This window comes from Pseudomonas sp. E1BtOHC1 (genome assembly GCF_058744285.1).
The window spans coordinates 1,260,957-1,491,642 of the sequence record NZ_CP196023.1 but is presented as its reverse complement, the minus strand read 5'-3'; the positions used below and the strand labels follow the sequence as shown (position 1 = coordinate 1,491,642).

The 230,686-nt window shown below is 62.4% G+C and carries 194 protein-coding genes, 2 tRNA genes, 5 pseudogenes and 1 riboswitch (2 of these 202 only partly in view); of the genes and pseudogenes, 92 read left to right on the top strand and 109 right to left on the bottom strand.

Translation table 11 applies throughout. The features are described from left to right. The 4 genes from ACSSVC_RS06830 to ACSSVC_RS06815 all read left to right on the top strand — a co-directional run. Positions 1–351, top strand: the 3' portion of a protein-coding gene (locus tag ACSSVC_RS06830; RefSeq protein WP_492612102.1) for an urease accessory protein UreF. It extends 324 nt beyond the left edge of the window; only the last 351 of its 675 coding nucleotides appear in the window; its start codon lies beyond the left edge, outside the window; it ends in the stop codon at positions 349–351. A gap of 9 nt (positions 352–360) precedes the next feature. Next, positions 361–975, top strand: a complete 615-nt coding sequence (gene ureG, locus ACSSVC_RS06825; protein WP_047301379.1) for an urease accessory protein UreG — start codon at positions 361–363, stop codon at positions 973–975. Positions 976–1,012: 37 nt separating this feature from the next. Further along, positions 1,013–1,585, top strand: a complete 573-nt coding sequence (locus ACSSVC_RS06820) for a HupE/UreJ family protein (RefSeq protein WP_346634582.1) — start codon at positions 1,013–1,015, stop codon at positions 1,583–1,585. Positions 1,586–1,851: 266 nt separating this feature from the next. Then, the gene (locus ACSSVC_RS06815) at positions 1,852–2,991 is read left to right on the top strand and encodes an AGE family epimerase/isomerase (protein ID WP_346634581.1); all 1,140 of its coding nucleotides are present in this window, start codon (positions 1,852–1,854) and stop codon (positions 2,989–2,991) included. Between the two features lie 73 nt (positions 2,992–3,064). Here ACSSVC_RS06815 and ACSSVC_RS06810 read toward each other — a convergent pair whose 3' ends face one another. From ACSSVC_RS06810 to amaB, 9 genes are all read right to left on the bottom strand, one after another. Beyond that, positions 3,065–3,970, bottom strand: coding sequence for a cation diffusion facilitator family transporter (locus ACSSVC_RS06810; RefSeq protein WP_346634580.1), 906 nt, complete (start codon positions 3,968–3,970; stop codon positions 3,065–3,067). 156 nt (positions 3,971–4,126) lie between these two features. Continuing rightward, a complete protein-coding gene (locus tag ACSSVC_RS06805) occupies positions 4,127–4,894 on the bottom strand; it encodes an SDR family oxidoreductase (RefSeq protein WP_346634579.1) in 768 nt (255 codons plus the stop codon). A gap of 896 nt (positions 4,895–5,790) precedes the next feature. Continuing rightward, positions 5,791–6,507 (bottom strand): ABC transporter ATP-binding protein, encoded by a 717-nt coding sequence (locus tag ACSSVC_RS06800; protein WP_346634578.1) that lies wholly within the window; start codon positions 6,505–6,507, stop codon positions 5,791–5,793. Continuing rightward, a complete protein-coding gene (locus tag ACSSVC_RS06795; RefSeq protein WP_404938134.1) occupies positions 6,504–7,376 on the bottom strand; it encodes an ATP-binding cassette domain-containing protein in 873 nt (290 codons plus the stop codon). The genes ACSSVC_RS06800 and ACSSVC_RS06795 overlap by 4 nt, the downstream gene beginning before the upstream one ends. Beyond that, entirely contained in the window at positions 7,373–8,668 is a 1,296-nt protein-coding gene (livM, locus tag ACSSVC_RS06790; RefSeq protein WP_236185729.1) for a high-affinity branched-chain amino acid ABC transporter permease LivM, read from the bottom strand. Before livM ends, ACSSVC_RS06795 begins: the two co-directional genes overlap by 4 nt. A gap of 2 nt (positions 8,669–8,670) precedes the next feature. Then, positions 8,671–9,585, bottom strand: a complete 915-nt coding sequence (locus ACSSVC_RS06785) for an ABC transporter permease subunit (protein ID WP_011058967.1) — start codon at positions 9,583–9,585, stop codon at positions 8,671–8,673. Positions 9,586–9,746: 161 nt separating this feature from the next. Continuing rightward, on the bottom strand, positions 9,747–10,883 hold the full coding sequence (locus tag ACSSVC_RS06780; protein ID WP_016967874.1) for a branched-chain amino acid ABC transporter substrate-binding protein: 1,137 nt from the start codon (positions 10,881–10,883) through the stop codon (positions 9,747–9,749). 364 nt (positions 10,884–11,247) lie between these two features. Continuing rightward, the gene (gene amaA / locus ACSSVC_RS06775; protein WP_346634576.1) at positions 11,248–12,531 is read right to left on the bottom strand and encodes an L-pipecolate oxidase; all 1,284 of its coding nucleotides are present in this window, start codon (positions 12,529–12,531) and stop codon (positions 11,248–11,250) included. 87 nt (positions 12,532–12,618) lie between these two features. After that, positions 12,619–14,109 carry an L-piperidine-6-carboxylate dehydrogenase gene (gene amaB, locus ACSSVC_RS06770; protein WP_492612101.1) on the bottom strand — a complete coding sequence of 497 codons (1,491 nt, stop codon included), beginning with the start codon at positions 14,107–14,109 and terminating at the stop codon, positions 12,619–12,621. 171 nt (positions 14,110–14,280) lie between these two features. On the opposite strand from amaB, the gene ACSSVC_RS06765 reads away from it, so the two are divergent. From ACSSVC_RS06765 to nadE, 3 genes are all read left to right on the top strand, one after another. Further along, positions 14,281–15,183: a LysR family transcriptional regulator gene (locus ACSSVC_RS06765; RefSeq protein ID WP_346634574.1), complete on the top strand. Its 903-nt coding sequence runs from the start codon at positions 14,281–14,283 to the stop codon at positions 15,181–15,183. A 201-nt stretch (positions 15,184–15,384) separates the two neighbouring features. Beyond that, positions 15,385–16,599, top strand: a complete 1,215-nt coding sequence (pncB, locus tag ACSSVC_RS06760) for a nicotinate phosphoribosyltransferase (protein WP_404938133.1) — start codon at positions 15,385–15,387, stop codon at positions 16,597–16,599. Positions 16,600–16,602: 3 nt separating this feature from the next. Continuing rightward, positions 16,603–17,430, top strand: coding sequence for an NAD(+) synthase (gene nadE, locus ACSSVC_RS06755; RefSeq protein WP_346634572.1), 828 nt, complete (start codon positions 16,603–16,605; stop codon positions 17,428–17,430). Between the two features lie 154 nt (positions 17,431–17,584). On the opposite strand, the gene azu is transcribed toward nadE, so the two are convergent. After that, positions 17,585–18,031 carry an azurin gene (gene azu, locus ACSSVC_RS06750; RefSeq protein WP_011058960.1) on the bottom strand — a complete coding sequence of 149 codons (447 nt, stop codon included), beginning with the start codon at positions 18,029–18,031 and terminating at the stop codon, positions 17,585–17,587. Positions 18,032–18,383: 352 nt separating this feature from the next. Here azu and ACSSVC_RS06745 point away from each other — a divergent pair, with 352 nt between their 5' ends. Then, on the top strand, positions 18,384–18,971 hold the full coding sequence (locus ACSSVC_RS06745; RefSeq protein ID WP_346634571.1) for a cytokinin riboside 5'-monophosphate phosphoribohydrolase: 588 nt from the start codon (positions 18,384–18,386) through the stop codon (positions 18,969–18,971). A 68-nt stretch (positions 18,972–19,039) separates the two neighbouring features. Beyond that, positions 19,040–19,216 carry a hypothetical protein gene (locus ACSSVC_RS06740; RefSeq protein WP_346634570.1) on the top strand — a complete coding sequence of 59 codons (177 nt, stop codon included), beginning with the start codon at positions 19,040–19,042 and terminating at the stop codon, positions 19,214–19,216. A 208-nt stretch (positions 19,217–19,424) separates the two neighbouring features. Here ACSSVC_RS06740 and ACSSVC_RS06735 read toward each other — a convergent pair whose 3' ends face one another. From ACSSVC_RS06735 to rnr, 11 genes are all read right to left on the bottom strand, one after another. Then, positions 19,425–20,315 (bottom strand): transglutaminase family protein, encoded by an 891-nt coding sequence (locus ACSSVC_RS06735; protein ID WP_346634569.1) that lies wholly within the window; start codon positions 20,313–20,315, stop codon positions 19,425–19,427. Continuing rightward, the gene (locus ACSSVC_RS06730; RefSeq protein WP_346634568.1) at positions 20,315–22,801 is read right to left on the bottom strand and encodes a circularly permuted type 2 ATP-grasp protein; all 2,487 of its coding nucleotides are present in this window, start codon (positions 22,799–22,801) and stop codon (positions 20,315–20,317) included. Before ACSSVC_RS06730 ends, ACSSVC_RS06735 begins: the two co-directional genes overlap by 1 nt. 87 nt (positions 22,802–22,888) lie before the next feature. Further along, positions 22,889–26,164 carry a transglutaminase family protein gene (locus ACSSVC_RS06725; protein ID WP_492612100.1) on the bottom strand — a complete coding sequence of 1,092 codons (3,276 nt, stop codon included), beginning with the start codon at positions 26,162–26,164 and terminating at the stop codon, positions 22,889–22,891. Positions 26,165–26,458: 294 nt separating this feature from the next. Then, complete coding sequence (locus ACSSVC_RS06720) at positions 26,459–28,756, bottom strand: YgiQ family radical SAM protein (RefSeq protein ID WP_346634566.1); 2,298 nt, start codon at positions 28,754–28,756, stop codon at positions 26,459–26,461. Positions 28,757–28,912: 156 nt separating this feature from the next. Beyond that, on the bottom strand, positions 28,913–30,310 hold the full coding sequence (gene dnaB, locus ACSSVC_RS06715; protein ID WP_025130480.1) for a replicative DNA helicase: 1,398 nt from the start codon (positions 30,308–30,310) through the stop codon (positions 28,913–28,915). Between the two features lie 124 nt (positions 30,311–30,434). Further along, positions 30,435–30,881, bottom strand: a complete 447-nt coding sequence (rplI, locus tag ACSSVC_RS06710) for a 50S ribosomal protein L9 (RefSeq protein ID WP_020299422.1) — start codon at positions 30,879–30,881, stop codon at positions 30,435–30,437. Positions 30,882–30,900: 19 nt separating this feature from the next. Then, positions 30,901–31,794 (bottom strand): hypothetical protein, encoded by an 894-nt coding sequence (locus ACSSVC_RS06705; RefSeq protein WP_492612099.1) that lies wholly within the window; start codon positions 31,792–31,794, stop codon positions 30,901–30,903. Between the two features lie 36 nt (positions 31,795–31,830). Beyond that, positions 31,831–32,061, bottom strand: a complete 231-nt coding sequence (rpsR, locus tag ACSSVC_RS06700) for a 30S ribosomal protein S18 (protein ID WP_002551829.1) — start codon at positions 32,059–32,061, stop codon at positions 31,831–31,833. 28 nt (positions 32,062–32,089) lie between these two features. Then, entirely contained in the window at positions 32,090–32,515 is a 426-nt protein-coding gene (gene rpsF, locus ACSSVC_RS06695) for a 30S ribosomal protein S6 (RefSeq protein ID WP_020299424.1), read from the bottom strand. A 248-nt stretch (positions 32,516–32,763) separates the two neighbouring features. Continuing rightward, the gene (gene rlmB / locus ACSSVC_RS06690) at positions 32,764–33,531 is read right to left on the bottom strand and encodes a 23S rRNA (guanosine(2251)-2'-O)-methyltransferase RlmB (RefSeq protein ID WP_492612098.1); all 768 of its coding nucleotides are present in this window, start codon (positions 33,529–33,531) and stop codon (positions 32,764–32,766) included. Continuing rightward, positions 33,528–36,155, bottom strand: a complete 2,628-nt coding sequence (rnr, locus tag ACSSVC_RS06685) for a ribonuclease R (protein ID WP_346634564.1) — start codon at positions 36,153–36,155, stop codon at positions 33,528–33,530. The genes rlmB and rnr overlap by 4 nt, the downstream gene beginning before the upstream one ends. A 226-nt stretch (positions 36,156–36,381) precedes the next feature. Here rnr and ACSSVC_RS06680 point away from each other — a divergent pair. The 4 genes from ACSSVC_RS06680 (at position 36,382) to ACSSVC_RS06665 (ending at position 39,496) form a co-directional block, all read left to right on the top strand. Further along, positions 36,382–36,468, top strand: a tRNA-Leu gene (locus ACSSVC_RS06680). A gap of 165 nt (positions 36,469–36,633) precedes the next feature. Next, a tRNA-Leu gene (locus ACSSVC_RS06675) sits at positions 36,634–36,720 on the top strand. Positions 36,721–36,905: 185 nt separating this feature from the next. Next, on the top strand, positions 36,906–37,931 hold the full coding sequence (locus ACSSVC_RS06670; RefSeq protein ID WP_446439504.1) for an extracellular solute-binding protein: 1,026 nt from the start codon (positions 36,906–36,908) through the stop codon (positions 37,929–37,931). Next, a complete protein-coding gene (locus tag ACSSVC_RS06665; protein ID WP_492612097.1) occupies positions 37,931–39,496 on the top strand; it encodes an ABC transporter permease in 1,566 nt (521 codons plus the stop codon). The genes ACSSVC_RS06670 and ACSSVC_RS06665 overlap by 1 nt, the downstream gene beginning before the upstream one ends. Before the next feature lie 65 nt (positions 39,497–39,561). Here ACSSVC_RS06665 and ACSSVC_RS06660 read toward each other — a convergent pair whose 3' ends face one another. The 12 genes from ACSSVC_RS06660 to ACSSVC_RS06605 form a co-directional block, all read right to left on the bottom strand. Continuing rightward, positions 39,562–41,496, bottom strand: a complete 1,935-nt coding sequence (locus tag ACSSVC_RS06660) for a methyl-accepting chemotaxis protein (RefSeq protein ID WP_492612096.1) — start codon at positions 41,494–41,496, stop codon at positions 39,562–39,564. A gap of 139 nt (positions 41,497–41,635) precedes the next feature. Beyond that, positions 41,636–42,928 (bottom strand): adenylosuccinate synthase, encoded by a 1,293-nt coding sequence (locus ACSSVC_RS06655; RefSeq protein ID WP_011058943.1) that lies wholly within the window; start codon positions 42,926–42,928, stop codon positions 41,636–41,638. 54 nt (positions 42,929–42,982) lie between these two features. Continuing rightward, positions 42,983–44,170 (bottom strand): ATP phosphoribosyltransferase regulatory subunit, encoded by a 1,188-nt coding sequence (locus ACSSVC_RS06650; RefSeq protein ID WP_123723399.1) that lies wholly within the window; start codon positions 44,168–44,170, stop codon positions 42,983–42,985. 292 nt (positions 44,171–44,462) lie between these two features. After that, a complete protein-coding gene (hflC, locus tag ACSSVC_RS06645) occupies positions 44,463–45,332 on the bottom strand; it encodes a protease modulator HflC (protein WP_011058941.1) in 870 nt (289 codons plus the stop codon). After that, on the bottom strand, positions 45,332–46,510 hold the full coding sequence (gene hflK / locus ACSSVC_RS06640) for an FtsH protease activity modulator HflK (RefSeq protein WP_123723398.1): 1,179 nt from the start codon (positions 46,508–46,510) through the stop codon (positions 45,332–45,334). Before hflK ends, hflC begins: the two co-directional genes overlap by 1 nt. A gap of 96 nt (positions 46,511–46,606) precedes the next feature. Further along, positions 46,607–47,908, bottom strand: coding sequence for a ribosome rescue GTPase HflX (gene hflX, locus ACSSVC_RS06635; RefSeq protein ID WP_346634560.1), 1,302 nt, complete (start codon positions 47,906–47,908; stop codon positions 46,607–46,609). 12 nt (positions 47,909–47,920) lie between these two features. Then, positions 47,921–48,181, bottom strand: a complete 261-nt coding sequence (gene hfq, locus ACSSVC_RS06630; protein WP_007921378.1) for an RNA chaperone Hfq — start codon at positions 48,179–48,181, stop codon at positions 47,921–47,923. 92 nt (positions 48,182–48,273) lie between these two features. Further along, the gene (gene miaA, locus ACSSVC_RS06625) at positions 48,274–49,245 is read right to left on the bottom strand and encodes a tRNA (adenosine(37)-N6)-dimethylallyltransferase MiaA (RefSeq protein ID WP_346634559.1); all 972 of its coding nucleotides are present in this window, start codon (positions 49,243–49,245) and stop codon (positions 48,274–48,276) included. Then, positions 49,245–51,155: a DNA mismatch repair endonuclease MutL gene (gene mutL / locus ACSSVC_RS06620; RefSeq protein WP_492612095.1), complete on the bottom strand. Its 1,911-nt coding sequence runs from the start codon at positions 51,153–51,155 to the stop codon at positions 49,245–49,247. Before mutL ends, miaA begins: the two co-directional genes overlap by 1 nt. Continuing rightward, positions 51,152–52,579 (bottom strand): N-acetylmuramoyl-L-alanine amidase, encoded by a 1,428-nt coding sequence (locus tag ACSSVC_RS06615; protein WP_346634557.1) that lies wholly within the window; start codon positions 52,577–52,579, stop codon positions 51,152–51,154. The genes mutL and ACSSVC_RS06615 overlap by 4 nt, the downstream gene beginning before the upstream one ends. Positions 52,580–52,582: 3 nt before the next feature. Further along, on the bottom strand, positions 52,583–53,053 hold the full coding sequence (gene tsaE / locus ACSSVC_RS06610; protein WP_346634556.1) for a tRNA (adenosine(37)-N6)-threonylcarbamoyltransferase complex ATPase subunit type 1 TsaE: 471 nt from the start codon (positions 53,051–53,053) through the stop codon (positions 52,583–52,585). Continuing rightward, positions 53,041–53,901 carry an NAD(P)H-hydrate dehydratase gene (locus ACSSVC_RS06605; protein WP_492612094.1) on the bottom strand — a complete coding sequence of 287 codons (861 nt, stop codon included), beginning with the start codon at positions 53,899–53,901 and terminating at the stop codon, positions 53,041–53,043. Before ACSSVC_RS06605 ends, tsaE begins: the two co-directional genes overlap by 13 nt. A gap of 63 nt (positions 53,902–53,964) precedes the next feature. Here ACSSVC_RS06605 and queG point away from each other — a divergent pair, with 63 nt between their 5' ends. Further along, on the top strand, positions 53,965–55,044 hold the full coding sequence (queG, locus tag ACSSVC_RS06600; protein ID WP_346634554.1) for a tRNA epoxyqueuosine(34) reductase QueG: 1,080 nt from the start codon (positions 53,965–53,967) through the stop codon (positions 55,042–55,044). Here the strand turns inward: queG and ACSSVC_RS06595 are convergent. Together ACSSVC_RS06595 and orn are read right to left on the bottom strand one after the other, a co-directional pair. Beyond that, positions 55,026–55,640 carry a trimeric intracellular cation channel family protein gene (locus ACSSVC_RS06595; RefSeq protein WP_177330307.1) on the bottom strand — a complete coding sequence of 205 codons (615 nt, stop codon included), beginning with the start codon at positions 55,638–55,640 and terminating at the stop codon, positions 55,026–55,028. The genes queG and ACSSVC_RS06595 overlap by 19 nt on opposite strands. Before the next feature lie 116 nt (positions 55,641–55,756). Beyond that, entirely contained in the window at positions 55,757–56,299 is a 543-nt protein-coding gene (orn, locus tag ACSSVC_RS06590; protein ID WP_011058931.1) for an oligoribonuclease, read from the bottom strand. Positions 56,300–56,408: 109 nt separating this feature from the next. On the opposite strand from orn, the gene rsgA reads away from it, so the two are divergent. Further along, positions 56,409–57,440, top strand: a complete 1,032-nt coding sequence (gene rsgA / locus ACSSVC_RS06585; protein ID WP_123723390.1) for a small ribosomal subunit biogenesis GTPase RsgA — start codon at positions 56,409–56,411, stop codon at positions 57,438–57,440. A 52-nt stretch (positions 57,441–57,492) separates the two neighbouring features. Here the strand turns inward: rsgA and motB are convergent, their stop codons facing one another. Continuing rightward, complete coding sequence (motB, locus tag ACSSVC_RS06580) at positions 57,493–58,599, bottom strand: flagellar motor protein MotB (RefSeq protein ID WP_346634552.1); 1,107 nt, start codon at positions 58,597–58,599, stop codon at positions 57,493–57,495. 3 nt (positions 58,600–58,602) lie between these two features. Continuing rightward, the gene (gene motA / locus ACSSVC_RS06575; protein WP_011058928.1) at positions 58,603–59,454 is read right to left on the bottom strand and encodes a flagellar motor stator protein MotA; all 852 of its coding nucleotides are present in this window, start codon (positions 59,452–59,454) and stop codon (positions 58,603–58,605) included. 166 nt (positions 59,455–59,620) lie between these two features. On the opposite strand from motA, the gene ACSSVC_RS06570 reads away from it, so the two are divergent. From ACSSVC_RS06570 to asd, 3 genes are read left to right on the top strand one after another with little or no spacing between them, the layout of a single operon-like run. After that, positions 59,621–61,159 carry an HDOD domain-containing protein gene (locus tag ACSSVC_RS06570; RefSeq protein ID WP_446439508.1) on the top strand — a complete coding sequence of 513 codons (1,539 nt, stop codon included), beginning with the start codon at positions 59,621–59,623 and terminating at the stop codon, positions 61,157–61,159. A 43-nt stretch (positions 61,160–61,202) separates the two neighbouring features. Further along, positions 61,203–62,018 carry a thiosulfate sulfurtransferase gene (gene rhdA, locus ACSSVC_RS06565; RefSeq protein ID WP_346634550.1) on the top strand — a complete coding sequence of 272 codons (816 nt, stop codon included), beginning with the start codon at positions 61,203–61,205 and terminating at the stop codon, positions 62,016–62,018. 18 nt (positions 62,019–62,036) lie between these two features. After that, on the top strand, positions 62,037–62,897 hold the full coding sequence (gene asd / locus ACSSVC_RS06560; RefSeq protein ID WP_492612093.1) for an archaetidylserine decarboxylase: 861 nt from the start codon (positions 62,037–62,039) through the stop codon (positions 62,895–62,897). A gap of 73 nt (positions 62,898–62,970) precedes the next feature. Here asd and serB read toward each other — a convergent pair whose 3' ends face one another. Next, complete coding sequence (gene serB / locus ACSSVC_RS06555; protein WP_346634548.1) at positions 62,971–64,185, bottom strand: phosphoserine phosphatase SerB; 1,215 nt, start codon at positions 64,183–64,185, stop codon at positions 62,971–62,973. A 133-nt stretch (positions 64,186–64,318) separates the two neighbouring features. Here serB and ACSSVC_RS06550 point away from each other — a divergent pair, with 133 nt between their 5' ends. Continuing rightward, entirely contained in the window at positions 64,319–65,845 is a 1,527-nt protein-coding gene (locus tag ACSSVC_RS06550) for an AhpA/YtjB family protein (RefSeq protein ID WP_346634547.1), read from the top strand. 218 nt (positions 65,846–66,063) lie between these two features. On the opposite strand, the gene ACSSVC_RS06545 is transcribed toward ACSSVC_RS06550, so the two are convergent. From ACSSVC_RS06545 to ACSSVC_RS06505, 9 genes are all read right to left on the bottom strand, one after another. Next, positions 66,064–66,774 carry a PqiC family protein gene (locus ACSSVC_RS06545; RefSeq protein ID WP_123723382.1) on the bottom strand — a complete coding sequence of 237 codons (711 nt, stop codon included), beginning with the start codon at positions 66,772–66,774 and terminating at the stop codon, positions 66,064–66,066. 178 nt (positions 66,775–66,952) lie between these two features. Next, positions 66,953–69,211, bottom strand: a complete 2,259-nt coding sequence (gene parC / locus ACSSVC_RS06540) for a DNA topoisomerase IV subunit A (protein ID WP_346634546.1) — start codon at positions 69,209–69,211, stop codon at positions 66,953–66,955. 7 nt (positions 69,212–69,218) lie between these two features. Beyond that, positions 69,219–69,740 (bottom strand): retropepsin-like aspartic protease family protein, encoded by a 522-nt coding sequence (locus tag ACSSVC_RS06535; RefSeq protein WP_102862893.1) that lies wholly within the window; start codon positions 69,738–69,740, stop codon positions 69,219–69,221. Beyond that, positions 69,737–70,720 carry an esterase-like activity of phytase family protein gene (locus ACSSVC_RS06530; RefSeq protein ID WP_492612092.1) on the bottom strand — a complete coding sequence of 328 codons (984 nt, stop codon included), beginning with the start codon at positions 70,718–70,720 and terminating at the stop codon, positions 69,737–69,739. The genes ACSSVC_RS06535 and ACSSVC_RS06530 overlap by 4 nt, the downstream gene beginning before the upstream one ends. Continuing rightward, positions 70,720–72,624, bottom strand: a complete 1,905-nt coding sequence (gene parE / locus ACSSVC_RS06525) for a DNA topoisomerase IV subunit B (RefSeq protein ID WP_123723378.1) — start codon at positions 72,622–72,624, stop codon at positions 70,720–70,722. The genes ACSSVC_RS06530 and parE overlap by 1 nt, the downstream gene beginning before the upstream one ends. Before the next feature lie 43 nt (positions 72,625–72,667). Continuing rightward, complete coding sequence (locus ACSSVC_RS06520; protein ID WP_102862890.1) at positions 72,668–73,276, bottom strand: YqiA/YcfP family alpha/beta fold hydrolase; 609 nt, start codon at positions 73,274–73,276, stop codon at positions 72,668–72,670. Between the two features lie 67 nt (positions 73,277–73,343). Beyond that, positions 73,344–74,159: a 3',5'-cyclic-AMP phosphodiesterase gene (gene cpdA, locus ACSSVC_RS06515; protein ID WP_346634544.1), complete on the bottom strand. Its 816-nt coding sequence runs from the start codon at positions 74,157–74,159 to the stop codon at positions 73,344–73,346. Positions 74,160–74,258: 99 nt separating this feature from the next. Next, positions 74,259–74,711 carry a DUF1249 domain-containing protein gene (locus ACSSVC_RS06510; RefSeq protein ID WP_346634543.1) on the bottom strand — a complete coding sequence of 151 codons (453 nt, stop codon included), beginning with the start codon at positions 74,709–74,711 and terminating at the stop codon, positions 74,259–74,261. Next, a complete protein-coding gene (locus ACSSVC_RS06505) occupies positions 74,702–75,319 on the bottom strand; it encodes an NUDIX domain-containing protein (protein WP_492612091.1) in 618 nt (205 codons plus the stop codon). Before ACSSVC_RS06505 ends, ACSSVC_RS06510 begins: the two co-directional genes overlap by 10 nt. A gap of 224 nt (positions 75,320–75,543) precedes the next feature. Between ACSSVC_RS06505 and ACSSVC_RS06500 the strand changes: the two genes are divergently transcribed. After that, entirely contained in the window at positions 75,544–76,287 is a 744-nt protein-coding gene (locus ACSSVC_RS06500; protein WP_346634541.1) for an RsiV family protein, read from the top strand. Here the strand turns inward: ACSSVC_RS06500 and cytX are convergent. Together cytX and thiC are read right to left on the bottom strand one after the other, a co-directional pair. Continuing rightward, positions 76,259–77,545, bottom strand: coding sequence for a putative hydroxymethylpyrimidine transporter CytX (gene cytX / locus ACSSVC_RS06495; protein WP_492612090.1), 1,287 nt, complete (start codon positions 77,543–77,545; stop codon positions 76,259–76,261). The genes ACSSVC_RS06500 and cytX overlap by 29 nt on opposite strands. A gap of 114 nt (positions 77,546–77,659) precedes the next feature. Next, complete coding sequence (gene thiC / locus ACSSVC_RS06490) at positions 77,660–79,549, bottom strand: phosphomethylpyrimidine synthase ThiC (protein ID WP_011058911.1); 1,890 nt, start codon at positions 79,547–79,549, stop codon at positions 77,660–77,662. A 163-nt stretch (positions 79,550–79,712) separates the two neighbouring features. Then, positions 79,713–79,817, bottom strand: a riboswitch (TPP riboswitch). 196 nt (positions 79,818–80,013) lie between these two features. Between thiC and ACSSVC_RS06485 the strand changes: the two genes are divergently transcribed. Next, positions 80,014–81,444, top strand: a complete 1,431-nt coding sequence (locus ACSSVC_RS06485; RefSeq protein ID WP_346634538.1) for a TolC family outer membrane protein — start codon at positions 80,014–80,016, stop codon at positions 81,442–81,444. 76 nt (positions 81,445–81,520) lie between these two features. On the opposite strand, the gene waaA is transcribed toward ACSSVC_RS06485, so the two are convergent. Both waaA and ACSSVC_RS06475 read right to left on the bottom strand, forming a co-directional pair. Beyond that, a complete protein-coding gene (gene waaA / locus ACSSVC_RS06480; protein ID WP_346634537.1) occupies positions 81,521–82,801 on the bottom strand; it encodes a lipid IV(A) 3-deoxy-D-manno-octulosonic acid transferase in 1,281 nt (426 codons plus the stop codon). Between the two features lie 22 nt (positions 82,802–82,823). Continuing rightward, positions 82,824–83,708 (bottom strand): LysR family transcriptional regulator, encoded by an 885-nt coding sequence (locus ACSSVC_RS06475; RefSeq protein ID WP_346634624.1) that lies wholly within the window; start codon positions 83,706–83,708, stop codon positions 82,824–82,826. A gap of 111 nt (positions 83,709–83,819) precedes the next feature. Here ACSSVC_RS06475 and ACSSVC_RS06470 point away from each other — a divergent pair, with 111 nt between their 5' ends. From ACSSVC_RS06470 to ACSSVC_RS06455, 4 genes are all read left to right on the top strand, one after another. Continuing rightward, a complete protein-coding gene (locus ACSSVC_RS06470; RefSeq protein WP_011058907.1) occupies positions 83,820–84,152 on the top strand; it encodes a DMT family transporter in 333 nt (110 codons plus the stop codon). A gap of 137 nt (positions 84,153–84,289) precedes the next feature. Further along, complete coding sequence (locus tag ACSSVC_RS06465) at positions 84,290–85,465, top strand: NAD(P)/FAD-dependent oxidoreductase (RefSeq protein ID WP_346634536.1); 1,176 nt, start codon at positions 84,290–84,292, stop codon at positions 85,463–85,465. Then, positions 85,462–86,274, top strand: a complete 813-nt coding sequence (locus tag ACSSVC_RS06460; protein ID WP_346634535.1) for an aldo/keto reductase — start codon at positions 85,462–85,464, stop codon at positions 86,272–86,274. Before ACSSVC_RS06465 ends, ACSSVC_RS06460 begins: the two co-directional genes overlap by 4 nt. Positions 86,275–86,315: 41 nt before the next feature. After that, positions 86,316–87,287: a metal ABC transporter ATPase gene (locus ACSSVC_RS06455; protein ID WP_404938120.1), complete on the top strand. Its 972-nt coding sequence runs from the start codon at positions 86,316–86,318 to the stop codon at positions 87,285–87,287. A 48-nt stretch (positions 87,288–87,335) separates the two neighbouring features. Here ACSSVC_RS06455 and hldE read toward each other — a convergent pair whose 3' ends face one another. The 4 genes from hldE to msbA all read right to left on the bottom strand — a co-directional run bounded on the left by hldE (position 87,336) and on the right by msbA (position 92,176). Further along, a complete protein-coding gene (gene hldE / locus ACSSVC_RS06450; RefSeq protein WP_346634533.1) occupies positions 87,336–88,769 on the bottom strand; it encodes a bifunctional D-glycero-beta-D-manno-heptose-7-phosphate kinase/D-glycero-beta-D-manno-heptose 1-phosphate adenylyltransferase HldE in 1,434 nt (477 codons plus the stop codon). Positions 88,770–88,871: 102 nt separating this feature from the next. Next, positions 88,872–89,483, bottom strand: coding sequence for an adenylyl-sulfate kinase (gene cysC, locus ACSSVC_RS06445; protein ID WP_346634532.1), 612 nt, complete (start codon positions 89,481–89,483; stop codon positions 88,872–88,874). Further along, positions 89,476–90,180, bottom strand: coding sequence for a sulfotransferase family 2 domain-containing protein (locus ACSSVC_RS06440; protein ID WP_346634531.1), 705 nt, complete (start codon positions 90,178–90,180; stop codon positions 89,476–89,478). The genes cysC and ACSSVC_RS06440 overlap by 8 nt, the downstream gene beginning before the upstream one ends. 190 nt (positions 90,181–90,370) lie before the next feature. Then, positions 90,371–92,176: a lipid A export permease/ATP-binding protein MsbA gene (msbA, locus tag ACSSVC_RS06435; protein WP_346634530.1), complete on the bottom strand. Its 1,806-nt coding sequence runs from the start codon at positions 92,174–92,176 to the stop codon at positions 90,371–90,373. A gap of 156 nt (positions 92,177–92,332) precedes the next feature. Here msbA and ACSSVC_RS06430 point away from each other — a divergent pair, with 156 nt between their 5' ends. After that, positions 92,333–94,195 (top strand): O-antigen ligase family protein, encoded by a 1,863-nt coding sequence (locus tag ACSSVC_RS06430; RefSeq protein WP_492612089.1) that lies wholly within the window; start codon positions 92,333–92,335, stop codon positions 94,193–94,195. Between the two features lie 83 nt (positions 94,196–94,278). Here the strand turns inward: ACSSVC_RS06430 and ACSSVC_RS06425 are convergent, their stop codons facing one another. From ACSSVC_RS06425 to glnE, 16 genes are all read right to left on the bottom strand, one after another. Continuing rightward, positions 94,279–94,899: a CatB-related O-acetyltransferase gene (locus ACSSVC_RS06425; RefSeq protein WP_346634528.1), complete on the bottom strand. Its 621-nt coding sequence runs from the start codon at positions 94,897–94,899 to the stop codon at positions 94,279–94,281. 15 nt (positions 94,900–94,914) lie between these two features. Further along, a complete protein-coding gene (locus tag ACSSVC_RS06420; RefSeq protein WP_346634527.1) occupies positions 94,915–95,799 on the bottom strand; it encodes a glycosyltransferase in 885 nt (294 codons plus the stop codon). Continuing rightward, on the bottom strand, positions 95,799–96,950 hold the full coding sequence (locus ACSSVC_RS06415; RefSeq protein WP_346634526.1) for a glycosyltransferase: 1,152 nt from the start codon (positions 96,948–96,950) through the stop codon (positions 95,799–95,801). Before ACSSVC_RS06415 ends, ACSSVC_RS06420 begins: the two co-directional genes overlap by 1 nt. After that, positions 96,947–97,831, bottom strand: coding sequence for a DUF6625 family protein (locus tag ACSSVC_RS06410; RefSeq protein ID WP_346634525.1), 885 nt, complete (start codon positions 97,829–97,831; stop codon positions 96,947–96,949). Before ACSSVC_RS06410 ends, ACSSVC_RS06415 begins: the two co-directional genes overlap by 4 nt. A 54-nt stretch (positions 97,832–97,885) precedes the next feature. Continuing rightward, on the bottom strand, positions 97,886–99,298 hold the full coding sequence (locus ACSSVC_RS06405) for a PIG-L deacetylase family protein (protein WP_346634524.1): 1,413 nt from the start codon (positions 99,296–99,298) through the stop codon (positions 97,886–97,888). An 8-nt stretch (positions 99,299–99,306) separates the two neighbouring features. Then, a complete protein-coding gene (locus tag ACSSVC_RS06400) occupies positions 99,307–100,203 on the bottom strand; it encodes an antimicrobial resistance protein Mig-14 (protein ID WP_346634523.1) in 897 nt (298 codons plus the stop codon). After that, complete coding sequence (locus ACSSVC_RS06395; RefSeq protein WP_492612088.1) at positions 100,203–101,333, bottom strand: glycosyltransferase; 1,131 nt, start codon at positions 101,331–101,333, stop codon at positions 100,203–100,205. The genes ACSSVC_RS06400 and ACSSVC_RS06395 overlap by 1 nt, the downstream gene beginning before the upstream one ends. Further along, positions 101,317–103,074 (bottom strand): carbamoyltransferase family protein, encoded by a 1,758-nt coding sequence (locus ACSSVC_RS06390; RefSeq protein ID WP_346634521.1) that lies wholly within the window; start codon positions 103,072–103,074, stop codon positions 101,317–101,319. The genes ACSSVC_RS06395 and ACSSVC_RS06390 overlap by 17 nt, the downstream gene beginning before the upstream one ends. A gap of 202 nt (positions 103,075–103,276) precedes the next feature. Next, entirely contained in the window at positions 103,277–104,731 is a 1,455-nt protein-coding gene (locus ACSSVC_RS06385; protein ID WP_492612087.1) for a lipopolysaccharide kinase InaA family protein, read from the bottom strand. Continuing rightward, on the bottom strand, positions 104,731–105,483 hold the full coding sequence (locus ACSSVC_RS06380; RefSeq protein WP_346634519.1) for a lipopolysaccharide kinase InaA family protein: 753 nt from the start codon (positions 105,481–105,483) through the stop codon (positions 104,731–104,733). Before ACSSVC_RS06380 ends, ACSSVC_RS06385 begins: the two co-directional genes overlap by 1 nt. Then, the gene (locus tag ACSSVC_RS06375) at positions 105,480–106,214 is read right to left on the bottom strand and encodes a lipopolysaccharide kinase InaA family protein (RefSeq protein WP_346634518.1); all 735 of its coding nucleotides are present in this window, start codon (positions 106,212–106,214) and stop codon (positions 105,480–105,482) included. Before ACSSVC_RS06375 ends, ACSSVC_RS06380 begins: the two co-directional genes overlap by 4 nt. Next, positions 106,214–107,020 (bottom strand): lipopolysaccharide core heptose(I) kinase RfaP, encoded by an 807-nt coding sequence (gene rfaP, locus ACSSVC_RS06370; protein ID WP_404938115.1) that lies wholly within the window; start codon positions 107,018–107,020, stop codon positions 106,214–106,216. Before rfaP ends, ACSSVC_RS06375 begins: the two co-directional genes overlap by 1 nt. Next, positions 107,017–108,141, bottom strand: a complete 1,125-nt coding sequence (locus ACSSVC_RS06365) for a glycosyltransferase family 4 protein (RefSeq protein ID WP_346634516.1) — start codon at positions 108,139–108,141, stop codon at positions 107,017–107,019. Before ACSSVC_RS06365 ends, rfaP begins: the two co-directional genes overlap by 4 nt. Next, positions 108,141–109,202 carry a lipopolysaccharide heptosyltransferase I gene (waaC, locus tag ACSSVC_RS06360; RefSeq protein ID WP_346634515.1) on the bottom strand — a complete coding sequence of 354 codons (1,062 nt, stop codon included), beginning with the start codon at positions 109,200–109,202 and terminating at the stop codon, positions 108,141–108,143. Before waaC ends, ACSSVC_RS06365 begins: the two co-directional genes overlap by 1 nt. 1 nt (position 109,203) lies before the next feature. Beyond that, on the bottom strand, positions 109,204–110,238 hold the full coding sequence (gene waaF, locus ACSSVC_RS06355; protein WP_346634514.1) for a lipopolysaccharide heptosyltransferase II: 1,035 nt from the start codon (positions 110,236–110,238) through the stop codon (positions 109,204–109,206). Between the two features lie 133 nt (positions 110,239–110,371). Next, a complete protein-coding gene (gene glnE / locus ACSSVC_RS06350; protein ID WP_492612086.1) occupies positions 110,372–113,311 on the bottom strand; it encodes a bifunctional [glutamate--ammonia ligase]-adenylyl-L-tyrosine phosphorylase/[glutamate--ammonia-ligase] adenylyltransferase in 2,940 nt (979 codons plus the stop codon). Positions 113,312–113,694: 383 nt separating this feature from the next. Here glnE and aceE point away from each other — a divergent pair, with 383 nt between their 5' ends. From aceE to msrA, 4 genes are all read left to right on the top strand, one after another. Continuing rightward, complete coding sequence (gene aceE, locus ACSSVC_RS06345; protein ID WP_123473066.1) at positions 113,695–116,340, top strand: pyruvate dehydrogenase (acetyl-transferring), homodimeric type; 2,646 nt, start codon at positions 113,695–113,697, stop codon at positions 116,338–116,340. A gap of 11 nt (positions 116,341–116,351) precedes the next feature. Further along, positions 116,352–118,298 carry a dihydrolipoyllysine-residue acetyltransferase gene (aceF, locus tag ACSSVC_RS06340; protein WP_492612085.1) on the top strand — a complete coding sequence of 649 codons (1,947 nt, stop codon included), beginning with the start codon at positions 116,352–116,354 and terminating at the stop codon, positions 118,296–118,298. A 310-nt stretch (positions 118,299–118,608) separates the two neighbouring features. Continuing rightward, positions 118,609–121,302, top strand: a complete 2,694-nt coding sequence (locus ACSSVC_RS06335; protein WP_346634511.1) for a sensor domain-containing phosphodiesterase — start codon at positions 118,609–118,611, stop codon at positions 121,300–121,302. Between the two features lie 74 nt (positions 121,303–121,376). Further along, the gene (gene msrA / locus ACSSVC_RS06330; RefSeq protein ID WP_404938111.1) at positions 121,377–122,024 is read left to right on the top strand and encodes a peptide-methionine (S)-S-oxide reductase MsrA; all 648 of its coding nucleotides are present in this window, start codon (positions 121,377–121,379) and stop codon (positions 122,022–122,024) included. Positions 122,025–122,085: 61 nt separating this feature from the next. Here msrA and ACSSVC_RS06325 read toward each other — a convergent pair whose 3' ends face one another. Next, positions 122,086–122,922 (bottom strand): 23S rRNA (adenine(2030)-N(6))-methyltransferase RlmJ, encoded by an 837-nt coding sequence (locus tag ACSSVC_RS06325; RefSeq protein WP_346634509.1) that lies wholly within the window; start codon positions 122,920–122,922, stop codon positions 122,086–122,088. Between the two features lie 260 nt (positions 122,923–123,182). On the opposite strand from ACSSVC_RS06325, the gene ACSSVC_RS06320 reads away from it, so the two are divergent. Continuing rightward, positions 123,183–124,454 (top strand): O-acetylhomoserine aminocarboxypropyltransferase/cysteine synthase family protein, encoded by a 1,272-nt coding sequence (locus ACSSVC_RS06320; RefSeq protein WP_346634508.1) that lies wholly within the window; start codon positions 123,183–123,185, stop codon positions 124,452–124,454. Between the two features lie 110 nt (positions 124,455–124,564). Further along, positions 124,565–125,059 (top strand): DUF2165 family protein, encoded by a 495-nt coding sequence (locus tag ACSSVC_RS06315; RefSeq protein ID WP_346634507.1) that lies wholly within the window; start codon positions 124,565–124,567, stop codon positions 125,057–125,059. A gap of 73 nt (positions 125,060–125,132) precedes the next feature. Here ACSSVC_RS06315 and putP read toward each other — a convergent pair whose 3' ends face one another. Next, on the bottom strand, positions 125,133–126,617 hold the full coding sequence (putP, locus tag ACSSVC_RS06310) for a sodium/proline symporter PutP (protein WP_346634506.1): 1,485 nt from the start codon (positions 126,615–126,617) through the stop codon (positions 125,133–125,135). Positions 126,618–126,684: 67 nt separating this feature from the next. Between putP and ACSSVC_RS06305 the strand changes: the two genes are divergently transcribed. From ACSSVC_RS06305 to ACSSVC_RS06295, 3 genes are all read left to right on the top strand, one after another. Continuing rightward, positions 126,685–127,029, top strand: coding sequence for a hypothetical protein (locus ACSSVC_RS06305; protein WP_346634505.1), 345 nt, complete (start codon positions 126,685–126,687; stop codon positions 127,027–127,029). 51 nt (positions 127,030–127,080) lie between these two features. Further along, entirely contained in the window at positions 127,081–131,034 is a 3,954-nt protein-coding gene (putA, locus tag ACSSVC_RS06300) for a trifunctional transcriptional regulator/proline dehydrogenase/L-glutamate gamma-semialdehyde dehydrogenase (protein ID WP_346634504.1), read from the top strand. Between the two features lie 184 nt (positions 131,035–131,218). Next, the gene (locus ACSSVC_RS06295) at positions 131,219–133,021 is read left to right on the top strand and encodes an acyl-CoA dehydrogenase (protein WP_492612084.1); all 1,803 of its coding nucleotides are present in this window, start codon (positions 131,219–131,221) and stop codon (positions 133,019–133,021) included. Positions 133,022–133,115: 94 nt separating this feature from the next. Here ACSSVC_RS06295 and ACSSVC_RS06290 read toward each other — a convergent pair whose 3' ends face one another. The 4 genes and pseudogenes from ACSSVC_RS06290 to ACSSVC_RS06275 all read right to left on the bottom strand — a co-directional run bounded on the left by ACSSVC_RS06290 (position 133,116) and on the right by ACSSVC_RS06275 (position 135,701). Continuing rightward, entirely contained in the window at positions 133,116–133,847 is a 732-nt protein-coding gene (locus ACSSVC_RS06290; protein ID WP_404939899.1) for a methyl-accepting chemotaxis protein, read from the bottom strand. Positions 133,848–133,982: 135 nt separating this feature from the next. Then, a pseudogene (locus ACSSVC_RS06285) lies at positions 133,983–135,008 on the bottom strand (cache domain-containing protein); the annotation flags it as partial. A gap of 163 nt (positions 135,009–135,171) precedes the next feature. Then, the gene (locus ACSSVC_RS06280) at positions 135,172–135,474 is read right to left on the bottom strand and encodes a cell division protein ZapA (protein WP_346634501.1); all 303 of its coding nucleotides are present in this window, start codon (positions 135,472–135,474) and stop codon (positions 135,172–135,174) included. Next, positions 135,471–135,701, bottom strand: a complete 231-nt coding sequence (locus ACSSVC_RS06275; protein WP_102862842.1) for a hypothetical protein — start codon at positions 135,699–135,701, stop codon at positions 135,471–135,473. Before ACSSVC_RS06275 ends, ACSSVC_RS06280 begins: the two co-directional genes overlap by 4 nt. Before the next feature lie 312 nt (positions 135,702–136,013). Between ACSSVC_RS06275 and ACSSVC_RS06270 the strand changes: the two are divergent. From ACSSVC_RS06270 to selO, 7 genes and pseudogenes are all read left to right on the top strand, one after another. After that, positions 136,014–136,784, top strand: a pseudogene (locus tag ACSSVC_RS06270) (MCP four helix bundle domain-containing protein); the annotation flags it as partial. Next, the gene (locus tag ACSSVC_RS06265) at positions 136,767–137,639 is read left to right on the top strand and encodes a methyl-accepting chemotaxis protein (RefSeq protein WP_404939897.1); all 873 of its coding nucleotides are present in this window, start codon (positions 136,767–136,769) and stop codon (positions 137,637–137,639) included. The pseudogene ACSSVC_RS06270 and the gene ACSSVC_RS06265, both read left to right, overlap by 18 nt. A gap of 192 nt (positions 137,640–137,831) precedes the next feature. Continuing rightward, positions 137,832–138,554, top strand: a pseudogene (locus tag ACSSVC_RS06260) (MCP four helix bundle domain-containing protein); the annotation flags it as partial. 30 nt (positions 138,555–138,584) lie between these two features. Next, a complete protein-coding gene (locus ACSSVC_RS06255; RefSeq protein WP_402890179.1) occupies positions 138,585–139,457 on the top strand; it encodes a methyl-accepting chemotaxis protein in 873 nt (290 codons plus the stop codon). A 176-nt stretch (positions 139,458–139,633) separates the two neighbouring features. Continuing rightward, positions 139,634–141,376: a potassium/proton antiporter gene (locus tag ACSSVC_RS06250; RefSeq protein ID WP_346634499.1), complete on the top strand. Its 1,743-nt coding sequence runs from the start codon at positions 139,634–139,636 to the stop codon at positions 141,374–141,376. A gap of 66 nt (positions 141,377–141,442) precedes the next feature. Then, on the top strand, positions 141,443–144,796 hold the full coding sequence (mscK, locus tag ACSSVC_RS06245; RefSeq protein ID WP_346634498.1) for a mechanosensitive channel MscK: 3,354 nt from the start codon (positions 141,443–141,445) through the stop codon (positions 144,794–144,796). Between the two features lie 49 nt (positions 144,797–144,845). Beyond that, positions 144,846–146,309, top strand: coding sequence for a protein adenylyltransferase SelO (selO, locus tag ACSSVC_RS06240; protein ID WP_446439517.1), 1,464 nt, complete (start codon positions 144,846–144,848; stop codon positions 146,307–146,309). A gap of 1 nt (position 146,310) precedes the next feature. Here selO and ACSSVC_RS06235 read toward each other — a convergent pair whose 3' ends face one another. Then, entirely contained in the window at positions 146,311–146,712 is a 402-nt protein-coding gene (locus ACSSVC_RS06235; protein ID WP_123725097.1) for a helix-turn-helix domain-containing protein, read from the bottom strand. Then, positions 146,709–147,005, bottom strand: coding sequence for a type II toxin-antitoxin system HigB family toxin (locus ACSSVC_RS06230; protein ID WP_213664620.1), 297 nt, complete (start codon positions 147,003–147,005; stop codon positions 146,709–146,711). Before ACSSVC_RS06230 ends, ACSSVC_RS06235 begins: the two co-directional genes overlap by 4 nt. Before the next feature lie 284 nt (positions 147,006–147,289). Between ACSSVC_RS06230 and ACSSVC_RS06225 the strand changes: the two genes are divergently transcribed. The 4 genes from ACSSVC_RS06225 to trxC all read left to right on the top strand — a co-directional run bounded on the left by ACSSVC_RS06225 (position 147,290) and on the right by trxC (position 150,246). Continuing rightward, positions 147,290–147,730, top strand: a complete 441-nt coding sequence (locus ACSSVC_RS06225) for an IgaA/UmoB family intracellular growth attenuator (protein WP_346634495.1) — start codon at positions 147,290–147,292, stop codon at positions 147,728–147,730. Positions 147,731–147,811: 81 nt separating this feature from the next. Beyond that, positions 147,812–148,756 carry a hypothetical protein gene (locus ACSSVC_RS06220; RefSeq protein ID WP_492612083.1) on the top strand — a complete coding sequence of 315 codons (945 nt, stop codon included), beginning with the start codon at positions 147,812–147,814 and terminating at the stop codon, positions 148,754–148,756. Between the two features lie 26 nt (positions 148,757–148,782). After that, positions 148,783–149,733 (top strand): hypothetical protein, encoded by a 951-nt coding sequence (locus ACSSVC_RS06215; RefSeq protein WP_346634493.1) that lies wholly within the window; start codon positions 148,783–148,785, stop codon positions 149,731–149,733. Positions 149,734–149,811: 78 nt separating this feature from the next. Continuing rightward, on the top strand, positions 149,812–150,246 hold the full coding sequence (trxC, locus tag ACSSVC_RS06210; protein ID WP_210482776.1) for a thioredoxin TrxC: 435 nt from the start codon (positions 149,812–149,814) through the stop codon (positions 150,244–150,246). A gap of 47 nt (positions 150,247–150,293) precedes the next feature. On the opposite strand, the gene ACSSVC_RS06205 is transcribed toward trxC, so the two are convergent. Then, complete coding sequence (locus tag ACSSVC_RS06205) at positions 150,294–151,064, bottom strand: ParA family protein (protein WP_102882064.1); 771 nt, start codon at positions 151,062–151,064, stop codon at positions 150,294–150,296. Positions 151,065–151,409: 345 nt separating this feature from the next. Between ACSSVC_RS06205 and ACSSVC_RS06200 the strand changes: the two genes are divergently transcribed. From ACSSVC_RS06200 to ACSSVC_RS06090, 23 genes are all read left to right on the top strand, one after another. Further along, positions 151,410–152,129, top strand: a complete 720-nt coding sequence (locus tag ACSSVC_RS06200; RefSeq protein ID WP_346634492.1) for a beta-ketoacyl synthase chain length factor — start codon at positions 151,410–151,412, stop codon at positions 152,127–152,129. Continuing rightward, positions 152,105–152,926, top strand: coding sequence for a lysophospholipid acyltransferase family protein (locus tag ACSSVC_RS06195; protein ID WP_346634491.1), 822 nt, complete (start codon positions 152,105–152,107; stop codon positions 152,924–152,926). Before ACSSVC_RS06200 ends, ACSSVC_RS06195 begins: the two co-directional genes overlap by 25 nt. Next, entirely contained in the window at positions 152,895–153,167 is a 273-nt protein-coding gene (locus ACSSVC_RS06190; RefSeq protein ID WP_011058851.1) for a phosphopantetheine-binding protein, read from the top strand. The genes ACSSVC_RS06195 and ACSSVC_RS06190 overlap by 32 nt, the downstream gene beginning before the upstream one ends. Before the next feature lie 9 nt (positions 153,168–153,176). Next, complete coding sequence (locus tag ACSSVC_RS06185) at positions 153,177–153,431, top strand: acyl carrier protein (protein WP_016962653.1); 255 nt, start codon at positions 153,177–153,179, stop codon at positions 153,429–153,431. Further along, positions 153,428–153,973 (top strand): COG4648 family protein, encoded by a 546-nt coding sequence (locus ACSSVC_RS06180; RefSeq protein WP_346634490.1) that lies wholly within the window; start codon positions 153,428–153,430, stop codon positions 153,971–153,973. Before ACSSVC_RS06185 ends, ACSSVC_RS06180 begins: the two co-directional genes overlap by 4 nt. Further along, positions 153,970–155,643 carry an ApeI family dehydratase gene (locus tag ACSSVC_RS06175; RefSeq protein ID WP_346634489.1) on the top strand — a complete coding sequence of 558 codons (1,674 nt, stop codon included), beginning with the start codon at positions 153,970–153,972 and terminating at the stop codon, positions 155,641–155,643. Before ACSSVC_RS06180 ends, ACSSVC_RS06175 begins: the two co-directional genes overlap by 4 nt. A 31-nt stretch (positions 155,644–155,674) precedes the next feature. Next, complete coding sequence (locus ACSSVC_RS06170; RefSeq protein WP_404938107.1) at positions 155,675–156,433, top strand: glycosyltransferase family 2 protein; 759 nt, start codon at positions 155,675–155,677, stop codon at positions 156,431–156,433. Beyond that, entirely contained in the window at positions 156,430–157,374 is a 945-nt protein-coding gene (locus tag ACSSVC_RS06165) for a lysophospholipid acyltransferase family protein (protein ID WP_346634487.1), read from the top strand. Before ACSSVC_RS06170 ends, ACSSVC_RS06165 begins: the two co-directional genes overlap by 4 nt. Beyond that, a complete protein-coding gene (locus tag ACSSVC_RS06160) occupies positions 157,355–158,902 on the top strand; it encodes an HAL/PAL/TAL family ammonia-lyase (protein ID WP_492612082.1) in 1,548 nt (515 codons plus the stop codon). Before ACSSVC_RS06165 ends, ACSSVC_RS06160 begins: the two co-directional genes overlap by 20 nt. Beyond that, a complete protein-coding gene (locus ACSSVC_RS06155) occupies positions 158,892–159,317 on the top strand; it encodes an acyl-CoA thioesterase (protein ID WP_102862823.1) in 426 nt (141 codons plus the stop codon). Before ACSSVC_RS06160 ends, ACSSVC_RS06155 begins: the two co-directional genes overlap by 11 nt. 26 nt (positions 159,318–159,343) lie before the next feature. Then, the gene (locus ACSSVC_RS06150; protein WP_346634623.1) at positions 159,344–159,994 is read left to right on the top strand and encodes an outer membrane lipoprotein carrier protein LolA; all 651 of its coding nucleotides are present in this window, start codon (positions 159,344–159,346) and stop codon (positions 159,992–159,994) included. Continuing rightward, the gene (locus tag ACSSVC_RS06145; RefSeq protein WP_492612081.1) at positions 159,978–162,320 is read left to right on the top strand and encodes an MMPL family transporter; all 2,343 of its coding nucleotides are present in this window, start codon (positions 159,978–159,980) and stop codon (positions 162,318–162,320) included. Before ACSSVC_RS06150 ends, ACSSVC_RS06145 begins: the two co-directional genes overlap by 17 nt. Further along, the gene (locus tag ACSSVC_RS06140; RefSeq protein ID WP_446439521.1) at positions 162,314–163,504 is read left to right on the top strand and encodes a cation:proton antiporter; all 1,191 of its coding nucleotides are present in this window, start codon (positions 162,314–162,316) and stop codon (positions 163,502–163,504) included. The genes ACSSVC_RS06145 and ACSSVC_RS06140 overlap by 7 nt, the downstream gene beginning before the upstream one ends. Continuing rightward, positions 163,491–164,738, top strand: a complete 1,248-nt coding sequence (locus tag ACSSVC_RS06135) for an NAD(P)/FAD-dependent oxidoreductase (protein ID WP_492612080.1) — start codon at positions 163,491–163,493, stop codon at positions 164,736–164,738. Before ACSSVC_RS06140 ends, ACSSVC_RS06135 begins: the two co-directional genes overlap by 14 nt. Further along, the gene (locus tag ACSSVC_RS06130; protein WP_492612079.1) at positions 164,735–165,496 is read left to right on the top strand and encodes a class I SAM-dependent methyltransferase; all 762 of its coding nucleotides are present in this window, start codon (positions 164,735–164,737) and stop codon (positions 165,494–165,496) included. Before ACSSVC_RS06135 ends, ACSSVC_RS06130 begins: the two co-directional genes overlap by 4 nt. Then, the gene (locus ACSSVC_RS06125) at positions 165,493–165,978 is read left to right on the top strand and encodes a hypothetical protein (protein ID WP_123725081.1); all 486 of its coding nucleotides are present in this window, start codon (positions 165,493–165,495) and stop codon (positions 165,976–165,978) included. The genes ACSSVC_RS06130 and ACSSVC_RS06125 overlap by 4 nt, the downstream gene beginning before the upstream one ends. Next, positions 165,975–167,171 carry a beta-ketoacyl-[acyl-carrier-protein] synthase family protein gene (locus ACSSVC_RS06120; protein ID WP_492612078.1) on the top strand — a complete coding sequence of 399 codons (1,197 nt, stop codon included), beginning with the start codon at positions 165,975–165,977 and terminating at the stop codon, positions 167,169–167,171. Before ACSSVC_RS06125 ends, ACSSVC_RS06120 begins: the two co-directional genes overlap by 4 nt. Next, a complete protein-coding gene (locus ACSSVC_RS06115) occupies positions 167,168–167,641 on the top strand; it encodes a hotdog family protein (protein WP_346634480.1) in 474 nt (157 codons plus the stop codon). The genes ACSSVC_RS06120 and ACSSVC_RS06115 overlap by 4 nt, the downstream gene beginning before the upstream one ends. Beyond that, positions 167,638–168,366: a 3-oxoacyl-ACP reductase FabG gene (gene fabG, locus ACSSVC_RS06110; protein ID WP_102862814.1), complete on the top strand. Its 729-nt coding sequence runs from the start codon at positions 167,638–167,640 to the stop codon at positions 168,364–168,366. Before ACSSVC_RS06115 ends, fabG begins: the two co-directional genes overlap by 4 nt. Then, positions 168,366–169,592, top strand: coding sequence for a beta-ketoacyl-ACP synthase (locus tag ACSSVC_RS06105; protein ID WP_346634479.1), 1,227 nt, complete (start codon positions 168,366–168,368; stop codon positions 169,590–169,592). The genes fabG and ACSSVC_RS06105 overlap by 1 nt, the downstream gene beginning before the upstream one ends. A 25-nt stretch (positions 169,593–169,617) precedes the next feature. Continuing rightward, positions 169,618–170,067: a hypothetical protein gene (locus ACSSVC_RS06100; protein WP_346634478.1), complete on the top strand. Its 450-nt coding sequence runs from the start codon at positions 169,618–169,620 to the stop codon at positions 170,065–170,067. 62 nt (positions 170,068–170,129) lie between these two features. Beyond that, entirely contained in the window at positions 170,130–170,576 is a 447-nt protein-coding gene (locus ACSSVC_RS06095; protein ID WP_233321703.1) for an excinuclease, read from the top strand. A 234-nt stretch (positions 170,577–170,810) separates the two neighbouring features. Further along, the gene (locus tag ACSSVC_RS06090) at positions 170,811–171,302 is read left to right on the top strand and encodes an excinuclease (RefSeq protein ID WP_346634477.1); all 492 of its coding nucleotides are present in this window, start codon (positions 170,811–170,813) and stop codon (positions 171,300–171,302) included. On the opposite strand, the gene ACSSVC_RS06085 is transcribed toward ACSSVC_RS06090, so the two are convergent. Beyond that, a complete protein-coding gene (locus ACSSVC_RS06085; RefSeq protein WP_346634476.1) occupies positions 171,270–172,169 on the bottom strand; it encodes a LysR family transcriptional regulator in 900 nt (299 codons plus the stop codon). The genes ACSSVC_RS06090 and ACSSVC_RS06085 overlap by 33 nt on opposite strands. A 168-nt stretch (positions 172,170–172,337) precedes the next feature. Here ACSSVC_RS06085 and ACSSVC_RS06080 point away from each other — a divergent pair, with 168 nt between their 5' ends. Next, entirely contained in the window at positions 172,338–173,549 is a 1,212-nt protein-coding gene (locus ACSSVC_RS06080; RefSeq protein ID WP_492612555.1) for an MFS transporter, read from the top strand. A 266-nt stretch (positions 173,550–173,815) separates the two neighbouring features. Here ACSSVC_RS06080 and hemE read toward each other — a convergent pair whose 3' ends face one another. From hemE to pilM, 11 genes and pseudogenes are all read right to left on the bottom strand, one after another. Beyond that, a complete protein-coding gene (gene hemE / locus ACSSVC_RS06075) occupies positions 173,816–174,883 on the bottom strand; it encodes a uroporphyrinogen decarboxylase (RefSeq protein ID WP_492612077.1) in 1,068 nt (355 codons plus the stop codon). A 211-nt stretch (positions 174,884–175,094) separates the two neighbouring features. After that, the gene (locus ACSSVC_RS06070; RefSeq protein WP_402889766.1) at positions 175,095–176,513 is read right to left on the bottom strand and encodes an FAD-dependent oxidoreductase; all 1,419 of its coding nucleotides are present in this window, start codon (positions 176,511–176,513) and stop codon (positions 175,095–175,097) included. Between the two features lie 124 nt (positions 176,514–176,637). Continuing rightward, positions 176,638–181,086: a glutamate synthase large subunit gene (gltB, locus tag ACSSVC_RS06065; RefSeq protein WP_346634472.1), complete on the bottom strand. Its 4,449-nt coding sequence runs from the start codon at positions 181,084–181,086 to the stop codon at positions 176,638–176,640. A gap of 348 nt (positions 181,087–181,434) precedes the next feature. Beyond that, complete coding sequence (locus ACSSVC_RS06060; RefSeq protein ID WP_346634471.1) at positions 181,435–183,018, bottom strand: SPOR domain-containing protein; 1,584 nt, start codon at positions 183,016–183,018, stop codon at positions 181,435–181,437. Positions 183,019–183,028: 10 nt separating this feature from the next. After that, entirely contained in the window at positions 183,029–184,129 is a 1,101-nt protein-coding gene (aroB, locus tag ACSSVC_RS06055; protein ID WP_346634470.1) for a 3-dehydroquinate synthase, read from the bottom strand. Between the two features lie 146 nt (positions 184,130–184,275). Further along, on the bottom strand, positions 184,276–184,794 hold the full coding sequence (gene aroK, locus ACSSVC_RS06050; RefSeq protein WP_011058824.1) for a shikimate kinase AroK: 519 nt from the start codon (positions 184,792–184,794) through the stop codon (positions 184,276–184,278). 4 nt (positions 184,795–184,798) lie between these two features. Further along, positions 184,799–186,058 (bottom strand): annotated as a pseudogene (locus tag ACSSVC_RS06045) (type IV pilus secretin PilQ); the annotation flags it as partial. 191 nt (positions 186,059–186,249) lie between these two features. After that, positions 186,250–186,777 carry a pilus assembly protein PilP gene (locus ACSSVC_RS06040; protein WP_492612076.1) on the bottom strand — a complete coding sequence of 176 codons (528 nt, stop codon included), beginning with the start codon at positions 186,775–186,777 and terminating at the stop codon, positions 186,250–186,252. After that, complete coding sequence (locus ACSSVC_RS06035) at positions 186,774–187,397, bottom strand: type IV pilus inner membrane component PilO (RefSeq protein WP_492612075.1); 624 nt, start codon at positions 187,395–187,397, stop codon at positions 186,774–186,776. Before ACSSVC_RS06035 ends, ACSSVC_RS06040 begins: the two co-directional genes overlap by 4 nt. Then, positions 187,394–187,960 carry a PilN domain-containing protein gene (locus tag ACSSVC_RS06030; protein WP_492612074.1) on the bottom strand — a complete coding sequence of 189 codons (567 nt, stop codon included), beginning with the start codon at positions 187,958–187,960 and terminating at the stop codon, positions 187,394–187,396. Before ACSSVC_RS06030 ends, ACSSVC_RS06035 begins: the two co-directional genes overlap by 4 nt. Continuing rightward, on the bottom strand, positions 187,960–189,009 hold the full coding sequence (gene pilM / locus ACSSVC_RS06025) for a type IV pilus assembly protein PilM (RefSeq protein WP_446439524.1): 1,050 nt from the start codon (positions 189,007–189,009) through the stop codon (positions 187,960–187,962). Before pilM ends, ACSSVC_RS06030 begins: the two co-directional genes overlap by 1 nt. A 219-nt stretch (positions 189,010–189,228) precedes the next feature. Between pilM and ACSSVC_RS06020 the strand changes: the two genes are divergently transcribed. Further along, on the top strand, positions 189,229–191,661 hold the full coding sequence (locus tag ACSSVC_RS06020; protein ID WP_346634622.1) for a penicillin-binding protein 1A: 2,433 nt from the start codon (positions 189,229–189,231) through the stop codon (positions 191,659–191,661). A 171-nt stretch (positions 191,662–191,832) separates the two neighbouring features. Here the strand turns inward: ACSSVC_RS06020 and ACSSVC_RS06015 are convergent, their stop codons facing one another. The 3 genes from ACSSVC_RS06015 to rpmE all read right to left on the bottom strand — a co-directional run bounded on the left by ACSSVC_RS06015 (position 191,833) and on the right by rpmE (position 194,331). Next, positions 191,833–193,101: a malic enzyme-like NAD(P)-binding protein gene (locus tag ACSSVC_RS06015; protein ID WP_346634465.1), complete on the bottom strand. Its 1,269-nt coding sequence runs from the start codon at positions 193,099–193,101 to the stop codon at positions 191,833–191,835. Between the two features lie 187 nt (positions 193,102–193,288). Then, positions 193,289–194,068 (bottom strand): thermonuclease family protein, encoded by a 780-nt coding sequence (locus ACSSVC_RS06010; protein ID WP_346634464.1) that lies wholly within the window; start codon positions 194,066–194,068, stop codon positions 193,289–193,291. A 41-nt stretch (positions 194,069–194,109) separates the two neighbouring features. Further along, complete coding sequence (gene rpmE / locus ACSSVC_RS06005; RefSeq protein ID WP_011058815.1) at positions 194,110–194,331, bottom strand: 50S ribosomal protein L31; 222 nt, start codon at positions 194,329–194,331, stop codon at positions 194,110–194,112. A gap of 299 nt (positions 194,332–194,630) precedes the next feature. On the opposite strand from rpmE, the gene ACSSVC_RS06000 reads away from it, so the two are divergent. The 10 genes from ACSSVC_RS06000 to ACSSVC_RS05955 all read left to right on the top strand — a co-directional run bounded on the left by ACSSVC_RS06000 (position 194,631) and on the right by ACSSVC_RS05955 (position 207,508). Next, positions 194,631–196,850: a primosomal protein N' gene (locus ACSSVC_RS06000; RefSeq protein ID WP_346634463.1), complete on the top strand. Its 2,220-nt coding sequence runs from the start codon at positions 194,631–194,633 to the stop codon at positions 196,848–196,850. A gap of 211 nt (positions 196,851–197,061) precedes the next feature. Further along, positions 197,062–198,798 (top strand): arginine--tRNA ligase, encoded by a 1,737-nt coding sequence (argS, locus tag ACSSVC_RS05995; protein WP_346634462.1) that lies wholly within the window; start codon positions 197,062–197,064, stop codon positions 198,796–198,798. A 1-nt stretch (position 198,799) separates the two neighbouring features. After that, complete coding sequence (locus ACSSVC_RS05990; protein ID WP_123725060.1) at positions 198,800–199,507, top strand: SPOR domain-containing protein; 708 nt, start codon at positions 198,800–198,802, stop codon at positions 199,505–199,507. A gap of 198 nt (positions 199,508–199,705) precedes the next feature. Next, the gene (hslV, locus tag ACSSVC_RS05985; RefSeq protein ID WP_003186641.1) at positions 199,706–200,236 is read left to right on the top strand and encodes an ATP-dependent protease subunit HslV; all 531 of its coding nucleotides are present in this window, start codon (positions 199,706–199,708) and stop codon (positions 200,234–200,236) included. 57 nt (positions 200,237–200,293) lie between these two features. Then, entirely contained in the window at positions 200,294–201,631 is a 1,338-nt protein-coding gene (hslU, locus tag ACSSVC_RS05980) for an ATP-dependent protease ATPase subunit HslU (protein ID WP_404938094.1), read from the top strand. 94 nt (positions 201,632–201,725) lie between these two features. Further along, the gene (locus ACSSVC_RS05975; protein WP_404938093.1) at positions 201,726–202,103 is read left to right on the top strand and encodes a gamma-butyrobetaine hydroxylase family protein; all 378 of its coding nucleotides are present in this window, start codon (positions 201,726–201,728) and stop codon (positions 202,101–202,103) included. Positions 202,104–202,361: 258 nt separating this feature from the next. Continuing rightward, on the top strand, positions 202,362–204,041 hold the full coding sequence (phaC, locus tag ACSSVC_RS05970) for a class II poly(R)-hydroxyalkanoic acid synthase (protein WP_346634459.1): 1,680 nt from the start codon (positions 202,362–202,364) through the stop codon (positions 204,039–204,041). Between the two features lie 130 nt (positions 204,042–204,171). Then, positions 204,172–205,032 (top strand): poly(3-hydroxyalkanoate) depolymerase, encoded by an 861-nt coding sequence (phaZ, locus tag ACSSVC_RS05965; protein ID WP_346634458.1) that lies wholly within the window; start codon positions 204,172–204,174, stop codon positions 205,030–205,032. A 108-nt stretch (positions 205,033–205,140) separates the two neighbouring features. Beyond that, entirely contained in the window at positions 205,141–206,823 is a 1,683-nt protein-coding gene (gene phaC / locus ACSSVC_RS05960) for a class II poly(R)-hydroxyalkanoic acid synthase (protein WP_492612073.1), read from the top strand. 64 nt (positions 206,824–206,887) lie between these two features. After that, entirely contained in the window at positions 206,888–207,508 is a 621-nt protein-coding gene (locus ACSSVC_RS05955; RefSeq protein WP_123725054.1) for a TetR/AcrR family transcriptional regulator, read from the top strand. A gap of 67 nt (positions 207,509–207,575) precedes the next feature. Here the strand turns inward: ACSSVC_RS05955 and ACSSVC_RS05950 are convergent, their stop codons facing one another. The 3 genes from ACSSVC_RS05950 to ACSSVC_RS05940 form a co-directional block, all read right to left on the bottom strand. Continuing rightward, positions 207,576–208,406, bottom strand: coding sequence for a phasin family protein (locus tag ACSSVC_RS05950; protein ID WP_492612072.1), 831 nt, complete (start codon positions 208,404–208,406; stop codon positions 207,576–207,578). A 10-nt stretch (positions 208,407–208,416) separates the two neighbouring features. Further along, complete coding sequence (locus ACSSVC_RS05945; protein ID WP_102862787.1) at positions 208,417–208,839, bottom strand: phasin family protein; 423 nt, start codon at positions 208,837–208,839, stop codon at positions 208,417–208,419. 198 nt (positions 208,840–209,037) lie between these two features. Further along, the gene (locus ACSSVC_RS05940) at positions 209,038–209,313 is read right to left on the bottom strand and encodes a polyhydroxyalkanoic acid system family protein (RefSeq protein ID WP_346634455.1); all 276 of its coding nucleotides are present in this window, start codon (positions 209,311–209,313) and stop codon (positions 209,038–209,040) included. 155 nt (positions 209,314–209,468) lie between these two features. On the opposite strand from ACSSVC_RS05940, the gene ubiE reads away from it, so the two are divergent. From ubiE to ACSSVC_RS05885, 11 genes and pseudogenes are all read left to right on the top strand, one after another. After that, positions 209,469–210,239: a bifunctional demethylmenaquinone methyltransferase/2-methoxy-6-polyprenyl-1,4-benzoquinol methylase UbiE gene (ubiE, locus tag ACSSVC_RS05935; RefSeq protein WP_011058802.1), complete on the top strand. Its 771-nt coding sequence runs from the start codon at positions 209,469–209,471 to the stop codon at positions 210,237–210,239. Then, the gene (locus ACSSVC_RS05930) at positions 210,239–210,862 is read left to right on the top strand and encodes a ubiquinone biosynthesis accessory factor UbiJ (protein WP_346634454.1); all 624 of its coding nucleotides are present in this window, start codon (positions 210,239–210,241) and stop codon (positions 210,860–210,862) included. Before ubiE ends, ACSSVC_RS05930 begins: the two co-directional genes overlap by 1 nt. Beyond that, positions 210,859–212,463, top strand: a complete 1,605-nt coding sequence (gene ubiB / locus ACSSVC_RS05925) for a ubiquinone biosynthesis regulatory protein kinase UbiB (RefSeq protein ID WP_346634453.1) — start codon at positions 210,859–210,861, stop codon at positions 212,461–212,463. The genes ACSSVC_RS05930 and ubiB overlap by 4 nt, the downstream gene beginning before the upstream one ends. A gap of 80 nt (positions 212,464–212,543) precedes the next feature. After that, on the top strand, positions 212,544–212,936 hold the full coding sequence (gene hisI / locus ACSSVC_RS05920) for a phosphoribosyl-AMP cyclohydrolase (protein ID WP_011058799.1): 393 nt from the start codon (positions 212,544–212,546) through the stop codon (positions 212,934–212,936). A 1-nt stretch (position 212,937) separates the two neighbouring features. After that, positions 212,938–213,270, top strand: coding sequence for a phosphoribosyl-ATP diphosphatase (locus ACSSVC_RS05915; RefSeq protein WP_011058798.1), 333 nt, complete (start codon positions 212,938–212,940; stop codon positions 213,268–213,270). A 25-nt stretch (positions 213,271–213,295) separates the two neighbouring features. Continuing rightward, entirely contained in the window at positions 213,296–213,577 is a 282-nt protein-coding gene (locus ACSSVC_RS05910; RefSeq protein ID WP_011058797.1) for a twin-arginine translocase TatA/TatE family subunit, read from the top strand. 10 nt (positions 213,578–213,587) lie between these two features. Beyond that, on the top strand, positions 213,588–214,028 hold the full coding sequence (gene tatB / locus ACSSVC_RS05905) for a Sec-independent protein translocase protein TatB (protein ID WP_346634452.1): 441 nt from the start codon (positions 213,588–213,590) through the stop codon (positions 214,026–214,028). Next, entirely contained in the window at positions 214,025–214,819 is a 795-nt protein-coding gene (gene tatC / locus ACSSVC_RS05900) for a twin-arginine translocase subunit TatC (RefSeq protein WP_123724103.1), read from the top strand. Before tatB ends, tatC begins: the two co-directional genes overlap by 4 nt. Next, positions 214,816–215,523, top strand: coding sequence for a 16S rRNA (uracil(1498)-N(3))-methyltransferase (locus tag ACSSVC_RS05895; protein WP_123724104.1), 708 nt, complete (start codon positions 214,816–214,818; stop codon positions 215,521–215,523). Before tatC ends, ACSSVC_RS05895 begins: the two co-directional genes overlap by 4 nt. A 123-nt stretch (positions 215,524–215,646) precedes the next feature. Next, positions 215,647–216,705: pseudogene (locus ACSSVC_RS05890) on the top strand (methyl-accepting chemotaxis protein); the annotation flags it as partial. Then, the gene (locus ACSSVC_RS05885) at positions 216,691–217,563 is read left to right on the top strand and encodes a methyl-accepting chemotaxis protein (protein WP_371826193.1); all 873 of its coding nucleotides are present in this window, start codon (positions 216,691–216,693) and stop codon (positions 217,561–217,563) included. The pseudogene ACSSVC_RS05890 and the gene ACSSVC_RS05885, both read left to right, overlap by 15 nt. A gap of 55 nt (positions 217,564–217,618) precedes the next feature. Here the strand turns inward: ACSSVC_RS05885 and ACSSVC_RS05880 are convergent, their stop codons facing one another. From ACSSVC_RS05880 to hutH, 11 genes are all read right to left on the bottom strand, one after another. After that, positions 217,619–218,353, bottom strand: coding sequence for an amino acid ABC transporter ATP-binding protein (locus ACSSVC_RS05880; protein WP_404938091.1), 735 nt, complete (start codon positions 218,351–218,353; stop codon positions 217,619–217,621). Further along, positions 218,346–219,308, bottom strand: a complete 963-nt coding sequence (locus ACSSVC_RS05875; protein ID WP_346634449.1) for an amino acid ABC transporter permease — start codon at positions 219,306–219,308, stop codon at positions 218,346–218,348. Before ACSSVC_RS05875 ends, ACSSVC_RS05880 begins: the two co-directional genes overlap by 8 nt. 145 nt (positions 219,309–219,453) lie before the next feature. Beyond that, positions 219,454–220,251, bottom strand: a complete 798-nt coding sequence (locus tag ACSSVC_RS05870) for a transporter substrate-binding domain-containing protein (protein WP_015633853.1) — start codon at positions 220,249–220,251, stop codon at positions 219,454–219,456. Between the two features lie 224 nt (positions 220,252–220,475). Next, the gene (gene mdoH / locus ACSSVC_RS05865; protein ID WP_492612071.1) at positions 220,476–223,046 is read right to left on the bottom strand and encodes a glucans biosynthesis glucosyltransferase MdoH; all 2,571 of its coding nucleotides are present in this window, start codon (positions 223,044–223,046) and stop codon (positions 220,476–220,478) included. Further along, a complete protein-coding gene (locus ACSSVC_RS05860) occupies positions 223,039–224,859 on the bottom strand; it encodes a glucan biosynthesis protein G (protein WP_404938090.1) in 1,821 nt (606 codons plus the stop codon). Before ACSSVC_RS05860 ends, mdoH begins: the two co-directional genes overlap by 8 nt. Before the next feature lie 276 nt (positions 224,860–225,135). After that, the gene (dtd, locus tag ACSSVC_RS05855) at positions 225,136–225,573 is read right to left on the bottom strand and encodes a D-aminoacyl-tRNA deacylase (protein ID WP_346634446.1); all 438 of its coding nucleotides are present in this window, start codon (positions 225,571–225,573) and stop codon (positions 225,136–225,138) included. Further along, a complete protein-coding gene (gene pip, locus ACSSVC_RS05850; RefSeq protein ID WP_346634445.1) occupies positions 225,570–226,541 on the bottom strand; it encodes a prolyl aminopeptidase in 972 nt (323 codons plus the stop codon). Before pip ends, dtd begins: the two co-directional genes overlap by 4 nt. A gap of 216 nt (positions 226,542–226,757) precedes the next feature. Beyond that, complete coding sequence (gene hutG / locus ACSSVC_RS05845) at positions 226,758–227,558, bottom strand: N-formylglutamate deformylase (RefSeq protein WP_404938089.1); 801 nt, start codon at positions 227,556–227,558, stop codon at positions 226,758–226,760. 10 nt (positions 227,559–227,568) lie between these two features. Continuing rightward, on the bottom strand, positions 227,569–228,774 hold the full coding sequence (gene hutI / locus ACSSVC_RS05840) for an imidazolonepropionase (RefSeq protein ID WP_404938088.1): 1,206 nt from the start codon (positions 228,772–228,774) through the stop codon (positions 227,569–227,571). A gap of 12 nt (positions 228,775–228,786) precedes the next feature. After that, a complete protein-coding gene (locus ACSSVC_RS05835) occupies positions 228,787–230,199 on the bottom strand; it encodes an amino acid permease (RefSeq protein ID WP_346634442.1) in 1,413 nt (470 codons plus the stop codon). 126 nt (positions 230,200–230,325) lie between these two features. Further along, positions 230,326–230,686: the end of a histidine ammonia-lyase gene (gene hutH / locus ACSSVC_RS05830; protein WP_492612070.1), read on the bottom strand. It continues 1,178 nt past the right edge of the window; the window shows 361 of its 1,539 coding nt (coding positions 1,179–1,539); its start codon lies off the right edge, out of view; it ends in the stop codon at positions 230,326–230,328.

Below are 230,686 nucleotides of genomic sequence, written 5' to 3'. Positions count from 1 at the left end.
GGCCTGCCGGAGCTGGACAGCGGCGCCCGGGAACTGCTGGCGCACCAGAACGAACCGCACCTGGCCCTGGGCTGGGCCCTGGCCGCCCGCGCCTGGCACATCAACCCCGAAGATGCCCTGGCCGCCTGGCTCTGGAGCTGGCTGGAAAACCAGCTGGCGGTGCTGATGAAAACCCTGCCCCTGGGCCAGCAGGCGGCCCAGCGCTTGACCAGCGAGCTGCTGCCGCTGCTGCAAGAAGCCCAGCGACACGCCACCCACCTTGACCCCAACCACCTTGGCAGCGCCGCTTTCGGCCTGTCCCTGGCGAGCATGGCCCACGAGCGCCAGTACAGCCGCCTGTTTCGTTCCTAGGAGAAACTCATGAACGCACAACCTCTGCGCGTCGGCATCGGCGGCCCGGTGGGCTCCGGAAAAACCGCCCTGACCCTGGCCCTGTGCCTGGCCCTGCGCGAACGCTACAACCTGGCGGTGGTGACCAACGACATCTACACCCGCGAAGACGCCGACTTCCTGGTACGCAATGAAGCCCTGGCGCCGGAGCGGATCATCGGCGTGGAAACCGGCGGCTGCCCGCACACTGCGATCCGCGAAGACGCCTCGATCAACCTGGAAGCGGTGGACCAGTTGAACCGGCGCTTCCCGGGGCTCGATCTGATCCTGGTGGAGTCCGGCGGCGACAACCTTTCAGCCACCTTCAGCCCGGAGCTGTCGGACCTGACGATCTATGTGATCGACGTTTCCGCCGGCGACAAGCTGCCGCGCAAGGGGGGCCCGGGCATCTGTAAATCCGACCTGCTGGTGATCAACAAGATCGACCTGGCACCGCTGGTGGGCGCCTCTCTGGAGATGATGAACAGCGACACCCAGCGCATGCGCGGCGGCAAGCCGTTCGTCTTCAGCAACCAGAAGACCGGCCAGGGCCTGGAAGACATCATCGCCTTCATCGAACGCCAGGGACTGCTGACCGCGGCCTGAAACCGAACCTGAAAAAAGCTCAACAAGGAAGCCACTCATGACCCTGAAATCTCTCTTCGGCACCCTGGCGCTGCTGCTGACCCCGGCCCTGGCCTTCGCCCACCCGGGCCACGGCGACAACGGCCTGATGGCCGGCATCAGTCACCCCATCGGCGGCCTCGACCACTTGCTGGCCATGGTCGCTGTCGGCCTGTGGGCCGCCCAGCAACAAGGTGCGGCGCGCTGGGCGCTGCCCTGCACCTTTGTCGGCACCATGCTGATTGGCGGCCTGCTGGGCTTCGAAGGGCTGAACCTGCCGGCCCTGGAAAGCGGGATTGCCGCCTCGGTACTGGCCCTGGGCCTGGCCGTGGCCCTGGCAGTGCGTCCGCCGCTGAGCCTGGCGCTAGCCGCCACTGCGCTGTTTGCCCTGTTCCATGGCGTGGCCCACGGCCTGGAACTGCCGGACATGTCCAGCCCCTGGGCCTATGCCGCCGGCTTTGTGGCGGCCACTGCGGCCCTGCATGCCGCCGGTTATGCCGTGGTGCGAGTACTGCCTCAGGCGGCGGCGCCGCTGGTGCGCGTGGCCGGCGCGGCCTCGGCCGCTACGGGCGTGTGGTTGCTGGCAGGCTGATCCCCGCTTCATCTGTAGGAGCCGGCTTGCCGGCGAAGACGGTCTTGCGGGCCTCGTTCGCTGGCAAGCCAGCTCCTACAAGACGGAGGTGATCTTTCGGCCGCCTTCGCTGGCAAGCCAGCTCCTACAAGGCTGAGGTGACCTTTCAGCCGTCTTTGCTGGCAAGCCAGCGCCCATCAGTACGTCCTGCTCGGCGGGCAAGCCGCCTTGTGGGGCTTCTCTGGTAACATGTCGCGCACTCAAACCTGCCGTGACGACGCCAGCCAATGCCCGATGTATCCCGCTCCGCCACCTCGCCTGAATCGAGCGCTCTGTTCAACGCCATGCAGCAGCATTTCCACAAGGTGATAGTGCCGCTGTGGCAAGGCCCGGGCTGGAATCCGCAGTTGGCGCTGCCCTATGAGGCGCTGGATGCCGAGCATCAGCCGTTGCCGCCGCAGCGCTACCGAGCCATGGCCTGTGCCCGGCAGCTGTATCTGTTCTCCCAATTGATCGGTGATGCCGCCGCCCCCTTTGCCGAGGAGCGTGCCGCCGCACTGTTCCGCTCGCTGCAGCGGCACTTCCACGACGCCGAGCACGGTGGCTGGTTCTACAGCATCGACCCAGAAGGCGCGCCGCTGGATCGCCGCAAGGACCTTTATACCCACGCCTTTATCCTCTTCGCCTGCGCTCATTACTGGGCCAAGGTCCGCGAGCCGCTGGTGGAGTCGGTGCTCAACGCCGCCCTGGAAGTGGTGGCCCAGCGCTTCACCCGGGGCGACGGCCTCTACGAAGCCAGCCTCGCCGAGGACTGGTCCGTATTGGGTTCGGGCCCCCTGCAGAATCCACTGATGCACCTGGCCGAAGCCTTCCTCGCGATCCTGGCAGTACGCGAGGACACCGCGGTACAAGCCGCACTTCTGGAGCTGTGCCAGGCCATGCAGCAGCAGTTCATCGACCCGCAGCACGGGGTGATGCTGGAGAAACCCCTGGGGGCTGTGGATAACTGGTTCGAGCCAGGGCATCAGTTCGAGTGGTACTTCCTGCTCGATTCTTCGCCCTTGCTGCGCAGCAGCCCGCTGCACGCTTCATTGAGCCGTGCCTTTGCCTTTACCGAGCAACTTGGCGTCGATCCGCAGAGCGGCGCGGTGTGCGCCATGCTTGAGCTGCAACCGGAAGCCCCCGTCAAGGACGCCACCCAACGCATCTGGGCCCAGGCCGAGTACCTGCGCGCCCTCACCTTGCGTGCGGACAGCCAGGCACCCTTGCTGCGTCAGCTAAAGGCGCTGCACGCGCATTTTCTGCATGCCGGGGGCTGGAATGAATGCCTGGATGCCAGCGGCGCGGTCAGCCGGCGGGATATGCCGTCGACCACGCCTTATCACCTGGCGACCTGTTATCGCGGGCTGGCGGAATATTTTGCCTGAAGCCCTTCGCCTGCAAGCAGGCTCCTACGCGGTGTTGTAGGAGCCGGCTTGCCGGCGAAACAGGCGCCGCCCATCAAGCGATCCACTTGCGATCCCCGGTAAAGCTGATGGTCAGCCAGCGCGCTGCGTCGGCCTCTCCCAACTCACTGGAAATCTCCTCGCGCAAGCGGTCCAGAGTCGCCACATCCTGCAGCGGATAGTCCGCCGGCAAGACGATATGGATCTCGATGAACCGCGCCCGACCGTGCTTCTGCACGTAGCTGATGTAGTCGTCAAAGCCATGGACGGCCTTGGCCTGCTCCATCACGTTGCGGACCTTTTCGTCCAACTGGTCCGGGGCGATCCCCAGCACATCACGCAAGGCCGGACGCAGGATCTTCAGCGCCGGCGGCAACATGCTCAGGGCCAGCAGGATCAGGATCGCCGGGTCGACATACACCGCCCACTGGCCATGACCGTACTGCTTGAGCAGCAAGGCGATGATAAAGCTCACCAGCAGCCCCACCGAGAGCATCGCGTCCACCAGCCAGCTGATGTTGTCGAACTGGATCAGCGACGACTTGAGCTTGCGGTTACGCCGGCGCACATAGAAGAAGTAGGCGAACTCCGTTACCGCAAAGAACCCGGCGTAAAAGATCACCATCCCCAGCTCGATCTCCCGGCCGCCATTGATGATGCCGAACACACCGTTAAGAAAGGCGTAGATAGCGATCAGCAGCAGGAAGCTGCCTTCGATCAGCAGCACCATGGGTTCCAGGTGCCAGAAGCCGAACTGGAAACGGTGATTGCTTTCCTTGGCGATCAGCTTGGCAGTGATCAGCATCAGGACCTTGATGAAGGTCGCGATCAGGGAAAAAAATCCATCGAACAGAATGGATTGGGCGCCAGAAACAAAACCCGTGACGATACCGGCGATCGCCACGGCGAACATCAGTACAGTCGATTGTTTGAGCAGAGCCTGCTCACCTCGGTTACTCACAATTCCTCCTATCGAACTTCAAAAACACCGCCTCGAGTGAGGCGGCAGCGAAATTTCGGGTCGGAATTCTACCTTGCCGGGGCTGACCTTCAGCTGAAACGAATCAGCTTATGTGTTTCCGAGTACAACCAACTGTAGTCGCTCCAGGTGACAGCTTCAGGACTTGGCGTTGCGCTCGATGGCGAAACCGGCCCAGGTCTGGCTCACCGGCATCAGCTCCAGGCTGTTGATGTTGACGTGGGCGGGCGTATTGAGGACCCAGAAGATGGTGTCGGCAATGTCCTGGGGCTGGATCGGTTCGGCACCGGCGTAGGTGGCGTCGTAGCGCGCCTGATCACCGGCAAAACGCACCAGGGAGAACTCGCTTTCGCACAGGCCCGGCTCAATGTTGGTGACCCGCACGCCAGTGCCCTGCAGGTCGCAGCGCAGGTTCAGGGAGAACTGTTTGACGAAGGCCTTGCTCGCGCCATAGACGTGACTGCCCGGGTACGGGTAGTTGCCGGCAATGGAGCCCAGGTTAACGATCCCGGCGCCTCGGCCATGGGCGATCAGCCGCGGCAGCAGCAGACGGGTGCTGTACATCAAGCCCTTGATGTTGGTGTCGACCATGGTGTCCCAGTCATCCAGGTCGCACTTGGGCGCCGGATCGACGCCCAGGGCCAGGCCGGCATTGTTGATCAGGCCGCGCAGCTTGCTGAAGGACGGCGGCAGGTTGGCGATGGCTGCTTCCATGGCCTTGCGGTCCCGCACATCGAGCACCAAACCGTGCACTTCGGTCTGCTTGGACAGCTCTGCGCACAGCGCGTTGAGGCGTTCCTCGCGACGGCCGGTGAGCACCAGCGACCAGCCGGCCTCGGCAAAACGCCGGGCGCAGGCTTCGCCAAAACCGGACGTCGCGCCCGTAATGAACAGTGTGGAAGTCATGGTGTTCTCCTAGCTGGGTGGCGAGCCGCCGTTACGATAAAAAAGCGTTTCGCAGCATGCCCGGCCCGGCTCTGGGCGGCAACAGAAGCGCTGGATATCCGACGTTACTGTACAAAAAACGCTCACATGCCTGAAAGCTATGGCCGGCAAGGCCTGCAGCCACATGCCCGCACCTTATCCACAGGCCGGTCCACAGTCTTTGGGGGCAAGTGCAAATCTCGCAAAGCCGCTGTACACAGGGCTTGCAGCGGATCATGGGAAGTTTTTTGCTTGACCCGCAGAGGCGGTCCATGCAGGTGGCGACGAAAAAGATGACCGAACGGTCAAAGTGCATAAGGCCAGAGGCCAGTAACGACGCTGCCCAGAGCAGTCTTTCCAGAGTTTAGTCACAGACTTATCCACAGGCTTGTCCAAGGTCTTTTACCGGTACGGCTGCGACAATAAAAAGGTTGACAAGCGCGTCTTCAAGTTACTCAAAAAGCCATGATCAAAAAACAATCAATTGCTTGCAAGCCACGTAAATAAAGGGCTCCAGCCAGCTACTCCCACGTTACCCACAGCCCGCTCCACAGCAAACGGGGACAAGTCAAAACGGTGGAAAAACAACTGTTTGCAGCGTCTTTATGCCGCGCTTTGCCAGCTTGCGAATAATGTTTTCCACAATTGTCGGACGCAGGCTGCCCTTCTGCAAACGCACCCTTGCCCATGCGCGCGTCAAGCGCGTAGGAGCCGGCTTGCCGACGAACCTCGAACACACAACAGCATCTGAATAAGCGGCCATCGGGGAGGGGCGTTTCGCTGGCAAGCCAGCTCCTACAGGGCGGGTGGGGACTGTGGATAAAAAATGCCCCGGCGGCGTGAACCGACGGGGCATGGTTTATCCACAGATCGGGCCGTCAGTGACCGCCCAGGTAAGCGTTGCGCACCTCCTCGTTGACCAGCAGTTCCTTGCCGGTGCCGCTCAGGCGAATCTCGCCGTTGACCATCACATAGGCGCGATCCGAGAGCTTCAAGGCGTGGTTGGCGTTCTGCTCCACCAGGAAGATGGTCATGCCGGTGGCCGCCAGTTCCCGCAGCGTGGCGAAGATCTGTTTCACCACGATCGGCGCCAGCCCCAGGCTGGGTTCATCCAGCAACAGCAGCTTGGGCCGGCTCATCAGCGCCCGGGCGATGGCCAGCATCTGCTGCTCACCACCGGACATGGTCATGGCCCGCTGGGTACGCCGTTCCTTGAGCCGTGGAAAGAGTTCGAACATGCGTTGCATGTCTTCGCTGGCGTACTTGTCGCCAATGGGGATGGTGCCCATCAGCAGGTTCTCTTCCACGGTCATGTCGGGGAACACCCGGCGCCCTTCCGGGGACTGGGCAATGCCGTTGGAGGCGATGTAGTGGGACGACTTGTGGGTGATGTCCACGCCGCGATAGAGGATCTGCCCGGACTCCGCCCGGGGCTGGCCGAAGATCGACATCAGCAGGGTCGACTTGCCGGCCCCGTTGGAGCCGATCAGGCTCACGGTTTCCCCTTCGTTGATGTGCATCGAGACTTTCTTCAGGGCCTGGATCGGGCCGTAGTACACGTCCAGGTCCTTGAGTTGGAGTATGGGTTGACTCATGCCAGCTCCTCTTCGTCGGCACCCAGGTAGGCGGCGATCACTTTCGGATCGTTGCGGATCGCTTCCGGCCCGCCTTCGGCGATCACGTTGCCGTGGTCGAGCACCACGATGTGGTCGGAAATACTCATCACCATGCCCATGTCGTGTTCAATCAGCACCACGGTCAGATCGTGCTCGTCGCGCAGCAGCCGGATCATCGCGCTCAGCGCTTCGGTTTCCTGAGGGTTGAGGCCGGCGGCCGGTTCGTCGAGGCAGATGATCTGCGGCCGGGTGCACATGGCCCGGGCGATCTCCAGGCGCCGCTGCTGGCCGTAGGACAGCTCGCCGGCCAGGCGGTTGGCGCAGTCCACCAGGTCCACCACTTCCAGCCAGTAGAAGGCGTGGTCCAGGGCGGCGCTTTCCGCCTTGCGGTAGCCCTTGGTGTTGAGGATGCCCGCCAGCAGGTTGCGGTTGACCCACATGTGCTGAGCCACCAGCAGGTTCTCCACCACGGACATTTCCTTGAACAGACGAATGTTCTGAAAGGTCCGTGCCAGGCCGGCACGGTTCACCAGGTGGGTGCCACCGAACATCTTGTAGTACAGGCGGCTGGCGAAACTTTTCGGCGACACGAAGTCGCTGGCGCGAAACGGCTCGCCCAGCAGCTTGATGACGTTGGTCTGCTGGCCCCGGGTATTGAGTTCGATACGCCCGCCGGAGGCTTTGTAGAAACCGGTCAGGCAGTTGAACACCGTGGTCTTGCCGGCGCCGTTGGGACCGATCAGGGCGAAGATCGAGTTGCGCTTGACCTTGAGGCTGACGTCGCTGAGGGCCTTGATGCCGCCGAAGTGCATCATCAGGTTTTCGACCGAAAGAATGTATTCGCTCATGGCGCGTTCCCCTCAGTCAGAGCACCTTTGCGTGGCGTCACCCCGGTACGGCTGATGCGGATCAGCCCTCGCGGTCGCCAGATCATCATCAACACCATGAGGATGCCGAACAGCAGCACCCGGTACTCGGAGAAACTGCGCAGCAGCTCCGGCGCCACCGTCAGCACGAAGGCTGCGATTACCACGCCCACCGTGGAGCCCATGCCGCCCAGCACCACGATGGCGAGGATCAGCGCCGACTCGAAGAAGGTGAACGAGGACGGGTTGACGAAGCCCTGGTAGCTGGCGAAGAACACCCCGGCCAAGCCGGCGGTGGAGGCACCGATGGTGAAGGCCGAGAGTTTCACCAGCACATGGTTCAGGCCCATGGCACGGCAAGCGATCTCGTCTTCACGCAGGGCTTCCCAGGCCCGGCCCACCGGCATGCGGGTCAGCCGGTGCTTGATGTACAGCACCAGCAGCACCACCAGGAACAGCACGATGTAGATGAACAGGAACTTCAGGTTGGGGTTGTATTCCAGGCCGAAGAACTCGTGGAACGGCACCCCGCCATCCTTGGCCTTGCGGCCGAACTCCAGGCCCAGGAAAGTCGGCGATGGCACCGGCATGCCGTTGGGGCCGCCAGTGAAGGACAGCCAGTTGTTGAGCACCAGGCGGATGATCTCGCCGAAGCCCAGGGTCACGATGGCCAGGTAGTCGCCATGCATTCGGAGCACCGGGAAGCCCAATATGCACCCCGCCAGCGCCGCAGCAATCGCCGCCAGGGGCAGCACGCTCCAGAAGCCCAGGCCCAGGTACTGGTAACCCAGGGCCAGGCCGTAGGCACCGATGGCGTAGAAGGCCACGTAACCCAGGTCCAGCAGCCCCGCCAGCCCCACCACGATGTTCAGTCCCAGGCCCAGCAGCACGTAGATCAGCCCGAGGATCACCACGGTCAGCAGGTACTTGTTGGCGAAGAACGGGAACACGATGGCGATCACGATCAGGGCCGGAATGATCCAGCGCAGCCGCGACTTGTAGTCCGGCGCCAGCACATGCACACCGGAGCCGGTGCTCTCGAAGCCCTGGAGAATCTTCAGGCCCTTGGGGGTTTGCAGGAACAGGCTCAGGGCCAGGCGGCCAGCCATGACGATCGCCACCAGCCAGGCGACCCGGGTCGGTTCCAGGTTGAAGCTGTAGCCATCGAGCACCACGCCCACGATGGGACCGAACACGATCAGCGAGATCAGCCCGGCCAGTACGGCGTCGATGACGCTCTTTTTGATATCAATCGGTTTATTGGCAGCAGACATACTTATACCTTCGCCACGAGTGGGCGACCCAGCAGGCCTTGGGGACGGAAGATCAGGATCAGCACCAGCAGCGAGAAGCTGAACACGTCTTTGTAGTCGGAGTTGATCAAGCCGGAGAACAGCGACTCGGAGATCCCGAGGATGATCCCGCCGAGCATCGCTCCGGGCAGCGAGCCAATGCCGCCGAGCACAGCTGCGGTGAACGCCTTGATGCCGATGACGAAGCCGGCGTAGAAGTCGAAGGTGCCGTAGTTCATGGTGATCAGCACACCGGCCAGGGCCGCCATGGCCGCGCCAATGACGAATACGTAGGAGATCACCCGGTCAGTGTTGATCCCCAGGATCGAGGCCATCTTGCGGTCTTGCTGGGTGGCCCGGCACATGCGTCCGAGCTTGGTGTACTTGATGATGTAGGTGAGCAGAGCCATGCCGGCGAACGCCGCCACCAGGATGAAGATCTTGGTGTAGGTGAGCTGCACGAAGCCGGTGCCGATATCGACTTTCCAGGCCCCGGCCAGCAGGGTCGGAACCCCTTGCTGCTTGGCGCCCTGGCTGATCTGCGCATAGTTCTGCAGGATCAGCGAGATACCGATGGCGCTGATCAGCGGTGCCAGTCGGGTGGAGTTGCGCAGGGGTTTGTAGGCCACGCGCTCGATGACCCAGCCATAGATCCCCGTCACCACCACGGTGAAGATCAGGGTGCCGAGAATGAGTAGCGGGAAGGATTCAATGCCGAAGTAGGCCAGCAGAGCCAGACTGATTGCCGCGAGGTAAGCGGAAATCATGTAAACCTCGCCGTGGGCGAAGTTGATCATGCCGATGATGCCATAGACCATTGTGTAGCCGATGGCGATCAGACCATAGACAGACCCGAGGGTCAGTCCATTGATCAGTTGCTGCAGGAAAATACCATCCATAACGCAATCTCACGGACTTGAGAGACGGCACAGGGCGTCAGCGACGGACAGGGATCACCGGTCCGCGCAACACGTCCGTTGTGCAGCTCTACGAGAAAAGGCAAGTACTGCACGAGTACGAACCGGTACCAGGGGGTGGTACCGGTTCGGTCGGACTCATGTCACTTCTGTTTTTCCAGCTGGTGGTACTTGCCGTCCTTGTCCCACTGATAGACCACGTAGTCGGAGATCTTCAGGTCGCCCTTGGCGTCCCAGGACTTCTCGCCCATCACGGTTTTCACCGGGTTGGCCTTGAGCCACTTGGCGGCGTCTTCGCCCTTGTTGGATTTGGCGCCGTTGAAGCCGGCGGCCAGGGCCTGGACCGACGCGTAGGCGTACAGGGTGTAGCCTTCAGGCTCGGTGCCAGCCTTGCGGAAGGCATCCACCACCGCCTTGCTGTCCGGCAGCAAGCGTGGGTCGGCGCCGAAGGTCATGTACACGCCGTCGACGTATTGCGGGCCACCGGCGGTGGTCACCAGTTCGTCGGTAACAATGCCGTCATCGGACATGAACTTGACGTCCTTCAGGCCCTGCTCGCGCAGCTGGCGTACCAGCGGACCGGCTTCCGGGTGCAGGCCGCCGAAGTACACCACGTCGGCACCGGCAGCGCGGATCTTGGTCACCACGGCGCTGAAGTCTTTCTCGCCACGGGTCAGGCCCTCGTACAGCACCGGGGTCACGCCGCGCTTGGTCAGCTGTGCCTTGGTGGCGTCCGCCAGGCCCTGGCCGTAGGTGTCCTTGTCGTGCAGCACCACGACTTTCTTGCCCTTGAGCACGTCTACGATGTAGTCGCCGGCAACGATGCCCTGCTGGTCGTCACGCCCGCACATACGGAACATGGCGGAGAGGCCACGCTCGGTGACCTGGGGGTTGGTGGAGCCCGGGGTGATGGCAATCACACCGGCGTCGCTGTACACCTCGGAAGCCGGAATGGTCGACGAAGAGCAGAAGTGCCCCACGACGCCCGCCACCTTGTCCTGGTCCACCAGGCGGTTGGCCACGGCCACGGCCTGCTTCGGTTCGCAGGCGTCGTCACCCTTGACCAGGACGATCTTCTCGCCGTTGACCCCGCCCTTGGCGTTGATCTCGTCAGCCGCTGCCTGTGCACCCTTCATGTACTGCTCGCCAAATGCCGCATTGGCGCCTGTCATGGGACCCGCTACGCCGATCTTCAGGTCGGCTTGAGCAAACGCAGAAACACCCAGCGCAGTTGCCACTGCGAGGGCCAGAAAGCCTTTCTTGTAAAACGTCTGGGACATGAGGTGGTGCTCCAAGGTTTTTTTAGTTGGCACTGCGACTTCACTAGAATTGCTCAGAGCAAGCGCCGTGCCAGTGGTTTTTTATTCTGAAAAAAGTCGCTGTCTTATTGTTATTTCGACTGTTTCGAGCCCATTTTTATTGGGCGTGCAACCGTCTAAACCGCGGAAGGTAAAACCCTGCTTTTTAATGGGCGCAACCCATGCGTGCCATCATTGCAACCGCGACACAATTCAACGTGCAACCCTGCTGTAACAGCCCGCGTCACCGAACTGCACACTGCTGGTGCGAGACTGCTACGAGCCGCACCATTACAGGCTAGTCGCTGCATCGAAAAGCGTCGTCCTCGACTGTTTATTTCCTTGTTCAGATGACGATCCGCAGGCACTGGCCCGCGTGGTAGAGGGAGAATCCGGCCTCGTACAGGCAACTGCGCAGCCCCACTCCGGCCAGGGGCTGCATGGGGGCGAAGGGAATCGGCAGGGCCTGGGGATTGCCGTTACACAAGTAGTCGGCGAAGGCCTTGCCGACCACGGTGCCGGTGGTTACGCCACGGCCGTTGTAACCGGTGACTGCCACCAGGCCGGGGGCCGGTTCGAACAGACGCATCAAGTGATCGGGGGTAAAGGCAATGCAGCCGGTCCAGGTGGATTCCCACTGCACCGGCTTGAGGTAGGGGAAGTAATGCTGCTGCACTCGGTCGGCCCAGGCCTTGAGGAACCACAGGGGTTTCTGGTTGCCGTTGCCCAGACTGCCCAGCAACAAGCGGCCATCGGCATCGCGCCGAATGCTGCTCAGCACCTGGCGGGTATCCCAGGAGCCCTGGCCCCCGGGCAGGATCTGCCGGGCGGCCTCTTCGGTGAGCGGCGCCGAGGCGACCTGATAGTAGTAGCCGGGGAAAAAGTTGCGCCGCAGCTCGGTCCAGTCGCCTTCGGTGTAGGCATTGGAGGCAATCACCACCTGCTCGGCCAGCACCGAACCCTGGTCGGTCTGCACCGACCAGCGCTGGCCCTGGCGTTCCAGGCGGGTGACGGGGGAATGATCGAACAACTGGCCGCCGAGCTTGATCGCGGCCTTGGCCAGCCCGGTGGTGTAGGCCATCGGGTTGAGGGTGCCAGCGCGCCGATCAAGCAAGGCAGCGGCGATCTTCCGGGTGCCGGTGGCGGTTTCACAGGCGGCACCGGTCAACAGTTCCACTGGCGCACCGCGGCGCTTCCATTGCTCTTCACGGCTGCGCAGGTCGGCTTCGCCCCGGGCGTTGTGGGCCATGTGCAACGTGCCTTCGCGGCGCAACTGGCAATCGATCTGGTATTTGTCCACCAGGCTGAACACCAGGGACGGCGCGGCCCCAAGCATGCGGTTGAGCTGGCTGCCCACCTGCTCGCCGAAACCGGCCTCGATCTCGTCCGGGGGAATCCACAGGCCGGCATTGACCAGCCCGACATTGCGCCCTGAACCGCCCTGCCCGGCGCGGTGGGCTTCGACGACACAGACCCGCTTGCCTTGCTCCAGCAGATGCACGGCCGCCGATAAACCGGTGAAGCCGGCGCCGATGATGCACACATCCGCCGTCAGCTCGCCCTTGAGCGGCGCGTTGTCAGGCCTTTGCGGAGTCAGTTTTTCCCATAGACACTCTTCACGTAACGCCATTGCCAGACTCCGAATCAACCCACCACAAACCAAGAAGCGCGTTTGCCGCTGTTCGCCAGCAAGCTGGCTCCTACCGGCGATACCAGGTCAATCGAAGGTAATGCCCTGGGCCAATGGCAGCTCCTGGGAGTAGTTGACGGTGTTGGTCTGGCGCCGCATGTAACCGCGCCAGGCATCGGAACCGGACTCGCGGCCGCCGCCGGTTTCCTTCTCGCCACCAAAGGCGCCGCCAATCTCTGCACCACTCGGGCCGATGTTGACGTTGGCAATGCCGCAGTCGCTGCCCACCGCCGACATGAACTGCTCGGCTTCACGCACGTCGGTGGTGAAGATGCACGACGACAGGCCCTGAGGCACGGCATTGTTCAAGCGCAGGGCCTCTTCGAAGTCGTTGTAACCAATGACATAGAGGATAGGAGCGAAGGTTTCGCTGCACACCACATCACTCTGCTCCGGCATTTCGACAATTGCCGGCGACACGTAATAGGCATTGGGGAACTGGTCCTGCAGCTGGCGCTGTCCACCGAACACCCGGCCGCCCTCGCTCAGGGCCTGCTCCAGGGCATCCTGCATGGCCTCGAAGCTGTGCTTGTCGATCAACGGGCCGATCAGGTTGCCTTGCAGAGGGTGGCCGATGCGCACCTTGGAATAGGCCGCCTTGAGACGGGTGACGATTTCCTCTTTCACCGACTCGTGGGCAATCAAGCGGCGCAAGGTGGTGCAACGCTGGCCGGCGGTGCCGACGGCGCTGAACAGGATGGCGCGCACAGCCATGTCCAGGTCGGCGCTCGGGCCAAGGATCATGGCGTTGTTGCCACCCAGTTCGAGAATGCTGCGGGCAAAGCGTGCGGCCACTTTCGGCGCCACTTCACGGCCCATGCGGGTACTGCCGGTGGCGCTGATCAGGGCCACTCGCGGATCGTCCACCAGGGCGGCGCCAGCGTCGCGGCCACCGATGATCACCTGGCTCAGGTACTCGGGAGCGTCCTGGAAATTCTTCAGCACGCGCTCCAGCAGTGCCTGGCAAGCCAGGGCGGTGAGCGGGGTCTTCTCCGAGGGTTTCCAGATCACCGGGTTGCCGCAAACCAGCGCCAGGGCGGTGTTCCAGGCCCAGACCGCCACCGGGAAGTTGAAGGCACTGATCACCCCCACCACCCCGAGCGGATGCCAGGTTTCACGCATGTGGTGACCGGGGCGCTCGGAGGCGATGGTCAAGCCATAGAGCTGGCGCGACAGGCCGACGGCGAAGTCGCAGATGTCAATCATCTCCTGCACCTCCCCCAGCCCTTCCTGGGTGATCTTGCCGGCTTCCCAGGAAACCAGTTCGCCCAGATCGGCCTTGCACTCGCGCAGCACCTCACCGAATTGCCGCACCAGCTCGCCACGACGGGGGGCCGGTACTTTGCGCCACAGGGCGAATGCATGCTCTGCGCGACTGACCTGCTGCTCCACTTCGGCGGCGCCCTGCCAGTTCACTGCGGCGATACGGCTGCCGTCGATCGGCGAATGCACAGGCTGGGTGCCCGACTGGTACAGGGCCGGGTTCACACCCAGACGATCAAGCAATGCGGCAACCATGGGGTCACTCCTTACAGATGAAAAGCCAAAAAAACCGACCGCTGCGACGGCCATCAAGGCCTGTAGTTGTAGCTGGCCTGAGACTTGCCAACAAACGACCTTTAAGCGAGATATCATTCCGTTTATTCATGCTGAGCCGGCATCCAGCACCGATAAGAACAAGGACCACCCATGCTCAACAAACGCTACCTGCCGTCGATCACTGCCCTGCAGTGCTTCGAGGCCGTTACCCGGCACCTGAGCTTCACGCGCGCCGCCGAGGAACTCAACCTGACCCAGAGCGCGGTCAGCAAGCAGGTGGCGCAGCTTGAAGAGCTGCTGCAGCACCTGTTGTTCCGTCGGGTACGCCGCCGCCTGCAACTGACCCCGGCCGGCGACCTGTATCTGGTCGAGGTGCGCAAGATCCTTACCCAGGTGGAGATGTCCACCCACTACCTGCGCTCCTACGGCGGCGAGACCGAAGTACTGCGGGTTTCCACGCCCTACACCTTCGGCGCTCGCTGGCTGGTGCCGCGCCTCAAGGGCTGGCGCCTGCGCCATCCGCATATCCACCTGGACCTGTGCAACGAGCAGGAGCCGGACGAACTGCTCCAGGGCCACGCCGACCTGGCGTTCTACTTCGGCCAGGGTTCGCGCCCCGGCACCGAGAGCCTGAAGCTGTTCAGCGAGGAGCTGGTGGCGGTCTGCGCCCCCGACAGCCTGCCCGCCGAACCCTTGACCGACCCCAGGCAACTGACCGACCTGGTCCTGCTGCAAAACGCCTCACGCCCCCAAGGCTGGCACGAATGGTTCGACCAGCAGGGTTATCAGACCGAACACAGCTACCATGGCCCGCGCTTCGAAACCTTCTATATGTGCATTCGCGCCGCCCAGGTCGGGTGTGGCGTGGCCCTGCTGCCCAGGTTCCTGGTGGAAGAAGAGCTGGCCGAAGGCAAGCTGGTGATCGCCTGGAAATACGCCATGCCCAGCCAGGACGCTTATTACCTGGCCTATCCCGAGCACTCGGCGGAAGTGCCCAAGGTCCGTGACTTCGTGCGCTGGATGCTGGAACACAACGACGCCCCCCTCCCGTAGGGGCCGACTTGCCGGCGATGGAGCCCTTGAGCCCTGCACAAGGCTGAAGAGCCATTCGCTGGCCAGCCAGCGCCTACAGCTGGAGAATGGCCCGCCGCAAAAAACGCTGGTCAAGCGCAGGACGTCTATGCGCCACTAGCGCATTCATTGAAAGAGCTGAAGCCGCCGCTGTCCGTTGCGGCCAGCATGGAGATTCCCGTTATGAGCGAGAGTGTGTTTGCCGATCGCATCGTGCAGAACCTGCTCGACACCGACTTCTACAAACTGACCATGATGCAGGCGGTGCTGCACAACTATCCCAACGTGGAAGTGGAATGGGAGTTTCGTTGCCGTAACAGCGAGGATCTGCAGCCGTACCTGGCGGAGATCCGCTATCAGTTCGAGCGCCTGGCGGAACTGAGCCTGAGCGCCGACCAACTGGGCTTTCTCGAACGCATCAGCTTCCTCAAGCCGGACTTCCTGCGCTTTCTCGGGCTGTTTCGCTTCAACCTGCGCTACGTGCACACCGGTATCGAAAACGGCGAACTGTTCATCCGCCTGCGCGGTCCCTGGCTGCACGTGATTCTGTTCGAAGTGCCGATGCTGGCCATCATCAGCGAAGTGCGTAACCGCTACCGCTACCGCGAGATCCTGCTGGTGCAGGCCCGGGAGCAGCTGTACCGCAAGTTCGACTGGCTGAGCGCCAACGCCAGCAGCGAAGAGTTATCCGAGCTGCAAGTGGCGGATTTCGGCACCCGCCGACGCTTTTCCTACCGGGTCCAGGAAGAAGTGGTGAACGTGCTCAAGCACGACTTCCCCGGGCGTTTTGTCGGCACCAGCAACGTGCACCTGTCCCGCGAGCTGAACATGAAGCCCCTGGGCACCATGGCCCACGAATGGATCATGGCCCACCAGCAATTGGGCCCCCGACTGATCGACAGCCAGATCGCCGCCCTCGACTGCTGGGTCCGTGAATACCGCGGGCTGCTGGGTATCGCCCTGACCGACTGCATCACCACCGACGCCTTCCTCGGTGACTTCGATCTGTTCTTCGCCAAGCTGTTCGACGGCCTGCGCCATGACTCCGGGGACCCGATCCTCTGGGCGGAGAAAGCCATCGCCCACTACCACAAGCTGGGCATCGACCCGATGAGCAAGACCCTGGTGTTCTCCGACAGCCTGACCCTGCCGCGCTCCCTGGAAATATTCCGGGCGCTGCGGGGGCGGATCAACGTCAGCTTTGGCATCGGCACCAACCTGACCTGCGATATTCCCGGTGTCGAGCCGATGAGCATCGTGCTTAAAATGGCCGCCTGCAATGGCCAGCCCGTCGCCAAGATCTCCGATGAAGCGGGCAAGACCCATTGCAAGGATCCCAACTTCGTCGCTTACTTGCGCCACGTTTTCCAAGTACCTGCCCAACCTGGCAAGGAGTGAATCATGCAAGCCGCACAGCGTGAGATTGCGCAGCAGCTGAAGGTCCAAGCACCTTTTCCCGACCATGCTGCCCTGGAGGCGGAAATCGCCCGGCGCATCCGTTTCATCCAGGACTGCCTGGTCAATTCCGGTCTCAAGTCCCTGGTCCTGGGTATCAGCGGCGGTGTCGACTCCCTGACCGCTGGCCTGCTGGCCCAACGCGCCATGCGTGAGCTGCGCGAGCGCAGTGGTGACGAGCACTACCGTTTCATCGCCGTGCGCCTGCCCTATGAGACCCAGTTCGACGAACACGACGCCCAGGCTTCGGTGGACTTCATCAACCCCGACGAACGCCACACCGTGAACATCGGCCCGGCGGTCAAGGCCCTGGCCAATGAAGTGGCGGCCTTTGAAGGCCAGCACGCGGTGTCCCGGGACTTTGTCCTCGGCAACACCAAGGCACGGATGCGCATGGTGGCCCAGTACACCATCGCCGGCGCCGCCCAAGGCCTGGTGATCGGTACCGACCACGCCGCCGAAGCGGTGATGGGTTTCTTCACCAAGTTCGGTGATGGCGCCTGCGACCTGGCGCCACTGAGCGGCCTGGTAAAGAATCAGGTGCGTTCGATTGCCCGCTACTTCGGCGCTCCGGAATCCCTGGTGGAGAAGGTGCCTACCGCCGACCTCGAGGACCTCTCCCCGGGCAAACCGGATGAAGCCTCACACGGCGTCACCTACACCGAGATCGACGCCTTCCTGCATGGCCAGCCGGTGCGTGAAGAAGCCTTCAAGATCATCTGCGACACCTACCGCAAGACCCATCACAAGCGCGTCATGCCCTTCGCCCCGTGACCCACCACGTTCTGTAGGAGCCGGCTTGCCGGAGAAGCGGCCGCTTGATGCTGCACAAGGTTCAACGGCCTGTTCGCGGGCAAGCCCGCTCCTACAGACACACACAAAAAAAGCGCCCCTCGGGGCGCTTTCCTGTTGCAGCCGGGCCTGATGCTTACTTCAGGACCACAGCGCCTTTCATCATCGAGTTGTGACCTGGGAATGAGCAGAAGAACTGGTAGCTTTCGCCAGCAGTCAGCTTCGATACGTCGAAGGTCACCGAATCTTTCTCGCCAGCACCGATGATCTTGGTGTGGGCGATGACGCGGGTGTCGCCTTCCTTCAGGTAGCTCTTGTCGATGCCGGCGGCCATGCCGTCGGTGGCGATGCCGGCCATGTCTGCGGTTTTGCTCAGGACCCAGTTATGGCCCATGACGTTCTTCGGCAGGCTGCCGGAGTGAGTCAGGTTCACGGTGAAGGTCTTGCAACTCTTGTCGATGGTGATTTCCTTAGTGTTGAAGGACATCTGGTCGGTAGAGTCGACATCGACCTTGCATTCGGCGGCCATCAATTGGCTGCTGGCCAGTGTCAACAGGGATACCGCAACGAGTTTGGCAAACATGGTGAATCTCCAAGGCAGGGTTAACAAAATCCATCTGAATCCATGGGACCGAAGACTGCCTGAATTTCTACCAAGTTCCTATGATTTGCATCAAAAAATTGTATACAACTCTCTGCTATCGGGCCGATCAAGACAATCAAACAGCCGACTGCGGGACCGCCCCCTAAAATCTGCCCATCAGCATCTTTTCGGAGCCTTGGTCATGCCTCTCAACAGCCTGTTTCGCAGTTTGCTCGCCGCCTACGCCTGCGGTGCCAGCGGTACCCATGAAACCCCGCAACGCGAGGTTTAATGCTTGGAGCCAGATCTTTCAGCCTTTACTCTGAGGCCATCAATGACCTCGGAGTAAGGCATGTCGTTAACTTCTGTCTGTGTATTTTGTGGCGCCAGTACCGGCAGCCATCCCCTCTATCGTGAAGCGGCCCAGGCCCTGGGCCGCGCCCTGGCCGAGCGCAAACTGACCCTGGTCTATGGCGGCGGCGCGGTGGGCCTGATGGGCCTAGTGGCCGATGCTGCACTGGCAGCCGGTGGTGAAGTCATCGGGATCATCCCGCAAAGCCTGAAAGACAAGGAAATCGGCCACAGCGGCCTGACCCGTCTGGAAGTGGTGGACGGCATGCACGCGCGCAAGGCGCGCATGGCCGAACTCAGCGATGCCTTCATTGCCCTGCCTGGGGGCCTGGGCACCCTGGAAGAGTTGTTCGAAGTCTGGACCTGGGGACAACTGGGCTATCACCACAAGCCCCTGGGCCTGCTGGAAGTGAACGGCTTCTACGAAAAACTCAGTGGATTTCTCGACCATATCGTCGGCGAAGGCTTCGTCCGTGCCCCACACCGTGACATGCTGCAAATGAGCGAATCGCCGGCCAGCCTGCTGGATGCCCTGGACGCCTGGAAGCCTTCGGTGGCGGACAAGTGGGCCGAGCGCAAACCCAGTTAACCGTCAGCACCCGATAACAGGCAGAATACGCGCCGCTCAACCTCACCTTCGACCCCAGAGGATCGCCCATGGCCAAACCCAACTACTCCTTCGCCAAACGTCAACGAGACTTGGCCAAGGAACAGAAGAAAGAGGAAAAGCTGCAACGCAAGAAAGCTGCTGCAGAAGAAACCAGCACACTGACCCCGGAGACTGAAGGTGAAGTGAGCGTCGATGACGCCGAGCCCCAGGCCCCCCAGGCCTGACCCGAGACTGTAGCAGCTGGCATGCCAGCGAAAACACTCTCCAGCCCCACGCAGTATCCGCTGGCCTCTTCGCCGGCAAGCCGACTCCTACAAGGTTTGATTTCGCGCCTAGCCGTAGGAGCTGGCTTGCCAGCGAAAGCGCTCTCCAGCCCTACGCAGTATCCGCCGCCCTCTTCGCCGGCAAGCCGGCTCCTACAGATTGGCGGTGTTATGCCAGGGGCATGACGGTGACTCGAACCTCCGGGTCATGGCTGCCACCACCAAGAATCACTCCACGCAACGGCGAAACATCGGAAAAATCACGGCCCCAGGCCAGGGTGATGTGCTCCAGTGCCGGCTGCACGTTGTTGGTAGGGTCGAAATCCACCCAGCCCAGCACCGGGCAAAACACCGAAACCCAGGCATGGGAAGCGTCGGCACCGATCAGCCGCGGCTGCCCCGGCGGTGGCTGGGTCAGCAGGTAGCCGCTGATGTAGCGCGCCGCCAGCCCCCGTGAACGCAGGCAGGCCAGCATCAGATGGGCAAAGTCCTGGCACACACCCCGTCGACGCTCCAGCACCTCCACCAAAGGTGTCGCCACTTGGGTCGCCTCGGCATCGAAGGTGAACTCGCTGAAGATCTTCTCCATCAAGGCCTGGACGCCCTGCAACAGTGGCCGTCCCGGAGCAAAGCAGCTTTCGGAAAACTCGACGAAGCGCTGCTTGAGATGCACATAGGGTGATTCGAAGCGATAGCGGCTGGCTTCCAGCAAAGCCACCGGCAACGGCCGACCGCTGTAGGTCAGGGCTCCCCGGGCGACATCCCAGGCCATAGACGCGGCAAAGTCCAAACGCGGCCGATCCAGCACCTCGACGCCAAGCTGGGCATTGACCTGCAGTTCATCATGGGGCCGCTCGAAGGCCAGCCGGGTCAGGGGATTGCCAAACACATCTTGCTCGTCACGGCGGGTGGTGGGCTCGGGAGTGATCAGCAATTGCCGCTCGCTGCACTGTTGCCAGGCGCAAGCCCGGGGCCACAAGTGCGCCAGCTGCTGGGCCAGGGACACCGGGCTGTCATAGCGATAATGGGTGTCATGGAAAATCTGGTAACGAGCGCTCATCAGACCGACACCGTTTGCTGGCTGACATCATCCACATGGGCGAAATGCCGCAAGGCCAGGCGATCGGACACCTGGCCGCTGACCTCGGCGATCTCTTGCAACAGGTCCGCCAACCCTGCCACGGCGGCTCTCACGCTGGCCTCGCCAAACAGCGAGTTCTCCAGGCAGCCCAGGTCGAAATGGGCCAGGCGCTCCACCAGCCTCGGCAACGCCACCTCACGGGGCACACCGAAGTCATCGTTGAGTCGCTTTAGGGTACGGGTCACCAGCTTGAGCTGGAACAGCACGGCGTGGGGGTTCTGCTCATCCAGCAGCAACAGGTCGAGGACCGGGATCAACTGCGCCACCGCCAGATAACGGGAGCGATAGGTGATGCTGCTGTTACCCAGCTCCAACAGCCACTCCAGGCCAGCCTGGTCGAAAACCGCAGTGCCCCGCAGGAAGGCCGCCAGGCTGCTGCTGAGAAATTGCAGGCGCTCGATGCGCCGGCCAATCATCAGGAAGCGCCAACCCTCGTCCCGGGTCATGTCGTCCAGGGCGAACCCCGAGAGCGCCGCCAAGGACATCACCAGACGGTTGAGAAAATCCAGCAGCTCGCCGAAGTCCGGCTCCGCGGTGTCCAGCTCCTGGGCTTCGCGTTGCAGCTCCACCAGGGCCTGCCAGTTTTCCCGGGACAGTTTGCCGCGCACCTGGGAGGCAGCCCACTGCAGGCGCTGCAGGTTGGAGCGCAAGCTGAACGACCAGTCCTCCCCCAGCAGGGCCGCCAGCAGACGCTCGGGCAACTCGCCCTCATCCGGCAACAGCATCAGGCTTTCCCCCAGGTCCACCGCGGCCAGCAAAGCTCGCGGATCGTCGCCATCGACGTAACGGGCCAGCATGATCCGCAGCAGCCGTGCGCTGTCGTCACAGCGCTCACAATAACGACCAAACCAGAACAGGTTCTCCACCACCCGCGACGGCAAGTAGGGATCACGACGGACCAAGTCATAGACACCAATGGTGCGCTGGGCCTTCCATTGCTCGCCGCTAGGGGCGCGCTCCCCCAGCACCCAAGTGTCCTTGCTGGCGCCACCGCGCTGCATCGACACCACTTCGGCGTCAGCATCGGCAGCGACCCGGGTCAGGCCGCCGGGCAGCACCCGATAGCCGTCGTCGCTGGCCACCGCGTACACCCGCATGCCGATGGCCCGGGGCTGCAAGCGACCGTCCTCGGCCTGCCACACCGGCGCCTGGGACAGTTGCGGCAACTCCTGGGCGACATAGGCGTAGGGCCGCGCACGCATGCGCTCGGCGAGGCTGGCGCGCTGCTCGGGGCTCAGGTCGCGCCCCAGCACCGGTGTGAAGCTCTGGGACGGAAACGCCGGCTTGATCAGCAGCTCCGGAAGTTTCTCCAGGGCCTGTTGCAGCACGGGTGCCTCGCCACACCACCAGGTGGCAATGGAAGGCAGGAGCAATTCCTCCCCCAGCAGGAACTGGCTGATTTTCGGCAGGAAGCCCAGCAGCCCTGGGGACTCCAGCACCCCGCTGCCCAAGGCATTGGCCACCAGCACCCGGCCCTGACGCACGGCATCCAGCAGGCCGGGCACCCCCAGGGCGGAATCGGTACGCAGCTCTAGGGGGTCACAGAAATCATCATCCAGGCGACGCATGATGGCGTGCACCCGACGCAAGCCACTGAGGGTCTTGAGATAGACCGTGGCATCGCGCACCGTCAGGTCGCCGCCCTCCACCAGCGGGTAACCCAGCTGGCGTGCCAGGTACAGATGTTCGAAATAACTCTCGTTGAAACGCCCAGGCGTCAACAGCACGATCAGCGGTGCTTCGGCATCTCGGGGCGCCTGCCGGGCCAGGGTTTCCTGCAGGGCACGGAAGAAGCCGGCCAGATGCTGCACTTGCAGGTCGCGGTACAGATCCGGAAAGGCCCGGGACACGATCATGCGATTTTCCAGGGCATAGCCAGCCCCGGACGGCGCCTGGGTACGATCGGCAGTGACCCACCAGCGACCATCGGGGGTGCGCGCCAGGTCCACTGCATAGAGGTGCAGAAAGGTCTGCTCGGGCGGCTGGATGCCTTGGCATGGCCAGAGAAAATTGTTGTGTCCGAACACCAGTTCCGCGGGCAACAGCCCTTCGCTGATCAGTCGCTGCGGGCCGTACAGGTCCGCCAGTACGGCATTGAGCAGGCGCGCTCGCTGGGCGATACCGGCGGACAACAGCTGCCACTCCTCCACTGGGATCACATGGGGCAGCAGGTCCAGCTCCCAGGGCCGGTCCGCGCCCTTGGGGTCGGCATAGACGTTGTAGGTGACACCGTTCTCGTGGATCTGCCGGGTCAGCAGCGCCTGGCGCTGGGCCAGTTGCGCGGGGCTGCTGCGTTGCAGTTGTTCAAGCAGGCGCTGCCAGTGCGCCCGGACCGCACCCTGGTCATCCAGCAGCTCGTGGTAGGTACCCGCCGTCAGCGGGTAACGGTCTAGCAAGTCAGGCATGGAACACTCGGCAGACGGCAGGGAAAGTCAGATTAACCCACAGCCCCGACACCCGGATATGGCTATATCGCGGGCGTCGCAGGTGGATTAGAAGCGTCGCAAATCCAGGGTCATGGGCAGCTCGTCATTGATGATCAGAGGAGGCACCGCGAGGCTCCCGGGGCTGTGTCCGAGGCGAAAGAAACGCGCCATGCGCCGGCTTTCCGCTTCATTGGCATTGACCGGCAGGCTGTCGTAGTTGCGTCCCCCAGGATGGGCCACATGGTATTGGCAGCCCCCCAGGGAGCGCTGCATCCAACTGTCCAGCAGATCGAACACCAACGGTGCGTGTACCGGGATGCCGGGTTGCAGGCAGTTGGCCGGCTGCCAGGCGCGATAACGCACTCCGGCGACAAATTCCCCTACCCGACCGGTGGGCTGCAAGGGGACCGCCACACCGTTGCAGGTCAGCACATGGCGCAGCGGCGTCAACCCGCTGACCTTGACCTGCAAACGCTCCAGAGAAGAGTCGACATAACGCACCGCGCCCCCGGCCCCGCCCTCTTCCCCCAGCACATGCCAGGGCTCCAGCGCCTGACGCAACTCCAGCTCGATGCCGCTGACCGCGTAATCGCCGACCTTGGGAAAGCGAAACTCCAGGTGCGGGGCAAACCACTCGGCCCGCAGCGGATATCCGGCGGCATTGAGCTCCACCAGCACATCGGCGAAATCCTGCTCGATGAAATGCGGCAGCAGGAAGCGATCGTGCAGCTCGGTGCCCCAACGCGCCAGCTTGGCCGGGGCATAAGGCTCGCGCCAGAACCGCGCCACCAGCGCCCGCAGCAGCAACTGCTGGACCAGGCTCATGCGCTCATGGGGCGGCATTTCAAAGGCCCGCAGCTCGAGCAGACCGAGACGCCCGGTGGCGCCGTCCGGCGAATAGAGCTTGTCGATGCAGAACTCCGCGCGATGGGTATTGCCGGTGACATCGATCAGCAGGTTGCGCAGCAGGCGGTCCACTCGCCACGGCGGGCACTCCTCGCCCGGCGCGGGTATCTGCGCAAAGGCGATTTCCAGTTCGTAAAGCGAGTCGTTGCGCGCCTCGTCGACCCTGGGAGCCTGGGAGGTGGGGCCGATGAACAACCCGGAAAACAGGTAGGACAACGACGGATGATTGTGCCAGTAGCTGATCAGGCTACGCAGCAGGTCGGGGCGGCGCAGGAACGGCGAATCCGCCGGCGTCGCGCCACCGAGGACGAAATGGTTGCCGCCGCCGGTGCCGGTGTGGCGCCCGTCGATCATGAACTTCTCACTGGTCAGGCGGGTCTGCCGGGCCTGCTCATACAGAAACTCGGTGCGCTCCACCAGCTCGTCCCAACTGACCGATGGCTGCACGTTGACCTCGATCACGCCCGGGTCCGGCGTCACCCGGAAGTTGCACAAGCGTGGGTCCGCCGGCGGCTCGTAGCCCTCCAGCAGCACCGGACAATGCAACTCTGCCGCCGTGGCTTCGATCACGCTGACCAGTTGCAGGTAATCCTCGAGTCGTTCCAGGGGCGGCATGAACAGATACAGCCGCCCTTCTCGCGCCTCGGCGCAGAGCGCGGTACGGGTCAACCAGTCCGCGGACTGATCGATCCCTGGCACGCGCTCATCCAGAACCGCCGCCTCAGGGACTTCTGCGAGCCGCGCCAGGTCCGGCAGCTCAGGGAAGTCCTGGTTCGGATCGTTGGGATGTATGAAGGGGTACTCCGCCGCCGTCACCCAGGGCTGGGACGCCAGGGGCAGGCGATAGCCCAGAGCGGAATCCCCGGGCACCAGCCGGCAATGACTGTCGCGCAGGTACCAGCGGCCACTCTGCCATTGATCACCCTTGGCGGTACGGGCCAGGGGCAGCACCTGGCCAATGACCTTGTCCAGCCCCTGGCTGAACACCTTGCGCAACCGCTGGCGCTCCAGGGCATCCTCCAGCCGCGAGTCCTCGGCACTGACATTGAGGGGCAGGCTGCCCTCGCGCCACAGGTAGTAGAAGTGGTCTTCATAGGCGGGAAACACGAAGCGCCCCGGCAGCTTCAGGCGCTCGGCGACACTGGCGAGAAAGCGCCCGGCCAGTGCTGCATCAGCGCCGTAGTCCTCGTGCTCATCGGCAATCAAGGCGTCGTTGTGCCAGATCGGCACGCCGTCCCGTCGCCAATGGCAGTTCAGCGACCAGCGCGGCAATTGCTCCCCCGGGTACCACTTGCCCTGGCCGAAGTGCACCAGCCCCTGAGGCCCGTAGCGCTGGCGCAGGCGCTGGAACAGCTCACCGGCCAGACGCCGCTTGTTCGCTCCCAGGGCGGCGGTGTTCCACTCGGCGCCGTCGGGGTCGTCGATGGCCACGAAGGTCGGCTCGCCGCCCATGGTCAAGCGCACATCGCCCTCCAGCAGGTCCACATCGATCCGCCGGCCCAGGGCCTGGATCGCCAGCCACTGCTCGTCGGTGTAAGGCTTGGTGACCCGGGGTGCTTCCCAGATCCGTTCCACACTCATTTCATGGCTGAACTGACACTCGCAAGGTTCCACCAGGCCAGTGATGGGCGCCGCTGAAGAGGGATCGGGGCTGCAGGCCAGGGGAATGTGACCCTCTCCGGCAAACAGCCCCGAGGTGGCGTCCAGGCCGATCCAGCCGGCTCCGGGCAAGTAGACCTCGCACCAGGCATGCAGGTCAGTGAAGTCCACCTCGGTGCCCGAAGGACCATCCAGGGATTTGACGTCGGCCGTGAGCTGGATCAGGTAGCCGGAGACGAAGCGCGCCGCCAGTCCCAAGTGGCGCAACAGCTGCACCAGCAGCCAGGCCGAATCGCGGCAGGAGCCGGAGGCATTGACCAGGGTCTGCTCCGGGCTCTGCACCCCCGGCTCCAGGCGAATCAGGTAGGCGATGTCTGCGCTGAGACGCTGATTCAACGCCACCAGGAAGTCCACCGCTGGCAACGGCGTACGCGAGATACCGTCCAGGTAGGCCTGGAACTTCGGCGTCAGGGGCAGGGTTTCCAGGTAGGGCACCAGCTCACGCTGCTCATCGGCGGCGTAGGCAAAAGGGATCTTCTGCGCGTAGGGCTCGAGGAAGAAGTCGAACGGATTGAACACCGCCATCTCCGCCAGCAGATCCACTTCGATCCGCAGCTCGGTGGTTTTCTCCGCAAAGACCAGGCGCGCCAGGTAATTGCCCTGGGGGTCCTGCTGCCAGTTGATGAAATGCTGCTCGGGCTGGACCTTCAGCGCATAGGAGAGGATTCGCGTGCGGCTGTGGGCAGCCGGGCGCAGGCGGACGATCTGCGGGCCAAGTTCGACGGCGCGGTCGTAGCGATAGTGCGTGACATGGTGCAATGCGACATGAATCGACACGGCGTGCCTCCTGCGAGCCTGAGCGGTGGATGAACCCGCGCAAGACTTGTGCCAGGGCCCAAGTCCGGGGGGTTGTTCAACGACTCAGGGCAGTACAGCACCAAAACCGCGCAACCGGTGCATCCCTGTGCAGCTCACTGCACAGAAATGTGCCAGACGGCATGGCTCGAAGCGGCTGCGCTCGCACTGTTAATGGAGCGCCAGCGCTGACAGCCGATCGCCAACAAGACCGGCTTGCGCCGCTATCGAGAGCCAAAGCAAAACGCCAGCTCCGAGGAGCTGGCGTTCTGTTGTCTAGCGCGGCACCACCGGCTTGCGGGTTGGCTTCTTGCCTTTGCCCTTGGCCGCATCGGCACGCTCCTTGGCAGCCTGCTTGTTGCGGGCGAAGGCAGCGGCCTTGGCCTGCTCACGCTTGTCCCAGGCATTGCCACCGTCACTGCCTCGCGGCGGCAAGCCGGTGTGCTGGGTAAGGATCTTGGTTTCCTTGGCCACCTTGTGGCTGCCGGCCGGTGTCGAGTTCTTGCGGCGGGCGCTCTGGTAGCTGTCGGTGGCCGGCTGATGGGTCGGAATCAGCTGGTTCTTGCCTGGGCCGATCAGATCACCACGGCCCATGCGCAGCAGGGCTTCGCGCAGCATCGGCCAGCCCTTCGGATCGTGATAGCGCAGGAACGCCTTGTGCAGGCGACGCTGCTCCTCGCTCTTGACGATGGTCACGCCGTCGCTCTTGTAGGTGACCTTGCGCAGCGGGTTCTTGCCCGAGTGGTACATGGCGGTGGCAGTAGCCATCGGCGACGGATAGAACGCCTGCACCTGGTCGGCGCGGAAGCCGTTGCCCTTGAGCCACAGGGCCAGGTTCATCATGTCTTCGTCGGTGGTCCCCGGGTGCGCGGCGATGAAGTACGGAATCAGGTACTGCTCCTTGCCCGCTTCCTTGGAGTACTTCTCGAACATCCGCTTGAACCGGTCATAGGTACCAATGCCCGGCTTCATCATCTGATTGAGCGGACCTTCCTCGGTGTGTTCCGGGGCAATCTTCAGGTAGCCACCCACGTGATGGGTCACCAGCTCCTTGACGTACTCCGGCGATTCCACCGCCAGGTCATAACGCAGGCCCGAGGCGATGAGGATCTTCTTCACCCCAGGCAGGGCGCGAGCACTGCGATACAGCTGGATCAACGACGAATGGTCGGTGTTCAGGTTCGGGCAGATACCGGGGAACACGCAGGACGGCTTGCGGCACGCGGATTCGATTTCCGGGCTCTTGCAGGCGATGCGGTACATGTTCGCGGTCGGACCGCCAAGGTCGGAGATCACCCCGGTAAAGCCGGGAACCTTGTCGCGGATTTCTTCGATCTCGCGAATGATCGACTCTTCGGAACGGTTCTGGATGATCCGCCCTTCGTGCTCGGTGATGGAACAGAAGGTACAGCCACCGAAGCAGCCACGCATGATGTTCACCGAGAAGCGGATCATGTCGTAGGCCGGGATCTTTTCCTTGCCATAGGCCGGGTGCGGAATGCGCTGATAAGGCATGCCGAACACGTAGTCCATTTCCTCGGTGGTCATGGGAATGGGCGGCGGGTTGAACCACACATCCACTTCGCCATGCTTCTGCACCAGGGCACGGGCGTTGCCCGGGTTGGTTTCCAGGTGCAGCACGCGGTTGGCGTGAGCGTACAGGACCGGGTCGTTGCGCACCTTCTCCATGGACGGCAGGCGGATCACGGTCTTGTCCCGGGTCATCCGCGGGCTGGCCAGGATCTGCACCACCTTGGCTTCGCTCGGATCTTCAACCGGCCCCTTCTCCTGCTCGATGGCGCAGGCCTGGGTGTCCTGGGTGTTGACGTAGGGGTTGATGATCTTGTCGATCTTGCCCGGACGGTCGATACGGGTGGAGTCCACTTCGTACCAGTCTTTGGGCGTGTCGCGGCGGATGAAGGCGGTGCCGCGCACGTCGGTGATGTCTTCGATCTTGTGGCCGTAGGACAGGCGCTGGGCAACTTCGACAATGGCTCGCTCGGCGTTGCCGTAGAGCAGGATATCGGCGCTGGCGTCGATCAGGATCGAGTTGCGCACCCGGTCCTGCCAGTAGTCGTAGTGGGCGATGCGACGCAGAGACGCCTCGATGCCGCCAAGGACGATTGGCACGTTCTTGTAGGCTTCCTTGCAACGCTGGCTGTAGACCAGGCTGGCACGGTCCGGACGCTTGCCCGCCAGGCCGCCCGGGGTGTAGGCGTCGTCGGAGCGGATCTTCTTGTCGGCGGTGTAGCGGTTGATCATCGAGTCCATGTTGCCGGCGGCGACACCGAAAAACAGGTTCGGCTCGCCGAGCTTCATGAAGTCGTCTTTGGATTGCCAGTTGGGCTGGGCGATGATCCCGACGCGAAAGCCCTGGGACTCCAGCAGCCGGCCGATGATCGCCATGCCGAACGACGGGTGATCGACATAGGCATCACCGGTGACGATGATGATGTCGCAGGAATCCCAGCCGAGCTGATCCATCTCCTCCCTGCTCATGGGCAGGAATGGTGCCGGCCCGAAACATTCGGCCCAGTACTTTGGATAGTCAAATAACGGCTTGGCTGCTTGCATGTCGATGACCGGTGTTGGCTTGGATAGGGACGCGTTGATTCACAGGGAAATTCGCGGGCGCGGAATATAGCACAAAAAATAACCAATTCCGACCGTAATGGTCGGAATTCGTTGTCACGTCACGCGACCCGTGGCCAACCACTATGGCTGGCGCCGTTATTCGTCGTCGTCGAAGTTGTAGCTGCCCGGAGCAAGGTTCTCGAAGCGGGTGTACTTGCCGATGAAGGCCAGGCGGATAAAGCCGATGGGGCCGTTCCGCTGCTTGCCGATGATGATCTCGGCAATGCCCTTGTGCTCGGTCTCGGGGTGATACACCTCGTCCCGGTACACGAACATGATCACGTCGGCGTCCTGCTCGATCGCTCCGGATTCCCGCAAGTCGGAGTTCACCGGACGCTTGTTGGGACGTTGCTCCAGGGAGCGGTTGAGCTGGGACAGAGCCACCACCGGGCAGTTGAATTCCTTGGCTAGGGCTTTCAGGGATCGGGAGATCTCGGAAATCTCGTTGGTCCGGTTGTCACCGCTGGAGCCCGGGATCTGCATCAGTTGCAGGTAGTCGATCATGATCAGGCCGATGTCGCCGTGCTCGCGCACCAGGCGCCGGGTCCGCGCACGCATTTCCGAGGGGCTGATGCCCGCGGTGTCGTCGATGAACAGCTTGCGGTCGTTGAGCAGGTTGACCGCCGAGGTCAGGCGCGGCCAGTCGTCATCTTCCAACTGACCGGAACGGACCTTGGTCTGATCGATGCGGCCCAGGGAGGACAGCATACGCATGATCAGCGATTCGCCTGGCATCTCCAGGGAGTACACCAGCACCGCCTTGTCGCTGCGCAGTACCGCGTTTTCCACCAGGTTCATGGCGAAGGTGGTCTTACCCATGGACGGACGGCCGGCGACGATGATCAAGTCGGCCGGTTGCAGGCCACTGGTCTTCTCGTCGAGGTCGGTGTAGCCGGTGGACAGGCCAGTGATGGCGTTGTCGGTGTTGAACAAGGTATCGATACGGTCGATGGCCTTGGTCAGCAACTCGTTGACCCCTACCGGGCCGCCAGTCTTGGGCCGCGCCTCGGCGATCTGGAAGATCTGCCGTTCGGCCTCATCGAGGATCTCTTCGGCGGTGCGGCCTTCAGGGTTGAAGGCGCTGTCAGCGATCTCGGTACTGATACCGATCAGCTGGCGCAGGGTCGCCCTTTGGCGAACGATCTGCGCATAGGCCTTGATGTTGGCCACCGACGGGGTGTTCTTCGCCAGCTCACCGAGGTAGCCCAGGCCACCGACCTGGGAGGTCTGCCCTTCCTTGTCCAGTTGCTCGGACAGGGTGACCACGTCGATCGGCATGTTCTGGTCGGCCAGCTTGGCGATGGCGCGGAAGATCAAACGGTGGTCATGCCGATAGAAATCGCCGTCGGACACTTGATCCAACACGCGTTCCCAGGCGTTGTTGTCCAGCATCAGACCACCGAGCACGGCCTGTTCGGCCTCGATGGAATGCGGCGGCACCTTCAGGGCAGCGGTTTGCAGATCGTATTGCTCGGGAGCGGAGATATCGTTCATGGCCACTTGGAATTCGGGGGGTGAAAAACAGGATCAGCAGAAAGACAAAGGGCACGACCTGTAAACAGGATCGTGCCCGATGTTAACCGTCAGCCACACAAGGTGCCAGACGATTTGGTACTGCTTAAGCAGCCACCACGACAACGCGTACGGTTGCTTCAACTTCAGCGTGCAGGTGCACGGCTACGTCGAATTCACCTACGTTGCGGATGGTGCCGTTCGGCAGACGAACTTCGCTTTTTGCAACTTCAACGCCGGAGGCGGTCAGTGCATCAGCGATGTCGTGGGTGCCGATCGAACCGAACAGCTTGCCTTCGTCACCGGCGGTGGCAGTGATGGTCACTTCCAGCTCGGCCAGTTGGGCAGCGCGGCTTTCAGCCGAAGCTTTACGGTCTGCAGCCAGTTTTTCCAGCTCAGCACGACGCTCTTCGAACGCAGCCAGGTTGGCAGCGGTAGCAGCGGTGGCTTTGCCGTAAGGCAGCAGGTAGTTACGGCCGTAACCAGCCTTAACGTTCACTTTGTCGCCCAGGTTGCCCAGGTTGGCGACTTTTTCCAGAAGGATCAGTTGCATGTGAAAATCCTCTTAACTTTTAACCTTCACCGTTCGCGCTATCGGCGTCTTTCGGCGCCAAACGACCGCGAAAATCAACCAGACTGTCGACAATGGCCAGGACCACGAGCAACGGATAGATCAGCTGCATGAATGGCAACAGCGTGACGTACAACCCCACCAGCCAGAATCTGGCCAGTCGCCCTTGCGCCACCAGCCCGTGAATCAGGGCCAGCCCGGCAAAAACCAGCGGGACACTGCACATCGGCGTGAGCATGGCCAGTTGAGGTCCGAAGTTCGGCCCCACCAACATGCACGCCAGCAGTAACATCGCTGGCCCAAGAGGGATTCTGATGGCGCGAAACTCGCGACCAAAACCACCCGGGTTATACAACACAGCCTGCCAGTAACGCCCAAGAATCAGGCTCAGCACGCTGATGGCTTGCAACAAGGCCGCTATCAGGCCGGTCAGGATCGGTGCAATCAGCGTGGCAAGACGAGCTCGCTCTTCAACCGATAACTGCTGGTAGACCTCACCCAAGGCCATCGGCAGGATTTTTATCAATTCCTGCGACAACGCTTCGATCTGAGGGCGGAAAGCCGCACCCAGGACTCCAGCAAACACCAATCCCATCGCTATGCTGACCAGCAGCACGCGGCTCCAGGACTCGCTTGCGCGCAAAACCAACGCAAGACTCGAAGACCCCACCAGCACCAGAAATGCTCGCGGGTCATCGAACGCCAGCCACCAGAACAAAGCCGGCAGCATTCCCAGAGCGAGGACACCAAGGGCATCCTTCAACCCGCGCCGCAGAAGCACCAGGCTCCCCGCGGCAGCACCCAACCAATACAACAACGGCAATGCCGAACAGCCAGCCACTACCAGAGTGGCCTGCATACGACCGCGCATGATGAACTCAGCTAAGGCGCGCATGCATTCAATCCCTTACTACTTGTCGACTGCCTGGTCTCAGCGGCCGTGGCTGTCGGTGTAGGCCAGCAGGGCCAGGAAGCGGGCGCGCTTGATAGCGGTGGCCAGCTGACGCTGATAACGAGCTTTGGTACCGGTGATGCGGCTTGGAACGATTTTGCCGGTCTCGGATACGTAGGCTTTCAGAGTGTTGAGATCTTTGTAATCGATCTCTTTCACGTCTTCAGCGGTGAAGCGGCAGAATTTACGACGACGGAAGAAACGTGCCATGTAATTGGCTCCTTAAAAGGTCCGTGGATTACTCGTCAGCGTTATCGCTGGCGTCGCTGTTATCGCTGTCATCGCCATCGGCGCTGTCAGAATGCTCAGGACGGTCACGACGCTCACGGCGCTCACTGCGGTTTTCTTCAGCCTTGAGCATCTCGGATTGGCCGGTAACGGCTTCTTCGCGACGGATGACCAGGTTACGGATCACAGCATCGTTGTAACGGAAGTTGTCTTCCAGCTCAGCCAGGGCTTTGCCAGTGCACTCAACGTTCAGCATCACGTAGTGAGCCTTGTGAACATTGTTGATTGCGTAGGCCAGTTGACGACGGCCCCAGTCTTCCAGACGGTGGATTTTGCCGCCGTCTTCTTCGATCAGCTTGGTGTAACGCTCAACCATGCCGCCGACTTGCTCGCTTTGATCCGGGTGGACCAAAAAGATGATTTCGTAATGACGCATGAATGCTCCTTACGGGTTGTAGCCTGCCGCCTATAAGCGGTCAGACAAGGAGTGAATGACACTTGTGTGTCTTGCCACAGATAGGCACATATGCGCCTGCCGTCACGGCAAGGGGCGCAATTGTAGAGAAGGGGGAACAGCGGCGCAAGGCAATTGGTGATTATTTGAACAATCATCTGCAGGAGCCAACGAGCCGGCGATGGACGGCTGGGCGTGGTTCGCCAGCAAGCCGGCTCCTACGGGATAGATCAGGCTTTCTTGGCGACGGCCTTGGCTTTTTCACCGCGCTGGCGCATGGCCTCGAACAGGCAGACGCCTGTGGCCACGGAGACGTTGAGACTGCTGACACTGCCAGCCATTGGCAGACGCACCAGATAGTCACAGTGCTCGCGAGTCAGACGGCGCATGCCCTTGCCTTCGGCCCCCATGATGATGATGGTCGGGCCTGTCAGATCCTGATCGTACAACTCCTGCTCAGCCTCGCCGGCGGTACCGACGATCCACAGGCCGCGCTGCTGAAGTTTTTCCAGGGTCCGCGCCAGGTTGGTCACAGCCACCAGCGGAATCACTTCCGCAGCGCCGCAAGCCACTTTGCGCACGGTCGGGGTCAGAGTGGCCGACTTGTCCTTGGGCACCAGCACTGCCAGGGCACCCGCCGCATCGGCAGTACGCAGGCAGGCGCCAAGGTTGTGCGGATCGGTCACGCCATCCAACACCAGCAACAGTGGCGCGCCTTCGGTGCGATCCAGTAGCTCGTCGAGCATGGCCTCGCCCCACACCTGGCTTGGGCTGACTTCCGCCACTACCCCCTGGTGCACGCCTTCAACCCAGGCGTCCATCTCACGACGCTCGGCCTGGCCGACTGAAACGCGATTCTGCGCTGCCAGATCCACCAACACCTGAACCCGTGGATCACTGCGCCCTTCAGCCAACCAGATCTGCTTGACCCGCTTGGGATGGTGACGCAGCAACGCTTCTACAGCATGCACGCCGTAGATCTTTTCCAACTGACTCATGACTTGGCCTTAGGTTTGCGCGCCCCGCCGCTTTTCGCGCCGGAAGCGGAGCCCGCCTTGGGCGGACCCTTACGATGTTTGCTCGGTTTGGCTGGCCTGTCGCTGTCTCTGGCCGGAGCCGATTTGCCGGACTTTCCCCCAGACGCCGCTTTACCACCGCCCTTGGCTCCCGCCAGCAGCGCCTGTTTCATTTCACGACTTTTGCGTACTTCGGCGTTTTTTGCCGCTGCGTCGCTGGGACGGTAAGCCTCGACAGCCTTCTCCTTGGCAGAGCTGCGACGCCCCGCCTTCGCTGGAGCCGGCTCTTCGACTGCCTTGCTTGCCGGTACGTCCGCAGCACCTCGCTTTTTGCGACCAATCGGTGCAGCGATGGTCTTTTCCGCCATCTCGAAATCGATCTTGCGCTCGTCCAGATCGACGCGCATGACCCGCACTTCCACAGTGTCACCCAAGCGAAAGCTGCGACCGGTGCGCTCGCCCGCCAGGCGGTGATGCACAGGGTCGAAGTGGTAGTAGTCGCCTGGCAGCGCGGTGACATGCACCAGGCCTTCGACGTAGATATCGGTGAGTTCGACGAACAGACCAAAACCGGTGACCGCCGTGATCACTCCTGGGAAGGATTCGCCGACGCGATCCTTCATGAACTCGCACTTGAGCCAGTTCACCACGTCACGAGTGGCTTCGTCGGCACGACGCTCGCTCATCGAGCACTGCTCGCCGAGCTGCTCGAGGATAGCCTCGTCGTAGGGATAGATACGCGCTTTCGGAATACTCATCGCTCCAGCGCGACGTACGTGTGGCGTGTCTTGCTTGGAGTGGATGACACTGCGGATGGCCCGGTGGGTCAACAGGTCCGGATAACGACGGATCGGCGAAGTGAAGTGGGTATAGGCTTCGTAATTCAGGCCGAAGTGACCCTGGTTATCAGCGCTGTACACCGCCTGGCTCAGGGAGCGCAGCATCACGGTCTGGATCAGGTGGTAATCCGGACGGTCCTTGATGGTTTCCAGCAGCGCCTGATAGTCCTTCGGCGTCGGACCATCCTTGCCTTTATGCAGGGACAGGCCCAGCTCGCCAAGGAAGGCGCGCAGTTTCTCCAGACGCTCCGGCGGCGGACCGTCGTGCACCCGATACAAGGCAGGAATCTCGTGCTTCTTGAGGAACTCGGCGGTAGCCACGTTGGCCGCCAGCATGCATTCCTCGATCAGTTTGTGAGCATCGTTGCGCGTGGTTGGACGAATTTCGGCGATCTTGCGCTCGGAACCGAAGATGATCCGGGTTTCCTGAGTTTCGAAGTCGATGGCGCCACGGGTATGGCGAGCACCGAGCAGGACCTTGTACAGCGCATACAGTTGCTTCAGATGCGGTACGACATCCGCGTACTCACCGCGCAACTGCTTGGCCTCGGTGGTTTTCGGCTGCTCGAGCATGGCGCTGACCTTGTTGTAGGTCAGTCGCGCCTTGGAGTGGATCACCGCTTCATAGAACTGGTAGTCGGTCATTTCGCCGGACTTGGAGATGGTCATCTCACAAACCATGGCCAGACGATCGACTTTCGGGTTCAGCGAGCACAGGCCATTGGAAAGTTGCTCAGGCAGCATCGGGATAACCCGCTCGGGGAAATACACCGAGTTGCCACGCACCTGGGCTTCTGCATCCAGAGCCGAACCGATCTTCACGTAGCTGGAGACGTCGGCAATGGCCACGTACAGTTTCCAGCCACCGCCGAACAGGCGCAGCTTGCCGGGCTTGGCTTCGCAGAACACTGCGTCGTCGAAGTCGCGAGCGTCTTCACCGTCGATAGTGACGAAAGGCAGATCACGCAGATCGATGCGTTTCTCTTTGTCCTTCTCCTCCACTTCCGGCTTGAGCTTGGCCGCTTCCTTGAGCACAGCCTCGGGCCAGACATGAGGAATATCATAGGTGCGCAGGGCAACGTCGATTTCCATGCCCGGTGCCATGTAATTGCCTACGACCTCAACCACGTCGCCTTGTGGCTGGAAGCGCGGCGTTGGCCAGTGAGTGATTTTCACTTCAACAAACTGACCGACCTTGGCATTGGCATTGCGCCCCGGGGTCACCAGCACTTCTTGCTGGATCTTCGGGTTATCCGCTACCACAAAGCCAATACCGCCTTCTTCAAAGTAACGACCCACGATACTTTCATGGGCACGGGATACCACTTCGACGATCACCCCTTCGCGACGACCACGACGATCCAGGCCGGAAACCCGGGCCAAGGCACGGTCGCCATCGAATACCAGGCGCATTTGCGCCGGGCTCATGAACAGGTCATCACTGCCATCATCCGGCACCAGAAAGCCGAAGCCGTCGCGGTGGCCGCTGATACGACCAAGGATCAGGTCAAGCTTGTCCACCGGCGCATAAGTGCCACGGCGGGTATAGATCAGTTGAGCATCGCGCTCCATGGCGCGTAGGCGGCGGCGCAGAGCTTCCAGTTGGTCCTCTGTGGTCAGACCGAACTCTTCTACCAACTGCTCGCGACTAGCAGGCGAACCCCGATCAGCAAGGTGCTGGAGGATGAGTTCGCGGCTAGGAATAGGGTTTTCGTATTTTTCCGCTTCACGAGCGGCCTCGGGATCGAGGGACTGCCAATCGGCCATTAGATAAATTTCACCTTGTCTATATGCGGGTTAGTTTGGCATACGCGTATTGAAACGGGAAATTTCAGGCTCAGACAACGCTGGAAAAATCTTCATCGCCACCTCAGAAACATCCTCACGCCTGCCACCGAAGACTTTTTTCGAGCTTTTTTGAAATCTGGGGTTTACAGCTTAAAAGAGCCTCCGTATAGTGCGCGCCATCGACGACGGAGACGTCAGCGATACTGCCCAGATGGTGAAATTGGTAGACACGCCAGCTTCAGGTGCTGGTGACCGCAAGGTCGTGGAAGTTCGAGTCTTCTTCTGGGCACCAATTCAAGAGCTTGAGATTAGATCAGTTTCAAGGCTCAAACAAAAACCCGCGAAAGCGGGTTTTTGCATTCTAAGTGTTTGATTTAATAAAACCAAAACAGGGGTTTACAGATCAAAACACGGTCCGTATAGTACGCTCCATCGACACGGCGACAACGTCGATATTGCCCAGATGGTGAAATTGGTAGACACGCCAGCTTCAGGTGCTGGTGACCGCAAGGTCGTGGAAGTTCGAGTCTTCTTCTGGGCACCAATTCAAGCTTGAGAGCATCGCTTTCAAGTCTCTCAAAAACCCGCGAAAGCGGGTTTTTGCGTTTCTGCCTTCAGGTATTTCCTCACTTCATCAACCCGCCGCCTTACCCGCAAAGCGCACATGAGAAACGATATCGTTTATGATTGTTACAAGTTTTTGCGGCACTACAGTGAGGAAACCTGCGAATGATGTTCAGAAATACCCTCCTTCCAACATCCCTTCTGCGTGGCTTGACCATCACTTTGCTAGGACTGACCCTGGCATCTCCACTCACCCAGGCAGCCGATCCGGTTTCCCTGACCCTGTATAACGGCCAGCACAAGGAAGTCGGCGACGCCGTCGCCAAGGCTTTCGAAGCCAAGACCGGCATTCACGTCAACGTGCGCAAGGGCAGCAGCAATCAGCTGGCCAGCCAGATCGTCGAAGAAGGCGATCGCTCCCCCGCCGATGTGATCTACACCGAAGAGTCCCCGCCCCTGAACAAACTGGGCGAACAAGGCCTGCTAGCACAGACCGATGCCGCAACCCTGGCCGTCCTGCCCAAGGAATACGTGGCCGGCAACGGCACATGGATCGGCATCACTGCGCGAGTGCGGGTGGTGGCTTTCAACCCGAAGCTGATCGACGAGAAAGACCTCCCCAAGTCGGTGATGGAATTTTCCCAGCCACAATGGCAAGGCAAGGTCGGCTTCGTACCGACCAGCGGCGCGTTTCAGGAACAGGCCGTGGCCATCATCAAATTGCACGGCATGGATGCAGCCGAAGAGTGGCTGACCGGCCTGCGGGCATTCGGCAAGGTCTATAGCAATAACATGGTAGCCCTCAAGGCCGTGGAAAACGGCGAAGTGGCCACCGTCCTGGTGAACAATTACTACTGGTTTGCCCTGCAACGGGAAAAAGGTCAGCTGGACTCGAAACTGCACTATTTCACCGGCGGCGACGTCGGCGGCCTGATCACTGTATCCAGCGCCGCAGTGCTCAAGTCCAGCAAGCACCCGAAAGAAGCTCAGCAATTCCTTGCCTACATGGCCAGTGAAGAAGGTCAGCGGGTGATCACCCAGACCACCGCCGAGTACCCACTGCATAAAGGCATGGAATCGGATCGCGGCCTCAAGCCATTCAGTGAATTGCAGGCTCCGAAAGTCACCCCGGCCGATCTCGGTAATGCCGAGGAAGCACTAGACCTGGAACGCGACGTCGGCCTGAACTGATGAATCCGCCACTCTGCGCCCCCGCCTCGCGCACGCTTTATGTGCCGAGGCGCAAGCGGCCCTCGATCTGGCTGCTGCTGCCGGTATTGTTACTGGTTTGCCTGAGCCTGCTGCCGCTGTTGTATGTCGGGCTCAAGGCCTGGCAGGCCGGCTGGGCCGAAGCCCTGCACCTGCTGTGGCGCCCTTATGTATTCCGCCTGCTGAGCAACACCCTGCTACTGATGCTGGGAGTAACCATCGCCTGCGCAGTGATTGGCCTATCCCTGGCCTGGCTACTGGAACGCAGCGATCTGCCAGGGCGACGGATCTGGGGCGTGGTGCTATGCCTGCCCTTCGCCGTACCGGCCTTCGTCAGCAGCTTCACCTGGGTGTCCCTGAGTGCCGGATTCGAAGGGCTGGGCGGTGCGATCCTGGTGATGACCCTGTCCAAGTACCCCCTGGTGTTCCTGCCGGTGGCAGCCACCCTGCGCAATCTGGATCCCTCCCTCGAAGAGTCCGCACGTACCCTTGGGCAAAATCGCTGGGGCGTGTTCTTCAAGATCACCCTGCCCCTGCTCTGGCCATCGTTGCTGGCGGGATCTCTGTTGATTGCCCTGCACATGCTGGTGGAATTCGGCGCCCTGTCGATCATCGGCCTGCAGACCTTCACCACGGCGATCTATCAGCAATTCGAGCTGGAGTTCAGCAATGCCAACGCAGCCATGCTCTCGGCAGTGCTGCTGGCGCTATGCCTGGTACTGCTGGGACTGGAGCTGCGGGTTCGCGGCAAGGGGCGCCACGTACGCACCGGCCAAGGCGCAGCGCGACATGCAGATCAGGTACGCCTGGGACGCTGGTCCGCAGGCGGGCAGATCTACTGCCTGCTACTGGCCTTGATTGGCAGCGGCGTTCCCCTGGGAATGCTTGCCTACTGGCTGGCCGTAGGTTCATCGGCCGCTTTCCCGGTCGCCGCCATCAGCGAAGCACTGCTTTCCTCCCTGGCACTATCCCTGGGCGGTGCCGCCCTGTGCCTGGTGCTGGCGGTTCCTGTGGGACTGCTGGTGGTGCGCTACAAGGGACGACTGGCCATCTGGGCCGAGCGTCTGCCATACCTGTTACATGCCCTACCGGGCTTGGTGATCGCCCTGACGCTGGTGTACTTCGCCCTGCACTATGTACCGGTGCTGTATCAAACCTCGGCGCTGTTGCTGATCGCCTATGCCTTGCTGTTCCTACCCCTGGCACAGGCGCCGATCCGCACTGCCCTGAACAAGGCCGCACCGCAACTGGAAGAAGCGGCAAGAACCTTGGGAGCATCGTCGTTCAGCGCTTTTTGCCGGGTGACTTTACCGATCATCTTTCCAGCGCTGGGCGCGGCCTTCGCCCTGGTATTTCTGGATGCGATGAAAGAGCTGACTGCTACTTTGCTGCTCAGCCCGACCGGGTTGAACACCCTGGCCACAGAGGTCTGGGCCCATACGGCGAATGTGGAGTTTGCGGCCGCAGCACCTTATGCGGCACTGCTGATTCTGGTGTCGGGGCTGCCGGTGTATCTGCTGACGACACGGATGTATTTGAATCGCTGAGAAGACCTTCGCCGGCAAGCCGACTCCTACAGAACGCTCGTAGGAGCCGGCTTGCCGGCAAAGCATCAGGCGCGGAACTGCCCGAGGCTAGCCTTGAGCTGCGCCGCCAGACTGTCCAGCACCTTGCCGCTGGCAGTGGTCTCAACCACAGCCTGAGCCGCTCGCTCGGCCTGAGCATGAATGGTTTCCACCCGCCCCCGCACCGCTTGCGCGCCCTGAGCCTGATGCGCTGCAGCCTGGGTGGCCAGACCGATAGCCGCATGCACCTGCTCTACCGAGGACTGCACCGATTGCTGCAACCGCGCACTGTCGCGCAGCACCAGCAAACCCTCGCTGGCCTGACGCCCGGCCTGACCAATGGCCGCAACCGCTTCTCGAGCACCTTGCTGCAAAGCACCGATATGCGCCTGGATATCGCCAGTGGAGCTTTGCGTCTTGCTGGCCAGGGCTCGCACCTCATCCGCCACCACGGCAAAACCACGACCGGTTTCACCGGCTCGCGCCGCCTCAATCGCCGCGTTCAGCGCCAGTAGGTTGGTCTGCTCGGCAATACCATGGATCACCGTCAACACCACCTCGATCTGCTCACTCTGCTGAGCCAGCCGCTCAATCACCTTGGCCCCGGTATCCACCTGCCCCGCCAAGGCCTCGATCAGACTGCCGACCTGCTCCGAGGTACGAGTATTCTCGTCAGTGGCCTGGCGGATCTCCACCACCTGCCTCAGCGCTGCTTGCATCGCCTGGCTTTCCGCCTGAGCCTCATCGGCCATCTGCGACAGCGCCCGCAAGCTTTCGGCCACTTCGTCACGCTGCGCCTCGGCCGCTGCATCCGCCCCGGCATTGCGCAGGCTCATGGCCCCGATCTCCACACCGGTGCGCTGCGCCACATCGCCCGCCTCACGCACAATGGGTTGCAACTTATCCACAAAGCGGTTTACCGCCGAGGCCATATCACCGATCTCATCATTGCTGTTGAGGGGCACGCGCTTGGTCAGATCCCCTTCGCCCGCGGCCAGATCGTTGAGCGCCGTGATCAACAGATGCAGCTTGTTCACCACTCGCCGCCCAAGCACTACCGCCAACAACAGCAGTAGGGCCAACCCCACCAGCGCCAGGCCGACACCGATCTGCCAGCGCAAGGTGGCCGCAGCCTCCTGCACCGTGCTTGCGGTATTGGCCTGCATCTGCGCGGCAGTGGCCTGAGCCGACTGCAAGCGCGAGCGCATGGCCGCCGAACTGTCGGCGGAGGCACCCTTGAGACTGTCGCCAACCAACTGGTCACTGCTGGCGATCAATGCCCCGAAACGCTGATCCAAAGCAGCGATATCTGCCTCTACCGAGGCCGTGGAAACCCCCATCAGCACCTTGCCGATTTCCACTCCATTAGGATTGATCGAGGCCTCAAGGTAGTAGACAGAAGGATCGCTCTTGGCCGCATCCAGAACCTTGTCCAAGGCCCGATCGCCCTTGCCCTTTTCCAACAGGGCCTTATTGATCGGATTCTCACGATTCAGATAGCGAGTCAGATGCTCACCCGCCGCATCGTCATAGACCACGAACAGTACGTTGGGATTACGCTGGGCACGCCGTGCGAACTCGGACAGAGTCGGCACATCACTGTCCCACATGGCACGAGGCGCCACAGAAGCCAGCAACTGGGCCATGTCATTGGCGGAGTCCTTGAGGTCCTTCTCCAGCGCGGCACGCAGCTGGACCTGCTCTTCCTTTAGACGCGAAGACAACCCCGCCGTCAGACGCTGACGCGTACTGCTGGACAGGCTTTCCAGACTGGAAGTGACTTCCTTGCCCGCTTGCTCGAGCTCGCCAGACAACTTCTGGCTATCGACACCCAAACGCGCAGCCAGATCGGCCTCAAGGGCCGTCACTGTGCTCCGAGTCAGGGCAACAGCGAGCAACACTTGCACCAAAAGGGCGATACCGAGAGTAACGAACACAGGCCGCAGTAAACGGCTTTGTAACAGTGAGAGAACGGCCGACACAGGAAATCCCTCTACTTTTGACGCCATTATTCTGATGGCACTCTAGAAGCGAATTTCACAGCAAGGGTCGTGCCGCACGGCAGACAGAAACGACAAAGGGCCCGATCAAGGGCCCTTTGGTTTTTACATCAACAACTTATCAAGCGAACGGATGACGCAGAACGATGGTTTCGTTGCGGTCCGGACCTGTCGAAATAATGTCGATCGGCGCGCCGACCAGCTCTTCGATGCGCTTGATATAGGCCTGGGCGGCGGCAGGCAGCTCTTCCAGGGTCTTGGCACCCAAGGTCGATTCGCTCCAGCCCGGCATCTGCTCATACACCGGCTCAAGGCCGATGTAGCTGTCGGCGTCGGTCGGTGCGTCGATGACTGCACCATCCTGGTTCTTGTAGCCAACACAGATATTGATGGTTTCCAGGCCGTCCAGTACGTCCAGCTTGGTCAGGCACAGGCCCGAGATGCTGTTGACGTCGATGGCGCGACGCAGGATTACGGCATCGAACCAGCCGCAACGACGGGCCCGGCCAGTGGTGGCACCGAACTCGTGACCGCGCTTGGCCAGGAATGCACCGATATCGTCGAACAGCTCAGTCGGGAACGGACCCGAGCCCACGCGAGTGGTGTAGGCCTTGGTGATACCCAGGATGTAGTCCAGGTACATCGGACCCACGCCCGAACCGGTGGCGATGCCGCCCGCAGTGGTGTTGGAGCTGGTGACGTACGGGTAGGTACCGTGGTCGATGTCCAGCAGCGAACCCTGGGCGCCTTCGAACATGATGTCCTTGCCGGCGCGACGCAGCTGGTGCAGCTCGGCAGTCACGTCGAGCATCATCGGCTTGAGCAGCTCGGCGTATTCCATGCACTCGTCCAGAGTCTTCTGGAAGTCGATGGCCGGCTCTTTGTAGTAATTGACCAGCACGAAGTTGTGGTAGTCCAGCAACTCGCCCAGCTTGGCGGCGAAACGCTCACGGTGGAACAGATCACCGATGCGCAGGCCACGACGTGCAACCTTGTCTTCGTAAGCCGGGCCGATGCCGCGACCGGTAGTACCGATCTTCTGCTCGCCACGGGCCTTCTCGCGGGCCTGGTCCAGGGCTACGTGATAGGACAGGATCAGCGGGCAGGAAGGGCTGATACGCAGGCGCTCACGCACCGGTACGCCTTTCTCTTCCAGCTTGACGATTTCACGCATCAAGGCATCCGGTGCCACCACCACGCCGTTACCGATCAGGCACTGCACGCCTTCGCGCAGCACGCCGGACGGAATCAGGTGCAGGACGGTCTTCTCACCGTCGATCACCAGGGTGTGGCCAGCGTTGTGACCACCTTGGTAGCGCACTACGGCGGCGGCATGTTCGGTCAGCAGATCAACGATCTTGCCTTTGCCCTCATCACCCCATTGGGTGCCCAGGACTACGACATTCTTACCCATAACACTTGTCCTCATTCGCGCAAACTTGGTGCCGGCAGCCGCCGGCAGGAAAACTCAAGAAGCCAGCGGCAAAACTTGCCAAAGCCCATTCTGCTGAATCAATTGCCGGTCGCAGTCCGCTTCACGGGCGGCGGCCAAAGGTTGTCCAGGCAGAGCCTGAACGACACGCTGACCCTCACTGCGCAACTGGCAGACGGTCTGCCAGAGTGCCGCGTCAGTGCTGTCAGGCATCCAGATACCGCCAGACGGTAGCTCGACCTCAGCACGCCCCAGGGTCACCAGGGTTTTCAAATCGGTAGAAAAACCGGTCGCTGGACGGGCACGCCCAAAATCGGCTCCGATGTCATCGTAACGGCCACCCTGAGCAATCGATTGACCCACGCCCGGTACAAACACTGCGAACACCACACCCGTGTGGTAGTGATAGCCCCGCAGCTCGCCCAGGTCGAAGTACAGCGGCAAATCAGGGAAACGCACCGACAAGCGCTCGGCGATCGTCAGCAATTCATCCAGAGCCAGCAGCACCGAGGTCGGCGCACCCGCCAGGCGACGGCGGGCATCGCCCAGTACTTCGCGGCTGCCACACAACTCCACCAGGGAGCGCAGCATGTCCGCCAGGTCGGCTGGCAAGCCCTCGGTCAGGCTGATGACTTCATCGATCGCCTTGCGCTGCAGGGCGTCGAACAACTGTTGCTCTACGGCGCCGGACAGGCCGGCAGCCTGGGCCAGGCCACGGTAGATACCTACGTGCCCCAGATCCATGTGCACATCCGGCACATCGGCCAACTGCAGCATGGCCAGCATCAGGCTGATGACCTCAACGTCGCTGCTCGGGCTGGCGTCGCCGTACAACTCGGCGCCCAACTGGATCGGGCTGCGCGAAGACGACAAGGCCCGCGGCTGAGCATGCAGCACACTGCCGGCATAGCACAGGCGGCTCGGCCCTTCACGGCGCAAGGTGTGAGCATCGATTCGCGCCACTTGTGGCGTGATGTCGGCACGGAACCCCATCTGCCGACCCGACTGCGGGTCGATGACCTTGAAGGTACGCAGGTCCAGGTCCTGGCCAGCGCCTGTCAGCAGGGATTCCAGGTATTCGATATGGGGAGTAACGACAAATTCGTAACCCCAACTCTGAAAAAGATCCAACACCTGACGACGCGCCACTTCAATGCGCGCCGCTTCCGGCGGCAATACTTCTTCGATGCCATCTGGCAGCAGCCAGCGGTCTACCGTTGCCATTACGCCATTCCCCTATGGTCCGGGCGGCAAGCCTGGGGCCAGCCTTAGAGTGAAGCAGAAAACAGTCGCATCCGACGCGAGCTCAGCCGGACAGGCAGCCAGAAATCAGCTGTACAGACTATTTTCCTCGAAAAATCTTGCCGAGCTCTTGAACGAGCCGCGGCCAATCAAAGATGCAGACGCAAAAAAGCCGGGAATTTCCCGGCTGCCGCATCATACACCCGTTTTCCCAAAGGATCACCCCGCGAGGCATTTTAGCCGCCCGGCGGGGTGCCCCAGGATCAGGGCCGGATCAAGGCTTGGACTTTTCCAGGTAATGGAAAAAGTCACTGCTTGGGTCCAGAACCATGACGTCGGATTTGTTCGCAAAGCTTTCACGGTAGGCACGCAGGCTACGGTAGAACGCATAGAACTCCTGGTCCTGGCCATAGGCCTTGGCGTAGATCGCCGCCGCCTGAGCATCACCGTCACCGCGCGCCTCTTCAGACTCACGATAGGCTTCGGCCAGCAGCACGCGACGCTGACGATCAGCGTCAGCACGAATACCTTCGGCCAACTCGTTACCCTTGGCACGATGCTCGCGAGCCTCACGCTCACGCTCGGTACTCATCCGCTCGAACACGCTGCGGTTCACTTCCTTCGGCAGATCGATGGCCTTGACCCGGACATCGACCACTTCGATACCCAGCTCCTTTTCCGCCATCTTGTTCAGCGAAGCCGTGATATCCGCCATCAGCGCATCACGCTCACCGGAAACCACTTCATGCAGGGTGCGCTTACCAAACTGGTCACGCAGGCCCGATTCCAGACGACGGGAAAGACGCTCGTCGGCAATTTGCTTGAGACCGGAGGTCGCGGTGTAGAAGCGCTCGGCATCCTTCACTCGCCACTTGGCGTAGGCATCCACCATTACGGCTTTCTTTTCCAGGGTCAGGAAGCGCTGTGTCGGTGCATCCAGGGTCATCAGGCGCGCATCAAACTTACGCACCTGGTTCACGTAGGGCACTTTCACATGCAGACCAGGCTGGACATCAGCCTGAACCACGCGACCGAACTGCAGCAACACCGCGCGCTCGGTCTGAGCGACGATGTAGAAGCTGTTCCAGGCAACCACCGCCACGACAACGCCCACGATCAGGGCGATCAGCGATTTATTGCTCATCAGCGACTCTCCCTAGAACGCGTCTGCTGCTGTTGCTGCATGTGATCAGCAGCGGCGCGCGCATTCGCTTCATTGCTGGTCGCAGACGCCGAGCCCGTTGCCGGAACACCACCGCTACGACCACTGTCGATCATCTTGTCCAGAGGCAGGTAGAGCAGGTTGTTCTGCCCACCTTTGCTGCCGGTCACCAGCACCTTGCTGGTATTGCTGAAGACTTCCTGCATGGTATCCAGGTACAGGCGCTGACGAGTCACTTCAGGAGCCTTGCGGTACTCGGCAACCAGCTTGGTAAAGCGATCAGCCTCACCCTTGGCCCGCGATACCACTTCGTCACGATAACCATTGGCATCTTCGAGGATGCGCTGAGCCTGACCACGAGCCTCCGGCACAACACCGTTGGCATAGGTTTCAGCCTGGTTGCGCGAACGCTGTTCGTCTTCACGAGCACGGATCACGTCGTCGAAGGCTTCCTGTACTTCACGCGGTGCGGCTGCACTCTGTACGTTCACCTGAGTCACGGTGATACCGGTGCGGTAGTTGTCGAGGAAGCGTTGCAGCCGCTCCTTGATCTCACTGGCCATCAATTCACGACCTTCGGTCAGCACCTGGTCCATGGCGGTGGATCCCACCACGTGGCGCAGAGCACTGTCGGTCGCATGCTGCAGGCTGATTTCCGGCTGATCAACGTTCAGCACGAAGTCCTGCAGGTTGCTGATCTTGTACTGCACGGTCAGTGGCACTTCGACGATGTTCTCGTCCTCGGTGAGCATCTGCCCCTGCTTGGTGTAGGCACGCTCACGCGTGACGTTTTCCATGTACTTGCGATCGATCGGCGGGAAGTAGATGTTCAGACCCGGGCCAACGGTCTCGTAGTATTTGCCGAAGCGCAGCACCACGGCTTGCTCCTGCTCATCGACTACATATACCGCGCTGTACAGCCACACGGCCGCCAGCACGACAAGACCAATACCCAGCAAGCCGAAACCACCGCCCTTGCCGGAGCTACCGCCGTCATCACCACGTTTCTTACCACCACCGAACAACCCATTCAGGCTTTCCTGCAGCTTACGGAAGGCCTCGTCGAGATCTGGTGGCCCCTTGCGATCGCCATTATTGCGGCGCTTACCACCCCAAGGGTCCTGATTATTCGAGTTGCCACCCGGCTCATTCCAAGCCATAGCGCTCTCCATCTGATAAAGCAAAGACGCACCCACGGCGCGCCGACCAATGCTACAGAATGCCTGCTACAGCGGCACAACCGCATGCCCAGGCTTTTATTGCAAAGTGTGTTGCTCGATGAATTCCGACGGCTGCAGACCTTCGCGACTGACCAGCCGGTTCAACTCGGCCCGCGGCAGGCGAACGGCCAGCAAACTGACCCCTTCGTCGTCGTGATCTTCTTTCTGCACAGCGTTCAACTGGAAAAACTGTGCTCGCAGTCGAGCAAAACGCTGAGGCAAGCGCAAGGTGCCCACGAACAAATCTTCGCCCAGCAGCTCCGCAATGGCCTGTTTGAGCAGATCCAGTCCCTGGCCATCACGGGCCGACAACCAGACCCGCTGCGGCTTGCCATCGGGATCGCGCTGAATCTGTGGCTCCACACCCTCGAGCAAATCGAGTTTGTTATAGACCTCCAGGATCGGCAAGTCTTGAGCCCCGATCTCCCCCAGCACGACCATCACCTGCTCGATCTGGGCCATGCGTTCGGGCTCATGAGCATCGATCACATGAAGCAGCAGGTCAGAGTTGCTGGACTCTTCGAGGGTAGCCCGAAAGGCCTCCACCAGTTTGTGCGGCAGGTGGCGAATGAAACCTACGGTATCAGCCAGCACAATCGGCCCCAGATCATCCAGCTCCAAACGGCGCAAGGTCGGATCGAGGGTGGCGAACAACTGGTCGGCGGCGAAAACATCGGATTGGGTGACCGCGTTGAACAACGTGGACTTGCCGGCGTTGGTGTAACCCACCAGCGAAACCGAAGGGATGTCGGCACGCTTGCGGCCTCGACGAGCCTGCTCGCGCTGGCTGCGAACCTTTTCCAGCCGCGCCTTGATCTGCCGCAGACGCACTCGCAGCAGGCGCCGGTCGGTTTCCAACTGAGTTTCACCCGGGCCACGCAGACCAATACCGCCTTTCTGCCGTTCAAGGTGAGTCCAGCCACGAACCAATCGCGTGCTCATGTGCTCAAGCTGTGCCAGTTCAACCTGGAGCTTGCCCTCATGAGTGCGCGCGCGCTGAGCGAAGATATCGAGAATCAGACCCGTGCGATCAATCACGCGACACTCAAATACACGTTCGAGGTTACGTTCCTGACTGGGCGTGAGGATGTGATTGAAAATCACCAGGTCTACCTGTTCGGCTTTGACCAGATCGCGCAATTCCTCGACCTTGCCGCTGCCAACCAGGTATTTGGCGGTTGGCCGATGACGCGGCACGCTAACAAACGCGACGGTCTCGGCGCCGGCCGATAATGCCAGCTCCTGAAACTCCTGCGGATCTTCGCGCGCCTCAGGGTCCTGACCATCCAAGTGAACGAGAATGGCTCGTTCACCACCACCGTGGCGCTCAAAGAACAAAGGAGACTCCTATCAGGCGTTACCTGGCTCAGCGTCACCCTGTTCGGATTCGGATGCGCTAGGCAGACGAATTGGGCGAACCGGAACCACTGTCGAGATAGCGTGCTTGTAAACCATTTGGCTGACGGTGTTTTTCAGCAGGATAACGAACTGGTCGAAGGACTCGATCGTGCCTTGCAGTTTGATCCCGTTAACCAGATAGATGGAAACCCCAACTTTCTCTTTACGCAATGTATTCAAGTAAGGGTCTTGTAGCGAATGCCCTTTTGACATGTGCCGCACTCCTTTAAGGATCAATAATAAAAATCGGAAAACAGATAGCTAAAACCGTCACACCCCCAAGGATAGACGGCAATTGCAAGGACTCAGCTCAATATGGAGATCGTCCCTAAGTATTTCAAGGCGCGTGGCAGATTGTCGCAATCCAGACTGTCCAACCATTGCAGGTCAGCCCAACTGCGTAACCAGGTGAACTGCCGTTTCGCCAATTGGCGCGTGGCAATGATGCCCCGCTCCTGCATTTCGGCTGACGTCAGCTTGCCATCCAGATGATCCCAGACTTGGCGATAACCCACTGCACGTATAGACGGCAACCCGGCATGCAGGTCACTTCTTGAGCGCAGAGCTACGACCTCGTCAATGAATCCCTGTTCCAACATTTGTGTGAATCTTTGTGCAATACGCTGGTGCAGTACCTGACGATTCGCCGGAGCGATGGCCAGATTGGCGACAGTATAGGGCAATTGACCGCGTCCCGATGCGCCTGCTTCAGCACTTTGCGCCAATTGACGCTGACGATGAGCGGTCATTGTCAGGCCGCTGACCCGATAGACTTCCAGCGCTCTCGTCAGGCGTTGAGGATCATTGGGATGAATCCTCGCCGCAGACTCGGGGTCCACAGCCGCCAACTGGTCATGCAGCGCCTGCCAACCAAGGCGTTGCGCCTCGTCTTCGAGTTCGGCGCGGACCTGCGGGTCTGCTGGCGGCATATCCGCCAGGCCTTCAAGCAGCGCCTTGTAATACAGCATGGTGCCGCCCACCAGCAGCGGAATCTTGCCCCGGGCGGTGATATCGGCCATAGCCGCCAGGGCATCGGTACGAAAATCTGCCGCCGAGTAGCTTTCGACGGGGTCGAGAATATCGATCAGGCGATGGGGAAACTGCGCCAGCAGCTCCTTGGAGGGCTTGGCAGTACCGATATCCATGCCGCGATACACCAGCGCCGAATCGACACTGATCAGCTCGCAAGGCAGCACCTTGGTCAGCTCGATGGCCAGGTCGGTCTTGCCCGCAGCGGTCGGGCCCATCAGGAAAATCGCAGGAGGAAGCTGAGTCATCAACGGCCGCGCAAAAAGAGTTTGTCCAGATCATCCAGACCCAATTGGGTCCAGGTCGGTCGACCGTGGTTGCACTGGCCGCTGCGTTCGGTGTTTTCCATATCCCGCAACAGGCCGTTCATTTCCGCCAGGGCCAGGCGCCGGTTGGCGCGAATGGCACCGTGGCAGGCCATGGTACCGAGCAGCTCATTAAGATGAGCCTGAATTCGGTCGCTGGTGCCGTACTCCATCAAATCAGCGAGCACATCGTGCACCAGGCGATTGGCTTCGGCCTGCTTCAACAGCGCCGGAATCTGTCGGATCGCCAGGGACTCGGGCCCCAGGCGCTGCAACTCGAAGCCCAGACGCTGGAACCAGGCAACATGCTCTTCCGCGCAATCAGCTTCACGCTGGCTGACAGCAATGGATTCCGGCACCAACAACGGCTGGCCACTCAAGCCTTCGCTGGCCATGGCCACCTTCAGGCGCTCGTACATGATCCGTTCATGAGCGGCGTGCATATCCACCAGCACCAGGCCCAGAGCGTTTTCCGCGAGGATATAGATACCCTTGAGCTGTGCCAGGGCATAGCCCAGCGGCGGAATATCCTCCTGCCCTTCCGGCAGCGCTGTCGCCGCAGCCCCCGGCAAAGGTGCGAAGAACTCGCGATAGACTCCCTGGGACTCCGCCGCCGGCAGCACCGGCTGGGGCCGTGGCGTGTACTGATATTGATAGCCGCTGCCAGCACCGGAACCCGGCGCATTGAAGCTCGGCTGGGCCTGCGGCTGCTCCAGGGCCAGGTTCGCAGCCAGGCGCATTTCACCCTGAGGTCCGAACTCACCGGCTTCGATACCGCTGGGCCGCACAATACCTGCGACCGCCGCCGGCGCTGCCAACTGGTCCTCGGGGCGCACATCGCCCAAGGCTCTGTGCAAGGTGCCATAAAGGAAGTCATGGACCATGCGCCCGTCACGGAAGCGCACTTCATGCTTGGTCGGGTGCACGTTGACGTCGACCACCGAGGGGTCGACTTCAAAGAACAGCACAAAAGTCGGATGCCGGCCGTTGAACAGTACATCGCGATAGGCCTGACGCACCGCGTGGGCCACCAGTTTGTCCCGTACCGCACGACCGTTGACGTAGAAATACTGCAAATCCGCCTGGCTGCGGGAGAAGGTCGGCAAGCCCACCCAGCCCCACAGATGCAGGCCGTTGCGCTCGACCTCAATGGGCAGCGCCTGCTCCAAAAAGCCCGAGCCACAGACCGCCGCCACGCGCCGGGCGCGAGCTGCGTCGTCCTTGGCTTCATGCAGACTAAGGATGCTCTTGCCGTTGTGGCGCAAGTGGAAAGCCACATCGAAACGCGCCAGAGCCAAACGCTTGATCACCTCCTGCAGGTGATCGAACTCGGTTTTCTCCGCCTTGAGAAACTTGCGTCGGGCCGGAGTATTGAAGAACAGGTCACGTACTTCCACCGAGGTGCCTACCGGGTGGGCCGCAGGCTGCACTCGCGGCGCCATGTCACGGCCTTCGGTTTCTACCTGCCAGGCCTGATCGGCATCACGGGTACGTGAAGTCAGAGTCAAGCGCGCCACGGAACTGATGGAGGCCAGGGCTTCCCCACGAAACCCCAGGCTCATCACCCGCTCCAGGTCTTCCAGGTCGCGGATCTTGCTGGTGGCGTGCCGCGCCAGCGCCAGGGGCAGATCGTCGGAGGAAATGCCACTGCCATCATCACGGACCCGCAGCAACTTGACTCCAGCCTGCTCGACATCCACATCAATGCGCTTGGCGCCGGAGTCCAGGCTGTTTTCCAACAGCTCCTTGATCACCGAAGCCGGGCGCTCAACCACCTCGCCCGCGGCGATCTGGTTGGCCAGGCGCGGGCTGAGCAGCTCGATGCGCGCGCTGCTGATTACCGAGTCACTCATTCCTTGGCCGCCAATTCAGTACCGGGGATGGTCAGGACCTGCCCCACTTTCAATTCATCACTTTTCAGATTGTTGGCACTGCGCAGGGTGGCCGCCGATACCTGGTAGCGCACCGCGATCATCGCCAGGGTTTCCCCCGGGTTGACCCGGTGATCACGAGGGCCCTGGGCAATCTTCCCGGAGTCCCGCAGCCAGGCGATATAAGTGCCCGGTGGCGGGTTCTGCTGGAAGAACTGCCGCACGCCGCTGCTGATGGAGCGAGCCAAGGCCTGCTGGTGGCTGGCGGTGGCCAGCTTCGAAGCTTCATTAGAGTTGGAGATAAAGCCGGTTTCCACCAGGATCGATGGAATGTCCGGGGACTTGAGCACCATGAACCCGGCCTGTTCCACACGCTGTTTGTGCAGCGGGGTGACTCGGCCGATGTTGTTCAGGACTTTCTGCCCGACATTGAGGCTGGAGGTCAGGGATGCGGTCATCGACAGATCCAGCAGCACCCCGGCCAGCATCCGGTCCTTGTCATCCAGGCTGACGTTGCCCGCACCACCGATCAGGTCGGAGCGGTTTTCACTGTCCGCCAGCCAGCGAGCAGTTTCCGATGTCGCGCCGCGCTCGGACAAGGCGAATACCGAGGCGCCAAAGGCCGCAGCAGAAGGTGCGGCATCGGCGTGGATCGAAACGAACAGGTCAGCCCCCTTCTTCCGAGCGATCTCGGTGCGACCGCGCAACGGAATGAAGTAGTCGCCAGTACGAGTCAGCTCGGCGCGGAACCCTTTGAGGCCATTGACCTGGCGCTGCAGTTCGCGGGCAATGGCCAGCACCACGTCCTTCTCATGCTGGCCACGCGAACCGGAGGCACCCGGGTCTTCACCGCCGTGACCGGCATCGATCACCACAATGATGTCGCGCTTGCCCGCCGGGGCCGGCGGCAGCTTGATCGCCGGCTCCGCAGGCGTGACTGGCACGGCTGGAACGGTAGCCACAGCAGGGGGCGGAGCAACAGGCGGCGCGGCATCAGCCGGGTTGTCGAACAGATCGACTACCAGGCGATTGCCGTACTGGGCGTTGGGCGCCAGGGTGAAACTCTTGGGGGTGACGGCCTTTTTCAGGTCGATGACCACCCGCAGGTCACTGGGGGTACGCTGCGCCGAGCGCATGGCAGTAATCGGCGTATTGGCCGTGGCAACATTCAGCGGACCGCCGAGAGTCGCGCCATTGATATCGATCACCAGACGATCCGGGGCCGTCAGGGTAAAGACGCTGTGCTGAACCGGGCCGGACAGGTCGAATACCAGTCGCGTGTTATCCGGTGCCCGCCACAGGCGGACGCTGCGAACCTGTGTAGCGGCCACAGCATCGACGGCCAATGCCGTAAGCAACAGTCCTACGACAGCAACCAACGCGCGAATGCGCATACCTAACCCCATCAATTATTTGAATTCCAACGCCAAAGCGGCACACCAGGACTCGCCTCGCGAGCCTTGAGACAACAGATGCACAGAACGCCCATTGTTATGCGGGGTAATGGTAATGGTCAGGTCGGGCTTTGGCAAAAAGCCTGCACCACGCTGGGGCCACTCCAACAGACACAATGCATCGCCTTCGAAGTAGTCGCGAATCCCCAGGAATTCCAGCTCTTCCGGGTCCACAAGACGGTACAGGTCGAAGTGAAAAGCCCGCACCGGGCCTATCTCGTAGGGCTCCACCAGGGTAAAGGTCGGACTTTTTACCGCCCCTTTATGCCCTAGCCCCCGGATGATCCCACGGGACAAGGTGGTTTTACCCGCCCCCAGATCGCCTTCAAGAAAGATCACCCCCACACCCTGAGTGACCTGAGCAATGCGTGCACCAAATTCCACCATGGCCTGCTCATCGGCCAGATATAGGGTTAACTCAGACACGGTGATTGCTCCTCCAACAACTGACGAATGGCTGGAATCAGATCACTGGCCGCCAGCCCTCGGCCCAATTTGCCTTGCTGCTCGCCGGCGCGGGCGTGTACCCAGACCGCCAGGCAAGCTGCATCGAATGTCGAAAGTCCCTGCGCCATCAACGCACCGATCAACCCCGCGAGCACATCCCCCAACCCCGCCGTGGCCATCGCCGGATGCCCACCCTCACAACGGGCCACTTGCCCGTCGGGACTGGCGATCAGGCTACCGGCGCCCTTGAGCACGGCAACCGCCGAGTATTTTGCGCTCAAGGCTCGGGCCGCCGCCGGACGATCACCCTGGACCTCGGCGATGGCAATCCCCAGCAGACGGGCCGCCTCCCCAGGATGAGGGGTGATCACGCTGGCCGCCGGCAGTTGTAGGCCGCCCAGAGCCAGGAGGTTCAAGGCATCGGCATCCCATACCTGTGGCAAAGGTGCGTTGGCCGCTGCCGACAACAGGCTGCGCCCCCAGGCGCCCTGCCCCAGCCCGGGACCGACCACCAACACCGTGGCCCGCGCCAACAACCCCATCAGTTGGTTGGCCGAATGGGTGCCCTGGGTCATGACTTCCGGCAGCCGTGCGGCGGCGGCCGCCACGTGTTCACTGCGAGTCGCCAGGGACACCAGTCCCGCACCACTGCGCAAGGCACTTTCCGCGCTCAGTAACGCGGCGCCGGCAAAGCCGCGGTCGCCACCGATCAGCAATAAATGACCGAACTGGCCCTTATGAGCGTCCAGAGGACGAACCTGTAGTCGCGGCAAATGGGCGCCAGTCAGCAACTGAACGTCGGGTAAAGGGTGTTTTGTCTGCGGCATGCGTCTTCGGGCTCCGATGTCTGGCAGAATTATACGCACCTCAGCTCCGGTTTCTCTCGCCTCATGCCCGCTATTACCCAGGATCTCCCCGCTCTCGCCCAATCGATCAAGGACTGGGGCCGCGAACTGGGCTTTCAGCAAGTCGGCATCAGCGGCCTGGACCTGGCCGAGCATGAGCAGCACCTGGAACGCTGGCTCGCCGCCGGCTACCACGGCGAAATGGAATACATGGGCGCCCATGGCAGCAAACGCTCCCATCCTGATCAGTTGGTGCCCGGCACGCTGCGGGTGGTATCGCTGCGCATGGACTACCTGCCCGGCGACACCCAGATGGCCCAGCGCCTGGCCGAGCCGTCCAAGGCGTATGTCTCGCGCTACGCCCTGGGCCGCGACTATCACAAGTTGATCCGCAAGCGTGTGCAGCAACTGGCTGAACGCATCCAGCAAGCCATTGGCCCCTTTGGCTACCGCGCATTCGTCGACAGCGCGCCGGTGCTTGAAAAAGCCATCGCTGAGCAGGCCGGGCTCGGCTGGATCGGCAAGAACACCTTGGTACTCAACCGCAAGGCCGGCAGCTACTTCTTCCTCAGCGAGCTGTTCGTCGACCTGCCTCTGCCAGTGGACGAGCCCCACGCCACCGAACACTGCGGGCGCTGCACCGCCTGCCTGGACATCTGCCCGACCAACGCCTTCGTCGGCCCCTATGTACTGGATGCCCGGCGCTGTATTTCCTACCTGACCATCGAACTGAAAAGCGCCATTCCCGAAGACCTGCGCCCCCTGATCGGCAATCGGGTATTCGGCTGCGATGACTGCCAGATCGTCTGCCCCTGGAACCGCTTCGCCCGCCCCTCGGGAGAAGGCGACTTCAAACCCCGGCACAACCTGGACAATGCCGAACTGGCAGAACTGTTCATGTGGGACGAGGACAAATTCCTCAGCAGCACCGAAGGCTCGCCCCTGCGCCGCGCCGGTTATGAGCGCTGGCTACGCAACCTGGCGGTAGGCCTGGGCAACGCCCCTTCCAGCATTCCGGTACTTGAAGCCCTGAAGGCGCGCCAGGACTACCCCTCTGAACTGGTCCGTGAGCACGTGCAGTGGGCCCTGAGCCAGCACGCCAAGCGTCAATGTTCGTCGTTGTAGACGAACTTGGGCATTTCCCAATGAAAGCGGATGGCCAACAGCCGTAACAGAAAGCCGCCGAACAGGGTGACCAGGATCGACTGCTCGCTGGGCAACTGCAGATAAATGCATAGCATGTAGCACCAGGCCGCTGCGAAGGACACGCTGGCGTACAGCTCACGGCGGAAGATCAAGGGAATGTCGTTGCAGAAGATATCCCGAAGGATGCCGCCAAAGACCCCAGTGATCACCCCACTGACCGCCGCCACCAGCATGCCGTGCCCCATTTCCAGGGCTGTCATGCAACCGATCAGGGTAAAAGCCACCAGGCCCACGGCGTCGAGCACCAGAAACAGCGAACGCAGATGGCGCATCAGCGGCGCGATAAAGATTGTCACCAGGGCCGCCACCGAGGTCAGCACCAGGTATTCCGGGTGCTTGACCCACGTCAGCGGGTAATGGCCCAGCAGCACATCACGCACCGAACCACCGCCAAGGGCAGTGACACAGGCGATCAGCACCACGCCGAACCAGTCCATGCCGCGACGGCCGGCAGACAAGGCGCCGGTCATGGCTTCGGCGGTAATGGCGATCAGATAAAGCATCAACAGCATGATGGCGGTCCTTACAGGAAGGCGCGCAGTCTACTCAGTTGAAGCGAGCACCAAAAGAGGGCGGGTACGGGCGCCGCCAACAGCGCGCGCCCGTTCGCCGGCAAGCCGGCTCCTGCAGGTCAGAATTTGATGAAGTGCTTGCGGTAATGCTGCAGCTCGGCGATGGATTCGCGGATGTCGTCCAGAGCCAGGTGAGTGCTGCCTTTCTTGAAGCTGTCGCGCACGTCCGGGGCCCAGCGGGCGGCCAGTTCCTTGAGGGTCGAGACGTCCAGGTTGCGGTAGTGGAAGTAACTTTCCAGGGCCTTCATGTGGCGATAGAGGAAGCGTCGGTCCTGGCAGATGCTGTTGCCACAGATGGGCGACTTGCCCTTGGGTACCCACTGCTCCAGAAAGGCAATGGTCTGGGCTTCGGCTTCGGCCATGCTGATGCGGCTTTCGCGAACCCGCTGAGTCAGGCCGGAACCACCGTGCTGGCGAGTGTTCCACTCGTCCATGCCGGCAAGAATCTCGTCGCTCTGGTGGATTGCGATGACCGGTCCTTCAGCCAAGGTGTTCAGATTGCTGTCAGTGACAATGGTCGCCATCTCGATGATGACGTCGGTGTCGGGGTTCAGACCGGTCATTTCCAGATCGATCCAAATCAGGTTCTGCGGGTTTTGCATGGGGAGGGCTCCTCGGCGTAGTTGCGCAGTTTAGCCTAGAGGGCCTGTCCGGCGTGCTAAACTCGCCGCCGTTTTACCTATCCGCCGTAACTATCGACACGGAACACCAATGGCCAAACGCCAGCTCAATCGCCGCCAAAACTGGCGCATCGAAAAGATTCAAGGTGAGCGCGCTGCCCGCGCCGCCAAACGCGAGTCCTCCGCCGTAGAGGCGCTAGAGGGTGGCGACTTGGGCCCGGAACAGACCGGCCTGGTCATTGCTCACTTCGGCGTACAGGTCGAGGTCGAGGCCCGGGAAGGCGAGCTGGCCGGCCAAGTGTTCCGCTGCTACCTGCGAGCCAACCTGCCGGCCCTGGTGACCGGTGATCAGGTGGTATGGCGCGCCGGCAATCAAGGCATCGGGGTAATCGTCGCGCAATTGCCGCGCAGCACCGAGCTGTGCCGACCGGACAGCCGTGGCCAGCTCAAGCCGGTGGCCGCCAACGTCGACATGATCGTGATCGTGTTTGCCCCCATGCCCGAGCCCCATGCCAATCTTATCGACCGCTACCTGGTTGCCGCCGAGCACGCCGGGATCCGGCCGTTGCTGCTGCTGAACAAGGCCGACCTGATCGACGAGCAGAACGCCCCAGCGCTCAACGCGTTGCTGGCGGTCTATCGCCAGCTGGGCTATCCGCTGCTGGAAGTCTCGGCCCACCACGGCGACGGCATGGAGCAACTGCAAGGCTTGCTGGACGGGCGCATCAGCGTATTCGTGGGGCAATCAGGGGTGGGCAAGTCATCTTTGGTGAATAGCCTGCTGCCGGAAGTCGAAACCCGGGTCGGCCCGCTGTCGGAATACTCCGGACAGGGCACCCACACCACCACAACTGCGCGACTGTTCCACTTCCCGGGCGGCGGTGAACTGATCGACTCCCCCGGCATCCGGGAATTCGGCCTGGGGCATGTCAGCCGCGCCGATGTCGAAGCCGGCTTTATTGAGTTCAACGACTTGCTGGGCACCTGCCGTTTCCGCGACTGCAAGCACGATCGCGAGCCGGGCTGTGCACTGCTCAAGGCTCTGGAAGACGGGCGCATCCAGCAGCAACGGATGAACAGCTACCGTTCGATCCTCGCCAGCCTGCCAGACAGCAGCTACTGAACCCACCGCCGTAGAAACAACAAGGCCGCGATCTTCGCGGCCTTGTTGTGTGTCACCTGACAGTTCCCGGTGCGGCCGCTGGGGTCGCAGGCTGGGACGCCGGCGCAACCGGCTTGGGAGCCGGCGCCTGGCCGGCCGATCCCTGCTCATCCATCTTCAATACACCATCCTCGAAGATGTTCATGCGCTGGCGCACTTCATGGGCTGGCAATGGCTCGCTGCCCGGCGGCAAGGCATTCGGATCCGCCGCCGCACCCGGCACTTCACCTGGCGCCCCACTCCCCTGATTGGGCACTGGAGCGTTGGGATCCGTCTGCTCGCCTTCAATGGCGCGCTGGGCCTTCTTGGTCAGCACCACAATGTCGATCCGCCGGTTGACCGGGTTGAACGGATTCTTGCGGTCGAACAGCGCCGAGGAGGCAAAGCCCACCACCCGCGCCACTTGTGGATCGGGATAACCGCCAGCCACCAGAGCCCGACGCGCAGCGTTGGCACGGTTGGCGGACAGTTCCCAGTTGCCGAACTCACCGCTGCCGGCATAAGGCGTGGCATCGGTATGGCCGCTGATGCTGATCTTGTTCGGCACCGCCTTGATGGTGTCGGCCATGGCCAGCAGGATGTCTTCGAAATACGGCTTCAGACGGGCGCTGCCAGAGTCGAACATCGGCCGGTTCTCGGCATCCATGATCTGGATCCGCAAGCCGTCCGGAGTGATTTCGAAGAGGATCTGATCCTTGAACTTCTGCAGCTGGGGATTCTCTTCAACCTTGTTCTGCAACTCTTGCAGCAGCAGTTCGAGACGCTCGCGCTCAACCTGCTCGGCCATGCCCTCCACCTGATCGGCATCCACCGTGACCTTGTCCGGCTGCGGCTGGGACTTGATCTCGGGGTTGAGGGTGTTGTCCGGCGCCAGCTCAGGAGAGCCGCCCAGGTCGATGATGTAGGGCGTGCCGCTTTCCGAGAAGCCGATCGGGTCCTTGAAGTAACCGGCGATGGCGATCTTCTGTTCCGGGGTCGCGGTGGACAAGAGCCACAGCACCAGGAAGAACGCCATCATCGCCGTGGCGAAGTCGGCGAAGGCGATTTTCCAGGCGCCCCCGTGATGTCCGCCAGCGAAGCGCTTGACGCGCTTGATGATAATCGGCTGATTATTTTCCATGACTTAGCGACCGCGAACCGCTTGTTCCAGCTCGGCGAAGCTAGGACGGTGCGCCGGGTACAGAACCTTGCGCCCAAACTCCACCGCCAGGGACGGCGGCATGCCGGAAGCCGAAGCTACCAGGGACGCCTTGATGGCTTCGTAGACGTTCAGTTCTTCCTTGGCATCGTGGGCCAGGGAATGGGCCAGCGGGCCGAAGAAACCATAGGCCGCGAGAATACCGAAGAAGGTACCTACCAGCGCCGCACCTACGTGCAGGCCGATGGACTTCTGGTCGCCGTCGCCCAGGGAGGCCATAGTCACCACGATCCCCAGTACCGCCGCAACGATACCGAAGCCCGGCATGCCGTCGGCAATCCCGTTGACCGCATGAGAAGGATGCTCAAGGTCTTCCTTGAGGCTGAACAGCTCCATGTCGAACAGGCCTTCCAGCTCGTGGGGAGCCATGTTGCCGGAGGACATGATGCGCAGGTAGTCACAGACAAAAGCGGTCATGCGTTCGTCTTTGAGCACTGCCGGATACTTGGCGAAAATCGGGCTGGCGGCAGCGTCCTCGATGTCCCCTTCGATGGCCATCATGCCTTCGCGACGACTTTTATTGAGGATCTCGTAGATCAGACCCAGCACTTCCAGATAGAAGGTGTGGGTGAAGCGCGAGCTGAACATGCCCAGGGATTTCTTGACGACGTGCATCGTCATGTAGCCCGGGTTGGCCTGGAGGAATGCGCCAAAGGCAGCACCGCCAATGATCAGAACCTCGAAGGGCTGGATCAGTGCCGCGATTTTGCCGTGTGAAAGCACGTATCCGCCGAGCACGCTCGCGAATACGACGATGATGCCGATAATTTTAGCCATAGGTAGGAGAGTACTTATTGAGTCGGGTTCAAGGTCATATTCGGAAGTTCTTAAAACTCTTCTTCTACTTATCGGCAAAACTGCGCCAGACTATAGCCAGTTAAGGCGAAAAGCCAGTTTGGCCCGCTCTGGGCGTGTTCACAGCAGACGATGATTGCGCCCGACCATGTCTAATGAAACCAACGTCCCACATTCCCCGCCCGCCTCTCTCGACGCCTGGGTAAAGCTCCTCAATGGCGTGCGCTTGCCCGTGCCGCAAGCCAGTCATGATCGAGTGTGCAAAGCCATCGCCAACAATCGCAGTTCGCTACGCGACATTGCCGAACTGATGCAAAACAGCCCGGCGCTGGCCTTGAGCGTGATCCGCGAAGCCAATCGACACTCCCACGGCAGCATGAGCGAACCGGCAGAAAACCTGGAGGTCGCGGTCAACCGCCTGGGACTCAAGCGCACCGAAGAACTGCTCGAGCAACTGCCCACCCTGCCAGAGCAACAGATCCCCCAGGCACTGCGTCAGTTGCAACTGATCAGCCAGCACGCCACCCAGCAAGCCAACGGTTTTTTCGCCGGGCGCCTGGCACGACTGTGGCAGGACATTCACTGGGGCAGCCTGCTGTTTCTCTCGCCACTGTGGGCCATGGCCCTGGTCTACCCCAAGCTCGTGGAAGAATGGGAACTGCGGGTCATCTATAAGCACGAGTCGGCTCGCCAGGTAGAAATGCAACTGTTCGGCGTTCGGCTGATGGAGTTGTGCCAGGCCCTGGTCCATGCCTGGCATCTGCCGATCTGGGTGCAGCAGGGTTATCGCCTGCTGACCCAGGAGCAGCATCAACTGGCCAAGGTCATGCTGATCGCCCGCGACAGCGAACATCCGCTGCGCCAGCAACAACGCCTGGATGCGGACCCGGACCTGCAGCGCTGGCTGAACCAGCCGGCCAACTGCGTCCTGCTGGCCAACGGCCTGGCCCTGGCGGCGCAGCACTCCTGGAACAACGCTCATGGCCGACGCTGGCAAAACCTCACCGGCCTGTACCTGCAAATGCCGGTCGCACAGGTCCAGCAACAGCTGCACCAGCAGGCGGCAACCAGCGCCCGCAATGACAGCCAGCCCGATCTCTGGCACCCGGCCCAGGCCCTGATCTGGCCCTGGGATGTGCGGCGCCTGCACAACGGTGAACAGCCGGCACCGGCTCCGACAGCCGAGGAGCTGGCCAAATGGCGCAAGCTCTGCGGCGAACTTCTACTGGAGCCCAGCCCCTTCACCAATGCCGTGCACCTCACCGGCTTTGCCCGAGATGCCCTGGTGGCCTGCGGCATGCATCGAGTGCTGCTACTGATGGTCGACCGCAGCCAGAGCCACCTGCGGGTGCAGCAACTGTATGGTCTGCCCCAGGAAACAGCAGGGCTGACACTGCAGGCCAAGCAGAGCACGGTGCTGCAACGCCTGCTGGAAAAGTCTGCCCAGGTGCGTCTGACACCGGTCAACAATGGGCAGTTTTCCGCCCACCTGCCAACTTCCTTGCGCCAGTTGTTTCGGGGCGAACACCTGCTAATGCGCTCCCTGTCGTGCAACGGCCGGGTACTGATGCTGGCCGTGGCCGATCAGGGTGGTGTTCCGTTCTCGGAAATCAGCGTCCAGGCGTTCGGCAAGACCGCTCAGTGCATCGAAAAAGCCTTGCATAGCTTTACCAACCGCAGCCAATGACGCTTGCGCTACAATCCTTCCCTTTGTGCCCTGGGGACCTGACATGTCTGACTTCTCTGGCTTGCCGCTGGTCATCGAACCGAGCGACTTGCTCGCCCGCCTTGACGCCCGCGAACTGATCCTGGTCGACCTGACCAGCGCTGCCCGCTATGCAACCGGGCATATTCCCGGGGCGCGCTTCGTCGATCCCAAACGCACTCAACTCGGCCAGGCTCCCGCCCCTGGACTGCTGCCGCCGCAGACCGCTCTCGAAGCACTGTTCGGCGAACTCGGACACAACCCTGACGCGGTCTACGTGGTCTATGACGACGAAGGCGGTGGCTGGGCCGGCCGCTTCATCTGGCTGCTGGACGTGATCGGCCACACTGGCTACCACTACCTAGACGGCGGCCTGCCGGCCTGGCTGGCAGAAAGCCTGCCGGTGACCACCGAAGTACCGGCCGCGGCAGGCCGCCCAGTGCCGCTGACCCTGCATGACGAACCCACCGCCACCCGCGAATACCTGCAAAGCCGCCTCGGTGCAGCCGACCTTGCAATCTGGGACGCCCGCGGACCGTTGGAATACTCCGGGGAGAAAGTCCTGGCCGCCAAGGGCGGACACATTCCCGGCGCGGTGAACTTCGAGTGGACCGCCGGCATGGACCAGGCGCGTCATCTGCGCATTCGCCGCGACATGCCGCAGATCCTCGCGGATCTGGGCATCAGCAAAGACAAAGAAGTGATCACCCACTGCCAGACCCACCACCGCTCGGGCTTCACCTATCTGGTGGCCAAGGCGCTGGGCTACCCGCGGGTCAAGGGCTACGCCGGTTCCTGGGGCGAATGGGGCAATCATCCCGATACGCCCGTAGAGATTTAAGGTTTTTAAGGACACCCAATGAAAAAGCGTTTGTTCATCCTCAGCCAGTACCTGCTGCCTCATCACCTGCTGTCGCGCCTGGCCGGCTGCATTGCCGAGTGCCGCGTGCGCTGGTTCAAGAATGCGTTCACCAGCTGGTTCGCCAAGCAGTACCAAGTGAACATGTCCGAAGCCCAAGTGGAGGACGTGACGGCCTACGAACATTTCAATGCCTTCTTCACCCGCGCCCTGAAAGAGGGCGCACGACCGCTGGACCCGACCCCTGGGGCAATCCTCAGCCCCGCCGACGGAGCCATCAGCCAACTGGGTCCGATCGAGCACGGCCGGGTATTCCAGGCCAAGGGCCACAGCTACAGCGTACTGGAACTGCTGGGTGGCGATCCGGCCCTGGCCGCGCCTTTCATGGGCGGCGACTTCGCCACCGTCTACCTGTCGCCCAAGGATTACCACCGGGTGCACATGCCCCTGGCCGGCACCCTACGGGAAATGGTCTACGTGCCTGGACGGATCTTCTCGGTCAACCAGACCACCGCCGAGAACGTCCCGGAACTGTTCGCCCGCAACGAGCGCGTGGTGTGCATTTTCGACACCGAGCGCGGCCCGATGGCGCTGGTACTGGTCGGCGCAATGATTGTCGCTTCGATCGAAACCGTCTGGGCCGGCCTGGTAACGCCGCCCAAGCGCGAGCTCAAGACCGTTCGCTACGACGAAGCGGCCCGTGCCCCGATCCATCTGGAAAAAGGCGCAGAGATGGGTCGCTTCAAACTGGGCTCCACGGCAATCGTGCTGTTTGGCCCGGATCAGGTGCAGTGGGCTGAAGAACTGGCCGCCGGTTCGTCAGTGCGTATGGGCCAGGGTCTGGGTCTGCCCAAGGCTTGAGGCCTGAATGCCGGACACAAAAAACGCCGCTGATCAGCGGCGTTTTTTATCGGCGGGGATTTTTCCCGGCGACTCAGAGCTGCCCGTCGCGATCGCGGAAGCCCAGCAGATAAAGCACGCCATCCAGGCCCAGGGTCGAGATCGCCTGCTTGGCCGATTGCTTGACCAGCGGCTTGGCACGGAAGGCCACGCCCAAGCCGGCAATTCCCAGCATCGGCAAGTCGTTGGCGCCGTCACCCACAGCGATGGTCTGCTCCAGACGCAGGCCTTCCTTGTGGGCCAGCTCGCGCAGCAGATCGGCTTTGCGCTGAGCGTCGACAATCGGCTCGATGGCGACGCCGGTAACCTTACCGTCCACCACCTCGAGTTCGTTGGCGAACACGTAGTCGATACCCAGCTTGGCTTGCAACTGCTTGGCGAAATAGGTGAAGCCACCAGAGAGAATCGCGGTCTTGTAACCCAGGCGCTTAAGCTCGGCGAACAGGGTTTCAGCACCCTCGGTCAGGCGCAGGGAAGCGCCGATGGAGTCCAGCACGCTGACGTCCAGGCCCTTGAGCAAGGCCAGGCGCTCCTTGAAGCTGGCACGGAAATCCAGCTCGCCGGCCATGGCCCGCTCGGTGATTTCTGCCACCCGCTCACCCACCCCAGCCGCCTTGGCCAGTTCGTCGATGACTTCGGCCTCGATCAGGGTCGAGTCCATATCGAACACCGCCAAGCGCCGGTTGCGGCGAAACAGCGAATCTTCCTGGAAGGCGATATCGACGTTCAGCTCCTGGGCCACACTAAGGAACTCGGCGCGCAGGGCTTGCGGATCGGCGGCCTCGCCACGCACCGAGAACTCGATGCAACCCTTGCCCTGATCCGCTGGCATATCCAAGGGCATGCGCCCGGACAGCCGATCGATATGGTCGATGTTCAAGCCGTACTTGGCGGTGATCGAGCTCACCCGCTGCAACTGCTCGGCGGTGACCTTGCGCGTCAGCAGGGTGACGATATGGCGCTGCTTGCCTTGCCCGGCGACCCACTGCTGGTAATCGTCCTCGGACACCGGTGTGAAACGCACCTGCTGGTCGAGCTTGTAGGCGGTGAACAGAATGTCCTTGAGCACCGACGAACTCTGCTCGTTGCTGGGAATTTCAACCAGGATGCCGAACGACAAGGTGTCGTGAATCACCGCCTGACCGATGTCGAGAATGTTCACACCACCCTGGGCCAGAACACCCGTAATGGCCGCAGTCAGACCGGGACGATCTTCGCCGGTGATGTTTATCAGGACAATTTCGCGCAAGGCGCACCCCCGAGGTGGAAAAAAAGCGCATTCTACCCACTTTCGGTGACCATCGGGCACAGCCAGCGCTTTGCCGGTCTAGGGCCTGTCGCTATACTGCGCGTCAACTTCACGGACAAAAGAGCCGAGCTCAGTGAACCGGCCCACGCCAGTTAAAACCGATAACTTCTTCCTGCTGATCTTCCGTGCACTGCGCCACCGCCGTGTGCCGATTGCATTGCGCATTGCCAGCCATAACGTGATCCTGGTCGCCCTGGCCCTGGTGATCTATGCCGGCGTGATGGGCCTGCAGTTCAAGCAAGCCATGCACGAACAAGCCGACGCCCTGGGTCAGAGCCTGACCACCCAGACCGCTACCTCGGCCACCGAGCTGCTGGTGTCCAATGACATCCTCAGCCTCAATGTCCTGCTCAACAACCTGACCAAAAACCCGCTGGTGGCCCATGCGGCGATCTACAGCGTCGACAACCGTATCCTCGCCGAAGCCGGTCAGCGGCCCAAGAGCAGCCTGCTGGGTGAAACCGAAGGTGTGTACCAGACCAAGATCACCTTCCAGGATGTGACCGCCGGCAACCTGCGGATCAGCCTGGACATGGCGCAGTTCCAGCAGCCGATGACCATCAGCCTGCAGAGCATGGGCATTCTCGGCGCCATCCTGCTGGCTCTGGCTCTGGCCCTGAGCCTGCGCCTGGGGCGCCACATCTCCACCCCGCTGCTGCAACTGCGGGTCTGGCTGCGGGATCTGGATGAACACACCCCAGCGACCCAGCGCCAGGACGAGATCGGCGATCTGGCGCGTCAGCTGCACGCTCGCCTGGTACCGGAAAAGCCCGAGCCAGAGCCGCAGCCAGAACTCGAAGAGCAGGATGACGAGGAACACGAAGCCGCGTTCGAAGTACGCAACCTGCGTGACCCAAGCTTTGACGAAAGCGCCCCGGTCGCCGGCCTGAAGCCTGCGCCACGGCATCTGGTCAGCGCCGAGGAAGACGAACTGGACGAAGAAGATCCGTTCGCCGACCTGCGTGATCACTCGTCGACTCCCGCCCCCAAACCTGCGCTGCAGCCCCAGGTCCCGAGCCAGCCTCAGCACAGCGCAGTACTCGCCGTGCAGCTGGGAGCCCAGGAACAGCTGCGCCGCCTGCCCCGCGCACGCCTGATGGAACTGCTGGAGCGCTATCGCGATTGCCTCGACCAGGCGGCCTCGCTGTACCAGAGCGAACTGCACACCCTGAACGACGGCAGCACGCTGATGTTGTTCCATAGCGAAGACAGCGGCGACGATTACCTCACCAACGCCATCTGCTGCGGCGAGTTGTTGCGCGCCCTGGGCCATGCCCTGCAGATCGAAGTGGCGGACAGCGGCATCACCTTGCAACTGCAATTGGGCCTGACGCTGGGCGAGGAGCTGTTCGGCCTCAGCCAGATCGATCTGCTGCTGACCGAGACCGCCCAGGATGCCCTGGCACTGTCCCAGCACAGCCGCAACCTGCTGCTGGTGGAGCGCAAGATCAATGACGACGCGCTGATTCGTCAGCGAGCACGTATTCGCCCAATCGCCAGCCCGGAAGGGGCTTGCTGCGTGGAGCGATTGATGGAGCCTTATCCGTCGATGCTGGAACGGCAACTGGCGCGCATGCATGAGACACGGGCCAAGCTGTAAGGCCGAAACCGTGCAAGAAAAAGCCCGCTCAGTGCGGGCTTTTTTGTGCCCGACTGGCGGGCGGCGTTCTGCCCTTCGCTGGCAAGCCAGCGCCTACAACAGCCCCGCAAACTCCGTAGGAGCTGGCTTGCCAGCGAACACTATCGGCTACACATCCACCCCACGGCAGAAACAACAAGGCCCGCCAATGGGCGGGCCTTGTCTTGCAGCCATTCACCTCAGAACCTGAACACTTCCATATCCGTACGGATCGGCGTGGCCATCGGAATCTTCGGCTGTTTCTCGTGCTCGACAGGCTTGGGCGCTGGCGCCGGTGTTGCCTTGCGTGGCACTTCCGCCACGGCCGGCTGATTGGCCAGGGGCTTGAGAGCGCCCGACAGTTGCTCGGCCAGACGCTGCAACAGCACGCCCTGAGCCTGGACCTGGGAAGCCGTGGTCCCTGCGTGCTGCTCCTGCAGGTGAACAATACGGTTGTCCCGCACCTGACCACGACGATCGATCAGGCGCCACTGCGCATCCAGCACCGCGGGTTGCGACTTGCCGGAGTCCAGCCGGGTGATCGACAGCAACACCTGCACATCCGGAGTGAAGCCGCTGGTCGCCGGAGCCAGTACCACGCGCTGGCTGTCCAGATGACCGGCCACCTGGCGCAGCAGCAACTGGTCGATGTCCGAAGACAGGCTGCCGGCCCAACGACCATCGGTGGAGGCTTGCAGGCTGCCATCGTCCTGGCGTTGCAGGAGTGTTTCACGTTGCAGGTAGTCGGCGATCAACACCGGCCCCAACAATACCGACATGCCGGCACTGGCCGGCTGGGCTGGACTTCCGCTGTCCAGCTGATACAGCGACACCGGCTGGTGAACGCTGCAACCCGCCAGGCCAAGAACGCCCGCGAGCAAGAAAACAAGAGGAAGGCGCAGAGCAGTCATCATCCCATCCAAGTGGCGGCCACAAGGCTGGCCACAGTGTAAATACTCAAAAAAATTGAATAACGCCCGGCCACGCCAGCGTTTGAAAGCGCATATCATCCGTGAATATGCGCCGTGACTCCAGTGTTCTAGCGTCGATCTGGCGCTTAAATCCCAGATCGAACGCTCTAGCCCGCCCTTAACTGAGAGGCTCTACCAACAACGCATCGACCCGCTGGAAACCGCGAGGCAGTTTGTTGCCGCGACGTCCGCGCTCGCCCTTGTAGTGTTCAAGGTCATCGGCCTTCAACGACAAGGTGCGCTTGCCCGCCTGCAACACCAGGGTCGCGCCATCCGGCAGTACCGCGATGTCGGTGACGTACTCTTCGCGGCTGGCCACGCGCTCACCGGGAATGCCGATGATCTTGTTGCCCTTGCCTTTGCCCAACTGCGGCAGATCGCTGATCTTGAACACCAGCAGACGACCCTCAGTGGTCACCGAGGCCAGCCAGTTCTGCTCGCGGTCGGCCACCGGCCGTGGCGCTAGGACCTTGGCGTTGTTCGGCAGGCTCAGCAGCGCCTTGCCCGCCTTGTTCTTGGCCTGCAGATCTTCGCCCTTGACCACGAAGCCATAGCCCGCGTCGGAAGCGATCACATACAAGGCATCGTCATCGGGCAGCAGTACGCACTCGAATGTCGCCCCTGGTGGCGGCGTCAGACGACCGGTCAACGGCTCGCCCTGACCACGGGCCGATGGCAACGTATGGGCCGCCACCGAGTAACTGCGGCCGGTGGAGTCGATGAACACCGCAAACTGATTGGAACGCCCCGCAGCAGCGGTCTTGTAGCCGTCACCTGCCTTGTAGGACAAACCAGTGGCGTCAATATCATGCCCCTTGGCACAGCGAACCCAGCCTTTTTCCGACAGAACGATGGTCACCGGCTCGGTTGGCATCAGCTCGTTTTCCGACAGTGCCTTGGCTTCCGCGCGGGCGACGATCGGGGAGCGACGGTCGTCGCCGTAGGTTTCTGCGTCTTGCAACAACTCGGTACGCACCAGCTTCTTCAGCTTTGTCTCGCTGTTGAGCAGGGCTTGCAGCTTGGCCTGCTCCTTGAGCAATTCATCCTGCTCGGCCCGCAGCTTCATCTCTTCCAGACGCGCCAACTGCCGCAGACGGGTGTCAAGGATATAGTCGGCCTGGATTTCGCTGAGGGCGAAACGCTCGATCAGCTTGGCCCGCGGATGCTCCTCGGTACGGATGATGTGGATCACTTCATCCAGGTTGAGGTAAGCGATCAGCAAACCATCCAACAGGTGCAGGCGACGCTCGACCTTGTCCAGGCGGAACTGCAGACGCCGGCGCACGGTGGCAACTCGGAACTCCAGCCATTCCACCAACAACGCCCGCAGGTTCTTCAACTGCGGCTTGCCGTCCAGACCGATGATGTTGATGTTGACCCGGTAGGTCGACTCCAACTCGGTGGTGGCAAACAAATGCTGCATCAGCTCCTCGGGATCGACCCGGTTGGAGCGCGGGATGATCACGATGCGGCAAGGGTTCTCATGGTCCGACTCGTCACGCAGGTCGGCCACCATCGGCAGCTTCTTGGCCTGCATCTGTGCGGCAATCTGCTCCAGCACCTTGGCCCCGGAGACCTGGTGCGGCAACGCGGTGACGATGATGTCGCCATCTTCGACGCGATACACGGCGCGCATGCGCACCGAGCCACGGCCGGTTTCATAGATTTTCAGCAGGTCGGCGCGCGGGGTGATGATTTCCGCTTCGGTGGGGTAGTCCGGACCCTGGATGTGTTCGCAGAGCTGTTCCACCGTGGCCTTGGGCTCGTCCAGCAGACGCACACAGGCCGAAGCCACTTCCCGCAGGTTATGGGGCGGTACGTCGGTGGCCATGCCCACGGCAATACCAGTGGTGCCATTGAGCAGGATATTCGGCAAACGGGCCGGCAACACCAGGGGTTCCTGGAGCGTGCCGTCGAAGTTCGGCCCCCAATCCGCGGTGCCCTGGCCCAGCTCGCTGAGCAGCACTTCGGAATAGCGCGACAGACGCGCCTCGGTATAACGCATGGCCGCGAAGGACTTGGGATCGTCCGGCGCACCCCAGTTGCCCTGGCCGTCCACCAGTGTGTAGCGATAGCTGAACGGCTGCGCCATCAGCACCATGGCTTCGTAGCAGGCGGAGTCCCCGTGGGGGTGGAACTTGCCGAGCACATCACCCACGGTACGCGCGGATTTCTTGTGCTTGGAATCGGCATCCAGCCCCAGCTCACTCATGGCGTAGACGATACGCCGCTGTACCGGTTTCAGGCCGTCGCCGATATGCGGCAAAGCACGGTCCATGATCACGTACATGGAGTAGTTGAGGTAGGCACTTTCGGTGAAGTCAGCCAGTGACCGGCGTTCTACGCCATCCAGGCTGAGATCAAGGGAGTCGCTCATGCGGGCCTCATTGGTTCGTTGTCTGGCGCAGCAGCATGGTGCCGCCGCGCTGAGTAAATTCAAGTTTCTTCAAAGCGCTCATGCCCAGCAAAATCTGATCGCCATCGAGCCCCGGGGCCACCAGGGCCCTGACGTCCTGGAGAACGATATCCCCCAGTTGCAAACGCTCGATGCGGGTCCGGTAACCCTCGCTGCGCCCATTGGCCGTGCTCAGGGTGACCGGCACCCCGCGTTCCAGGCCCAGGCGCTCGGCCAGCCCAGAAGGAATCGACACCTCGGTGGCGCCGGTATCGAGCATGAATTGCACCGGCTGCCCGTTGATATGGCCGCTGGCGACGAAATGCCCCTGGCCGTTGCCGACCAGTTTCACTTCGATGTAACCCTCATGTTGTTGCGAACTGACGACCGTGTTCGGGTTTTCCTGACGGGCCTCCCAATCGGCGAAGAACCGCGTGGCCAGGAACAGCGCCGCGGCCCAGGCCATGATCAGCATCACACGCCCGGCACTCTTGCCCGGTTGCTGGCTCATGACTTGCTACTCCAACCACCTTCAGGCGCGGCAAAACGCCAGACGATCGGACGGGCCTCGCCATCGGCGCGGGCTCCGTTGTTGTTGTCCACACCGACCCAGGCACCCTTGGCGTCCACCACCAAGGCTTCCGCCAGCCCATAGGGCTGTGGATAACGTCGATGTTCCACCAGCGCCCCGGCGGCATAGGACCAACACTGCTCGACCTTGGCGGTCTGCGCATCCCGGCGACAGATCTGATAGGCGTTGCGCTCCAGGGTGAACAGCTTGCCGTCGAACAGCGACAGGTCGGCAAAATCCCGGGACACCGCCTTGGCGTTGGGCACCTGCTCCGGCTGCATTTCCGAGCCGGCCTCACTGAGTAGCACGCAACCACCGTCACAGTCCCAGGTGGTCTGCCCGCGCTTGATCAACAACAACCCGCGCCGCTCACGCTCCGCCGCCAGCCAAATCCGGTCGCCGGCGGGGTTCACCGCCAGGCCTTCGAACAAGGCGTTGAAATGCAGGAGCATGCCACTGGCCCGAGCCTCACGGACCATGATCGGGGAGATCTTCAACCAGGCCGGTGCGCCTTGCACCGGCACTTGCAGCACCGTCGCATGCGCTTCGCTGACCACATATTTGTTGCCGGCTGCATCGCAGGAGATGCCTTCGAAATCCAGGTCGCCGCCACGCACGAAGGACGCCGCCCAAGTTCGCGACTTCAAGCCCCAGGGCAAGCCGGTGTCGGGTACTGCAGGCACCTCCAGCTTGACGGTCTCGGCCTGCCAGACGCTGTCGCGGGTATCGAGCTTGTAGATTTGATCGTCATCGCGGTCGGAAACCGTCCACAAATCCTCGCCACAGAGTGCCAGCCCGGACAGATTGCCACCGCGCATGCCTTCAACAGGATGCTCGGACAACAAGGTCAGTTCGGGCACTGGCGCGGCCACCACCGAGGTTGCCAATAGCGCTAGGGCCAAGGCAAAACCTCTGTGCATCAGGCCAGCACCTCGGCCAGGTTGCCTTTGGACTCCAGCCAGGTCTTGCGGTCGCCAGCGCGTTTTTTCGCCAGCAGCATGTCCATCATTTCCGAAGTCGCCTCGACGTCTTCCAAGGTCAACTGCACGAGGCGCCGAGTGTTCGGGTCCATGGTGGTCTCGCGCAGTTGCGGCGGGTTCATTTCGCCCAGGCCTTTGAATCGAGTGACCTGGGGCTTGCCGCGTTTCTTCTCGGCCACCAGGCGGTCGAGAATGCCATCACGCTCGGCGTCGTCCAGGGCGTAGTAGATTTCCTTGCCCAGGTCGATGCGGTACAGCGGCGGCATGGCCACATAGACGTGACCGGCATTCACCAAGGGGCGGAAATGCTGGACGAACAAGGCACAGAGCAAGGTGGCAATGTGCAGGCCGTCGGAGTCGGCGTCGGCGAGGATGCAGATCTTGCCGTAGCGCAGCTGGCTCATGTCCTCGGCGCCCGGATCGACGCCAATGGCCACGGCGATGTTGTGCACTTCCTGGCTGGCCAGGACTTCGCTGCCGTCCACTTCCCAGGTGTTGAGGATCTTGCCCCGCAGCGGCAGGATCGCCTGGAACTCCTTGTCCCGTGCTTGCTTGGCCGAACCACCGGCGGAGTCACCCTCCACCAGGAACAGTTCGGAACGCATCGGGTCCTGGCCCGCGCAGTCCGCCAGCTTGCCGGGCAGTGCCGGGCCTTGGGTAATGCGCTTGCGCTCGACCTTCTTGCTGGCCTTCAAGCGGCGACCGGCGTTGCTGATGGCCAGTTCAGCCAGTTGCATGCCCAGCTCGGGATTGGCATTGAGCCACAGGCTGAAGGCGTCCTTGACCACACCGGAAACGAAAGCCGCCGCCTCACGGGACGACAAACGCTCTTTGGTCTGGCCGGAGAACTGCGCGTCTTGCATCTTCATCGACAGGACGAAGGCAATCCGCTCCCAGACATCTTCCGGAGCCAGCTTCAGACCACGGGGCAGTAGGTTGCGGAATTCGCAGAACTCACGCATGGCATCCAGCAAACCCTGGCGCAAACCATTGACGTGGGTACCGCCTTGGGCCGTGGGGATCAGGTTGACGTAGCTTTCCTGAACACTGTCGCCACCTTCCGGTAGCCACAGCAGGGCCCAGTCCACCGCTTCCTTGTTACCCGCGAGGCTGCCGCAGAACGGCTCGTCCGGTAGGCGTTCGAACTCGCTGACCGCATCCACCAGATAGGAGCGCAGGCCGTCTTCGTAATGCCATTCGACCTTTTCGCCGCTGGACTTGTCCTCGAAGCTCACCAACAGCCCTGGGCACAATACAGCCTTGGCCTTGAGCACATGCTTGAGGCGGCTGACGGAGAATTTCGGCGAATCGAAGTATTTCGGGTCCGGGGCAAAGTACACGCTGGTACCGGTGTTGCGCTTGCCCACGGTGCCGACCACTTCCAGCTCGGTGGCCTTGTAGCCGTCGGCGAAAGTCATCTGGTATTCGTTGCCGTCGCGCTTGACCCGCACCCGCACCTGGTTCGACAAGGCGTTGACCACGGAAATACCTACCCCGTGCAGACCGCCGGAGAACTGGTAGTTCTTGTTGGAAAACTTGCCGCCCGCATGGAGCTTGGTGAGGATCAGCTCGATCCCGGACACGCCTTCTTCCGGGTGGATGTCCACGGGCATGCCGCGGCCGTCGTCGGAGACTTCCAGGGAGTGGTCGGCATGCAGGATGACCTGTATCGACTTCGCATGGCCGGCCAGGGCTTCGTCGACGCTGTTGTCGATGACTTCCTGGGCCAAATGGTTGGGCCGCGTGGTGTCGGTGTACATGCCCGGGCGTTTGCGCACCGGGTCGAGTCCCGAGAGGACTTCGATGGCGTCTGCGTTATAAGAGCTAGCGCTGGGAGTGGCCATGGGTTCTCGTCGTTAGTCGTTCAATGAATATGGGGCGAGGCTTTCACAGTGCAGTGAAGTCGATCGCCTGGTACTGATCGGCAGTGATGCCGGCAAAATTCAACATCGCCGGCAATTGTCCGGCAAAACCTTGGAAACTATGATCGCCGCCGGCCTGGATGCGCAAGGCACAGGCACGGTAATAGCGCTCGGCGCTGCGATAGTCCAGCGTCTCGTCCCCGGTCTGCAACCACACCTGATAACGCTGTGGGTCCTGGGGCGGCGCTACTTCCAGCGCTGCCAGAGCCGCCACATGGTCATGGGTCAGCTCCCAGGTTTCATCGGTATACAGGTTTTTCTGCGTGCCCAGATAACCGTCGAACATCCGGTGCGGGCTGACAGCAGGGTTGATCAGCAGGGCTTTGAGCCCGTAGCGCTCGGCAAGGTGAGTCGCATAGTAGCCGCCGAGCGAGCTGCCGACCAGCAATGGTCGACCGAGTTCGGCAATCGCCTGCTCCAGCTGGCCAATGGCCTGTCGCGGATGATGATGCAGGGCCGGCACCCGCAATTGTTCAGCCAGCCCCAACTGCTCCATGACGCGCCGCAACTGGGAGGCCTTGGTCGACGCGGGAGCACTGTTGAAGCCGTGGATATAAAGGATCGAACCGGACATGCGAACTCCCTGTGTACCTGGGCAAAAGCCGCAGTTTACAGGGATGAAGGCAGGTTACGAAGCCGCTTCAGTAGCCGTTGCTGCCGTAATCGATGGTGAATTCGTAGCCCAGGACCCGCTCCACTCCGGTTTGCAACCGTCCATCGGGCCACAGCCGCAGCCAGCGATAGCCCGGCACCTGCTCCTCGACCTTGAAGTCGTCGCTGCCGGGCTCGAACTGGATGCAGGTCGAGGGTGAGGCCAATAGCCGCACGGCGCCGCGCTGGCGGTCGATCTCCTGGTGCACATGCCCCCAGAGCAAGGCACGGACCTGAGGGAAAGCGTCGAGCACGGCGAACAGCGCCTCGGCGTTGCGCAGGCCAATGGGCTCCATCCAGGCGCAGTCGATGGATACCGGGTGATGGTGCAGACAGATCAGGTGATGGCGTTCCGGAGCCTCGCTCAGGGAGCGGGCCAGCAATTGCAGTTGGTCATCCTGCAGATAACCCGGCACCGAGCCAGGCACCGCTGAGTCCAGCAGGGTGATGCGCCAGTTGCCGATATCCACTACCGGCTCCAGTAAGTCACTGTCCCGCGTCGCCAGTTGCATGATCTGCGGCTCGTCATGGTTGCCCGGCAGCCAGCGGCCCGGTGCCGGAATCTGCCGGGTCAACTGACGAAAGCGCTGATAGGACTCCAGGGTGCCGTCCTGGGACAGATCGCCCGTGGCCAGTATCAGGTCGATCCGCGGCTGCTGCGCCAGCACCTGCTCGATAACCCGCTGCAGACTGTCGGCGGTGTTCATGCCCAGCAAGGTGCCGTCAGTGTCGGCAAACAGGTGGCTGTCAGACAGTTGCACCAACAGTACGGAATCGTCGGCAGTCAGTGCGGATACGCTTGGCACGGCGTTCTCCCGGAGCAAGGGCACAAAGCATGATGAAGGTGGCAATTATGCTGGGGGAAATGGAAAAGAGGAAACCTGGGAAACGGACCCAGTTCACATCTAGCGCACGGCTTCGAACTCGTGACCACAGGCCAGGCAATGGCTCAGCCACTCCCCAAGAAAGACATTCAACTGAGCCTTTTCATCCGGCTGATGCATGAAGGCATTGGGATAGGGATAGATGCTGCGAAAACGCCGGGCATGCTCGGCACTGATGACTTCCGCCATGCGTGCATCGTGATAGACCTGCACTTCCAGTTGCGGCACCGGCAGCCACGGCAAGCTGTGCTCCTGACGCACCTGCAAGGTGGTGGTGTAGGGGCAGGCCAGCACCACTTCCAGAGCCAGTACGCCGAGCATCTGATCACCCTGGGTCACGGCAATGCGCCGCGCCACAGGCTGGTTGCGCATGTCGGGCAACAAGCGCATCAGCCGAGCGTAGTTGGCCTCGCAGGAAGCTTGCAGCCCCGCGAGATCAACCCGATAGCGGTCGCGAGCCTTGTTTACAACCATAACCCCCTCACTTCAGCGCGATTGAGCGCCAGCCACTGCAAGGCAATGATGCTGGCGGCATTGCAGATCCGCCCGTCACGCATGGCCTGCAAGGCATCCTCGTAGGCCATCACCGAAACCCGGATATCTTCCGCCTCTTCTTCCAGCCCATGCAGCCCGCCGGCAGCGCTGCTGTCGCAACGACCCAGGAACAGGTGGACGAACTCGGTGCTGCCCCCCGGCGACGGAAAATACTGGGTCATCGGCCACAGCGCGCAAATGTTCAGGCCAGCTTCCTCCTGTGCTTCACGCCGAGCAACCTGTTCCGGCTGCTCGTCCTTGTCGATCAGTCCGGCCACCAGTTCTACCAGCCAGGGCGTAGCGGTCTTGCCCATGGCACCGACGCGGAACTGTTCGATCAGCACCACTTCATCGCGTTGCGGATCGTACGGCAGTACGCAGACCGCATCGTGACGGACAACGACCTCACGATTGATTTCCCGCCCCATGCCACCGGCGAACAGCTCGTGGCGCAGTTGCAAGCGATCGAGCCGGTAGAACCCCTGGAAGCAGTTTTCACGCCGGATGATCTCAACGGCACTGGGCGTGGAGTTGGCAAAGTCAGTCATAACAATCCTCGTGTACAGCGTGTTCGACCCGAGGATCCCCCTCGACTTCGCGCCATCCTAACGCGCTCGCGGCTGCCGATGCAGCCCCTTTGCCCTCAGCGGGATAGACGGCGAGGGGCTAAACCTACTCTAATTGCCTCTATTGAGCTTAGTGGCGAACCGACTGCCTCGCAGACAGTCGAAGCCGGTAACTTTTGCCTCCCCCTGGTTTATGAAGGACGCCCATGTCGCTTGTCAAAATCGCCTCCGTGGCCTGTATCGCCCTGACCCTGGGCGCGTGCCAAAGCCTGTTTCAGCCAAGCTACAACACCCCACTGGAAACCAAGCGCGAGAAGTCCGAGCAACTCAAGCCCGGCTGCAGCGGCGCCGACTGCCCACTGGTCAACCTCGACACCGTGCACTTTCCCGCCGAGCCGCAACTGGATGCCATCGTTGAAAAACGCTTGCTGCAAATGACCCGCACCAGCCCCGACGCACCATTGCCGGCCAGCCTCAGCGCCTACCGCGAACAGTTCCTGCGCAGCGCAGCGGACCGCCACGGCATGTACTTGCAATCCAAGGTACGCGAGCAGCATGACGGCCTGGTGATCATCGAGCTGGCCAGTTACCTGGACACCGGCGCCGCCAATGGCACTCCGGGACGGGGCTTCGTCAACTACTCGCGTCAGCAGCACAAGTCCCTGAACCTGGCGGACATGCTCCTGCCCGGCCAGGAAGACATGTTCTGGAAGGCTGCGCGGGTTGCCCACAACAACTGGCTGATCAGCACCCACCTGGATCGCGAAGCCGAATTCGTGAAGACCTGGCCGTTCCAGAAAACCCCGAATGTCGCCCTGACCCAGAAAGCCGTGACCCTCAAGTACGACGTCACCACCATCGCGCCCTCGGTCCTGGGCCATATCGAATTGCAGATTCCCTACGACCGCCTCAAGGGCGTACTCAAGCCCGAGCTGTTTCCCGGGAACTGAACGCCCGCCCCAGCAGCCACTGCAGCAGCCCTGCCAGCACCAACGACGGCAGGGTTGCACCGACATCCGGGTACAGATTGGCCAGCACGTGATAGGTGCTCACCCCACCCAACCAGGCCAGCAACGCCGTCCAGCGCAGGGCTGACTCCGGGATCTGCCCGCTGCGGCGACGCAGGATGAAGTGATCCACCAGCACCACGCCAAACAACGGCGCAAATACCGAGCCGATCAACAGCAGGAAATTCTGGTACTGGGCCAATGGCGCCAGACACGCGATCAGGGTGCAGAGCACGCCGATGGCCAGGGCCAGGTGCTCGACTTTAAGGCGCAGCAGAATGCCGCTGGAGACCGCCGCCGAGTGGATGTCGGCAAAGGCGTTTTCCGATTCGTCCAGCAGGATCAACAACAGCGGAATCCCCAGGCCGGCTCCCGCCAACGCCAGCAACAGTGCATTCACTTCACCGCTGGGAGCGAACGCCAGGGTGTAAGCGACGCCCAGGCTCATCAGCCAGAAATTGCCGATGAAGAACCCCAGGGCGGTGCCGCCGAACACGCTCTTGGCGCGCTTGCCGAAACGCGAGTAATCCGCGATCAACGGCAACCAGGACAAGGGCATGGCAATGGCGATGTCGAAGCCCACAGCGAACGGCATGGAGCCGTCACCCGCCTGAGCCCAGAGCGCCGCCAGGTCGGCCCGGGCGAACAGGTTCCAGGTCAGCCACAGACAGGCCGCCAGCAACAGCCAGATGCCCCACTTGCGCAGGATCTGACGGACGAAGATCAAGGGACCACTGACCGCCAGCAAGGTGGCCAAGGCGCCGAAAAACAGGGTCCAGAGCAAGGGACTGGTCCAGAGGCTGCCCTCACTGAAAGCACGGGCACCCAGGAGGCTGGCGGCATCGCGCATGACGATGATCTCGAACGAGCCCCAGCCCACCAATTGCAGCAGGTTCAGCACCGCCGGCAAGCTCGCGCCGCGCCGCCCCAGGCTCAGTTTGAGCGCGGACATGGACGACAGGCCGGTGTCACTGCCGATCACCCCCACCGCCGCCAGGAGCAGGACGCCCACTGCGGTGCCAAGGAAAATCGCCAATAAAGAGTGGGACAACCCCAGGCCCGGCGCCAGCAGCGCACCGGTCTGCAGCACCATCAGGCCAATGCCCAGGGAGAACCACAGGGAAAACAGATCGCGGGCGCCAAACACACGCTTGTCGGCCGGCACCGCGAGATTGGGAGAGTAGGTACTTGGACTGCTCAAGGTTGTTATCTCGAAGGAATAGGGTCTGTAGGAGCCGGCTTGCCGGCGAAAGCGCCACCTCGTTGAGAGCGCGGCGCCTGGTTCGCGGGCAAGCCCGCTCCTACAGAGGGGGGGTCAGACTTTCTTGTACAGCTGGCTGCCTTCCTGCTTGAAGCGCTCGGCCTGCTCGGCCAGTCCCTTGGCGACGTCCACGTCCACCGCTTCGATGCGCTGGTTGGCCGCGTACTCACGAACCTCCTGGGTGATCTTCATCGAGCAGAACTTCGGCCCGCACATGGAGCAGAAATGCGCCACCTTGGCCGAGTCCTTGGGCAGGGTTTCGTCGTGGTAGGAACGGGCGGTGTCCGGGTCCAGGCCCAGGTTGAACTGGTCTTCCCAGCGGAACTCGAAACGCGCCTTGGACAGGGCGTTGTCGCGGATCTGCGCGCCAGGATGACCTTTGGCAAGGTCGGCCGCATGGGCGGCGATCTTGTAGGTGATGATCCCGGTCTTCACGTCATCCTTGTTCGGCAAGCCCAGGTGTTCCTTGGGCGTGACGTAGCAGAGCATGGCGCAGCCGAACCAGCCGATCATCGCCGCGCCGATGCCGGAGGTGATGTGGTCGTAGCCCGGAGCGATGTCGGTGGTCAGCGGACCCAGGGTGTAGAACGGTGCTTCGTCGCAGCACTCCAGCTGCTTGTCCATGTTCTCCTTGATCAACTGCATCGGCACGTGGCCAGGGCCTTCGATCATGCACTGCACGTCGTGCTTCCAGGCGATCTTGGTCAGCTCGCCGAGGGTCTCCAGCTCACCGAACTGGGCTTCGTCGTTGGCGTCGGCAATCGACCCCGGACGCAGACCATCCCCCAGGGAGAAGCTGACGTCGTAGGCCTTCATGATTTCGCAGATTTCGTCGAAGTGGGTGTAGAGGAAGTTCTCTTTGTGGTGCGCCAGGCACCACTTGGCCATGATCGAACCGCCCCGGGAAACGATGCCGGTCACGCGCTTGGCGGTCAGCGGCACATAGCGCAGCAACACGCCGGCGTGGATGGTGAAATAGTCCACGCCCTGCTCAGCCTGCTCGATCAGGGTGTCGCGGAACAGCTCCCAGGTCAGGTCCTCGGCCACGCCGTTGACCTTTTCCAAGGCCTGGTAGATCGGCACGGTACCAATCGGCACCGGCGAGTTACGGATGATCCACTCGCGGGTTTCATGGATGTGCTTGCCGGTGGACAGGTCCATCACCGTGTCCGAACCCCAACGGATGCCCCAGGTCAGTTTCGCCACTTCTTCCTCAATGGAGGAACCCAGGGCGCTGTTGCCGATGTTGCCGTTGATCTTCACCAGGAAGTTGCGGCCGATGATCATCGGCTCCAGCTCAACATGGTTGATGTTGGCCGGGATGATGGCGCGGCCGCGGGCGATTTCTTCGCGGACGAACTCTGGGGTGATTTCTTTCGGAATGCTGGCGCCGAAGCTGTGACCGGCGTGTTGCTGCTTCAGCAGGCCGGCGGCGCGGGCCTCCTGCAGCTTCATGTTTTCGCGGATGGCGACGTATTCCATCTCGGCGGTGATGATGCCTTTGCGCGCGTAGTGCATCTGGCTGACGTTGGCCCCGGCCTTGGCCCGGCGCGGGTTGTTGACGTGGGCAAAACGCAGCTTGGTCAGCTCCGGGTCCGCCAGGCGCTGCTGGCCGAAGTTGGAGCTCAGGCCCGCCAGGCGCTCGGTGTCGCCACGGTCCTCGATCCACGCCGAACGCACATCGCCCAGGCCCTTGCGCACGTCGATCACCACATTGGGATCAGTGTAGGGACCGGAGGTGTCGTACACAGTAACCGGCGCGTTGATCTCGCCGCCGAAATCGGTGGGGGTCACGTCCAGGGTAATTTCGCGCATGGGCACGCGGATGTCCGGGCGGGAACCCTGGACATAGACTTTTTGCGAGCGGGTAAAGGGCTGAACCGATTGTTGGTCGACTTGGGCCGACTCACTGAGGTTGCTAGCGTTTTTTAGTTTTGTCGTCATCACGGGCTCTCCAGACAGCATCCAGGCAGTGGAATTTTGTCGGAGCGAACCTGTAACGGACGGACGCACCCTGTCTAAGCAACTAGTGAGTGCAGTGCTTGGTACTCGAGGGGTGTTCGATTGTCGAACAACATCCCGGACGAAGCACAAGAGGACTCGCCGGGTGACGAGAAATCTTGTTCCCTACGCAGGCGCTAACCTGATCAGGTTCAACGGGATCCGGATTATCCGATCTCAGCCTCACAGCAAGGCACCCCGACAAGAACCGGGCCAGTCTAGACAAAGCCGGGACAGAACGCCAACCCCCGTGCAATAAGCAGGATGAATGGCGTAATCAGCGGATTGTTGCGACCTGCCAGCGGCTCTACACTCCTTGCCCTGTGTCGAACCTTGACGCTCTATGGGTCGCGCCTTAGCCTTGGCGCCTGGATTATCTCCGTAATATCAACTCTAGGGATCGCCGAATGCTGCGCAAACTCTCACTGGCTGTTGCCGTGTCTTGTGCGTCCAATGGAATGGCCTGGGCAGCAGAAGCGCCTTTGACCACCAAGACCGACCTGGTCAGCGTCTACCAGGAAGCGGTGGACAACAATGCCGATCTGGCCGCTGCACGCGCCCAGTACGGCGCCCAAAAGGAAGTGGTACCCCAGGCTCGCGCCGGGTTGCTGCCCAATCTTTCGGCCGGCGCGGACATGAGCAACACCCGCACCAAGTTCGATGAACCGTCCATGACCTCGACCCGCAGCGGCAACGTCTACCAGGCAACCCTGGCCCAGCCGCTGTTCCGCGCCGATCGCTGGTTCCAGTTGCAAGCGGCCAAGGACATCAACGAACAGGCCTCGCTGCAACTCTCGGCCACCGAACAGAACCTGATCCTGCAAAGCGCGGAGAACTACTTCGCCGTGCTGCGCGCCCAGGACAACCTGGCCTCGACCAAGGCCGAGGAAGCCGCCTTCAAACGCCAACTGGACCAGTCCAACGAGCGCTTCGATGTGGGCCTGTCGGACAAGACCGATGTGCTGCAATCCCAGGCCAGCTACGACACCGCCCGGGCCAACCGCATCCTTGCCCAGCGTCAGGTGGACGACGCCTTCGAAGCCCTGATCACCCTGACCAATCGTGATTACAACTCGATCCAGGGCATCGTCCATACCCTGCCGGTGCTCGCGCCGACGCCCAACGATGCCAAGGCCTGGGTCGACACCGCCGCCAAGCAGAACCTCAACCTGCTGGCCAGCAACTACGCCGTCAGCGCCGCCGAGGAAACCCTCAAGCAGCGCAAGGCCGGGCACGCACCGACCCTGGACGCCGTGGCGCAGTACAAGAAAGGCGACAACGACGCCCTGGGCTTCAGCAACCCCAATCCGTTGACGCGCTACGGCAGCGATGTCGAACAACGCTCAATCGGCCTGCAGTTGAACATCCCGATCTACAGCGGCGGCCTGACCAGCTCCCAGGTTCGCGAGTCCTATTCGCGCCTGAGCCAGACCGAACAGCAGCGTGAATCCCTGCGCCGCCAGGTGGTGGAGAACACCCGCAACCTGCACCGCGCAGTGAACACCGATGTCGAGCAGGTCCAGGCCCGACGTCAGTCGATCATCTCCAACCAGAGCGCAGTGGAAGCCACGGAAATCGGTTACCAAGTGGGGACGCGCAATATCGTCGACGTGCTCGATGCCCAGCGCCAGCTGTACACCTCGGTGCGCAACTACAACAACAGCCGCTACGACTACATTCTCGACAACCTGCGCCTGAAGCAGGCCGCCGGCACCCTCAACCCCGGGGATCTGCAGGACCTGTCGCGCTACCTCAAGGCCGACTACAACCCGGACCGCGACTTCCTGCCGCCGGACCTGGCCAAGGCCGCGCAAGAGCAACTCAAGGCTCGTCCCTGAAGCCTGAAGCAATAAAAAAGGCCACCCAAATGGGTGGCCTTTTTGCATGCCGGCAAAGCCCTTTCGGAGCTAAGGCTCAGCACCCCTTGAGCAAGCGATCGAGACCCTCGAGCAAACGCTGCAACGCCCCTTGATTGGCCTTGAGCACCTTGAGCCCGGCCTCGGCCATCTTCTGCGCATCCCGGGGCAGCTCGAACAGGCGCTGCACCGCCACCGCCAGCCCTTCAGCGTCATCCACCTCCTGCAGGGCACCGGCCTCGCGCAGCATCGCGGCGATTTCCAGGAAGTTGAACAGGTGCGGTCCGCTGATCACCGGCTTGGCCAGCGCCGCCGGTTCCAGCAGGTTGTGCCCGCCATTGGCGACCAGACTGCCACCGACGAAAGCGCTGTCGGCCAGGGCGTAAAGGAACAGCAACTCGCCCATGGTGTCCCCCAGCAAGACCGAAGTGGTGGCACTTACCGGCTCCCCGGAAGACCGACGAACCGTCGCAAAACCCTGTTGTTGGCACAGCTCGAACACCGAGTTGAAGCGCTCCGGGTGCCGTGGCACCAGGATCAGCAAGGCGTTCGGGTAACTGGCCAGCAGTTGCCGATGGGCGTCGAGTACCACGGCGTCTTCACCCTCGTGGGTACTGGCGGCGATCCACACCGGGCGCTCCATGGCCTGCCATTGCTGGCGCAGCGCCCGGGCACGCTCCAGCAGTTGCGAGTCAATGCTCAGGTCGAACTTGATCGAGCCTGTGACCTCGACCGTCTCGGGACGTGCACCCAATTGACGGAAACGCTCGGCTTCGGCTTCGGTCTGCACCGCGAACAGGCTCATTTGCCCCAACATGGGCGCGGTCAGCCGGGCAAAACGTCCATAGCCCTTGGCCGAACGCTCGGACAACCGGGCATTGGCCAGGGCCACCGGAATCCCGCGCCGGGCGCACTGGTCAATGTGATTGGGCCAAAGCTCGGTCTCCATGATCACCGCCAGCTTGGGCTGCACCCGGTCAAGAAACCGCGCCGCGGCGCAGGGCAGATCGTAAGGCAGGTAGCAATGCTGGATTCGCGGCTCATTGGCGAACAGCGCCTGGATACGCTCGGAGCCGGTGGGCGTCATGCAGGTCACAGTGATCGGCAACTGGGGATAACGCGCCAACAGGGCACGAATCATCGGCGCGGCGGCGATGCTCTCGCCCACAGACACCGCATGCACCCAAATGCCGCCAGTCTGCATGGCCGGCAAGCCCAGGGAGAAACGCTCGCCAATGCGCTTGGCATAAGCCGGGGCCTTGCGCGAACGCAGCCACAGGCGAATCGCTACCAATGGCAGCCCCAGGTAAAACAGTGCGGTATAGAGAGTTCTATTCATGGCGGCGGAGTTTATCGGTTTTTTAGCCGATCGCCTTCAAGTGCACGGCAAAACGTTCCGCCAGCCAGCGCGCCGCCGGCCCCAAAGGTTCATCGCGACGCCAGGCCAACTCCACCACCAGCGCCGGCGGGGTCCATTCGCTGACCAATTCGACCATCTGGTGCTGGTAAGCCGGGTACTGCACCACATGCCGCGGCAGCCAGGCCCAGCCCAGGCCCCGCATCAGCCATTCAGCCATTACATAAAAGCTGTCAGCCCGCCAGACCTGGGGGCTGACCTGCTCCCCACCGGGATAACCACTGAGTTGGGGAGCGATCAGCAACTGCCGGTGCCGGGCCAGAAGCTGGCGGTTGACCCGCTTCTCATGGGCCAGCGGATGCCCCACGGCGCAGACGGTGACCATCTCGACGCTCCCCAGGGCCCGACGCTCCAGAGTCTCCGGCATCTGCTCATGGTGAAACAGCAGCCCCAAGTCGGCACGGCGCTCCACCAGCTTGCGTGCCACGTCCCCCTGGGCACCGCTGGCCAGTTGCACTTCCAGGCTGGGAAAGCGCTCGGCCAGAGCTTCGAGGCTGTCGAGCACCGGCTGATAGGGCATCGCCTCGTCCTGGGCCAGGCGCAACCGAGCCTCCTGGCCTCGCATCAAGGCCAGCGCACGGCCATTGAGGCGATCACACTGGCGCAGGATTTCCCGGGCCTCCTGCAACAAGGCACTGCCCGCTTCGGTGAGCTTTGGCTGACGACCGCTGCTGCGTTCGAACAGGCTGACTCCCAAGTCCTCCTCCAGCAGGGCAATGGCGTTGCTGATGGCGGACTGAGCCTTGCGCTGCTGGCGGGCCACCGCAGAAAACGAGCGCAATTCGGCGACACTGACAAACAGCCGCAGCTGCTCCAGGTTCCATTGCATGTTCATAGAGCAACCTATCTCCATAACAGATAGGTAATGACTTTACCCCATCTGATCAGCCTCTAGAATGCCGACCTCAGAAAAGCAGTCCCAGACACGAGGAACCCTCCCATGAACGCTTACTACTACCTGGCTATCGCCATCTGCGCGGAAGTAATTGCCACTGTTTCAATGAAAGCGGTCAAGGGCTTGAGCACACCGCTGCCCCTGGCGCTGATCATCGTCGGCTACGGCGTGGCCTTCTGGATGCTGACCCTGGTGGTGCGCACCGTCCCGGTAGGCGTGGCCTATGCAGTGTGGGCCGGCATGGGCATCGTCATGGTCAGCATCGCCGCGCTGTTTCTCTACGGTCAGAAGCTGGATATCCCGGCCATGCTCGGCATGGCGCTGATCGTCCTTGGGGTCGTGGTGATCCAGCTGTTCTCGAAAACCGCCGGGCACTGACCCTCGCCTCATGCAGGAGCCGGCTTGCTGGCGAACAGCCCACCCCGTGACAACCTGTCACGCGGTTCGCCCGGCCGCTCCTACAGATTCATGAGCCTGTATACTGCGCCTCTCGTTTTGAACACTGAGGTCGCTGCATGCCATCCGCTATTTCCACCGATGTGCTGATTGTCGGCGCAGGCGTCGCCGGTCTCTGGCTCAACGCCCGCCTGCGGCGCCAGGGCTTTTCCACTGTGCTGGTGGAAAGCGCCAGCCTCGGTGGCGGACAGAGCGTGAAATCCCAGGGGATCATCCACGGAGGCGCCAAATACGCCCTGCATGGCGCCCTCACCGGTGCTTCGGAAGCCATTGCCGACATGCCGCGGCGCTGGCGCGAAGCCCTGGCCGGCACCGGCGAGCTGGACCTGTCCGGCGTGCGCCTGCTGTCCGAGGCCCACTACCTCTGGTCACCTGGCACTCTGGCCGGCAACCTCACCAGCTTCTTTGCCAGCAAGGCCGTGCGCGGCCGGGTCGATCAGGTCAAGGGCGAGCAACTGCCCCCGGCCCTGCAGGACAAGCGCTTCAAAGGCAAGGTCTATCGCCTGGCTGAACTGGTAGTGGATGTGCCCAGCGTTATCCAGCGTCTGGCGGACCTGGGCGGCGACAGCCTGCTGGCCGGGCAGAAAATCGAACCTCTGCTGGAAAATGATCAACTGGTGGGCCTGCGGGTCGATGAGCGCGAGATTCGCGCGCAACGCATCGTCCTCAGCGCCGGCGCCGGCAATGCCGACCTGCTCAAGGCCGTCGGCCTGAGCCAGCCGGCCATGCAACGACGTCCGTTGCACATGGTGCTGGTCAAGGGACCGAGCCTGAAACCCCTGTACGCCCATTGCCTGGGTGGCGGCCCCAAACCCCGGATCACCGTCACCACTCACCCAGCTGCCGATGGTCAGTGGGTCTGGTACCTGGGTGGCGACATCGCCGAGGCCGAAGGCGTGGCCCGGGAACCAGCGGCGCAGATCGCTGCAGCCCGCAAAGAGCTTTCTCAGTTGCTGCCCTGGGTCGATCTGAGCCAAGCGCAATGGGCCACCTTGCGGGTGGACCGGGCCGAGCCGGCGCAATCGGGGCTGACTCGGCCGGACAACGCCTACCTCGCCGAGCAGGATCGCCTGCTGGTGGGCTGGCCGACCAAACTGGCCCTGGCGCCGGACTTCGCCGATCGAGTCCTCGCAGCCCTGGAGCGCGACGGCATTCGTCCAGGCCACAGTGATCCCCTCCCCACCCTGCCCAAGCCCCCGCTGGCACAACCGGCCTGGGAGCAACTGCTGCCATGAGCCAGCCAACCCTGCACAACCTGCATCGCCCCATCGGCAGCACCGGACTGATGGTTTCGCCCCTGGGCCTGGGCACGGTCAAGCTTGGCCGCGACCAAGGGGTGAAGTACCCCAGCGGTTTCCAGATTCCGGATGACCAGGAAGCCCGCATGCTGCTCAAGCTGACCCGCGACCTGGGCATCAACCTGATCGACACCGCCCCCGCCTACGGCCGCAGCGAAGAGCGCCTGGGCCCCCTGCTACGCGGCCAGCGCCAGGAATGGGTGATCGTCAGCAAGGTCGGTGAAGAGTTTGCCCACGGCGTGTCCCGCCACGACTTCAGTGCCGCTCACACCCGACTGTCCGTGGAACGCAGCCTGCAACGCCTGGAAACCGACTTCATCGACCTGGTGCTGGTGCATTCCGACGGCAACGACTTGGCCATTCTCGACCACAGCGAGGTCTACCTGACCCTGGCGCAGCTCAAGCAAGAGGGCAAGATCCGCGGCTTCGGCTTCTCCGGCAAAACCGTCGATGGCGGCTTGAAGGCTCTGGAGCAAGGCGATTGCGCCATGGTTACCTACAATCTGAACGAACAGGCTGAGCGGGCGGTCATTGACTATGCCGCCGCCCACCACAAAGGCATCCTGGTGAAAAAGGCCCTGGCCAGCGGCCACGTCTGCCTGAGCCCGGGCATCGATCCGGTGCGGGCCAGCTTCGAACTGCTGTTTGACCGGCCCGGTGTTGCCAGTGCTATTGTCGGGACCATCAATCCGTTACACCTGGCCCATAACGTGGCGACCGTGGCACAGGTTCTAGGCAAAAACTGATGCCGCCGACGCGGCCGACCCCGACGCAAGAAGGAGCCGAGATGTCGCGACCGCTGATTAGAAAGAATCCCAGCAACTTCAAGACCCTGCCCCTGTTCGTCGAAGCGACTCCCGAAGGCCTCTGCTACCAGAGCGTCGGGATGCCGCTGAACTTCGCTCAGACCTTGCAGCGCCGACGCGCAGTGACGGTAGCCGACAACGAAAGGTTTGCCTTGGAACTGGCCAACCTCGGGGTTTCGGTACGCCTGACCCTGCACTGGCAGAACCGTGACTACTGGGTGCTGGTGCGCCAGCGACGCCAGGACCGCGGTGACGTGGTGCTCAAGCTGATCTCCGGCTACGTGCCCGCCCATGAACTGAACCTGCCGCTGCACACGGCCATCCAGGAAATCGCCGAGGAATGCCTGCTGGAAACCCCGGAAGGCTGGCTCGGCGGGCGCTTCAACGACACTTGGCTACCCGCCCCTTACGCCGGGGCCCTGCATTACCGCGAGGCTCTGCCCTTTCGCCTGACTCCGCTGTCCGGAGCCGCGCGACCGGTACGCTGCGCCAACCTGCAACTGCTGGAGCGACCCCGGGCCTATGTGCACCTGCCCACCGCCTCCTTGCAACTGATCTACGACCTGCGCCTGGACGTCCCCAAGGAAGCCAAGTCGCTGAGCCTGTTCCACGTAGACGAGCGGCTGGAGGGCGACCAGTTGGTGGCGCGGCTGGACCGCAAGCGTCCGGATCTCTACCTGATGCCCCTGGACAATGGCCAGCCCTGCGCCGAGCTGTACACCTTGAAGAAAGACCAACTGCACCCGGCCAGCACCCGCGGCCTGTACCTGGCGGAAAGCTTCGCCCAGCAGGACGGCTGGGTGGTGCGTGAGGAGCGGATTCGCTGGAAGGACTGGCTCAGGCAACGAGGCCTGAGCGAACCGGAAAAGGACTCGAAACTTTCGCGCCTGACCGGCAAGGCCCGGCAGATACTGCGCAAGATGGTTCCCGCCAAGGCCAGGCGCCAAGGCTGAGGCAAAAAAAAGCGCCTGGAACAGGCGCCTTTTTTCAGACTGTAGCCGTTACTGGGCCTTGTCGGTCTTGCGGATCTTCTCGACGATGGCGGTGGTGGAGCTGTTCTCCACCAATCCCAGCACCTTCACCGTACCGCCGTAGGCCGTGACGATATCGGCGCCTACCACCTGATCGATGCCGTAGTCACCGCCCTTGACCAGCACGTCCGGGCGGACTTGGGACAGCAGGTTTTCCGGAGTGCCTTCAGGGAAGCTGATCACCCAGTCCACGGCTCCCAGCCCCGCCAGCACCGCCATGCGCCGGTCGACACTGTTGATCGGACGTCCAGGCCCCTTCAGGCGGCTGACCGAAGCATCGTCGTTGATCGCCACGATCAATCGGTCACCTTGGGCCCGGGCCTGCTCAAGGTAGGTCACATGCCCGGCATGGAGGATGTCGAAGCAGCCATTGGTGAACACGATCTTCTCGTTGTGCGCCCGGGCATCATCGATGGCCAGCAACAGCTGGTCGAGACTCAGGACGCCACGCTCGGAACCTTCCTCGCGCTGGATCGCCCGACGCAGCTCCGGTGCACTGATGGCCGCCGTACCCAGCTTGCCGACCACAATGCCCGCGGCCAGATTGGCCAGGCCCACGGCGTGGGGCAGCTCTTCACCGGCGGCAATCGCTGCCGCCAGGGTGGAGATCACGGTATCACCGGCCCCGGTGACGTCGAACACTTCACGGGCACGGGCCGGCAGATGCAGGGCCGGATGCTCCGGACGCAGCAGGGTCATGCCGTGCTCGCCACGGGTCACCAGCAGTGCCCCCAGCTCCAGATCGTGCATGAGCTTGGCGCCCTTGCTCACCAGCTCGTGCTCGTCGGCGCAGCCGCCGACGATGGTTTCGAACTCGTTGAGGTTCGGCGTAATCAGGCTGGCACCACGGTAGATGGAGAAATCCTTGCCCTTGGGGTCCGCCAGCACCGGAATGCCACGGGCCCGCGCGGCCGCGATCAGCACCTGGTGGTTGCGCAGAGCGCCTTTGCCGTAGTCGGACAGCACCAGCACCTTGATGCCATCGAGCAGAGCGTCAACCTCGGCCGCCAGGGCCAGGGCGTCGGTGGCGAAGGGTTCTTCAAAATCGATGCGCAGCAGCTGTTGGTGACGGCTCATGACCCGCAGCTTGACGATGGTCGGCTGGTGGGCAATGCGCTGGAACAGTGCACGTACACCCGCACCTTGCAGGCTGTTAGCCAGGCTGTCGGCAGCCTCATCGTCACCGGTCACGCCCACCAGGGAAGCAGGCGCACCGAGGGCGGCGATGTTCAGGGCAACGTTGGCGGCACCGCCCGGGCGGTCCTCAATCTGCTCGACCTTGACCACCGGCACCGGCGCCTCAGGGGAAATCCGTGAGGTACCACCATGCCAGTAACGGTCGAGCATGACATCGCCGACCACCAAGACAGGGGCTTGATCGAATCGCGGCATGGACAACTTCATGGAGCATCCCACATACAAAATGAACAGGGGCGCGATATTAACACAGGGTTGGCGCCGCCTAGTTCTATGCCTTGAGTGAGGCCGGCGAAGATTTCCTGCGGTTCATTTGCGCGGCAACAGTTGCAGCAGCCGGCGGATCGCCTCCGGCAACTCCACGCTGGAGGTATCGATCTCGCAATCGGCTTGCAGTGGCGCTTCATAGGGACTGTCGAGGCCGGTGAAATCCTTGATACGGCCCTCCAGGGCCGCCTGATACAGGCCCTTGGGGTCGCGCCGGGCACAGGCATCGAACGGTGTGCTGATGTACACCTCGATAAACTGTCCGGCCCCGAACAGCGCCCGGGCAGCATCACGCTCGGCGCGAAACGGTGAAATCGCCGACACGATCACCAGCAGCCCAGCCTCCACCATCAGTCGCGCCACCTCGGCCATGCGGCGGATGTTTTCCTTGCGCGCCTCTGCCCCCATTCCCAGGTCACGGCACAGGCCACTGCGCACATTGTCGCCATCGAGGACGAAGGTATGCATGCCCAACTCGTTGAGGCGCAGTTCCAACAGGTTGGCCAGGGTCGACTTGCCGGCCCCCGACAAGCCGGTCAGCCAAAGGCAACAGGGCTTCTGCTGCTTGAGCGCGGCCCGGGCCTCGATGGACAGCGACAGGCTGTAGGGGCGGATCTGTAGTTGTTCCTGAGGTGCACAAGCGAGCTTATTCATAACCCAGCATCTCGTAGTCGCGTTGATAGACACGGCGCACCAGGCGACGAGTGCGTACCGAGCAGAATTCCCTGACAGGCGTGGTGCGGCGTTGTGCAGTGCCGTTGACATGGGGCAGTTGGGCATCGACCCCCAACTGCTGGCACAGCAGCTGGAAGTCACGTTGCAGGTGCTCCTGATAGCCGACGAAGTCCAGGGCCAGGCGCCCCAGGGAGTCGGTGAGGAAGTCGCTCTGGGGCGCAAAATGCATCTGCCTGTGAATATTCTCCGAATGCAGCCAGCGGCCGACGAAGTCGTCGAAGTCCCGGTAGTGCGTCACCAGACTCTGGGCCGCCTGATCCCGTCGCCCCAGGCGGTTGCCCCGTAAAAAGGCATAGGCCGAGTAGGCACGTTCCAGGGGATCACGGACGAAGGCGAACTTGAAACTGCTGGAAAACGCCTGTGGGAACTGTTGCTCATACCAGTACAGCGGCAGGTGACCCGGCATCCAGCCATCGAACAAGGCCGAGCAGACGCTGCTGCCGGCACACTTGGGAACGTGGATAAACAGGCAGGAATGACGGGCAAAAGCATCGGGAAAACGCACATTGGCGGACATGGACTTGTTCACCACCTGACGATCCACCACCGACAGGCGACCCAACAGGAAATGACGCTGGGTCTTGGGTAATAACTTCCACACAAAACGTTGCAGCATTGCGATACCCACGCGAGAAGGATGGCCCTCTCGATCCGTTCGAAGATTCAGGCGGGAACCATAACAAGCGAGAAACGCAGAATTATTTAGCCTTGGTCAAGACTGTAAGGCGGGTTATACAAATGATGCCAAGGTGCCTTGCACACCCTGGAGGCTCCGGGGAGCGAGCGGGCCCGCTCCCCGGGAAGACTCAGGCGATACCGCTGGGTGCGGGCTCTTCCAGGCCCATGGCATGCAACCGCGAGTAGTAGCCATTCTGGGCCAGCAACTGGGCGTGAGTGCCGCGCTCGACAATCCGTCCCTGATCCATGACCAGGATCATGTCCGCCTTCTCGATAGTGGACAGACGGTGCGCGATCACCAGGGTGGTGCGTCCCTTCATGACCTTGTCCAGGGCGGCCTGGATATGCCGCTCGGACTCGGTGTCCAGGGCCGAGGTGGCCTCGTCGAGAATCAGCAGCGGTGCATTCTTCAACAAGGCCCGGGCAATCGCCAGGCGCTGACGCTGGCCACCTGAAAGCAGCACGCCGTTCTCCCCGACCTGAGTGTCGAGGCCTTCTGGCAACTGGGCGATAAAGTCCATGGCATAGGCGTCGGCCGCTGCTTTTTCGATGTCCGCCCGTGGTGCGCCGGCCAGATCGCCATAGGCAATGTTATTGGCCACGGTGTCGCTGAACAGGGTGACGTGCTGGGTAACCTGAGCGATATGCCGGCGCAGGTTCAACAGACGGTAATCTTCGACCTCGGTGCCATCCAGGAGGATCTGGCCCTTGTCGTGGTGATAGAAGCGCGGGATCAGGTTGGCCAGGGTCGACTTGCCGCTGCCGGAACGCCCCACCAGAGCGACCATTTTTCCCGGCTCGACGCTGAAACTGATGTCATCCAGCACCTGACGCTCAGTACCAGGATAAGTGAAACTCAGGTTACGCACTTCCAAGTGCCCACTGATGCTGGCGTGCTCCACCGTGCCACGATCGACCTCAGGCTCGACGTCCAACTGTTCGAAGATGCTTTCCGCACCGGCCACGCCTTTCTGGATGGTGGAGCTGACTTCCGACAGCTGACGGATCGGCTTGGGCAGCAGCCCGGCCATGGTGATGTAAGCCACCATTTCCCCCGCCGACGCATCGCCACGCAGGTACAGGACCAGGAACATCAGCACCGCCATGGCGCTGTAGATCACCAGTTGCAGCAGCGGCGTGTAGATCGCGCCGGTGCGGGTCATGCGCAGTTGCTTGTCGGTGTTGCCCTGGCTGGCTGCCAGAAAGCGCTGCTGCTCATAGGTCTCGCCGCCAAAGCTGCGCACCACCCGATAGCCCTGGATGGTTTCCGAGGCAACGTGGGTCACGTCGCCCATGGCAACCTGGATCTTCTTGCTTTGCTTGCGGAATTTCTTGCTGGCGGTACGCACCATGATCGCAATCAGCGGCAGGATGGCAATCATCACCAGGGTCAGGCGCCAGTTCATCCATAACAGCGAGGCGAACAGGAAGATCACCGTCATGCCTTCGCGGATCACCACCTTGATCGCATCTGTCGCCGCCCCCGTGACCATGGTCACGTTGAACGTGATCCGCGAGATCAGGTGTCCGGAGTTGTGCTTGTCGAAGTAGCGATTGGGCAGGGTCAGCAGGTTGTTGAACAACTGCACCCGCAGGTCATGCACCAACCCCAGGGAAACCTTGGCCAGGAAGTAGTTCCCCAAGTAGGAGCCCAGGCCCTGCCAGGCAGCGATCAGCACGATCAACAGCGGCACCGCCTGCAGCAACCGCATGTCTCGCAAGTAGGGCACAGTGGGAAACAGCGCAGCCTCGGGATTGGACAGGCCATCGACGAAATACTTGAGGATGTAGCCGAGCATGGGCTGGGTCGAAGCGAAGATCAGGAACCCGACGATGCTGATGAGAAACAGACCAATATAGGGCCGCACATAGCCAAGCAGACGGAAGTAGATTTTCAAGCTCGAGGGGCTTGCGCTGGGACTGGAGTCGGTCATATCACGGGAATGTCGTCAAAAAGGAGGCTGACTTTAGCACAGCTTGTTCGAGGTACCGGCACTCCCAAGGGGCCGAGATTGTTCAGCTGACCAACGACACCGCCCGGTATTAATCGTTATGATTGCCAGCTTAACTTCCGGGATGAACGTCTAAGCATGCAACCCAATGCTCTTCGCAACACGTCGAATCGAGTATTCGATTTCATTTGCCTGTGGATTCTGCCGCTAGGGTATCTATTACTGCTCTGCGCGCTGTTTTTCCTCCCCGGCCGCAGCCTGTTGCACAAGCTGTACTACGGCCTGTTCAGCATCCCGACGCTGATTGCCCTATGCACACGCCCCAGCGAACTGAAAGGACTGCTGCGCGAACCTATCTTCATCGCCATGCTGCTGTTCTGTACCTGGGCCATCGCCAGCCTGGCCTGGAGCCCGCCGGTCGACAGCGTGCTGGGAGAGATCAAGACCCCTTTGCATACGCTGATGCTGTTTGCCGGCTGTACCCTGCTGGTTCGCTATCGCAATGACATATTGCAGCCACTGATCTTCTGCGCGGCGATCGTTGCCCTGCTCGCCTCGATCTTCAATCTGTATGTCTTCGTTCGCTACCACACCCCCGATCTGCGCATGGTGGGTGCCGGAGCCTTTGACAATCCGCTGCTGAGCTCCCACGTCTTCGGGTTCTTCTGCGTCTACTGGCTGAGCCTGAGCATGACCTGTCGCCGCTACCAGATGCTCTGGCTGAGCATTCCGGCAATGGCCATCATGTTTGCCGCACTGATTGCCACCGGTTCCAGGACGCCCTTGGTGGCGCTGACCCTGGCCGCTCTCTGGCTGAGCTTCATCAGCTGGAACCGTCGCTCGTTGATGCTGCTTGCGGGCATGGCAGTAGGCGGCGCGGCGGTCCTGCTCCTGTTCTCGCAGATGCTTCTGGAGCGTGGCAGCTCTTCGCGCTTCGACCTCTGGCGCCTGGCGCTGGAACAGATCGTCAATCATCCCTGGATCGGTCATGGCTATAACGCCAGCCTGTCCCTGGACCCGGGTATCGGCTTCCTCCTGGAGGAGCCACACAACTTTGCCCTGGGGGTTCTCTACTATGTGGGCATCTTCGGCCTGCTGCCGTGGCTGTTCATGCAGGCCTGGGCCCTGCTCAAGAGCTGGCAGCTTCGCGCCACCCCCTTGCTGATCCTGGCTTCCAGCTGGTTGGTCTTTGGTATTGGCGCCGGTCTGACAGAAGGCGGCGGGATTCTTTCGCGTCCAAAGGAGCACTGGTTCCTGCTGTGGATCCCCCTGGCCCTGATCGCTGCCCTGTGCATTCACCAGCGCGCCAAACGTTCGCCGCCCCTGCAGGTAGCCTCACTGACCCCGGCCGCAGCCGAACAACTGCTCGCCAATGCCCAGGTCATCGAAGCCGATGGCCTGGGGCCCAAGGTCCTGCGTCTGGAGGATGGCAGTTTCTTCAAGCTGTTCCGCCCTCGTCGCTGGTACACCTCAGGAGGGTTCAACCCCTACTCCGAGCGCTTTGCCGCAAACAGCGAGCAATTACGTGATCTGGGCATTATCACCCCGGTCATCCTGGGCCTGTACCGACTTGCCGACGGCAGCAACGCCGTGCGCTACCAGCCACTGCCTGGGCAGACCCTGCGCCAGCGCCTGCAATTGGCAGGCTCGGCAGACGAGCGCGCGCAGCTGATCAAGGACTTCGGTACGTTCATGGCACGACTGCATGAACAAGGGGTGTACTTTCGCTCGCTGCATCTGGCCAATGTGCTGGTGCTGGAGAATGGCGAGTTCGGCCTGATCGATCTTGCCGATCTGCGGGTTTACCCCTCCTCACTGAGAACTTCACTGCGCCAGCGCAATCTGCGGCACATGCAGCGCTATACCGAAGATCGTGGCTGGCTGTTCAAGGAGCACCTGAACGCACTACAGGTCGGTTATGCCCTGCCCACCTCGATGTCCCGTGCAACCGGCCTGCTCAAGCAACTGCCTGCGAGCGACGAGCGCCAAGGCGCCCACTGAAGCCCTGCACACCCACATCCGTACCCTGGTAGCCGCACAAGGCTGCCAGGGTATCGGGGCACAGGGGATTGAGCCGCTGAACGTCAGGCCTGACGCTGCCGGGCATAGGCCAGGAAGGCTTCGATATCATCGCTGCACAGCTTGTCGGCAAGCCCGTGCAACTCGGCTTCCGGCCAGTCCCACCAGGCACTCTGCAACAACTGCTGGCGCTGTTCTTCGGGGAAGCGCCACCGCAGGAAGCGCGCCGGATTGCCACCGACCACCGCATAGGGCTCCACATCCTTGGTGACCAAGGCCCCCGCCGCGACAATCGCGCCATGGCCAATGGTCACACCGGACAACAGTGTGCTGTTGGAGCACAACCACACATCACTGCCCACCCGCACATCGCCATTGGTGCCGGCATAACCGCTGATATGCGCGGCCTGGGGCAGCATTGCGGGAAAGGGATAGGTGCTGACCCAGTCCGCACGGTGGTGGCCACCGAGAAAAATCTGCACGCCTTCGGCGATCGAGCAGTAAGCGCCAATGCTCAGGGTCGAGCCTTCCTGCCAGTCATGCACCTCAGGCAAGCCATAACTGCCGCGGCCAATGCTGTAACCCGGATAACGCTGCTGGAAGCGCACCACGCCGCGTTCGATTTTCGGCAATTTGCGGATCGCACGCTTGGCGCGCTTTTCAAGAAAGCGTTGAATCCAGCCCATGCTCCGGCGCCCCCTTCAGTCTTTTTCCAGCGGCGAAAAATACAGACGACCCAGCCCACGCCAGGTTTTCTTGTTCCAGGCCTTGAACGGGATCTGCGACAACAATTCACGAGCCAGTTTCCGATCGCGGTTGGACACCTTGAGGAACATCGAGCTGAGGAACTTGTAGCGCACCTCCTCGTACAGCGGATGCTCACTGAACAAAGCGTAGGTGCGCAGGATGTTGTCGATCATGAAGCGGTGGTTCTTGTAGGAGTTGGTGGCGTGCTTGCGATAACGCGCCATCAATACGTTCAAGCCATCGATAAAGTAGCCCGCATGGGTGATCTTCAGCTCGATCAGCAAGTCCTCAAGGCGGATACTCGGGTCGAAACCACCGACCTTCTCCAGTGCCTCACGGCGAATCATCAACGTCGGCGCTGGCGGGTAAGGCTTGCGCTCAAGGAACATGTCATCGAAGTCCAGACGCCGGAACGGCACGTCACGGCGCTGGCGATTTTCGGGAAACAGGTTGCCATCGCTGTCGATCAACTCGATATTGCCGGCACAGATCCCGACTTCAGGCTTGCCGTCCAGGTACGCCACCTGGGTCGCGATACGCTCGGGCAGCATAATGTCGTCGGAGCCGAAGGGCACGATCAGGCTGCCTTTGGCCCGAGCGATGGCGCCATTGAGGGTATTGGTCAGCCCCTGATTCTGCTGGACGCGGAAGTCGAAACCATGCAACGCCTGCAAACGCCGGATACGCTCGACGCTGTCATCGCTTGAACCGTCATCCACAACCAGCAGTTCGATGTTCGAATAGGTCTGGTTGAGCACACTGAGAATGCTCTGCTCGATATAGGGCGCGTGGTTGTAGGAGGCGATGATTACCGTCACCACAGGTTGCTGGTCTGTCATTACTGCCTCTTGCCCGCCTGACTCAATCCCGAGTCAATCAATTGCAGGTACTCCTCGCGGAACACCTCGATATCATGTTCTTTCTGCAGATAGCGATACGCTTGCTGGCCCTTGTCGGCCAGCGCCTCATCGGAGAGCCCCAGGTAATTGTCCAGGGCCGCCTTCAGCGCCGGCACATTGGCCGGTTCCACCGCCAGGCCACCGGCCCCTTCGATCAGCGGCAGCATCGCCGGCACATTGGAAGCGATCACCGGCAACTGCCCGCTCATGCCCTCCAGCAGCGCCAGGCCCAAGCCTTCGGCCAGCGACGGCATGGTCCAGATGTCGAAGGCACGCACGTACTGCAGGGCGTTCTCCTTGAAGCCCAGCAGATGGGCCCGACCCTGCAGCCCCAGACGCTCGATCTCGGCGCGCAGATTGGCCTCTTCGCGCCCGGCGCCAATGATCGCCAGTTGAGTCTGTGGGTACTTGTCCTTGAGCTGAGCAAATGCCTGCAGCAGGTAAGTGTGGCCCTTGACTGGCACCAGGCGCCCCAGAGCGCCGATCAGGCGCACTGAAGGGTCCAACCCCAACAGTTCACGAGAGCGCTCGCGGGAATGCTGCAAGGCTTCGGCCTGTTCGATATCGATGGCGTTGGTGATCGCCCAGGTGTTCTGATCGGTGAAGCCGCACTGGCAATCCAGCAGGTACTGCTTGACCGCGGGCGACACACCGACAAAGCGCCAGTGCCGGTCGATCAGGCGCTGTGTCTGGCGCCGCCGGTAAAACCGGTCGTACTCACCAAAACCGTGGGAAATGCCGATGCACAGTGGGGCCTTCAACCAACGGTTGAGGGTCAACATCATGTTCACTGGCTTGAAGCGATTGCAGATCACCACGTCGAATTTTTCCTTGCGGCAGAACTGATACAGCCGCCACATGGCCCGCAGGCGCATGCCCTTGAGAGACTTGTCGGAAAATTCGAAATACACCGAATGCGCAGCCCGGCTTACCGGATCGTTCGGCCCGGGGCGCCCCCGCAGGAAGGCCGCGGTGACTTCATATCGCTCAGCCGGCAAAGCCTTGACAATCTGCTCGGCCAGATCGGCGAAGTCGTGAGACTTGACGTTGTAGTCCGGCTGCAGCTGCAGGACCTTGAAGCGCTGGCTCATAACTCTCCCCGATGAAAACCTGTGGCATCGATGACCCAGGACGACTCGCTGGCCAGGGCCTGGACTTCCTGGGCATCATGCTCCGGCAAGTCCGACCACTCATTGCGCTTCCAACACACAAAGTGGAAATACGGAAAACTGCGGGCGCCGTCGCGGTCATTGGTCAGATGCCCATCCTTCCAGTACCAGCGCGTCGGAAAATCACGACTGCCGTCATGCCAATCGATCACTCCGCCCGGCGTACTGAACGCCTCAGTGAACTCGCTGCGACGGCGCCATGGATTGAACTTGCCCACCAGCTTGAACAGCGGCTTCGGGAAGTTCTTGCGCCAGAGAAAAATCCGACTGAACGCCCCTTCATCCAGTGCGTGATGCTGCTGATCGGTAAAGCGCGTCTGCCAGTCCTTGATCTGCCTGAACAACTCAAGCTGGCGGGCGCTGTTGCGTATCAGGCACAAGTGCCCAGCGACGCGACGCTCGTGGGTGGAGAACAGGTCATACTTCGCCAGACGATCCGCGGTGAAGTAGGCCCGCAGGTCACCGTAGACCAGGTCGATATCGCCGAAAGCCCAGAAGTCGTAGCCCTCCAGCCGATCAATATGGATATACCCCATTGCTGGCCTGATATCACAGAGCTTGTAGGCCGCATTGGGCGCAAAATCGATGTTCAGGCGCTGGGATACCAAAGCGCAGTAATCAGCAAAGCTGATGCTTTCAAACTGGACGTTAGGCGGCAGATTCTCCGGAGTCCCGCAATCGCTGAAAAACAACCAGTCGATATCCGGATTGCGTCGGCAGCTTTCGAGAAAAAACGGCAGCCAGAATGGCCAGCGCCCGAAATAGGGCATGAGAAACAGGATTCGCGGGCGTGGATTGATCACAAAAGACTCGCTGTCAGGTTAGGGGCACAACAGATTCCTGTGTTTATGCCGGTTTTATCGCTGCCGCAACAGCCAGAACAGTTCGTGCCGCCGTACTGCCTTGCGAAAGAACTCATTCTCTCCCAGGGTCGAAGGCACTCTACTAGCCAGAAGCCATTGTATCGACCTGCGCAGACGCCGCTTGAACGGCATTCTCGGCTGCAGGTCATGCATCATGCCCAAGGCCATGGCCTTGTCATATTGCTCAACCTGGGACAGTGGCAAGCACCAGGGACGCAACACTGTCGTCGAATCGAACACCGGCGGCAAAGCAATGCCCGCCCCCGAATCGCCCATCGGCCAACGATCATTGTCATGCAGGTGATTGGCATAGCCGAGCACAGTGGTCGGTTGCCAGTCCAAGCCCTCCAGCGCCTGCATCACCGCCACCTGGGCGCAGATATGGTCGGGATGAGGGTCCAGTGACGGGTGCGGCAACACCAGCACTTCGGGCCGCGCCTTGAGCAGCAGCTCGCGCAGATCAGCCAACAGGTTGTCCCAGGTCGGCAACCCATCTCGATCGGCGGGCAGCGGGAACGGATTGAACTGGCGGAACAGGCGGATATCGCTCAACTGCGCCTCACGCGAGGCCACCGGCTGCTGCGCAGCGGCCTGCATGGCGGGTAGCTGCAGGCAGAAGTACCCCAGCTGCACGCACTGGGCTTCAGGCACTCCAGCCCAACGCGGCACGGCAATACTGTCCCAGGCCCGCAAGCGACCCTTGATTCGCGCCGCCTCAACTGGGTTCATACCCATGGCCTGATAATGCTCGGCCTCGATTTCCCCCGCTGTCAGGGTCACGATCCAGGCTTCGTCGGCCTGGCTGTACAAGCCAAAGGCTGCCAGTTCGGCATCGTCGGCATGGGGAGCGATCACCATCACTCGCTGGCGCCGGTAGTCGGGATCGCGCCAGGCCATCAACTGGGGCTGGACCCGAATCCGACAGAAACGCCCGCGCAGTTGCAGCTCGCCACCGATCAGGGGGCCAGCCAGGCCGCTAAGGTTGAGATAACGCAGGCCATTGACCCCACGCTCGAACGCTTGACGGTCGAGCGTTGGGCCGCCCAGCACTTCAATGGCCGGATCGAGAAAGCGTCCGATCCAGGAACTCTTGACCTGAACCCCGAGGATCAGCGTCTCATCCGCGGCCAGCTCCTGCGCCGAGTCCACCAGCAGGCGCCCCGCCTCCAGGCGCACTGCGACCTGCCGAGCCTCGTTGCCGAAGTCGTAGCAGTAGTCATCCTTGGGCGAGTAGAACAGGTGATCGGCAAACCAGGCCTCATGGGCCAGCCAGCCGAGAACGGCCAGCAGCAGCGGCAACCACCAGGCCACCAGCACGCCAATCAGCAGCAACAGCACCAGCCCCGCCAGCAGGGCGATTCGTTTATTGCGCCGGTGGCGCTTGAGCAGTTGCTGTTTGCGACTCATGGATGGACTCACACCTGAAAAACCGGCACAGGATTGCACCAACGGTCCTTGTACTCACGGTCGGCGCGACCGAAGGAGAAACGCAGCGGTTTGTCCAGGGCCCGAGCCTGTTCCCAGGCACTCTGGGTGTTGAGGAAGCTCAGCACGCTACCCGGACTGAACTCACGCGTCTGCGGGTCAACACCGCCGTTGACGTACTCCACACTGATCCACTGCGGCGCTTCGACCCGGTAGATCAACTGCACGGCAATCGGCGCATCGTTGAGGAAAATCACCGAGCCGATCAGCAGCTCGCGCAAGCGTTCCAACACCTCGGCCATACGTTCGGCGCCAGTGGCCGGAAAGCCCCAGCGGCGCTGGAACAGGTCACAGTAAATGGCCGCCAGTTCAGCACTGGTGAAATCACTGACCGCGCGCACCACTCCGCCCGCCTCTTCCAGCAGACGCAGTTCGCGACGCTGGTTGTAGCGAAATTTCTTCGACAGCTCTTCAGGGGTACGGGCCATGGCCAATTGTTCGGCCTGAGGCTTGAGGGTGCTGAAGCGCCCTTCGTTAAGCGCAGAAAGGTAACGCCCGCGATGACGCAGCGGCACCTGGGCATCGGCGGCGGCCGGCAGGATCAGCTCGGCATTGCCGATGTCGAACAAGCCCTTCTTGCCGGCTCGCTTGAGCACGTCCTTGGACAGCGCCAGATCCCGCCCCCAGGTGGCAATGGCCGCCTGCAGATGGCCGTCCTGTTCCCAGGCCAGATAACGCACGGGAATCTGCGCCAGGTCTGCCAGTTGCTCCACCACCAGCGGATGAGTCGCCACACTGCCACCAAACCGCTGCCAGGCCTCGGCATAGGTCGACGCATCAATGACTGACCAGCCACGTTCGCGCCAGCCTTGAAATCGATTGAGCATCAGCCCCTCGCGGTCAGATCGGTGACTTGCGGCAAACGCCAGAACACATCGCGTACAGCACGGTCGGAGAAACGCTCGCGCAGGCGGTCGAGCATCAGTTCGGCACAGACCCGGCGCTGATGATCATCCATCGCGGCCAGGTGCTGCAGCCCTTGGGCCATATGCTCGGCGTCTCCCAGAGGAAACAGAATGCCCACGCCCTCTACCACTTCCTTTGCACCACCACAGGCGGTGGCCAGCAACGGCACACCGGCCGCCATGGCTTCCAGCAGGACCATGCCAAAGGGTTCGTGATCGGAGCTCAAGGCAAATACGTCGAACGCACGGAAATAGCGCCGAGCCTCCGGCACCTGCCCGAGGAACAACACACGATCAGCCACACCCAGTTCACGGGCCAGGGATTTCAGATCCTTCTCCAGGCGCCCGGTCCCCAGAATTGCCAGCTGACTCTGCTGAGGCAATTGCGGCACGGCGGCGGCAAAGCCCCGCAGCAAAGTGGCCTGATCCTTGTCCGGGTGCAGGCGTCCGACGTTGCCGACAATCCAGGCATCCGCGGACAGACCCAGCTCACTGCGGGCCTGGGCCGCGTCCAACTGGCTGGCCTGCAAGGCGTCCAGGTCGATGCGGTTGTACAGCGTCTGGATTCGCGCCGTAGGCCATTTGGGCAGGCAGGCACGCATGTCGTCACGTACCGCGTCGGAAACCCCCAGCAGGCTCAGGCGCTTGCGAAACAGCCCGGCGAAAATCTGCCGGCTACGGCGCTTGTAGTCGGAAAACGCGTGATGAACTCCGATCACCGGCAAGGCGGTCCCCAGCAAGGCGATATAGATCGGCTTGAAGCGATGAGCGATGCAAAAACTGAAATTGCGCGAAGCGGCAATCTTGCGCAGGTCACGAATGGCACCCAGCTTGAGGCCACGAATGGCCTTGGAGCTGTATTCCATGAACAGCACTTCATCGGACGCACAGCCGGCAGCCACATCGGCATCGGCGGCCCCGGTGAGAAACACCGTGGTCACCCGATAGCCGCTGCCCGCGAACAGGTTGGCGTATTGCCGAGCGCAGTCCAGGAACGGCCCGTCATAGCCGTGGCAGAACTGCAGCACATGGCGTTCAGCCGAGCGTGTCATAAGGGTCCACGCCGTCTTTGACCACCAGAATGTCTTCCATGATCAGGTACTGCAGATCGGAACCGTAGAACATGTTCAGGGCGTCGGTCGGCGAGCAGATCATCGGCTCGCCACGGCGGTTCAACGAGGTGTTCAGCGACACGCCGTTACCGGTCAGGACTTCCAACGCTTTCATCATGTCGTAGTAGCGCGGGTTGTATTCGCGCTTGAGCACCTGAGCCCGGGAGGTACCGTCTTCGTGAACCACTTCCGGCACCCGGGTCTTCCACTCTTCAGCCACTTCGAAGGTGAAGGTCATGAATGGCGCCGGATGGTCGACCTTGATCATCTGCGGGCCGACAGTGTCGAGCATCGACGGGCAGAAAGGCCTCCAGCGCTCGCGGAATTTGATCTGCTCGTTGATCCGGTCGGCAACGCCCGCGGCGCTCGGGCAACCGATGATCGAGCGACCGCCCAGGGCCCGTGGACCGAACTCCATACGGCCTTGGAACCAGGCCACCGGATTGCCATCCACCATGATCTTGGCAATACGCTCAGGCGTGTTGTCGATTTGCCGCCAGGCCGGTTTGTTCGGGTGACGGGCACAGGCCGCGATCACGTCTTCGTTGCTGTAGGACGGGCCGAGATAGACGTGTTCCATCTTCTCTACCGGCACACCACGGGCATGGGACACGTACGCAGCAGCACCCACTGCAGTGCCGGCGTCGCCGGAAGCCGGCTGCACGAACAGCTCTTTGACTTCAGGACGGGCAATGATCTTCTGGTTCAGCTTGACGTTCAGCGCGCAGCCGCCAGCGAAGGCCAGCTTGCCGGTTTCCTTGAGGACGTCGCCCAGGTAGTGGTCGATCATCTGCAGGGCCAGTTTCTCGAACAGCGCCTGCATGCTCGCGGCGTAGTGGATGTACGGCTCGTCGGCGATGTCGCCTTCGCGCTTGGGACCCAGCCACTCGATGAGTTTTGGCGAGAAGTAGAACCCCTTGCCCTTCTCTTTGTAGCGACGCAGGCCAATGACGTTGGCGTAGTCGGTGTTGATCACCAGTTCGCCGTTTTCAAAGCTGGCCAGACGGGAGAAGTCGTACTTGCTGGCATCGCCATAAGGCGCCATGCCCATGACCTTGAACTCGCCGTCGAGCATCTCGAAGCCGAGGAACTCGGTGATAGCGCCATACAGGCCACCCAGGGAGTCCGGGTCGAAGAATTCCTTGATCTTGTGGATCTTGCCGTTTTCACCGTAGCCAAAGAAGGTGGTGGCGTACTCACCCTTGCCGTCGATCCCGAGGATCGCGGTCTTCTCCTTGAAACCCGAACAGTGATAGGCACTGGAAGCGTGAGCCAGGTGGTGTTCCACCGGCTCGATCTTGATCTTCTTCGGATCGAAACCCAATTGCTCCAGGCACCAGACGATCTTCTTGCGATAGCGCTTGTAGCGACGGTTGCCCATCAGGATCGCGTCCAGGGCGCGGTCCGGCGCATACCAGTACCGCTTGGCGTAGTGCCAGCGCGCCTTGCCGAACAGGCTGATAGGGGCGAACGGGATCGCTACCACGTCAACGTCGGAAGGCTTGATCCCGGCCTGCTCCAGGCAGAACTTCGCCGACTCGTAGGGCATGCGGTTCTTTGCATGCTTGTCGCGCACGAAACGCTCTTCTTCAGCGGCGGCAATCAGCTTGCCGTCGATGTACAGGGCTGCTGAAGGATCATGGCTAAGGGCGCCGGACAGGCCAAGAATCGTCAATGCCACAGGGGTCTAGCCTCGTTTAGTCTGCATGCGGGCGCAGTGCGCCTTGAAAATAAAGTGTGCTCGCAAAGGGGCGAGAAACAACGAAAGGGCGGGATTATAACGTAAAAGCAGGGGCAAGCCTCTAGCGGCAAGCGGCAAGCCAGGGCGCTGCATCCGCCACGGCCCACAGCCGCTGCCAGCAGCAGCGGCTATAGGTCGCAGATCAGGCCTCGGCGCTATGGACCGTTTTGGGCAGCCGCTGATCAATCACTTGATACAAATTGCTGCTTTCGGGCCAGTTGCGCATGAAACGTGCGCGGTCTCGGGCAAAAGCCGGAGCAAAACTGCTCAGACTGGCGTGCTGACACATGGAATCGAGATCGATCAGGGCCCAGCGATCTTCCTGCCAGAACAGATTGTGACCCTTGAAGTCGCCGTGACTGATGCGCTCCTTGATCAACTGGGCAAACAGCTGATCCAGCGCCAGCAACTCCGACTCAGGCGCCTCGCCGCTGCCCACGAACGGCGCAAAACGCTCGATGATGTCCGGCCCCGGCAGGTACTCGGTCACAAGATAGGCCCGACGGCGCAACCACAGAAAACGCTGCTCCAGCACCGCCAGGGGCCTGGGCGTGGCAATCCCCAGGAATTCCAGGCGATTGCCTTCACGCCAGGAGTGCCAGGCCCGGCTCGGGCGCCAGAAACGCTTGAGCCAATGCGCCAAGCCCTTGATGTTGTAGCGTTTGACCACCAGGGTCCGCCCCGCGACCTCGACCCGACCAACGCTGGCGGCGCCACCGGTCTTGTACAGATGCCCCTGGTCCAGCAGGGCATCGGCCTGCTCCAGCACAGGCAGCATCGCCGCCTCTTCCTCGCGACGGATCGCCCGCAAGGCGAAAGGTCCGCGCTGCACGCTGAACAGCGTGCACTCACGGCCAACCTTGTTGAGAAAGTCCCGCAGGCGCCATCCACGTACCTTGCTCACCTGCTTTTCCAAAGCTTCCAGGGGCAAGGCATGCTCGGCATTGCTCAGCAGGTAATGCACCAGCAACTCTTCAGTGAAGGGCTCCAGGCTCTTGGGTAGCTGGGCGAAGAACACTCCCAGGTTTTCCAGGACCTTTTGCCGGGACAGGGGTTTGCCAGCCTCTTCGACACAGATCCCCGCGCCATCGATCAGGTGCAGCTTGCCGCCATGACGCAGCAGGTTGTCCAGGTGCAGGTCTTCCTGCCACAGGCCCTTGGCGTGCAGCAGGGCGATCGCCCCAAGCGCCTCAGCCAGCACGGCAGCCTGCTCATCGGCCAGCACCGGCAGCTTTTCCACCTGTTTCCAGGCATCGCCAAGGCTCTGTGCCCCTTCCAGGAACTCGAAGAGCAACCAGCCGCCCTCGCCTTCCTGCAAGCCGTCCGCCAGCAGCAGCGGCGTAGTCAGCCCCTGCTCCGCCAGCAGGCGTACGCCCTGCAATTCCCGCTGAAAATGCCGCGCAGCCTTGGGCCCCACCAGCAACTTGGCCAGCACCGGACGCCCACGCCAGACCCCGGCGCCAACATAGCGCTGTCCCGGCAGCACTCGCAGCAGGGTCAGCAACTGCAACTGTGCCGGGCCGGCGGCGTCCGCCAGCTCCAGACTCAGGGGCAGGGCCGGGCTGCGCCCGCTGTTTTTCAGCTCGGACAAACGCATCAGCGAGATTCCTTGTGACTGCTGCGAGCACTGAGGCGATCGGCCCAGGCGCCCACCAGGGAGCTGTCCGGGGGTTGATCCAGATAGGCCGCCAACAGGCAGCGCACTTCGTCGGCACTCCACACCGAAGCCCGGCGCAGCAAAGGCTCCAGGTCCTTGACCCGGTCGCGCTGACCGAACAGCAAGGGCCGGGTTTTCTCCAGGTCGATCAACTGCGCCTGATACCCCTCGCCATGGCCTTGCAGGAAAATATGCTTGGGATAGAAGCAGCCATGCACCTGACGCAGACTGTGCAGTTGCCGGGCCAGTTGCCCACAAGCCTTGAGCACCGCCTGGTGCTGAAGGTCACTGAGTTCATCCCAACGCAACAGCAGCGCATCCAGGTCGTCCCAACCATCCAGGGCCCGGGTCAGGAGTATGGCCCGGGACTCGCCATTGACCTTGCGCATGCCAAAGAACACCGCCTGCAACGCAGGAATGCCCAACTGCTGATAACGCCGGATGTTGCGAAACTCCCGGGCGAAACTCGGTTCGCCGAAAGGCCGATGCAGGGTCCGGGTCAGGTAGTTGGTCTGTCGCTTGAGATAGAACCCCTGCCCTTCCACATCCAGGCGAAAGACACTGCTGCTGCCGCCGCGACTGGTATTGGGCTCATCCACCGCATCCAATTGCGTGGTCCACAACTGGTCAAAAGTGCCGAGACCGTTACGCTCCAGTAGCGCACGCTCCTCGGACGCCAGAAAATCAGTCATTCGCGCCCCTCGAAAAATCTCACCACGTGGCGAATACGCTCCTTGTCGGCGGCACTCAGGCGATCGCGCTGGCGATACTGCAGATAGAAACGCAGGCGCTGAGTGGCCGACAGATGATATTTGGCCACCTTGTCCAGGCAGGCCAGGTCCTTGGTGATCCGGTACTTGAGCCAGAATCCACGCCAGAAATCGCCGTTCGGACAGTCGATCAGGTACAACCGATCCTGATCGTCGATCAGCAGGTTGCGCCACTTCAAATCGTTGTGGGTAAAGCGGTGGTCATGCATGACCCGGGTATAGGCCGCCAGCTGACGACTCACCCCGTCGACCCAGCGCCGATCCTTGAGCCGCGGATCGTTGCGGTCGGCCAGCACCGACAGGTCCTCGGTGCGCGGCAGCTCGCGTGTGATCATCGCCCCCCTGGCATAGGCCAGGCCACGACGCTCCAGGCCCCAGGCCACCACATCGGCAGTGGGAATTCCCCACTTGGCGAAGCGCTTGAGGTTCTGCCATTCGAACTTGACCCGGGGCTTGCCCAGGTAGCGCCGCAGGTTCTTGCCGGCACCGGTATAGCGCTTGACGTAGTAATTGACGCCGGCACGCTTGACTCGAATGACCTCAGACAGAGGGTCCCGGGTCAGATGCTCGCCCTGCAGGGAAAATACCGCTTCCAGACTGCCGAAGTCTTGCGCCAACTCGTGATAGGCGGGGTCCAGGTTCCAACTCGCCATCAGAGTGCGTCTCCGTACCGCTGCTTGCGTGCATAGAGTTTTTCCGCCTTGCCTTCGAGCCAGGACAGCAGCGCCGCTTCTTCGGCGAGGATCTGCCGCAGCGGCTGCTGGAAATAGCCCTTGAGGAAGCGCAACTTGTCGCGGCGCGTCAGGCCGATATCCAGGGCGGAGAAATACAGGGCTGCCAAGTCCTTGTTGCGCCAGCGCAGGGTGATCTTCGCCCGGGTCTGGGCACGATGCAGGTCGATCACCGAAAGTTTCAGTTCAGCGGGTGTGATGGGACGGTCGGTGTGCAGCAGGAAATGGCAGATGTAGCAGTCGCGGTGATTGACCCCGGCACGATGCATCGTGCCGGTCATGCGCGCCACTTCGGCGATCAGCGCCCGCTTCAGAGCAGGCGCGGGCGGCTGCTTGACCCAGTCGATACTGAAGTCTTCAAGGCTGACGGTGGGCGCCAGCTCCTCGGTGACGATGAACGAGTGCTGGTCCGCCGGGTTGCTGCCGCGCTCGCCGTAGGCCACGGCCGTCATGGTCGGCACGCCAACCTGATGCAGACGCTCCAGCGCCCGCCATTCCTGGCCGGCACCCAGCACCGGCAGCTTGGCGGTGATCAGGTTCTTGACGATCTCGCCCCAGCCAATGCCACGATGGATCTTCACGAAATAACCGCGACCCTCGACTTCCGTACGCAAGGTACGGCGCGCTTCCAGCTCACGGTAGACCTGGCCCTTGAGCCCCTCGACTTCGGCGAACGCATCACGTCCTGCCCAGAGGGTCTTGAAGGGTTCGGCAAGCATCAACTTCATCGGTGTTGCTCCGCCAGAATCACATCCGCAGCGTGCTGCGGCATGCTGTAAAGGTCGGCCGTCTCGGCGAACGCCAGGCCATTACGGCTCCAGGTCGCGCGTGCAGCGTCGTCGGTCAACAGGGTGGTGAGGTATTGATTGAGCTGCGCCTGCTCGAACGGCTCATCCAGCACCAGGCCGCTTTCGGCCTCGGCGATGTAATGGGCGTAACCGCAGACCGCGCTCACCAGCACCGGCAAGCCAGCCACCAGGGCTTCAAGCAGTACGGTGCCGGTATTTTCGTTGTAGGCCGGATGAATCAGCAGGTCGGCCCCCAGCAGGAAACGCGGGATATCACTGCGCCCCTTCATGAACTGCACCTGGTCGCTCAGCCCCAATGCAGCACTTTGTACCTGGAATACCTTGGGGTCGTCCTGGCCGATTACAAACAGCCGGGTGCGTTTTTTCAGCGCCGAGGGCAACGCTGCCAACGCCTTGAGGCTGCGATCCACACCCTTGGTCTTGAACCCGGAGCCGATCTGCACCAACAGCAGTTGGTCATCCTTCAAGGCGAACTCACGACGGAACTCAGCGCGGATCTCGGCGGCGTTGGCAGGTGCCCGGCGGTCCTGGGCAATGCCCGGTGGCAGCAGGTGGAAGCGCTCCAGCGGGGTGTCGTAATGCTTGATGAACAGCGGCTGCTGGACCTCGGAGATCATCAGGATCTCGGTCTTGGCATCCTTGGCGAACACCGCCCGCTCGTACTCGGCGAAATGCCGGTAACGCCCCCAGCGACGGTACAGGGAGTGCCGCAGGTTCTGCGCCTTGTCCTCGAAGCAGCCGTCGGCGGCGTAGTACACGTCCAGCCCCGGCATCTTGTTGAAGCCGATCAGCCGGTCCACCGGACGCTTGGCCAGGTCGGCCTCCATCCAGGCGCTGAGTTTTTCGTTGCGACGATGGTTGAACAGCGCCTTGACCGGCGCTACCAGCACTTCGAAGCCGGGAGGCACGTCGCCTTCCCAGATCAGGGTGTAGACGCGGATCTGGTGCCCGCGGCGCTGGCACTCCAGGGCTATGCGCATGAAGTCGCGCTGCAGGCCGCCGAAGGGGAAATACTTATAAAGGACAAAAGCCAATTGCATCAGCGCGGCTCCTCAGCCAGTAACAAGGTGCTCAGTCGGCTGGCGACACGCTCGGGGTTCAGGCGAGTGAAGCACAGTGGCCACTCGCGTTTGATGTCATAGCGCTGCTGATCCACAGCGGTGGGCTGGTAGGTGCATTTCTTCTGCAGGCACGGCGCACAGGGGAAGTTGCTCCCCAGGTGAATCTGCACCTTGCCATAGGCGCCGGTCAGGCCCGGGTTGGTGGGGCCGAACAGCGAAATGGTCGGAACATCCAGAGCGGCGGCAAGGTGCCCGAGACCGGTGTCCACGGCCACGCAGGCCTGAGCGTCAGCCAGCACCTTGGCGACTCCGGCCAGGTTCAGCTTGGGCAGTACCGTGGCGTTTTTCAGGCCATTGGCGATACGCTCCGCCCGGGCCTTCTCGGCAGCATTGCCCCAGGGCAGCTTGACCTCGACCCCGAGCATGCCCATGCGCTCGGTCAGTTCGCGCCAATAGGCCTCAGGCCAATGCTTGGTGTCCCAGGTGGTGCCATGGAGAAACAGCACAAAAGGCTTCTTGCGCGGCAACTCCACCAGCTTTTCGACATTCAGGCCATAGTCACCCAGCCCCTGGGGCAAGTCGTAGCCCAGGGCCACGGCGAACAGTTGGCGCACCCGCTCCACCGCATGTTGCCCACGGGCTACCGCCAGGCGCCGCGAGTAGAAACGCGAAGCCAGGGGTTCACGGGCAGAGTGCTTGTCCAGCCCCGCCACCGGGGCGCGCACGTAGCGGGTCAGCCAGGCGCTTTTCAACAAGCCCTGGGCATCGATCACCAAGTCGTACTTGGTCGAGCGCACGCTCTGTTTGAAACGCCGCCACTCGCCGCTCTTGATGGTCTGCCAGAGGTTCTTGCGCCAGCGACGGATCGCCACCGGAATCACCTTGCCTACCGCCGGATGCCAGGAGGGAATCTCGGCGAAGCCTTCTTCCACCACCCAGTCGAACTTGATCCCCGGGATCGCTCGCGCGGCATCGGTAAGGGCCGGCAATGCATGAATCACATCACCCAGGGAGGAGGTCTTGATCAACAGTACCCGCAACTTACTGGACCTCGACCACAGTGCCCTGCAACCGCTGCAGGGCTTCGTTCACCGGCTGCGGCAGAAGTTGGCGCAGGCAGTTGTAATGACCGAAACGACAAGTGCGATCGAAACACGGACTGCACTCGATCCCCAGGCGCACCACTTCGACCTGATCCGCCAGGGGCGGAGTGAAGCCCGGGGAGGTGGAGCCATACACCGCCACCAGCGGGCGATTCAACGCGGCCGCCACGTGCATCAGCCCGGAGTCGTTGGACACCACCGAATCGGCACAGGACAGCAGGTCGATGGCCTCGGCCAGCGAGGTTTCGCCGCTGAGATTGGTCGACTCCTCGCGCAACCCGGGAATCAGCCGTCCGCGGATTTCTTCACCCACCGCGTGATCGTTCTTCGAACCGAACAGCCAAACTTGCCAGCCCTCGCGGATCTTGGCCTCGGCCACCTGGGCGTAATGCTCGGACGGCCAACGCTTGGCCTCACCGAACTCCGCTCCGGGGCACAACGCCAGCACCGGGCGATCCAGGCTCAGGCCAAACTTGGCCAGGGCCGCCTCGCGGCTTTGCGGATCGATCTGCAGGCTCGGGCGTGGATAGGGCTGAGGCAATTCGGCGCCCGGCTCATAGGCCAGGGCCATGAAACGCTCGATCATCAACGGGTAGCGCTCTTTGTCGAGCTTGCGCACATCGTTGAGCAGGCCGTAGCGGAACTCGCCACGCCAACCGGTGCGTTTGGGGATACCGGCAAAGAACGGTACCAGGGCTGACTTCAGCGAGTTGGGCAACAGAATGGCCTGATCGTACTGACCGGCCAGGGACTTGCCGATACGCCTACGGGTCGCCAGTTCCAGGGCACCGTGACCAAGAGGAAAGCTCAAGGCCCGACGCACCTGGGGCATGCGCTCCAGGATCGGCCGGCTCCACTCGGGGGCCAGCACGTCGATCTCGCATTGTGGATGACGCTGTTTCAGGCACTCGAAGAGTGTCTGCGCCATCACCATGTCACCGACCCAACTGGGCCCAACGATCAGAATATTCATGTGGTTTCCATAAACGAGCCGGGGAGGCATACGCCTCCCCGCCTCGAGAATCCAGCACCGCGGCCTTCACCGTCGGTTCAGTTGGGGCGAGCCTCGCAGCCCGCCGAATACAATTGCGGCCGCATTATGCCGTTTAGCTTAGCCCCAGCTCGCGCCAAATTCGTAACACTTCCCGTCGTTCGGTCACGAATTGATCACCGTTAATGATTCCAGCCTCATTCTGCAACGCCTGACGGTGTGCCGCGGAACGGTAGGCCTTGTAGACCTCGCGCAGCAGGCTGGCATCGCTCGCCGGCAGCAGCCCGACCTGCTCCAGACCTTCCAGAATGCGGATGTTATCGGTGTAACGCAGCAATGACGGGTGCTCTTCGGACCACGCCAGGGCCGCGTATTGCACCATAAATTCGATATCGACGATACCTCCGGCGTCCTGCTTGAGGTCGAACGGCGCCGTGGCTTCGAAGGCGTTGGCCGCGGTTCCGGCGGCAGTCAGGCGACTGCCCAGGTTGTCGCGCATCTTGGCCCGCATCTCGCTGACTTCCTGACGCAGCTTGGGCAGGTCGCGTTTTTTGCCCAGCACCACGGCCCGGACCTTTTCAAAGGCCTGGCCGACATCCTGGCTGCCCACCAGCACCCGCGCCCGTACCAGCGCCTGATGCTCCCAGGTCCAGGCCTCGTTCTCCTGATAACGGGCAAAAGCGCCCAAGGAACTCACCAGCAGACCCGAAGCGCCGGACGGCCGCAGGCGCATATCCACTTCGTACAGCTGGCCGGAGTTGGTCTGAGTGGTCAGCAGATGGATGATGCGCTGCCCCAGCCGGGTGAAGAACTGCGCCCCATCTATGGGTTTGGGCCCATCGGTTTCCGCTTGGGGATCACCATCATGGATGAACACCAGATCCAGGTCGGAACCGTGGCCCAGCTCGATGCCACCGACCTTGCCGTAACCGACGATGATGAAGCCCGGATCACACAAGGTGCCGTCGCTGCGCTGTGGCGCGCCGTACTTGGCTACGGTCTGGCGCCAGGCCAGGGCCAGCACCTGCTCCAGAATCGCCTCGGCGAGCCAGGTCAGATAATCACTGACCTTCATTAAAGGCAGGCTACCGGCGATTTCCGAGGCGGCCACCCGCAAACGGTGAGCCAGCTTGAAGTGGCGCAGGGCCTCCATCTGCTGCTCCAGGTCGTCCTCGGGAATTCGCGTCAGGCGCTCGCGCAGTTCGGCTGCCAGTTCCGGCGCCAGGGGCGGCTTGAACAGGCGCCCCTCGTTGAGCAACTCGTCAAGCAGCAGAGGGAAACGGGTGATCTGCTCGGCAATCCACGGACTGGCCGCGCACAGGGTCAGCAAGCGGCGCAAGGCGCCCGGGTTTTCGGTGAGCAATACCAGATAGGCCGAACGCCGCGCCACCGCCTCAACCAGCGGCAAGACCCGCTCCAGGACCAGGTCCGGATTGGCATGTTCGACAGCCTGGGCCAGCAGCCGCGGAATAAAGGCGTCCAGACGCTCACGCCCCAGGCGCTGCATGGCCCGCAACTGCGGACTGCCGCGCAAGCTGGCGAGAGCCCGCAGGGCCTTGGGCGCATCGACAAAGCCGCCCTCCTGCAGCTGTCGGCAGGCGGCCTCCTCGTCCTGGGCTTCCTCCCACAACGGCAACCACTCACCTCCCACCACCACTTCGCTTTCAGCGCCTTCGTCTTCATCGGGATCGGCAATCACCTGGCGGAAGTGCCACTCCACCCGCCCGCGCCAGTACATCAATTGCTCATGGAAGGCGCTCCAGTCGGCAAAGCCGAGCATAAAAGCGATCCGCGCCTGGTCCTGGGGATTGTCCGGCAGCATCTGGGTCTGCCGGTCGGCGATGGCCTGGATCGCATGCTCGGTGTAGCGCAGGAATTCGTAACCTTCACGCAACTCACTGATCACCGCCGCCGGCAAATAGCCCTGCCCCTCCAGGGTACCCAGTACCTTTAATAAAGGACGCTGCTGCAGGCTCAGGTCGCGACCGCCGTGAATCAACTGAAAGGCCTGGGCGATGAACTCCACCTCGCGAATGCCCCCCGAGCCCAGCTTGATATTATCGGCCATGCCCTTGCGCCGGACTTCCTGCTGGATCAGTTGCTTCATGGTGCGCAGCGCTTCGATGGCGGAAAAGTCCAGGTACCGGCGATAAACGAAGGGCCGCAGCATATCCAGCAATTGCGCCCCGGCCACCTGATCCCCCGCCACCACCCGGGCCTTGATCATGGCGTAGCGCTCCCAGTCGCGCCCCTGGTCCTGGTAGTACTGTTCCAGGGCATTGAAACTCAGCACCAGGGCACCGGCGGACCCGTAAGGCCGCAAGCGCATGTCGACCCGGAACACGAAACCGTCGACGGTCATGGGGTCCAGAGCCTTGATCAGACGCTGGCCCAGACGGATGAAGAATTCCTGATTGTCCAGGGGGCGCTTGACGCCCACCGTCTCGCCGCCTTCGGGATAGGCGAAGATCAGGTCAATGTCCGACGACAGGTTGAGCTCCACCGCTCCCAGCTTGCCCATCCCGAGAATGACCATCTGCTGGGGCTCGCCGCTGCGGCCACCAGTGGGCACGCCGAACTGCTGGCTGTGCCGCCGGTAGAGCCATTGATAGGCCTGATCGATACAAGCGTCGGCCAGGTCGGAAAGGTCACGGCAGGTTTGCACCAGATCCGCCCGCCGGGTCAGGTCGCGCCAGATAATCCGCACCTGCTGGCGAGTGCGCTGGCGACGCAGTACGCGCCCCAGTTGATCGTCGGTCTCGGCCGTTTGCACCGCCACTGCTATCTGCGCGCACAACTCACCCGCAGCAAAAGCCCGGTCCAGCTCACCGGAGCGCACCAGCTCCAGCAACATCAAAGGGTCACGCAGGCTCTGTTCAATAACAAAGTCGCTGGCGGCGCTGACCCGGGCAAACTCGGCCCAGCGCTCGGCGCTCCAATCCGCGACATCGGGGCCGCCTTCAAGGGCCGCCACCGCAGCGCGGAACGACTGCTCTGCACGGCTGACCAATGGCAGGAGAATCGCGGGGACTGGGGCAAGCGCGGGCAGACTCATGGGCTATCCTTGATCGGCGTGGAAAAGGCAGGCGGAGAGGGATATCGAGGGCAGGCAGCCTGATGGACTGTCGAACAAAAGTTAGAAATAGCTGAAAATAGGTTTTTTTTAGCAGGCGGCATTAATTTATTACCTATTCCCGTTAGTCACCGACCAACAGTAACGATTATTCTCACAACGCAGCAGGAGGCCATAAGCCGCTCTTCTGTAGTTTTACTACTCGTATATACATTCGAAAGGCTGAAATGGCCGACGATTTGTAGTAAAACTACACGCCGCCGGATCAACCTCCGGCAATCCAAGAATTTATAATCGTCTGCCCACAAGGCCAGTCGCAAACTCAGGCAACCGATTCTGGAAGCCTTTCCGCCCTGGAGCAAGCCATGCAAGACCTCGATCCCGTCGAAACCCAGGAATGGCTGGACGCCCTGGAATCGGTTCTCGACAAAGAAGGCGAAGACCGTGCTCACTATCTGATGACCCGTATGGGCGAACTCGCGACCCGCAGCGGCTCGCAACTGCCCTACGCCATCACCACGCCGTACCGCAACACGATTCCCGTCACCCACGAAGCACGCATGCCTGGCGACCTGTTCATGGAACGCCGCATTCGCTCGCTGGTACGTTGGAACGCGTTGGCCATGGTCATGCGTACGAACCTGAAAGATTCTGACCTGGGCGGTCACATCTCCAGCTTCGCCTCCAGCGCCACTTTGTATGACATCGGCTTCAACTACTTCTTCCAGGCCCCGACCGACGAACACGGCGGCGACCTGATCTACTTCCAGGGTCACGCATCGCCAGGCGTCTACGCCCGTGCGTTCATGGAAGGCCGCATCACCGAAGACCAGATGAACAACTTCCGCCAGGAAGTGGATGGCAACGGTCTGTCGTCCTATCCGCACCCGTGGCTGATGCCTGACTTCTGGCAGTTCCCGACTGTTTCCATGGGCCTGGGCCCGATCCAGGCGATCTACCAGGCACGCTTCATGAAGTACCTGGAAGCCCGCGGTTTCATCCCGGCCGGCAAGCAGAAAGTCTGGTGCTTCATGGGCGACGGCGAGTGCGACGAGCCGGAATCCCTGGGCGCGATCTCCCTGGCCGGCCGCGAGAAGCTGGACAACCTGATCTTCGTCATCAACTGCAACCTGCAGCGCCTCGACGGCCCGGTTCGCGGCAACGGCAAGATCATTCAGGAACTCGAAGGCGTGTTCCGTGGTGCCCAGTGGAACGTCAACAAGGTGGTCTGGGGCCGTTTCTGGGACCCACTGCTGGCCAAGGACGTCGACGGTATCCTGCAACGTCGCATGGACGAAGTCATCGACGGCGAGTACCAGAACTACAAGGCCAAGGACGGCGCGTTCGTCCGTGAGCACTTCTTCAATACCCCTGAACTCAAAGCGATGGTTGCCGATCTGTCCGACGACGAGATCTGGAAACTCAACCGCGGCGGCCACGATCCGTACAAGGTCTATGCGGCCTACCACGAAGCGGTCAACCACAAAGAGCAACCAACCGTCATCCTGGCCAAGACCATCAAGGGTTATGGCACCGGCGCCGGCGAAGCGAAGAACACCGCGCACAACACCAAGAAAGTCGACGTCGACAGCCTGAAGCTGTTCCGCGACCGTTTCGACATTCCGGTGAAAGACGACGACATCGAGAACCTGCCGTTCTTCAAGCCAGAAGAAGGCAGCGCCGAAGCCCGCTACCTGAGCGAGCGTCGTGCTGCACTGGGCGGCTTCGTGCCTCAGCGTCGCGCCAAGAGCTTCAGCATCCCGACTCCGCCACTGGATACCCTCAAGGCCATCCTCGACGGTTCCGGCGACCGCGAAATCTCCACCACCATGGCCTTCGTGCGGATCCTCGCGCAGTTGGTCAAGGACAAGGAAATCGGCCAGCGTATCGTGCCGATCATCCCGGACGAAGCCCGTACCTTCGGTATGGAAGGCATGTTCCGTCAGTTGGGCATCTACTCCTCCGTCGGCCAGCTCTACGAGCCAGTCGATAAAGATCAGGTGATGTTCTACCGCGAAGACAAGAAGGGCCAGATCCTCGAAGAAGGCATCAACGAAGCGGGCGCCATGAGCTCCTTCATCGCTGCCGGTACTTCGTACTCCAGCCACAACCAGCCGATGCTGCCGTTCTACATCTTCTACTCGATGTTCGGCTTCCAGCGCATTGGCGACCTGGCCTGGGCTGCCGGCGACAGCCGCACCCGCGGCTTCCTGATCGGCGGTACCGCCGGCCGTACCACCCTCAACGGTGAAGGCCTGCAGCACGAGGACGGTCACAGCCACATGCTGGCCGGGACCATCCCGAACTGCCGCACCTTTGATCCAACCTACGGCTACGAGCTGGCGGTGATCATCCAGGACGGCATGAAGAAGATGACCGAAGAGCAACAGGACGTCTTCTACTACATCACCGTGATGAACGAGTCCTACCAGCAGCCAGCCATGCCGGCCGGTGTCGAGGAAGGCATCATCAAGGGCATGTACCTGCTGGAAGAAGACACCCGCGAAGCCGCGCACCACGTGCAACTGATGGGCTCCGGCACCATCCTGCGTGAAGTTCGCGAAGCGGCGAAGATCCTGCGTGACGAGTTCAACGTCGCTGCCGACGTCTGGAGCGTGACCAGCTTCAACGAACTGCGTCGCGACGGCCTGGCCGTAGAGCGCAGCAACCGTCTGCACCCTGGCCAGAAGCCGAAGCTGAGCTACGTCGAAGAGTGCCTGAACGGCCGTAAAGGTCCGGTCATCGCCTCCACTGACTACATGAAGCTGTTTGCCGAACAGATCCGCCAGTGGGTGCCGTCCAAGGAATTCAAAGTCCTGGGTACCGACGGTTTCGGCCGCAGCGACAGCCGCAAGAAACTGCGTCACTTCTTCGAAGTAGACCGTCACTTCGTGGTGTTGGCAGCCCTGGAAGCCTTGGCTGACCGTGGTGACATCGAACCTAAGGTCGTGGCTGAAGCCATCACCAAGTTCGGTATCAACCCGGAAAAACGCAACCCACTGGACTGCTGAGGAGACTTTCTGTGAGCGAACTCATTCGCGTACCTGACATCGGCAGCGGTGAAGGTGAAGTAATCGAATTGATGGTCAAGGTCGGCGATCGCATCGAAGCCGACCAGAGCATCCTGACCCTGGAGTCGGACAAGGCCAGCATGGAAATCCCTGCGCCGAAGTCCGGTGTGGTCAAAAGCCTGAAAGTGAAGCTGGGTGACCGCCTGAAAGAGGGCGACGAACTGCTGGAGCTGGAAGTCGAGGGCGCCGCTGCTGCGGCCCCTGCACCTGCCGCTGCTGCTGCTGCGCCAAAGGCTGAACAGCCGGCCGCAGCACCTGCTGCTGCCGCTCCAACTGCCGCTCCTGCCGCTGCCTCGGTACAGCAGGTGCACGTGCCGGATATCGGCTCGTCGGGCAAGGCCCAGATCATCGAGATCCAGGTCAAGGTCGGCGACACCGTCGAGGCCGATCAGTCGCTGATCACCCTCGAATCCGACAAGGCCAGCATGGAAATCCCATCGCCGGCTGCCGGCGTGGTCGAGAGCATCAGCGTCAAGCTCAACGATGAAGTGGGCACTGGCGACCTGATCCTGGCCCTGAAAGTGGCCGGTGCTTCGGCTCCTGCCGCTGCCGCCCCGGCCCAAGCCGCCGCTCCGGCTGCCGCCGCGCCTGCACCAGCCGCTGCTCCAGCTGCGCCAGTGGCCGACAGCGTCCAGGACATTCACGTTCCGGACATCGGCTCGGCCGGCAAGGCGAAGATCATCGAAGTGCTGGTCAAGGCTGGCGACAGCGTGGTTGCCGACCAGTCGCTGATTACCCTCGAATCCGACAAGGCCAGCATGGAAATCCCATCGCCAGCCGCCGGCATCGTGGAAAGCGTGTCGATCAAGCTGGACGACGAAGTCGGTACCGGCGACCTGATCCTCAAGCTCAAGGTCAAGGGCGCAGCCCCGGCAGCCGCTCCGGCGCCTGCCGCTGCACCTGCCCCGGCGAAAGCTGAAGTTGCTCCTGCCGCCGCCGCGCCTGCCGCTGCTGCTCCAGTTGCCGCACCGGCCAAACCAGGCGCGAAAGTTCACGCCGGCCCGGCTGTGCGCCAACTGGCCCGCGAATTCGGCGTCGAGCTGAACGCCGTGAGCGCCAGCGGTCCGCACGGTCGCATCCTCAAGGAAGACGTGCAGGTCTACGTCAAGGCGATGATGCAGAAGGCCAAGGAAGCACCGGCTGCCGGCGCAACCGGTGGCGCGGGCATCCCGCCGATTCCGGTCGTGGACTTCAGCCGCTTCGGTGAAATCGAAGAAGTGCCAATGACCCGCCTGATGCAGGCCGGCGCCGCCAACCTGCACCGCAGCTGGCTGAACGTGCCGCACGTGACGCAGTTCGACTCGGCCGATATCACCGAGCTGGAAGCGTTCCGTGTTGCACAGAAAGCCGTGGCCGAGAAGGCCGGCGTCAAGCTGACCATCCTGCCGCTGCTGCTCAAGTCCTGCGCGCACCTGCTCAAGGAACTGCCGGACTTCAACAGCTCCCTGGCACCAAGCGGCAAAGCGATCATCCGCAAGAAGTACGTGAACATCGGCTTCGCCGTGGACACCCCGGATGGCCTGCTGGTACCCGTGATCAAGAATGTCGACCAGAAGAGCCTGCTGCAACTGGCGGCCGAGGCAGCTTCCCTGGCGGAAAAGGCCCGGACCAAGAAGCTCTCCGCGGACGAGATGCAAGGCGCCTGCTTCACCATCTCCAGCCTCGGGCACATTGGCGGCACCGGCTTCACGCCGATCGTCAACGCGCCGGAAGTGGCGATCCTCGGTGTTTCCAAGGCCACCATCCAGCCAGTCTGGGACGGCAAGGCCTTCCAGCCGAAGCTGATGCTGCCACTGTCCCTGTCCTACGATCACCGTGTGATCAACGGCGCGGCTGCCGCTCGCTTCACCAAGCGTCTGAGCGACCTGCTGGCCGACATCCGCACCATTCTGCTGTAACCGGCGTACCGGCCTGCCTCATGGGCGGGCCGGTAGCGCACGCTTTCCGAGCGCCACGCTCGTACCTCAACCCCGTCAATTTGGCGGGGCTTTTTTTTGCCAAAAAAACGTCGCCAATAGCCCGTCACCTGGGACTGCGAAAGGCCGAAAAAGTAACTTTGCAGAAATCCTTCAACCTGCCGATACAGGTTTATAGCACTTAGCCTTCATCTTACTTGTCAGTCGATGCCGCATGATGCAACCTTGCCGCAGGCAACAGTAAAGAGGGCGTGAGCCCGGCGCGATCAGCAATTTCGAAGCGAGTTTCCCCATGAAAAGCCAACCCGATGCCGCCAGCCGTATGGCGGCCGAGGTAGTGACGCAGTTGCCTGTGCCTTCGCGGCTCGGCATGTTGCGTTTCGAACGGCTGAATGAAGCTAGCTGGGCGCTGCTGTTTCTCGATCCCAATTGCGAACGCCAGTTCGGCCTGCCCGCCGTCGAACTCTGCGCCCTGGTCGGCTCCCCCTATGCCAGCCTGATGGAGCCTGAGGCGCGTTATCAACTGCACGACGCCATCCAGCAGCAACTGAGCACCAGCCCCCATTACCTGATCCGCTACACCTTGCACACCGGCCAGGGGCCCTTGAGCATCCTGGAGCTGGGGGAAGCCTACAAACAGCACAACCGGCACTTGCTGCGCGGCTACCTGCTGGTGGTGGAAGGCCTGTTCAGCGACGCCTCGCCAATGCCGACCGTGGACCTGGAAACCCAGAACACCCGCCTGCAGATCGCCCTGGAACTCAACCAGCGGGCCCAGCAGGAGCAGTTGCAGCATCTGGAACGGGTACGTGCGCAGCAGGACCTGATCCTGCTCCTGACGCGCCAGCGCTACAGCACCGGCAACTCCCTGAAGGAGGCCGCCGAGCTGATCACCCGCAGTGCCTGCGACATCTACCAGATCGACTGCGCCAGCATCTGGAACCTGGAAGACCAGCAACTCGTGCCGATCGCCGCCTACCACCGCGGCCCCCAGGAATACCGCATGCCGGAGTCCATCGACGCCAGCAGCTTTCCCGATTACCTGGAAGCCCTGCACAGCTGCCGCGCCATCGACGCCCAGAACGCCATGCGCGACCCGCGCACCCGGGAGATGGCCGAGAGCCTGCGCCCACGGGATGTGAATGCCATGCTCGACGCCAGTATCCGCATCGACGGCCAGGTAGTCGGCGTGCTGTGCCTGGAACAGACCGGCATGACCCGGGCCTGGCAGTCCGACGAGATCGCTTTCGCCGGCGAACTGGCGGACCAGTTCGCCCAGGTCATCAACAATCACAACCGGCGCGCCGCCACCAGCGCCCTGCACCTGTTCCAGCGCGCCGTGGAACAGAGTGCCAACGCCTTCCTGCTGGTCAACTGCGACGGCGTGGTGGAGTACGTCAACCCAAGCTTTACCGCGATCACCCAATACAGCACCGAAGAGGTTCACGGCCACCGTCTGTCCGAACTGCCGGCCCTGGAAAACCTCAGCGAGCTGTTGTTCGATGCCCCTTCCAGCCTGGCCAAGAGCAACAGCTGGCAAGGCGAGTTCAAGAGCCGGCGCAAGAACCTCGAGCCTTACTGGGGCCAGCTGTCGATCTCCAAGGTCTACGGCGACAATCGCGAGCTGACCCACTACATCGGCATCTACGAAGACATCACCCAGACCAAGCTTGCCCAGCAACGCATCGAGCGCCTGGCCTACACCGACAACCTGACCAACCTGGGCAACCGCCCCGCGTTCATCCGCAACCTCGACGAACGCTTCGCCCGAGACAGCGATACCCCGATCAGCCTGCTGCTGGTGGACATCGACAACTTCAAGCGGATCAACGACAGCCTCGGCCACCAGACCGGCGACAAGCTGCTGATCAGCCTGGCCCGACGCCTGCGCAACAGCCTGAGCCCCAGCGGCAGCCTGGCGCGCTTTGCCAGTAACGAATTCGCCGTACTGCTGGACAACACCGACCTGGAAACCGGGCAACAGATCGCCAGCCAACTGCTGATGACCCTGGACAAGCCGATGTTCGTCGACAACCAGCTGATCAGCGTCACCGGCTCCGTGGGCCTGGCCAGCGCGCCACTGCATGGCCGCGACCCCCAGACCCTGATGCGCAACGCCGGCCTGGCGCTGCACAAGGCCAAGGCCAACGGCAAGCATCAGGTGCAGGTCTTCACCGAAGCCCTCAACGCCGAGGCCAGCTACAAGCTGTTCGTCGAGAACAACCTGCGCCGGGCCCTGACCCAGAACGAACTGGATGTGTTCTATCAGCCCAAGCTGTGCCTGCGCAGTGGTCGCCTACTGGGCATGGAAGCGCTGCTGCGCTGGAACCACCCGGAAAAGGGCATGATCCGCCCGGACCAGTTCATCAGCGTGGCAGAAGAAACCGGCCTGATCATCCCCATCGGCAAGTGGATCGCCCGCCAGGCCTGCCGCATGAGCAAGCAACTGACCGCCGCCGGCATGGGCAACCTGCACGTGGCCATCAACCTGTCGCCCAAGCAGTTTTCCGACCCGGACCTGGTCGCGTCCATCGCCAGTATCCTCAAGGAAGAGCAACTGCCCTCCTCGCTGCTCGAGCTGGAATTGACCGAAGGCTTGCTGCTGGAAGCCACCGACGACACCCACCAACAGCTTGAACAGCTGAAAAAGCTTGGCCTGACACTGGCCATGGACGACTTCGGCACCGGCTATTCGTCCCTGAGTTACCTGAAGAAATTCCCCATCGATATCATCAAGATCGATCGCAGCTTCATCCACGAGATCCCCGATAACCAGGACGACATGGAAATCACCTCGGCAGTGATCGCCATGGCCCACAACCTGAAGATCAAGGTGGTCGCCGAAGGCATCGAAACCGCCGAGCAACTGGCGTTCCTGCGCCGTCATCGCTGCGACGTCGGCCAGGGCTACCTGTTCGACCGGCCGATTCCCGGCACCGAACTGATTGCCAAGCTCAAGCGCTATCCTCGCGGCCCAATTGCCTGACAGCGCTGTAACACTCGGGCAAACTGCGTGTCTATCTTCTTACCGACTCCCCAACCTGAATGGAGGACCGACACATGGTCTTGCGCTCGGAAATACTGGTGAACAAAAACGTGCTTCCAACCAAAGAACAAGCTCTGCCCGGCCGCGAAACTCCCATGACCGTGCCTGAAGAACACTACGTCAACGGCAACCCGCTGCTGGGCCCGTTTCCGGGCAATGTGGATTTCGCCATCTTCGGCCTGGGTTGTTTCTGGGGCGCCGAGCGGCGTTTCTGGCAGCGCGAAGGCGTGTTCAGCACCTGCGTGGGTTATGCCGGCGGTTTTACCCCGAACCCGACCTACGAAGAAGTCTGCTCGGGCCTGACCGGTCATACCGAAGTGGTGCTGGTGGTGTATGAGCCTGAGAAAGTCAGCTACAAGGAGCTGCTGGCGATGTTCTGGGAACTGCACAACCCGACCCAGGGCATGCGCCAGGGCAATGACATTGGCACCCAGTACCGCTCGGTGATCTACACCACCAACCCGGCCCAACTGGAACAGGCGCTGCACAGCAGGGACGTGTTCCAGGCGGAACTGACCAAGGCCGGCCTGGGCGACATCACCACTGAAATCGAAGAAGCCCCGACCGTCTATTTCGCCGAGGCGTACCACCAGCAGTACCTGGCGAAGAATCCCGAAGGCTATTGCGGGATCGGCGGCACTGGCGTGACCTGCCCGATCTGATTTTTTTGCCGGTAAGCCGGCCCCTACAACCTCCTGTAGGAGCTGGCTTGCCAGCGAACGCTTACTCGGCGATCAACCAGTCCATCTGCCAGCCGCCCTGGGTCTGGCCGAGCTTCTTCGACAGCCACGGCAGCAGCTCGCGCAGCTCCTCCTCCAGCCCCCAGGGCGGATTGGCAATCGCCAGACCCGAGCCATTGAGGCTGTTGGGCGTATCCAGCGGATGCACCAGCAACTCCACCCGAAGCAACTTCGGCGCACCGGTACCGGCCAGATCCTGATAGAAGCGCCGCAGGGCCCGCTGATCCTTCACCGGATACCAGATAGCCGCCACGGTCTGACGCATGCGGCCAATGGCTTCCTTCAACGACGCAGCGCAGCGCTGCATCTCGTCGAGCTGCTCGAAAGGCGGATCGATCAGCATCACCGCACGTTTCTCTGCCACCGGCAGCAACGCCCGGGCCACATGCCAGCCTTCCCCCAGGTGCACCGCCACGCGACGATCACCCTTCATGTTGTCCTTGAGCAGCAGCCCATCTTCCGGGTGCTTTTCGTTGAGCAGCACCCGGTCCTGGGAACGGGTCAGGCGCCGCGCCAGCTCCGGCGACCCCGGGTAGTAACGCAACTCACCATCGGGGTTCATCTTGTGCAGCACCTGCATGTAGTCGGCGGTCAACGCCGGCAGATCTGCGTCGCCCCACAACCGCGCAATGCCTTCCAGGTACTCGCCGGTACGGTTTGCCTGGTCACCCTTGAGGTCGTACAGACCGATGCCGGCGTGGCTGTCGAGGTAGGCGAACGGCTGCTCCTTGCGCGACATCAGAGCGATGAGGCGGGTCAGGGTCAGGTGTTTGAAGACGTCGGCGTGATTGCCGGCGTGGAAGGCGTGACGATAGTTCATGGTTGCTCCTGCGCAGGAGCGCAAGTTTACCTTGTGCCAGGGACTGCGTCAGGACACGCCATCGCATTTGCAGGCGCAAACCCGCTGCCATCTTGCCCATCTGTCACGCCTATTGGACACTGACGCGCCCGCTCGCGGCCAAGCGAGGGGTACATCAAGCGGTTGCTGGCGACTCAGACACACGGGACCACCGACTGCTGCGCGGGCACACGACCTGCCTGGCTGTGCTCATTAATGGATTATTTCTGAGTCGAGGATTTATGAAAGACGCAACGATTGCGCTGCACCATGGATTCAAGTCGGACCCGACCACCAAGGCCGTGGCCGTGCCCATCTACCAGAACGTCGCCTTCGAATTCGACAACGCCCAGCACGGTGCCGACCTGTTCAACCTGGATGTGCCCGGCAATATCTACACCCGCATCATGAACCCCACCAACGATGTGCTGGAACAGCGCATGGCCGCCCTGGAAGGCGGGATTGCCGGGCTGGCGGTGGCCGCCGGCAGTGCTGCCATCCACTACGCAATCCAGACCCTGACCCAGGCCGGGGACAATATCGTCTCCACGCCACAGTTGTACGGCGGCACCTACACCCTGTTCGCCCACCTGCTGCCGAGCTTCGGGGTCGAAGTACGCTTTGCCCGGGATGATTCGGCCGAAGCCATTGCCGAGCTGATCGACGACAAGACCAAGCTGGTGTACTGCGAGAGCATTGGCAACCCGGCGGGCAACATCGTCGATATCGAGGGCCTGGCCCAGGCCGCCCACGCTCGTAACGTACCGCTGATGGTGGACAACACCGTGGCCACGCCGATCCTGTGCAAGCCGATCCAGTTCGGCGCCGACATCGTGGTGCACTCGGTGACCAAGTACGTCGGCGGCCACGGCAACTCCCTGGGCGGGGTGATCGTCGACAGCGGCAACTTTCCCTGGGCCGATCATCCGCAGAAGTTCGCCAGCCTCAACACTCCGGAGCCGGCCTACCACGGCGTGGTCTATACCGAGAAGTTCGGCCCGGCGGCCTTTATCGCCCGGGCCCGCACCGTGCCCTTGCGCAACACCGGTGCGGCACTGGCGCCGATGAACGCCTTCCTGCTGCTGCAAGGCCTGGAGACCCTGGCCCTGCGCATGGAACGCCACACTGACAACGCCATCAAGGTGGCGCAGTTCCTCAAGGACCACCCGCTGGTGGCCTGGGTCAGCTACGCCGGCCTCGCCGATCATCCGCACCATGAACTGGCGCGCAAGTACATGCAGGGCAAGCCATCGGCGATCCTCTCCTTCGGCCTCAAGGGCGGCTACGCCGCGGGCGTGCGCTTCTATGACGCGCTGCAGATCTTCAAGCGCCTGGTGAACATCGGCGACGCCAAGTCCCTGGCCTGCCATCCGGCCTCCACCACCCACCGGCAAATGAACGAAGAAGAGCAGGCCAAGGCCGGCGTCAAGCCAGAGATGATCCGCCTTTCAGTCGGCATCGAGGCCATCGAGGACTTGCTCGAGGACCTCGACCAGGCGCTGAAACAAGCTTGATCCATCGGCCCTGGCAGCAGACGCCAGGGCCTTCACCCACCGCGTTGGCACCGACGCATCCACCCCCAACCAGCCCCCAGGATCATTACTCACCCTCAAAGGAACCCAACATGATTGTGCGTTACGTAAAAATCACCATGACCCTGGCGGTGGCGGCTTTCGCCTTGCTGGTGGCTTACAACAACATCAGCGACTACGGCTCCAACTTCGCCTTTGTCCAGCATGTACTGAGCATGGACAGCGTGTTCCCCGGCAACACCGCCACCGACCGCGCGCTGACCCTGCCCCTGCTGTGGAATGTCGGCTACTGGCTGATCATTACCGGCGAGGCCCTGACCGGCGTGCTGCTGGTCGTTGGCGCCTTGCACCTGTGGCTGGCTCGGCACGGTGTCGCCAGCTACTTCAACCGGCGCAAACGCTGGGCGATTGCCGGCTTCTGCCTGGGCTTCTGCGTCTGGTTCTTCGGCTTCATGGTGGTGGGTGGCGAGTGGTTCATGATGTGGCAATCCCAGACCTGGAACGGCCAGGACGCGGCCTTCAAGTTCTACATGGCGATCCTTGGTGTGTTGATCTTCCTCAACCAGCCCGACGCTGAACTGCACTAAAAAAAACGGCCCGCTGCGGTAACGCAGCGGGCCGTTTTCATTGCCCCGAACAATCAGGGCAGGATTTGCGCACTCAGTGGTTGAGTTTGAAATCCTTCTCGGCCGCTTCAAAACGCTGGACCATGCCAGCGCTCGGCGCGCCCAGCTTGCTCACCAGCAGAATTGCCAGGCTGGCGAAGATGAAGCCCGGGATGATTTCGTACAGACCCAGCAGAGCGAAGTGTTTCCACAGGATCACGGTGACGGCACCAACGATGATCCCGGCCAGCGCGCCGTCGCGGGTCATACCCTTCCACAGCACCGAGATCAGCACCACAGGACCGAAGGCGGCGCCGAAACCGGCCCAGGCATAGCTCACCAGGCCCAGCACGCGGTTTTCCGGGTTGGCGGCCATGGCGATGGCGATCAGCGCCACCACCAGCACCATGGCGCGACCGACCCAGACCAGCTCCAGCTGGGAGGCGTGCTTACGCAGGAAGGCTTTGTAGAAGTCTTCGGTCAGGGCACTGGAGCACACCAGCAACTGGCAGCTCAGGGTACTCATTACCGCCGCCAGAATGGCCGACAGCAGCACACCGGCGATCCATGGGTTGAACAGCAGCTTGGCCAGTTCGATGAACACCCGCTCAGGGTTCTCGGTCACGGGACCGGCCACCTCAGGATGCGCCGAGAAGTAGGCGATACCGAAGAAGCCCACAGCCACGGTGCCGCCCAGGCACAGGATCATCCAGGTCATGGAGATGCGACGGGCGTTGGCAATCGACTTCACCGAATCCGCCGCCATGAAGCGCGCCAGGATGTGGGGTTGACCGAAGTAGCCCAGGCCCCAACCCATCAGCGAGATCACGCCGATGAAGGTGGTGTTCTTGAGCATGTCGAAGTTGGTCGGGTCCTGGGCCTCGATGGCCAGGAAGGTGGTGTCGACGCCACCGGTGGCCAGCAGCACGATGATCGGGGTCAGCAGCAGGGCGAAGATCATCAGGGTGGCTTGTACGGTATCGGTCCAGCTCACCGCCAGGAAGCCGCCAACAAAGGTGTAAGCAATGGTCGCCGCCGCGCCAGCCCACAGCGCCGTCTCGTAAGGCATGCCGAAGGTGCTTTCGAACAGACGGGCACCGGCCACGATGCCAGAGGCACAGTAGATGGTGAAGAACACCAGAATCACCACCGCGGAGATGATACGCAGCAGGCCGCTTTTATCTTCGAAACGGCTGGAGAAGTAGTCCGGCAGGGTCAGTGCATCACCGTTGTGTTCAGTCTGTACCCGCAGGCGACCGGCCACGAACAGCCAGTTCAGGTAGGCACCGACGATCAGGCCGATGGCGATCCAGCTTTCCGAAAGACCGGACATATAGATGGCGCCCGGAAGGCCCATCAGCAGCCAGCCACTCATGTCGGAAGCACCGGCGGAAAGCGCGGTGACCACGCTGCCCAGGCTGCGGCCGCCAAGAATGTAGTCGGAAAGGTTGTTGGTGGAGCGATAGGCCATGAAGCCGATCAGCACCATTGCTGCGATGTAGATCACGAACGTGATCAAGGTTGGATTGCTTGCACTCATTGAGTTACGCCCTGGCTTTGTTTTTATGGTGCGGCGACCACTGCCACCTGCCGCCAAACGATGACGTTTGGAAGACGATCAGGCGGGTCGCGCATTTATGACTGATGTTTCCCCAGGAAAGCCATCAGACGATGAACCGGTCCGCAAGAACGGTTGCACCTTGGGCGCGAATCCTATGCAACAAAATGAACAAGGTGCAACCAATTTGCATCGAATCAGTTGCACCTTGTCGAATAATCGACCTTTGGCGACGTTTTTGCTCCTTTTTGGAGCAAGAAAAGCGTCTTTCAGAATCAAAGGCACCATAAGGATGCATGGCATCTCATGTAGGAAATTTATTCCTGACAAGCTGCCGCTTTTTCCGCTTAAAAATGGGTTGCACCCGGTTGCACCTATTTCAGCGCACGGATAATCTTGCCGCCAGCTGATGCCACACGTGCGTGGCAAACATGAGGATAAAAATATGGCTACCACCACCCTCGGGGTCAAACTCGACGACCCAACCCGCGAGCGCCTCAAGGCCGCTGCGGCCTCGATCGATCGTACGCCGCACTGGCTGATCAAGCAGGCGATTTTCAATTACCTGGAAAAACTCGAGGGCGGTGCAACCCTGACCGAGCTGAGCAGTGTCACCACCAAGGACGGCGACGATGCCGGCGACGTGCAGACCGATCACGCTCACCAATGCTTCCTCGAATTCGCCGAGAGTATCCTCCCGCAATCGGTGCTGCGCGCCTCGATCACCGCCGCCTACCGCCGCCCGGAACCGGAAGTGGTACCGATGCTGCTGGAGCAGGCGCGCCTGCCGGCCGCCACCGCCGAAGCCGCCAACAAGCTGGCCGCCTCGATCGCCGAAAAGCTGCGTAACCAGAAGAGCGCCGGCGGCCGTGCCGGTATCGTCCAGGGCCTGCTGCAGGAATTCTCCCTGTCGTCCCAGGAAGGCGTGGCGCTGATGTGCCTGGCCGAGGCCCTGCTGCGCATCCCGGACAAGGGCACCCGTGACGCGCTGATCCGCGACAAGATCAGCACTGGCAACTGGCAGCCGCACCTGGGCAACAGCCCGTCGCTGTTCGTCAACGCCGCCACTTGGGGCCTGTTGCTCACCGGCAAGCTGGTGTCGACCCACAACGAGGCCGGCCTGACCTCTTCCCTGAGCCGCATCATCGGCAAGAGCGGCGAGCCGATGATCCGCAAGGGCGTGGACATGGCCATGCGCTTGATGGGCGAGCAGTTCGTCACCGGCGAAACCATCGCCGAAGCCTTGGCCAACGCCAGCAAGTTCGAAGCCAAGGGCTTCCGCTACTCCTACGACATGCTCGGCGAAGCCGCACTGACCGAGCACGACGCACAGAAATACCTGGCTTCCTACGAGCAGGCCATCCACTCCATCGGCAAGGCCTCCCACGGCCGCGGCATCTATGAAGGCCCGGGCATCTCGATCAAGCTCTCGGCTCTGCACCCGCGTTACAGCCGCGCCCAGTACGAGCGCGTGATGGAAGAACTGTACCCGCGCCTGCTGTCCCTGACCTTGCTGGCCAAGCAATACGACATCGGCCTGAACATCGACGCCGAGGAAGCGGACCGCCTGGAGCTGTCCCTGGACCTGCTGGAGCGCCTGTGCTTCGAGCCACAGCTGACCGGCTGGAACGGTATCGGCTTCGTGATCCAGGCCTACCAGAAGCGCTGCCCGTACGTGATCGACTACGTGATCGATCTGGCCCGCCGCAGCCGTCACCGCCTGATGATCCGCCTGGTCAAGGGCGCCTACTGGGACAGCGAGATCAAGCGCGCCCAGGTCGAAGGCCTGGAAGGCTATCCGGTCTACACCCGCAAGGTGTACACCGACGTTTCATACATCGCCTGCGCACGCAAACTGCTGTCGGTGCCGGAAGTCATCTACCCGCAATTTGCCACCCACAACGCCCACACCCTGTCCGCGATCTACCACATCGCCGGTCAGAACTATTACCCCGGCCAGTACGAGTTCCAGTGCCTGCACGGCATGGGTGAACCGCTTTACGAACAGGTTGTAGGCAAGGTTTCCGAAGGCAAGCTGAACCGTCCGTGCCGCGTGTACGCGCCGGTCGGTACCCACGAAACCCTGCTGGCCTATCTGGTCCGCCGGTTGCTGGAAAACGGCGCCAACACTTCCTTCGTCAACCGCATTGCCGACCAGTCGATCTCGATTCAAGAGCTGGTGGCCGATCCGGTGAACCAGATCGAGCAGATGGCCACCCTGGAAGGCGGCTTCGGCCTGCCGCACCCGCGCATTCCGCTGCCGCGTGACCTGTATGGCGCCGAGCGTGCCAACTCCGCCGGCATCGACATGGCCAACGAACACCGTCTGGCGTCGCTGTCCTGCGCCCTGCTGGCCACCGCCCACAACAACTGGAAAGCCGCACCGATGCTCGGTTGCGCCTCCAGCAGCGAAACCCCGGCGCCGGTACTCAACCCGTCGGATCATCGCGACGTGGTGGGTCATGTCCAGGAAGCCACGGTGGAAGACGTCGACAACGCCATCCAGTGCGCCCTGAACGCCGCGCCGATCTGGCAGGCCACGCCGCCGGCCGAACGCGCCGCAATCCTCGAGCGTGCCGCCGACCTGATGGAAGGCGAGATCCAACCGCTGATGGGCCTGCTGGCCCGTGAAGCCGGCAAGACCTTCGCCAACGCCATCGCCGAAGTGCGCGAAGCCGTGGACTTCCTGCGGTACTACGCGGTGCAGGCACGCAATGACTTCAGCAACGACGCCCACCGTCCGCTGGGTCCTGTGGTGTGCATCAGCCCGTGGAACTTCCCGCTGGCGATCTTCAGTGGCCAGGTCGCCGCAGCCCTGGCTGCCGGCAACCCGGTCCTGGCCAAGCCGGCCGAACAGACCCCGCTGGTAGCCGCCCAGGCCGTGCGCCTGCTGCTGGAAGCCGGGATTCCCGAAGGCGTGCTGCAACTGCTGCCGGGCCAGGGCGAAAGCGTCGGTGCCCGCCTGGTAGGTGACGAACGCGTCAAAGGCGTGATGTTCACCGGCTCCACCGAAGTCGCGCGCCTGCTGCAACGCAACATCGCCGGGCGCCTGGACAACCAGGGTCGTCCGATCCCGCTGATCGCCGAAACCGGCGGCCAGAACGCCATGATCGTCGACTCCTCGGCCCTGACCGAACAAGTGGTCATCGATGTGGTGTCCTCGGCCTTCGACAGTGCCGGCCAGCGTTGCTCGGCCCTGCGCGTGCTGTGCCTGCAGGAAGATTCCGCCGACCGCGTGATCGAAATGCTCAAGGGCGCCATGGCCGAAAACCGCTTGGGCAACCCGGAGCGCCTGTCGGTGGACATCGGCCCGGTGATCGACGCCGAAGCCAAGGCCGGCATCGAGAAGCACATCCAGGCCATGCGCGACAAAGGTCGCAGCGTGTACCAGATGGCCATTGCCGACAGTGAAGAATGCAAGCGCGGCACCTTTGTCATGCCAACCCTGATCGAACTGGAAAGCTTCGATGAGCTGCAGCGCGAGATCTTCGGTCCGGTGTTGCACGTGGTGCGCTACAAGCGCAAGGACATCGACCAGTTGATCGCCCAGATCAACGCTTCCGGCTACGGCCTGACCCTGGGCGTGCACACCCGGATCGACGAAACCATTGCCAAGGTGGTGGACAACGTCAACGCCGGTAACGTCTACGTCAACCGCAACATCGTCGGCGCCGTGGTCGGCGTACAACCGTTCGGCGGCGAAGGCCTGTCGGGCACTGGCCCGAAAGCTGGCGGCCCGCTGTACCTGTACCGCCTGCTGTCGACCCGTCCGGTGGATGCCATCGAGCAATCCTTCGTTCGCGCCGATGCTGCCAACGCTCCGGACCTGCGTCTGCGCGAAGCCCTGAGCAAGCCGCTCAATGCCCTGCAAGCCTGGGCCGAGAGCAGCAAGCTGGTGGAGCTGGCAACCCTGTGCAAACAGTTCGCCGGCCAGTCGCAAAGCGGTATCACCCGTCAACTGAACGGCCCGACCGGCGAGCGCAACAGCTATGCCATCCTGCCCCGCGAGCACGTCCTGTGCCTGGCAGAGGTCGAGGGCGACCTGCTGACGCAACTGGCGGCAGTACTGGCCGTCGGCGGTTCGGCGGTGTGGCCGGAAAGCGACCTCAGCAAAGCGCTGTTCGCCCGCCTGCCCAAGGACGTGCAAGCGCGCATCCAGCGGGTGGCGGATTGGACCAAGGACGAAGTGGTATTCGACGCGGTCCTGCATCATGGCGACTCTGACCAACTGCGCGGCGTTTGCCAGCAAGTGGCCCAGCGTGCCGGAGCCATCGTTGGCGTCCAGGGCCTGTCCCAGGGCGAGACCGCGATTGCCCTGGAGCGCCTGGTGATCGAGCGCGCCCTGAGCGTCAACACCGCAGCGGCCGGCGGCAACGCCAGCCTGATGACCATCGGCTGATCGCTGAAGGTTCGGCTGCATCGATGGGCGCCCTCACCGGCGCCCATTTTTTTTGCCCGTCCTCTGTAGGAGCCGGCGTCTACAGCGGTTTTTTGGGCTTTGCATCACCGTGATCAATCTTGCTATCCAGCCTTTATTCACCCGCATAGACTCGGCCCATTCCCTAATCATCAGGTAAGCCGCCATGTCCGAGACCTTGCTCAGTTCCCGCAATCTGGCCTTTGAGCTGTATGAGGTACTCGACGCCGAGGGCCTGACCCAGCGCGAGCGGTTTGCCGAGCACAACCGCGAAACCTTCGATGCCGCCCTGGGCACCGCCCGCAACATCGCCGAGAAGTTCTTCGCTCCCCACAATCGCAAGGGCGATGAAAACGAGCCGCGCTACGAAGACGGCCAAGCGGTGCTGATTCCTGAAGTGAAACCGGCAGTGGATGCCTTCCTCGAAGCCGGCTTTCTCAATGCGACCCGCAGTTTCGAGGCCGGCGGCATGCAGTTGCCGACCCTGCTGTCCCAGGCCTGTTTCGCCCACTTCCAGGCCGCCAACGCGGCCACGACCTCCTATCCGTTCCTGACCATGGGCGCCGCCAACCTGATCGAGAGCTTCGGCACCGCAGAGCAGAAGCAGCGCTTCCTGCAGCCCATGATCGACAGCCGTTTCTTCGGCACCATGGCGCTGACCGAGCCCCATGCCGGCTCGTCGCTGTCAGATATCCGCACCCGCGCCGAACCCGCTGCCGACGGCAGCTACCGCCTCAAGGGCAACAAGATCTTCATCTCCGGCGGCGACCATCCGCTGTCGGAAAACATCGTGCACATGGTCCTGGCCAAGCTGCCGGATGCGCCGCCCGGGGTGAAGGGCATTTCCCTGTTTATCGTGCCCAAGTTCCTGGTCAACGACGACGGCAGCCTGGGGCCGCGCAACGATGTGTTGCTGGCCGGACTGTTCCACAAGATGGGCTGGCGCGGCACCACGTCCACGGCGCTGAATTTCGGCGATAACGGCCACTGCGTGGGCTATCTGGTGGGCAAGCCGCACCAGGGCCTGAGCTACATGTTCCAGATGATGAACGAAGCGCGGATCGGCGTCGGCATGGGCGCGGTGATGCTGGGTTATGCCGGTTATCTGTATTCCCTGGAATACGCTCGCGAGCGCCCGCAAGGTCGCCTGCCGGACAGTAAGGACCCGACCACCGCACCGGTAGCGATCATCCAGCACGCCGATGTGCGACGCATGCTGCTGACCCAAAAGGCCTACGTCGAAGGCGCCTTCGACCTGGGGTTGTATGCGGCGAAGCTGTTCGATGACACCACCACCCTGGCCAGCGAGGCCGAGCGCCAGCAGGCCCATGAACTGCTGGACCTGCTGACCCCCATCGTCAAGTCCTGGCCTTCGGAGTTCTGCCTCAAGGCCAACGAGCTGGCAATCCAGATCCTCGGTGGTCATGGCTATACCCGGGAGTACCCGGTGGAGCAGTACTACCGCGACAACCGTCTGAATCCGATCCATGAAGGCACCCACGGCATCCAGTCCCTGGACCTGCTGGGGCGCAAGCTGGCGCAGAACGGCGGCGCCGGTCTCAAGCGCCTGATCCGCCTGATCGCCGACACCAGCAAGCAGGCCCAGGCACACGAATCCCTGGACGCCCTGCGTCAGCCCCTGGAGCAACTGGTGACGCGTCTTCAGAGCGTGACCCTGGGGCTGCTGGGGGATCTGGCCAGCGGCAAGGTCAGCGCAACCCTGGCCAACTCGGCGCTGTATCTGAAGGCATTCGGCCACACGGTGATCGGCTGGCGCTGGCTGGAGCAGGCCATCAAGGCCGAGGAAGGACTGGCTCGGGGCAATGCCGGAGATGTGGCGTTCTATCGGGGCAAGCTGCAGGCCGCGCGCTACTTCCTGACCTGGGAAGTGCCGGGGTGCCAGCACGAGCTGACGCTGCTGGAAACCCGGGACCCGACCTGCCTGGAGATGCAGGACGCCTGGTTCTGAGGCGAGCGCCGCAGGAGCCGGCTTGCCGGCGAAAGCGTCCGACCTGACACTGCGTGGCGTGCGGTTCGCTGGCAAGCCAGCTCCTACAGGCTGCTCAGTGCAGTTTGAAGCCGCCCACCTGGCGCGCCAGGTCTTCGGCCAGACGCTGCAGGGTCCGACAGTCCTCACGACAGGCGTGTACTTCAGCCGCCGTGGCCCGGGCCAGATCGGAAATGCCCTGGACATTGCGGTTGATCTCTTCAGTCACCGCCGACTGTTCTTCCGTGGCAGTGGCCACCTGCTGGTTCATGTCGCTGATGTGCTCCACCTGCCCGGTGATCGCCGTCAACGAAGCCCCGGTCTGCTGGCTGGACTGAACCCCAGTGCCGGTGGCCGATTGCCCCGCTTGCATCGAGGATACGGCGTTCTCCGCCCCCTGCTTGAGCCCCTGGATCATCTGCTGAATCTCATCGGTAGAAGTCTGGGTGCGCTGGGCCAGGGTCCGGACTTCATCGGCCACCACCGCAAAGCCCCGGCCCATCTCCCCGGCCCGGGCCGCCTCGATGGCGGCGTTGAGGGCCAGCAGATTGGTCTGCTCGGAAACCCCGCGAATCACCGCCAGCACCTGATCGATGGAGGCCACCTGCTCGGCCAGTTCGCCCACGGCGCCTGCAGCCAGAGCGATTTCCCCGGACATGCTCTCGATATGCCGAATCGAACCGCCCACCACTTCCCGGGCCTGCAGGGCTTCATCCCGGGCCGCCTGGGAAGCGTCCGCCGCCTGCCCGGCATTGCGCGCAATGTCCTGCACTGTCAGCCCCATTTCATGCACCGCAGTGGCCACCATGTCGGTCATTTCCTGCTGCCGGCCGGAGCGCTCGGCGGTGTTCTCCACCACCGCCGCCACTTGTCCGACCGAGGCCCGCAGACGCTCGGTGGTCGCCAGCACCTCGCCGATCATGCCGCGCTGGCTGTCGAGAAAACGGTTGAAGCCCCGGGCCAGATCCCCCAACTCATCGGCACGGCTGGCATCCAGGCGCAGGGTCAGGTCGCCACCGCCACTACCAATAGCCACCAGCCCTTCGGTCACCTGTCGCACCGGGCGCACCAGGCCACGGGCCAGCCACACCACCAGCATCAGGCAGACCAGGGCGATGGCCAGACCAATACCGGTGGTCATCCACAAGGCTTGCCGGGCGTCGGCGTAAATCTGCGTCTCCGGCACCTCAGCCACCAGGGACCAGCCCATGCCCCGCAGCGGCAGGCTCAAGGCCACGAAGTCCTCGCCATCACGCTCGAAATGGCGGCGGGTCAAGCCTTCCTGGCCCATGACCGCCTCGGCCGCGGACTCGCCGATCTGTTCGGACAAATGCCGCTTGCCACTGAACTGCGCCTCTGGATGCACCTGGATCAAGCCGTCGGCCCGCACCAGAAAGACCTTGCCGCGCTCGCCGAAGCTGAAATTGTGAATCAGCTCGGACAGCTCTTTCATGCTCAACCCCAGCCCGGCAACCCCCACCAGCTTGCCGTCCTTCTTGACCCGCAGATCGATGAACATCGCCAGCTCGCCGGAGGCCACATCGGTGTCGATGTTGAGCAGCCGAGGCTTGTCGCTGTCGATGAAGTTGTAGAACCAGGAATCCTTGGGATTGGAGCGGCTAAGGGTGCGATCCAGGCCCTTCTCGTTGTAGTAGTGGTTGGTCGCGGTGCCCACCATCAAGGTGGTGAAAGCGTGGTTTTCAGCGCGGATGCCTTCCAGGTAATCGATGAATACCTGGGCCTGGCTCGGGTCTTCACCGGCCGCCAGCCAGTCCCGCAGCATGCCGTTGCTGGCAATGTCCCGGGCGACCGTCAGCGGCTGGGTGAGGATGCGTTCGATATCGTTGCGCATGGCTTCGATGCTCGAAGGCAGCGCCCTTTCCACCAGGTAGTTCTGGGTCAGGTGATTGATCAGCACCGTGTAGATCGCTACGACCACCAACAGGCTGACCAGCAGGGCCGAACCCATGCTGAGGATCAGTTGCCATTGAATACTGCGTCGCCAGAATTGCATGGAACACCTCTTTCTTATGGTTATAAGAGGCTGAGATACCGCGCCAGCCGCGGGAAGTTGTATACAAACATTGCTCCTGCTTGTCCAACCTATTGCCCGCTGGCTGTGTGCACTTCCATCAATTCTGTTGAATGGTCTTGGCGATCACCTCGACGGTGGCGCTCACCTGCTCCTGATAACGCTCAAGCTCCTGGGCGTGCTGCTTTTTCATTTCGATCTGCTGCGAGCACAGGTTCATCGCTGCCAGCACCAACAGGCGCTCGCCAATCAGCGTCGGGTATTTTTTCTTGGTGTCGGCCAGGGCCGCCTTGAGCATCAGCGCGGCGTCCATGAGGGTCTGTTCCTCACCGGCCGGCGCCTTGATCGAGTAATCCTCACCGAGGATCGAGACCACCTTCACCCCATCGATGTGATGTCTCATGGGTTGGCAGGGCTCGCACTGACACGCTCAACCAGAGCCTGGATGCGGGCCGCGGTGGCGCCCTGCTTTTCTTCCTGCTCCATGAGGCTCAGTTGCAGGCTTTCGTTTTCATCCTTGGCCTGGGCCAGTTGTTCCTTGAGGGTTTCGTTCGTGCCGAGCAGCTCCTGGTTCTGTACCACCAGGTCACTGACCAATTGTTCCAATTGGCTGAGGGATGCTTCCAACATTTTGATCTTCCGGGCTGTTTGCAAAGGGCGCGTACGATAAAGAAAAGTCACCCTGGATACCAGGGATATCCAGGCGCAAAGCCTTGATTTTACTGGCGATGACCCTTCCGCGAGAGCTGTTAGAGACTGTCATTCCGGCCTCGGGTTCCTGACGCTCCGTCGGACGCCTCGGACTTTTATGAATTTTCCCAACAAGGGATCAGACTTTTCTGAAAGCACTCCTGACGATTCAAGAAGCGTTTTTTCAACGCGATAGCACAGGTACTTCCCTGACTGACACGGCGCGTACGGCGCCCACCCGAGGTAGATTCAATGTCCCTGCGCTCCATGAATATCGCTCCGAGGGCCTTCCTCGGCTTTGCCCTGATCGGGTGCTTGATGCTGTTCCTCGGGATCTTTGCCTTGAATCAGATGAGCAAGATCCGCGAGGCAACCGAACGGATTACCCAGGACACCATCCCCAGCATCAAGAGCGTCGACGAGTTCACCCAGTTGAGCCTGCGCCTGCGGATTCAGGCCTATCGACTGCTGCTCAACCGCGACCCCCAGGCACAACAACAGACCCTGGAGTCCATCAGCCAGCGCAACCAGAAGATCGATGAAGCCCAAGTGCTCTACCAGACGCTCATCAGCAGTCCCGAAGAGCGCGCCGCCTACGATGAATACAGCACTCTGTTGGCCCACCACCGCCAACTGGAACGCCAACTGATCGAACTGTCGCACAACAACCGGCTCGACGAGATGCAAAGGCTGTTGAACACCGAGCTGATGGACAGTGCCGAGAAGGTCAACGCGACCCTCAATCAATTGGTGGAGATCAACACCCATTACTCCACCGTCGCCGACCATGAGGCCGCCGAACAATACAACACCGCCTTCAATCTGGTGGTGGCGCTGCTGATGCTGGCCACGGCCCTGACCCTGCTGTTCGCCTGGCGGCTGACCCGCAGCATCACCCAGCCCATCGCCTATGCCCTGAGCGCGGCCGAAGAGATTGCCGAAGGCAACCTGACCCGGCCGATCACAGTCGACGGCAATGACGAAGCCGGACGCCTGTTGCAGGCCATGGTCACGATGCAGGAGAAACTGCGCGATACCCTGCAGCGCATTTCCGGCTCCGCCAGCCAGTTGGCGTCGGCGGCAGAGGAACTCAACAGCGTCACCGACGAAGGCGCCCGGGGCCTGACCCAGCAGAACAACGAAATCGAACAGGCGGCTACGGCGGTCAATGAAATGACCAGCGCCGTGGAAGAGGTGGCACGCAATGCAGTCAGCACCTCCGAAGCCTCCCAGAGCGCCACCACCTCCGCCGGGGACGGACGGGACAGGGTGCAGGAAACCGTCTCGGCCATCGAGCGCATGACCGGTGACGTGCAAGACACTGCCAACCTGATCGGTGAGCTGGCCAACGAATCCCGGGACATCGGCAAGGTGCTCGACGTGATTCGCGGCCTGGCCGATCAGACCAACCTGCTGGCCCTCAATGCCGCCATCGAAGCCGCCCGTGCCGGCGAGGCCGGCCGCGGCTTTGCCGTGGTCGCCGACGAAGTCCGGGCCCTGGCGCACCGCACCCAGCAGTCCACCAGTGAAATCGAACGCATGATCGGCAGCATCCAGAGCGGCACCGAGCACGCAGTGGACTCGATGCGCAACAGCACCGAGCGCGCCGAGTCGACCCTGACTATCGCCCGCAGCGCCGGCCAGTCCCTGGACACCATCAACAGCGCCATCAACGAAATCAACGAGCGCAATCTGGTCATTGCCAGCGCCGCCGAAGAACAGGCCCAGGTGGCCCGGGAAGTGGACCGCAATCTGGTGAACATCCGCGACCTGTCGGTGCAGTCCACCACCGGCGCCAATCAGACCCGCTCCGCCAGCAGCGAACTGTCGATCCTGGCCGTTGACCTGAACAATCTGGTGACCCGATTCCAGCTGTAAAAGCCCTGCCACCGGCCCCAAGGCTCTATTCCGGGCCTGGGGCCGACGCAGTCGGCAATCGACGCTCCCGGCCGGGTGCGTAGCCAAAAGGCTAAATCCACGGCGAGGCTCAAGACTTTAGTCGTACGACCGATAAGTCACGGTAGATCAGTCTCAAGCCCCCGCACGGATGCGCCCTTTTTGGTACTCACCATGTCCCTTCGTAATATGAACATCGCACCACGGGCCTTCCTCGGCTTTGCCATGATCGGCGGCTTGATGCTGATCCTGGGTGTGTTCGCCCTGAATCAGATGAGCAAGATCCGCGGCGCCGCCGAGGACATCACCCTGAGCAGCGTGCCGAGCATCAAGAGCCTCGACGAGTTCACTCAGCTGACCCTGCGCCTGCGGGTGCTGTCCTATCGCTTGCTGGTCAACCGTGAACCCGATGTCCAGCAAAAGACCATCGAACTGCTGGACATGCGCAACCAGCAGATCCGCGCCGCCCAGGTCGTCTACGAGAAGTTCATTACCAGCCCCGAGGAAAAGACCGCCTACGAGCAGTACGTCCAGTTGCTGGCACAGTACCGGCAGATCGAAGAGCGGATGAAATCCCTGTCCCGCGGCAATCAGGTGGAAGAGCTGCGCAACCTGCTCAACACCGACTTGCTGAACAACTCGGAAGCCATGAACACCGTGCTCAACCGGCTGCTGGAGATCAACACCCAGCAGACCGTCGACACCAACCAGCAGGCCGCCGAACAATACTCCTCGGCCTTCAATCTGGTGGTCTCCCTGTTGGTCCTGGCCACCGGCCTGACCCTGCTGTTCGCCTGGCTGCTGACCCGCAGCATCACCGTACCGATCGCCAACGCCCTGAGCGCCGCCGAAGAGATCGCCGAAGGCAACCTGACCCGGCCGATCGCGGTCGACGGCAGCGACGAAGCCGGACGCCTGCTGCGCGCCATGGCCAAGATGCAGGAAAAACTGCGGGACACCCTGCAGCGCATTTCCGGCTCCGCCACCCAACTGGCGTCGGCAGCGGAAGAGCTCAATTGCGTCACCGAAGAAAGCGCTCGCGGCCTGACCCAGCAGAACAACGAAATCGAGCAAGCCGCCACCGCGGTCAATGAAATGACTAGCGCCGTGGAAGAAGTGGCACGCAACGCCGTGAGCACCTCGGAAGCCTCGAAGAACGCCACCACCTCCGCCGGTGACGGTCGCGATCTGGTACAGGAAACCGTGTCCGCCATCGAGCGCATGAGCTCCGACGTGCAAGGCACCGCCAGCTTGATCGGCGACCTGGCCAACGAGTCCCGGGATATCGGCAAGGTACTGGACGTGATTCGCGGCCTGGCCGACCAGACCAACCTGCTGGCCCTCAACGCCGCCATCGAAGCCGCCCGTGCCGGCGAGGCAGGTCGTGGCTTTGCCGTGGTCGCCGACGAAGTCCGGGCCCTGGCGCACCGTACCCAGCAGTCCACCAGCGAAATCGAACGCATGATCGGCAGCATCCAGAGCGGCACCGAGCACGCAGTGGACTCCATGCGCAACAGCACCGAGCGCGCCGAGTCGACCCTGAACATCGCTCGCGGTGCCGGCCTGTCGCTGGACACCATCAACAGCGCCATCATCGAGATCAACGAACGCAACCTGGTGATCGCCAGCGCCGCCGAGGAACAGGCCCAGGTAGCCCGGGAAGTGGACCGCAACCTGGTGAACATCCGCGACTTGTCGGTGCAATCGGCCACCGGCGCCAACCAGACCAGTGCAGCCAGCAACGAGCTGTCGCGCCTGGCCGTGGACCTCAACAGCATGGTCGCGCGATTCAGCCTCTGAAACCGCTCGCCAGCCCCGGAACACGCCAGTAAATCGGCGCCGGAATTCACCCCAAAAAAATCCGCCACTGTCATCAAAAGCTTTTTGACAGTGGCGCATTTCAACAGGTTAGAATCGCTGGCACGCAGACTGCATGGTCAGTTTGCGCCCGCCTTTTCCGCTCTGGAGTACTGCCTTTGAATGCGACGACCATCAACAGCCTGTTCTTGATCGGCGCGTTGCTGGTAGGTGCGAGCATTCTGGTGAGTTCACTTTCCTCCCGCCTCGGCATCCCGATCCTGGTGATCATTCTCGCCGTGGGCATGACCGCCGGGGTCGATGGCGGCGGCATCATCTTCGACAACTACCCGACCGCCTACCTGGTGGGCAACCTGGCCCTGGCCGTGATCCTGCTGGACGGCGGCTTGCGCACCCGGGTCGCGAGCTTCCGCGTGGCCCTGTGGCCGGCGCTGTCCCTGGCCACGGTGGGGGTGTTGATCACCACCGGGCTGACCGGCATGGCTGCCGCCTGGCTGTTCGACCTGAACCTGATCCAGGGGCTGCTGATCGGCGCCATCGTCGGCTCCACCGACGCCGCCGCAGTGTTCTCCCTGTTGGGGGGCAAGGGCCTCAACGAACGGGTTACCGCCAGCCTGGAGATCGAGTCCGGCAGTAACGACCCCATGGCGGTGTTTCTTACCGTGACCCTGATCGACATGCTCGCCAACGGCCACACCGGCCTGCACTGGAGCCTGCTGACCGACCTGATCCGCGAGTTCGGCATCGGTGCGGTGATCGGTCTGGGAGGCGGCTGGCTGATGCTGCAACTGGTCAACCGTATCCACCTGGCCAACGGCCTGTATCCGATCCTGGTGGTTGCCGGCGGCCTGGTGGTGTTCGCCCTGACCAACGCCCTGCACGGCAGCGGTTTCCTCGCCGTGTACCTGTGCGGCCTGGTAATCGGCAACCGTCCGGTGCGCAGCCGCCATGGCATCCTGCACATGCTCGACGGCATGGCCTGGCTGGCGCAGATCGGCATGTTCCTGGTGCTGGGGCTGCTGGTCACGCCCCACGACCTGCTGCCCATCGCTCTGCCGGCCCTGGGCCTGGCGCTGTGGATGATTCTGTTCGCTCGGCCGCTCTCGGTATTGGTGGGACTGCTGCCGTTCAAGGCCTTCCATGGCCGGGAAAAGGCGTTTATTTCCTGGGTCGGCCTGCGGGGCGCGGTGCCGATCATTCTCGCGGTGTTCCCATTGATGGCCGGGCTGCCCAACGCCCAGCTGTACTTCAACCTGGCGTTCTTTATCGTGCTGATCTCGCTGCTGGTCCAGGGCACCAGCCTGCCGTGGGTGGCCAAGTGGCTCAAGGTCACGGTGCCGCCGGAGCCGGCACCGATTTCCCGGGCGGCCCTGGAAGTCCACGTCACCAGCGAGTGGGAACTGTTCGTCTACCGCCTGGGAGCGGAAAAATGGTGCATCGGCGCCGCCCTGCGGGAGCTGAAGATGCCCGAAGGCACGCGGATCGCGGCCCTGTTTCGCGGTCAGCAATTGCTCCATCCGTCGGGTAGTACCGTGCTCGAGGCCGACGACCTGCTGTGCGTAATCGGTCATGAACACAACCTGCCGGCCCTGGGCAAGCTCTTCAGCCAGGCTCCGGAGCGCGGGCTGGACCTGCGCTTCTTCGGCGATTTCGTACTGGAAGGCGACGCCCAGCTGGGCGCGGTGTCGGCGCTCTACGGGCTCAAGCTCGATGGCCAGGACGCAGATATGCCACTGGGCGCCTTCATTGCCCAGAAGGTTGGCGGCGCGCCGGTGGTCGGCGACCAGGTGGAGTGGAACAACACCATCTGGACCGTGGCCGTGATGGACGGGAACAAGATCGGCAAAGTTGGCGTCAGATTCCCCGAAGGAAGTCGCCCCGGCCCCGGACTCTTCCTCTAAACTCGGGAACGCGCCAGGCCATCGCCGCGGCGTTCCCCCCTATTCCCAATTGCTTGACCGACTTCTATGCCTACCCTGCGTAAATTCATCGCTGTTGCCCTGCTGGGCCTGAGTCTCTCTGTCGGCGCCGCACAGGGCGGCGATCCCCCCAGCGCCGAGTCGGTCCAGCAAAGTCTGGACAAGATCGCCGAGCGCAAATTGCCGGAAGCCGATCAAAAGGCCCTGCAGAACCTGCTGCAGAACACCCTGAACCAGCTGAACAACAAGCAGGATTACGAACGACGCCTGACGGACCTGAAGCAGCAGCTGAGCAACGCGCCACGCCTGACTGCGGACAACCAGCGCGAACTGGCACGTCTGAAGGCCAGCAAAGTGGTGCCGGTGGCCCAGCGCTACGCCACGCTGGCGGTGTCCCAGCTGGAGCAACTGCTGGCCGAGCGCAGCGCCACCCAGGGCGAACTGCAAAAGGCCCTGGCCGATGCCAATAGCCTGACCATCACTGCCCAGACCCGCCCCGAGCGGGCCCAGGCCGAGATCAGCAGCAGCCAGACGCGAATCCTGCAGATCAACGCTGCACTCAAGTCCGGCAAGGACGGCGGCAAGCTGCTCAGTGCTGACCAGCGCAACCTGCTCAATGCCGAACTGGCGGCGATCAACGCCCTGATTCCCCTGCGCCGCCAGGAGCTGGCGGGCAACAGCCAGCTCCAGGACCTGGGCAACAGCCAGCATGACCTGTTGATCGAAAAAACCGCGCGCCTGGAACAGGAAATCCAGGACCTGCAGACCCTGATCAACCAGAAACGCCTGGCCCAATCCCAGGAAACCGTGACCCAGCAGTCCATCGAGGCGCAGAAGGCCGGGGGCAGTAGCCTGCTGGCCACCGAGAGCGCCACCAACCTCAAGCTCTCCGACTACCTGCTGGTGTGCACCGACCGCCTCAACGAGCTGACCCAGCAGAACCTGCAGACCAAGCAGCAACTGGACAGCGTGAGCCAGAGCGATGCGGCCCTGGACGAACAGATCAACGTGCTCAAGGGCAGCCTGCTGCTGTCGAAGATTCTCTACAAGCAGAAACAGGCCCTGCCGCGCCTGAAACTGGACCGCGACCTGGCGGACGAAATCGCCGATATCCGCCTCTACCAGTTCGAGATCAACCAGCAGCGGGAACTGCTCAGCAGCCCCAGCGCCTACGTCGAAAACCTGCTCAAGACCCAACCCCCGGAGCAGGTCACGCCTCAGTTGCGCAGGACCCTGATCGACCTGGCGATAACCCGCGCCGACCTGCTGGAGCGCCTGAACCGCGAGCTCAGCGCCCTGCTCAATGAATCCATCACCCTGCAACTGAACCAGAAGCAGCTGTTGAGCACGTCCCAGAGCCTGCGGGCGACACTCGACGAGCAGATGTTCTGGATTCCCAGCAACAAGCCCCTGGACGCCGAGTGGCTGCAGGAAGTCCCTCAGCGCCTGGAGAAACAGCTCACCACCCTGCCCTGGGCCTCAAGCCTCAGTGAACTGACCGACGGCCTGGCACAGCGGCCATTGCTGTTCCTGCCCCTGGCGCTGTTGATCGGCGCCCTGCTGTGGCGACGCAAGAACCTCTATGCGCGCCTGAACAAGGTGCACAAGGACATCGGCCACTTCAAACGCGACAGTCAGTGGCACACACCCTTGGCGATCCTGGTGAACATTCTCCTGGCGATGCCGGTCACCCTGGCTCTGGCGCTGTGCGGCTATGCCCTGCAGATCGATGCCCGGGGGCAGAACGCCAACCTCGGCGCGGCGCTGCTGCAGATCGCCCAGGCCTGGCTGGTGTTCTATACCGCCTATCGAATCCTCGCCCCTGGCGGCGTGGCCGAGCTGCATTTCCGCTGGGAGAAACCCCAGGTGGAATTCCTTCAGTCCTGGGTTCGCCGCCTGGGACTGGTGGTCCTGGCGCTGGTGGCCGTGGTGGCGGTCGCCGAGCATCAGCCTGCGGCCCTGGCCGAGGACGTCCTGGGCATTGCCGTGGTGCTGACCTGCTATGGATTGATGGCCTGGCTGTTGAGTCGCCTGCTGTTGAGCAGCCCGACTCACGAGAACGCCTCACTGTTCCGCAAGGCAGTGGGACTGCTGTTCACCCTGCTGCCGATCGCCTTGTTCATTGCCGTGTGCTTTGGCTACTACTACACCGCACTGAAACTCAGCGACCGTTTGATCAACACCCTCTACCTGCTGATGTTCTGGCTGGTGATCGAGGCCACCTTCGTCCGCGGCCTCAGCGTCGCCGCTCGACGCCTGGCCTACCAGCGGGCCCTGAGCAAGCGCCAGGCCGCCAAGGAGGCGGGGGAAAGCGGCGATGCGGTGGTCGAAGAACCGACCATGGACATCGAGAAGGTCAACGAACAGTCCTTGCGCCTGATCCGCCTGGCCCTGCTGGGCGGCTTCATCGCCGCGCTGTACTGGGTCTGGGCGGACCTGATCACCGTGTTCTCCTATCTGGACAACGTCACCCTCTACGAATACACCAGCGGCACCGGCGCCAACATGAGCATGGTGCCCATCAGCATCGGCGACGTGATTGGCGCGCTGATCATTATCGGTATCACCTTTGCCCTGGCGCGCAACCTGCCCGGTCTCCTGGAAGTGCTGGTGCTGTCCAAGCTGAATCTGGCCCAGGGCAGTGCCTACGCCACCACCACCCTGCTGTCCTATGCCATCGCCGGGATCGGCTTCGTCTCCACCCTGGCCACCCTCGGGGTCAGTTGGGACAAGCTGCAGTGGCTGGTGGCGGCCTTGTCCGTGGGCCTGGGTTTCGGCATGCAGGCGATCTTCGCCAACTTCATCTCCGGCATCATCATCCTGTTCGAGCGGCCGGTGCGCATCGGCGACACCATCACCATCGGCAACCTGTCGGGTACGGTGAGCAAGATCCGCATCCGCGCCACCACCATCACCGACTTCGACCGCAAGGACATCATCGTCCCCAACCAGACCTTCATCACCGGGCAACTGATCAACTGGTCCCTGACCGACACCGTGACCCGGGTGACCCTCAAGCTCGGGGTCGACTACGGCTCAGACCTGGATCTGGTCAAGGAGCTGCTGCTCAAGGCGGCCCGGGACAACCCGCGGGTACTCAAGGAGCCGGAGCCTCACGTGTACTTCCTCAACTTCGGCGAAAGCACCCTGGACCACGAACTGCGCATGCACGTTCGCGAACTGGGGGACCGCAACCCGGTGGTGGACGAGGTCAACCGCTTCATCAACCGCGAGTTCAAGAAGCAGCACATCAACATCTCCTTCCGGCAGATGGAGGTCTACCTGAAGAACCTCCACGGCCAGGAATACAAGATGGTGCCCATCGAGCCGGAGGCCAAGACCATCGTCCCGGTGGCCGAAGGCAAGCCGCTGCAGGAACCGCCGCCGAGCAAACTCGACTAAGGCCTCTATCCCTAGCAGAATGCTCGGACATTCTGCTGGGAGATGGCCGTTGAAAGCCCTCGACGAACTGACCTTCGACAACCGCTTCGCTCGCCTGGGCGACGCCTTCTCGACCCACGTACTGCCCGAACCCCTCGACAACCCAAGACTGGTAGCGGCCAGTCCTGGCGCCATGGCGCTGCTGGACCTGGACCCCGCCGTGGCCGAAAGCCCGGTATTCGCCGAACTGTTCGGCGGGCACAAGCTGTGGGCCGAGGCCGAGCCCCGGGCAATGGTCTATTCCGGGCATCAGTTCGGTTCCTACAACCCGCAACTGGGCGACGGCCGCGGGCTGCTGCTGGGCGAGGTCTACAACCAGGCGGGAGAACACTGGGACCTGCACTTGAAGGGCGCCGGCCAGACGCCGTATTCCCGCATGGGCGATGGCCGGGCAGTACTGCGCTCGTCGATCCGCGAGTTCCTCGCTTGCGAAGCCCTGCATGCCCTGGGCATCCCCAGCAGCCGCGCCCTGTGCGTGATCGGCTCGGACACCCCGGTGTGGCGCGAGAAACAGGAACGCGGGGCGATGGTTCTGCGCCTGGCTCAGAGCCATATCCGCTTCGGGCATTTCGAGTATTTCTACTACACGAAGAAACCCGAGCAGCATAAGCAACTGGGGGAGCATGTCCTGGCCCTGCATTTCCCCGAGTGCCTGGAACAGCCTCAACCCTACCTGGCGATGTTTCGCGAAATCGTCGAGCGCAATGCCGAGCTGATTGCCAAATGGCAGGCCTACGGCTTCTGCCACGGGGTGATGAACACTGACAACATGTCGATCCTGGGCATTACCTTCGACTTCGGCCCCTTCGCCTTCCTCGACGATTTCGACGCCCACTTCATCTGCAACCATTCCGATGACCAGGGCCGCTACTCCTTCAGCAACCAGGTGCCCATCGGCCAGTGGAACCTCAGCGCCCTGGCCCAGGCCCTGACGCCGTTCATCAGCGTCGAGGCCCTGCGCGAAACCCTGGGCCTGTTCCTGCCGCTGTACCAGGCTCATTACCTGGACCTGATGCGCCGACGCCTGGGCTTCACCCAGGCCGAGGACGACGATCAGAAGCTGGTGGAGCGCCTGCTGCAACTGATGCAGAACAGCGGCGTCGACTACAGCCTGTTCTTCCGCCACTTGGGGGAGCAAGCCCCGGAACAGTCGCTGGCGCGGCTGCGAGACGATTTCGTCGATCGCAACGGCTTCGATGCCTGGGCCGAGCAGTACCGGGAACGGGTCGCCCGGGATCCGATCCAGGGCCAGGACCTGCGCCGGGAGCGCATGCACGCGGTCAACCCGCTGTACATCCTGCGCAACTATTTGGCGCAGAAAGCCATTGATGCCGCAGAAGCGGGGGACTACAGCGAAGTGCGCCGCCTGAATCAGGTGCTGAGCCGACCTTTCGAGAAACAGGCCGGCATGGACAGCTATGCCGAGCGCCCACCTGAGTGGGGCAAGCACCTGGAAATCAGCTGCTCGTCCTGAGTCAGGCGAAGGTCTCCATCGACACCTTGAAGCGCTCGGCCAGCCAGCGGATCTGCCGCAGGTTGAGCTGGCGCTTGCCGCTGAGCACTTCCGACACCACCGATTGCGCGCCCACCCCAGGCAGGTCGCTTTGAGTCAGGCCATGTTCACCCATCAACGAACGTAGAACCTCCACTGCGCTGACCGCCGGCATCGGATGGTGCTCTTCGTCGTAGGCCTCGATCCAGTCACCAATGATGTCCACCAGCGAAGCCAGTGGGTGCGATTCGTCTTCGCCCATGATGTCCAACAGCTCATCAAGTGCCAGGGCCAGCGCGTCGTAATCGGCCTCGCTCTTGGGCTTGCGCAATATGGGCGCAACGAACTGCCAGTGCTCCGCCGCTTGCTTAACCTGAAGACTCATTGTGATTCCTCCTTCCACAGCCCCTTGTCGTACTCGCCGTGATCCAGCACATGCCTGATATAGAGGCGCTGCCCCCCATAGCGCACGATTGCGATCAGCCTCAGTTTGTTGCCGCCAATGTCGAAAACATGAAAGCGCCCGACCTTATCTAGCGCCGGAAACAAGGCCTTCATGTCGGCGAAATCAGCCGGCCTGGCGCCTTTGGCCTTGCGGTACCAGGTATCCAGTGCCCGCGCGACTTGCGGCCATTGCTCCTTGGCCTGCCGGATACGTTTTGCGGTGATGATGTGCATGCAATGTCCCTATCGCATAATGCTATTAACGTTAGATACGAGCATTAGATATCTCAAGATGCTATACCCGCGGTCAGACCAGCGGTGCTCACGTGCTTCAAGCCTAGACAGCCAACGAACGGGCTTGCCGAGCAGTGTGTGAGCGATTGCGACGGACTCATGAGCTTCGACCAACGCCTCGGCCGTCGTGCAGAAAAGCGCCAAACACAAGATTGCGCATGGACCCGTCGGCAGCGGATGCGGATAATGCGCGTCCCTGATTTCCAGTACCTGCAAGGATGCGCATGAACCTGTTCCTCACCCTGGTCACCCTGGTTTTCGGCGTGATCACCCTGGTGTCGGCTGTCATCTACCTGAGCCGCCGCGCCAAGTACCGGATGAACCTGCAGGACCTGCGCCTGCACGGTAAACCGCACCGCACCATTACCCAGGCCGAACTGGACGAACTGGCCAAACAGACCGCTAGCCTGCAACGTATCCAGGGCAGCGGCGGCATGTCCTACGAGCCGATCAGCGACAGCGTCTATCTGATTAGCGGCGGCACCGCGAGCGACGGGCTGGAACTGCAGGCCCAGTCGATAAAACACGTGTCGATCGCCGGTATTCCCGTGGAATTCCCCTACCCGATGGACAGCTTCCTGGCCGACAGCAACCAGGCCGAAGTGGTGATCGCCAAGAAGTTCGCCGTGGTCATCGGCCTCAACGGGCATCGCCTGGCCCTGTAACGCACCGACAGCCGACTGCCACCTTCACCACTCGCCCATGCCACGAACCCTGCCCCCGTCGATACCCTGCAAGAGTCCGCCATGAAACGTCGCCACCTGCTGCTGTTGCCCCTGCTGCTCGCCCTGACCGGGTGCAAGGAAGACTTCGCCACCCTGCACTTCCAGGATTCGGTGCGCTCCGATCCCAAGGCCGGCCCGCAATACTCCGACCAGTTGGTGCACGAGGCGTACAAGCAGAGCATCTACACCGCGCTCAGCGCCCAGGACCTGGACCCGGATGCCATCGCCCTGGAACGGGACAAGGAGGATGACAAAGTGATCCACCTGCGCCTGGTGGACTACTCCCTGAGCCCGGAGCAACGGGGTCGCCTCAGGGCGGTCTTCGAGCAGGTTACCGACGCGCGCAAGGCCAGTTCGATGAACCTGCACCTGGAACTGGACAACGCCCAGGCCAGCGTCAACCCGCCCGGCCCCAGCGACCTGCCGGACAGCATCGACGCCAGCCTCGAGTTCGATCCGACGTTCGAGATGCTGCTGGACCGCAGCTACGACGACAGCATGCGTGCCATCGTCAACCAGAGCGAAATCGAAGGCCCGGTCAGTTGCAAGATCACCGCGCACCTGGCAATGCCCACGCGCTTGAAACTGATCGGCTACGAAGCCCTTGAACAGGACAACAGCGAGCGCGGCCTGGTCTCCTTGCTGACCCGCAGCGGCAGCATTGCCAAGGTGCCACTCAAGGTGCATTTCGATGACCCGGACCTGAACCGGCACCTGCAACAGAAAACCATCCAGGCCTGGCCTTCCAGCTCGAAAATCACCCGGCCCGCACCGGTGCCCCTCGACGAATTCGCCATCGTCATCGGCTCCATCGGTGTCCAGACCCTGACCTCAGCCCAGCCCTTCGACACCCGAAAAGACGAACTGCAAGCGCTGTGCGATCAAAAGATGCAGACCCTGGGCCGACCGTTCACCTTTCAAATGGGTCGGACCCTGGATCGCTTGACCAGCGTCGATTTCCGCTAAGCGCCATGGCGCAACAAGGACCTCCATTGAACCGACGCCTCTACACGGCAGCCCTGCTGCTGATGCTGCTGACCGGCTGCAAGCAGACCTACCTCACCCTGCATTTCCAGGAAGAAGTGGGTGACCCCAAGCAGGCCCGCATCGTGCCGTACTTTGCAGAGACCATCACTGAGATGGCCACCGGGATCGGCATCGAACCCGACGCCATCGGCCTGGAGATGGACCGCAAGGACGACAAGACCCTGCATATCAGCCTGGACAGCAGCGTGCCCGAAACCCAGCGCCAACGTCTGCGGGAACTGTTCAGCGAGATTGTCGAGGCGCGCGCAGCCGGCACCTTCGAAGCCGTTCTGGAGATCGCCCCGGAAACCGGGAAATACACCAGCCCCGAGTACCGCAAAAGAGCCATGGCCTTGCCGCGGCGCTTCTCGCTGGCGCTGGAGCCGGTGAAATACGCTGATGTGCTGTTTCATTACTCGATGGAGGAGTTGACCAGCGGCAAGCTCTCGGCCACCGGCACGCCCAACGAGGCGTTTTGCCAATACCAGGCCACTCTCCAGGCGCCGGGCATGCCGTTCAGCCAGATGGGCAGCAAGGCCGGAAGCGGAACCGGGGATTACAACGTGTATCTGGAGTGGAAAGACCACAAGCGCGAACCGGCGCAGTTCTTGTTCGGCAACATCACGTTCACCAACCCCACGCTCAACCAGATGCTGTTCGACAACCGCATCCAGCTGTCCGCGATCAAGACCTCTTGGGGCACACGAACGGATCGCCGCGCCGACCGCGTCGGCTTCAGTGTCGGTTCCCTGGGCCTTCAGTACCACGAGGATGGGGAGATTTCTCCGTTGCAACACATAGGCTTCATGGGCAAGTGCCAGGGCATGGCCATGGAACTGGGGCGGCCCTTTACCTTTTACATCGGCCGCTCCATGGACCGTCTGGTCAGTGTCGAACTGGCCCCGCCCAGCACGTGAAGCCATGGCGACGCCGACTTGATATTCACCCAGGGCGCCGCCATTTAAGGCGCTCTACCCTGCTTGCGGAGCCCAACCATGTCCGACCCACTGCTGATCCCCTGCCCGCACTGCAACGGCCTCAACCGCATTCCCGCCGAACGCCTGGGGGATCACCCCAAGTGCGGGCGCTGCAAGGCCGAGGTGTTGCTGAGCAAACCCTTTGACTTGAAACAGGGCGACTACGCCAGCCAGATCAAGGGCGACCTGCCGTTGCTGGTGGATGTGTGGGCAGACTGGTGCGGGCCGTGCAAATCCTTTGCGCCGATCTTTGCGCAGGCCGCCGCGCAGCTCAGTGGCAAGTGCCGCCTGGCCAAGCTGGACAGTGAAGCCAACCCGCAGCTGTCGGGGCAATTGGGCATTCGCTCGATTCCCAGCCTGATCCTGTTCAAGAACGGCCGGGAAGTGGCCCGCCAGAGCGGCGCCCTGCCCTTGCCGCAACTCTTGGGCTGGTTGCGCAGCCAGGGCATCTGAACACGCCCTGACAGGAGACTTGCGCTCCTGCCACCGCGGCGCTGAGTTCAGGCGTTTTCCAGCAGGTTGTGCAGGTCAACGAATTGCTGGGTCAGCTTGTGTCGCGGATCGAGATAGATCAGCGGCAGGCTGGCCTGGTGGGATTCACGCATGCGCACCGAGCTGGCCAGGTACACCGGCAGCACCGGCAGCCCCTCGCTGATCAGTTCGTCGAGCATCTGTTGCGGCAGGCTGGCCCGAGCCTGGAACTGATTGACCACGATCCCCTCGACCTGCAGGTCTTCGTTGTGGTCTTCCTTCAACTCTTCGATCTCCGCCAGCAGGCCGTACAGCGCCTGGCGCGAGAAGCTGTCGCAGTCAAAGGGAATCAATACCCGATCGGCAGCGATCAACGCCGAAACCGCATAGAAATTCAGGGCCGGCGGGGTGTCGAGATAGATCCGGTCATAGTCCTCGGCCAACTCGTCCAGCAACTTACGCAGCTTGTTGATCTTGTGCTTGGCCTCAAGCTTGGGCTGCAGATCCGCCAACTCGGCGGTGGCGGTCACCACATGCAAGTTATCGAACGGCGTCTCGTAGATATCCACCTGGTTCTTTTTCGAGAAAGGCCCGGAAGACAGGGTCTGCTTGAAGAAGTCGGCAATGCCCATGGGAATGTCATCGCCGGTCAGGCCGGTGAGGTACTGGGTCGAGTTGGCCTGGGCATCCAGGTCCACCAGCAAGGTGCGATACCCCTCGCTGGCGCTGACCGCCGCCAGATTGCAGGCAATACTGGACTTGCCCACACCACCTTTCTGATTGAACACCACACGCCGCATGTCTAAACCTCCGTGTATCAAAGATCACCGAGTGTAGTAGTCCTCACCGCCCCTTAGCTACCTCGGCAACACAAGAGTTTCCCGCCGCCCAACACCCTTGGAACACGCCATGCAAAGCCCTGGCGACCAGGGATTGGGGCAGAAAGGAACCTCGACAGTGGCAAATGGACACCTTCCGCCACATCAGATTCGTCGCTTTTGCGACCAACAGCCCAAGCAGCATTTGCTACAAGCCAGTCGCACCGGGATAATGCGCGCCACTGGCGCCTTTGCGTCATCCAGGTCAATCGCCAATCGAAGCGATACACCGCGTCAAGGAAGCCCGCAGGGGCGGGATGAAATCAAGTGATCAAGTTCAACATCGCTCAATGGCGTGCGTGGGCCCCTGGGCTCGAAAGCGTGGACGCCTGGCAGGCCTGGAGCCGTCAGCCGGCCCTGCCTGAGAGCAGCGATGCCGCTCCCGATGTGTCCTTTCTGCCCGCCATGCAGCGCCGCCGTCTCAGTCGCCTGGCGCGCATGGCCTTCAGCGTTGGCTGGCCCCTGGCCGAAGGCCTCGAGCAATTGCCACTGGTGTTCATTTCCCGGCATGGCGAAACCCCGCGAACCTTCGAGATCCTCAGCGACCTGGCCGCCGAGCAGCCTCTGTCGCCCACCCAGTTCAGCCTCTCGGTGCACAACGCAGTGATTGGCCTGTGGTCGATCATGCGCGGCGAAACCAGTGAAATGACGGCCCTGGCCGCCGCCGGCGACGGCCTGGAACACGGCCTGCTGGAAGCCGCCACCCTGCTGGCGGACGGTGCCCCCCACGTCTTGCTGGTGATCACCGAGGAACAGCCGCCCGAGGCCTATGCCAGCTGGATCGACGACGTACCTTTTCCCTACGCCCTGGGCCTGTTGCTGAGCCCCGGCGACGACTGGCAACTGTCCCTGGACAGCCACGACGGTCAAATCCCCAAGACCCAGTGGCCCCATGCCCTGAACCTGCTGCGAACCCTGCTCGGCTCGCAGACCTTTTGCCAACATGCCTGGATGAATCGTGTATGGACCTGGCAACGCAACCACTGAACGCCAAGGGCCGCAATGCCTACTACTGGCGCCTGCTGGCCACCGGTCTGAGCTTTGCACTGTTCGGAATAGGTGGTTTGTGCCTGCGCCTGGTGATTTTCCCCCTGCTCGCCTGCCTGCCCGGCGACGCCGCCAGCCATAGCCGGCGCGCACGCCAGACCGTCAGTCGGCTGTTCTGGCTGTTCATCCGTTTCATGGCCAAGAGCGGCGTGCTCACCTATGAAGTCCAGGGCGCCCACCTGCTCGGCCGTCCGGGGCAGATGATCATCGCCAATCACCCGTCGCTGATCGACGTGGTGTTCCTGATCGGCCTGGTGCGCGACGCCAACTGCGTGGTGAAGCAAAGCCTCTGGGACAACCCCTTCACCCGCGGCCCGGTGCGCGCCACCCAGTACATCAGCAACGACGGCAGCATGGACATGCTCGACAGCGCCTGCGGGGCGCTGCAGGCAGGTCAGACCCTGATCGTCTTTCCGGAGGGCACCCGCACCCAGCCGGGCGCCGCTCCGGCCTTTCATCGGGGGGCCGCGGCGATTGCCCTGCGAGGTGCGAAGATCATTACCCCGGTGGTGATCAAGGTCAGCCCCACCACCCTGACCAAGGCCGAGCCCTGGTACCGCATTCCGCAACGCCGTGTGCACTTCAGTTTTCACGTCGGTGCCGATATAGACCCACAGACCTTTGCCGCCCAAGGCCCCGCGCCTCAGGCTTCGCGCAAGCTCAATGAGCACTTGCACCACTATTTCATCAAGGAGCTCGCCAGAGATGAGCGATACACACCCGGATCTGATGCTTGAAATCAAACTGCTGATCATCGATGCCCTGGGCCTCGAAGACATCAGCGCCCAGGACATCGGCAACGATCAGACCCTGTTCGGCGAAGGCCTCGGCCTGGACTCGGTGGACGCCCTGGAACTGGGCCTGGCGATCCAGAAGAAGTACGGCATCAAGATCGATGCCGACGCCAAGGACACCCGCAACCACTTCAGTAACGTGGCGAGCCTTGCGGCGTTCGTCACTGCAAAACAGGCAGCTTGAGAACCGACCATGCAAACCCGTGACGACATCTTCAACACCCTGCGCGATGCCCTGGTCGAACTCTTCGAGCTTGAGCCCGACAGCATCAGCCTGGATTCCAACCTGTACCAGGACCTGGAAATCGACAGCATCGACGCCGTCGACCTGATCGACCACATCAAGCGTCAGACCGGCAAGAAAATCGCCGCCGAGGAATTCAAGTCGGTGCGTACCGTCAATGACGTGGTCGAGGCGGTCTACCGTCTGGTCCAGCCGGCCGCATGAGCCGGCTGATCGGCCTGGGCTTGTTGCTGGCCGGCCTGCTTTACCCCTTTGCGGTGTATTTCGGCATGGAGCACTTCGCTCCGTGGCAATTCGGCCTGCTGCTGGGCGGCCTGTGGCTGGCCCGGGCGCTGACCGGCGAACGCCGTCCCGGCAGCCTGTGGATGGCCGGTGCGGCCATCGCCTTCTGCCTGCTGCTGGCGTGGTTCGATCACCCGGCACTGCTGCGCTGGTACCCGGTGCTGATCAGCAGCTTCATGCTCGGCCTGTTCGGCCTTAGCCTGAAGTACGGTCCGCCGGTGGCGGAGCGCCTGGCCCGCCTCAGCGAGCCGGATCTGCCGGAAAAGGCCATACGTTACACCCGCCAGGTGACCATCGCCTGGAGTGTGTTTTTCCTCTGTAACGGAGTGCTCGCCGCAGCCCTGACCCTCTGGGCGCCGCTGAGCTGGTGGACGTTGTACAACGGCCTGATCGCCTATGGGCTGATGGGTTTGCTGTTTGCCATTGAGTGGCTTTTACGACAACGGGTACGAGGCCGTAGATGAACTGGATTGCCCTTGAGCGGCTATTGCTCAGGACCCAAGCACCGCGGGTGGTCAGCGCCCATCCCGACATCGACCTGGAAGGCGTGCAGGCCCGGGCCCTGAGCCTGGCCGCAGCCCTGCACGAGCGCGGCGTACGCCGTCTGGCGCTGCACCTGGAGGACGCCGTTGACCTGGCCGTGGCCCTGCTGGGTGCCTGGCGCGCCGGGGTCAGCGTGTTGCTGCCCGCCGACCTGCAGGCCCAGACCCGCCAGCGCTGGGCGGCGGACGTCGACCTGTGGCTGACCGACCAGGACCCGCCCTTGCAGCCACTGCAGGTTGCACCGCTGGAGCCGGCCGAGCTGGACCTGGACGCCTGCCGGCTGAGCCTGTGCACCTCGGGCTCCAGCGGCGAACCCAAGCGCATCGAGAAAAACCTGCGCCAGCTGGCCAACGAGGTCCAGGCCCTGGAACAACTGTGGGGCACAGACCTGGGCCCGGCCTGGATCATCGGCAGCGTCGCCACCCAGCATATCTACGGTTTGCTGTTCCGCGTGCTCTGGCCGCTGTGCGCCGGGCGTCCCTTCGTGCGCCGTCAATTGGCCTTCCCCGAAGACCTGCAACGGGCCAGCCGCGAATGCCCGGCATTCGCCTGGGTGGCCAGCCCCGCCCTGCTCAAGCGCATGGGCGACAACCTCGACTGGCCGGCTCTGAGCCCGGTGCGGCGGGTATTTTCCTCTGGCGGCGCCTTGCCCGCCGAGGCCGCCAGTGGGCTGCAACAACGCTTGCAGCAATGGCCAACGGAGATCCTCGGCAGCTCGGAAACCGGCGGCATTGCCTGGCGCCAGGGGCCCGACCTGTGGCAGCCCTTTGCCGAGGTGCGCCTGAGCCAGGACAGCGACGGCGCGCTGCTGATCGCCTCGCCCTACCTGCCGGCCGGGCATATCGAACACAGCGCCGATGCCGCGCGCATTGCCGCTGACGGCCGCTTCGAACTGCTGGGCCGCCTGGACCGCATCGTCAAGCTGGAAGAAAAACGCATCTCCCTGCCCATGCTGGAACAGGCCCTGGAGCAGCACGAATGGGTCGCGGAAGCACGCCTTGGGGTGATCGAAGACAACCGCGCCTACCTTGGCGCCCTGCTGGTGCTCAGCGAGTCCGGCCTGCATGCCCTGCGCAACCAGGGCCGACGCCACCTGACCCAGGCCCTGCGCCAGCACCTGTCCCGGCACTGCGAAGCCCTGGCCCTGCCACGGCGCTGGCGCCTGCTGCGGCAAATGCCCTTGAACAACCAGGGCAAGCTGCCCCAGGCCGAGGTCCAGGCTCTGCTGCTAGCGCCGCGCCCGCAGGCGCCGGAGGTGCTGCAGCAGGTGCAGGACGAACAAGAGTGGCAACTGCAACTGGCGATTCCGCCGGACCTGGCGTATTTCAGCGGGCACTTTCCCGCCACCCCGGTGCTGCCGGGGGTGGTGCAAGTGGACTGGGCCCTGGCCCTGGGCCAGCAGCTGCTCGATCTGCCGGGCCGCTTCGCCGGCATGGAAGTGCTGAAGTTCCAGCAACTGGTACGCCCCGGCGACCGCATCCAGCTCAATCTGCGCTTCGACGTCCAGCGCCAGAAACTGTATTTCGCCTACCTGAATGACGGCGCCCCCTGCTCCAGCGGGCGGATCATCCTGGAGGCCAGCTGTGGATAACTCTTCCCGCTTCGCGGCTGTAGGAGCTGGCTTGCCAGCGAAGGGGCCCACGCCGACCCACAGCCCCTGCGCCGTCATCCCGGTCTACAACCATGAAACCGCCGTGCCCGCCGTGGTCGACGCGCTCCTGGCACGGGGCCTGCCCTGCGTACTGGTGGACGACGCCAGCAGCCCGGCCTGCGCGGCAGTGCTGGAGCAGATGGCCCAGCGCGAAAAGGTGTTCCTGATCCGCCTGGCCATCAACCAGGGCAAGGGCGGCGCGGTCATGGCCGGCCTGCGCGAAGCCGTGCAACTGGGCTTCAGTCACGCCCTGCAGGTGGACGCCGACGGCCAGCACGACCTGGCGGATGTGGATAACTTCATCCAACGCTCCCAGGCCCATCCCGAAGCGCTGATCTGCGGTTATCCACAGTACGACGCCAGCGTCCCCAAAGGGCGCCTGTACGCCCGCTACCTGACTCACGTCTGGGTCTGGATCAATAGCCTGTCGCTGCAGATCCCGGATTCCATGTGCGGCTTCCGGGTCTATCCCCTGCCCGCCACTTTGGCCCTGATCGACTCGGTGCAACTGGGGCGACGCATGGACTTCGACCCGGAGATCCTGGTGCGCCTGTCCTGGCGCAACCAGCCCATGCACTGGCTGCCGACCCGGGTGCACTATCCCCAGGACGGCCTGTCGCACTTTCGCCTGTTCCACGACAACGCGCTGATTTCCAAGATGCACGCCAAGCTGTTCTTCGGCATGTTGCTGCGCCTGCCGCAGATCCTCTGGCGTCGGTGGCGCCCATGAGCCAGCCACCATCCAACGAGCACTGGGCCGAGCACCAGGAGCGCGGCAGTTTCTGGCTGATGAAGCTCACCGCCTTCGGTGTGCGGGTCCTGGGGCGGCGGCTGCTGAGCCCGGTGCTGTACGTCATCGTGTTCTATTTCTTCCTGTTCGGCCGCAGCGCCCGCCGCAGCATCTGGCAATACCAGCAGCGTCTGGCCCAATGGAGCGGACGCGACGCGTTGCGCCCCAGCCACTGGCGGGTGTTCGGCCAGTTCATGGCCTTTGCCGACGCCCTGCTGGACAAGCTCGATGTGTGGAACGGCAAGCTGCGCATCGAACAGATCGAAATCATCGACCCGGCGCAGCTGCGCCATCAGCTGCGCGGCGAACGCGGACAGCTGCTGGTGGGCGCGCACCTGGGCAACCTGGAAGTCTGCCGGGCCTTGGCCGAGCTGGGTGAGCAGGTGACCATGAACGTGCTGGTGCACACCAAGCACGCCGAACGCTTCAACCGCCTGCTGGGCGAGGCCGGCGCCAGCAACCTGCGGCTGATCCAGGTCAGCGAGCTGGACCCGGCGATCATGCTGCAACTGAGCCAGCGCCTGGATCGCGGCGAATGGCTGGCAATTGCCGGCGACCGCGTACCGCTGCACGGCGGGCGCAACGTGCGGGTGGATTTCCTCGGCCATCAGGCCGCTTTCCCCCAGGGCCCCTGGCTACTGGCCGGGTTGCTCAAGTGCCCGGTCAACCTGCTGCTGTGCCTGAAACAGCAGGGCCGTTATCAGGTGATCCTCGAACCCTTCGCCGAAGCCGTGCAGTGGAAGCGCAATGACCGCCAGCAGGTGATCGCCCAATGGACCGCCCGCTACGCCGAGCGCCTGGGCCAGTACTGCCTGCAGGCACCGCAACAATGGTTCAACTTTTACCCATTCTGGAAGACCGATGACGACCTCGACCCATGAGCCGGTAACCTTCGGCGAACACCCCCTGCGCATCGAAGACGTGCTGGCCCTGGCCAACCGTCAGGCACCGACGCGCCTGCAAGCCGACGCCACATGGCGCCAGCGGATCGCCAAGGGCGCGCAGTTCCTCGACTCCCTGCTGGACAAGGAAGGGGTGATCTACGGCGTGACCACCGGCTACGGCGACTCCTGCGTGGTGGCCGTGCCCCTGCAGCACGTCGAGGCCCTGCCCCGTCATCTGTACACCTTCCATGGCTGCGGCCTGGGCAAGCTGTTGGACGCCCAAGCCACCCGCGCCGTATTGGCCGCACGTCTGCAGTCGCTGTGCCACGGGGTTTCCGGGGTCCGGGTGGAACTGCTGGAACGCCTGCAGGCCTTCCTCGATCAGGACATCCTGCCGCTGATCCCGGAAGAAGGCTCGGTGGGCGCCAGCGGCGACCTGACGCCGCTGTCCTACGTGGCAGCCACCCTGTCCGGCGAACGCGAGGTGATGTTCCGCGGCGAACGCCGTGAGTCCGCCGACGTGCACCGCGAGCTGGGCTGGGAGCCCCTGGTGCTGCGGCCCAAGGAAGCCCTGGCGCTGATGAACGGCACCGCAGTGATGACCGGACTCGCCTGCCTGGCCTTCGCCCGAGCCGACTACCTGCTGCGCCTGGCCACCCGCATCACCGCCCTCAACGTAGTGGCCCTGCAAGGCAACCCGGAGCACTTCGACGAACGCCTGTTCGCCGCCAAGCCACACCCGGGGCAGATGCAAGTCGCTGCGTGGCTGCGCCAGGACCTGGCGATCGACGCACCGACCGCGCCCCTGCACCGCCTGCAGGACCGTTACTCGCTGCGCTGCGCGCCCCATGTTCTCGGGGTGCTGGCCGACAGCCTGAACTGGCTGCGCGGCTTCATCGAAACCGAACTCAACAGCGCCAACGACAACCCGATCATCGACGCCGAAGCCGAGCGCGTGCTGCACGGCGGGCACTTCTATGGCGGACACATCGCCTTTGCCATGGACAGCCTGAAGAACCTGGTGGCCAACGTCGCCGACCTGCTGGACCGGCAGTTGGCGCTGCTGGTGGACGTGCGCTACAACCACGGCCTGCCGAGCAACCTGTCCGGCGCCAGCGCCGAGCGGGCGATGCTCAACCACGGTTTCAAGGCGGTGCAGATCGGCGCCAGCGCCTGGACCGCCGAAGCCCTGAAGAACACCATGCCGGCCAGCGTGTTCTCGCGCTCCACCGAATGCCACAACCAGGACAAGGTGAGCATGGGCACCATCGCCGCCCGCGACGCGATCCGCGTGCTGGAGCTCACCGAGCAAGTGGCCGCCGCCACCTTGCTCGCCGCCAACCAGGGCGTCTGGCTGCGCAGCCAGGAAGCCGATGCCCGGCCGTTGCCGCCGGCCCTGGATGCCATGCACCTGGAACTGGCGGCGGACTTCGCCCCTGTCATCGAGGACCGCGCCCTGGAGCGCGAACTGCGCCTGTGCCTGCAACGTATCGCCGAGCAACACTGGAGGCTGCATGCGCAGTAAGGGAGTGATCCACGCCGACACCCAGGTCCAGGTGCCGTTCTTCGACGTCGACACCATGCACGTCGTCTGGCACGGGCATTACGTCAAGTACCTGGAAGTCGCCCGCTGCGCCTTGCTGGACAAGCTCGGCCACAACTACAACCAGATGCTCGAATCCGGCTACGCCTGGCCGGTGATCGATCTGCAACTGCGCTACGTGCGCGGCGCAGTGTTCGGCCAGACCCTGAACGTGCGCGCCAGCCTGGTGGAGTGGGAGAACCGTCTGAAGATCAACTACCTGATCACTGACCTGGCCAGTGGCGAGCGCCTGACCCGCGCCAGCTCGGTGCAGGTGGCCGTGGAGATCGCCAGCCGTGAAATGCAGCTGGCCTCGCCCAAGGTCTTCACCGACGCCGTCGCGAGGGCCTTGCCATGAACACAGGAGCGAGCTTGCTCGCGAGGATGGTCTGGCTGGCTACCCAGTGCACGGCGCTGAGCACGGTGGTGCGGCGGTTCGCGAGCAAGCTCGCTCCTACGGTGCTGGTGTTGCTGGTGGTGCCGGGGTTGGCCCAGGCATTCGATCTGCAACAGTTGAGCGATCAGCTGTCGCGGCCGGAGGTGATCCACGGCCGCTTCATCCAGGAAAAACACCTGCGGGCCCTGCCTCAGCCGCTGACCAGCAAGGGCCACTTCGTCCTGGCGAAAAACCACGGCCTGCTGTGGCTGCTGCAAACCCCGTTGCAGCAGGACTACCGCATCACCGCCCAGGGCATTGCCCGGCGCGATGCCGGCGGTTGGCAGATGCTTCCGGGCAAGAGCGCCGGTGCCGAACAGAACCGCCTGTTCCTCGCCGTGCTGCAGGGCGACAGCAGCGGTCTGCAGCGGGACTTCGAACTCAAGCTGCAAGGCAGCGCGCAGAACTGGCAGTTGCAACTGATCCCCCGTTCCCTGCTGCTGAAACAGATCTTCAACCAGATCAACATCGACGGCGGCGAGCTGGTGCAACGCATCGAACTGCTGGAAGCCCAGGGCGACCGTACCTTGCTGATCATGCAAGACAGCAGCAGTGCCCAAGCCTTGAGCGAAGCGGAGCAACATGACTTTGCCGAGTGAACGCTGGCTGCCCCGATCCTTCCTGATCCTGCTGGCCCTGGTGCTGGCCTTGGGCGCCTGGCAATGGCGCCACGGCGCGCCCCTGTCCGCCAACCTGATGGAACTGGTCCCCGGCACCGCCCCGGACGCCCTGGAGCTGCAGGCCGAACAGCGCATGCAGGAACCGCTGAACCGGGAAATCCTGGTGCTGGCGGGACATGCCGAGCGCCAGCAAGCGGTGGACATGGCCCGGCAACTGGCCGAGCAATGGCAGGCCAGCGGGCTGTTCGAGAAGGTCCAGTGGAACCTGCAAGCCGACCTGCCGGCCTTGCGCAAGCAACTGCTGCAAGGGCGCCTGGCCATGCTCTCGGCCCATGACCGCGAGCAGTTGATCAGCCAGCCACAGGCTTTCATCGAGCAGCGAGTGCAAAGCCTCTTCGACCCCTTTACCGGCTTCTCCCTGGTGCCGAGCCAGGATGACTGGCTGGGCCTGACCGGACGCATTCAGAACAGCCAGCCACAACACGGCGCGGTGCAGCTGGATGTCGCCAGTGGTGCCCTGGTGGCCGAGGCCGATGGCCAACATTGGGTCCTCCTGCGGGCCCGTACCAAAGGCAATGCCTTCGACATGCAGTTGCCCTTGCAGGTGGCCGAACTGCTGCGTCACAGCCGCGAACAGGCGAGCCAGAGCGATGTACAACTGCTGGCCGCCAGCGGCTTGCTGTATGCCGCCAACGGCCAGCAGCAGGCCACCCGGGAAATCACCTGGGTCGGCGGGGGCGCGACCCTGGGCATCCTCTTGCTGCTGCTCCTGGCCTTCCGCCGCTGGCGCGCTCTGCTGGCCTTCGTCCCGGTGCTGGTGGGCATGCTGTTCGGCGCCGTGGCCTGCGTCGCCCTGTTCGGGCGCATGCACGTGATGACCCTGGTGCTGGGATCGAGCCTGATCGGCGTGGCCGTCGACTACCCCCTGCATTACCTGTCCAAGAGCTGGAGCCTGAAACCCTGGCGCAGCTGGCCGGCCCTGCGCCTGACCCTGCCGGGGCTGAGCCTGAGCCTGATCACCAGTTGCATCGGCTACCTGGCCCTGGCCTGGACCCCGTTCCCGGCCCTGACCCAGATCGCCGTGTTCTCCGCCGCCGGCCTGCTGGGGGCCTACCTGTCGGCGGTGTGCCTGCTGCCGGCACTGCTCAAGGGCGTCGAGCTGCGTCCGGCGCAATGGCCGCTGCGGGTCGCCGAGGCCCTGCTCGGGGTGCGTGCCGCACTGCTCAAACGCGTGCCGAGCCCGGCGTTGCTGGCCCTGTTGGCGCTGTTCTGCGCCGCTGGTTTGTGGCAGCTCGAGAGCAAGAACGACATCCGCCAATGGGTCGGTGCACCGCCGCAACTGATGCAAGAGGCCCAGGCCATTGCCCGGATCACCGGCTATCAGCCCACCAGCCAGTTCTTCCTGGTGCGCGCCGCCAACCAGCAGCAATTGCTGGAGCGCCTGGGAGCCCTGGACCAGCGCCTGCAACAACTGGTGAACCTGGGCAAGCTCAAGGGCTACCTGTCCCTGGACCAACTGGTGAGCCAACCCGCAGAGCAGCAGCAAGTGCGCGAGGCCCTCAAGCAACTGCCGGGCGTCTGGCAGCCGTTGCTGGAGCTGGGGGTGCCACTGCCGGCCCTGCAAGCGGAGCTCAAACAGCTGCAAGACCTGCCCGTGGCCGACATCGACACCGCGCTCATCGGCCCCCTGGCCGAGCCCTTTCGCCCGCTGTGGCTGGGTAGCAACGCCAGCGGCGTGGCGGCCATGGTCAGCCTGCAAGGCCTGAACGACGCCGCCCTGCTGCGGGTCCAGGCCGACGACCTGCCGGGGGTGCAACTGGTGGATCGCCTGGGTGAGCTGAACCGAGTGTTCGCCGCAACCCAGGTCAGCGCCGCCGAACTCAAGCTGGCGTCCTGCGTGCTGATCGTCCTGCTGCTGATCCTGCCCTTCGGTTTCGGCGGGGCCTTGCGCCTGGTGGCACTGCCGCTGCTGGCAGCCTTGTGCAGCCTGGCCAGCCTCGGCTGGCTGGGCCAGCCGTTGACCCTGTTCAGCCTGTTCGGCCTGCTGCTGGTGACCGCCATCAGCGTCGACTACGCAATCCTCATGCGCGAGCAGATCGGCGGCGCCGCCGTGAGCCTGCTGGGCACCTTGCTGGCGGCCCTGACCACCTGGCTGTCGTTCGGTCTGCTGGCGGTGTCCAGCACTCCGGCAGTGAGCAACTTCGGGCTGGCGGTGAGTCTGGGGCTGGCCTTCAGCTTTATCCTCGCACCCTGGGCCGGCCACACGGCGCATCCGACACCGGCCGCGGAGAACCCGCCATGCTGACCCTGCTGTTCTGGCTGCTGGCCCTGGCCCTGTTCGCCCTGGCCACCCACGTGGGGCGCCACCTGGGCCTGATTCCGATTGTCAGCCAGTTGCTGCTGGCGACCTTCGGCCTGCCGTTGCTGATGCTGCTGTGGATCGAACCCCACTGGCAGCTGGGCGGCGCGCAACTGGTCTCCCCGCAATGGCTCAAGTCCCTCTACGGCCTGAGCTTCGCCCTGCTGCTGGGGCACATCCTCAGTGACGTGATCGACCTGCGCCTGGACCGTCAGAGCCTGAAGATCGCCGTGCCGAGCTTCTGCATTCCCTTCGCCTGTGGCCTGGCCACGGCCTTCTGGCTGCTGCCGGCGCAACCCTGGATCAGCTCCCTGGCGGTGGGCCTGCTGTTCGCCATTACCGCGATCCCGGTGCTTTACCTGTATCTGCGACACATCCAGTACCCGCCCGCCGCCACCCGGCGCCTGGTGCAGACTGCGATCCTTATCGACCTGACCTGCTGGACCCTGTTCGCCCTGGCCCAGGGCAGCCTGCAGGTGAGCAGCCTGCTACTGCCCCTGGCGGGCGCCTGCCTGCCCCTGGTGCTGCGGGTCCTTGGCCTGCGCCAGCCCCTGCTGCACAGCCTGGGCTTCTTCGGTCTGCTGGTGGTGGCCGAGCACTACAAACTCAATGCGCTGATTTTCGGCATCGGCTACCTGTTGTGCATGGCCGCCCTCAAGCTGCCGCTGGTGCTGCCGTTAAAGGCTGCCTGGATGAACCGCTTGCAGACCTTTGTCGCCATCCCGCTGATCCTGACTTTCGGCATCGTGCAGATCAACGTGCACAGCGCCATGGACAGCCTCGGCTGGGTGCAACTGGCGGCGCTGCTGTTGCTGCCGATTGCCAGCAAGCTACTGGGCAACTGGCTGGGCCTGAGCTGGGCCGGCGCCTCCTTCGAGGGTGCCAGCCGCTGGCGCGAAAGCCTGCTGCTGAACATTCGCGGCTTGAGCGAGATCGTCTTTCTCAACCTGCTGCTGCAACAACAGTTGATCAGCCCGGCGCTGTACTTCGCGCTGATGCTCATGGGCCTGATCGCCACCCTGCTACCGGCCCTGGCCGGGCTGCACAGAACTCCCCCGGCCGCGCTGAACGTGGCCCCCTTGAACCTGAACATCGCCGAACCGGCAAGGAGCCCCAGTGCCAACAGTTGAAATGCAACGTCGCCAGGTCGTGGTGATCGGTGCCGGCCCCTCGGGGGCCATCGCGGCCGCGCTGCTCAAGCGCCAGGGCCACGACGTGCTGATCGTCGAGCGGCAACATTTCCCGCGTTTCTCCATCGGTGAAAGCCTGCTGTCCCACTGCCTGGATTTCGTCGAGGAAGCCGGCATGCTGGAGGCGGTGCACGCCGCCGGTTTCCAACTCAAGAACGGCGCGGCCTTCGCCTGGGGCGAGCACTACAGCACCTTCGATTTTGGTGACACCTTCAGCAATGGCAAGCCCACCACTTTCCAGGTGCAGCGGGCCGATTTCGACAAGCTGCTGGCCGATCAGGCCGCCCTGCAAGGGGTCGAGATCCGCTACGGCGAAGAGATTGTCGCGGTGGATGTGGAGCGGCCGTTGCCGCAGCTCGACTGCCGCCGTGAAGACGGCAGCCAGTACCGCATCGAAGCCGATTTCATCCTCGACGCCAGCGGCTACGGCCGGGTCCTGCCACGCCTGCTGGAACTGGAAGCACCGTCGAACTTTCCGGTACGCCGAGCGGTGTTCACCCATGTCGAGGACCGCATCGACTGCGAGCACTTCGACCGCAACAAGATCCTCATCACCACGCACCCGGAGCACCGCGACATCTGGTTCTGGAGCATCCCCTTCAGCAACGGCCGCTGCTCGGTGGGCGTGGTGGCCGCCGACGAACACTTCGCCGGGCGCGATGGCGACCTGGACGCCTGCCTGCGCGGTTTCATCAGCGAAACCCCGAGCCTGGCCAAGGTCCTGGAAAACGCCGAGTGGGACACCCCGGCGCGGACCATCGGCGGCTACTCGGCCAACGTCACCACCCTGCACGGCCCGGGCTTCGCCCTGCTGGGCAATGCCGCGGAGTTCCTCGACCCGGTGTTCTCCTCCGGCGTGACCATTGCCATGCGTTCATCGAGCATGGCGGCCGCAGTGCTGCACCGTCAGCTGCAAGGCCAGAGCGTCGATTGGCACAGCGAGTTCGCCGAACCGCTCAAGCGCGGCGTCGACACTTTCCGCTGCTACGTCGAAGGCTGGTATGCCGGCACTTTCCAGGACGTGATCTACCACCCGGGCAGCTCGCCGGAAATCCGCCGCATGATCAGTTCGATCCTCGCCGGTTACGCCTGGGATGAACGCAACCCCTTCGTCAGCGAGCCCAAGCGCCGGCTCAAGGCCCTGTCGGAAGTCTGCGCGAGGGACGTGGCATGAGCGAGCAATCCACCCAGTACCTGAGCGACAGCTACGTCGAGGAAACCCGCTTCGGCTTCTGGTTCCTGCGCAGCCACACCTGGCAGCACCATGTGCTGCGGGTGGCGATCAATGACCTGCGCTCGCTGTTCGACGGCGAGCTGCCGGCCCACCCGGTGCTGCTGGATGCCGGCTGCGGCCAGGGCAAATCGTTCCAGTACCTGCGCCAGGTATTCACCCCGCAGCGCCTGATCGGTCTCGACGCCGATCCCCACAGCCTCAAGCTCAGCGCCGAGGAAGCCCGGCGCCAGCAATTGCAGGTGGAGCTGATCGGCAGCGACTGCGCGACCCTGGAGTTGGCGGACGCCAGCGTCGACCTGTTGTTCTGCCACCAGACCTTCCATCACCTGGTGGAACAGGAAAAGGCCCTGGCCGAGTTCTATCGCGTGCTCAAGCCCGGGGGCTACCTGCTGTTCGCCGAGTCCACCGAGGCCTACATCGACACCTGGGTGATTCGCTGGCTGTTCCGCCATCCGATGCATGTGCAGAAAAGCGCCGCCGAGTATTTAGAGATGATTCGTCGGCAGGGTTTTAAGTTCGGCCCGCAGAACGTGTCTTATCCTTACCTGTGGTGGAGCCGCGCCAAAGACTTCGGCCTGTTGGAGCGCCTGGGCCTGCGCCAGCCGCCGCCGGTGGGTGAGCGCGAGGAAACCCTGGTCAATGTGGTGGCCCGCAAGCCCCTGAATCCCCCTGTCATCGAGGAAGGCCTGCCCGCATGATCCGCGTTCTGCTGCTCGGTTGTGTCCTGTTGCTGAGCGCTTGCGTCAGTCAGGCTCCGCTGCCCGAGCGCACGCCTTCCCTGATGTTGCCGTTGCAGTTGCATGTGCAGCGCCAGGCTGATGGCCAACGCCAGGACTGGCTGCTGGTGATCCAGGCCGAAGGCCCGGACCTGCGCTGGTCGCTGATGGACCCTTTGGGCATTCCCCAGGCCCGTCAGCGCCTGGTGCATGGCCAGTGGCAGGCCGACGGCCTGCTGCCCCCCAACCCGGAGGCCCGGGAGCTGTTCGCGGCCCTGCTGTTCGCCCTCACACCCGAGGCGGAACTGGCCGCCAACTACCCGGGCGCCCACCAGCAAGGCGCCCAACGTACCCTCGGCCCACGCTGGCGGATTGACTATCAACAACTTCTGGATTTCGAGTTGAACCTGCCTCAAGGCCCGCACTACCACATCACCGCACTGAGCACCGAGGCCACGCCATGACGGCCTACCTCAATGCCCTCGGGGTGATCTGCGCCCTGGGCCGCAATCGCCAGGAAGTCGCCCGCAGCCTGTTTGCCGGCGACTGCTCAGGCATGCGCGACGAAAGCCACTGGGTGCCCGAGCGCACCTTGCCGGTGGCGGCAGTGCGCGGTCCACTGGCCTGCATGCCCAGTGGCTTCGAAGCGCAAAACAGCCGCAACAACCAATTGCTGCTGGAGGCCACGCTGCAGATCGAGGACGACATCCGGCAGGCAATCCAACGCTATGGCCGTGGCCGCATCGGGATCGTCCTGGGCACCAGCACCTCGGGCATCGACGAGGCCAGTCGCGGCATTGCCCGTTATCTGCAGGACCGGCAGTTCCCCACCGACTACGACTACCGTCAGCAGGAGCTCAGCGCCCCGGCGAACTTTCTCGCCGACTGGCTGCAACTCTGCGGCCCGGCCTATGTGATTTCCACCGCCTGCACCTCCAGCGCCAGGGCCCTGATCAGCGCCCGGCGCCTGCTGGACCTGGGCCTGTGCGACGCGGTGCTGTGCGGCGGGGTCGACAGCCTGTGCAAGCTCACCCTGAACGGTTTCACCGCCCTGGAGGCGGTGTCCGCTCAGCGCTGCAACCCGTTTTCCCGCCACCGCGACGGCATCAATATCGGTGAAGCGGCGGTGCTGTTCCTGATGAGCAAGGAACCGGGCCGTGACTCGCCCGTTGCCCTGCTGGGCGGCGGTGCCAGTTCCGATGCCTACCATATTTCCGCCCCGGCCCCCGACGGTCGAGGGGCCTTGCAGGCTATGAACCTGGCCTTGCGCAGTGCCGGCTTGCAGCCACAACAGATCGACTACCTGAACCTGCACGGCACCGCCACCCAACACAACGACGCCATGGAAAGCCTGGCGGTGGCGCAGCTGTTCCCCGAAGGCGTGCCTTGCTCATCGACCAAACCCATGAGCGGCCACACCCTGGGTGCCGCCGGGGCCCTGGAAGCGGCGTTCTGCTGGCTCAGCCTCGGCAGCGATAACCCGGGGCAGGCGCTGCCGCCCCATGTCTGGGATGCCCAGGCCGACCCGGCCTTGCCCCCCCTGCGCTGGGTCACCTCCGCCGACCGCCTGGTAACGCATCCATCACGCTGCCTGATGAGCAACTCCTTCGCCTTCGGCGGCAACAACGTCAGCCTGATAATCGGAGACGCCCCATGATTGACTGGCCGCTCGCCGAGTTGCTGCCCCATGCCGGGGACATGATCCTCATCGATCAGGTCCTGGCCTTTGATGAAGAACAGATCCGCACCCGCCTCGAAATCCGCCCCGGCGGCCTGTTCAACCGCCCCGACGGCAGCCTGCCGGCCTGGGTCGGCATCGAACTGATGGCTCAGAGCGTGGCCGCCTACGCCGGTTGCCGCGCCCGCCAGCAGGGCTTGCCGGTGGAGCTGGGCTTTCTTCTGGGCACCCGGAAGTTCGAATGCAACGTCGAACACTTTCCCGTTGGTAGCCTCCTGGAGATCCATGCCCTGCGCTCCCTCGAGGACGACAACGGCATGGGTGTGTTCGAATGCCACCTCAATGGCCCCGGCATTACCGCCAGCGCGCGCCTGAACGTATTCCGTCCCCCTCAGGCCGCCGACTATCTGCATGAAACACCTGCCTCTTCTACAGGAACTCCGTCATGACTGACTCCGTACTGGTCACCGGCTCCAGCCGTGGCATCGGCCGTGCCATCGCCCTGCGTCTGGCCCAGGCCGGTTATGACCTGGTGCTGCATTGCCGCAGCGGCCGCAGCGAAGCCGAAGCCGTCAAGGGCGAAGTCGAGGCCCTGGGCCGCAGCGCCCGCATCCTGCAATTCGACGTTTCTGACCGAGCGGCCTGCAAGGCCGCGCTGGAAGCCGACGTTGAGACTCATGGCGCCTATTACGGCGTGGTGCTCAATGCCGGGCTGACCCGCGACGGCGCCTTCCCGGCCCTCAGCGAAGAGGACTGGGACCAGGTGCTGCGCACCAACCTCGACGGTTTCTACAACGTCCTGCACCCGGTGATGATGCCAATGATCCGCCGTCGCGCCGCGGGGCGCATTGTCTGCATCACCTCGGTCTCGGGGCTGATCGGTAACCGCGGCCAGGTCAATTACAGCGCTTCCAAGGCCGGGTTGATCGGCGCTGCCAAAGCCCTGGCCATCGAGCTGGGCAAGCGCAAGATCACCGTCAACTGCGTGGCCCCGGGCCTGATCGACACCGCCATGCTCGACGAAAACGTGCCGGTGGACGAGCTGATGAAGATGATTCCCGCCCAGCGCATGGGCACCCCGGAAGAGGTGGCCGGCGCGGTGAACTTCCTGATGTCTGCCGAGGCCGCCTACATCACCCGCCAGGTGCTGGCGGTGAACGGGGGCCTGTGCTGATGAAACGCGTGGTCGTCACCGGCATGGCCGGCATCACCTCCCTGGGCAGCGACTGGGCCAGCATCGTCGAGCGCTTTGGCGCCAACCGCAGCGGCATCCGGCGCATGGACGAGTGGGACCGGTTCAGCGAGCTCAATACCCGTCTGGCCGGCCCCATCGATGACTTTCAGGTGCCCAGCCACTGGACCCGCAAGCAACTGCGCAGCATGGGCCGGGTTTCGCGGCTCGCCGTCGGCGCCGCCGAGCAGGCCCTGGCCGACGCCGGACTGCTGGGCGACCCGTCGATCAAGGACGGGCGCATGGGCGTGGCCTGTGGCTCTTCCACCGGCAGCACCGACGAGATCAAGGCCTTCGGCAACATGCTGCTGAACTCGGTGGCCGAGGGGCTCAACGCCAACTCCTACGTGCGCATGATGCCCCACACCACCGCCGCCAATATCAGCATCTTCTTCGGCCTCACCGGACGCCTGATCCCCACCTCCAGCGCCTGCACCAGTGGCAGCCAGGGTATCGGCTACGCCTATGAAGCGATCAAGTTCGGGCGCCTGCCGCTGATGCTTGCCGGCGGCGCTGAAGAGCTGTGTCCCACCGAGGCCATGGTGTTCGACGCGCTCTATGCCACCAGCCTGAAAAACGATGCCCCCCACACCAGCCCGCGCCCCTATGACATCGATCGCGATGGCCTGGTGATCGGCGAAGGCGGCGGCATGCTGGTGCTCGAAGAGTTGGAACATGCCCTGGCCCGTGGCGCCCGCATTCACGCGGAAATCGTCGGTTTCGGCAGCAACGCCGACGGCCAGCACACCACTCGTCCCGAGCAGAGCACCATGCGCCGGGCCATGGAGCTGGCGCTGGAGGATGCGGCCCTGTTCCCGGCGGCCATCGGCTACGTCAACGGCCATGGCACTGCCACCGAACAGGGCGATATCGCCGAGACCCAGGCCACCAGCAGTCTGTTCGGCAATCGCATGCCCATCAGTTCGCAGAAGAGCTTTCTCGGCCACACCCTGGGTGCCTGCGGCGCGCTGGAGTCCTGGTTCAGCATCGAGATGCTCAACCGTGACCAGTATGTGCATACCTGCAACCTGGATCAGGTCGACCCGCGCTGCGGCGAACTGGACTACCTGCAGGGCGGTTTTCGGGCCATGAGCCACGAATACGTGATGAACAACAACTTTGCCTTTGGCGGCGTCAACACCTCGTTGATCTTCCGCCGCTGGTCCTGATGCCTCACCTCACTGGAGAAATGGAATGTCTTCCCTGTTTCGCGCCACCCTCATCGTCCTCGCCCTGCTGAGCGTCACCGCCTGCACCAGCAAGCGCATGTACACCCCCAACCGAGTGATCCCGGCCACCATCCAGGCCGACCAGGAGCAGGTCAAACAAGCGATCCTGAAGAATCTGGTGGCCCGCAAGTGGACGGTGCAGCGCATCAGCCCGGAGCTGATCCAGGCCGAGATCACCGTGCGTGAACAGTTCCACGCCGAGATCGATATCCAGTACTCCGCCAGCTTCTACAAGATCGTCTACCGCGACAGCCGCGACCTGGATTACAAGGACGGCAAGATCCACAAGAACTACATCCGCTGGGTGCGCCTGCTGGACAAGGGCATCCTGCGCGAACTGCGGGACAACCAGAACGAGCGGACCGCGCAACAGCTGTCCGACGCGGCGGCCAAAAGCTTCCCGGCCGCGCAATGAGCCCCTCCCTGTGACCCCGGTCACAGGGCTGCTTCACCCCCTTTAATGTCATGGAGAATGCGATGCGTTTGAAGACACTGGCGGCCACCGCCACCCTGCTGCTGTGCACCCTGCCCGGCATCAGCCAGGCCCGCGATACCGCCCTGTACCTGCCCTTCGACAAGGTGGTGGCCGAGGCCATCAGCACCGGCAAGATCGATGGCAGCGTGAAGTTCTACCTGGCGGGCAACAAGCCGGCCGGCAAGGTCAGCGTGCTGAGCCCGGGCGCCGTGACCAACAAGAAGACCAATGCCTTCGGCAAGGCCGACCAGGTGGCCTGCGAGTGGGCCTTGCAGTCGGCGCTGATCACCCTGCATGAAGCGGCGAAGAAGGTCGGCGCCAATGCCGTGACCGACATCGCCAGCTTCTACAAGAGCCGTGAGCGCAAGGACGCCACCACCTATGAGTGCCATGCTGGCGCCATCATGGCTGGCGTCGCGCTGCGCGGGGATCTGTCCAAGGTCCAGTGAGCTGCGGCTGAAAACCAAAAGGGCGCCTGGCAGGCTGTGTGAAAACTACTGCGTTTTCACCTAGCCTGCTGGGGCGCCCTTTGCGTTTCCGGGATTTTTTCAGGAGCCCGGCCAGCGCCGTCTACACTCGCAACAGCAGGCCGGGCCAACGCCGCCTGCGGGAGCCAAGCGCTGCGATCGGACCTCGGCCGGCGTGACAGTGGCTCTTCTTTCACGTCCGTCAAGGAGCCGACCATGCAAGTGAAAGCGCTGATTGCCCTGGCCCTGCTAGCGGTCCTGAGCCCCACCAGCCAGGCCACCAACCTGATGTACATGCCCTTCGAAAAAGTCGTGGCCGACGCCGAGCGCGCCGGGCGCCTGGATGGCAGCGTGAGCTTCCACCTGGCCGGCAACCCGCTGCCACCAGTGCTCCGGGTACGGCTCACCGAAGTGACCACCAACAAGAAGACCAATGCCTTCAACAAGAGCGATATCGCCGCCTGCGAGTGGGCTTTGCAATCGGCGCTGATCACCCTGCAAGCCGCAGCCAAGCGAGTTGGCGCCAACGCGGTGACCAACATCGTCAGCTACTACAAACACCACGTACGCAAGGACCTCAACACCTACGAATGCCACGCCGGGGTGCTGATGGCGGGAGTCGCCCTGCGCGGCGACCTGGTGTTCCTGCAGACCCCGGTGCGTCCCAACAGCCCCTCAGGGCGTGGCCCCGGTCTTGCGCGTCAGTAGCTCGACAAAGGCCTTGGCCATGGGCGAACACTGGTCCTTGCGCTGTACCAGCCACACCGCCGACATGGCCTCTGGGTCCAGCAGCCGGCGATAGACCACGCCATCGATGCGCATGCGCTGGTAGGACGCCGGCAGTACCGAGACCCCAAGACCCGCGGCCACGAGACCGATAATGGTCATGGCTTCCGCCGCCTCCTGGGCGAAATGCGGGGTGAAACCGGCATCCCGGGACAGGCTCAGCAACTGGGCATACAGGCCGCTGCCATAACTGCGGGGGAAGAACACAAAAGGCTCCTGGGCCAGCGCCGCCAGGTACAGGCCTTCTTCACTGCCGCTGGCCAGCGGATGCTTGGAACTGAGCACCGCCACCAGCGGCTCGCGCAGCAGCTCCACCACCGACAGGGAGTCCGGCAAGGGCAAGGGCCGCATGATGCCCACCTGGATCGTCTGGTCCACCAAGGCTTCAGCCACCTGGGTGCTGCTCATTTCCTTGAGCTTGAGGTGCACGGCTGCAAAGCGCTGGCGAAAGGCAAAGATCGCCTGGGGAATGGTCGAATTGAACGGCGCCGACGAGGTGAAGCCGATCTTCAACTCCCCCAGCTCACCCAACTGCGCACGCCGCGCCACGTCTGCCGCCTTGTCCACTTGGGCCAGCACCAGGCGCGCCTCTTCGAGGAACAGACGCCCAGCCTCGCTGAGCTCGACCCGACGATTGGTACGCTCGAACAGCCGGGCGCCCACCTCCTGCTCCAGGGCCTGGATCTGCTGGCTCAGAGGCGGCTGGGAGATACCCAGAGCCTGGGCCGCACGGCCGAAGTGCAGCTCTTCGGCGACGGCGATGAAGTAGCGCAAATGACGCAATTCCATGGGCAATTCCAATGAGTCGTTAAAGCTATCAAACAGGTCGAACAATATATTGGAAATGATCATTAGCCAGCTATATGCTTTTTTCCATTGCCTGACCGGCTGTGCTCCCCCGAGGTCCCCGTGAAAACCGCTGTTGCCCCCCTTGCCCACACCCTTCCCTCTACGCCCCTGGACGAAGTGGTCGCCCAACTCAACGAGGTCTATATCGAGAAAGGCACACCGATGTTCATGCGTACGGTGCTGGCGCTGTTCTCCGGGGGCTTTGCCACCTTCGCCCTGCTGTACTGCGTGCAACCGATGATGCCGTTGCTGTCCCGGGAGTTTTCCATCAATGCGGCGCAAAGCAGCCTGATCCTCTCGGTGTCGACAGGCATGCTGGCCATCGGTCTGCTGATCACCGGGCCCATTTCCGATCGCATCGGCCGCAAGCCGGTGATGGTCGCAGCATTGCTCGCCGCCGCCCTGTGCACCATCGCCAGCGCACTGATGCCCAGCTGGCAGGGAGTGCTGGTGATGCGGGCGCTGGTGGGGCTGTCCCTGAGCGGGCTGGCGGCAGTGGCCATGACCTACCTCAGCGAAGAGATTCACCCCCAGCACATCGGCCTGGCCATGGGCCTGTACATCGGCGGCAATGCCATTGGCGGCATGAGCGGGCGACTGATTACCGGCGTGCTGATCGACTTTGTCAGCTGGCACACGGCGATGCTGGTGATCGGCGGCCTGGCATTGATCGCCGCCGCGGTGTTCTGGCGCATCCTTCCCGAGTCACGCAACTTCCGCCCCCGCTCGCTGCACCCACGCAGCCTGCTGGACGGCTTTACCATGCACTTTCGCGATGCCGGCCTGCCCTGGCTGTTCCTCGAAGGTTTCCTGCTGATGGGGGCCTTCGTCACCCTGTTCAACTACATCGGCTACCGCCTGCTGGCCGAGCCCTATCACCTGAGCCAGGCCTGGGTCGGGATGCTCTCGGTGGTCTACCTCTCGGGGATCTACAGCTCGGCGAAGATCGGCGCCCTGGCGGATCAACTGGGCCGACGCCGAGTGCTGTGGGGCACCATCGTACTGATGCTGGCGGGGATCGCCCTGACCCTGCTGACCCCGCTGTCCCTGGTGCTGATCGGCATGCTGCTGTTCACTTTCGGCTTCTTTGGTGCCCACTCGGTGGCCAGCAGTTGGATCGGCCGCCGGGCCACCAAGGCCAAGGGCCAAGCCTCATCGCTGTACCTGTTCAGCTACTACGCGGGTTCGAGCATTGCCGGAACCGCTGGTGGCGTGTTCTGGCACCTGGCGGGCTGGAACGGCATCGGCCTGTTTATCGGCGCCTTGCTGATTGGAGCCCTGCTGATCGCCATGAAGCTGGCCAAACTGCCCCCTCTATAGGAACGGGCTTGTGCCAGGAGCTGACTTGCCGGCGAAGGCGGCCAGCAGATAGGTGCAAGTCTCGAGGGCCCATTCGCCAGCAAGCTGGCTCCTACACAGGGCGGATCGTAGCCAATGGCCCTTGTAGGAGCTGGCTTGCCAGCGAAGGCGGCCGTCAGGCAGGGGCAAGTCTCGAAGCCCCATTCGCCAGCAAGCTGGCTCCTACAAAAAAGTGTCCGCCAATGAAAACGCCCGGCAGGTGCCGGGCGTTTTTCATGGGGTGGCGCTTATGCGTGGTACTGCGCCGACAACTCGTGCACCGCTTCCAGGAAGGCTCCGGCGTGCTCCGGCTTCACTTCCGGGGTGATGCCATGGCCCAGGTTGAACACGTGGCCGCTGCCGGTGCCGTAGCTGGCGAGGATGCGCGCGACTTCGCTGCGGATCGCCTGCGGATTGGCGTAAAGCACGGTGGGGTCCATGTTGCCTTGCAGGGAAACCTTGTTGCCGACACGGCGACGGGCTTCGCCGATGTCACAGGTCCAGTCCAGGCCCAGGGCATCGGCACCGGCGTCAGCGATGCTTTCCAGCCATAGGCCGCCGCCCTTGGTGAACAGGATCACCGGAACCTTGCGCCCGTCGTGCTCGCGGATCAGCCCGTTGACGATCTTGCGCATGTAGGCCAGGGAGAATTCCTGATAGGCCGCCGCCGAGAGGCTGCCGCCCCAGCTGTCGAAAATCTGCACCGCCTGCGCACCGGCCAGAATCTGTCCGTTGAGGTAGGAGGTCACCGACTGTGCCAGCTTGTCCAGCAGCAGGTGCATGGCTTGCGGGTTGTCGTAGAGCATGGCCTTGGACTTGCGGAAGTCTTTCGACGAACCGCCTTCAACCATGTAGGTGGCCAGGGTCCAGGGGCTGCCGGCAAAACCGATCAACGGCACCCGGCCATTGAGTTCGCGACGAATGGTGCTGACCGCATCCATCACATAGCCCAGGTCCTTTTGCGGATCGGGGATCGGCAGGGCTTCGATGTCGGCCAGGGTGCTGACCACTTTCTTGAAGCGCGGGCCTTCGCCGGTTTCAAAGTACAGGCCTTGGCCCATGGCATCGGGGATGGTGAGGATGTCGGAAAAGAGGATGGCCGCATCCAGCTGTGGATAGCGGTCCAGAGGCTGCAGAGTGACTTCGCAAGCGAACTCCGGGTTCATGCACAGGCTCATGAAGTCACCGGCGTTGGCGCGGCTGGCACGGTATTCAGGCAAGTAGCGCCCAGCCTGACGCATCATCCACACCGGGGTGACGTCTACGGGTTGCTTGAGCAGGGCACGAAGGAAACGGTCGTTCTTCAGGGCAGTCATGTCGGCATCCGGAAAAAAAGTGGGGGCATTTTCTCAGAGCGCGACACAAAAGGCACGGCAAGAGCCGTTTCTTTATGTCTATGGGGTCAATTTGTCACGGGGACGGGCACGGCCCCCGTAGGAGCCAGCTTGCTGGCGAAGCGATCGACGCGGTGCATCAACAGCACCGCGTTATCGTTGTTCGCCGGCCAGCCGGCTCCTGCAAGGTGGGTCAGACGCCCAGGTAGTCGAGGATGCCTTCGGCGGCGTTACGCCCTTCGAAGATCGCCGTCACCACGAGATCAGAACCGCGCACCATGTCGCCACCGGCAAAGATTTTCGGATTGCTGGTCTGGTGCTTGAACTTGCCCTGTTCCGGGGCCACGACGCGGCCCTGGCTGTCGGTCTGGATGTCGAACTGCTCGAACCACGGCGCCGGGCTTGGGCGGAAGCCGAAGGCGATGACCACGGCGTCGGCCGGGATGATCTCTTCGGAGCCCGGGATCGGCTCGGGGCTGCGGCGGCCACGGGCGTCCGGCGCGCCGAGACGGGTCTCGACCACCTTCACGCCTTCGACCTTGTCTTCACCGACAATGGCAATCGGCTGGCGGTTGTAGAGGAACTTCACGCCTTCTTCCTTGGCGTTCTTCACCTCTTTGCGCGAACCGGGCATGTTGGCTTCGTCACGACGATAGGCGCAGGTCACCGACTTGGCGCCCTGGCGGATCGAGGTGCGGTTGCAGTCCATCGCGGTGTCGCCACCGCCCAGCACCACGACCTTCTTGCCTTTCATGTCGACGAAGTCTTCCGGCGACTTTTCAAAGCCCAGGTTGCGGTTGACGTTGGCGATCAGGAAGTCCAGCGCGTCATACACGCCCGGCAGATCCTCACCGGCAAAGCCGCCCTTCATGTAGGTGTAGGTGCCCATGCCCATGAACACCGCATCGTATTCGGCGAGCAGCTGCTCCATGGTCACGTCCTTGCCCACCTCGGTGTTGAGGCGGAACTCGATGCCCATGCCGCTGAAGACTTCGCGGCGATTGCTCAGCACGGTCTTTTCCAGCTTGAACTCGGGAATACCGAAGGTCAGCAGACCGCCGATTTCCGGGTTCTTGTCGAACACCACCGGGGTCACGCCGCCACGCACCAGCACGTCGGCACAGCCCAGGCCTGCCGGGCCCGCACCGATGATCGCTACGCGCTTGCCGGTGGGCTTGACCTTGGACATGTCCGGACGCCAGCCCATGGCGAAGGCGGTGTCGGTGATGTACTTCTCCACCGAACCGATGGTCACCGCGCCAAAGCCGTCGTTGAGGGTGCAGGCACCCTCGCACAGACGATCCTGCGGGCAGACCCGGCCGCAGACTTCCGGCAGGGTGTTGGTCTGGTGTGACAGCTCGGCGGCGGCGAGGATGTTGCCCTCGGCCACCAGCTTGAGCCAGTTGGGAATGAAGTTGTGCACCGGGCACTTCCATTCGCAGTACGGGTTACCGCAACCCAGGCAGCGGTGGGCCTGGTCGGCCGACTGCTGGGGTTTGAAGGGTTCGTAGATCTCCACGAACTCTTTCTTGCGTTGACGCAACAGTTTCTTCTTCGGGTCTTTACGCCCGACCTCGATGAACTGGAAGTCGTTATTGAGACGTTCGGCCATGTTCAGGAACCTCTTTACGACAGCCTCAAGCGACGAGCTTCAAGCTGCAAGACAATCACATTAAGTCGGCACACCGCGCACGAGCTTCAAGCTTGCCGCTTGAGGCTCGTAGCCTGCAGCTGCGTTACTGCGGATTCGCGCGAGTACTGGAGAGCAGAGACTTCAAGCTCGCCGCCTTGGGCTTGACCAGCCAGAAGCGACGCAAGTAGTCGTCGAGGTTCTCAGCGAGGTTACGACCCCATTCGCTGTCGGTTTCCTCGACATACTCGTTCAGCACGCGCTGCAGGTGGCTGCGATAGGCTTCCATCGCTTCGCCGCTGATCCGCTGGATTTCCACCAGTTCGTGGTTGACCCGGTCAACGAAGGTGTTGTCCTGGTCGAGCACGTAGGCGAAACCGCCGGTCATGCCTGAGCCGAAGTTGTAACCGGTCTTGCCCAGGACGCAGACGAAACCACCGGTCATGTACTCGCAGCAGTGATCGCCAGTGCCTTCCACCACCGTGTGGGCACCGGAGTTACGCACGGCAAATCGCTCGCCCGCGGTGCCGGCGGCGAACAGCTTGCCGCCGGTGGCGCCGTACAGGCAGGTGTTGCCGATAATGGCGCTGTCCTGAGTCTTGTAGACGCTGCCCTTGGGCGGAACGATGACCAGCTTACCGCCGGTCATGCCCTTGCCCACGTAGTCGTTGGCATCGCCTTCCAGGTAGAGGTTCAGGCCACCGGCGTTCCACACGCCGAAGCTCTGCCCCGCAGTGCCCTTGAAGCGGAAAGTGATCGGCGCCTGGGCCATGCCCTGGTTGCCGTGGAGCTTGGCGATTTCACCGGAGATCCGCGCACCGATGGAACGGTCGCAGTTGCAGATATCCAGGGCGAAGTCGGCACCGCTCTTGTCGTTGATCGCCGAACGCGCCATCTCGACCATTTTCTCGGCCAGCAGGCCCTTGTCGAACGGTGGGTTGCGGTCCACCTGGCAGAACTGCGGTTTGTCCGTCGGGATGTGGTCGCTGCCCAGCAACGGGGTCAGGTCCAGGTGGTGCTGCTTGGCGGTCTGGCCTTCGAGGATTTCCAGCAGATCGGTACGACCGATCAGTTGTTCCAGGGAGCGCACGCCGAGCTTGGCCAGCCACTCACGGGTTTCCTCGGCGACGTAGGTGAAGAAATTCACCACCATGTCGACGGTGCCGATGTAGTGATCCTTGCGCAGCTTCTCGTTCTGGGTGGCCACGCCGGTGGCGCAGTTGTTCAGGTGGCAGATACGCAGGTATTTGCAGCCTAGGGCAATCATCGGCGCGGTGCCGAAGCCGAAGCTTTCGGCGCCGAGGATGGCGGCCTTGATCACGTCGAGGCCGGTTTTCAGGCCGCCGTCGGTCTGTACCCGGACCTTGCCGCGCAGGTCGTTGCCACGCAGGGTCTGGTGGGTTTCCGCCAGGCCCAGTTCCCACGGTGCACCGGCGTACTTGATCGAGGTCAGCGGCGAAGCGCCAGTGCCGCCGTCGTAGCCGGAGATGGTGATCAGGTCGGCATAGGCTTTGGCCACACCGGCAGCGATGGTGCCAACGCCGGCTTCCGCCACCAGCTTCACCGAGACCAGGGCCTGAGGGTTGACCTGCTTGAGGTCGAAGATCAGCTGCGACAAGTCTTCAATCGAGTAGATGTCGTGGTGCGGCGGTGGCGAGATCAGGGTCACGCCGGGGACTGCGTAGCGCAGCTTGGCGATCAGGCCGTTGACCTTGCCACCGGGCAGCTGGCCGCCTTCGCCGGGCTTGGCGCCCTGAGCGACTTTGATCTGCAGCACTTCGGCGTTGACCAGGTACTCCGGGGTCACGCCGAAGCGGCCAGTGGCCACTTGCTTGATCTTGGAGCTCTTGATAGTGCCGTAGCGCGCTGGGTCTTCACCGCCTTCACCGGAGTTGGAACGCGCGCCGAGGCGGTTCATCGCTTCGGCCAGGGCTTCGTGGGCCTCCGGCGACAGGGCTCCCAGGGAGATACCCGCGGAGTCGAAGCGCTTGAGGATCGATTCCAGGGGCTCGACTTGGCTGATGTCCATCGGCGTGTCCAGGGTCTTCACCTGGAACAGGTCGCGGATCATCGACACCGGACGGTTGTCCACCAGCGCGGTGTATTCCTTGAACTTGGCGTAGTCGCCCTGCTGCACGGCGGCTTGCAGGGTGTTGACCACGTCCGGGTTGTAGGCGTGGTATTCGCCACCGTGGACGAACTTCAGCAGACCGCCTTGCTGGATCGGCTTGCGCGGGCTCCAGGCTTCGGTCGCCAGGGCTTTCTGTTCGGCTTCGATGTCGACGAAACGTGCGCCCTTGATCCGGCTCGGCACGCCACGGAAGCTCAGGTTGCAAACTTCCTCGGACAAGCCGATGGCTTCGAACAGCTGCGCGCCACGGTAGGAGGCGATGGTGGAGATGCCCATCTTCGACAGGATCTTCAACAGGCCCTTGGTGATGCCCTTGCGGTAGTTCTTGAACACCTCGTAGAGGTCGCCCAGCACTTCACCGGTACGGATCAGGTCGCCCAGCACTTCGTAGGCCAGGAACGGATAGACCGCCGAGGCGCCGAAACCGATCAGCACCGCGAAGTGGTGCGGATCGCGGGCAGTGGCGGTTTCCACCAGGATGTTGGAGTCGCAGCGCAGGCCTTTTTCGGTCAGGCGGTGGTGCACCGCCCCCGTGGCCAGGGAAGCGTGGATCGGCAGCTTGCCCGGCGCGATATGGCGGTCGCTGAGGACGATCTGGGTGCGGCCGGCGCGCGCAGCTTCTTCAGCCTGGTCAGCGACGTTGCGGATCGCCGCTTCCAGACCGACGCTCTCGTCGTAGTTGAGGTCGATGACCTGGCGCTCGAAGCCCGGGCGATCGAGGTTCATCAGCGAACGCCACTTGGCCGGGGAGATCACCGGCGAGCTGAGGATCACCCGCGAAGCATGCTCAGGCGATTCCTGGAAGATGTTGCGCTCGGCACCGAGGCAGATCTCCAGGGACATGACGATGGCTTCGCGCAGCGGGTCGATCGGCGGGTTGGTGACCTGGGCGAACTGCTGGCGGAAATAGTCGTAAGGGGTACGCACGCGCTGGGACAGCACCGCCATCGGTGTGTCGTCGCCCATGGAGCCCACGGCTTCGTAGCCCTGCTCGCCCAGCGGACGCAGCACCTGGTCACGCTCCTCGAAGGTGACCTGGTACATCTTCATGTACTGCTTGAGCTGGTCGACGTCGTAGAAGGCCGAACCGTGGTCGTTGTCTTCCATGGTGGCCTGGATGCGCAGGGCGTTCTTGCGCAGCCATTGCTTGTACGGATGACGGGACTTGAGACGGTTGTCGATGGCGTCGGTGTCGAGGATCTGCCCGGTTTCGGTGTCCACGGCAAAGATCTGACCCGGGCCGACCCGGCCCTTGGCGATCACGTCCTCGGGCTGGTAGTTCCACACGCCGATTTCCGAAGCCAGGGTGATGAAGCCGTTCTGGGTGGTGACCCAACGGGCCGGACGCAGGCCGTTGCGGTCCAGCAGGCAGACGGCATAGCGGCCGTCGGTCATGACCACGCCGGCCGGGCCGTCCCACGGTTCCATGTGCATCGAGTTGTATTCGTAGAACGCGCGCAGGTCGGCGTCCATGGTCTCGACGTTCTGCCACGCGGGCGGAATGATCATGCGCACGCCGCGGAACAGGTCGATGCCGCCGGTGACCATCAGCTCCAGCATGTTGTCCATGCTCGAGGAGTCGGAACCCACGCGGTTGACCAGCGGGCCGAGTTCTTCCAGGTCCGGGATCAGGTCGTTGGCGAACTTGGTGCGCCGGGCCACGGCCCAGTTGCGGTTGCCGGTAATGGTGTTGATTTCGCCGTTGTGGGCGAGGAAGCGGAATGGCTGGGCCAGCGGCCATTTCGGCAAGGTGTTGGTGGAGAAGCGCTGGTGGAACACGCAGATCGCGGTTTGCAGGCGCTCGTCACCCAGGTCCGGATAGAAGGCGGCGAGGTCCGCCGGCATCATCAGGCCTTTATAGATGATGGTCTTGTGGGAAAAGCTGCAGATGTAGTGGTCGGTGTCGGCGGCGTTGGCTACCGAGGAGCGACGACGGGAGCTGAACAGCTTGATGGCGAAGTCCTGGTCGCTCAGACCCTGGCCGCCGATGAACACTTGTTCGATCTGTGGCAGGCGCTCCAGGGCCAGACGCCCGAGCACACTGGTATCGATCGGTACTTTGCGCCAGCCCACCAGTTGCAGGCCGGCGGCCAGGATCTCGCGATTCATGTTTTCGCGAGCGGCCTCGGCTTTCACCGGGTCCTGGTTGAAGAACACCATGCCCACTGCATATTGCTTGGGCAGATCGACGCCGAAATGCTCCGTGGCGACTGCGCGCAGGAACAGGTCGGGCTTTTGCATCAGCAGACCGCAACCGTCGCCGGTCTTGCCGTCCGCGTTGATCCCACCGCGGTGGGTCATGCAGGTCAGGGCCTCAATGGCCGTTTTCAACAGGGTATGACTGGGTTCGCCCTGCATATGGGCTATCAGGCCGAAACCACAGTTATCCTTAAATTCATCTGGTTGGTACAGACCTGCTTTCATAGACACTTTCTCACCAGGCTGCCTCTTATCGAGACAAATTTCTTTTCAATTCAACCACTTGCCATCCGCGCCGAACGTACGCCAGCTTTGCGGGGGCAAAAGGGAGGTCATTGTACACACCGACACAAAGCCCCACAAATTTAGCGACGATCTGTCGTAAATTCATGTCGCATTTATGAACGTTTTAAAGCGATATGCTGTGCTAGTCAAAAAGTTTTGTTTTTGACTGCCGCGACTCAAAAACTACTGTGACGCAGACACCACAAGGCACGCGGCCTGTAAGGCAGCATGCCGATGCGGAAATTTGAGGTTGCCGGGAGAGGCGGCCTGGGTAAGGCCGCCGAATCTTCAGCGAGTTGTTGCCAGTTCTTGTTGAACGCTAGCGACAGTGCGAGGCCAAGGTTTACCAGCCTGAACCTTCGCTGGCAAGGATTTGATGGCGCTGACCGCTGCATCGCGGCTGGAGAAGTTGCCGTAGGTGATCACATACAGCGGCTTGCCGTTGAGGACTTTCTTGAAGTAGCGGTATTCGCCGCCCTGTTCCTTGACGAAATTCTGTGCGGTGGCTTCCGAGCTGGTGCCGAGGATCTGCACCACGTAGTTGCCTGGCGCCTGACCGGCGTACCAGCTGCCACCGGCAGCCTTGGCTACAGTGACCGGCTTTTCTGCCGGCTTGGCGGCTGGAGCAGGCTTGGCAGCGACCGGTTTCTCTGCCGGCTTAGGCGCAGGCGTCGGCTTGGCAGTGGCGACCTGGGTCGGAGCCGGAGTCGGACGTGCCGCCGGAGTCGGTGCAGGGCCGGCCACTGCACCAGCAGGTGGCGCGGTGGTGGTCACGGTTGGCGGAACGGCGCTGGAGCCTTCCACAGGAACCCCATCGTCGCCCTCAGCGATACCGCCTGCGGCTTCAGCCAGAGGACCGCGCATGACCGGTTGCGACTGGCCGACCAACGGCAGCGGCATCGGCTGAGACGAACCGGCAAATTCCACCGATGGATTGCCATTGGCATTCGGTGTCGGCGTCTGCCCCAGTGGCAGTTGCGCTTGCTCGCTGGCCGGAGCCCCGGTGGTTGGCGCCTTACTGCGACCCGGCATCAACCAGGCTGCAGCCACGGCCACAACCACTACAGCGGAAATGGCCAATACGTGTTTCTTCGGCATGTTGAACCCCATACTTGGACGCTTGACCGCAGAGCGGCTGGCGATCATGGCTTCGATCATTGCATCCCTGGCGACCTGGTTGATGTTGCCCGGCCAGCCATCGGAGCTTTCGTGAATATCACTGATCTGATCTGCGGAGAAAAGTTCGATGCCCTGACCCGCGCCTTCGAGGCGTTGGGCCAGATATTCACGGGTTTCCTCTTCGGCGTAAGGCTGCAACTCGATAACGTGGAAGCGTTCTTCCTCGGTGTTCAACTGATCCAGGGCCGCAATCAACGACGACTCGCCGAACAGGAATACGTGAGGGCGGCCTTCCGGAGCGCCCGCCGCCAGGGCCAGCAGGGCCTCAAGCGCAGACTCGTCAAGCTGCTCGGCATCATCCACCAGCAGGTAGACTTCCTGGCCGGTCAGGGCCAGTTGCACCACTTGGGCGAGGATTGCGCCGATCTCGGCCTGGGCCACATTCAGGGCCTGGGCTACCTGGCGCAACACCCCGGCAGCATCGCCAGCGCCACGGGCGGAAACCACCACGCTTTGCACTGATTGCTTGTTGGTACTGGCGACCAATGCCTGACGCAACAGTGTCTTGCCACTGCCCTGAGGGCCGGTGACCACCAGCAGCAGCTGGCTGTAACGCGCCAGGTGATGCAACTGCCCCAGCACAGGCTTGCGTTGGGCAGGAAAGAATTTGAAGCCAGGGACCCGGGGAGCGAAAGGATCATGGCTCAACTGGTAATGGCCGAGGAAAGCCTCGTCGGCGTGCAAACTAGTCATCGGGATCTTATTAACCTTTAAGCTGAGCCAGGGCGCGGTAATCCGCTCCCAGCGTGGCCTGTAAAACCTCTTTCGGATAATCGTCGGTCACTACGGCTTCGCCCATGCGGCGCAACAGCACCAGACGCAAACGACCGTCGATCACTTTCTTGTCAATTGCCATATGCTCGAGGAAGTCCGCTTCGGTCATCTCTTCAGGCGGGATGACCGGCAAGCCCGCACGCTGGAACAGGCGAATACCGCGGTCACGCTCCTGACTGGTGATCCAGCCCAGGCGCGCGGACATTTCCAGGGCCATTACGGTGCCAGCAGCCACCGCTTCACCATGCAGCCAGACACCGTAGCCCATATGAGTCTCGATGGCATGGCCGAAGGTATGACCCAGGTTGAGGGTGGCGCGCACCCCCGATTCACGCTCGTCGGCACCGACCACCGCAGCCTTGGCCGCGCAGGAGCGTTCGATGGCATAGGTCAGCGCCTGCTGGTCCAGGGCCCGCAGGCGATCGACATTCTCTTCCAGCCAGGTCAGGAACGGCTCATCGCAGATCAGGCCGTACTTGATCACTTCCGCCAGGCCTGCCGACAATTCGCGGTTCGGCAGGGTATTGAGGCTGGCGGTATCGATCAGCACCACGTTCGGCTGATAGAAGGCGCCAACCATGTTCTTGCCCAGGGGGTGGTTGATGCCCGTCTTGCCACCCACCGAGGAGTCCACCTGGGACAGCAGGGTGGTAGGAATCTGGATAAAGTCCACGCCGCGCTGATAGCAGGCTGCGGCGAAGCCGGCCATGTCGCCGATCACCCCGCCACCGAGGGCAATGATGGTGGTCCGGCGGTCGTGGCGCGCAGTGAGCAAGCCGTCGAAAATCAGTTGCAGGGTTTCCCAGTTCTTGTAGGCCTCGCCATCGGGCAGGACCACCGATATCACCGAGAACTGCGCCAGGCTGCGGGTCAGACGCTCAAGGTACAGCGGCGCAACGGTCTCATTGGAGATGATCGCCACTTGCCGCCCAGCGATATGGGGCACCAGCAGCTCGGGCCGGTCCAACAGTCCTTCACCAATGTGAATCGGGTAGCTGCGCTCGCCTAGATCGACCTTAAGTGTCTGCATGTGTCCCCACAGTGAAGATGGAAGCAGGCGTTGTGCCTTGTATTGACGATGGGCCTCGTCTGGTCTTCTGACGCTGCCCGATAGCTCTGCGCCACACCTTGGCGGTCATGGCGCGACGCCGAGAATAGCGCATTTCGCTCGACGCATTAACGGGGTGGCAACTGCTGAAGGCGCTCGAGTATGTCCAGCACCACCATTCTTGGCGGCCGCTCATCGGTTTCCACCACCAGATCGGCGATTTCCCGATAAAGCGGGTCACGGATTTCCAACAGGTCGCGCAGGGTCTTGGCCGGATCGGCGGTGCGCAGCAAGGGACGATTGCGGTCCCGGGCAGTGCGCCCTACCTGTTGTTCAACCGAAGCATGCAGATAGACCACTCGTCCACCGGCATGCAGCGCCCGCCGATTGGCTTCGCGCATCACCGCGCCACCGCCGGTGGCCAGGACCACACCGTCGGTGCCACAGAGCTCGGCGATCATCGCCTGCTCGCGGTCGCGAAAGCCCGGCTCGCCTTCTTTATCGAAGATCCACGGAATATTCGCGCCTGTACGCAGTTCAATTTCCTTATCGGAATCTTTGAATGGCAGGCGCAGCTCTTTGGCCAGTAAGCGACCTATGGTGCTTTTTCCAGCCCCCATCGGCCCAACAAGAATCAAATTTCGCACAGAATCAACGACTCACAGCAATCGCCTGGTTGTTCATGATACGCGGAGTGAGAAATACCAGCAGCTCGGATTTTTTCTCCGACACCACGTCACGCCGGAAAAGGCGGCCAAGATACGGCACATCGCCAAGAAATGGCACTTTATCTACAACCTTGCTTTGGGTATTGGAGAAAACCCCACCGATGACGATGGTCTCGCCATCAATGACCAGGACCTTGGCATTGACCTCGTTCTTCTTGATCGGCGGCACATCCTGAACCTTGTTCAAGTAGTCCGGCTCATCCTTGGTGACCTTGACGTCCATGATGATGCGATTGTCCGGGGTGATCTGCGGCGTTACCTCCAGAGACAGCGAGGCCTCCTTGAACGACACCGAAGTGGCGCCACTGGAACTGGCTTCCTGATAAGGAATCTCGGTGCCCTTGAGAATCCTCGCGGTTTCCTTGTCCGAGGTGACCACCTTGGGCTGGGACACGATTTCACCGTTGCCGGTCTTCTCCATGGCGGTCAGCTCCAGGTCCAGCAGCACGCTGTCAGTGATGTAGGCAATGCCGATGCCCGAGGTGTTGCCCGTGGTGCCCAGATCGACGAAGGGCGAGTGGCTGCCACTGCTGCCGGGGGTGCCTATGGTCGAGGAGCCCTTGGCGCTGCTCTGCACCCCGGAGGCATTCCAGTTGCCCCTGTTTTGCAGCGAGCCGCCCCAGCGCACCCCCAGACTCTTGTCGTAGTCGACGTTGGCCTCGACGATCCGCGCCTCGATCATCACCTGACGCACCGGGACGTCCAGCTGCATGACCATGCGCCGCAACTCATCGAGGCGCTCCTGGGTCTGGTAGGCAATGATGTTGTTGGTGCGTTCATCCACGGTGATGGAACCCCGCTCGCTAGCCTTCTCCTCGCTACCGGTCACTGACTGGAACAGCCTGGCGATGTCCGCGGCCCTGGCGTAATTGACCTGCAGCAGGTCCCGTCGCAGGGGCGCCAGGTTTTCCAACTGCTTCTGCAACTCCAGCCCCTGGCGCTCCCGGGCCGCGATCTCATCCGCCGGAGCCACCAACAAGACGTTGCCGACCTTGCGTTTATCCAGCCCCTTGGTCTTGAGCACCAGATCCAGAGCCTGATCCCAGGGCACGTTCTGCAAGCGCAAAGTGATGCTGCCTTGCACGGAGTCACTGGCCACCAGGTTGAGTCCGGTGAAATCGGCGATCAGTTGCAATACCGCGCGCACCTCGATGTCCTGGAAATTCAGCGACAGCTTTTCACCGGGCGGACGAGTTGCGCCCTCGCCTGAAACGCCAGTGATTGCCGGCGTGGCCGTGGGGCTGTTTGGAAAGCGATTGCGCTCCTCAGAAGCGAAGGCCCTGAGCTCGGTGGTGCCAACCAGCGATGCCAGCAGCACTATCCATAGCGCCACACCGAAGGCTGAAACAGTCCTGTTCATTTTGCAGATTCCACTTAAGAGTGTTTTTTCAGAGACAGTGTCCGCGGTCGCTCCTGCCAGGCTCCCGCTCCATCGGCGACAATTTCCACCACGTCCACCCGGGACTCGCTGATGGCCACTATCCGACCCTCGTTTCTCCCCAGGTAATCACCGACCCGCAAGGGAAAGACACCGCCGGCACTGCGCAACAGGGCAAAACGGCCGGAGGCATGGAACAGGCTCCCGACCATTTGCAACTGCTCGATATCGAAGCTCTCCAGATGTTGCCGGACCCGCTGCGGATTGGGCCGGACAGCACTCGTACCCCGTCGACCAATGATCAGGTCGATTCTTTGTGGCGGGCGAAACGGGCTGCGCAGCGCACTGGCGCTGTAGGTGACCGAGGGGTAGGACCGCATGACCGGAGCCGGATCAATCGCCCCTGGCGATTGCAGGCTCACCTCACTCATATAGGCATCCAGGTCGGCAAAATCGGCACCACCTTCGCAACCCAGCAGCGCCACACAGAAACAACCGGACACCCAGCAACGCCAACCGCTCATGAGTGCGGCTCCCGACTGTCGTACCTATAGGTCCGCGCCTCGATGCTCATGCGCAGTTGTGTGGGGTTGCCCCGGTCCACGGGACTGATCTGAAAATCATGCAAGGTGACGATTCTCGACAGAACGGCGACGCCACTGACGAAAGTCGCCAGGTCGTGATAGGCACCGGTGACCGCGATCTGAATCGGTAGCTCGACATAGAAATCCCGGACCACCTCCGGTTGCAGCTTGATCTCCTCGAACGCCAGGCCGCTGCCCTGCCCCACTCGGCTGATGTCTTCCAGCAGTCCCGGGACCTCGGTATCGCTGGGCAACTGACGCAACAACAGAGAGAAGCTGTCCTGCATGCCCCCTATTTGCTCACGATAGCGCTGAAGATTGGCGACCTTTCCGGCTTTGTCGGCGAACTGCAATTTGAATCGATGCTCCTCTCGGCGCTGCTGCCCCAGCGCCTCCAGATGCGGGCTCAGGTAAAAGCCGTAGCCTGCCAGCAAGGTCAGCAGCAGGAGCAAGACCGCCAGCAGCGCCTTGATCGGACTCGGCCAGGAACCGAGGTTGCTCAGTTCCAGCTCCCGCAGATCGGTACCACGCAGCTGCGCCAACCAATGCCCCCGGCTCATCGCTGCGCCTCCTCCGGCAGCAGGGGCAGCAGCCCGATGCTGAGTCGAAACAGATTGCCCACCCCCTGATCCGCCGCCACAACATTTTTCACCTCGGTCAGACTGGGAGCGGCAAATCCCTCGGCAGACTGCAAATTGCGCATCAGCTCAGAGACCCGGTTATTGGACTCCGCGCCCCCACTAATGCTCAGGTTCTGCCCCAGCAGGTCCACCGCGGTGAAGTACACGCCATCGGGCAGGCTGCGGGCCAACTGCTGAAAAATCCGCACACTGGCCGAGCGATTGCCTTGCAACTCCTCAATGATCCCCATGCGCGCCACCAGTTGCTGACGCTGGGCCTTGAGCTGGCGAATGCTGGCGATTTGGCTATCCAGATCAGCTGTCGCATGCCTCAGATACTGGTTGCGGGCCTGTTGCCGACCGATCATCCGATCGATGCAGGCATCAGCCAGGAGCACACACCCCAGGCCCAGGACCAGCATTGCCGCCAGTGCCTGGAGGAAACGTCGACGGCGCATTGCTCGCGCGGTCTCCCGCCAAGGAAGAAGGTTGATACCAGTCATCAGTCGAGCCCTCGCAGGGCCAGACCGCAGGCACGCAACAGGTTCGGCGCCTGGTCGGCAAGCGCCCGGGCATCCACTTGGGGAGCAATGGACATGCTGGCGAAGGGATCGGCGATGACCGTGGCGACTCCCACTTGCTCCGCCACCCGACCATCAAGGCCAGTCAAGCGGCTGCCGTCACCGGCCAGCAGCAACCGCTCAACAGGCTGTTGTTGCGGCGACTCGGCAAACAGCTGCAAGGAACGATGCGCCTGCTGCAGCAACTCTTGCTCGAACGGTCGCAGCACGTCCTCGGCGCAACCTTGGGGCAATCGGCCCTGGCGCTCGGCCTGCACGGCCTGATCCAGGGTCAGCGCATAGCGGCGCTCCAGCGCCTGGTTCAGCTGTCGACTGCCAAACAACTGCTCCCGGCTATAGATGATTCGCTGGCCATGCATCACGCAGAACGTGGTCATATCCACACCTATGTCCAGCAGCGCCACAGCCAAGGGCGATGCAGACGGCATCGACCCAGTCAGCATCGACAAGCAACGCTGCAGGGCCAGGGGCGCGGTATCCACCACCCTTGGCGTCAGGCCAGCCAGGGTCATTGGCACTTCCAGGGATTCGACATCCTCGTAGCGGCAGGCTACCAGCAGCACCTGAACCCGCTGAGGATCGCCGGGCACGGCGCCCTGGACCTCAAAATCGGTGGCCACGTCTTCCAGGGGATAAGGAATGTACTGGGCCGCCTCCAGCTTGAGCTGATGTTCCAGCTCATCGTCGCCGAGCCCGGCCGGCATCTCGATCAGTTTGCTGATCACTGCCTCACCAGCCACCGCTACAGCCACACCCTTGCGACGGCTGCCGCTCTTGAGCCAGGCCCGGGACAACACCCTGGCCAGCGCCTCGGGATCGGCGCCGAACGGGTCCGGGGCCAGGTCTTCCCTGGCATAAGCCTCGACCCGATAACTACGCCCCTGGCGACTCAGAGCCAGAAGCGTGACCGATGTCGCACTGATATCGATCCCCAGCAGGGAACCCGACTTTTTGCTGAAGAGTCCAAGCACGATCATTTCCCTATGACTATCCGTAACTTACGGACTTCCCAAACTCAGTTGCGCTCAATCGCCACGTCTTGACAGACGGGCAAATGACGCTCTCGGCGGAAAATGCTTATAATGCCCAGCGTTTTTTTTCCGCTTTTCCTGCTGCGTGGGTCGGTCCCTGATTACCTTGAATGCCCTGACGCCTAATTCATTCCTTTCTCTGGAAATCCAAAAGCCTTGATTCGTCTGCTGAAGTTTTTCGGGTGGTCCATCGTCGCTGTGTTCTGCGGGCTGCTTCTCGCCCTCTCCGGTGCGTTTCTCTATCTTAGTCCCGGCCTTCCTTCGGTTGAGGCCCTGAGAAGTATCCAGTTGCAGATTCCTCTGCGGGTGTACAGCAGCGACGGCAAGTTGATCGCAGAATTTGGCGAAATGCGCCGCACCCCTATACGTTTCGCCGAAATTCCCCCCAACTTCATCAATGCGTTACTAAGTGCTGAAGACGACAACTTCGCTAACCATTACGGAGTTGACCCCAGCAGCCTGATGCGTGCTGCGACCCAATTGGTCAAAAGCGGACACATTCAGTCCGGCGGCAGCACCATCACCATGCAAGTGGCGAAGAACTTCTTCCTCAGCAGCGAGCGCAGCTTTTCACGCAAGACCACGGAAATTCTCCTGGCCCTGCAGATCGAACGGCAGTTGACCAAGGACGAGATCCTCGAGCTGTACGTCAACAAGATCTACCTGGGTAACCGCGCCTACGGTATCGAGGCTGCGGCCCAGGTGTATTACGGCAAGTCCATTCGCGACGTGAGCCTGGCGCAGATGGCGATGATCGCCGGCCTGCCCAAGGCCCCTTCACGCTTCAACCCCCTGGCCAACCCGGCGCGCAGCAAGGAACGCCGCGACTGGATCCTGGGGCGCATGTACAAGCTCGGCAAGATCACCGAGGCGGCCTACACCGAAGCCATCAACGAGCCGTTGAACGCCAGCTATCACGTACCGACACCGGAAGTGAACGCGCCGTACATCGCCGAGATGGCCCGCGCCGAAATGGTCGGCCGCTATGGCAGCGACGCTTATACCGAAGGTTTCCGGGTCACCACCACAGTGCCTAGCGACCTGCAGGAAATGGCCAATACCGCGGTCCACGAAGGTTTGATGACCTACGACCAGCGCCACGGCTATCGTGGGCCGGAGTCCCGCCTGCCAGGCAAGACTCAGGCGGCCTGGGCCACCGAGCTGACCAAGCAGCGGACCATCAGCGGCCTGGAGCCGGCGATCGTCACCCAGGTCGAGAAGAACGGCGTGCAAGTGCTGACTCGCAACGGCGAGGAGCACGTGGCCTGGGACACCATGAAATGGGCCCGGCCGTTCCTCAACACCAACAGCATGGGCGCCGTCCCTCGCCAGCCAGCGGACGTGGCCCAGGTCGGCGATCTGATTCGCGTACAGCGCCAGGCGGACAATTCGCTGAAGTTCAGCCAGATCCCGGTCGCCCAGGGTGCCCTGGTGACCCTGGACCCGCAAAACGGCGCGATCCGTGCGCTGGTCGGGGGCTTTGCCTTCGAGCAGAGCAACTACAACCGTGCGATGCAGGCCAAGCGCCAGCCCGGTTCGAGCTTCAAGCCGTTCGTCTATAGCGCAGCCCTGGACAATGGCTACACCGCGGCCAGCCTGGTCAATGACGCGCCGATCGTGTTCGTCGACGAGTACCTGGACAAGGTCTGGCGTCCGAAGAACGACACCAATACCTTCCTCGGCCCGATCCGCATGCGCGAAGCGTTGTACAAGTCGCGCAACCTGGTATCGATCCGCCTGCTGCAGAGCATGGGCGTGGACCACACCATCGACTACATCAGCAAGTTCGGCTTCAACAAGCAGGACCTGCCGCGCAACCTGTCCCTGGCACTGGGCACCGCGACCCTGACGCCCATGGAGATCGCCACCGGCTGGAGCACCTTTGCCAACGGCGGCTACAAGATCACCCCGTACATCATCGACAAGATTGAAAGCCGCAACGGCGAGATGCTGTTCAGCGCCAACCCGCCCAGCGTCCCCACCGGAGATACAACCAGCAGCGGCATTGCGGCGCCGGAACACAACTTCACGGTCAATACCGCGGCGGGCGAAAGTCCGATCCAGGCCCCGGTGCAGACTCCGGCAGTTGCCGAGCGGATCATTGACGGGCGCACCACCTACATCCTCAACAGCATGCTCCAGGACGTGATCAAGCTGGGCACCGGACGCCGGGCCCTGGCACTGGGCCGCACGGACCTGGCCGGCAAGACCGGTACCACCAACGAATCCAAGGATGCCTGGTTCTCCGGCTACAACGCCGACTACGTGACCACCGTGTGGACCGGCTTCGACCAGCCGGAAAGCCTGGGACGCCGCGAATACGGCGGTACTGTGGCCTTGCCGATCTGGATGAACTTCATGGGGGCCGCCCTCAAGGGCAAGCCCGCGCACACCCAAGCGGAGCCGGAAGGCATCCTCAGCCTGCGGGTCGACCCGGTCAGCGGCCGCGCGGCCACCCCGGGCACGCCGAATGCGTACTTCGAACTGTTCAAGAGCGAAGACACTCCGCCCTCGGTCAACGAACTGGGCAATGGCGTCGCTCCGGGCAGCCCGTTGCCGGCAGACGAGGCGGCACCGATCGATCTGTTCTAAGCCAGCAGGAGCCGGCGTGCCGCCGAAAAGGTCGATGAGTGTTGTACTTGGCTCACCAACCTCTTCGCGGGCGGGCCCGCTCCTACGGCAACTCTGTGACAGGGTGCAAGGCGCCCACAAAAAAGCCCCGGCTCTCGCGAGCCGGGGCTTTTTGCATGACGCTACAACAGCTTAGCCGTTGAACACATCATTCACGCTTTTGAGCGGATAGTTCTTCGGATACGGCAGGGTCGCCACGCCGGTCTCAATGGCAGCCTTGGCCACGGCATCGGAGATCACGGTGATCAGGCGGGCATCCATTGGCTTCGGAATGATGTACTCACGACCGAACTCCAGCTTGATGCCGCCGTAGGCGTCGCACACTTCCTGAGGCACCGGCAGCTTGGCCAGTTCACGCAGGGCGTTGGCCGCAGCGATCTTCATTTCTTCGTTGATGCGCTTGGCGCGAACGTCCAGGGCACCACGGAAGATGAACGGGAAGCCCAGAACGTTGTTCACCTGGTTCGGGTAGTCCGAACGGCCAGTGGCCATGATCACGTCGTCACGGGTGGCGTGAGCCAGCTCTGGAGCGATTTCCGGATCAGGGTTCGAGCAGGCGAACACGATCGGGTTCGGCGCCATGGACTTCAGGCCCTCAGCGCTCAGCAGGTTCGGACCGGACAGACCGACGAACACGTCGGCGCCTTGCAGGGCGTCGGCCAGGGTGCGCTTGTCGGTGGTGTGGGCGAACACCGCCTTGTACTGGTTCAGGTCGTCACGGCCGGAGTGGATCACACCGGTACGGTCAACCATGAAGATGTTCTCGATCTGCGCGCCCATGCTCACCAGCAGTTTCATGCAGGAGATAGCGGCAGCACCGGCACCCAGGCAGACGATCTTGGCGTCGGACAGGGTTTTGCCAGCAATTTCCAGGGCGTTGATCATGCCGGCTGCGGTAACGATCGCGGTGCCGTGCTGGTCATCGTGGAAGACCGGAATGTCGCACTGCTCGATCAGAGCACGTTCGATCTCAAAGCACTCAGGGGCCTTGATGTCTTCCAGGTTGATGCCACCGAAGGTGATGGAGATGCGCTTGACGGTGTCGATGAAGGCTTGCGGGCTTTCGGAGTCGACTTCGATGTCGAATACATCGATGCCAGCGAAACGCTTGAACAGTACGCCCTTGCCTTCCATCACCGGCTTGGACGCCAGTGGGCCGAGGTTACCCAGGCCGAGAATCGCGGTGCCATCGGAAATGACGGCAACCAGGTTGCCTTTGCCGGTGTACTTGTAGGCCAGTTCCGGATCGCGAGCGATTTCGCGTACCGGTTCGGCTACGCCGGGGCTGTAGGCCAGCGCCAGATCACGAGCGGTAGCAGTGGCCTTGGTGAGCTCGACACTCAGCTTTCCTGGACGAGGATTGGCATGATATTCGAGAGCGGCAGTTTTCAAATCAGACATGTGGGCATTCCGCTTTTTACTGTTGGACAGACGGACCGCCGAGGATACGCGTGTCGCATAGTCCCTACAAGACTGCCCAGTCACCCCTGTCAAGGCCTGTAGCGTACGACTTTGGGCCAAGAGCCACGGTGCACAAGGCTTTCAACTGTTCACAATTCAGTTAAAAAATGTCTACAATTTTTCTTTATCAGAGAAGTCTGACCATGGAAGCGTCGGTCACTGACAACATCCAGCGCGCCCCGCCCGATGTGGACTGGTCTCGACGCGAGCGATCCACCACCCAGCCGCGAGCCTCGATTCGCTGCCCCGAAAGCCCCTTGAGCCAGCGACGATCAAAGCGCTCCAGGACATTGGGTGCAATACGCAATACAACTGCGCCCCGCAATGTGATCCAAACGCCCCCGCGATTGCGCTGCACCTTGCTCACACGCCCCTTGAGCACGGCAAAACCTGAATGGCGGATCTGCTCCGCTTTCAGTACAGGTGAACGCCGCCAGAGCCCCAGCCCGGCTCGGCGCGCATGTTTTTCAGCGGCCTGCTGACAAGCCACCAGGGCGACGTTCGGCGCCAGTGCAATCTGGTAGGCCAGCCCTTCAGCGATCAAGCGCGCCTCAAAGTTGATGCCACTGGCGCCATAGACATGAGCCAGGGTCCGGCCATAACGATCACGCCGTTCACGCCCGAGCAACAAACCGACCCGGCCACCACTCTGCGCCACCAATTGCTGCAAGCGTTGCCGCGCCGCCACCGCGAAAGGCTCCGCGGACCGCCCCTTGCCAGCCAGCTCCGGCGCATTGAGGCCGATCATGCGCACGCTGCGGCCATCCTTGAGGCGCAGCGTGTCGCCATCCACCACCCGCTGCACTGCTGCAGGAATCAGCCCCTTCGGCGCCGGGCAAAACGCCTGGACGGCGGTCAGCCAAATCGCGGACACAAAAAAGGCGCCCACTAGGGACGCCTTTTTCATCAGCGAGGAAAGTCGATAACGGCTTTCCAGAACGATCAGCCTCAGGCCTTTTTCGTTGCGCCGAAAGCACCGAAGCGCGACTTGAACTTGTCGACACGACCGCCAACGTCCAGAGTCTTTTGCTTACCGGTGTAGAACGGGTGGCACTCGTTGCACACGTCCAGGCTCAGAGGCTTGGCCAGGGTGGAGCGAGTTTCGATGACGTTACCGCAGCTGCAAGTAGCGGTAATGGCTTCGTATACTGGATGGATATCGGCTTTCATGGTGTATTCCTCAGGCTAGCGTGCCGCCACCCAACACTATTGTTGAATACCGCACGAATTAGGGCGCGAATTCTACCAGACCCCGTCAATCGCGCAAGAGATCCTGACTGCACTCCATCAGAAAAACCCCATACAACCTTGACAGCCCCCGGATTGCCGTTCCGTGAACGACGACGGCCATTCCGACATGGCTCAAAGGTCGCAGCGACCGGAGCCGCACACGCTTGTGCAGGACACTCCGTAGCGCCTCTGTTAGGCTCCGGGGCTTATTTACTGTCCGCTCAACGAGATTTTCCCGCGTGCCCGACGCCATCCTGCGCCTCGCCCTGCCTTCGCCCCTGCGCCGCTTGTTCGACTACCGTGCACCAGCCGGTGTGCTGCGCGCCCAGTTGCATCCGGGCATGCGCCTGCGGGTGCCCTTCGGCCGCCGGGAGATGATCGGCATTCTGGTGGAAGTGGCGGATCACAGCGAAGTCCCAGCCGAGAAACTCAAACCGGCGCTGGCCTTGCTGGACCCCACCCCGCCTCTGCCACCCGCCCTGTTCAAGCTGTGCCTGTGGACCGCCCAGTATTATCAGCACAGCCTCGGCGACACCCTGAGCTGGGCGCTTCCGGTGCTGCTGCGCCAGGGAGAGCTGGCCGAGGCCCGCCAGGAGCGTTTCTGGTCGATTGCCCCTGGCGCTCGCCTTGATGACCCACGCATCGCCCGTGCCCCGCGCCAGCGTGAAGCCCTGGCAACCCTGGCCCAGCATCCCCATGGCGTGCCCCATGCATTGCTGAGCAAGCTGATGCTGAGCAAGGACAGCCTGGATCTGCTTCTGGCCAAGGATCTGGTGCAGGTGGAAGTACGCAAGCACGCAGCGGGCGTGCGCCATGAACACTGGCTGGCCCAGCCGGAGCTGCCGCTCAACAGCGAACAGCGTGCCGCCTATGAAGCCATCCGCGCCGGGTTCGACAGCTACCACGCCTTTCTCCTGGCCGGCGTCACCGGCAGCGGCAAGACCGAGGTCTACCTGCAACTGATCCGCGAGACCCTGGAGGCCGGCAAGCAGGCGCTGGTGCTGATCCCGGAAATCAACCTGGGGCCGCAAACCCTGGCGCGCTTCGAGCAGCGCTTCAACGCACGCATCGCCCTGCTGCACTCGGCGGTCAATGATCGGGAACGCCTGGACGCCTGGCTCGCGGCCCGGGATGGCGAGGCCGACATCATCATCGGCACCCGCTCGGCCCTGTTCACCCCGATGAAGAACCCCGGGCTGATCATCATCGACGAGGAGCACGATGGCTCCTATAAACAGCAGGAAGGCCTGCGCTACCACGCCCGGGACCTGGCGCTGGTGCGGGCACGCCAGGAAAACATCCCGATTGTCCTGGGCTCGGCGACGCCATCCCTGGAAAGCCTGCACAACGCCTACACCGGCCGCTATGGACTGTTGCGCCTGAACGAGCGGGCCGGTGGCGCCAAACAACCACGCTTCCTGCGCCTGGATGTGAAGAGTCGCCCCCTGGACAGCGGTATTTCTGGCCCCATGCAACAAGCCATCGGCCAGACCCTGGCCGCCGGGCAGCAAGTGCTGGTGTTTCTCAACCGCCGGGGCTTCGCCCCGACCCTGCTCTGCCACGACTGCGGCTGGATGTCCGAATGTCAGCGCTGCGATGCCCGGATGACCGTGCACCAGCGCTCCGGCGAGTTGCGCTGCCATCATTGTGGCCACGTCGAGCGCGTACCGCGCCATTGCCCGCAATGCGGCAAGGTCGACCTGCGCCCCGTGGGCGCCGGCACCGAGCGCGCGGAGGAACGCCTGGGAATACTCTTCCCCGACTACCCGGTGTTACGGGTGGATCGCGACAGCACCTCACGCAAGGATGCGATGAACCAACTGTTCGCCACCATCCAGAAAGGTCATCCGTGCATCCTGGTGGGCACCCAGATGCTCGCCAAGGGCCACCACTTCCCCCGGGTCACCCTGGTATCGATCCTCGATGCCGACGGCGGCCTGTTTTCCGGCGACTTCCGCGCCAGCGAGCGCATGGCGCAACTGATCGTCCAGGTGGCCGGGCGCGCGGGACGAGCCGAAGAACCGGGCAAGGTGATCATTCAGACGCACCTGGCCGACCACCCACTGCTGGTGCAATTGACCGAGCAGGGCTACTTCGCCTTCGCCGAGCAAGCCCTGAGCGAGCGCCGCGCCGCCGGCCTGCCGCCCTTTGCCCACCTGGCGCTGCTGCGGGCCGAAGCCCATAAGCCGGGCCAGGCCGAAGGCTTTCTGGACGAAGCCTGCAGCGAGGCGGAGCGCTTGCTGGCGGAACAGCACCTGGGAGGCATCGAACTATTGGGCCCGGTGCCAGCTCCGATGGAACGGCGCGCCGGACGCTACCGTGCGCAATTGCTGCTGCAGGCCAACGCCCGGGCACCGCTGCACCGGCTGCTTAGCAGTTGGCTGCTGGTGCTGGAGCAAATGCCCAGCGGGCGCCAGGTGCGCTGGTCGCTGGATGTGGACCCAGTGGATCTGTATTGATCGATACAGTGTTTTCGCGGGCAAGCCCGCTCCGACAATGGGCAGCATCAAACCCGTAGGAACAGGCTTGCCCGCGAACAGCACCGAATAGCCACCACCGATCCCCCAGCAGCCCTCTATAGTTGGCAAGCCCGCTTCAGCAACGGATAATGCCCAGTTTTTCCACCTGCGCACCGAAGCGCCGCCGCGCCAGCGGTCGAAAGAGAAGACCATGAAAGACACCATTCGCCAGCTCATCCAGCAAGCCATCACCCAACTCGTCACCGAAGGTGTGTTGCCAGAAGGCCTGTCGCCGGCGATCCAGGTCGAAAACACTCGCGACAAGACCCACGGCGACTTCGCCAGCAATATCGCCATGATGCTGGCCAAGCCCGCCGGCATGAAGCCGCGCGACCTGGCGGAAAAGATCATCGCCGCATTGCCGGCCCATGAAGACCTGAGCAAGGCGGAAATCGCCGGCCCGGGCTTCATCAACTTCTTCCAGAACACCCAGGCCCTGGCTGCGCGCCTGGACGCCGCCCTTGGCGACGAGCACCTGGGCGTGCGCAAGGCCGGCCCGGCACAACGCACCGTGGTCGACATGTCGGCGCCCAACCTGGCCAAAGAGATGCACGTCGGCCATCTGCGCTCCACCATCATCGGCGACGGCGTGGCACGGGTCCTGGAGTTCCTCGGCGACACCGTGATCCGCCAGAACCACGTCGGTGACTGGGGCACCCAGTTCGGCATGCTGATGGCGTACCTGGAAGAAAACCCGATCACCAGCGACGAACTGTCGGACCTGGAGAACTTCTACCGCGCCGCCAAGCAGCGTTTCGACGAATCCGAAGCCTTTGCCGATCGTGCCCGCAGCCTGGTGGTCAAGCTGCAGGCCGGCGATCCGGACTGCCTGGAGCTGTGGACCAAGTTCAAGGACATCTCCCTGTCCCACTGCCAGAAAATTTACGAGCTGCTGAACGTCAAGCTGACCATGGCCGACGTCATGGGCGAGAGCGCCTATAACGACGACCTGATCAATGTGGTCAACGACCTCAAGGCCAAGGGCATGCTGGTGGAGAGCAACGGCGCCCAGTGCGTGTTCCTCGACGAGTTCAAGAACGCCGAAGGCGAGCCGCTGCCGGTGATCATCGTCAAGGCCGATGGCGGTTACCTCTACGCCACCACCGACTTGGCCGCCGTGCGCTACCGCAGTGGCAAGCTCAAGGCCGATCGTGCCCTGTACTTCGTCGACCAGCGCCAGGCCCTGCACTTCCAGCAGGTGTTCGCCGTGGCGCACAAAGCCGGTTTCGTGACCCATCCGATGGAGATGGAGCACATGGGCTTCGGCACCATGAACGGCGCCGACGGCCGTCCGTTCAAGACCCGCGACGGCGGCACCGTAAAACTCATCGACCTGCTGACCGAAGCCGAAGAACGCGCCTACGTCCTGGTGAAAGAGAAGAACCCGCAACTGCCGGAAGCCGACCTGCGCAGCATCGCCAAGGTGGTGGGCATCGACTCGGTGAAATACGCCGATCTGTCCAAGCACCGCACCAGCGACTACAGCTTCAACTTCGACCTGATGCTCAACTTCGAAGGCAACACCGCCCCCTACCTGCTGTATGCCTACACCCGCGCCGCCGGCGTATTCCGCAAGCTGGGCAAGGACTTCAGCGAAGTGGGCGGCCAGATCGAACTGCACGCAGCTCAGGAACTGGAGCTGGCGGCCAAGCTGGCGCAGTTCGGCGAGATCCTCAACAACGTCGCCGACAAGGGCACCCCGCACATCCTCTGCACCTACCTGTACGACGTGGCCGGGCTGTTTTCCAGCTTCTATGAGAACTGTCCAATCCTGGCGGCCGAGACACCGACGCAGATGCACAGCCGTCTGCGCCTCACCGAGCTGACCCGTCGCACCCTCAAGCAAGGTCTGGAACTGCTGGGCCTCAAAGTCCTGGAGCAAATGTAAGTTGGCTGCCAAGAAAAAACCTGCACCCAAGCGTGGCGCCAGCCGTTACCAGGCTCCGGCAAAGAAGCCGATCCCGGGCTGGTTGTGGCTGGCCATCGGCCTGACCATCGGCGCCTTCATCGTGTTCCTGATGAAGCTCGAACCGGGCAAGGGTGGCGACAGCGTCAAGCGCGAAAAGATCGAACAGCAGAAAGCCAGCAAGATCGCCGAGGCCAACAAGACCCCGCCGAGCCCGCAGCAACCGGTGAAGCCGAAGTACGACTTCTACACCCTGCTGCCGGAATCGGAAGTCATAGTGCCGCCCGAAGCGGTGCCGGAGAAAACCCTGCCGACGCCGCAGGTGCCGCCAGTGCCGACCACCCCGGTCACCCCGGCGGAAGCGGCGAAGATCGACACGGCTCGGGCCCAGGCGGCCCTGGCCGGGATCACTCCGCCACCGGCTCCACCTGTGGCCAAGGCAGCACCGGTGACCAAGTTCTTCCTCCAGGCCGGTTCGTTCCGCAAGGAAGCCGACGCCGACAAGGTGCGCGCGCAGATCATTCTGCTGGGCCAGTCGGTTTCGGTTGAGTCCGGCACGGTGAAGGACGAAACCTGGTACCGGGTATTGGTAGGGCCTTTCAGCAATCGGGAACAGCTCACCGTGGCCCAGAAACAACTGGCCGGCGCCGGTTTCAGCAACCTGCTGTTACAACAGCGCCAGAGCCGCTAAGCCGACCGCTGCGCGATCGATCGCGGCTCAGCCCACTCCTACACAACGCCCCGTAGGAGCGGGCTTGACCGCGAAGCGCTTGCAGCTTGCAACAATGACCGCCGGTCCTGCGCTACAGCCTCCAGTTGAAAAACGCTCAGCCACCCCCATATGAGTTTCCATCAGGGCACTTTCGCCCCGCTGTGTGGAGACTTCCCCTTGACCACCATCGTTTCAGTCCGCCGCCACGGCAAAGTCGTCATGGGCGGCGACGGCCAGGTTTCTCTCGGCAACACCGTGATGAAAGGCAACGCGAAAAAAGTCCGTCGCCTGTACCACGGCCAGGTGATCGCCGGTTTTGCCGGGGCCACCGCTGACGCCTTCACCCTGTTCGAACGCTTCGAAGGCCAGCTGGAGAAACATCAGGGTCACTTGGTGCGAGCCGCTGTCGAACTGGCCAAAGAATGGCGTACCGACCGCTCCCTCAGCCGCCTGGAAGCCATGCTGGCCGTCGCTAACAAGGACGCTTCCTTGATCATCACCGGCAACGGCGACGTGGTTGAGCCCGAAGACGGCCTGATCGCCATGGGTTCCGGTGGCGCCTACGCCCAGGCCGCTGCCAGCGCCTTGCTGAAGAAGACCGACCTGTCTGCCCGTGAAATCGTCGAGACCGCCCTGGGTATCGCCGGCGACATCTGTGTATTCACCAACCACACTCAAACCATCGAGGAGCAGGATCTCGCGGAATAAGCCTGTTGCGGCGTTCGCGCCACGGCATTCATTCTTGCTTGAGGACCGCCAATTACTATGTCCATGACACCCCGCGAAATCGTCCACGAACTCAACCGCCATATCATCGGCCAGGACGATGCCAAGCGCGCCGTCGCTATCGCTCTGCGTAACCGCTGGCGCCGGATGCAACTGCCGGCCGAGCTGCGCGTTGAAGTGACCCCCAAGAACATCCTGATGATCGGCCCGACCGGTGTCGGCAAGACCGAAATCGCCCGGCGCCTGGCCAAGCTGGCCAATGCCCCCTTTATCAAGGTCGAAGCCACCAAATTCACCGAGGTCGGCTATGTCGGCCGCGACGTTGAATCGATCATTCGTGACCTGGCCGATGCGGCAATCAAGATGTTCCGCGAACAGGAAATGGTCCGGGTTCGCCACCGCGCCGAGGACGCCGCCGAAGAACGCATCCTCGATGCCCTGCTGCCACCGGCACGCACGGGCTTCAGCGGCGATGAGGCTCCGGCCCAGGACTCCAACACCCGCCAGCTGTTCCGCAAGCGCCTGCGCGAGGGCCAGCTGGACGACAAGGAAATCGAGATCGAAGTGGCGGAAGTCAGCGGTGTCGACATTTCTGCGCCACCGGGCATGGAAGAAATGACCAACCAGCTGCAGAGCCTGTTCGCCAACATGGGCAAGGGCAAGCGCAAGAGCCGCAAGCTCAAGGTCAAGGAAGCGCTGAAACTGGTGCGCGACGAAGAAGCCAGCCGCCTGGTCAACGATGAGGAACTCAAAGCCAAGGCCCTGGAGGCCGTCGAGCAGCATGGCATCGTGTTCATCGACGAGATCGACAAGGTGGCCAAGCGTGGCAACTCCGGCGGCGTCGACGTGTCCCGCGAAGGCGTACAGCGCGACCTGCTGCCACTAATCGAAGGCTGCACCGTCAACACCAAGCTGGGTATGGTCAAGACCGACCACATCCTGTTCATTGCCTCCGGTGCCTTCCACCTGAGCAAGCCAAGCGATCTGGTGCCCGAGCTGCAAGGCCGCCTGCCGATCCGTGTGGAGCTCAAGGCACTGTCGCCGGAAGACTTCGAGCGCATCCTCAGCGAGCCCCATGCTTCGCTGACCGAGCAGTACCGTGAGCTGCTGAAGACCGAAGGCCTGAATATCGAGTTCCTGCCCGACGGCATCAAGCGCCTGGCGGAGATTGCCTGGCAGGTCAACGAGAAGACCGAGAACATCGGTGCTCGTCGCCTGCACACCCTGCTGGAGCGCCTGCTGGAAGAGGTGTCGTTCAGCGCCGGTGATCTGGCCAGCGCTCACAGCGAAGAGCCGATCCGCATCGATGCCGCCTACGTCAACAGCCACCTGGGCGAATTGGCACAGAACGAAGACCTGTCCCGTTATATCCTGTAAGCCTTCACTACCCACGTAGGAGCCGGCTTGCCAGCGACAGGGCCACCCGCCCCGATCGCCGGCAAGCCGGCTCCTACCGGAAGGACTACAGGTCATGAGCAAACTCCCCACCGGCATCAACCTGCATAAAGCCTCGAAAACCCTGACCCTGACCTATGGGCCAGACGAGGTCTATCAACTGCCCGCGGAATTCCTGCGGGTGCACTCCCCCTCTGCCGAGGTCCAGGGCCACGGCAAACCCATCCTTCAGTTCGGCAAGCTTGGCGTTGGCCTGAGCAAGGTTGAACCGGCTGGCCAGTACGCACTGAAATTGACCTTCGATGACGGCCATGACAGCGGATTGTTCACCTGGGACTACCTGTATCAGTTGGCGCTGCGCCAGGAAGATCTGTGGAGCGATTATCTGGCGGAACTCAAAGCTGCCGGAAAGTCCCGCGACCCGAATGAGTCCGTCATCAAGCTGATGCTCTAGCTCAAGCCTCCGGCTGTTTAGAGGGCATTTTCTAATTCCATCTGTTTGAATGCTGCGCTGTATGGCCAATGAATGGCCTGCTTGCGAAAAAAATTAAACTCGGGTAACCAATGGAGCTGGCAAGTTCCCTGCAGAGTTTTGCGAGCCTGTAAGGCAGCGGTGCGCAATTAACGGTCACCCGAGCAGTAGTACCTGGCATCGTGCTGTGTGACTGCACAGCAGGTCCGGTACTCGTCTCAGGACAATGGAGCGTCGTAGATGAGTAACAAGAATAACGATGACCTGAAACGCCAAGCCTCGGAAAACACCCTGGGGCTCAATCCGGTCATCGGCTTGCGTAGAAAGGATCTGCTTACCTCTGCTCGAATGGTGCTTGCCCAGGCCATCAAACAACCCATCCACAGCGTCAAGCACGTTGCTCATTTCGGCCTCGAACTGAAGAACGTGATGTTCGGCAAGTCGACGCTGCAACCGGAGAGCGACGACCGTCGTTTCAACGATCCGGCCTGGAGCCAGAACCCGCTGTACAAACGTTACCTGCAAACCTATCTGGCGTGGCGCAAGGAACTCCACGACTGGATCGGCGACAGTAGCCTGTCGGAACAGGACATCAGCCGGGGCCACTTCGTGATCAACCTGATGACCGAGGCCATGGCCCCGACCAACAGCGCGGCCAACCCTGCTGCAGTCAAGCGCTTCTTCGAAACCGGCGGCAAGAGCCTCCTGGACGGCCTGTCACACCTGGCCAAGGACCTGGTGCACAACGGCGGCATGCCCAGCCAGGTGAACATGGACGCCTTCGAAGTCGGCAAGAACCTCGGCACCAGCGAAGGGGCTGTGGTGTTTCGCAACGATGTACTGGAACTGATCCAGTACCGGCCGATCACCGAGCAGGTTCACGAGCGACCGCTGCTGGTGGTACCGCCACAGATCAACAAGTTCTATGTCTTCGACCTCAGCCCGGACAAGAGCCTGGCGCGGTTCTGCCTGCGCAACAATGTGCAAACCTTCATCGTCAGCTGGCGCAACCCCACCAAGGCACAACGGGAATGGGGCCTGTCCACCTATATCGAGGCCCTGAAAGAAGCCGTCGACGTGGTGACCGCGATCACCGGTAGCAAGGACGTGAACATGCTCGGTGCCTGCTCCGGGGGCATCACCTGCACTGCCTTGCTGGGCCACTATGCAGCGCTGGGGGAGAAGAAGGTCAATGCCCTGACCCTGTTGGTCAGCGTGCTCGATACCACCCTGGATACCCAGGTAGCCCTGTTCGTCGACGAGCAGACCCTGGAGGCGGCCAAGCGCCACTCCTATCAGGCCGGTGTCCTAGAAGGCCGGGACATGGCCAAAGTGTTCGCCTGGATGCGCCCCAACGATCTGATCTGGAACTACTGGGTCAACAACTACCTGCTGGGCAATGAGCCGCCGGTGTTCGACATCCTGTTCTGGAACAACGACACCACGCGCCTGCCTGCCGCGTTCCACGGCGATCTGATCGAGATGTTCAAGAACAATCCGCTGATCCGCCCCAATGCACTGGAAGTGTGCGGGACGCCGATCGACCTGAAGCAGGTCACGGCCGATATTTTCTCACTGGCCGGGACCAACGATCACATTACCCCGTGGAAGTCCTGCTACAAGTCGGCACAATTGTTCGGTGGCAATGTGGAGTTCGTGCTGTCCAGCAGCGGTCATATCCAGAGCATCCTCAATCCGCCAGGCAACCCGAAAGCGCGCTACATGACCAGCAGCGATATCCCTGCCTGTCCCGATCAGTGGCAGGAAAACTCGGTCAAGCACACCGACTCCTGGTGGCTGCACTGGCAAGCCTGGCAAGCGGAGCGCTCGGGCGAGCTGAAACCAGCACCCAGCGTTCTGGGCAACAAGAAATACGCAGCCGCCGAAGCCGCGCCGGGGACCTACGTCCACGAGCGTTGAGCCCAGGCATTAAACGACGCGGCGCCAGGAGGTGCCGCCAAGCCCTATTCTTGGTACGAGGCCTGGCCTCAGGAAATCCGGAGGACGCCCGGGAAGGCGCCTCCAATGGTTCACTTCACAGGGCTACGGCATGCCACACTCTTTCATCTTCCGCACCGTTGATCTGGACGGCCAGACCATCCGCACTGCGGTACGCCCCGGCAAGCCTCACTTGACGCCACTGCTGATCTTCAACGGTATCGGCGCCAACCTGGAGCTGGTGTTCCCCTTCGTCCAGGCCCTGGACCCGGACCTGGAGGTCATTGCCTTCGACGTCCCGGGGGTTGGCGGCTCCTCGACCCCGAGCCGGCCTTATCGGTTCCCGGGCCTGGCCAAGCTGACTGCACGCATGCTCGATTACCTGGACTATGGCCAGGTCAACGCGGTGGGCGTGTCATGGGGCGGCGCCCTGGCCCAGCAATTCGCCTACGACTACCCGGAGCGCTGCAAGAAGCTGGTGCTGGCAGCCACCGCGGCCGGCGCTTTCATGGTCCCCGGCAAACCCAAAGTGCTGTGGATGATGGCCAGCCCACGGCGCTACGTGCAGCCCTCCCACGTAATGCGCATCGCCCCGCTGATCTACGGTGGCTCCTTCCGCCGCGACCCGAACCTGGCCGCCGAACACGCGGCCAAGGTGCGCTCGGCCGGCAAACTGGGCTACTACTGGCAGCTGTTCGCCGGCCTGGGCTGGACCAGCATTCACTGGCTGCACAAGATCCACCAGCCGACCCTGGTGCTGGCCGGTGATGACGACCCGCTGATCCCCTTGATCAACATGCGCATGCTGGCCTGGCGAATTCCCAACGCCCAGCTGCATATCATCGATGACGGCCACCTGTTCCTGATCACCCGGGCCGAGGCCGTCGCCCCCATTATCATGAAGTTCCTCCAGGAGGAGCGACAAAGGGCCGTGATGCACCCCCATCCCGAACCTTTGCGTCCCATGAAGTAAAAGATACCTGTCGACAGGATCGTCGCGCGCAAGAAGGGCCAGGACCGACTATGTTGTCTGTCTTGGATTGGTCTGCTTGTTAGTGGTTTGACGAAGGAGTGTTGACTCATGCAAGACAAACCTGCGCAGGGCTCGCTGCCCTCCCCCGCAGCCTATATCAACGCACAGAGTGCGATCACCGGTCTGCGCGGTCGGGATCTGCTCTCCACGTTGCGCAGCCTCGCGGTCCACAGTCTCCGTAACCCGTTGCAAAGCGCCCGTCATACTTTAGCCCTGGGCGGCCAGCTAGGACGCGTGTTGCTGGGGGAAACCCTGCACAAACCCAACCCCAAGGACAACCGTTTCGCCGACCCGGCCTGGACCCTCAACCCTTTTTACAAACGGGGTCTGCAGGCTTACCTGAGCTGGCAAAAGCAGGTCCGGAGCTGGATCGACGACAGCGGAATGAGCGAGGACGACCGGGCCCGGGCGCACTTTGCCTTTTCCCTGCTCAATGACGCCGTGGCGCCTTCCAACACCTTGCTCAACCCCCTGGCCCTCAAGGAGATTTTCAACACCGGTGGCAACAGCGTGGTGCGCGGCATCAGCAACCTGGTGGATGACCTGCTGCACAACAACGGGCTGCCCAGTCAGGTGACCAAGCACGCCTTCGAAATCGGCCGCAACCTGGCCGTGACCCCAGGCTCGGTGGTGTTTCGCAATGAACTGCTGGAATTGATCCAGTACAGTCCCATGAGCGAAAAGCAGTACGCCAAGCCCGTGCTGATCGTGCCGCCACAGATCAACAAGTACTACATTTTCGACCTCAGCCCGGGCAACAGCTTCGTCCAGTACGCGCTGAAGAACGGCCTGCAGGTGTTCATGGTCAGTTGGCGCAACCCGGACGTGCGCCATCGCGAGTGGGGCCTGTCGAGCTATGTGGAAGCGGCCGAAGAGGCACTGAATGTCGCCCGTGCCATTACCGGCAGTCGGGAAGTCAACCTGGTGGGTGCCTGTGCTGGCGGCCTGACCATTGCCGCCCTGCAAGGCCACCTGCAGGCCAAGCGGCAACTGCGTCGGGTCGCCAGCGCCACCTATCTGGTGAGCCTGCTGGACAGCCAGCTGGATAGCCCGGCCACCTTGTTCGCCGATGAGAAAACCCTGGAGGCGGCCAAGCGTCGCTCCTACCAGCAAGGGGTGCTGAACGGCCGCGACATGGCCAAGGTGTTTGCCTGGATGCGCCCCAACGACCTGATCTGGAACTACTGGGTCAACAACTACCTGCTGGGCAAGGAGCCGCCGGTCTTCGACATCCTGTACTGGAACAACGACAGCACCCGCTTGCCCGCCGCCTTGCACGGCGACCTGCTGGACTTCTTCAAGCACAACCCGCTGAGCCACGAGGGTGGACTGGAAGTCTGCGGCACACCGATCGATTTGCAGAAGGTCACGGTGGACAGCTTCAGCGTGGCCGGGATCAACGACCACATCACGCCCTGGGACGCGGTGTACCGCTCGACCCTGCTGCTGGGAGGCGATAAACGCTTTGTACTGTCCAACAGCGGGCATGTGCAGAGCATCCTCAACCCACCGAGCAACCCCAAGGCCAACTACGTGGAGAACCACAAGCTCAGCAGCGACCCTCGAGCCTGGTACTACGACGCCAAACATGTCGACGGCAGTTGGTGGAGCCAATGGCTGGCCTGGGTTCAGGAACACTCCGGAGCGCAGCGCGAAACCCTGGCCACCCTGGGCAACCAGAATTACCCACCGATGGAGGCCGCTCCAGGCACTTACGTGCGCGTGCGCTAAAGACACTTTGCAGCCCGACTCCGCGCTGGAGTCGTACCCCTCAATGGACCGACAAGAAGTCAGGATGAAGACCCGCGACCGGATACTCGAATGTGCCCTGCAACTGTTCAACCAGAAGGGCGAGCCCAATGTCTCCACCATGGAGGTGGCCAATGAAATGGGGATCAGCCCCGGCAACCTCTACTACCACTTCCATGGCAAGGAACCTCTGGTGCTCGGCCTGTTCGAGCGTTTCCAGAACGAGCTGACACCACTGCTGGACCCTCCGTCCGATGCCCAGCTGGCGCCGGAAGACTATTGGTTGTTTCTACACCTGATTGTCGAGCGCCTGGCCCACTACCGCTTTCTGTTCCAAGACCTCTCCAACCTTGCGGGACGCTTGCCGAAACTGGCCAAAGGCATTCGCAACCTGCTCAACGCCCTCAAGCGCACCCTGGCTTCCCTGCTGGCCCGGCTCAAGACTCTAGGCCAACTGGTCAGCGGCACCCAAGCCCTGGGCCAGCTGGTGGAACAGATCACCATGACCTTGCTGTTCTCACTGGATTACCAACGGATTCTCGATCGCGAAGGCGAAGTGCGTCTGGTGGTCTACCAGATCATGATGCTGGTGGCGCCGCACTTGCTGCCACCGGCAAAGCTGGCCACGGAACAGATGGCCCTGCGTTACCTGGATGAACAGGGATAGCCAGCAGCGCGCCATAAAAAAACGCCCGACCTTCGCAGGCCGGGCGTTTTTTGTGTGCCTGATGTAATCAGGACTGGCTGCTTGGCGTCGCTGGAGCCGGCGCTGCAGTTGGAGTTACAGCCGGACCAGGTGCTGCGGCGGAGTTCGCCGAGCTGGCCGAGGCCACTGGTGCCGCAGTTGCAGGCTTGGCTGCTACAGCGGGCTTGGCTGCCGGTTTGGCTGCTACAGGCTTCTTGGCTACAGGTTTTTTCGCCACGGCCGGCTTCGCAGCAGGTTTGGCGGCCGCTTTCACCGCTGGTTTGGCAGCGGGTTTGGCCGCTGGCTTGGCTGCAACAGGCTTGGCTGCGGGTTTGGCGGCCGCGGTTTTCGCTGCTGGCTTGGCGGCGGCCTTGACTGCCGGTTTGGCGGCAGGCTTGGCCAGTGGCTTGGCAGCAGGTTTTGCCGCCGGCTTGGCGGCAGCGGTCTTGGCTGCAACCGGCGCGACCTTGGCACCTGTGAGTTTCTCGATCTGCTTGGTCAGGGTATCGACCTTGTCATGCAGCGCCTTCACCTCATTGCGGCTCGGTACGCCCAGACGCGAGATGGCACTGTTCAAGCGCTTGTCGAAAGCGCCTTCCAGTTCGTCCCACTTGCCCAAAGCGCGGTCCTTGACGTCGCTGATACGCGACTTGGCGGAACTTGCGGAGTCTTTGGCAGCATCAACCTTCTTGCCAACTACGCTCTTGGTCAGCTTCTCGGCTTTCTCACCATCCTTGACCAGTGTCTCGAAAAGCTTGCTGCCGTCAGAGTCGATTTTCGAGTACACGCCTAAACCAGCAAGCCAAATTTTACGGGAGTACTCTTCGACTTTCCCGATCCACGAGCTGCCTTCTTTTTCAGTATTCTTTTTACCAGCCATCCCGTTCTCCTTAATGTTTACGCGCGACACGTTCGAGCAACGCCGTCAGCTCATCGAGCTTAGCAGAGAGTGTCTCAACGTCATGTTTAGACGGAATGCCGATACGATTCAAGGCACTGGCGACGCGCGTGTCAAAAGCCTTCTCGACTTTATCCAGTTGCACTTCGACTTTGCCTTTAAGAGTGCTGACATCCCCTTTAACGCTATCAATCTGACTGTTGGCAGCTTCAAGTTGTTCAGTGACAACTTTTTTGCCTTTCTTTTCAACGGATTGACCAGCCTTGATCAGCTCCTGAAAGTAGTCGCTGCCTTCCTGACCAACTTTGGCGTAGGCACCCAGGCCTGCCAGCCAGATCTTGCGGGCATAGGATTTGACTTCGCTCAGAGCAGTCGATTGAACATCAACTTTTTTCTTCAGAATTACTTTGGCCATGGTGCACCTCACGCTCAGAAGGTTTGAGGAACTGCCCTCGGAAAGAGGACCTGAGGCACAACCTAAAGAGAAAAATTAGAATCGGCACCCTAACGAATGTCATGAAATCATGTAGGAGCCTGCTCGCCGGAAAGGCTCTTTGCCTGGCACCGTTGCAGTGCCTGCGATTCGCCGGCAAGCCGGCTCCTACCGGTGGGCTCAGGCCAGGGCCTTGTCCAGGGCCTTTTCGATTTCCGACTTGATGGTGCCGCTCATGGCCGACATCAACAGCCCCAGCTCCACATCGATACGGATCGACTCTTCACCCACATGCACCGCGCCTTTGACGCCTGAGCGCTTGAGGTTCAGGGTATCCCCTGCCCATTGCGGCTCCAGGCCATACTGATCGGCGAGTTTCTGCGCCAGTTTGTCGGCCTTTTCACGGGCCACCTGCTTACCCAGGCCATGGGCACGTTCAACACTAATACGGGCCATTGAAGGACTCCTGCTGTTTCGGGACTTGCCTGAAGCATCTTGACCCTGAGTGCGTCAAAACGTCCCGGCGGATCGCTATCTTACATTCAGCCTTGCCAAGACAAAGACCGCCACCGGCATTAGAATGTCCCGCATTCTCTTTTGGTGACAGCGATATGACTGATCAGCGCAAAGGCAGCGATGCCGAACCCACCACGCACTTCGGCTTCAAGAACGTTCCTGAAAGCCAGAAGGCGGAAAAAGTCGCCGAAGTATTCCACTCGGTAGCGGCCAAGTACGACCTGATGAACGACGTACTCTCAGGCGGCATGCACCGTTTGTGGAAACGCTTCACCATCGAGCTGTCAGGCGTGCGCGCCGGCAATCGCGTATTGGACATCGCCGGCGGCACTGGCGACCTGACCAAGCGCTTCTCCCACCTGGTAGGCCCTACTGGCCAAGTGGTACTGGCCGACATCAACGAGTCCATGCTCAAGGTCGGTCGCGATCGCCTGCTGGACCTGGGTGTGGCCGGCAACGTCGAATTCGTCCAGGCCGATGCGGAAAAGCTGCCTTTCCCGGACAACCATTTCGATTGCGTCACCATTGCCTTCGGTCTGCGCAACGTTACCCATAAAGAGGACGCCCTGCGCTCCATGCTGCGGGTGCTCAAGCCCGGCGGCCGGCTGCTGGTGCTGGAATTCTCCAAACCGACCAATGCGCTGATGTCCAAGGTCTACGACGCCTATTCGTTTGCCTTCATGCCCCTGGCCGGCAAGCTGATCACCAACGACTCGGAAAGCTACCGCTACCTGGCCGAATCGATCCGCATGCACCCCAACCAGGAAACCCTGAAGTCGATGATGGTCGAGGCCGGCTTCGACCGCGTGACCTATCACAACATGACCGCAGGCATCGTCGCCCTGCACCGCGGCATCAAGCCCTGATGCTGCTCAGCGGTCTGCTCGCCAGCGTCGAGACCGGCATCAATCGGGTGCTGCGTCTGGACAGCACGGCCCTGCCGCGCCTGCAGCACCTCAATGGCAAGGTGATCGCCGTGGATTGCCGCAACCCGGCATTGCAGCTATTCATCCTGCCCAGCGACGAAGGCCTGATACTGGCCGCCCAATGGGCCGCGGACCCTGACTGCACGCTACGTGCACCGGCCTCAAGCCTGGTGCGCCTGGCCCTGAGCAAGGACAAGACTGCGGTTCTGCACGCTCCGGAAGTGGAGCTGGAAGGCGACAGCGGCGTGCTGCTGGATCTGGCGGCCATCCTCCAGGACCTGGAGCTGGACTGGGAATACGAACTGTCCCGGTGGCTGGGCCCGGTGGCCACCCAACTGTTCAGCGGCCATGTGCGCAGCCGCGCCCGCTGGTATCAGCAAGGATTTGCCAGCCTGAATCAGAACCTCGCCGAGTTCCTCGCCGAAGAATCACGCACCCTGGTGGGCCAGCGCGAAGCCGAAGCGCGCTTTCGTGAGCTGGATCAGGCCAAACTCGACCTGGAACGTCTCGAGGCGCGCTTCGAGCGCCTTTCCCGATCCCTTGACCCAAGCGATAACGCATGAAGCTGCTTGCCGTCCGCCGTCTGTTGCGCATCCAGCGCGTCGTGATCCGTTACCGCCTCGATGACCTGCTGTTCGCCTTGCCCCTGCCCTGGTTTCTCCTGGCCCTGCGCTTCGCCTTGCCCTGGCGCTGGTTCCCGCGCAAGCCGCTGGAGCTGAGCCGCGGTGCCCGGCTGCGCCTTGCACTGCAGGACCTGGGACCGATCTTCATCAAGTTCGGGCAGATCCTCTCCACCCGCCGCGACCTGTTGCCGGAAGACATCGCCGACGAACTGATGCTGCTGCAGGACCGGGTACCACCGTTCGATTCGCAGAAGTCCGTGGCCCTGATCGAAGAACAGCTGGGCAAGAAGATCAGCGACGTGTTCAGCCGCTTTGACATTGAGCCGCTGGCCTCGGCCTCGGTAGCCCAGGTCCACGCCGCCAAGCTCAAGACCGGTGAAGAAGTGGTGGTCAAGGTGATCCGCCCTGGGCTCAAGCCAATCATCGCCCAGGACCTGGCATGGCTGTTCATCCTCGCCCGGGCCGCGGAAAAGCTTTCGGCCGACGCCCGCCTGCTGCATCCGGTGGATGTGGTCAGCGACTACGAGAAAACCATCTACGACGAACTCGACCTGCTGCGCGAGGCGGCCAACGCCAGCCAGCTCAAGCGCAACTTCGAAGGTTCGCCGCTGCTGTACGTACCCCAGGTCTACTGGGATTGGTGCCGGCCGAAAGTACTGGTGATGGAGCGCATCTACGGCATCCAGGTCACTGACCTGGCGACCCTGGCCGACCAGCGCACCGACATGAAAATGCTCGCCGAACGGGGCGTGGAGATCTTCTTCACCCAGGTGTTCCGCGACAGTTTCTTCCACGCCGACATGCACCCGGGCAACATCTTCGTCAGCACCGTGCAGCCCTGGAGCCCGCAGTACATTGCCATCGATTGCGGCATCGTCGGCAGCCTGACCCCGGAAGACCAGGACTACCTGGCACGCAACCTGTTCGCCTTCTTCAAGCGCGACTACCGCCGCGTGGCCCAGTTGCACATCGATTCCGGCTGGGTCCCCGCGGAAACCAAACTTAACGAATTCGAAGCGGCGATCCGCACGGTCTGCGAACCGATCTTTGAAAAGCCGTTGAAGGATATTTCCTTCGGCCAGGTGCTGATGCGTCTGTTCCAGACCGCTCGGCGCTTCAATATGGAAGTCCAGCCGCAGCTGGTGCTGTTGCAGAAGACCCTGCTCAATATTGAAGGCCTGGGTCGCCAGCTGTACCCGGACCTGGACCTGTGGAACACCGCGCAACCCTTCCTCGAACGCTGGATGCGCGAACGGGTCAGCCCGAAAGCCGTGCTCGGTAATATCCACAGCCAGATCGAACAGCTCCCCCACCTGGCCAACATGACTCGCGACCTGCTGGAACGCATGTCGCAGCCACACGCGGCCGACCCTCCGGCGCCCTGGCACAAGCGCAAGGACGACTGGTTCCTGCGCCTGCTGGGCACCGCCCATTTGGGTGGCGGCGCCGTTCTGGCCGCCGGCGGTCCGCTGCATGAGCTGGGCCACTGGCCTGCCGGCATCATGATTGCGGTGGGTCTGTATCTGATCGTTCGCCGATAGCCAGTGGCGCGACCTGCTGGCAAACTGTCGAAATCGCCGAGGCGTCACCAGCGGGTTGAGCCCGGTTGTCGGAGTCGAAAATGAAAGATTGGCTGGACCAGATCAAATGGGATGCGGACGGCCTGGTGCCGGCCATCGCCCAGGATCACAAGACCGGGCGCGTGCTGATGATGGCCTGGATGAACCGCGAGGCCCTGAGCCTGACCGCCGCCGAGAACCGCGCCATCTATTGGTCACGTTCCCGTGGCAAGCTATGGCGCAAGGGCGAAGAGTCCGGGCACGTGCAGAAGCTTCATGAAATGCGCCTGGACTGCGACGCTGACGTGATCATCCTGATGGTCGAGCAGATCGGCGACATTGCCTGTCACACCGGCCGCCACAGCTGTTTCTACCGCGTCTACGAAGACGGCGAGTGGAAAACCGTCGAACCGGTCCTCAAGGACCCGCACGCGATTTATTCTGCAGGACACTGACATGAGCGATACCCTCACCCGTCTGGCCCAAGTGCTGGAAGAGCGTAAAGACGCCGCAGCCGACAGCTCCTATGTGGCCAGCCTGTATCACAAGGGCCTGAACAAGATTCTGGAAAAAGTCGGCGAAGAGTCGGTGGAAACCATCATCGCCGCCAAGGACGCCGCCATCAGCGGTGACTGCAGCGATGTGATCTATGAAACCGCAGACCTGTGGTTCCATACCCTGGTCATGCTGGCGCAGCTAGGGCAGCACCCCCAGGCCGTGCTCGATGAACTGGATCGCCGCTTCGGTCTGTCCGGACACGCCGAGAAAGCCTCGCGTCCGTCCGCCTGAACAACTTTCTAAGAGGAAACGCAGCATGGGCATTTTTGACTGGAAACACTGGATCGTCATCCTGGTGGTCGTGGTACTGGTATTCGGCACCAAGAAGCTCAAGAACCTGGGCACTGACGTCGGCGAATCGATCAAGGGCTTCCGCAAGGCCATGAACGACGACGAAAAGCCGGCCGAGCCCGTAGTACCGCCAGCGGCACAGCCCGTGCCACCGGTTCAGCCGCAGCAAAGCGCACCGCTGAACCAGCCGCACACCATCGACGTGCAGGCACAAAAAGTCGAAGAGCCGACCCGCAAAGACTCGTGAGCACTGACTAATGTTTGGTATCAGCTTCTCTGAACTGCTGCTGGTGGGCCTGGTGGCCCTGCTGGTGCTCGGCCCCGAGCGCCTGCCTGGCGCGGCGCGCACCGCCGGCCTGTGGGTCGGGCGCCTGAAGCGCAGCTTCAACGCGATAAAACAGGAAGTTGAACGTGAAATCGGGGCCGACGAGATCCGCCGGCAACTGCACAACGAGCACATTCTGTCCCTGGAGCAGGAGGCGCGGAAGATCCTCGCCCCGACCCAGCAGCAACCGACTCCGGTCGAACCGATAGCCGAGCAGACGAATCACTCGCCAAGCTCCGCCCCGGTAGCTGAAACGGTCCCTGTGAGCGAAGCGCCGCTACCCACGACGCCGGTTGCCGAGCCTGCGGCCCCGGTGGCGACACCCGTCACCACGGCCCCCCACGACCCCACTTTGCCGCCGCGAGCCCCATGAGCGATATCCCAGAGAACGACCAACACATGCCGCTGGTGTCGCACCTCACCGAGCTGCGTACCCGCCTGCTGCGCTGCGTAGCGGCGATCTTCATCATCTTCGCCGGGTTGTTCGCCTTCACCCAGCAGATCTACACCATCGTCTCCACCCCCCTGCGCGAGTACCTGCCGGTGGGTGCAACGATGATCGCCACCGACGTCGCCTCGCCGTTTCTCACCCCGCTGAAACTGACCATGATGGTTTCGCTGTTCCTGGCGATCCCGGTGATCCTGCATCAGATCTGGGGCTTTATCGCACCCGGGCTGTACAAGCATGAGAAGCGCATCGCGGTGCCACTGTTGGTGTCGAGCATCCTGCTGTTCTACATCGGCATGGCCTTCGCCTACTTCCTGGTGTTTCCGCTGATCTTCAAGTTCTTCGCTGCCGCCACTCCGGCCGGCGTGGAGATGATGACCGACATCACCAGCTACCTCGATTTCGTCATGACCCTGTTCTTCGCGTTCGGCGTGGCTTTCGAGATTCCGGTGGCTGTGGTGCTGCTGGTATGGATCGGCGTGGTCAACGTGGCCTACCTGAGGAAGATCCGGCCTTACGTGATCATCGGCTGCTTTGTGGTCGGCATGATTCTCACCCCGCCGGATATCTTCTCCCAGACCTTGCTGGCCGTACCCATGTGGCTGCTGTTCGAAATCGGCGTGCTGTTCGGTGGGCTGATCAGCAAGCGCGGCGACCACCCGGACGATGCGCCGGCTGACGATCACAACGACCAGCCGCCAGCGACCCAAGCGTGAACCTGCTGCTTCTGGAAGAGGCCGACTTCATCGCGGCCGACCTTGTGGTGCTGCGCGACCGGCGCCTGACTCACATGCAGGAAGTGCATCGGGTTGCGGTGGGCGACAGCCTGCGGGTCGGGCGTATCGGCGGGCTGATGGGCTCAGCCCGGGTGCTGCGCCTGGAACCCACCGAAGCCGAGCTGCAAATCACCCTGGACCAGCCACCACCGGCCAAGCTGCCGCTGACCATGGTGCTGGCCCTGCCACGCCCGAAGATGCTTCGTCGAGTGCTGCAGACCGTCGCCGCCATGGGCGTGCCACGGCTGGTGCTGGTCAACAGCTACCGGGTGGAAAAAAGCTTCTGGCAAACCCCGTTCCTGGAACCCGAGGCCATTCGTGAACAGCTGATTCTCGGCCTGGAACAGGCTCGCGACAGCGTGCTACCCGAAGTGGTCATCGAAAAACGCTTCAAGCCCTTCGTCGAGGATCGTCTGCCGGCCCTCAGCGCAGGCACCCTGGGACTGGTGGGTCACCCCGGCCAGTACCCACCCTGCCCTCGCGGCCTGGATGAACCGGTAACCCTGGCCATCGGCCCCGAAGGTGGCTGGATCCCCTACGAGATCGATCTGTTGGCCAAGGCCGGCCTGCAACCGGTGCAACTGGGCGAACGCATCCTGCGGGTCGAAACCGCCGTCACAGCCCTCCTCTCACGCCTGTTTTGAGCAAAGGCTCCGTGCCAGCCGGAGCTTTCGCCTGCAATATCAAATCGCCACCTACCTACAGAATCCACCGCTCCCGCCGATAGCCTATGGTTAAGCCCATATTGCTAAAAGGGAGTTCGCAGCATGTACCGTTGGCTAGCCAGGAACCTGGGAAATGTAAGCGTCAGCCGCAAACTCGGTATCGGCTTCGGCCTGGTACTGCTTCTGACCCTATTGATCACTGCCACAGGCTGGACCGGCCTGGGCCGAGTGATCGACCGTGGCGACAAACTGGGCAACATCTCCACGCTCTATGGCATGACCAAGGACCTGCGCATCGCCCGTCTCAACTACGAGATGCACCATGGCGACCAGGGGCCGGCCGCCGTCAACGACATACTCAAACAGCTCGACGAAGGTCTACGGGCCGCCCGTGAGCAACTGCAGCAACCCGAAAGCATCGCCATGCTGGACCAGCAACTGAGCGCCGTGGCCGAATACCAGAAAGCCTTTGCCGACATGACCCGTGCCACCGCCAGCCGCGAGGCTGCCCGGGCCCAGCTCGGCGCCAGTGCCGACAATGCCGTGGCCCGGGTGGCCGAGGTCGAGAAATCGCTGCTGCAAGGCGACAGCGTGGCTCAGTTCAACAGCGTCATCGACCTCTCCAAACTGATCCAGCAGGCACGCTTCCAGGTGCGTGGCTACACCTACAGCGCCAAACCGGAAGCCAAGCAACCGGCCCTGGATGCCATCGATAACGCGCTGAACCACCTCACCAGCCTACCGACCCGCCTGCCGGAGCAGCACATTGCCAACCTGCAGCAAGCCAGCGACTCGCTCAAAGCCTACCGAGCGGCCGTCAGCGGCTTCAGCGACGCCGAAGAGGCCAGTGCTGCCGCGCTCAAGCGCATGGCCGCCCAAGGCGACCGACTGATGGACCTGAGCAACCAATTGACTAGCGCACAGACCGCCAAGCGTGACAGCGATGCCAGCCAGGCCAAAAGCACCCTGCTGATTGCCACAGTACTGGCCTTGGTGTTTGGTCTGATTGCCGCCTGGGCCATCACCCGGCAGATCATCCAACCGCTGCAGCAGACCCTCAAGGCCGCCGAACGCGTGGCAGCCGGCGATCTCAGCCAGAACCTGGCGGTGGATCGCCGCGACGAGCTTGGCCAACTGCAGAAAGCCATGCAGCGCATGACCCTCGGCTTGCGGGAACTGATCGGCGGCATCAGCGACGGCGTGACCCAGATCGCCAGCGCCGCCGAACAATTGTCGGCCGTCACCGAGCAGACCAGCGCCGGGGTCAACAGCCAGAAGGTGGAAACCGATCAGGTAGCCACGGCCATGAACGAAATGGCCGCCACAGTGCAGGAAGTCGCGCGCAATGCCGAAGAAGCCTCAGAGGCCGCTGTAGCCGCCGATCAGCAGGCCCGCGAGGGTGATCGCGTGGTGAACGAAGCCATTGCCCAGATCGAGCGTCTGGCCAGCGAGGTGGGCCACTCCACCGAAGCCATGGGCCACCTCAAGCAGGAAAGCGACAAGATCGGCAGCGTGCTGGATGTGATCAAGTCGGTGGCCCAGCAGACCAATCTGTTGGCCCTCAACGCCGCCATCGAAGCGGCACGTGCCGGTGAAGCCGGGCGTGGTTTCGCCGTGGTTGCGGACGAAGTGCGCAGCCTGGCCCAGCGCACCCAGCAATCCACCGAAGAAATCGCCGAGCTGATCGTCGGCCTGCAAAGCGGCACACAGCAAGTAGCCAGCACCCTGGACACCAGCCGCAGCCTCACTGACAGCAGCGTCGAACTGACCCGCCGGGCCGGGGGGTCGCTGGAGAACATCACTCGCACTGTGTCGGCCATCCAGGCGATGAACCAGCAGATTGCCGCGGCAGCCGAGCAACAGAGCGCCGTAGCGGAAGAGATCAACCGCAGCGTGTTGAATGTGCGTGATGTGTCTGAACAGACTTCATCGGCCAGCGAAGAAACCGCGGCCTCCAGCGCCGAACTGGCGCGGTTGGGGATTCACCTGCAAAGCCTGGTGGGGCGCTTCCGGGTCTGAATCGCTTCGCTGGCAAGCCGGCTCCTACAAGGGAATGCAGGAGCCGGCGAAGGCCTCACAGTACCTGGCGCAGGAAAGCCTGGGCCCGAGGATCTTTCGGCGCCGCGAAGAACACATCCGGCGCCGCATCCTCCAGCAGCTTGCCGTGATCGAAGAACAGCACCCGATCCGCCACTTCCCGGGCAAAGCCCATCTCGTGAGTCACACAGACCATGGTCATGCCTTCCAGGGCCAGGGTCTTCATCACGTCCAGCACTTCGCCGACCATTTCCGGGTCCAGTGCCGAAGTCGGCTCATCGAACAGCATGACCTTTGGCTCCATGGCCAGGGCCCGGGCAATCGCCACCCGCTGCTGTTGGCCGCCGGAAAGCCGCGAAGGAAACTCGTGGGCCTTCTGCGCAATGCCGACCTTCTCCAGCAACGCCAGGGCCTTGGCCTCGCGTTCCTGCTTGCCACGCTTGCGCACCACTTTCTGCGCCAGGCAGAGGTTTTCCAGCACGGTCATGTGGGGGAACAGGTTGAAATGCTGGAACACCATGCCCACTTCCCGGCGATAGGCGTTCACATCGGTCTTGGGGTCGGCCAGTTGCAGGCCGTCGATGCTCACCGAGCCGGAATCGAACTCTTCCAGGCCATTGAGGCAACGCAAAAAGGTGGACTTGCCGGAACCGGACGGACCGATCACCACCAGCACTTCACCCTTGGCCACCTGAGTGGTGACGTTGTCCACCGCACGCACCACCTGGCCGCGGGTGTCGAAGACTTTTACCAGATCGCGAACTTCAATCACTTTGCGCGAGCCTCCGCTCAAGCCGACTGGCCATCTTCGACAGCGGCAGGTTGATCAACAGATACAGGCCCGCCACGCAGAACAGGATCTCGAACGGCGAGAACGAGGTGGTGATGACTTCCCGGCCGCTCTTGAGCAGCTCGGTGATGGCGATCACCGACACCAGCGACGTGTCCTTGACCAGGCTGATGAACTGCCCGGCCAGGGGCGGCAACACCCGTTTGAACGCCTGTGGCAGCACCACGTGACGCATCGACTGGCCGGCGCTGAGCCCCAACGAGCGGGCAGCCTCGTTCTGCCCACGGGTAATGGACTGCACCCCGGCACGGACGATTTCCGCCACATAGGCCCCGGTGAACAGCGACAGCGCGGCGATCCCGGCGAACTCCCGGGACAGGTTGAGCACCGTGCCGATGAAGAAATAGAAAATGAAGATCTGCACCAGCAGCGGCGTACCCCGCACCAGCTCGACATAGAGCGTCGACAGGTCACGCAGGGTCGGGTTGCTGGACAGCCGGCACAGGCCGGTGCCGAGGCCGATGAGCAGGCCCAACACCCCAGACACCACCGACAGCCACAAGGTGGTCCACAAGCCCCACAACAGGGGGCCCGCCGCCCAGTGCCGGGTCACGCCAATCACATCGCCTTCGGCCACGTCATCGCCGCTAGCCACCTGCAGGCTGCTTTCATCGACACTCAGATGCTGCTCGGCACCCGAGTCACCGCGCAGCGTGACTTGAGCCTTGCCGCCCTGGCGCACAACCTCGGCGACGGTGGAGATCTCCGCCGCCCGCTGGGATTCTTCGGCCTGGTAGGCGAAGTACTGGGGGACACGGTTCCAGCGCCATTCGTAGGACATCAGCGAGGTGGCGTAGTACAGGGCGCCGGCCAGGCCGATCAGCACCAGCACGGTCAATACGTGCCAGGGCCATTGGGCTTTCTTCTGTTTGTTCACTTTGCAGGTTCCAGCGGTTTGCAGCGGGGAGGTTCGGCAGAGCTCGGGCGGGCATCATCGCGAGCAAGCTCGCTCCTACAAAAACGCTGTACGCCCTGTAGGAGCGAGCTTGCTCGCGATCAACCGCCAATCAGTTGCCTGACGCCTATTCCATGTCCTTGAGCCACTCGGTGCTCTTGAACCACTTGTCATGGATGCGATCGTAGGTGCCGTCTTCGTGGATCTGGTGCAGGAAGTTGTTGATGAAGTTGATGCTGTCGTAGTCACCCTTCTTCAGGCCGAAGGCCAGAGGCTCATAGGTGAACGGCTTGTCGAGGAACACCAGTTTGCCATTACCCACCTTGTTCACCGCCACCACGTTGTACGGGGCGTCGTAGATAAAGGCGTCGGCTTTGCCGTTGACCACGTCCAGCACCGCTTCCTGCTCATTGTCGTAGCCGTGGTACTTGGCCTTGGCAATCAGCTTCTTGGCGACCATTTCCCCGGTGGTGCCCAGCTTGGAGGTGATGCGGTAGTCGGCGCTGTTCAGGTCCTTGTAGGACTTGATGGTGCCTTCCAGATCCTTACGGATCAGCAGCGTCTGGCCGACCACGATGAAGGGTTCGCTGAAATTCAGGCGCAGGTTGCGTTCCTGGGTCAGGGTCATGCCGCTGCCGATCATGTCGAACTTGTCGGTGAGCAGGGCTGGGATGATGCCGTCGTAGCCAGTGGAAACCATCTCCAGCTTGACCCCCATGGACTTGGCCATGGCCTTGAGCAGATCGACTTCGAAACCGATGATTTCGCCACGCTTGTTGGTCATTTCGAACGGCATGTAGGTCGGGTCCATGCCGACTTTCAGCGTACCGCGCTTGACCGCGTCATCGATGGCGCCGGCCTGGGCGGTAGTGACCGCCAGCATGGCGGCGGCGCCTGCCAGCAGCAGCGAAAGATACTTCTTCATCTCAAGTCCCCTGAAGCCATTTTATTGTGGTGTCTGCGCGCCGCGGGCCTGGAATGAAAATCTTCGGATATCAAGCCGTTGTCGATCACGCACAGAAATTTGCGGGAGCGATGCTAACGCACTCGGCCGTTTGCACAAGGATTTTTGTTGTTACAAGGGGGGATGCGGGGCTATTGGCAGCAGAAAGCAAAACGCCCTTGAGTGGAGGCTCAAGGGCGTTGGCTTCAGGCCCGTTGCGGCGCCGCCATCAGCGGCTGCAAGGGCAGCAGCGGCGCATGGGGGTCAGCATCCACCGACTGGCGCCAGGCGTCCAGCCAATCGCTGTGACCCTCGCTCCAGACTTGCTGGTGCAGGCGCCCCAGGGCCACCGGATCGCTCAACAGCGCCAGGCGCTCGCTGTTGTTCAGGGCCGCCGGGCCGACTTTCAGTGCATGCCGTACCCGCTCCTGGCGCAGCCATTCGATCGGCTCGGCCTGGGTGTGGCGGGATGTGGCCAGGGCACAGGCCAGAGCGTTCTGCTGCGGGTCCACAACGGCTCGGACAAAGCCGTCGTTGAGCGCATGCCAGCGGTTCTCGTGGGTGTACTGGTCGGTGGCCAGCAGCGCCTGGGGCGGAGCGTATTCCTCGGGAATCAGGAACAGACTCTCGTCACGGGACTTCAGGCCCAGACCGACACGACTGGAGATCACCGACACCGGGATCGACAGCATCAGAGAACCGACAATCGGCACCAGCCACCAGAGGAAGCTGGGGTTCAGCCAGATCACCAGCAGGGCCCAGCAGAAGCCCAGCAGGGTCTGCGGACCGTGGCGGCGCACGGCTTCACTCCACGGCGTGGAGTCGTCGTCACGTTGTGGCGAGTTCCAGGTCGCGGCCCAGCCGAGGAATGCAGCCAGCACGAAACGGGTGTGGAAAATCATCCGCACCGGCGCCAGCAGCATGGAGAACAGCATCTCCAGGAGCATCGACAGGGTCACCTTGAACTTGCCGCCGAACTCTTTCGCGCCCTTGGCCCAGATCAGGATGATGCTCAACAACTTCGGCAGGAACAGCAGCACGATAGTCGTGGAGAACAGCGCGATGGCCTTGTCCGGGTGCCACTGCGGCCACAGCGGATACAGCTGCCGTGGTTCGAGGAAGTACTGCGGCTCCATCAGGGTATTGACCGCCAGCAGAGCCGTGGACAGCACCAGGAAGAAGAACCACAGCGGTGCCGAAAGGTAGGACATCACCCCGGTGAGGAACACCGCACGGTGCACCGGGTGCATACCCTTGACCAGGAACAGGCGGAAGTTCATCAGGTTGCCGTGGCACCAGCGACGGTCACGCTTGAGTTCGTCCAGCAGGTTAGGCGGCAGCTCTTCGTAGCTGCCCGGCAGGTCGTAGGCAATCCACACGCCCCAGCCGGCACGGCGCATCAGCGCGGCTTCGACGAAGTCGTGGGACAGGATCGCACCGGCGAAGGCGCCTTTACCGGGCAATGGCGCCAGGGCGCAGTGCTCGATGAACGGCTTCATGCGGATGATCGCGTTGTGGCCCCAGTAGTGGGACTCGCCCAACTGCCAGAAGTGCAGGCCGGCGGTGAACAGCGGGCCGTAGACCCGGGTGGCGAACTGCTGCATGCGCGCATACAGGGTGTCCATGCCCGACGCCCGTGGCGCGGTCTGGATGATCCCCGCGTCCGGCGTGGCTTCCATCAAGCGCACCAGGCTGGTCAGGCATTCGCCGCTCATCACGCTGTCGGCGTCGAGCACCACCATGTACTTGTAGTCACCGCCCCAACGACGGCAGAAGTCGTCGAGGTTGCCGCTCTTGCGCTTCACACGGCGACGGCGACGGCGGTAGAAAATCTTGCCGAAGCCCTTGGCTTCCCGGCAGACATCCAGCCAGGCCTGCTGCTCGGCCACGCAGATATCACTGTCGTTACTGTCGCTGAGCACGAAGAAATCGAAGCGGTCCAGGTCACCGGTGGCCGCTACCGACTCGAAGGTCGCCCGCAGACCGGCAAACACCCGGGGCACGTCTTCGTTGCAGATCGGCATCACCAGTGCGGTACGTGCGTCCTTGGGAATCGGCTCGTTACCGGCGCTGGCCCCGGAGATGCGGTACTTGTCGTGACCAGTCAACAGCTCCAGGAAGCCCATCAACGCAGTCCAGAAACCCGCCGAGACCCAGCAGAAGAGGATGCCGAAAAGAATCAGGATGCTGGTTTGCAGGGCATAGGGCAGCACTTGGGTCGCGGTCTGCATCAGCGGCTGGTGCAGGACCTCTTCCAGGTCGACGAAGGACCAGCCCTGGTACGGCATGATGCCTTTCATGTACCAGCCGGCGACGATGGTCTGGCCGAGCATCAGCACCAGCAGGATGTAGCGACGGATCGAACCCACGGTGCGCCAGCGCGCAGCCGGCAGCACACGTTCGTCCTTCGGCGGCGCGGGCGGGTTGGTGCGCCCGGTCAGTCGCCGCCAGCCACGCACCAGGATATTGGTGCGCCACGGCTCCGGTACCACCTTGGTGCGGCGGATCGGCGGCGTGGCCTTGAGGCAGACCCGGCCTTCGGCGTCGACCGCAAGCATTTCCGCTTCTTCGAGTTCCGCGGCGGTGCTCAAGGACAGGCGCTGGCCCACCGATACCTGGGCGGCATCGGTTGGAGCGTCGAAGGTCGTTGACGACAAACGTTGGTGCAGTTCGCTGAAAGACTGGCAGCCCGCGAGTTCCGCGCGCTGCTGGTCCGACATCGGCAAGTGCGCCAGGTACTCGGCAAGAGACTCTGGCTGTAGTTGAGAGTTACTCATCGGCAGGCAACTGGTAGCTCCAGGTCTCGGTCAGGACTTGTTCAGTTTTAACCGGTTCCGGTGTGGCTGGGGCCGCCTCGGCAGCAGGCTGCTTGGCGTCTTTGTGGTCCTTGTCCTTGGCATTCTTGGCGTCTTTGGCCGGCTTGGCTTCAGTCTGCTTGGCCGCTGCCGCAGCGGCTTCCTTCTCCTTCTTCTCCTGTTGCTTGGCGGCGATCTTGTCGGCCTTGGCAACGGAGGAGTTGGAGTTAGGGGTCGAGGCCTTGACCGGCTCGGCTACCGGGATGTTGCGCACCAGCGCGGCACGCATCTCGGTGGCCTTGCTCGCATCCTTGATCTTCATCCGCAGGGTCAGGCGCCAGCCTTTGGTTTCCGGGTTGTAGCGAACGCTGTTTTCCACCAGCTCGGCATTGTCGCCAACACTCACCTGGCTGCGAACTTCGGCGTTTTCCGGCAATGCCGCCAGGGATGGGCCTTCGAAGTCCACCAGGTAGGCAACGCTGCCATCAGGCTGACGGATCAGGTTGGATTGCTTGACGTCACCGGTGGAGCGCAGGGTCTGTTGCACCCAGGCGCTGTCGGGGGAATGCAGGGCGGCTTCGTCGATGGTCCAGTGCAGGCGGTAGGCATAATCCAGCGGCTGGCCTGGCTCAGGCTGCTTTTCCGGGTTCCAGAACGCCACGATGTTGTCGTTGGTTTCGTCCGCAGTCGGGATCTCTACCAGATCGACGGTACCTTTGCCCCAGTCGCCCTTGGGCTCGATCCAGGCGCTTGGGCGCTTGTCGTAGCGGTCATCGAGGTCTTCGTAGTGGCTGAAGTCACGGCCACGCTGCAGCAGGCCGAAACCACGCGGGTTCTCTACCGAGAAGTTGCTCACGGCCAGGTGTTTCGGGTTGTTCAGGGGACGCCAGATCCATTCGCCGTTGCCGGCATGGATCGACAGACCGCTGGAGTCGTGCAGCTCGCGACGGTAGTTGAGGACTTTCGACGGCTGGTTGGCGCCGAACAGGTACATGCTGGTCAGCGGGGCCAGGCCCAGCTTGCCGACCTTGTCACGCAGGAACACCCGAGCCTTGACGTCGACAATGGTGTCGGCGCCCGGACGCAGGGTCAGGCGGTAGGCGCCAGTGGCCCGTGGCGAATCCAGCAGGGCGTAGATCACCAGATGCTTGTCGGTTGGTTTGGGCTGTTGGATCCAGAACTCGCTGAAGCGCGGGAACTCTTCGCCGGACGGCAGGGCGGTGTCGATCGCCAGACCACGGGCGGACAGGCCATAAGTGTGGCCTTTGCCGACGACGCGGAAGTAGCTCGCGCCCAGCATGGTCATGATCTCGTCTTGCTTATCAGCCTTGTTGATCGGGTACAGCACACGGAAACCGGCATAGCCGAGCTTTTCGGTGGCCTTGGGATCGAACTTGACGTCGCCGAAATCGAAGCGATTCGGGTCGTACTTGATCTCGGATACGGTGTTGGCGCTGATCTCGTTGATCTTCACCGGCGTGTCGAAGTGCATGCCCTGGTGATAGAACGACAGCTTGAATGGGGTCTTCTGATCGGCCCATTCGGCTTTTTCGCTGAGGAAGCGGATTTTCTGGTAATCCGCAAACTTCATCTCACGGAATTCGTTCGGCAGGTTACTGCGCGGGGCCTCGTACTTCTGCCCGGCCAAGTCCTTGGCCTTGGCCGACACATCATCCAGATTGAATGCCATGAGTTGACCGGCGCCGAACAGGCAGACCAGCGCAGAGCCCGTCACCAGTGCGTTTCGTAACCGTTTGGCAAACAAGTTTGGTGCATTACAGGGACTAACAATCACGAGCAACCCTCGCCGAAAACAGATCAAAAAACCAACGGCCAGCTATCTATATGCCAGGTTGGCGAGCATTGTTCCGACTCCGATGGGGCTAAATGATTCCCCAAGCGGCCGTGGACAAGTCTCTACTAAAGTCAAAATGGACCAACGAACGCTGATCCCCGTAGCGCGCGATTATCTAGTAGCCCGCGTTACAACGCATCAGGGGTAACAAAGTATTTATCGCGAAAAACAGCAGTTTCCGGCCCAAATCGGTGGAAAAAGATGTTTCAGGCGCTTTCAGGTCTGTAACAGGAAGGTTACCGGGCCATCATTGACCAGATGCACCTGCATGTCCGCGCCAAAACGCCCTGATGCCACTTTGCTATGCAACTGTTGCGCCTTCGCTATCAGGTAGTCAAAAAGCTCCTCACCGAGTGCAGGTGGCGCAGCCGTGGAAAAGCTCGGACGCAACCCGCTTTTGGTGTCTGCCGCCAAGGTGAACTGCGACACCAGCAGCAGCCCGCCCTGCACATCCGTCAGGGACAGGTTCATCTTGCCTTCAGCATCGCTGAACACCCGATAGTTAAGCAGCTTATGCAGGAGTTTGTCGGCGCTGGCCCGAGTGTCCTCGGGCTCCACCGCCACCAGCACCAGCAAACCCTGATCCACCGCACCGACTATTTCCCCGGCCACTTCAACCCGCGCGCCGGTTACACGCTGCAACAGCCCCTTCATGCTTCTTCAGGCGGCAGGTCGAGCAGGCGGCGAGCCATCTGATCAGTGGCTCGTACCAGGGCGTCGGTGATGCCCGGTTCGGAGGCGGCATGACCCGCATCGCGAATCACCTGCAACTCGCTGTTGGGCCAGGCCTGATGCAGCTCCCAGGCGTTGTCCAGGGGGCAGATCACGTCGTAGCGACCGTGGATGATGACCCCGGGCAGATGGGCGATCTTGCCCATGTCGCGGATCAGCTGGTCGGGTTCGAGGAAAGCGTTGTTGATGAAGTAATGGCATTCGATCCGGGCAATCGACAGCGCCCGCTGCGGCTCGGAGAAGCGGTCCACCACCAGCGGGTTCGGACGCAGGGTCGCGGTGCGCCCTTCCCAACCCGACCAGGCCTTGGCGGCATGCATCTGGGCGATCTGGTCATTGCCGGTCAGGCGCTTGTGGAAGGCGCTGACCAGGTCATGCCGCTCCTCCAGGGGAATCGGCGCCACATAGTCCTGCCAGTAATCCGGGAACAGACGGCTGGCGCCGCACTGGTAGTACCACTGGATTTCCTGGGGACGGGCCAGGAAGATGCCCCGCACGATCAGGCCCAGCACTCGATCCGGGTGGGCCTGGGCATAGGCCAGGGCCAGAGTCGAACCCCAGGAGCCGCCGAACAGCACCCATTTGTCGATGCCCAGGTGCTGGCGAATCCGCTCCAGGTCCGCCACCAGGTCCCAGGTGGTGTTGTTTTCCAGACTGGCGTGGGGGGTGGAACGTCCGCAACCGCGCTGGTCGAAGGTGACGATGCGGTACAGGTTCGGGTCGAAATAGCAGCGACTCGCCCCATCACAGCCCGCGCCCGGACCACCGTGAATGAACACCACCGGCAAACCTTCCGGTGAACCACTTTCGTCGACATACAGCACATGGGGCTTGTCGACGGCCAGATCGTGCCGGGCATAGGGTTTGATCTGCGGGTACAAAGTCTGCATTACGCGCTCCGTGGAGGTCGGGTTCATCCCTGGTGGGACTTCATTTATTCTGCCGTTTGGCATCATAAACCCGAATTACGCAATGAGCATGTCCTTGAAGAAAACAGGGTTGTTCAGGGGATTGCGACGAGTCGCGCAGGGCGCTTGGCGAGCAAGCTCGCTCCTATATAAAGGCGTGCATCCGCGGTAGGAGCCAGCTTGCTGGCCAAAGCAATGTCAGCGGTAACGCTCCTGCCCCCAGGCCAGCAGCCCCTGCAGCAATGCCTTGAGCACCACCTGGGTCGGTGCCGCCAGGTCCTCGCGATAGCGGAACGGCTCGAACTCCTCCATATAGGCGCTCTGCGCCAGTTCCAGTTGCACCGCATGAATGTGCTCGGCCGGGTTACCGTAATGCCGGGTGATATGCCCCCCCTTGAACCGACCGTTGAGCACGTGGGTGTAATCGCCATGGGCGGCGCAGATGCTCTCCAGACGGCTGGCCAGTTGCGCATCGCAGCTGGCGCCGTTGAAGGTGCCAAGGTTGAAGTCCGGCAGCTTGCCCTCGAACAGATGAGGGATCAGCGAACGAATGGAGTGGGCATCGAACAGCAAGGCATAGCCGAACTCGGCCTTGAGCCGCGCCAGCTCCTCTTGCAGGGTGCGGTGATAGGGCCCCCAGACCTGTTCCAGGTATTGCTGCCGCTCTTCTTTGGACGGCGCCTGCCCTTCGACGAACAACGGCTCGCCATCGAACAGCGTCGCCGGATACAGGCCAGTGGTAGCACCGACGTACAGCGGTTTGTCATCGGAAGGCCGGTTCAGGTCGATGACGAAACGCGAATATTCGGCCGCCAGGGTGCTGGCCCCCAGCTCCTCGGCGAACTGATACAGCCGTGGAATGTGCCAGTCGGTGTCCGGCAGGCTTTGCGCCTGTGGAACCAGACCGGCCATCACTGCCGGCGTCAGGCGCGTACCGGCATGGGGCATGCTGATCAGCAGGGGCACCCGGCCTTGTTTGAATGTCAGAACCTTATCCACAACCCGTCTCCTAAACAGTCACTTCAACGCCGTGTCGCACGACGCGTTTTTCCAGGTCACCGCCCAGCCAGTAGGCCAGGTCGGCGGGACGATCGATCTGCCAGGCGACAAAGTCCGCCACCTTGCCCACTTCCAGCGAACCATGGGTCTGCGCCATGCCCAGGGCCTGGGCCGCGTGCAAGGTGACCCCGGCCAACGCCTCCTCCGGCGTCATACGCAAACAGGTGCAGGCCATGTTCAGCATCAGGCGCAGCGACAGCACCGGCGAAGTCCCGGGATTGAGGTCGCTGGCCACGGCAATCTTCACCCCGTGCTTGCGCAGGGCATCCATCGGTGGCAACTGAGTTTCCCGGAGGAAATAGAAAGCCCCCGGCAGCAGCACGGCCACGGTCCCCGATGTCGCCATGGCAATGGCATCGTCCTCGGTCATGAACTCCAGGTGATCGGCAGACAGCGCCCGGTAGCGCGCTGCCAGGCTCGAGCCATGCAAGGACGACAATTGTTCGGCATGCAGTTTCACCGGCAGGTCTAGCTTGTGCGCGGCAATGAATACCCGCTCCACCTGGGCTGGGGAGAACGCCAGGTACTCACAGAAGGCATCCACGGCATCCACCAGCCCCTCGGCCGCAAGGGCCGGGAGCATCTCGCTGCAGATATGCTCGATGTAGTCGTCACTGCGCTCGGCATATTCCGGCGGCAGGGCGTGGGCCGCCAGGCAGGTGCTGCGCACACTGACCGGCAACTCCTCGCCGAGACGGCGGATCACCCGCAGGATCTTGCGCTCGCTGGCCAGGTCCAGGCCGTAGCCGGACTTGATCTCGACGCTGGTGACACCGTCCCGCAGCAGGCTCAGCAGACGCTTGCGGGCGCTGACGAACAGTTCCTCTTCAGTGGCTGCGCGGGTCGCCCGTACGGTGCTGGCGATACCGCCACCGGCCGCGGCGATCTCGGCGTAGCTCACGCCCTGCAGGCGCTGCTCGAACTCGCCGCTGCGGTTGCCGCCAAATACCGTGTGGGTGTGGCAATCGATAAAGCCCGGGGTTACCCAGGCTCCAGCCAGGTCCTTGACCTGGGCGTAGTCGCCGGCCGGCGCCTCCGAGCGCCGGCCGATCCACTCGATGTGCGCCCCTGACGTCACCATGGCCGCGTCCTCGATGATCGAGTAGATACCCGAGGCCATGCTGGCGACGTTGCAGTGTTGCCAAAGAGTTTTCATCCAGGGCCTCCGTTAATGATCAGTAGGTAAAGAAGAATCGACGCGGATCTGCTGAGCCTGCCCCGCCACCGGCTTGACCCACAGCATATAGGCCACCACCAGCAGAACGATCCACACCACGCCCACCATCAGCGCCGCCTGGGTTTTCGGGAAATAGCCCAGGACGCCGAAGATGAACAGCATGAAGGCAATCGCCGCTGCCGGCGCCCAAGGCCAGAACGGCACCTTGAACTGCAACCGGGCCACTTGCTCGGCGCTCATGGAGCGACGCATCGCCACGTGGGTCAGAAGAATCATCAGCCACACCCAGACCGTGGCGAAGGTGGCCAGGGACGCGATCAGCAGGAAGATGTTTTCCGGGATCAGGTAGTTCAATACCACGCCGCCCAACAGCGTCACGGCCATCACCACCACGGTCATCCACGGCACGCCGGCCTTGGACACCTGGGCAAAGCCCTTGGGCGCCTGTCCTTGCTGGGCCAGGCCGTACATCATGCGCCCGGCACCAAAGATATCGCTGTTGATCGCCGATACCGCCGCCGAAATCACCACGATATTGAGGATGGTGGCTGCCGAACTGATGCCCAGGCTGTCGAATATCTGCACGAAGGGGCTGCCCTGGGTGCCAATCTGCGGCCAGGGGAAAATCGACATCAGCACGAACAGGGTCAGTACGTAGAACAGCAAGATGCGCAGAGGCACCGCGTTGATCGCCTTGGGGATGACCCGCTGTGGGTCCTTGGCCTCGCCGGCGGTGACACCGATGATCTCGATACCGCCAAAGGCGAACATCACCACCGCAAAGGACGCGATCACCCCACCAATGCCATTGGGCATGAAGCCGCCATGGGCCCAGAGGTTGCTGGCGCCGGTGGCCTGCTCGGTGGCCGCACTGCCGATACCGAACATCATGATGCCGAACCCGCCGAGGATCATGGCGACGATCGCCCCGACCTTGAGCAGCGACAACCAGAACTCCATCTCGCCGAAGACCTTGACGCTGCACAGGTTGAGGCCGCCGATCAGCAGGACGATGCCCAGTACCCAGATCCAGCGTGCTACTTCGGGAAACCAGAAGCCCATATAGATGCCAAAAGCAGTGACGTCCGCCAGACAAACGATGAGCATCTCGAACGCGTAGGTCCAGCCCAGGATAAAGCCCGGCAAAGGCCCCAGGTACTGACTGGCGTACTGCCCGAAGGAGCCGGACACCGGGTTGTGCACGGCCATCTCCCCCAGGGCGCGCATCACCATGAACACCGCTGCGCCACCAATCAGGTAGGCCAGCAGCACGGCCGGGCCGGCCATCTGGATGGCGGAGGCCGACCCGTAGAACAACCCGGTGCCAATGGCCGACCCCAGGGCCATGAAGCGAATGTGGCGGGCCGTCAGCCCGCGTTTCAATCCTTGGGTTTGCTGTGTCATTTCTCGTCCCTAATTATTCTTATCAGAGAAAGCGGTGGACCGACCCTCAATAGCCAAGGCCCGGCCCACCCAAAGATTTCGCCGACGCGCAGCCCCCGCAGGAGCCCGCTGGCCGGCGAAAGTGTCTTAGAGGCTCGGCAGCAACTGAGCCGGCAACAGGTCGTTCAGGCACCGCGAAGCCAACAATTCGCTGGCAGCGTTGATATCCGGTGCAAAGAAACGGTCCTTCTCGTAATACGCCACTTTCTCGCGCAGGGTGGCACGGGCTTTTTCCAGGGTCGGCGAGGTTTTCAGGCCTTCGCGCAGGTCCAGGCCCTGACAGGCCGCCAGCCATTCCACGGCCAGAACACCGCGGGTGTTCTCGGCCATTTCCCACAGGCGCTTGCCGGCGGCCGGAGCCATGGACACGTGGTCTTCCTGGTTGGCGGAGGTGGGAATGCTGTCCACCGAGTGCGGGTGGGCCAGGGCCTTGTTCTCGCTGGCCAGG

Coding starts and splice junctions, on each gene's coding strand:
- hflK (WP_123723398.1), bottom strand. CDS start 46,510: ATGGCTTGGAATGAGCCGGGTGGCAACTCGAATAATCAGGACCCTTGG.
- msrA (WP_404938111.1), top strand. CDS start 121,377: ATGGTCTTGCGCTCGGAAATACTGGTGAACAAAAACGTGCTTCCAACC.
- ACSSVC_RS06235 (WP_123725097.1), bottom strand. CDS start 146,712: ATGAGTCTTCAGGTTAAGCAAGCGGCGGAGCACTGGCAGTTCGTTGCG.
- hutI (WP_404938088.1), bottom strand. CDS start 228,774: ATGAAAACTCTTTGGCAACACTGCAACGTCGCCAGCATGGCCTCGGGT.
- rpsR (WP_002551829.1), bottom strand. CDS start 32,061: ATGGCACGTTTCTTCCGTCGTCGTAAATTCTGCCGCTTCACCGCTGAA.
- ACSSVC_RS06440 (WP_346634531.1), bottom strand. CDS start 90,180: ATGCTGCAACGTTTTGTGTGGAAGTTATTACCCAAGACCCAGCGTCAT.
- ACSSVC_RS06465 (WP_346634536.1), top strand. CDS start 84,290: ATGCCATCCGCTATTTCCACCGATGTGCTGATTGTCGGCGCAGGCGTC.
- pip (WP_346634445.1), bottom strand. CDS start 226,541: ATGCAGACTTTGTACCCGCAGATCAAACCCTATGCCCGGCACGATCTG.
- ACSSVC_RS05910 (WP_011058797.1), top strand. CDS start 213,296: ATGGGCATTTTTGACTGGAAACACTGGATCGTCATCCTGGTGGTCGTG.
- ACSSVC_RS06085 (WP_346634476.1), bottom strand. CDS start 172,169: ATGGAATTGCGTCATTTGCGCTACTTCATCGCCGTCGCCGAAGAGCTG.
- ACSSVC_RS06125 (WP_123725081.1), top strand. CDS start 165,493: ATGATCCGCGTTCTGCTGCTCGGTTGTGTCCTGTTGCTGAGCGCTTGC.
- msbA (WP_346634530.1), bottom strand. CDS start 92,176: ATGACCGACTCCAGTCCCAGCGCAAGCCCCTCGAGCTTGAAAATCTAC.
- ACSSVC_RS06280 (WP_346634501.1), bottom strand. CDS start 135,474: ATGAGACATCACATCGATGGGGTGAAGGTGGTCTCGATCCTCGGTGAG.
- ACSSVC_RS06780 (WP_016967874.1), bottom strand. CDS start 10,883: ATGTCCCAGACGTTTTACAAGAAAGGCTTTCTGGCCCTCGCAGTGGCA.
- ACSSVC_RS06070 (WP_402889766.1), bottom strand. CDS start 176,513: ATGGCCGAACGTCTCAATAACGACTTCCAGTTCATCGAGGTCGGGCGT.
- ACSSVC_RS06095 (WP_233321703.1), top strand. CDS start 170,130: ATGCGTTTGAAGACACTGGCGGCCACCGCCACCCTGCTGCTGTGCACC.
- ACSSVC_RS06120 (WP_492612078.1), top strand. CDS start 165,975: ATGACGGCCTACCTCAATGCCCTCGGGGTGATCTGCGCCCTGGGCCGC.
- ACSSVC_RS06475 (WP_346634624.1), bottom strand. CDS start 83,708: ATGCAATGGAACCTGGAGCAGCTGCGGCTGTTTGTCAGTGTCGCCGAA.
- ACSSVC_RS06570 (WP_446439508.1), top strand. CDS start 59,621: ATGTCTAATGAAACCAACGTCCCACATTCCCCGCCCGCCTCTCTCGAC.
- ACSSVC_RS06180 (WP_346634490.1), top strand. CDS start 153,428: ATGAGCCGGCTGATCGGCCTGGGCTTGTTGCTGGCCGGCCTGCTTTAC.
- ureG (WP_047301379.1), top strand. CDS start 361: ATGAACGCACAACCTCTGCGCGTCGGCATCGGCGGCCCGGTGGGCTCC.
- ACSSVC_RS06605 (WP_492612094.1), bottom strand. CDS start 53,901: ATGCCGCAGACAAAACACCCTTTACCCGACGTTCAGTTGCTGACTGGC.
- ACSSVC_RS06820 (WP_346634582.1), top strand. CDS start 1,013: ATGACCCTGAAATCTCTCTTCGGCACCCTGGCGCTGCTGCTGACCCCG.
- ACSSVC_RS06470 (WP_011058907.1), top strand. CDS start 83,820: ATGAACGCTTACTACTACCTGGCTATCGCCATCTGCGCGGAAGTAATT.
- ACSSVC_RS06190 (WP_011058851.1), top strand. CDS start 152,895: ATGAGCGATACACACCCGGATCTGATGCTTGAAATCAAACTGCTGATC.
- ACSSVC_RS06320 (WP_346634508.1), top strand. CDS start 123,183: ATGAAAGACGCAACGATTGCGCTGCACCATGGATTCAAGTCGGACCCG.
- ACSSVC_RS06665 (WP_492612097.1), top strand. CDS start 37,931: ATGAATCCGCCACTCTGCGCCCCCGCCTCGCGCACGCTTTATGTGCCG.
- motA (WP_011058928.1), bottom strand. CDS start 59,454: ATGGCTAAAATTATCGGCATCATCGTCGTATTCGCGAGCGTGCTCGGC.
- azu (WP_011058960.1), bottom strand. CDS start 18,031: ATGTTTGCCAAACTCGTTGCGGTATCCCTGTTGACACTGGCCAGCAGC.
- ACSSVC_RS06510 (WP_346634543.1), bottom strand. CDS start 74,711: ATGGTTGTAAACAAGGCTCGCGACCGCTATCGGGTTGATCTCGCGGGG.
- ACSSVC_RS06230 (WP_213664620.1), bottom strand. CDS start 147,005: ATGCACATCATCACCGCAAAACGTATCCGGCAGGCCAAGGAGCAATGG.
- ACSSVC_RS05955 (WP_123725054.1), top strand. CDS start 206,888: ATGAAGACCCGCGACCGGATACTCGAATGTGCCCTGCAACTGTTCAAC.
- ACSSVC_RS05915 (WP_011058798.1), top strand. CDS start 212,938: ATGAGCGATACCCTCACCCGTCTGGCCCAAGTGCTGGAAGAGCGTAAA.
- rhdA (WP_346634550.1), top strand. CDS start 61,203: ATGTCTGACTTCTCTGGCTTGCCGCTGGTCATCGAACCGAGCGACTTG.
- ACSSVC_RS06650 (WP_123723399.1), bottom strand. CDS start 44,170: ATGGCAACGGTAGACCGCTGGCTGCTGCCAGATGGCATCGAAGAAGTA.
- putP (WP_346634506.1), bottom strand. CDS start 126,617: ATGAGTGCAAGCAATCCAACCTTGATCACGTTCGTGATCTACATCGCA.
- ACSSVC_RS06140 (WP_446439521.1), top strand. CDS start 162,314: ATGCTGACCCTGCTGTTCTGGCTGCTGGCCCTGGCCCTGTTCGCCCTG.
- hldE (WP_346634533.1), bottom strand. CDS start 88,769: ATGAAGTTGTCCATGCCGCGATTCGATCAAGCCCCTGTCTTGGTGGTC.
- ACSSVC_RS06425 (WP_346634528.1), bottom strand. CDS start 94,899: ATGGGCTGGATTCAACGCTTTCTTGAAAAGCGCGCCAAGCGTGCGATC.
- ACSSVC_RS05885 (WP_371826193.1), top strand. CDS start 216,691: ATGCAGCGCATGACCCTCGGCTTGCGGGAACTGATCGGCGGCATCAGC.
- rpsF (WP_020299424.1), bottom strand. CDS start 32,515: ATGCGTCATTACGAAATCATCTTTTTGGTCCACCCGGATCAAAGCGAG.
- waaF (WP_346634514.1), bottom strand. CDS start 110,238: ATGAATATTCTGATCGTTGGGCCCAGTTGGGTCGGTGACATGGTGATG.
- ACSSVC_RS06150 (WP_346634623.1), top strand. CDS start 159,344: ATGGTCTGGCTGGCTACCCAGTGCACGGCGCTGAGCACGGTGGTGCGG.
- ACSSVC_RS06185 (WP_016962653.1), top strand. CDS start 153,177: ATGCAAACCCGTGACGACATCTTCAACACCCTGCGCGATGCCCTGGTC.
- mutL (WP_492612095.1), bottom strand. CDS start 51,155: ATGAGTGACTCGGTAATCAGCAGCGCGCGCATCGAGCTGCTCAGCCCG.
- ACSSVC_RS06205 (WP_102882064.1), bottom strand. CDS start 151,064: ATGCGGCGTGTGGTGTTCAATCAGAAAGGTGGTGTGGGCAAGTCCAGT.
- waaA (WP_346634537.1), bottom strand. CDS start 82,801: ATGAATAGAACTCTCTATACCGCACTGTTTTACCTGGGGCTGCCATTG.
- ACSSVC_RS06100 (WP_346634478.1), top strand. CDS start 169,618: ATGTCTTCCCTGTTTCGCGCCACCCTCATCGTCCTCGCCCTGCTGAGC.
- ACSSVC_RS06520 (WP_102862890.1), bottom strand. CDS start 73,276: ATGTCCGGTTCGATCCTTTATATCCACGGCTTCAACAGTGCTCCCGCG.
- parE (WP_123723378.1), bottom strand. CDS start 72,624: ATGGCCACTCCCAGCGCTAGCTCTTATAACGCAGACGCCATCGAAGTC.
- ACSSVC_RS06720 (WP_346634566.1), bottom strand. CDS start 28,756: ATGCAAGCAGCCAAGCCGTTATTTGACTATCCAAAGTACTGGGCCGAA.
- ACSSVC_RS06040 (WP_492612076.1), bottom strand. CDS start 186,777: ATGAGCGGTTGGCGTTGCTGGGTGTCCGGTTGTTTCTGTGTGGCGCTG.
- rnr (WP_346634564.1), bottom strand. CDS start 36,155: ATGGCCGATTGGCAGTCCCTCGATCCCGAGGCCGCTCGTGAAGCGGAA.
- ACSSVC_RS06195 (WP_346634491.1), top strand. CDS start 152,105: ATGGACCTGGCAACGCAACCACTGAACGCCAAGGGCCGCAATGCCTAC.
- ACSSVC_RS06335 (WP_346634511.1), top strand. CDS start 118,609: ATGAAAAGCCAACCCGATGCCGCCAGCCGTATGGCGGCCGAGGTAGTG.
- orn (WP_011058931.1), bottom strand. CDS start 56,299: ATGCAAAACCCGCAGAACCTGATTTGGATCGATCTGGAAATGACCGGT.
- ACSSVC_RS06295 (WP_492612084.1), top strand. CDS start 131,219: ATGTCCGAGACCTTGCTCAGTTCCCGCAATCTGGCCTTTGAGCTGTAT.
- ACSSVC_RS06255 (WP_402890179.1), top strand. CDS start 138,585: ATGGCCAAGATGCAGGAAAAACTGCGGGACACCCTGCAGCGCATTTCC.
- hfq (WP_007921378.1), bottom strand. CDS start 48,181: ATGTCAAAAGGGCATTCGCTACAAGACCCTTACTTGAATACATTGCGT.
- ACSSVC_RS06155 (WP_102862823.1), top strand. CDS start 158,892: ATGCGCAGTAAGGGAGTGATCCACGCCGACACCCAGGTCCAGGTGCCG.
- ACSSVC_RS06430 (WP_492612089.1), top strand. CDS start 92,333: ATGCAACCCAATGCTCTTCGCAACACGTCGAATCGAGTATTCGATTTC.
- dnaB (WP_025130480.1), bottom strand. CDS start 30,310: ATGAACGATATCTCCGCTCCCGAGCAATACGATCTGCAAACCGCTGCC.
- fabG (WP_102862814.1), top strand. CDS start 167,638: ATGACTGACTCCGTACTGGTCACCGGCTCCAGCCGTGGCATCGGCCGT.
- glnE (WP_492612086.1), bottom strand. CDS start 113,311: ATGAGTCTGCCCGCGCTTGCCCCAGTCCCCGCGATTCTCCTGCCATTG.
- rpmE (WP_011058815.1), bottom strand. CDS start 194,331: ATGAAAGCCGATATCCATCCAGTATACGAAGCCATTACCGCTACTTGC.
- ACSSVC_RS06705 (WP_492612099.1), bottom strand. CDS start 31,794: ATGCGCGCCTTAGCTGAGTTCATCATGCGCGGTCGTATGCAGGCCACT.
- ACSSVC_RS06615 (WP_346634557.1), bottom strand. CDS start 52,579: ATGGGGTTAGGTATGCGCATTCGCGCGTTGGTTGCTGTCGTAGGACTG.
- parC (WP_346634546.1), bottom strand. CDS start 69,211: ATGAGCGACTCCCTTGATCTCAGCCTGGATGGCGTAGAACGCCGGTCA.
- queG (WP_346634554.1), top strand. CDS start 53,965: ATGCCCGCTATTACCCAGGATCTCCCCGCTCTCGCCCAATCGATCAAG.
- tatB (WP_346634452.1), top strand. CDS start 213,588: ATGTTTGGTATCAGCTTCTCTGAACTGCTGCTGGTGGGCCTGGTGGCC.
- ACSSVC_RS06175 (WP_346634489.1), top strand. CDS start 153,970: ATGAACTGGATTGCCCTTGAGCGGCTATTGCTCAGGACCCAAGCACCG.
- ACSSVC_RS06405 (WP_346634524.1), bottom strand. CDS start 99,298: ATGAGTCGCAAACAGCAACTGCTCAAGCGCCACCGGCGCAATAAACGA.
- ACSSVC_RS06785 (WP_011058967.1), bottom strand. CDS start 9,585: ATGGATGGTATTTTCCTGCAGCAACTGATCAATGGACTGACCCTCGGG.
- ACSSVC_RS06090 (WP_346634477.1), top strand. CDS start 170,811: ATGCAAGTGAAAGCGCTGATTGCCCTGGCCCTGCTAGCGGTCCTGAGC.
- ACSSVC_RS05835 (WP_346634442.1), bottom strand. CDS start 230,199: ATGACACAGCAAACCCAAGGATTGAAACGCGGGCTGACGGCCCGCCAC.
- phaC (WP_492612073.1), top strand. CDS start 205,141: ATGCAAGACAAACCTGCGCAGGGCTCGCTGCCCTCCCCCGCAGCCTAT.
- pncB (WP_404938133.1), top strand. CDS start 15,385: ATGAGCGAGAGTGTGTTTGCCGATCGCATCGTGCAGAACCTGCTCGAC.
- ACSSVC_RS06365 (WP_346634516.1), bottom strand. CDS start 108,141: ATGCAATTGGCTTTTGTCCTTTATAAGTATTTCCCCTTCGGCGGCCTG.
- amaB (WP_492612101.1), bottom strand. CDS start 14,109: ATGGTTGCCGCATTGCTTGATCGTCTGGGTGTGAACCCGGCCCTGTAC.
- rsgA (WP_123723390.1), top strand. CDS start 56,409: ATGGCCAAACGCCAGCTCAATCGCCGCCAAAACTGGCGCATCGAAAAG.
- gltB (WP_346634472.1), bottom strand. CDS start 181,086: ATGAAAGCAGGTCTGTACCAACCAGATGAATTTAAGGATAACTGTGGT.
- rlmB (WP_492612098.1), bottom strand. CDS start 33,531: ATGAGTCAGTTGGAAAAGATCTACGGCGTGCATGCTGTAGAAGCGTTG.
- mdoH (WP_492612071.1), bottom strand. CDS start 223,046: ATGAGTAACTCTCAACTACAGCCAGAGTCTCTTGCCGAGTACCTGGCG.
- ACSSVC_RS06415 (WP_346634526.1), bottom strand. CDS start 96,950: ATGAGCCAGCGCTTCAAGGTCCTGCAGCTGCAGCCGGACTACAACGTC.
- ACSSVC_RS06800 (WP_346634578.1), bottom strand. CDS start 6,507: ATGAGTCAACCCATACTCCAACTCAAGGACCTGGACGTGTACTACGGC.
- ACSSVC_RS05945 (WP_102862787.1), bottom strand. CDS start 208,839: ATGGCCAAAGTAATTCTGAAGAAAAAAGTTGATGTTCAATCGACTGCT.
- ACSSVC_RS06010 (WP_346634464.1), bottom strand. CDS start 194,068: ATGAAAAAGGCGTCCCTAGTGGGCGCCTTTTTTGTGTCCGCGATTTGG.
- ACSSVC_RS05975 (WP_404938093.1), top strand. CDS start 201,726: ATGAGCAAACTCCCCACCGGCATCAACCTGCATAAAGCCTCGAAAACC.
- hemE (WP_492612077.1), bottom strand. CDS start 174,883: ATGACTGCCCTGAAGAACGACCGTTTCCTTCGTGCCCTGCTCAAGCAA.
- thiC (WP_011058911.1), bottom strand. CDS start 79,549: ATGACGACAAAACTAAAAAACGCTAGCAACCTCAGTGAGTCGGCCCAA.
- phaZ (WP_346634458.1), top strand. CDS start 204,172: ATGCCACACTCTTTCATCTTCCGCACCGTTGATCTGGACGGCCAGACC.
- ACSSVC_RS06315 (WP_346634507.1), top strand. CDS start 124,565: ATGATTGTGCGTTACGTAAAAATCACCATGACCCTGGCGGTGGCGGCT.
- hisI (WP_011058799.1), top strand. CDS start 212,544: ATGAAAGATTGGCTGGACCAGATCAAATGGGATGCGGACGGCCTGGTG.
- nadE (WP_346634572.1), top strand. CDS start 16,603: ATGCAAGCCGCACAGCGTGAGATTGCGCAGCAGCTGAAGGTCCAAGCA.
- tatC (WP_123724103.1), top strand. CDS start 214,025: ATGAGCGATATCCCAGAGAACGACCAACACATGCCGCTGGTGTCGCAC.
- ACSSVC_RS06115 (WP_346634480.1), top strand. CDS start 167,168: ATGATTGACTGGCCGCTCGCCGAGTTGCTGCCCCATGCCGGGGACATG.
- ACSSVC_RS06165 (WP_346634487.1), top strand. CDS start 156,430: ATGAGCCAGCCACCATCCAACGAGCACTGGGCCGAGCACCAGGAGCGC.
- hslU (WP_404938094.1), top strand. CDS start 200,294: ATGTCCATGACACCCCGCGAAATCGTCCACGAACTCAACCGCCATATC.
- ACSSVC_RS06805 (WP_346634579.1), bottom strand. CDS start 4,894: ATGACTTCCACACTGTTCATTACGGGCGCGACGTCCGGTTTTGGCGAA.
- ACSSVC_RS06375 (WP_346634518.1), bottom strand. CDS start 106,214: ATGGCGAGTTGGAACCTGGACCCCGCCTATCACGAGTTGGCGCAAGAC.
- rplI (WP_020299422.1), bottom strand. CDS start 30,881: ATGCAACTGATCCTTCTGGAAAAAGTCGCCAACCTGGGCAACCTGGGC.
- ACSSVC_RS06015 (WP_346634465.1), bottom strand. CDS start 193,101: ATGTCTGATTTGAAAACTGCCGCTCTCGAATATCATGCCAATCCTCGT.
- ACSSVC_RS06460 (WP_346634535.1), top strand. CDS start 85,462: ATGAGCCAGCCAACCCTGCACAACCTGCATCGCCCCATCGGCAGCACC.
- ACSSVC_RS06795 (WP_404938134.1), bottom strand. CDS start 7,376: ATGAGCGAATACATTCTTTCGGTCGAAAACCTGATGATGCACTTCGGC.
- ACSSVC_RS06545 (WP_123723382.1), bottom strand. CDS start 66,774: ATGACTGCTCTGCGCCTTCCTCTTGTTTTCTTGCTCGCGGGCGTTCTT.
- hflC (WP_011058941.1), bottom strand. CDS start 45,332: ATGAGCAATAAATCGCTGATCGCCCTGATCGTGGGCGTTGTCGTGGCG.
- ACSSVC_RS06145 (WP_492612081.1), top strand. CDS start 159,978: ATGACTTTGCCGAGTGAACGCTGGCTGCCCCGATCCTTCCTGATCCTG.
- ACSSVC_RS06225 (WP_346634495.1), top strand. CDS start 147,290: ATGAACCTGTTCCTCACCCTGGTCACCCTGGTTTTCGGCGTGATCACC.
- aroB (WP_346634470.1), bottom strand. CDS start 184,129: ATGCAGACACTTAAGGTCGATCTAGGCGAGCGCAGCTACCCGATTCAC.
- ACSSVC_RS06030 (WP_492612074.1), bottom strand. CDS start 187,960: ATGACTGGTATCAACCTTCTTCCTTGGCGGGAGACCGCGCGAGCAATG.
- ACSSVC_RS06385 (WP_492612087.1), bottom strand. CDS start 104,731: ATGCGTTTGTCCGAGCTGAAAAACAGCGGGCGCAGCCCGGCCCTGCCC.
- ACSSVC_RS06130 (WP_492612079.1), top strand. CDS start 164,735: ATGAGCGAGCAATCCACCCAGTACCTGAGCGACAGCTACGTCGAGGAA.
- dtd (WP_346634446.1), bottom strand. CDS start 225,573: ATGAAGGGGCTGTTGCAGCGTGTAACCGGCGCGCGGGTTGAAGTGGCC.
- ACSSVC_RS06505 (WP_492612091.1), bottom strand. CDS start 75,319: ATGACTGACTTTGCCAACTCCACGCCCAGTGCCGTTGAGATCATCCGG.
- miaA (WP_346634559.1), bottom strand. CDS start 49,245: ATGACTCAGCTTCCTCCTGCGATTTTCCTGATGGGCCCGACCGCTGCG.
- livM (WP_236185729.1), bottom strand. CDS start 8,668: ATGTCTGCTGCCAATAAACCGATTGATATCAAAAAGAGCGTCATCGAC.
- ACSSVC_RS06670 (WP_446439504.1), top strand. CDS start 36,906: ATGATGTTCAGAAATACCCTCCTTCCAACATCCCTTCTGCGTGGCTTG.
- argS (WP_346634462.1), top strand. CDS start 197,062: ATGAAAGACACCATTCGCCAGCTCATCCAGCAAGCCATCACCCAACTC.
- motB (WP_346634552.1), bottom strand. CDS start 58,599: ATGGAAAATAATCAGCCGATTATCATCAAGCGCGTCAAGCGCTTCGCT.
- ACSSVC_RS05870 (WP_015633853.1), bottom strand. CDS start 220,251: ATGAAGAAGTATCTTTCGCTGCTGCTGGCAGGCGCCGCCGCCATGCTG.
- ACSSVC_RS06730 (WP_346634568.1), bottom strand. CDS start 22,801: ATGCCTGACTTGCTAGACCGTTACCCGCTGACGGCGGGTACCTACCAC.
- ACSSVC_RS06535 (WP_102862893.1), bottom strand. CDS start 69,740: ATGAGCCAGCAACCGGGCAAGAGTGCCGGGCGTGTGATGCTGATCATG.
- aceE (WP_123473066.1), top strand. CDS start 113,695: ATGCAAGACCTCGATCCCGTCGAAACCCAGGAATGGCTGGACGCCCTG.
- ACSSVC_RS05940 (WP_346634455.1), bottom strand. CDS start 209,313: ATGGCCCGTATTAGTGTTGAACGTGCCCATGGCCTGGGTAAGCAGGTG.
- ACSSVC_RS06455 (WP_404938120.1), top strand. CDS start 86,316: ATGTCGCGACCGCTGATTAGAAAGAATCCCAGCAACTTCAAGACCCTG.
- ACSSVC_RS06740 (WP_346634570.1), top strand. CDS start 19,040: ATGGCCAAACCCAACTACTCCTTCGCCAAACGTCAACGAGACTTGGCC.
- ACSSVC_RS06815 (WP_346634581.1), top strand. CDS start 1,852: ATGCCCGATGTATCCCGCTCCGCCACCTCGCCTGAATCGAGCGCTCTG.
- ACSSVC_RS06105 (WP_346634479.1), top strand. CDS start 168,366: ATGAAACGCGTGGTCGTCACCGGCATGGCCGGCATCACCTCCCTGGGC.
- ubiE (WP_011058802.1), top strand. CDS start 209,469: ATGACTGATCAGCGCAAAGGCAGCGATGCCGAACCCACCACGCACTTC.
- amaA (WP_346634576.1), bottom strand. CDS start 12,531: ATGGCGTTACGTGAAGAGTGTCTATGGGAAAAACTGACTCCGCAAAGG.
- ACSSVC_RS06420 (WP_346634527.1), bottom strand. CDS start 95,799: ATGACAGACCAGCAACCTGTGGTGACGGTAATCATCGCCTCCTACAAC.
- ACSSVC_RS06745 (WP_346634571.1), top strand. CDS start 18,384: ATGTCGTTAACTTCTGTCTGTGTATTTTGTGGCGCCAGTACCGGCAGC.
- ACSSVC_RS06325 (WP_346634509.1), bottom strand. CDS start 122,922: ATGAACTATCGTCACGCCTTCCACGCCGGCAATCACGCCGACGTCTTC.
- ACSSVC_RS06220 (WP_492612083.1), top strand. CDS start 147,812: ATGAAACGTCGCCACCTGCTGCTGTTGCCCCTGCTGCTCGCCCTGACC.
- ACSSVC_RS06290 (WP_404939899.1), bottom strand. CDS start 133,847: ATGGTGGCCACTGCGGTGCATGAAATGGGGCTGACAGTGCAGGACATT.
- asd (WP_492612093.1), top strand. CDS start 62,037: ATGAAAAAGCGTTTGTTCATCCTCAGCCAGTACCTGCTGCCTCATCAC.
- ACSSVC_RS05930 (WP_346634454.1), top strand. CDS start 210,239: ATGCTGCTCAGCGGTCTGCTCGCCAGCGTCGAGACCGGCATCAATCGG.
- phaC (WP_346634459.1), top strand. CDS start 202,362: ATGAGTAACAAGAATAACGATGACCTGAAACGCCAAGCCTCGGAAAAC.
- ACSSVC_RS06160 (WP_492612082.1), top strand. CDS start 157,355: ATGACGACCTCGACCCATGAGCCGGTAACCTTCGGCGAACACCCCCTG.
- ACSSVC_RS05950 (WP_492612072.1), bottom strand. CDS start 208,406: ATGGCTGGTAAAAAGAATACTGAAAAAGAAGGCAGCTCGTGGATCGGG.
- putA (WP_346634504.1), top strand. CDS start 127,081: ATGGCTACCACCACCCTCGGGGTCAAACTCGACGACCCAACCCGCGAG.
- ACSSVC_RS06275 (WP_102862842.1), bottom strand. CDS start 135,701: ATGTTGGAAGCATCCCTCAGCCAATTGGAACAATTGGTCAGTGACCTG.
- ACSSVC_RS06395 (WP_492612088.1), bottom strand. CDS start 101,333: ATGACACGCTCGGCTGAACGCCATGTGCTGCAGTTCTGCCACGGCTAT.
- ACSSVC_RS06060 (WP_346634471.1), bottom strand. CDS start 183,018: ATGACTAGTTTGCACGCCGACGAGGCTTTCCTCGGCCATTACCAGTTG.
- rfaP (WP_404938115.1), bottom strand. CDS start 107,020: ATGAAGTTGATGCTTGCCGAACCCTTCAAGACCCTCTGGGCAGGACGT.
- mscK (WP_346634498.1), top strand. CDS start 141,443: ATGCCTACCCTGCGTAAATTCATCGCTGTTGCCCTGCTGGGCCTGAGT.
- ACSSVC_RS06500 (WP_346634541.1), top strand. CDS start 75,544: ATGTCGCTTGTCAAAATCGCCTCCGTGGCCTGTATCGCCCTGACCCTG.
- ACSSVC_RS06035 (WP_492612075.1), bottom strand. CDS start 187,397: ATGAGCCGGGGGCATTGGTTGGCGCAGCTGCGTGGTACCGATCTGCGG.
- ACSSVC_RS06400 (WP_346634523.1), bottom strand. CDS start 100,203: ATGCTCAATCGATTTCAAGGCTGGCGCGAACGTGGCTGGTCAGTCATT.
- ACSSVC_RS06265 (WP_404939897.1), top strand. CDS start 136,767: ATGGTCACGATGCAGGAGAAACTGCGCGATACCCTGCAGCGCATTTCC.
- cysC (WP_346634532.1), bottom strand. CDS start 89,483: ATGAATAAGCTCGCTTGTGCACCTCAGGAACAACTACAGATCCGCCCC.
- ACSSVC_RS06655 (WP_011058943.1), bottom strand. CDS start 42,928: ATGGGTAAGAATGTCGTAGTCCTGGGCACCCAATGGGGTGATGAGGGC.
- ACSSVC_RS06380 (WP_346634519.1), bottom strand. CDS start 105,483: ATGACTGATTTTCTGGCGTCCGAGGAGCGTGCGCTACTGGAGCGTAAC.
- ACSSVC_RS06530 (WP_492612092.1), bottom strand. CDS start 70,720: ATGCACAGAGGTTTTGCCTTGGCCCTAGCGCTATTGGCAACCTCGGTG.
- ubiB (WP_346634453.1), top strand. CDS start 210,859: ATGAAGCTGCTTGCCGTCCGCCGTCTGTTGCGCATCCAGCGCGTCGTG.
- ACSSVC_RS06765 (WP_346634574.1), top strand. CDS start 14,281: ATGCTCAACAAACGCTACCTGCCGTCGATCACTGCCCTGCAGTGCTTC.
- ACSSVC_RS06735 (WP_346634569.1), bottom strand. CDS start 20,315: ATGAGCGCTCGTTACCAGATTTTCCATGACACCCATTATCGCTATGAC.
- trxC (WP_210482776.1), top strand. CDS start 149,812: ATGTCCGACCCACTGCTGATCCCCTGCCCGCACTGCAACGGCCTCAAC.
- ACSSVC_RS06485 (WP_346634538.1), top strand. CDS start 80,014: ATGCTGCGCAAACTCTCACTGGCTGTTGCCGTGTCTTGTGCGTCCAAT.